This is a genomic window from Halohasta litchfieldiae (assembly GCF_002788215.1).
GTDB classification, from domain to species: Archaea; Halobacteriota; Halobacteria; order Halobacteriales; family Haloferacaceae; genus Halohasta; species Halohasta litchfieldiae.
Genome location: NZ_CP024845.1, coordinates 1,634,804 through 1,858,535, shown reverse-complemented (window position 1 = coordinate 1,858,535; position 223,732 = coordinate 1,634,804). Strand labels below are relative to the sequence as shown.

Annotated in this window: 226 protein-coding genes, 2 tRNA genes and 6 pseudogenes (2 of these 234 cut by a window edge); 120 read left to right on the top strand and 114 right to left on the bottom strand. The window is 60.8% G+C overall.

The genetic code is table 11. The features are described 5' to 3' along the window. Positions 1–1,174, bottom strand: the 5' portion of a protein-coding gene (locus tag HALTADL_RS09375) for a Cdc6/Cdc18 family protein (RefSeq protein WP_089670557.1). 416 nt of this gene lie to the left of the window's left edge; 1,174 of the gene's 1,590 nt are visible here — the first part of the coding sequence; its start codon is at positions 1,172–1,174; its stop codon lies off the left edge, out of view. Between the two features lie 172 nt (positions 1,175–1,346). Continuing rightward, positions 1,347–2,705 (bottom strand): metallophosphoesterase, encoded by a 1,359-nt coding sequence (locus HALTADL_RS09370; RefSeq protein ID WP_089670558.1) that lies wholly within the window; start codon positions 2,703–2,705, stop codon positions 1,347–1,349. Between the two features lie 910 nt (positions 2,706–3,615). On the opposite strand from HALTADL_RS09370, the gene HALTADL_RS09365 reads away from it, so the two are divergent. From HALTADL_RS09365 to HALTADL_RS09350, 4 genes are all read left to right on the top strand, one after another. Further along, the gene (locus tag HALTADL_RS09365) at positions 3,616–4,257 is read left to right on the top strand and encodes an Era-like GTP-binding protein (RefSeq protein WP_089670559.1); all 642 of its coding nucleotides are present in this window, start codon (positions 3,616–3,618) and stop codon (positions 4,255–4,257) included. After that, on the top strand, positions 4,257–4,646 hold the full coding sequence (locus tag HALTADL_RS09360; protein ID WP_089670560.1) for a DUF2073 domain-containing protein: 390 nt from the start codon (positions 4,257–4,259) through the stop codon (positions 4,644–4,646). Before HALTADL_RS09365 ends, HALTADL_RS09360 begins: the two co-directional genes overlap by 1 nt. A 6-nt stretch (positions 4,647–4,652) precedes the next feature. Continuing rightward, the gene (locus HALTADL_RS09355) at positions 4,653–5,288 is read left to right on the top strand and encodes a Zn-ribbon domain-containing protein (protein ID WP_089670561.1); all 636 of its coding nucleotides are present in this window, start codon (positions 4,653–4,655) and stop codon (positions 5,286–5,288) included. Between the two features lie 210 nt (positions 5,289–5,498). Then, on the top strand, positions 5,499–6,677 hold the full coding sequence (locus HALTADL_RS09350; RefSeq protein ID WP_089670562.1) for an aspartate kinase: 1,179 nt from the start codon (positions 5,499–5,501) through the stop codon (positions 6,675–6,677). Between the two features lie 10 nt (positions 6,678–6,687). Here the strand turns inward: HALTADL_RS09350 and HALTADL_RS09345 are convergent, their stop codons facing one another. The 3 genes from HALTADL_RS09345 to HALTADL_RS09335 all read right to left on the bottom strand — a co-directional run bounded on the left by HALTADL_RS09345 (position 6,688) and on the right by HALTADL_RS09335 (position 9,737). Then, a complete protein-coding gene (locus HALTADL_RS09345) occupies positions 6,688–7,362 on the bottom strand; it encodes a metallophosphoesterase family protein (RefSeq protein WP_089670563.1) in 675 nt (224 codons plus the stop codon). Positions 7,363–7,461: 99 nt separating this feature from the next. Next, positions 7,462–8,787 (bottom strand): glycoside hydrolase family 68 protein, encoded by a 1,326-nt coding sequence (locus tag HALTADL_RS09340; RefSeq protein ID WP_089670564.1) that lies wholly within the window; start codon positions 8,785–8,787, stop codon positions 7,462–7,464. After that, the gene (locus tag HALTADL_RS09335) at positions 8,784–9,737 is read right to left on the bottom strand and encodes a carbohydrate kinase family protein (protein ID WP_089670565.1); all 954 of its coding nucleotides are present in this window, start codon (positions 9,735–9,737) and stop codon (positions 8,784–8,786) included. The genes HALTADL_RS09340 and HALTADL_RS09335 overlap by 4 nt, the downstream gene beginning before the upstream one ends. 419 nt (positions 9,738–10,156) lie before the next feature. Between HALTADL_RS09335 and HALTADL_RS09330 the strand changes: the two genes are divergently transcribed. The 8 genes from HALTADL_RS09330 to HALTADL_RS09295 all read left to right on the top strand — a co-directional run bounded on the left by HALTADL_RS09330 (position 10,157) and on the right by HALTADL_RS09295 (position 19,592). Beyond that, positions 10,157–11,242 (top strand): TrmB family transcriptional regulator, encoded by a 1,086-nt coding sequence (locus tag HALTADL_RS09330; RefSeq protein WP_089670566.1) that lies wholly within the window; start codon positions 10,157–10,159, stop codon positions 11,240–11,242. Positions 11,243–11,478: 236 nt separating this feature from the next. Then, the gene (locus tag HALTADL_RS09325) at positions 11,479–12,918 is read left to right on the top strand and encodes an extracellular solute-binding protein (RefSeq protein WP_089670567.1); all 1,440 of its coding nucleotides are present in this window, start codon (positions 11,479–11,481) and stop codon (positions 12,916–12,918) included. A gap of 30 nt (positions 12,919–12,948) precedes the next feature. Further along, positions 12,949–13,977 (top strand): carbohydrate ABC transporter permease, encoded by a 1,029-nt coding sequence (locus HALTADL_RS09320; RefSeq protein ID WP_089670568.1) that lies wholly within the window; start codon positions 12,949–12,951, stop codon positions 13,975–13,977. After that, positions 13,977–14,990, top strand: coding sequence for a carbohydrate ABC transporter permease (locus HALTADL_RS09315; protein WP_089670569.1), 1,014 nt, complete (start codon positions 13,977–13,979; stop codon positions 14,988–14,990). The genes HALTADL_RS09320 and HALTADL_RS09315 overlap by 1 nt, the downstream gene beginning before the upstream one ends. 4 nt (positions 14,991–14,994) lie before the next feature. Then, on the top strand, positions 14,995–16,173 hold the full coding sequence (locus tag HALTADL_RS09310; protein WP_089670570.1) for an ABC transporter ATP-binding protein: 1,179 nt from the start codon (positions 14,995–14,997) through the stop codon (positions 16,171–16,173). A gap of 53 nt (positions 16,174–16,226) precedes the next feature. Further along, positions 16,227–17,357, top strand: a complete 1,131-nt coding sequence (locus HALTADL_RS09305) for a Gfo/Idh/MocA family protein (protein ID WP_265472956.1) — start codon at positions 16,227–16,229, stop codon at positions 17,355–17,357. A 135-nt stretch (positions 17,358–17,492) separates the two neighbouring features. Beyond that, on the top strand, positions 17,493–18,461 hold the full coding sequence (locus HALTADL_RS09300; RefSeq protein WP_089670572.1) for a sugar phosphate isomerase/epimerase family protein: 969 nt from the start codon (positions 17,493–17,495) through the stop codon (positions 18,459–18,461). Positions 18,462–18,464: 3 nt separating this feature from the next. Continuing rightward, on the top strand, positions 18,465–19,592 hold the full coding sequence (locus tag HALTADL_RS09295; RefSeq protein ID WP_089670573.1) for a Gfo/Idh/MocA family protein: 1,128 nt from the start codon (positions 18,465–18,467) through the stop codon (positions 19,590–19,592). Positions 19,593–19,612: 20 nt separating this feature from the next. Here the strand turns inward: HALTADL_RS09295 and HALTADL_RS09290 are convergent, their stop codons facing one another. Further along, the gene (locus HALTADL_RS09290) at positions 19,613–20,071 is read right to left on the bottom strand and encodes a universal stress protein (protein ID WP_089670574.1); all 459 of its coding nucleotides are present in this window, start codon (positions 20,069–20,071) and stop codon (positions 19,613–19,615) included. A gap of 184 nt (positions 20,072–20,255) precedes the next feature. Here HALTADL_RS09290 and HALTADL_RS09285 point away from each other — a divergent pair, with 184 nt between their 5' ends. After that, positions 20,256–21,095 carry a nucleoside phosphorylase-I family protein gene (locus HALTADL_RS09285; protein ID WP_089670575.1) on the top strand — a complete coding sequence of 280 codons (840 nt, stop codon included), beginning with the start codon at positions 20,256–20,258 and terminating at the stop codon, positions 21,093–21,095. Positions 21,096–21,126: 31 nt separating this feature from the next. On the opposite strand, the gene HALTADL_RS09280 is transcribed toward HALTADL_RS09285, so the two are convergent. Then, on the bottom strand, positions 21,127–21,720 hold the full coding sequence (locus HALTADL_RS09280; protein WP_089670576.1) for an IMP cyclohydrolase: 594 nt from the start codon (positions 21,718–21,720) through the stop codon (positions 21,127–21,129). A gap of 138 nt (positions 21,721–21,858) precedes the next feature. Here HALTADL_RS09280 and HALTADL_RS09275 point away from each other — a divergent pair. Beyond that, a tRNA-Gln gene (locus tag HALTADL_RS09275) sits at positions 21,859–21,931 on the top strand. A gap of 81 nt (positions 21,932–22,012) precedes the next feature. On the opposite strand, the gene cgi121 is transcribed toward HALTADL_RS09275, so the two are convergent. Next, complete coding sequence (cgi121, locus tag HALTADL_RS09270) at positions 22,013–22,501, bottom strand: KEOPS complex subunit Cgi121 (RefSeq protein WP_089670577.1); 489 nt, start codon at positions 22,499–22,501, stop codon at positions 22,013–22,015. A gap of 16 nt (positions 22,502–22,517) precedes the next feature. After that, complete coding sequence (locus HALTADL_RS09265) at positions 22,518–24,959, bottom strand: ATP-dependent DNA helicase (protein WP_089670578.1); 2,442 nt, start codon at positions 24,957–24,959, stop codon at positions 22,518–22,520. A gap of 101 nt (positions 24,960–25,060) precedes the next feature. Here HALTADL_RS09265 and HALTADL_RS09260 point away from each other — a divergent pair, with 101 nt between their 5' ends. Both HALTADL_RS09260 and HALTADL_RS09255 read left to right on the top strand, forming a co-directional pair. Beyond that, the gene (locus HALTADL_RS09260) at positions 25,061–25,333 is read left to right on the top strand and encodes a hypothetical protein (RefSeq protein ID WP_089670579.1); all 273 of its coding nucleotides are present in this window, start codon (positions 25,061–25,063) and stop codon (positions 25,331–25,333) included. Between the two features lie 77 nt (positions 25,334–25,410). Then, entirely contained in the window at positions 25,411–26,523 is a 1,113-nt protein-coding gene (locus HALTADL_RS09255; protein WP_089670767.1) for a pyridoxal-phosphate-dependent aminotransferase family protein, read from the top strand. Positions 26,524–26,661: 138 nt separating this feature from the next. Here the strand turns inward: HALTADL_RS09255 and HALTADL_RS09250 are convergent, their stop codons facing one another. Further along, entirely contained in the window at positions 26,662–28,248 is a 1,587-nt protein-coding gene (locus tag HALTADL_RS09250; RefSeq protein WP_089670580.1) for a GMC family oxidoreductase, read from the bottom strand. Positions 28,249–28,399: 151 nt separating this feature from the next. Between HALTADL_RS09250 and HALTADL_RS17755 the strand changes: the two genes are divergently transcribed. Next, positions 28,400–29,260 (top strand): helix-turn-helix transcriptional regulator, encoded by an 861-nt coding sequence (locus HALTADL_RS17755; protein WP_245708314.1) that lies wholly within the window; start codon positions 28,400–28,402, stop codon positions 29,258–29,260. Between the two features lie 248 nt (positions 29,261–29,508). On the opposite strand, the pseudogene HALTADL_RS18035 reads toward HALTADL_RS17755, so the two are convergent. Further along, a pseudogene (locus tag HALTADL_RS18035) lies at positions 29,509–29,757 on the bottom strand (ATP-binding protein); the annotation flags it as partial. Here HALTADL_RS18035 and HALTADL_RS17750 point away from each other — a divergent pair. Then, positions 29,716–29,868 carry a hypothetical protein gene (locus HALTADL_RS17750; RefSeq protein WP_245708316.1) on the top strand — a complete coding sequence of 51 codons (153 nt, stop codon included), beginning with the start codon at positions 29,716–29,718 and terminating at the stop codon, positions 29,866–29,868. The pseudogene HALTADL_RS18035 and the gene HALTADL_RS17750 sit on opposite strands and share 42 nt — an antisense overlap. 201 nt (positions 29,869–30,069) lie before the next feature. Here the strand turns inward: HALTADL_RS17750 and HALTADL_RS09235 are convergent, their stop codons facing one another. Then, positions 30,070–31,671, bottom strand: coding sequence for a bacterio-opsin activator domain-containing protein (locus tag HALTADL_RS09235; RefSeq protein ID WP_162551707.1), 1,602 nt, complete (start codon positions 31,669–31,671; stop codon positions 30,070–30,072). Positions 31,672–31,997: 326 nt separating this feature from the next. On the opposite strand from HALTADL_RS09235, the gene HALTADL_RS09230 reads away from it, so the two are divergent. Both HALTADL_RS09230 and HALTADL_RS09225 read left to right on the top strand, forming a co-directional pair. Next, complete coding sequence (locus HALTADL_RS09230) at positions 31,998–32,240, top strand: ferredoxin (protein WP_089670584.1); 243 nt, start codon at positions 31,998–32,000, stop codon at positions 32,238–32,240. 40 nt (positions 32,241–32,280) lie between these two features. Continuing rightward, the gene (locus HALTADL_RS09225; protein WP_089670585.1) at positions 32,281–32,685 is read left to right on the top strand and encodes a hypothetical protein; all 405 of its coding nucleotides are present in this window, start codon (positions 32,281–32,283) and stop codon (positions 32,683–32,685) included. A 96-nt stretch (positions 32,686–32,781) separates the two neighbouring features. On the opposite strand, the gene HALTADL_RS18030 is transcribed toward HALTADL_RS09225, so the two are convergent. The 5 genes from HALTADL_RS18030 to HALTADL_RS09200 form a co-directional block, all read right to left on the bottom strand. Beyond that, positions 32,782–33,504, bottom strand: coding sequence for an HU family DNA-binding protein (locus tag HALTADL_RS18030; RefSeq protein ID WP_218143630.1), 723 nt, complete (start codon positions 33,502–33,504; stop codon positions 32,782–32,784). 132 nt (positions 33,505–33,636) lie between these two features. After that, positions 33,637–34,926 (bottom strand): O-acetylhomoserine aminocarboxypropyltransferase/cysteine synthase family protein, encoded by a 1,290-nt coding sequence (locus HALTADL_RS09215; RefSeq protein ID WP_089670586.1) that lies wholly within the window; start codon positions 34,924–34,926, stop codon positions 33,637–33,639. A gap of 72 nt (positions 34,927–34,998) precedes the next feature. After that, the gene (gene metX / locus HALTADL_RS09210; protein WP_089670587.1) at positions 34,999–36,252 is read right to left on the bottom strand and encodes a homoserine O-acetyltransferase MetX; all 1,254 of its coding nucleotides are present in this window, start codon (positions 36,250–36,252) and stop codon (positions 34,999–35,001) included. A 30-nt stretch (positions 36,253–36,282) separates the two neighbouring features. After that, complete coding sequence (locus tag HALTADL_RS09205; protein ID WP_089670588.1) at positions 36,283–37,566, bottom strand: O-acetylhomoserine aminocarboxypropyltransferase/cysteine synthase family protein; 1,284 nt, start codon at positions 37,564–37,566, stop codon at positions 36,283–36,285. Between the two features lie 81 nt (positions 37,567–37,647). Further along, positions 37,648–39,330 carry a sensor histidine kinase gene (locus HALTADL_RS09200; RefSeq protein WP_162551706.1) on the bottom strand — a complete coding sequence of 561 codons (1,683 nt, stop codon included), beginning with the start codon at positions 39,328–39,330 and terminating at the stop codon, positions 37,648–37,650. Between the two features lie 211 nt (positions 39,331–39,541). On the opposite strand from HALTADL_RS09200, the gene ligA reads away from it, so the two are divergent. Next, entirely contained in the window at positions 39,542–41,641 is a 2,100-nt protein-coding gene (ligA, locus tag HALTADL_RS09195; protein ID WP_089670590.1) for an NAD-dependent DNA ligase LigA, read from the top strand. Between the two features lie 358 nt (positions 41,642–41,999). Further along, entirely contained in the window at positions 42,000–42,512 is a 513-nt protein-coding gene (locus HALTADL_RS17745; protein ID WP_218143631.1) for a type IV pilin, read from the top strand. Between the two features lie 198 nt (positions 42,513–42,710). Here the strand turns inward: HALTADL_RS17745 and HALTADL_RS09185 are convergent, their stop codons facing one another. Then, positions 42,711–43,508 (bottom strand): ABC transporter permease, encoded by a 798-nt coding sequence (locus HALTADL_RS09185; protein ID WP_089670591.1) that lies wholly within the window; start codon positions 43,506–43,508, stop codon positions 42,711–42,713. After that, positions 43,505–44,506, bottom strand: coding sequence for an ABC transporter ATP-binding protein (locus HALTADL_RS09180; protein ID WP_089670592.1), 1,002 nt, complete (start codon positions 44,504–44,506; stop codon positions 43,505–43,507). Before HALTADL_RS09180 ends, HALTADL_RS09185 begins: the two co-directional genes overlap by 4 nt. 240 nt (positions 44,507–44,746) lie before the next feature. Here HALTADL_RS09180 and HALTADL_RS09175 point away from each other — a divergent pair, with 240 nt between their 5' ends. After that, complete coding sequence (locus tag HALTADL_RS09175) at positions 44,747–45,217, top strand: hypothetical protein (RefSeq protein WP_245708317.1); 471 nt, start codon at positions 44,747–44,749, stop codon at positions 45,215–45,217. 317 nt (positions 45,218–45,534) lie between these two features. Here HALTADL_RS09175 and HALTADL_RS09170 read toward each other — a convergent pair whose 3' ends face one another. After that, complete coding sequence (locus HALTADL_RS09170) at positions 45,535–47,718, bottom strand: ATP-dependent DNA helicase (RefSeq protein WP_089670593.1); 2,184 nt, start codon at positions 47,716–47,718, stop codon at positions 45,535–45,537. A 158-nt stretch (positions 47,719–47,876) separates the two neighbouring features. Between HALTADL_RS09170 and HALTADL_RS09165 the strand changes: the two genes are divergently transcribed. After that, entirely contained in the window at positions 47,877–48,368 is a 492-nt protein-coding gene (locus HALTADL_RS09165; RefSeq protein ID WP_089670594.1) for a pyridoxamine 5'-phosphate oxidase family protein, read from the top strand. A 117-nt stretch (positions 48,369–48,485) separates the two neighbouring features. After that, complete coding sequence (locus tag HALTADL_RS09160; protein ID WP_089670595.1) at positions 48,486–48,947, top strand: histidine kinase; 462 nt, start codon at positions 48,486–48,488, stop codon at positions 48,945–48,947. A 346-nt stretch (positions 48,948–49,293) separates the two neighbouring features. Here the strand turns inward: HALTADL_RS09160 and argF are convergent, their stop codons facing one another. The 14 genes from argF to HALTADL_RS09090 all read right to left on the bottom strand — a co-directional run bounded on the left by argF (position 49,294) and on the right by HALTADL_RS09090 (position 64,287). After that, positions 49,294–50,178 carry an ornithine carbamoyltransferase gene (gene argF, locus HALTADL_RS09155; RefSeq protein WP_089670596.1) on the bottom strand — a complete coding sequence of 295 codons (885 nt, stop codon included), beginning with the start codon at positions 50,176–50,178 and terminating at the stop codon, positions 49,294–49,296. Continuing rightward, positions 50,175–51,296 (bottom strand): [LysW]-lysine hydrolase, encoded by a 1,122-nt coding sequence (locus HALTADL_RS09150; RefSeq protein ID WP_089670597.1) that lies wholly within the window; start codon positions 51,294–51,296, stop codon positions 50,175–50,177. The genes argF and HALTADL_RS09150 overlap by 4 nt, the downstream gene beginning before the upstream one ends. 2 nt (positions 51,297–51,298) lie before the next feature. Further along, positions 51,299–52,435 (bottom strand): aspartate aminotransferase family protein, encoded by a 1,137-nt coding sequence (locus HALTADL_RS09145; protein WP_089670598.1) that lies wholly within the window; start codon positions 52,433–52,435, stop codon positions 51,299–51,301. After that, positions 52,432–53,379 (bottom strand): acetylglutamate/acetylaminoadipate kinase, encoded by a 948-nt coding sequence (locus HALTADL_RS09140; protein WP_089670599.1) that lies wholly within the window; start codon positions 53,377–53,379, stop codon positions 52,432–52,434. The genes HALTADL_RS09145 and HALTADL_RS09140 overlap by 4 nt, the downstream gene beginning before the upstream one ends. Positions 53,380–53,403: 24 nt before the next feature. After that, positions 53,404–54,474, bottom strand: coding sequence for an N-acetyl-gamma-glutamyl-phosphate reductase (gene argC, locus HALTADL_RS09135; protein ID WP_089670600.1), 1,071 nt, complete (start codon positions 54,472–54,474; stop codon positions 53,404–53,406). After that, positions 54,471–55,355, bottom strand: a complete 885-nt coding sequence (gene lysX / locus HALTADL_RS09130; RefSeq protein ID WP_089670601.1) for a lysine biosynthesis protein LysX — start codon at positions 55,353–55,355, stop codon at positions 54,471–54,473. The genes argC and lysX overlap by 4 nt, the downstream gene beginning before the upstream one ends. A 58-nt stretch (positions 55,356–55,413) precedes the next feature. Next, positions 55,414–55,584 (bottom strand): lysine biosynthesis protein LysW, encoded by a 171-nt coding sequence (gene lysW, locus HALTADL_RS09125; protein WP_089670602.1) that lies wholly within the window; start codon positions 55,582–55,584, stop codon positions 55,414–55,416. A gap of 170 nt (positions 55,585–55,754) precedes the next feature. Next, a complete protein-coding gene (gene argH / locus HALTADL_RS09120; RefSeq protein WP_089670603.1) occupies positions 55,755–57,236 on the bottom strand; it encodes an argininosuccinate lyase in 1,482 nt (493 codons plus the stop codon). 2 nt (positions 57,237–57,238) lie between these two features. Beyond that, positions 57,239–58,465: an argininosuccinate synthase gene (locus tag HALTADL_RS09115; protein ID WP_089670604.1), complete on the bottom strand. Its 1,227-nt coding sequence runs from the start codon at positions 58,463–58,465 to the stop codon at positions 57,239–57,241. A 361-nt stretch (positions 58,466–58,826) separates the two neighbouring features. Then, positions 58,827–60,335: an MATE family efflux transporter gene (locus HALTADL_RS09110; RefSeq protein ID WP_089670605.1), complete on the bottom strand. Its 1,509-nt coding sequence runs from the start codon at positions 60,333–60,335 to the stop codon at positions 58,827–58,829. Further along, positions 60,332–60,916, bottom strand: a complete 585-nt coding sequence (locus tag HALTADL_RS09105; RefSeq protein WP_089670606.1) for a TetR/AcrR family transcriptional regulator — start codon at positions 60,914–60,916, stop codon at positions 60,332–60,334. The genes HALTADL_RS09110 and HALTADL_RS09105 overlap by 4 nt, the downstream gene beginning before the upstream one ends. An 88-nt stretch (positions 60,917–61,004) precedes the next feature. Further along, positions 61,005–61,622, bottom strand: a complete 618-nt coding sequence (locus HALTADL_RS09100) for a diacylglycerol/polyprenol kinase family protein (RefSeq protein WP_089670607.1) — start codon at positions 61,620–61,622, stop codon at positions 61,005–61,007. A 13-nt stretch (positions 61,623–61,635) separates the two neighbouring features. Further along, positions 61,636–63,429 (bottom strand): glycine--tRNA ligase, encoded by a 1,794-nt coding sequence (glyS, locus tag HALTADL_RS09095; protein WP_089670608.1) that lies wholly within the window; start codon positions 63,427–63,429, stop codon positions 61,636–61,638. After that, entirely contained in the window at positions 63,430–64,287 is an 858-nt protein-coding gene (locus tag HALTADL_RS09090) for a CBS domain-containing protein (RefSeq protein WP_089670609.1), read from the bottom strand. Between the two features lie 115 nt (positions 64,288–64,402). Between HALTADL_RS09090 and HALTADL_RS17740 the strand changes: the two genes are divergently transcribed. Next, complete coding sequence (locus HALTADL_RS17740; RefSeq protein ID WP_177171881.1) at positions 64,403–64,570, top strand: DUF7556 family protein; 168 nt, start codon at positions 64,403–64,405, stop codon at positions 64,568–64,570. 15 nt (positions 64,571–64,585) lie between these two features. Here the strand turns inward: HALTADL_RS17740 and HALTADL_RS09085 are convergent, their stop codons facing one another. The 4 genes from HALTADL_RS09085 to HALTADL_RS09070 form a co-directional block, all read right to left on the bottom strand. Next, on the bottom strand, positions 64,586–64,885 hold the full coding sequence (locus HALTADL_RS09085; protein WP_089670610.1) for a DUF7130 family rubredoxin-like protein: 300 nt from the start codon (positions 64,883–64,885) through the stop codon (positions 64,586–64,588). 151 nt (positions 64,886–65,036) lie between these two features. Next, entirely contained in the window at positions 65,037–70,103 is a 5,067-nt protein-coding gene (polC, locus tag HALTADL_RS09080) for a DNA polymerase II large subunit (protein WP_089670770.1), read from the bottom strand. Between the two features lie 62 nt (positions 70,104–70,165). Then, a complete protein-coding gene (locus HALTADL_RS09075) occupies positions 70,166–70,585 on the bottom strand; it encodes a PPC domain-containing DNA-binding protein (RefSeq protein WP_089670611.1) in 420 nt (139 codons plus the stop codon). A 33-nt stretch (positions 70,586–70,618) separates the two neighbouring features. Next, the gene (locus HALTADL_RS09070; RefSeq protein WP_089670612.1) at positions 70,619–70,810 is read right to left on the bottom strand and encodes a hypothetical protein; all 192 of its coding nucleotides are present in this window, start codon (positions 70,808–70,810) and stop codon (positions 70,619–70,621) included. 131 nt (positions 70,811–70,941) lie between these two features. Here HALTADL_RS09070 and HALTADL_RS09065 point away from each other — a divergent pair, with 131 nt between their 5' ends. The 7 genes from HALTADL_RS09065 (at position 70,942) to HALTADL_RS09040 (ending at position 77,220) form a co-directional block, all read left to right on the top strand. Next, positions 70,942–72,165 (top strand): ABC transporter substrate-binding protein, encoded by a 1,224-nt coding sequence (locus HALTADL_RS09065; RefSeq protein WP_089670613.1) that lies wholly within the window; start codon positions 70,942–70,944, stop codon positions 72,163–72,165. Continuing rightward, a complete protein-coding gene (locus tag HALTADL_RS17355; RefSeq protein WP_162551705.1) occupies positions 72,166–72,339 on the top strand; it encodes a hypothetical protein in 174 nt (57 codons plus the stop codon). It begins immediately after the preceding gene. Then, positions 72,336–73,526, top strand: coding sequence for a FecCD family ABC transporter permease (locus HALTADL_RS09060; RefSeq protein ID WP_089670614.1), 1,191 nt, complete (start codon positions 72,336–72,338; stop codon positions 73,524–73,526). Before HALTADL_RS17355 ends, HALTADL_RS09060 begins: the two co-directional genes overlap by 4 nt. After that, on the top strand, positions 73,526–74,446 hold the full coding sequence (locus HALTADL_RS09055; protein WP_089670615.1) for an ABC transporter ATP-binding protein: 921 nt from the start codon (positions 73,526–73,528) through the stop codon (positions 74,444–74,446). Before HALTADL_RS09060 ends, HALTADL_RS09055 begins: the two co-directional genes overlap by 1 nt. A gap of 97 nt (positions 74,447–74,543) precedes the next feature. After that, on the top strand, positions 74,544–75,464 hold the full coding sequence (locus tag HALTADL_RS09050; protein WP_089670616.1) for a DUF7551 domain-containing protein: 921 nt from the start codon (positions 74,544–74,546) through the stop codon (positions 75,462–75,464). A 211-nt stretch (positions 75,465–75,675) separates the two neighbouring features. Beyond that, positions 75,676–75,978, top strand: a complete 303-nt coding sequence (locus HALTADL_RS09045) for an amphi-Trp domain-containing protein (protein ID WP_089670617.1) — start codon at positions 75,676–75,678, stop codon at positions 75,976–75,978. A gap of 168 nt (positions 75,979–76,146) precedes the next feature. Continuing rightward, on the top strand, positions 76,147–77,220 hold the full coding sequence (locus HALTADL_RS09040) for an ATP-binding protein (RefSeq protein ID WP_089670618.1): 1,074 nt from the start codon (positions 76,147–76,149) through the stop codon (positions 77,218–77,220). Position 77,221: 1 nt separating this feature from the next. Here HALTADL_RS09040 and HALTADL_RS09035 read toward each other — a convergent pair whose 3' ends face one another. Continuing rightward, on the bottom strand, positions 77,222–78,241 hold the full coding sequence (locus HALTADL_RS09035; protein ID WP_089670619.1) for an NADP-dependent oxidoreductase: 1,020 nt from the start codon (positions 78,239–78,241) through the stop codon (positions 77,222–77,224). A 97-nt stretch (positions 78,242–78,338) separates the two neighbouring features. On the opposite strand from HALTADL_RS09035, the gene HALTADL_RS09030 reads away from it, so the two are divergent. Beyond that, complete coding sequence (locus HALTADL_RS09030) at positions 78,339–78,659, top strand: cupin domain-containing protein (RefSeq protein ID WP_089670620.1); 321 nt, start codon at positions 78,339–78,341, stop codon at positions 78,657–78,659. Positions 78,660–78,795: 136 nt separating this feature from the next. Continuing rightward, positions 78,796–79,866, top strand: a complete 1,071-nt coding sequence (locus HALTADL_RS09025) for a hemolysin family protein (protein WP_089670621.1) — start codon at positions 78,796–78,798, stop codon at positions 79,864–79,866. 133 nt (positions 79,867–79,999) lie between these two features. Here HALTADL_RS09025 and HALTADL_RS09020 read toward each other — a convergent pair whose 3' ends face one another. Next, positions 80,000–80,236 carry a hypothetical protein gene (locus HALTADL_RS09020; RefSeq protein WP_089670622.1) on the bottom strand — a complete coding sequence of 79 codons (237 nt, stop codon included), beginning with the start codon at positions 80,234–80,236 and terminating at the stop codon, positions 80,000–80,002. A gap of 34 nt (positions 80,237–80,270) precedes the next feature. On the opposite strand from HALTADL_RS09020, the gene HALTADL_RS09015 reads away from it, so the two are divergent. Next, a complete protein-coding gene (locus HALTADL_RS09015) occupies positions 80,271–80,552 on the top strand; it encodes a hypothetical protein (protein WP_089670623.1) in 282 nt (93 codons plus the stop codon). Here the strand turns inward: HALTADL_RS09015 and HALTADL_RS09010 are convergent. The 6 genes from HALTADL_RS09010 to HALTADL_RS08985 form a co-directional block, all read right to left on the bottom strand. After that, positions 80,502–81,284, bottom strand: a complete 783-nt coding sequence (locus HALTADL_RS09010) for a formate/nitrite transporter family protein (RefSeq protein ID WP_089670624.1) — start codon at positions 81,282–81,284, stop codon at positions 80,502–80,504. The genes HALTADL_RS09015 and HALTADL_RS09010 overlap by 51 nt on opposite strands. Positions 81,285–81,394: 110 nt before the next feature. Continuing rightward, a complete protein-coding gene (locus HALTADL_RS09005; protein ID WP_089670625.1) occupies positions 81,395–82,483 on the bottom strand; it encodes an AI-2E family transporter in 1,089 nt (362 codons plus the stop codon). A gap of 58 nt (positions 82,484–82,541) precedes the next feature. Next, positions 82,542–83,153, bottom strand: coding sequence for a PGF-CTERM sorting domain-containing protein (locus tag HALTADL_RS09000; protein WP_089670626.1), 612 nt, complete (start codon positions 83,151–83,153; stop codon positions 82,542–82,544). A 100-nt stretch (positions 83,154–83,253) separates the two neighbouring features. Continuing rightward, positions 83,254–84,171, bottom strand: coding sequence for a diacylglycerol/lipid kinase family protein (locus HALTADL_RS08995; protein ID WP_089670627.1), 918 nt, complete (start codon positions 84,169–84,171; stop codon positions 83,254–83,256). 269 nt (positions 84,172–84,440) lie between these two features. Continuing rightward, on the bottom strand, positions 84,441–84,809 hold the full coding sequence (locus HALTADL_RS08990) for a NifU family protein (RefSeq protein WP_089670628.1): 369 nt from the start codon (positions 84,807–84,809) through the stop codon (positions 84,441–84,443). 56 nt (positions 84,810–84,865) lie between these two features. Continuing rightward, positions 84,866–85,189: a DUF5783 family protein gene (locus HALTADL_RS08985; RefSeq protein WP_089670629.1), complete on the bottom strand. Its 324-nt coding sequence runs from the start codon at positions 85,187–85,189 to the stop codon at positions 84,866–84,868. Between the two features lie 408 nt (positions 85,190–85,597). Between HALTADL_RS08985 and HALTADL_RS08980 the strand changes: the two genes are divergently transcribed. Next, a complete protein-coding gene (locus HALTADL_RS08980; protein WP_089670630.1) occupies positions 85,598–86,773 on the top strand; it encodes a M48 family metallopeptidase in 1,176 nt (391 codons plus the stop codon). A 371-nt stretch (positions 86,774–87,144) separates the two neighbouring features. On the opposite strand, the gene HALTADL_RS08975 is transcribed toward HALTADL_RS08980, so the two are convergent. From HALTADL_RS08975 to HALTADL_RS08960, 4 genes and pseudogenes are all read right to left on the bottom strand, one after another. After that, positions 87,145–87,768: a DUF7504 family protein gene (locus HALTADL_RS08975; protein WP_089670631.1), complete on the bottom strand. Its 624-nt coding sequence runs from the start codon at positions 87,766–87,768 to the stop codon at positions 87,145–87,147. Positions 87,769–87,866: 98 nt separating this feature from the next. Further along, the gene (locus HALTADL_RS08970; RefSeq protein WP_089670632.1) at positions 87,867–88,268 is read right to left on the bottom strand and encodes a hypothetical protein; all 402 of its coding nucleotides are present in this window, start codon (positions 88,266–88,268) and stop codon (positions 87,867–87,869) included. Position 88,269: 1 nt separating this feature from the next. Continuing rightward, positions 88,270–88,962 (bottom strand): annotated as a pseudogene (locus tag HALTADL_RS08965) (RAD55 family ATPase). A gap of 87 nt (positions 88,963–89,049) precedes the next feature. Next, on the bottom strand, positions 89,050–89,511 hold the full coding sequence (locus HALTADL_RS08960; RefSeq protein ID WP_089670633.1) for a chemotaxis protein CheW: 462 nt from the start codon (positions 89,509–89,511) through the stop codon (positions 89,050–89,052). A 178-nt stretch (positions 89,512–89,689) separates the two neighbouring features. On the opposite strand from HALTADL_RS08960, the gene cheB reads away from it, so the two are divergent. The 5 genes from cheB to HALTADL_RS08935 all read left to right on the top strand — a co-directional run bounded on the left by cheB (position 89,690) and on the right by HALTADL_RS08935 (position 95,936). Beyond that, positions 89,690–90,766: a chemotaxis-specific protein-glutamate methyltransferase CheB gene (cheB, locus tag HALTADL_RS08955; protein ID WP_089670634.1), complete on the top strand. Its 1,077-nt coding sequence runs from the start codon at positions 89,690–89,692 to the stop codon at positions 90,764–90,766. Continuing rightward, complete coding sequence (locus HALTADL_RS08950) at positions 90,767–92,974, top strand: chemotaxis protein CheA (protein WP_089670635.1); 2,208 nt, start codon at positions 90,767–90,769, stop codon at positions 92,972–92,974. Then, a complete protein-coding gene (locus HALTADL_RS08945) occupies positions 92,971–93,795 on the top strand; it encodes a CheR family methyltransferase (RefSeq protein ID WP_089670636.1) in 825 nt (274 codons plus the stop codon). The genes HALTADL_RS08950 and HALTADL_RS08945 overlap by 4 nt, the downstream gene beginning before the upstream one ends. Before the next feature lie 3 nt (positions 93,796–93,798). Further along, positions 93,799–95,010, top strand: a complete 1,212-nt coding sequence (locus tag HALTADL_RS08940; protein WP_089670637.1) for a HEAT repeat domain-containing protein — start codon at positions 93,799–93,801, stop codon at positions 95,008–95,010. A gap of 62 nt (positions 95,011–95,072) precedes the next feature. Beyond that, entirely contained in the window at positions 95,073–95,936 is an 864-nt protein-coding gene (locus HALTADL_RS08935; protein ID WP_089670638.1) for a CheF family chemotaxis protein, read from the top strand. A 9-nt stretch (positions 95,937–95,945) separates the two neighbouring features. Here HALTADL_RS08935 and HALTADL_RS08930 read toward each other — a convergent pair whose 3' ends face one another. From HALTADL_RS08930 to HALTADL_RS08915, 4 genes are all read right to left on the bottom strand, one after another. Further along, positions 95,946–96,848, bottom strand: coding sequence for a sialate O-acetylesterase (locus HALTADL_RS08930; RefSeq protein WP_089670639.1), 903 nt, complete (start codon positions 96,846–96,848; stop codon positions 95,946–95,948). A 109-nt stretch (positions 96,849–96,957) separates the two neighbouring features. Then, positions 96,958–97,497: a metal-dependent hydrolase gene (locus HALTADL_RS08925; protein WP_089670640.1), complete on the bottom strand. Its 540-nt coding sequence runs from the start codon at positions 97,495–97,497 to the stop codon at positions 96,958–96,960. Positions 97,498–97,622: 125 nt separating this feature from the next. Further along, on the bottom strand, positions 97,623–99,101 hold the full coding sequence (locus HALTADL_RS08920) for a hypothetical protein (protein ID WP_089670641.1): 1,479 nt from the start codon (positions 99,099–99,101) through the stop codon (positions 97,623–97,625). Then, positions 99,088–100,122 (bottom strand): TAXI family TRAP transporter solute-binding subunit, encoded by a 1,035-nt coding sequence (locus tag HALTADL_RS08915; protein WP_143054102.1) that lies wholly within the window; start codon positions 100,120–100,122, stop codon positions 99,088–99,090. Before HALTADL_RS08915 ends, HALTADL_RS08920 begins: the two co-directional genes overlap by 14 nt. 255 nt (positions 100,123–100,377) lie before the next feature. Here HALTADL_RS08915 and pspAB point away from each other — a divergent pair, with 255 nt between their 5' ends. The 12 genes and pseudogenes from pspAB (at position 100,378) to HALTADL_RS08855 (ending at position 113,450) form a co-directional block, all read left to right on the top strand. Then, positions 100,378–100,986 (top strand): PspA-associated protein PspAB, encoded by a 609-nt coding sequence (gene pspAB, locus HALTADL_RS08910; RefSeq protein ID WP_089670771.1) that lies wholly within the window; start codon positions 100,378–100,380, stop codon positions 100,984–100,986. Positions 100,987–101,107: 121 nt separating this feature from the next. Beyond that, positions 101,108–102,139 (top strand): DNA repair and recombination protein RadA, encoded by a 1,032-nt coding sequence (radA, locus tag HALTADL_RS08905; RefSeq protein WP_089670643.1) that lies wholly within the window; start codon positions 101,108–101,110, stop codon positions 102,137–102,139. 369 nt (positions 102,140–102,508) lie between these two features. After that, positions 102,509–104,221 carry an ammonium transporter gene (locus HALTADL_RS08900; RefSeq protein ID WP_089670644.1) on the top strand — a complete coding sequence of 571 codons (1,713 nt, stop codon included), beginning with the start codon at positions 102,509–102,511 and terminating at the stop codon, positions 104,219–104,221. Between the two features lie 275 nt (positions 104,222–104,496). After that, positions 104,497–104,874: pseudogene (locus HALTADL_RS08895) on the top strand (P-II family nitrogen regulator); the annotation flags it as partial. Positions 104,875–104,997: 123 nt separating this feature from the next. Beyond that, a pseudogene (locus HALTADL_RS08890) lies at positions 104,998–105,381 on the top strand (P-II family nitrogen regulator); the annotation flags it as partial. Positions 105,382–105,477: 96 nt separating this feature from the next. Next, a complete protein-coding gene (gene epsC / locus HALTADL_RS08885; protein WP_089670645.1) occupies positions 105,478–106,344 on the top strand; it encodes a serine O-acetyltransferase EpsC in 867 nt (288 codons plus the stop codon). Positions 106,345–106,411: 67 nt separating this feature from the next. After that, positions 106,412–107,749 carry a glutamate-1-semialdehyde 2,1-aminomutase gene (hemL, locus tag HALTADL_RS08880; RefSeq protein ID WP_089670646.1) on the top strand — a complete coding sequence of 446 codons (1,338 nt, stop codon included), beginning with the start codon at positions 106,412–106,414 and terminating at the stop codon, positions 107,747–107,749. Between the two features lie 195 nt (positions 107,750–107,944). Beyond that, the gene (locus HALTADL_RS08875; protein ID WP_162551704.1) at positions 107,945–108,619 is read left to right on the top strand and encodes a helix-turn-helix domain-containing protein; all 675 of its coding nucleotides are present in this window, start codon (positions 107,945–107,947) and stop codon (positions 108,617–108,619) included. 586 nt (positions 108,620–109,205) lie between these two features. After that, entirely contained in the window at positions 109,206–110,351 is a 1,146-nt protein-coding gene (gene hemC, locus HALTADL_RS08870; protein WP_089670648.1) for a hydroxymethylbilane synthase, read from the top strand. Next, positions 110,344–111,159, top strand: a complete 816-nt coding sequence (gene cobA / locus HALTADL_RS08865; RefSeq protein WP_394327348.1) for a uroporphyrinogen-III C-methyltransferase — start codon at positions 110,344–110,346, stop codon at positions 111,157–111,159. The genes hemC and cobA overlap by 8 nt, the downstream gene beginning before the upstream one ends. Continuing rightward, positions 111,156–111,902, top strand: a complete 747-nt coding sequence (locus tag HALTADL_RS08860) for a uroporphyrinogen-III synthase (RefSeq protein WP_089670650.1) — start codon at positions 111,156–111,158, stop codon at positions 111,900–111,902. The genes cobA and HALTADL_RS08860 overlap by 4 nt, the downstream gene beginning before the upstream one ends. A gap of 105 nt (positions 111,903–112,007) precedes the next feature. Continuing rightward, on the top strand, positions 112,008–113,450 hold the full coding sequence (locus HALTADL_RS08855; RefSeq protein WP_089670651.1) for a single-stranded-DNA-specific exonuclease RecJ: 1,443 nt from the start codon (positions 112,008–112,010) through the stop codon (positions 113,448–113,450). A 51-nt stretch (positions 113,451–113,501) separates the two neighbouring features. Here the strand turns inward: HALTADL_RS08855 and HALTADL_RS08850 are convergent, their stop codons facing one another. Continuing rightward, positions 113,502–114,092, bottom strand: coding sequence for a response regulator transcription factor (locus HALTADL_RS08850; RefSeq protein WP_089670652.1), 591 nt, complete (start codon positions 114,090–114,092; stop codon positions 113,502–113,504). Between the two features lie 198 nt (positions 114,093–114,290). On the opposite strand from HALTADL_RS08850, the gene HALTADL_RS08845 reads away from it, so the two are divergent. Continuing rightward, entirely contained in the window at positions 114,291–115,037 is a 747-nt protein-coding gene (locus tag HALTADL_RS08845) for an RAD55 family ATPase (RefSeq protein WP_089670653.1), read from the top strand. On the opposite strand, the gene HALTADL_RS08840 is transcribed toward HALTADL_RS08845, so the two are convergent. After that, positions 115,038–115,373 carry a winged helix-turn-helix domain-containing protein gene (locus HALTADL_RS08840; protein WP_089670654.1) on the bottom strand — a complete coding sequence of 112 codons (336 nt, stop codon included), beginning with the start codon at positions 115,371–115,373 and terminating at the stop codon, positions 115,038–115,040. A gap of 400 nt (positions 115,374–115,773) precedes the next feature. Here HALTADL_RS08840 and HALTADL_RS08835 point away from each other — a divergent pair, with 400 nt between their 5' ends. From HALTADL_RS08835 to HALTADL_RS08740, 20 genes are all read left to right on the top strand, one after another. Beyond that, complete coding sequence (locus tag HALTADL_RS08835) at positions 115,774–116,319, top strand: archaellin/type IV pilin N-terminal domain-containing protein (protein WP_089670655.1); 546 nt, start codon at positions 115,774–115,776, stop codon at positions 116,317–116,319. A 2-nt stretch (positions 116,320–116,321) separates the two neighbouring features. Beyond that, entirely contained in the window at positions 116,322–116,888 is a 567-nt protein-coding gene (locus HALTADL_RS08830; protein WP_089670656.1) for an archaellin/type IV pilin N-terminal domain-containing protein, read from the top strand. Between the two features lie 2 nt (positions 116,889–116,890). Continuing rightward, entirely contained in the window at positions 116,891–117,490 is a 600-nt protein-coding gene (locus tag HALTADL_RS08825; RefSeq protein WP_089670657.1) for an archaellin/type IV pilin N-terminal domain-containing protein, read from the top strand. A 39-nt stretch (positions 117,491–117,529) separates the two neighbouring features. After that, positions 117,530–118,090, top strand: coding sequence for an archaellin/type IV pilin N-terminal domain-containing protein (locus HALTADL_RS08820; RefSeq protein WP_089670658.1), 561 nt, complete (start codon positions 117,530–117,532; stop codon positions 118,088–118,090). Between the two features lie 142 nt (positions 118,091–118,232). After that, positions 118,233–119,294, top strand: a complete 1,062-nt coding sequence (locus tag HALTADL_RS08815) for a DUF7500 family protein (protein ID WP_089670659.1) — start codon at positions 118,233–118,235, stop codon at positions 119,292–119,294. Positions 119,295–119,375: 81 nt separating this feature from the next. Beyond that, positions 119,376–119,738 carry a chemotaxis protein CheY gene (cheY, locus tag HALTADL_RS08810; RefSeq protein ID WP_089670660.1) on the top strand — a complete coding sequence of 121 codons (363 nt, stop codon included), beginning with the start codon at positions 119,376–119,378 and terminating at the stop codon, positions 119,736–119,738. Position 119,739: 1 nt separating this feature from the next. Then, positions 119,740–120,915, top strand: a complete 1,176-nt coding sequence (locus HALTADL_RS08805; RefSeq protein ID WP_089670661.1) for a chemotaxis protein CheC — start codon at positions 119,740–119,742, stop codon at positions 120,913–120,915. Positions 120,916–120,957: 42 nt separating this feature from the next. After that, entirely contained in the window at positions 120,958–121,461 is a 504-nt protein-coding gene (locus HALTADL_RS08800) for a chemotaxis protein CheD (RefSeq protein ID WP_245708324.1), read from the top strand. A gap of 95 nt (positions 121,462–121,556) precedes the next feature. After that, positions 121,557–123,128: a FlaD/FlaE family flagellar protein gene (locus tag HALTADL_RS08795; protein ID WP_089670662.1), complete on the top strand. Its 1,572-nt coding sequence runs from the start codon at positions 121,557–121,559 to the stop codon at positions 123,126–123,128. Further along, positions 123,118–123,528 carry a hypothetical protein gene (locus HALTADL_RS08790; protein ID WP_089670663.1) on the top strand — a complete coding sequence of 137 codons (411 nt, stop codon included), beginning with the start codon at positions 123,118–123,120 and terminating at the stop codon, positions 123,526–123,528. Before HALTADL_RS08795 ends, HALTADL_RS08790 begins: the two co-directional genes overlap by 11 nt. Positions 123,529–123,530: 2 nt before the next feature. Continuing rightward, a complete protein-coding gene (locus HALTADL_RS08785; RefSeq protein WP_089670664.1) occupies positions 123,531–123,998 on the top strand; it encodes a hypothetical protein in 468 nt (155 codons plus the stop codon). Between the two features lie 2 nt (positions 123,999–124,000). Then, positions 124,001–124,759, top strand: coding sequence for an ATPase domain-containing protein (locus HALTADL_RS08780; protein WP_089670665.1), 759 nt, complete (start codon positions 124,001–124,003; stop codon positions 124,757–124,759). Positions 124,760–124,771: 12 nt separating this feature from the next. Beyond that, positions 124,772–126,445: a type II/IV secretion system ATPase subunit gene (locus tag HALTADL_RS08775; RefSeq protein ID WP_089670666.1), complete on the top strand. Its 1,674-nt coding sequence runs from the start codon at positions 124,772–124,774 to the stop codon at positions 126,443–126,445. Positions 126,446–126,454: 9 nt separating this feature from the next. Continuing rightward, on the top strand, positions 126,455–128,197 hold the full coding sequence (gene flaJ / locus HALTADL_RS08770) for an archaellar assembly protein FlaJ (protein WP_089670667.1): 1,743 nt from the start codon (positions 126,455–126,457) through the stop codon (positions 128,195–128,197). A 64-nt stretch (positions 128,198–128,261) separates the two neighbouring features. Continuing rightward, positions 128,262–128,996, top strand: coding sequence for a 1-(5-phosphoribosyl)-5-[(5-phosphoribosylamino)methylideneamino]imidazole-4-carboxamide isomerase (gene hisA / locus HALTADL_RS08765; RefSeq protein WP_089670668.1), 735 nt, complete (start codon positions 128,262–128,264; stop codon positions 128,994–128,996). A gap of 75 nt (positions 128,997–129,071) precedes the next feature. After that, positions 129,072–129,401, top strand: coding sequence for a hypothetical protein (locus HALTADL_RS08760; protein ID WP_089670669.1), 330 nt, complete (start codon positions 129,072–129,074; stop codon positions 129,399–129,401). Positions 129,402–129,497: 96 nt separating this feature from the next. Next, positions 129,498–130,094, top strand: a complete 597-nt coding sequence (hisB, locus tag HALTADL_RS08755) for an imidazoleglycerol-phosphate dehydratase HisB (RefSeq protein WP_089670670.1) — start codon at positions 129,498–129,500, stop codon at positions 130,092–130,094. A 36-nt stretch (positions 130,095–130,130) separates the two neighbouring features. Continuing rightward, positions 130,131–130,631, top strand: coding sequence for an amino acid-binding protein (locus HALTADL_RS08750; protein ID WP_089670671.1), 501 nt, complete (start codon positions 130,131–130,133; stop codon positions 130,629–130,631). A gap of 1 nt (position 130,632) precedes the next feature. Beyond that, entirely contained in the window at positions 130,633–131,034 is a 402-nt protein-coding gene (locus HALTADL_RS08745) for a hypothetical protein (RefSeq protein WP_089670672.1), read from the top strand. 38 nt (positions 131,035–131,072) lie between these two features. Beyond that, positions 131,073–131,699 carry an IMPACT family protein gene (locus HALTADL_RS08740; protein WP_089670673.1) on the top strand — a complete coding sequence of 209 codons (627 nt, stop codon included), beginning with the start codon at positions 131,073–131,075 and terminating at the stop codon, positions 131,697–131,699. Here the strand turns inward: HALTADL_RS08740 and upp are convergent, their stop codons facing one another. Continuing rightward, positions 131,700–132,377, bottom strand: coding sequence for a uracil phosphoribosyltransferase (gene upp / locus HALTADL_RS08735; protein ID WP_089670674.1), 678 nt, complete (start codon positions 132,375–132,377; stop codon positions 131,700–131,702). Positions 132,378–132,457: 80 nt separating this feature from the next. Between upp and HALTADL_RS08730 the strand changes: the two genes are divergently transcribed. The 6 genes from HALTADL_RS08730 to HALTADL_RS08705 all read left to right on the top strand — a co-directional run bounded on the left by HALTADL_RS08730 (position 132,458) and on the right by HALTADL_RS08705 (position 140,267). Then, positions 132,458–133,465 (top strand): succinylglutamate desuccinylase/aspartoacylase family protein, encoded by a 1,008-nt coding sequence (locus HALTADL_RS08730; RefSeq protein WP_089670675.1) that lies wholly within the window; start codon positions 132,458–132,460, stop codon positions 133,463–133,465. 25 nt (positions 133,466–133,490) lie between these two features. Then, a complete protein-coding gene (locus HALTADL_RS08725) occupies positions 133,491–134,420 on the top strand; it encodes an NAD-dependent epimerase/dehydratase family protein (RefSeq protein ID WP_089670676.1) in 930 nt (309 codons plus the stop codon). 109 nt (positions 134,421–134,529) lie between these two features. After that, positions 134,530–135,630 (top strand): lysylphosphatidylglycerol synthase transmembrane domain-containing protein, encoded by a 1,101-nt coding sequence (locus HALTADL_RS08720; RefSeq protein WP_089670677.1) that lies wholly within the window; start codon positions 134,530–134,532, stop codon positions 135,628–135,630. 83 nt (positions 135,631–135,713) lie between these two features. Next, the gene (locus HALTADL_RS08715; RefSeq protein WP_089670678.1) at positions 135,714–136,880 is read left to right on the top strand and encodes an alpha-1 4-glucan-protein synthase; all 1,167 of its coding nucleotides are present in this window, start codon (positions 135,714–135,716) and stop codon (positions 136,878–136,880) included. 24 nt (positions 136,881–136,904) lie between these two features. Beyond that, entirely contained in the window at positions 136,905–138,038 is a 1,134-nt protein-coding gene (locus tag HALTADL_RS08710) for an extracellular solute-binding protein (protein WP_089670679.1), read from the top strand. A 36-nt stretch (positions 138,039–138,074) separates the two neighbouring features. Continuing rightward, positions 138,075–140,267: an ArnT family glycosyltransferase gene (locus HALTADL_RS08705; protein ID WP_177171882.1), complete on the top strand. Its 2,193-nt coding sequence runs from the start codon at positions 138,075–138,077 to the stop codon at positions 140,265–140,267. 36 nt (positions 140,268–140,303) lie between these two features. Here the strand turns inward: HALTADL_RS08705 and HALTADL_RS08700 are convergent, their stop codons facing one another. Both HALTADL_RS08700 and HALTADL_RS08695 read right to left on the bottom strand, forming a co-directional pair. Further along, the gene (locus HALTADL_RS08700; protein WP_100190883.1) at positions 140,304–140,540 is read right to left on the bottom strand and encodes a HalOD1 output domain-containing protein; all 237 of its coding nucleotides are present in this window, start codon (positions 140,538–140,540) and stop codon (positions 140,304–140,306) included. 227 nt (positions 140,541–140,767) lie between these two features. Then, entirely contained in the window at positions 140,768–141,205 is a 438-nt protein-coding gene (locus HALTADL_RS08695; protein WP_162551703.1) for a hypothetical protein, read from the bottom strand. 299 nt (positions 141,206–141,504) lie between these two features. Between HALTADL_RS08695 and HALTADL_RS17350 the strand changes: the two genes are divergently transcribed. After that, a complete protein-coding gene (locus HALTADL_RS17350; RefSeq protein ID WP_143054103.1) occupies positions 141,505–141,705 on the top strand; it encodes a hypothetical protein in 201 nt (66 codons plus the stop codon). Positions 141,706–142,036: 331 nt separating this feature from the next. Here the strand turns inward: HALTADL_RS17350 and HALTADL_RS08685 are convergent, their stop codons facing one another. The 3 genes from HALTADL_RS08685 to HALTADL_RS08675 all read right to left on the bottom strand — a co-directional run bounded on the left by HALTADL_RS08685 (position 142,037) and on the right by HALTADL_RS08675 (position 145,039). After that, complete coding sequence (locus tag HALTADL_RS08685; RefSeq protein ID WP_245708336.1) at positions 142,037–142,684, bottom strand: dolichyl-phosphate hexose transferase; 648 nt, start codon at positions 142,682–142,684, stop codon at positions 142,037–142,039. Between the two features lie 211 nt (positions 142,685–142,895). After that, a complete protein-coding gene (locus HALTADL_RS08680) occupies positions 142,896–144,518 on the bottom strand; it encodes a GMC family oxidoreductase (protein WP_089670684.1) in 1,623 nt (540 codons plus the stop codon). Further along, positions 144,515–145,039: a gluconate 2-dehydrogenase subunit 3 family protein gene (locus HALTADL_RS08675; protein ID WP_089670685.1), complete on the bottom strand. Its 525-nt coding sequence runs from the start codon at positions 145,037–145,039 to the stop codon at positions 144,515–144,517. The genes HALTADL_RS08680 and HALTADL_RS08675 overlap by 4 nt, the downstream gene beginning before the upstream one ends. Positions 145,040–145,196: 157 nt before the next feature. On the opposite strand from HALTADL_RS08675, the gene HALTADL_RS08670 reads away from it, so the two are divergent. Further along, positions 145,197–146,825, top strand: a complete 1,629-nt coding sequence (locus HALTADL_RS08670) for an ABC transporter permease (protein WP_089670686.1) — start codon at positions 145,197–145,199, stop codon at positions 146,823–146,825. Positions 146,826–146,859: 34 nt separating this feature from the next. Here the strand turns inward: HALTADL_RS08670 and HALTADL_RS08665 are convergent, their stop codons facing one another. The 3 genes from HALTADL_RS08665 to HALTADL_RS08655 form a co-directional block, all read right to left on the bottom strand. Continuing rightward, a complete protein-coding gene (locus tag HALTADL_RS08665; RefSeq protein ID WP_089670687.1) occupies positions 146,860–147,942 on the bottom strand; it encodes a S1C family serine protease in 1,083 nt (360 codons plus the stop codon). A gap of 84 nt (positions 147,943–148,026) precedes the next feature. Continuing rightward, complete coding sequence (locus HALTADL_RS08660; protein WP_089670688.1) at positions 148,027–148,764, bottom strand: DUF4382 domain-containing protein; 738 nt, start codon at positions 148,762–148,764, stop codon at positions 148,027–148,029. Positions 148,765–148,855: 91 nt separating this feature from the next. Beyond that, positions 148,856–149,434, bottom strand: coding sequence for a hypothetical protein (locus tag HALTADL_RS08655; RefSeq protein WP_089670689.1), 579 nt, complete (start codon positions 149,432–149,434; stop codon positions 148,856–148,858). Positions 149,435–149,633: 199 nt separating this feature from the next. On the opposite strand from HALTADL_RS08655, the gene HALTADL_RS08650 reads away from it, so the two are divergent. The 3 genes and pseudogenes from HALTADL_RS08650 to HALTADL_RS08640 all read left to right on the top strand — a co-directional run bounded on the left by HALTADL_RS08650 (position 149,634) and on the right by HALTADL_RS08640 (position 152,938). Continuing rightward, positions 149,634–150,605 carry a phosphoadenosine phosphosulfate reductase family protein gene (locus tag HALTADL_RS08650; protein WP_089670690.1) on the top strand — a complete coding sequence of 324 codons (972 nt, stop codon included), beginning with the start codon at positions 149,634–149,636 and terminating at the stop codon, positions 150,603–150,605. 130 nt (positions 150,606–150,735) lie between these two features. Further along, positions 150,736–152,168 (top strand): annotated as a pseudogene (locus tag HALTADL_RS08645) (aldehyde dehydrogenase family protein). A 53-nt stretch (positions 152,169–152,221) separates the two neighbouring features. Continuing rightward, positions 152,222–152,938 carry a diphthine--ammonia ligase gene (locus tag HALTADL_RS08640; protein WP_089670691.1) on the top strand — a complete coding sequence of 239 codons (717 nt, stop codon included), beginning with the start codon at positions 152,222–152,224 and terminating at the stop codon, positions 152,936–152,938. Between the two features lie 58 nt (positions 152,939–152,996). Here HALTADL_RS08640 and HALTADL_RS08635 read toward each other — a convergent pair whose 3' ends face one another. From HALTADL_RS08635 to HALTADL_RS08625, 3 genes are all read right to left on the bottom strand, one after another. Further along, positions 152,997–154,907, bottom strand: coding sequence for a methyl-accepting chemotaxis protein (locus tag HALTADL_RS08635; RefSeq protein WP_089670692.1), 1,911 nt, complete (start codon positions 154,905–154,907; stop codon positions 152,997–152,999). A 200-nt stretch (positions 154,908–155,107) separates the two neighbouring features. Then, on the bottom strand, positions 155,108–155,776 hold the full coding sequence (locus tag HALTADL_RS08630) for a metal-dependent hydrolase (protein WP_089670693.1): 669 nt from the start codon (positions 155,774–155,776) through the stop codon (positions 155,108–155,110). Then, positions 155,776–156,399: a hypothetical protein gene (locus HALTADL_RS08625; protein ID WP_089670694.1), complete on the bottom strand. Its 624-nt coding sequence runs from the start codon at positions 156,397–156,399 to the stop codon at positions 155,776–155,778. Before HALTADL_RS08625 ends, HALTADL_RS08630 begins: the two co-directional genes overlap by 1 nt. 117 nt (positions 156,400–156,516) lie before the next feature. Here HALTADL_RS08625 and HALTADL_RS08620 point away from each other — a divergent pair, with 117 nt between their 5' ends. After that, positions 156,517–156,804 (top strand): transcriptional regulator, encoded by a 288-nt coding sequence (locus tag HALTADL_RS08620; RefSeq protein ID WP_089670695.1) that lies wholly within the window; start codon positions 156,517–156,519, stop codon positions 156,802–156,804. A 20-nt stretch (positions 156,805–156,824) separates the two neighbouring features. Here HALTADL_RS08620 and HALTADL_RS08615 read toward each other — a convergent pair whose 3' ends face one another. The 8 genes from HALTADL_RS08615 to HALTADL_RS08580 form a co-directional block, all read right to left on the bottom strand. Further along, entirely contained in the window at positions 156,825–157,517 is a 693-nt protein-coding gene (locus tag HALTADL_RS08615; RefSeq protein WP_089670696.1) for a type 1 glutamine amidotransferase domain-containing protein, read from the bottom strand. A 111-nt stretch (positions 157,518–157,628) separates the two neighbouring features. Beyond that, the gene (locus tag HALTADL_RS08610) at positions 157,629–158,882 is read right to left on the bottom strand and encodes a HEAT repeat domain-containing protein (protein WP_089670697.1); all 1,254 of its coding nucleotides are present in this window, start codon (positions 158,880–158,882) and stop codon (positions 157,629–157,631) included. A gap of 69 nt (positions 158,883–158,951) precedes the next feature. After that, on the bottom strand, positions 158,952–161,534 hold the full coding sequence (locus HALTADL_RS08605; protein WP_089670698.1) for a heavy metal translocating P-type ATPase: 2,583 nt from the start codon (positions 161,532–161,534) through the stop codon (positions 158,952–158,954). A gap of 136 nt (positions 161,535–161,670) precedes the next feature. Then, entirely contained in the window at positions 161,671–161,994 is a 324-nt protein-coding gene (locus HALTADL_RS08600) for a hypothetical protein (protein WP_089670699.1), read from the bottom strand. After that, positions 161,991–163,016: a DUF7490 domain-containing protein gene (locus HALTADL_RS08595; RefSeq protein ID WP_089670700.1), complete on the bottom strand. Its 1,026-nt coding sequence runs from the start codon at positions 163,014–163,016 to the stop codon at positions 161,991–161,993. Before HALTADL_RS08595 ends, HALTADL_RS08600 begins: the two co-directional genes overlap by 4 nt. An 85-nt stretch (positions 163,017–163,101) precedes the next feature. Then, on the bottom strand, positions 163,102–163,689 hold the full coding sequence (locus HALTADL_RS08590; protein ID WP_089670701.1) for an AsnC family transcriptional regulator: 588 nt from the start codon (positions 163,687–163,689) through the stop codon (positions 163,102–163,104). Positions 163,690–163,783: 94 nt separating this feature from the next. Beyond that, a complete protein-coding gene (locus tag HALTADL_RS08585) occupies positions 163,784–164,083 on the bottom strand; it encodes a hypothetical protein (RefSeq protein ID WP_177171883.1) in 300 nt (99 codons plus the stop codon). 123 nt (positions 164,084–164,206) lie between these two features. Next, on the bottom strand, positions 164,207–165,577 hold the full coding sequence (locus HALTADL_RS08580; RefSeq protein WP_089670702.1) for a PGF-CTERM sorting domain-containing protein: 1,371 nt from the start codon (positions 165,575–165,577) through the stop codon (positions 164,207–164,209). Between the two features lie 180 nt (positions 165,578–165,757). On the opposite strand from HALTADL_RS08580, the gene HALTADL_RS08575 reads away from it, so the two are divergent. The 5 genes from HALTADL_RS08575 (at position 165,758) to HALTADL_RS08555 (ending at position 171,629) form a co-directional block, all read left to right on the top strand. Beyond that, positions 165,758–166,303, top strand: coding sequence for a hypothetical protein (locus HALTADL_RS08575; protein ID WP_089670703.1), 546 nt, complete (start codon positions 165,758–165,760; stop codon positions 166,301–166,303). A gap of 57 nt (positions 166,304–166,360) precedes the next feature. Beyond that, positions 166,361–168,469 (top strand): thioredoxin domain-containing protein, encoded by a 2,109-nt coding sequence (locus HALTADL_RS08570; RefSeq protein WP_089670704.1) that lies wholly within the window; start codon positions 166,361–166,363, stop codon positions 168,467–168,469. Between the two features lie 168 nt (positions 168,470–168,637). Beyond that, positions 168,638–169,312, top strand: coding sequence for a DUF4166 domain-containing protein (locus HALTADL_RS08565; RefSeq protein WP_089670705.1), 675 nt, complete (start codon positions 168,638–168,640; stop codon positions 169,310–169,312). 4 nt (positions 169,313–169,316) lie between these two features. Further along, a complete protein-coding gene (locus HALTADL_RS08560) occupies positions 169,317–170,297 on the top strand; it encodes a YndJ family protein (protein ID WP_089670706.1) in 981 nt (326 codons plus the stop codon). A gap of 78 nt (positions 170,298–170,375) precedes the next feature. Beyond that, positions 170,376–171,629 (top strand): Glu/Leu/Phe/Val family dehydrogenase, encoded by a 1,254-nt coding sequence (locus HALTADL_RS08555; protein ID WP_089670707.1) that lies wholly within the window; start codon positions 170,376–170,378, stop codon positions 171,627–171,629. 43 nt (positions 171,630–171,672) lie between these two features. On the opposite strand, the gene HALTADL_RS08550 is transcribed toward HALTADL_RS08555, so the two are convergent. Then, positions 171,673–172,053, bottom strand: coding sequence for a thioredoxin family protein (locus HALTADL_RS08550; protein WP_089670708.1), 381 nt, complete (start codon positions 172,051–172,053; stop codon positions 171,673–171,675). Between the two features lie 110 nt (positions 172,054–172,163). Between HALTADL_RS08550 and HALTADL_RS08545 the strand changes: the two genes are divergently transcribed. Further along, positions 172,164–173,075 carry a PLP-dependent cysteine synthase family protein gene (locus tag HALTADL_RS08545; RefSeq protein WP_089670709.1) on the top strand — a complete coding sequence of 304 codons (912 nt, stop codon included), beginning with the start codon at positions 172,164–172,166 and terminating at the stop codon, positions 173,073–173,075. Positions 173,076–173,117: 42 nt separating this feature from the next. Here HALTADL_RS08545 and HALTADL_RS08540 read toward each other — a convergent pair whose 3' ends face one another. Beyond that, on the bottom strand, positions 173,118–173,828 hold the full coding sequence (locus HALTADL_RS08540; RefSeq protein WP_089670710.1) for a DUF7345 domain-containing protein: 711 nt from the start codon (positions 173,826–173,828) through the stop codon (positions 173,118–173,120). After that, positions 173,828–175,510 (bottom strand): DUF7096 domain-containing protein, encoded by a 1,683-nt coding sequence (locus tag HALTADL_RS17345; RefSeq protein ID WP_143054104.1) that lies wholly within the window; start codon positions 175,508–175,510, stop codon positions 173,828–173,830. Before HALTADL_RS17345 ends, HALTADL_RS08540 begins: the two co-directional genes overlap by 1 nt. A gap of 221 nt (positions 175,511–175,731) precedes the next feature. Between HALTADL_RS17345 and HALTADL_RS08530 the strand changes: the two genes are divergently transcribed. Further along, entirely contained in the window at positions 175,732–176,790 is a 1,059-nt protein-coding gene (locus HALTADL_RS08530) for a helix-turn-helix transcriptional regulator (protein WP_089670711.1), read from the top strand. Positions 176,791–176,830: 40 nt separating this feature from the next. Then, entirely contained in the window at positions 176,831–177,751 is a 921-nt protein-coding gene (locus tag HALTADL_RS08525; RefSeq protein ID WP_089670712.1) for a PhzF family phenazine biosynthesis protein, read from the top strand. A 7-nt stretch (positions 177,752–177,758) separates the two neighbouring features. Here the strand turns inward: HALTADL_RS08525 and HALTADL_RS08520 are convergent, their stop codons facing one another. Together HALTADL_RS08520 and htpX are read right to left on the bottom strand one after the other, a co-directional pair. Next, positions 177,759–178,175, bottom strand: a complete 417-nt coding sequence (locus HALTADL_RS08520; RefSeq protein WP_089670713.1) for an SHOCT domain-containing protein — start codon at positions 178,173–178,175, stop codon at positions 177,759–177,761. A 66-nt stretch (positions 178,176–178,241) separates the two neighbouring features. Further along, a complete protein-coding gene (gene htpX / locus HALTADL_RS08515; RefSeq protein ID WP_089670714.1) occupies positions 178,242–179,114 on the bottom strand; it encodes a zinc metalloprotease HtpX in 873 nt (290 codons plus the stop codon). A 110-nt stretch (positions 179,115–179,224) separates the two neighbouring features. Here htpX and HALTADL_RS08510 point away from each other — a divergent pair, with 110 nt between their 5' ends. Then, positions 179,225–179,851 (top strand): phosphoribosyltransferase, encoded by a 627-nt coding sequence (locus HALTADL_RS08510; RefSeq protein ID WP_089670715.1) that lies wholly within the window; start codon positions 179,225–179,227, stop codon positions 179,849–179,851. Between the two features lie 69 nt (positions 179,852–179,920). Beyond that, on the top strand, positions 179,921–181,033 hold the full coding sequence (locus tag HALTADL_RS08505) for a 60S ribosomal export protein NMD3 (RefSeq protein WP_089670716.1): 1,113 nt from the start codon (positions 179,921–179,923) through the stop codon (positions 181,031–181,033). A gap of 263 nt (positions 181,034–181,296) precedes the next feature. Here the strand turns inward: HALTADL_RS08505 and HALTADL_RS08500 are convergent, their stop codons facing one another. The 3 genes from HALTADL_RS08500 to HALTADL_RS08490 all read right to left on the bottom strand — a co-directional run bounded on the left by HALTADL_RS08500 (position 181,297) and on the right by HALTADL_RS08490 (position 183,084). Then, positions 181,297–182,157: a transcription initiation factor IIB gene (locus HALTADL_RS08500; RefSeq protein ID WP_089670717.1), complete on the bottom strand. Its 861-nt coding sequence runs from the start codon at positions 182,155–182,157 to the stop codon at positions 181,297–181,299. Positions 182,158–182,306: 149 nt separating this feature from the next. Continuing rightward, entirely contained in the window at positions 182,307–182,729 is a 423-nt protein-coding gene (locus tag HALTADL_RS08495; protein WP_089670718.1) for an HIT family protein, read from the bottom strand. A 124-nt stretch (positions 182,730–182,853) separates the two neighbouring features. Next, positions 182,854–183,084: a DUF7860 family protein gene (locus HALTADL_RS08490; RefSeq protein WP_089670719.1), complete on the bottom strand. Its 231-nt coding sequence runs from the start codon at positions 183,082–183,084 to the stop codon at positions 182,854–182,856. 93 nt (positions 183,085–183,177) lie between these two features. On the opposite strand from HALTADL_RS08490, the gene HALTADL_RS08485 reads away from it, so the two are divergent. After that, positions 183,178–183,462 (top strand): hypothetical protein, encoded by a 285-nt coding sequence (locus tag HALTADL_RS08485; protein ID WP_089670720.1) that lies wholly within the window; start codon positions 183,178–183,180, stop codon positions 183,460–183,462. Here HALTADL_RS08485 and prs read toward each other — a convergent pair. Both prs and HALTADL_RS08475 read right to left on the bottom strand, forming a co-directional pair. Next, a complete protein-coding gene (prs, locus tag HALTADL_RS08480; RefSeq protein ID WP_089670721.1) occupies positions 183,413–184,273 on the bottom strand; it encodes a ribose-phosphate diphosphokinase in 861 nt (286 codons plus the stop codon). The two genes, HALTADL_RS08485 and prs, sit on opposite strands and share 50 nt — an antisense overlap. Before the next feature lie 60 nt (positions 184,274–184,333). Beyond that, positions 184,334–185,206, bottom strand: coding sequence for an HVO_0234 family beta-propeller protein (locus HALTADL_RS08475; RefSeq protein ID WP_089670722.1), 873 nt, complete (start codon positions 185,204–185,206; stop codon positions 184,334–184,336). A 97-nt stretch (positions 185,207–185,303) separates the two neighbouring features. Here HALTADL_RS08475 and HALTADL_RS08470 point away from each other — a divergent pair, with 97 nt between their 5' ends. After that, positions 185,304–186,488 (top strand): inorganic phosphate transporter, encoded by a 1,185-nt coding sequence (locus HALTADL_RS08470; RefSeq protein ID WP_089670723.1) that lies wholly within the window; start codon positions 185,304–185,306, stop codon positions 186,486–186,488. Positions 186,489–186,523: 35 nt separating this feature from the next. On the opposite strand, the gene HALTADL_RS08465 is transcribed toward HALTADL_RS08470, so the two are convergent. The 3 genes from HALTADL_RS08465 to HALTADL_RS08455 all read right to left on the bottom strand — a co-directional run bounded on the left by HALTADL_RS08465 (position 186,524) and on the right by HALTADL_RS08455 (position 189,156). Continuing rightward, entirely contained in the window at positions 186,524–187,075 is a 552-nt protein-coding gene (locus HALTADL_RS08465; protein WP_089670724.1) for a hypothetical protein, read from the bottom strand. Between the two features lie 215 nt (positions 187,076–187,290). Then, entirely contained in the window at positions 187,291–187,851 is a 561-nt protein-coding gene (locus tag HALTADL_RS08460) for a hypothetical protein (RefSeq protein WP_089670725.1), read from the bottom strand. Between the two features lie 309 nt (positions 187,852–188,160). After that, positions 188,161–189,156: a radical SAM protein gene (locus HALTADL_RS08455; protein WP_089670726.1), complete on the bottom strand. Its 996-nt coding sequence runs from the start codon at positions 189,154–189,156 to the stop codon at positions 188,161–188,163. Positions 189,157–189,278: 122 nt separating this feature from the next. Between HALTADL_RS08455 and HALTADL_RS08450 the strand changes: the two genes are divergently transcribed. After that, entirely contained in the window at positions 189,279–190,394 is a 1,116-nt protein-coding gene (locus HALTADL_RS08450; protein WP_089670727.1) for a DUF373 family protein, read from the top strand. Between the two features lie 132 nt (positions 190,395–190,526). On the opposite strand, the gene pyrE is transcribed toward HALTADL_RS08450, so the two are convergent. Continuing rightward, positions 190,527–191,048 carry an orotate phosphoribosyltransferase gene (gene pyrE / locus HALTADL_RS08445; RefSeq protein ID WP_089670728.1) on the bottom strand — a complete coding sequence of 174 codons (522 nt, stop codon included), beginning with the start codon at positions 191,046–191,048 and terminating at the stop codon, positions 190,527–190,529. A 74-nt stretch (positions 191,049–191,122) separates the two neighbouring features. Next, positions 191,123–192,124 (bottom strand): methyltransferase domain-containing protein, encoded by a 1,002-nt coding sequence (locus HALTADL_RS08440; protein ID WP_089670729.1) that lies wholly within the window; start codon positions 192,122–192,124, stop codon positions 191,123–191,125. 178 nt (positions 192,125–192,302) lie between these two features. Between HALTADL_RS08440 and HALTADL_RS08435 the strand changes: the two genes are divergently transcribed. The 4 genes from HALTADL_RS08435 to HALTADL_RS08420 all read left to right on the top strand — a co-directional run bounded on the left by HALTADL_RS08435 (position 192,303) and on the right by HALTADL_RS08420 (position 194,743). Beyond that, entirely contained in the window at positions 192,303–192,638 is a 336-nt protein-coding gene (locus HALTADL_RS08435) for a hypothetical protein (RefSeq protein ID WP_089670730.1), read from the top strand. A 55-nt stretch (positions 192,639–192,693) separates the two neighbouring features. Beyond that, positions 192,694–193,254 (top strand): TATA-box-binding protein, encoded by a 561-nt coding sequence (locus HALTADL_RS08430; RefSeq protein WP_089670731.1) that lies wholly within the window; start codon positions 192,694–192,696, stop codon positions 193,252–193,254. A gap of 49 nt (positions 193,255–193,303) precedes the next feature. Continuing rightward, positions 193,304–193,687: a DUF7473 family protein gene (locus HALTADL_RS08425; protein ID WP_089670732.1), complete on the top strand. Its 384-nt coding sequence runs from the start codon at positions 193,304–193,306 to the stop codon at positions 193,685–193,687. A gap of 75 nt (positions 193,688–193,762) precedes the next feature. After that, entirely contained in the window at positions 193,763–194,743 is a 981-nt protein-coding gene (locus tag HALTADL_RS08420) for a CPBP family intramembrane glutamic endopeptidase (RefSeq protein ID WP_089670733.1), read from the top strand. A gap of 26 nt (positions 194,744–194,769) precedes the next feature. Here the strand turns inward: HALTADL_RS08420 and hisG are convergent, their stop codons facing one another. After that, positions 194,770–195,615, bottom strand: a complete 846-nt coding sequence (hisG, locus tag HALTADL_RS08415; RefSeq protein ID WP_089670734.1) for an ATP phosphoribosyltransferase — start codon at positions 195,613–195,615, stop codon at positions 194,770–194,772. Between the two features lie 95 nt (positions 195,616–195,710). Between hisG and HALTADL_RS08410 the strand changes: the two genes are divergently transcribed. The 9 genes from HALTADL_RS08410 (at position 195,711) to HALTADL_RS08375 (ending at position 201,384) form a co-directional block, all read left to right on the top strand. Further along, positions 195,711–196,409: a M48 family metalloprotease gene (locus tag HALTADL_RS08410; protein ID WP_089670735.1), complete on the top strand. Its 699-nt coding sequence runs from the start codon at positions 195,711–195,713 to the stop codon at positions 196,407–196,409. A gap of 32 nt (positions 196,410–196,441) precedes the next feature. Continuing rightward, complete coding sequence (locus HALTADL_RS08405; protein WP_089670736.1) at positions 196,442–197,734, top strand: amidohydrolase; 1,293 nt, start codon at positions 196,442–196,444, stop codon at positions 197,732–197,734. 82 nt (positions 197,735–197,816) lie between these two features. After that, the gene (locus HALTADL_RS08400) at positions 197,817–198,062 is read left to right on the top strand and encodes a sporulation control protein (protein ID WP_089670737.1); all 246 of its coding nucleotides are present in this window, start codon (positions 197,817–197,819) and stop codon (positions 198,060–198,062) included. A 68-nt stretch (positions 198,063–198,130) separates the two neighbouring features. Beyond that, positions 198,131–198,607: a DUF6653 family protein gene (locus tag HALTADL_RS08395; protein WP_143054105.1), complete on the top strand. Its 477-nt coding sequence runs from the start codon at positions 198,131–198,133 to the stop codon at positions 198,605–198,607. A gap of 38 nt (positions 198,608–198,645) precedes the next feature. Next, a complete protein-coding gene (locus HALTADL_RS17340) occupies positions 198,646–198,822 on the top strand; it encodes a hypothetical protein (RefSeq protein WP_162551702.1) in 177 nt (58 codons plus the stop codon). A gap of 43 nt (positions 198,823–198,865) precedes the next feature. Further along, the gene (locus HALTADL_RS08390) at positions 198,866–200,155 is read left to right on the top strand and encodes an adenosylhomocysteinase (RefSeq protein ID WP_089670739.1); all 1,290 of its coding nucleotides are present in this window, start codon (positions 198,866–198,868) and stop codon (positions 200,153–200,155) included. Positions 200,156–200,222: 67 nt separating this feature from the next. Beyond that, positions 200,223–200,390, top strand: a complete 168-nt coding sequence (locus HALTADL_RS08385) for a hypothetical protein (RefSeq protein WP_162551701.1) — start codon at positions 200,223–200,225, stop codon at positions 200,388–200,390. An 81-nt stretch (positions 200,391–200,471) separates the two neighbouring features. Next, the gene (hjc, locus tag HALTADL_RS08380) at positions 200,472–200,894 is read left to right on the top strand and encodes a Holliday junction resolvase Hjc (RefSeq protein ID WP_245708327.1); all 423 of its coding nucleotides are present in this window, start codon (positions 200,472–200,474) and stop codon (positions 200,892–200,894) included. 76 nt (positions 200,895–200,970) lie between these two features. Then, entirely contained in the window at positions 200,971–201,384 is a 414-nt protein-coding gene (locus tag HALTADL_RS08375; RefSeq protein WP_089670742.1) for a hypothetical protein, read from the top strand. 19 nt (positions 201,385–201,403) lie between these two features. Here HALTADL_RS08375 and HALTADL_RS08370 read toward each other — a convergent pair whose 3' ends face one another. Next, entirely contained in the window at positions 201,404–202,084 is a 681-nt protein-coding gene (locus tag HALTADL_RS08370) for an SWIM zinc finger family protein (RefSeq protein ID WP_177171884.1), read from the bottom strand. A gap of 145 nt (positions 202,085–202,229) precedes the next feature. Between HALTADL_RS08370 and HALTADL_RS08365 the strand changes: the two genes are divergently transcribed. Further along, complete coding sequence (locus tag HALTADL_RS08365) at positions 202,230–202,442, top strand: DUF7472 family protein (protein WP_089670743.1); 213 nt, start codon at positions 202,230–202,232, stop codon at positions 202,440–202,442. A 68-nt stretch (positions 202,443–202,510) separates the two neighbouring features. Here the strand turns inward: HALTADL_RS08365 and HALTADL_RS08360 are convergent, their stop codons facing one another. Further along, the gene (locus tag HALTADL_RS08360; protein ID WP_089670744.1) at positions 202,511–203,614 is read right to left on the bottom strand and encodes a DNA primase large subunit PriL; all 1,104 of its coding nucleotides are present in this window, start codon (positions 203,612–203,614) and stop codon (positions 202,511–202,513) included. Positions 203,615–203,712: 98 nt separating this feature from the next. Here HALTADL_RS08360 and HALTADL_RS08355 point away from each other — a divergent pair, with 98 nt between their 5' ends. Then, the gene (locus tag HALTADL_RS08355) at positions 203,713–204,315 is read left to right on the top strand and encodes a DUF7474 family protein (protein ID WP_089670777.1); all 603 of its coding nucleotides are present in this window, start codon (positions 203,713–203,715) and stop codon (positions 204,313–204,315) included. 21 nt (positions 204,316–204,336) lie between these two features. On the opposite strand, the gene HALTADL_RS08350 is transcribed toward HALTADL_RS08355, so the two are convergent. The 7 genes from HALTADL_RS08350 to larB form a co-directional block, all read right to left on the bottom strand. Continuing rightward, positions 204,337–204,543 (bottom strand): DUF1328 domain-containing protein, encoded by a 207-nt coding sequence (locus HALTADL_RS08350; RefSeq protein WP_089670745.1) that lies wholly within the window; start codon positions 204,541–204,543, stop codon positions 204,337–204,339. Continuing rightward, entirely contained in the window at positions 204,544–204,789 is a 246-nt protein-coding gene (locus HALTADL_RS08345; RefSeq protein ID WP_089670746.1) for a hypothetical protein, read from the bottom strand. 133 nt (positions 204,790–204,922) lie between these two features. Further along, a complete protein-coding gene (locus tag HALTADL_RS08340; RefSeq protein WP_089670747.1) occupies positions 204,923–205,666 on the bottom strand; it encodes a DNA polymerase sliding clamp in 744 nt (247 codons plus the stop codon). 96 nt (positions 205,667–205,762) lie between these two features. After that, positions 205,763–207,136: a phosphoglucomutase/phosphomannomutase family protein gene (locus HALTADL_RS08335; protein ID WP_089670748.1), complete on the bottom strand. Its 1,374-nt coding sequence runs from the start codon at positions 207,134–207,136 to the stop codon at positions 205,763–205,765. 51 nt (positions 207,137–207,187) lie between these two features. After that, complete coding sequence (locus HALTADL_RS08330) at positions 207,188–207,457, bottom strand: GIY-YIG nuclease family protein (RefSeq protein WP_089670778.1); 270 nt, start codon at positions 207,455–207,457, stop codon at positions 207,188–207,190. Positions 207,458–207,575: 118 nt separating this feature from the next. Further along, positions 207,576–207,722 (bottom strand): DUF7563 family protein, encoded by a 147-nt coding sequence (locus HALTADL_RS17735; protein ID WP_265472951.1) that lies wholly within the window; start codon positions 207,720–207,722, stop codon positions 207,576–207,578. A gap of 90 nt (positions 207,723–207,812) precedes the next feature. Beyond that, positions 207,813–208,592 carry a nickel pincer cofactor biosynthesis protein LarB gene (larB, locus tag HALTADL_RS08325; RefSeq protein WP_089670749.1) on the bottom strand — a complete coding sequence of 260 codons (780 nt, stop codon included), beginning with the start codon at positions 208,590–208,592 and terminating at the stop codon, positions 207,813–207,815. A 183-nt stretch (positions 208,593–208,775) separates the two neighbouring features. On the opposite strand from larB, the gene HALTADL_RS08320 reads away from it, so the two are divergent. Further along, on the top strand, positions 208,776–208,943 hold the full coding sequence (locus tag HALTADL_RS08320) for a DUF1931 family protein (protein WP_021041298.1): 168 nt from the start codon (positions 208,776–208,778) through the stop codon (positions 208,941–208,943). 99 nt (positions 208,944–209,042) lie between these two features. Here HALTADL_RS08320 and rpiA read toward each other — a convergent pair whose 3' ends face one another. From rpiA to HALTADL_RS08295, 4 genes and pseudogenes are all read right to left on the bottom strand, one after another. After that, positions 209,043–209,735: a ribose-5-phosphate isomerase RpiA gene (rpiA, locus tag HALTADL_RS08315; RefSeq protein ID WP_089670750.1), complete on the bottom strand. Its 693-nt coding sequence runs from the start codon at positions 209,733–209,735 to the stop codon at positions 209,043–209,045. Positions 209,736–209,790: 55 nt separating this feature from the next. After that, positions 209,791–210,915, bottom strand: coding sequence for an ORC1-type DNA replication protein (locus HALTADL_RS08310; protein ID WP_089670751.1), 1,125 nt, complete (start codon positions 210,913–210,915; stop codon positions 209,791–209,793). 666 nt (positions 210,916–211,581) lie between these two features. Then, positions 211,582–212,142, bottom strand: a pseudogene (gene thpR, locus HALTADL_RS08300) (RNA 2',3'-cyclic phosphodiesterase). Between the two features lie 74 nt (positions 212,143–212,216). Further along, entirely contained in the window at positions 212,217–212,408 is a 192-nt protein-coding gene (locus HALTADL_RS08295; protein WP_089670753.1) for a DUF5786 family protein, read from the bottom strand. Between the two features lie 175 nt (positions 212,409–212,583). Here HALTADL_RS08295 and HALTADL_RS08290 point away from each other — a divergent pair. From HALTADL_RS08290 to HALTADL_RS08275, 4 genes are all read left to right on the top strand, one after another. Next, positions 212,584–212,654 (top strand) — tRNA-Gly (locus HALTADL_RS08290). Between the two features lie 242 nt (positions 212,655–212,896). Continuing rightward, positions 212,897–213,208 carry a hypothetical protein gene (locus HALTADL_RS08285; protein WP_089670754.1) on the top strand — a complete coding sequence of 104 codons (312 nt, stop codon included), beginning with the start codon at positions 212,897–212,899 and terminating at the stop codon, positions 213,206–213,208. A gap of 93 nt (positions 213,209–213,301) precedes the next feature. Next, positions 213,302–215,506, top strand: a complete 2,205-nt coding sequence (locus HALTADL_RS08280) for a CDC48 family AAA ATPase (protein ID WP_089670755.1) — start codon at positions 213,302–213,304, stop codon at positions 215,504–215,506. 52 nt (positions 215,507–215,558) lie between these two features. Then, positions 215,559–216,566 (top strand): sodium:calcium antiporter, encoded by a 1,008-nt coding sequence (locus tag HALTADL_RS08275; RefSeq protein WP_089670779.1) that lies wholly within the window; start codon positions 215,559–215,561, stop codon positions 216,564–216,566. Positions 216,567–216,584: 18 nt separating this feature from the next. Here HALTADL_RS08275 and HALTADL_RS08270 read toward each other — a convergent pair whose 3' ends face one another. The 9 genes from HALTADL_RS08270 to HALTADL_RS08230 form a co-directional block, all read right to left on the bottom strand. Then, on the bottom strand, positions 216,585–217,352 hold the full coding sequence (locus HALTADL_RS08270) for a pirin family protein (protein ID WP_089670756.1): 768 nt from the start codon (positions 217,350–217,352) through the stop codon (positions 216,585–216,587). 72 nt (positions 217,353–217,424) lie between these two features. Then, on the bottom strand, positions 217,425–217,967 hold the full coding sequence (locus HALTADL_RS08265) for an NADPH-dependent FMN reductase (RefSeq protein ID WP_089670757.1): 543 nt from the start codon (positions 217,965–217,967) through the stop codon (positions 217,425–217,427). A gap of 53 nt (positions 217,968–218,020) precedes the next feature. Beyond that, positions 218,021–218,800, bottom strand: a complete 780-nt coding sequence (locus tag HALTADL_RS08260; protein ID WP_089670758.1) for an alpha/beta hydrolase — start codon at positions 218,798–218,800, stop codon at positions 218,021–218,023. 9 nt (positions 218,801–218,809) lie between these two features. Next, positions 218,810–219,550 (bottom strand): queuosine precursor transporter, encoded by a 741-nt coding sequence (locus HALTADL_RS08255; protein WP_089670759.1) that lies wholly within the window; start codon positions 219,548–219,550, stop codon positions 218,810–218,812. Beyond that, positions 219,540–219,713 carry a ribbon-helix-helix domain-containing protein gene (locus HALTADL_RS08250; protein WP_089670760.1) on the bottom strand — a complete coding sequence of 58 codons (174 nt, stop codon included), beginning with the start codon at positions 219,711–219,713 and terminating at the stop codon, positions 219,540–219,542. The genes HALTADL_RS08255 and HALTADL_RS08250 overlap by 11 nt, the downstream gene beginning before the upstream one ends. 47 nt (positions 219,714–219,760) lie before the next feature. Next, the gene (ubaA, locus tag HALTADL_RS08245) at positions 219,761–220,597 is read right to left on the bottom strand and encodes an SAMP-activating enzyme E1 (RefSeq protein ID WP_089670761.1); all 837 of its coding nucleotides are present in this window, start codon (positions 220,595–220,597) and stop codon (positions 219,761–219,763) included. A gap of 53 nt (positions 220,598–220,650) precedes the next feature. After that, complete coding sequence (locus tag HALTADL_RS08240; protein ID WP_089670762.1) at positions 220,651–222,555, bottom strand: methyl-accepting chemotaxis protein; 1,905 nt, start codon at positions 222,553–222,555, stop codon at positions 220,651–220,653. Positions 222,556–222,686: 131 nt separating this feature from the next. After that, positions 222,687–223,277: a 50S ribosomal protein L15e gene (locus tag HALTADL_RS08235; RefSeq protein ID WP_089670763.1), complete on the bottom strand. Its 591-nt coding sequence runs from the start codon at positions 223,275–223,277 to the stop codon at positions 222,687–222,689. A gap of 388 nt (positions 223,278–223,665) precedes the next feature. Further along, positions 223,666–223,732, bottom strand: partial view of a transposase gene (locus tag HALTADL_RS08230; RefSeq protein WP_015911568.1) — the end only. Its footprint extends 872 nt past the window's final position; the window shows 67 of its 939 coding nt (coding positions 873–939); its start codon lies beyond the right edge, outside the window; its stop codon occupies positions 223,666–223,668.

Below are 223,732 nucleotides of genomic sequence, written 5' to 3'. Positions count from 1 at the left end.
TCAGATCGGCCTGACTCCGCTCGGCGAGTTCGCCGGCAGTCCGGAGCAGATCCAGTGCGCGGCGAGCGTCACCGTGTTCCTGTGCGGCAAAGGCCGCACACAGCGGGATGACATCCGAGGTCAGGGCTTCGGATTTAAACGCGACATCCGCACGGTGTTGGAGGATATCCCGGAGTTGGGTGGCGTCGTACGGTGGAAAGACGATCTCCTCTTCGCCAAGCGAGGATTTGACACGGGGATCGAGGAAGTCAGTGAATTTGAGGTCGTTCGAGATCCCCATGATGGAGATCCGAGAGTTGGTGAGTTCGGAGTTCATCCGCGACAGATTGTAGAGGGTGTCGTCGCCGCTTTTCTCAACGAGTTTGTCGATCTCGTCGAGCATAATGACGACTACCCGCTCGTGGTAGTCGACGGCGTCGAAAAACGTGGAGTACACCCGGTCAGTAGGCCAGCCCGTCATCGGGACGGGATCGATCTCGTCGAGATCGGCAGTCAGTGACTCGATTTCGGCGTCGACCGCCTCGACCGAATCGTACTCCTCGGCCAGCGACCTGATCTCCTCGTCGTCAGCGTCGTCAGCGTTGGGAGCCGTCGGCTCGGCCGCGTCGATCAACTCATCGGACTCGGTCGACTGAAGCCGCTCGCGAACCTCGTTCAGTGTCTCGATTTTCGACTCGATCCGGGCCTCGTTTTTCTCGATGAATTTGTTTGCGAGTTGAGCGAGGACACGATACTGTGTGTCTGTCACCTCGCAGTTGATATACTCGACCTCACAGGGAACGTCGTACTTCTGGGAGGTCGATTCGAGTTCTTGGCTCACGAACTTCGCGCTGGCTGTTTTTCCGGTCCCCGTTTTCCCGTAAATAAGGATATTCGATGGCGTATCGCCCCGGAGCGCCGAAACGAGGATCGTCGCCATCTGGTTGATCTGGTCGTTTCGGTGTGGGAGTTCGTGGGGGGTATACGAGGGGCGGAGCACCTCTTTGTTCTCGAAGATCGGCTCGCTCGACAACAGGTCATCGAACAGCCCTTGGCTCTCATCGCTCGACTCCTCGAACATCGAATCGAAATCGAGATTCGTCGACGTGGCAGAGCGGTCTCTGGCGGCTGTCGAATCGTCTGCTGTGGCGTCGTCGGCGGACTCGGTCTCCGAGTCTGTGTTATCCTTCGTCATACTACCCCCTCTGTTTCAAGTGGAACCTGTGGCGCGTGCCGCCCAAACCGAACGGAGGGGACCGTAAGCGGGGAGTTCCATCCGAAAGGGCGGCAACACTGTATCCAGGTGATGCAGACGAAGCAGAGGAAGAGCGAATACAAAAACGTTCTCCCTTCGATCCAGCCGGCTGTTAATCGGTCCGGTCGGCTGACGGTGTGGGTGGGGAAGTGGCCGCCGGATCGGCCGTCGACTGGTCGGGGACGAGTCGTCGGTCGGGGAGATCGGCGTCGGGCTCGCGGCCGACAGTGAACAGTCGCTCAGTGAGCGTGAGTTCCTCGGTCGCCGGGCTGGGTTTTCGGATCGACTCGAACTCCACGGCCACCCCCTCGGGTTCGGCTGCAATACGGACCGTCGCCAGTTGGTAGGACGGGTAGAACACGGGCGGGAGGATGCCGATGATCCCGTCGCGGCGGTGGAGTCGCTTGAGCCACGTTCCCGTGTTGACCAGCAGGCCGCCGTCGACGCCCTGCAATGAGGGGCGGTGAGTGTGGCCATAGCAGAAGATGGCGGTGTCGGGGTTGTCGTCGAAGATCTCGCGGGCGGCCGTTTCGTATGGAGCCTCGGCGTCGACAGTGAGCGCCGTCTCGAAGACGCCGAACCGGTTGATCGTCTGTCTCACGTCTCGCCGAATGAAGTAGAGTGGGATGCCAACCAACAACAGCAGCCCGGTAACAATGACATTGATCGACAGCAGGAACCAAGCGACGTCTCCAGCCCTGCCGAACTGGGCGAGAAACGCCGCTGTTCGGTCGACCGGGAGCGACCAGATGCCGACGAGATCGAGTCCCGCAACGAGGGCGAGGATGGCGCTGATATTGAACAGCAGGAGGAAGGGGACAAGCGAGTAGCGGAGGACGGGGTTCATCTCCCGGTAGAAGTATTTCGAGATGAGCCACACCGGCATCCGCTCGGTGGGTGTGACTGCCTGAACGTCTTTCAGCCAGTTGTAGCGCCCCCGGTCGGAGAGCTTCCCCGCGCGGCTCGTGATGAGGGTGTTGTAGTAGTAGCCCAGCGGTGTGGCGTGAGGGTTGCCCCAGTCTTCGATGCGGTTATTGGGGTCCTGCTGGTGGCCATGTTCGAAATGGATGACGCGGTCGCCGACTCGGCGTTCGAGCGACTGGTCCTGAACGAGGTCGACGTTGTACTCGGCAAGGCGGTCGACGTACGCATCGTAGGCTGCGAGTTCGTGGTCGTGGTTGCCCGGGAGGAGGGTTATCTGGATGTTCTGGCCGGTCGACCGGAGCTGGTCGAACAGTTCGGGATAGCTTGCTTCGAGGATATCGAACTTGGCGATTCCGTCAGCAGTGGTGAACTCCCAGAGACCGAATGCGTCACCGTTGATCAGGAGCTCGGCCTTCTCGTCGGTCGATTCCAACTCCCTGAGAAACCTGAGTAGCTCATCGAGGAAGTCGACCTCCTCTAACTGCTCGTCGCCGCCGATGTGGAGATCGCTGATGACGTAGTAGACTCGGTCGACATCATCTGCCATTAGGTGTGATACCTAACCACACGATAAAACGGTTGTCTTCTACACGGATGAAGATAGTAGTCGGTCAGTGTAACTGCCAACTGTCGACTGGTGTGTTGGGTTGACTGGTATGTTGGGTCGATTCGTTTGTGTCGGTTGGGCCACACGAACTGTCTAGCCCCCCACCCCTTCGTTTCCACTGGAACTCCACGAGAGGGTGGGGGTGGGTACGAGAACTACTAGTAGTCGAGAGAAATCTTTATATCCTTTCCATAGAAACCAAATCCGTACTGCACTAAGTACTGTTATCTAGTTGTTTTTGTTTGTTGTATGAAAGAGAGACTAGTCTAGGAATTTTCTAGTCGACAGTTTTGCTCCGCTGTAGACACACTGTTGGAGGGTTCCACCCGAAACGAAGGGGTGGGGGGCTTGGCCGTCTGATCGTGTCGGCTCCTGGGTACCCTCACTCATCCGACTCATCCGACTCGGCTGGCTATCATCCAGATCAAGCGACACGTCAGGCTGACCACTCCAACCGATGTTTGCCCGACCAATCGATTCGCATCATCCACTCCGTCACTACTCAGTTCCTTCGACTCCAACAGTTCCGTCGACCAACCGTCCACCTCTCACCGCCGACTATTCGGGTCCTGCCATTCATGACCTGCCTGCTACTGCCACCCATGACTTACCTGCTAGTTCGATTTAGCTGCCGTCCAGTACAGTAGCCAGTGTTTCGTGACAGTCGACGTTTGCCAACAGTCAATTCCAGTCGATAAAAGTCGTTGAACCGCCGAAAAACAGTCGGTAGCCACCGTAACAACGTGGTACCCTCCCCTGTGTCTGACGCAGTGCTTAAGTGTGCCCGGTGGTCAAGATGGTGCATACGCTCCTCTGTACGCGCGACGCGGGGGGTGCGGGAGCTCACATGATGGGTCTGATTACAAGTCTCAAAGACAGCGTTTCACGGGTCACCGACCGGCTGTTTGCCACCGAGGAGCCGAAGCGAATCGGCATCTACGGACCGCCAAACGCCGGAAAGACGACTCTTGCGAACCGTATTGCACGCGACTGGACTGGCGACGCTATCGGGCCTGAAAGCCACGTTCCACACGAAACGCGCCGGGCGCGACGCAAGGAGGGCGTCGACATCGAGCGCAACGGGAAATCGGTCACTATCGACATCGTCGACACACCGGGTGTCACCACGAAAGTCGACTACAAGGAGTTCCTCGACCACGACATGGAGAAAGACGACGCCATTCGTCGCTCCCGAGAGGCCACCGAGGGTGTCGCCGAGGCCATGCACTGGCTCCGGGAGGACGTCGACGGCGTCATCTACGTCCTCGATTCGACGACCGATCCCTTCACGCAGGTCAACACCATGCTGATCGGGATCATCGAGAGCCGGGAACTCCCCGTCCTCATTTTCGCTAACAAGACCGATCTCGAAGACTCGGACGTCCAGCGCGTTGCCGACGCGTTCCCCGACCACGAGACGGTGCCGCTGTCGGCACTGGAGGGGAACAACATGGACGAAGTGTACGACAAAATCGCGGAGTACTTCGCATAATGCCCGAAACAACACCCAGCGATTCGGACAGTGGTGTCCAGATCGACCTGATCAGCGGCTCCCGAATGGCCGGGCTCCGCAGCATGGAGAAGATCCGCCTGATTCTCGATGGGGTCCGCGAGGGAAACATCGTTATCCTCGAAGAGGGACTGTCACCCGATGAAGAATCAAAACTCATCGAGGTGACGATGACCGAGATCAGCCCCGACGATTTCTCGGGCATCGAGATCGAGAGCTATCCACGAGCCGAGGCCGCCGACCAGAGCTTTTTGGACAAACTCATGGGCCGGGAGTCGACCAAGAAGCTCACGGTCATTGGGCCAGCCAACCAGATCGAAACGCTCCACAAGGACGAACAGCTCATCAGCGCGCTGGTCTCCCGGAAATAGTTCTCTATGCCACACCAGTGTACCAACTGCGGGCATACGTTCCCCGACGGCTCCAAAGAGATGCTTTCCGGCTGCCCTGACTGTGGCGGCAACAAGTTCCAGTTCAAACCCGCCGGCCAAACCGAGAGCCAATCAGCCACCGACCAATCAACGAGTCCCCCACCGACCACTGACTCATCGTCGAGTACCCCACCAACCACCAACTCACCCTCGTCGACCCAATCTCCACCCGAAACCGAGGGGGTCGAGAGTGATACCGACGCGACAGCCGATCAGCCCCTCGATTCTTCGACCGAAGCCCCCGCTCAGTCGACGGCGCGGTCGGATGTCGTTACCGACCAAGAGGTAACTGCTGCTGGTTCGATGGGGCCACAGTCCGACGACGAGGAGTCGACTCCAGACTCCCAGCCAGCCGGGACGGAGCCAGCCGCCGAGAGCAGTCCCGAGGCCGCCGAGGACGGATCGAGTCTTGATCAGCTCCGAAAGGAACTCAACGACCAATTCGAGTCCATTCGGATCGTCAGTCCCGGCCAGTACGAACTGAACCTGATGGAGCTCTACGACCGCGACGAGTACATCATCTCGCTCCGCGAAGACGGCCGCTACGTGATCGAAGTCCCCGACGGCTGGGGCGACTCCTGATCAGTACCGAAACCGACGATGAGGCCGCTGCCCCTTGGTCGACTGTTTCGTTGCTTATTTACTCCCGGTTCAATATCTCGATTCTGCAACCCTTCCAGAAGTGAACAACGTTATGCAGGTCCCCATGTTAGGACCGTCCATGTTTACCGACGACATGCGATTCACATGTGGCTGTCTCAGTGACGTACCGCGATTCCGGAGGGCGGTCTAATGAGAGTCGTCGCCAAGTTCGGCGGAACGAGTTTGGGGAGCGGCGACCGGATCAACCGCGCTGCGGACTCAATCGCCGCCGCCGTTGAGGCGGGCCATCAGATCGCGGTCGTGGCCAGCGCGATGGGCTCGACGACCGACGAACTGCTCGACGAGATCAACTTCGAAGCCTCGGACGCCGACCGCGCCGAAATCGTCTCGATGGGCGAGCGAACCAGCGTCCGCATGCTCAAAGCCGCACTCACCGCCCGCGGCGTCGACGCCCTGTTCCTCGAACCCGGCAGCGACGAGTGGCCGATCATCACCAACGATCTGGGCGAGGTCGACGTCGAGGAAACCAAACGCCGCGCCGCACACCTCGCTGGCGAACTCGACGGCGTCGTTCCGGTCATCACGGGCTTTCTCGCACAGAATATCGAGGGTGACATCACGACCCTCGGCCGCGGTGGCTCGGATACGACCGCCGTCATGCTCGGTAACTACATGAACGCCGACGAAGTCGTCATCGTCACTGACGTCGAGGGTGTCATGACCGGCGATCCACGGGTCGTCGAAGGGGCCCGCAACGTGGGTCGGATCTCGGTCGACGAACTCCGAAATCTCTCCTTTAGGGGTGCGGAGGTTGTCGCGCCAAGTGCGTTGTCCTACAAAGGCGAACATCTCGGGGTTCGAGTCGTCCACTACCAGCACGGTGACCTGCTGAGCGGCGGTACCCAGATCGAAGGCCAGTTCGAGAACCTCATCGATATGCAGGAACAGCAGTTGGCCTGTCTGACGGTCGCTGGTCGGGCGATCCGCAACAGCCCCGGTATCTTGGCTGATCTCTCCCAAGCACTCCGCGCCGCGGACATCAATATCGATGCGGTCGCAAGCGGGATGGACTCGATCACGTTCTACACCAACGAAGACCTCGCCCAGAAGGCCGAGGCACTCCTCCACGAGGAGGTCGTCAGCGGCACGACGCTGTCGAGTGTCACTGTCGAAGACGGCATCGCAGTCATCCGCGTCACTGGCGGCGAACTCCCGAATCAGCCAGGTGTCATCCAGGAAGTCCTCACCCCGATTGCGGACGCCGGTATCAACATTCAGGACGTCATCACCAGCGCGACCTCGGTCGCCGTCTTTGTCGACTGGGACGACCGCGAAGACACGCTCGAAATCGTCCAAGACCACGTCTAACTGTCTGCTTTTATTTTCCTGCCTGCAGCCGCGTGCCGATCTGTTTGGGGAGTCCGGCTTCCTCGACGGCCTCGATGACTCGATCAATGTCGTAGTCGACGCGATGTTCCATCACTGTCGGACTGTCTCCATTCTCATCGAGTTCTACCACCGCAAACGCCGCCTTTGGATCGCCGTTCCGAGGCTGGCCGACGCTTCCCGGATTCAAGACGATACCCCCCTCGAACGTCCGATACTCTTGGACATGCGTGTGACCCAACATAACGATCTCCACTCCTTCACCGATCATCGAGGCCGAAAACTCGGACGAGTAGGTGTATCGATCCGGATCCTCGGGGTGGCCGTGGACCATGTGAATCCGCCCGTCGGCGACGAACTGTTCGGTCGGCAGCGATCGGAGCCACTCCATGTCGACATCACCCAACTCTTCGCGGGCGTGCCGGACCCCGGCTTTCGCCATCGAGTTGAACCGCCGCCCGCCGTCGAAGGCGACTGCTCGGTCGTGGTTGCCCCGCACCGTCACCGCACCCAACTCCCGGACCCGGTCGATACAGGCGGCGGGCCACGGGTTGTAGCCCACGACATCGCCCGCACAGAGCAGGCGGTCGACCGGACCCATCGCCTCACACACCGCCTCGAAGGCGGGCAGATTACCGTGAATGTCCGAAATGATACCGAAGCGCATACCATCGCTTCGGTCGAGGGACAAAAATCCGTTTGGGGTCGATATCTGTTTTCAAAAGGAGTTGTGGTGGTCGCCCGTCGTCTGGTGGTCGCCGCCCGCCTACCAGAAGGGGCCCTCGTCCCGCCGCGATGCCGTCTGGGTCAGCCCCGGCTCGGGGTTGAGTTCTTTTGCCGGAAGACTCCACCCGTCGTCGACCGGCGGCAACGTCTCGCCCTCGCTCGGGAACGCCCAATGGCCGAGCGTTCCCTGAATCCGCGTCTGCTCGCCGTCGACGGCCACTCGGAGCGTCGGGGTCAACGTGCCCGCAAAACGCTGACGTTGCTCCTCGCCCGACAGCGCCGCGAGCTCGCCGATCGCGACCCCGTCGAACTCGGGATAGTTGCAAAACCCACTCACGAGCAGTTCCTCGCCGTGGTCGACCGCCAGCCACGAGTAGGCCTGAAACGGTGCGCTCGCCGGGTTCGTCACGACCAGTCCTGACTCGTTTAGCGGCCGATACTCGCCGCCCAGCGAGTCGGCAACGAACCCGTAGAGGGCGTCGTACCCCGAGAGCCCCGGCGCGAAGGTGTCGACGTGGCTGGAGACGAATAGGTAGTAGCGACCCTCATGGACCACGACGTGGGGGCGTTCGATCTCCTGGTTCACACAGACGCTGTCGAAGATCGGCGGGCGGAACTCCCAGTCGAGGGGATCGCCCGACGGCGAGACCGCGAGGCCGACACACCCGTTAAACGCCTGCTGGTCGGCGTCACCACCGCAGTCGTCGGCCGCCGGTGGCGTGTTCGACTCGAAAAGGAGGTGTGTCCGGCCGGTCTCGGGGTCCTCGAAGAACCACGGATCGCGGAACGTGTAGGTCATCTCGCCGGACTGGGCCTGTGTCTCGTACCACTCGTCGTCCGCCTCAAGGAGGACCTCGTGGCTCCATGGCCCTTCGATGGTGAGCTCGCCGTCGACCGTCTCAAGGGTTCCGCCGTAACCCACGGCGAGCCGCTGGGTGTAGGTCAGGTCCTCGCTGTCGGCGTCGCCCGCGGCCGTATAAAAGAAATACAGCTCGCCGTCGTCGTACAGCGCCGACCCGGCCCACTGCCGGGTGCCGAGGGCGTCGTCGCCGAAGACGGGGCCGCGGTCGGTCCACTCCCGACCGTCGCGGGAGACGAAATACCGGTGTTCGGCGATGTCGTGGCGCTCGCCGGGCGTCACGTCGGCCGGGGCCGTCAGCGAGATCAGCACCTGCCAGCCGTCGACGGTGGCGATCTCGCCGCTCCGAGTGCGGAGCGGCCATGTATCCCAGACGTGGAGATCGGGTGCCGGATCGCTCTCCGGTAGTCCGGCCGGAGGTGCGACCGTCCCGTCGGTTCGCTCGATCCGGTCGGCCGCTTCGCGGCTCCACCGAGTCCACTCCCGGTCGGCGCTCGTTTCTCTCATCGATCCTCCATCAACTGGTCGACGGCCGACCGATCCGGCAGCGCGGCCATCGCCCCGCCCTCGGTCGTCGCAAGGGCGGCGACGGCGTTGGCGAACGCGAGCGTCTCGGTCGGGTCGGCCTCCTCTGTGAGGGCCGCGACCGCACCCGCAAGAAACGCATCGCCAGCGCCGGTGGTGTCGACGGCGTCGATCTCGTAGCCCGAATGATGCCACTCGCCTTGCCCCCACGCCGAGTCGCCGTCGGCGACTGCCCGTGCGCCCGCCGTCCCTTCTGTGAGCAGGACGATCTCGGGACCCTTTTCAAGCAGTCGGTCGGCGAAGCCGTCGCTGCTGGCGTCGATTGCGGTCGGCTCGAAGTCCTCGCGGGTCGCTTTGAGCACGTCGGTCCGCCGCAGCATTCGTTCGAGCGTCAGCGTCATGTCGTCGGATTCGGCCCACAGCTCCGGCCGGGTGTTGGGATCGAAGACGATCCGACAGCCCGCCTCTTGGGCTCGCTCGACAAGCTCGAAGGTCGCCGAACGGGACGGCTCGGCCGACAGCGTCACGCCACCGACAACCAGCCAGTCGACCGCCGCCAGCGTCGCGGTGTCGACCACGTCGGTCTGCAGGACGGTGTCGGCAGTCCGCTCGCGATGGAAGCTAAACTCCCGGTCGCCCGTCTCGCCGTGGCTGACGAATGCCAGTGCCGTCGCGTTTTTGACGCGCGTGACGAACCGCTCGGGCAGCCCTTCGGCGTCGAGCCGGTCGGCCAGAAACTCGCCAAAGGGATCGGTCGACAGCGTCGTACACAGCCACGGCGTTTCGTTGAGCCGGGCGAGCCCGACGGCGACATTGGCGGGGGCACCACCAGCCCGCCGGTGGAACGTTTCAACCCCGGCCAGCGATCCTGGAGTATCGGGAATAAAATCGATGAGCGCTTCGCCAGCGACTAAGACCGACGGCTCAGACATCGTTCCATCTGTCCGTGGGATGCTGTTCACGCGGTCGAAGACGCTCGCCTGGTTTTGGTTTCCGGTCGTGTAGTGGGTTGGTCTCTGTCATTTTGGGTTCCGTTACACTCATGGATATATGGTGGTAGATAATAAATTTTGAAGATAGTACAACACCTGTTGTACCTTAGAATCGAGAGATCGGGGCCGAGATCTGCCCGGTATCCGCGGTACGGTGACTAGTCAGAGTCACGGTCGAATCCGGACCTAGACTGTCGACCATCCGGAATCACGTACTGTCGACCATCCGAAATCACGTACTGTCGACCATCTGGAATTAAAACGCGGACAGTACGCTGAAGGCAACATTTTTGTAATGGCTGTATTACGATCACATAGATGATTGATTATTCGACGGATGCGAGCCCTAACGGTGCGGTATGAACGGTGAGGAGCTTATCGAGACGCTGGAGGATGCCGGGTTGTCACCGTATCAGGCCGACGCCTTCGTGACGTTGCTCGGTCTCGGATCGGCATCAGCGACTCAAATCGCCAAGGCCAGTTCCGTCCCTGATGCGAGAATTTACGATGTACTCCGTGGGCTCGAAGAGGCGGAGTATATCGAGACCTATCAACAGGACAGCTTACACGCTCGGGCCCACGACCCAGCCGACGTGCTTGCTGATCTCCGGCAACGAGCCAACCGCTTCGAGACGGCGGCCGAAGAGATCGAAGACCGGTGGGACCGGCCGGATATCGACGAACACCGAGTAAGCATTGTCAAGCGACTCGATACGGTGTTGGCACAGGCCGAGCAGTTGATTCGCAACGCCGAGACACAGGTCAACGTGGGTCTCACAATCGACCAGTATTACGAACTGGAGGATGCCCTCGAGTGTGCGCTCGACCGTGGTGCCGACGTGAAGGTGTGTCTCGTCCCCTCGCTCGACCGAGAGATGGAGCTTCCATCGACCGACTCCTTCTCGCGGACCGCGACCGAAGTCCGAACCCGGTCGGCACCGTCGCCGTTTATTGCATTGATCGACCGGTCGTGGACCTGCTTTTCGCCACACGGACGGTCGACCAACGAGTACGGCGTGATAGTCAACGATATGACACATACGTACGTGTTTTACTGGTACTTTTTGACGAACCTCTGGGAGGGCTACGAGAGTATCTATTCGGCACGCAACGAGGAGCTTCCCATCTCGTATGTCGATATTCGCCACTGTCTGCGAACAATCGTCCCGTTGTTTGAAGACGGCATGCAGATCGATGTCTCTGTCAACGGTATCGAGACTGTGACCGGCCACGAAATTTCGCTTCGTGGAACCGTTACTGATGTCACCTACGCTGGGCAAACCCAAGACGAAACGTATCTAACATCGTTGTCCCACCTCGCAGGGGAAGCCTCATTCACCCTCGAAACGGATGATGGCACGTACACGGTCGGCGGCTGGGGCGCGATGATCGAAGAGATCGAAGCAATACAGATCACGGTTGAACGGGCCGAAAAGCAACCGTGAACCGCCTCGAGGTCACGCCCCGTGGCCTTCGTTCTGAGCTGCCTGAATCGAATGTTCATTACTGCTGAGTAATACTTATCACGGGTTGTTCGGCCCGATTTGACGGCTGTCGACAGCGTCGTGCCCCTTCGCTGTCGGCGGTTTTTATCGTGAACTATGTGGTCACTATTTGTTAACTACACCTGTTGTACCCGATCCCATAGTTATATATAATAATAACCATCATATTCTTTCCTATGGGTAAGGAATACTCAAACGAAAACGGTCTGGCAAACGCTGGTGTCTCCCGTCGACGATTCGTACAGGCAGCAAGTGCGGCAGGAATCTCGACTAGTTTGGCTGGCTGCACCGGCGGCAACGGCGGCAGCGACGCCGTCGTCGTCTCGGCTGACTCGGTGATGGCCGACGCGTCCGACGAGATCATCAGCGCACTTCGAAACTCTGGTCTCGACACCGACATCGAAGTCGAGATCGTTCAGGAAGACTTCCAGACCGACAGCCGTCGACAGACCTACAGCTCGGCGCTCAACGCTGGCCGGTCGTCGCCGGACCTGTTCATGATGGACAGCGGGTGGACGATTCCGTTCATCGTGCGCGAGCAGCTCGTAAATCTCGAAGAGCAGCTGTCGAGCGACGTGCTCGACCGCATCCGCAACGACTACCTTTCGGCATCGGTTGCGACCGCCGAAAGCCCTATGTCCGGAGACCTCTACGGCGTGCCGATCTTCCCGGATTACCCGGTTATGCACTACCGGAAAGACCTCGCCGAAGCCGCGGGCTACAACCCGGATGGTAACAACTGGGCGACCACGCCAATGTCTTGGCAGGAGTTCTCGCAGGTTGCCGCTGATGTTCGGGATCAAAGCGGCGTTGAGTACGGCTTTACGACGCAGGCAGCCGCCTACGAGGGACTGGCCTGTTGTACGTTCAACGAGACGATGTCGAGTTTCGGCGGTGCGTACTTCGGTGGCGTCGACAACCTCTTCGGCCCGGTTGGCGAGCGACCCGTAACTGTCGAGGAAGAACCAGTCATCGAGACGATTCGCATGATGCGTGCGTTCATGTACGGCAGCGATGATCCGGAGGCCGCAGAGGGGTACGAACAGATCGCTCCGAGCTCGATCGTCCAGTGGACCGAAGAGGACGCTCGCGGACCGTTTACCTCCGGCAACGCGGCGTTCCACCGCAACTGGCCATACGCGATCACCAACAACGTCGAAGCCTTCGGAACCGACTTCGACGTGATGCCGCTTCCGTACGGTGTCCCCGAAAGCGAATCGAAGTACGACGGCCTCGGTGGCAGCCGCGCAGCCCTCGGTGGCTGGCATCTGACGATGAACCCCAACTCACAGAAGACCGAAGACGCAGTACAGGTCCTCGAAGCGTGGACCTCCGACGAGGTCATGCTGACGGTCTTCGAGACCGCCGGCAACCTCCCGCCGATTCCGGGCGTTCTCGACGGCGTTACCGAAGACGATGTCGGCCCAATCGGCCGCTACGTCGACACGCTGCAGTACGTGGCCGATACGGCCGTGCCACGCCCCGTGACCGACCTGTGGCCGAACCAGTCGGCACTGGTCTACCAGGAGGTCCACGACGCCTACACCCAGACGAAGACGCCCGAGGAGGCAATGAGCACCCTCGCAACCGAACTCGAAGAGAGCGACACCAGATAACCACCCACCAACTCACAATTCCTTATTAGCATGGCAACCGACCACACCAACTCACCGGCCGAGACCGGGGCCGACAGCGGTGGCGTTTTCAGTGGTTTCCTTACCTGGATGGAAAACCTCAGTGAGGCCGCCTACGCCTACCTGCTGTTGATTCCCGGCTTCCTCCTGTTGGCATTGGTCGCGTTCTATCCCCTCTTGTCGACGTTACGGATGTCGTTGCTGGCCGACGAAACCCGTGGTGCAGAGCCACTCGGCGGGTTCGTCGGGCTGGAAAACTACATCGACGTCTTCACTGGGGATACGCGACTCAGCCGACAGGTAATCGACGTTGCACTCACATCCGACTTCCCGTTTCTCGAACTCGGGACCCCGTTTTTCAGGCAAGCACTGTTCGTCACGCTCGCGTTTGCAATACTGAGCGTCCTGTTCGAAACAATCATCGGCTTCGGTCAGGCGATGGTCCTCAACCAAGAGTTCGAGGGCCGCCGCTGGGTCCGTGTCGCCATCATCCTCCCGTGGGCGATTCCAATCGTCATTCAGGGGATGCTGTTCTTCCTCATGTTCCAGCCGACCGTCGGCTTCGGCAGCGAGATCATGCAGTCGATCGGCCTGTTCGGCGACAACCCACTGGCATCGAGCCGTGATTCGTTCATCATCGTGCTCGTCGCCGACATCTGGAAAACCTCGGCGTTCATGGCGCTGTTGATCCTCGCAGGGCTCCAGAGCGTCGACCGCAGCCTCTACGACGTGGCCAAAGTCTCGGGGGCGACCCCGTGGCAGCGATTCAAGCTGATTACCCTGCCAATCGTGATGCCAGCACTGATCGTCGCCATGCTGTTCCGGACGATGGACGCCATGCGCGTCTACGGCATCATCGAGTCGACGGCGAGCTGTTCGACCGTCCCATCGATGACCTGTCTGGTGATCGATGGCCTGTTCGGCGGCACCCGGATCTACGGGACGGCCGCTGCAGTTGCCTTCCTCACCGCAGCGCTAATCGGCGTCTTCATCGCCGTCTACCTCGCGAAATTCCGTGACTCAGAAGGAGGGTTCATGTAATGTCTCTCGAACAAACAGACGGACAAAAGGTCTACACCAACGACGACGACAGCGAGGAACCGGAGATCGACCGCGGGCTGTTCGAAGCTTGGGCCGCGAAAACGATCAAAAACCCAAAGCGGACGTACAAAGCGTTGTTCTACACAGCGACGATCTTCTTCCTCGTCACAACGCTGTTCCCGTTCTACTGGCTGTTCATGGTGGCACTGACGCCACGTCGTAATCTCCAGGACGTCGGGCTTGTCCCCTCTGGCTTCGACCCCTCGCTGCTTGCGCAGGGTGATCTCACGATGGGGACCAATCCCGGCGTCTTCCTTGAGGTGTTTACGATCATTCCGTTCCACCGCTACATGTTCAACAGCTTCGTGATCGCGACGGTGACGACGATTGTCGTCATCATCGTCGCCAGCCTCGCGGGCTACGTCTTCGGTCGACTGCGGTTCCCCGGTAAGGGACCGCTCATGCTGCTCGTGTTGATCGTGTCGTTCTTCCCGCCAGCGGCGTTCTTCATCCCGCTGAACGATCTGTTCAACACGAACATAGACATCTTGCGGCCAATCTTGGCCGACGGCAGCCTCTACAACACGCCGTACGCGATGGTCGTCCCGTTCAGTGCAATCTTCATGCCGCTGTCGATCTTCATCCTCACGACGTTCTACAGTCAGATCCCCGATGGGCTCGAAGACGCCGCCCGGATCGAAGGCACCACACGGCTCGGCGCGCTGTTCCGTGTGATTATGCCACTGTCGGCCCCCGGCGTCGCAACGGCGGGCGTGCTGACGTTCATCGCGGTCTACAACGAGTTCTTCTTCTCGTTCCTCATGACCGACGGCAGCGCCGACAACTGGGCCCCCATCGTCGACGGGATTCTGCAGTATCAGGGCCAATACGAGGTGCTGTTCAACGTGATGGCCGCAGCGAGTATCGTCGGCGTGCTACCAGTTGCCATACTGGTTGTCGTCGCACAGGAAAAAATCGTCAGCGGGCTCACCGCGGGAGCACTCAAGGAGTAATCCAATGGGAAACGTTAAACTCGAACACATGACAAAGCGGTACGATGATGTAACGGCAGTCGACGACATGAACCTCGACATCAAGGACGGCGAGTTCGTCACCTTTGTCGGTCCCTCGGGGTGTGGCAAGTCGACCACGATGGAGACCATCGCTGGACTGACGAAACCAACCGAGGGGACGATCAGCATCAGCGGCCGTGACGTCACGAACCTCCCGCCGAAGGACCGTGGGATCTCGATGGTGTTTCAGAACATCGCGCTGTTCCCTCACATGGACGTCTTCGACAACATCAGTTTCGGCCTCCGGCTCCGCAAATACGACGACGAGGAGATTCAGCGCCGGGTCGACCGCGCTGCCGACATCGTCCAGCTCGAAAACATGCAAGATCGGATGCCCGAGGAAATGTCGGGCGGACAGCGACAGCGGGTCGCCATCGCACGGGCGATTGTCCGTAACCCGGACGTCTTCCTGATGGACGAGCCACTGGCGAACCTCGATGCCAAGCTACGTGTCCACATGCGAACCGAACTCCAGCGACTCCACAAGGAGCTGGATACGACGATCATCTACGTCACCCACGATCAGGCCGAGGCGATGACGATGTCCGACCGGATTGCGGTCATCAACGCCGGCAAACTCCAGCAGATCGACCCACCGTTGGTCTGTTACAACGAACCCGCAAACCTGTTCGTTGCTGGCTTCATTGGCTCGCCGTCGATGAACTTCATCGAAGGGACGATTACGGACAACGGCTTCGAGTCCGAATACGTCACTGTCGACTTCGACCCGTCGACTGTCGGCGTCACGGTAGGGTCGTCGATCACACTCGGTATCCGACCGGAGGATGTCTACGAATCGAGCAAGGCTCACACGCTCGCGGATCCGACAGTAGCGATGCCTGTCACGACCGATGTGCTCGAACCGATGGGCGACGAGATATTCATTTACCTCCTCCTCAGCGAGGCTGCCGAAACCTCGATGGATACCGCACAGGCCAACGATCAGCTGTTGATGAGTACGGACCCCGACAGCACACTCGGCGAGGACGAACAGCTGGAGGTCGTCTTGGACCGAAGTAAGGTCCACCTCTTCGATACGGCGTCGGGAACGGCGATCTCCCACGGAATTGCCGATCCAGCGGTAGCCTCGGAATCGGAGGCCGAGCCCAGCACCGACGACTGATCGGAGCCTCTCGACAGGTGACTTTGGGTACCGTCACTGACAATCACGGTAACGTGAATCTTAACAACACCCGTAGTAAATACATTCTAATGACGACAAACACACCAGTACAGGTAGGAATCGTCGGTCTCGGTGGGATCGGACACCACCACGCGGACCGACTTGAAGATCAAGAAGCGGAGCTTGTCGGCGGCGTCGACATCAACGGCGAGGCCCGCAAGAACTTCCGCGAAAAGTATGATGTATCGACGTACGAAGACGACGCCGAGCTGCTGAAGACCGCTGACGCAGTGCTCATCACCACGCCGAACCGGTTCCATGAGCAGTACGCAGTCGCCGCGCTCGAAGCCGGCTGCGACGTGCTGTTGGAAAAGCCGCTCGCCCACACCCTCGAAAGCGCCGAGCGAATCGTCGAGGCGGCCCACGCCGCCGAGGGATTCTGCATGGTCGGCTTCAACAACCGATTTTCGGCCCCAGTTGAGGTAGTCAAAGAGTACCAAAACGAGGGTCGGTTCGGCGACTTCTCGCACATCGAGGCCAACTACGTCCGTCGACGCGGCATCCCTGGCCGCGGTTCGTGGTTCACCTCGAAGGAGGTCGCCGGTGGCGGCTCGCTGATCGATATCGGCGTCCACGCCATCGATCTCGCGCTCCACTTCCTCGATTTCCCAACGATCAGCGAGGTCTCGGGGACGACGCGCTCGCAGTTCGGGACCCGCGAGGATTACGCCTACGTCGAGATGTGGGGCGAAGACATCGGCCCCGAGGGGTTCGACGTCGACGACTCGGTCAGCGCGTTTATTCGGACCGAGGCAGGCCAGACGATCTCGCTGGATGTCGCCTGGGCGGTCAACCGGCCGACCAACGACGAGTTCGTACTTCGGGGTACCGAAGCCGGAGCCACGTTCGACCGCGCGAGCCACGAACTCACGATTCACGAGGGCAGTAAGGCCGGACGCGACCATCTGACTGACGCCGAGATCCAGACCCAAAACAGCGACACCCACAAAGCCGAAGTAGGCTACTTCCTCGACCACGTCGCGGCGGGAACCCCACCCGAGCGCAACACGGTCGACGAGGGACTCGCCGTCCAGCGTGTCATCGACGCCATCTACCGGTCGTCCGAACAGGGCGAGGCCGTCTCGCTGAACACCGACTCCGTCCCAGCCCTCTCACCTAAATAAGGAGACCCACTGCTGAGGTACTGACGCTATTCGACCACCGGGCTCCTTGCTGACGGATACACAGCACACACATATTTCATACATCCTATAAGTCTTTCATAAACATTTATTCGGGGTGTTGTAGTTGATTTGTGTATGGAGCTTGGTGTACTAACAGTCCCCTTTGGTAATCAGTCCCGTGAAGAGACCTTCGAGTATCTCGCCGAGATCGGCGTCGACTGCGTCGAACTCGGCGTCGGCGGCTATCCCGGCGACGACCACGTCGACCGGACGGCCACCCTCGACAACGCCGAGGCACAGGCCGAACTGCTCGACCTGCTCGACGAACACGACCTCTCGATTAGCGCGTTGGCGACCCACAACAACCCGCTGCATCCCGACGAGGAGCGCGCTGCGGAGGCCGATACCGAACTTCGGGAAGCCATCGAGCTGGCCGCCCAGCTCGACGTGAATACGGTCACCTGCTTTTCGGGCCTCCCGGCGGGCGGGCCGAACGACGAGGTCCCAAATTGGGTTACAGCCCCGTGGCCGGTCGAACACGCTGATGCTCACGACTACCAGTGGACCGTTGCCGAAAACTACTGGACCGAACTCGCCGAGTTCGCCGACGAGCAGGGCGTCGACATCGCTATCGAGATGCACCCCAATATGTTGGTCTACGAACCTCACGGGATGCTCAAACTCCGCGAGCTGACAAACGGGCGTATCGGTGCCAACTTCGATCCCTCCCATCTCTACTGGCAGGGAATCAGTGTCACTGACGCGATCCGGCTCCTTGGCGACGAGGATGCGATCCACCATTTCCACGCCAAAGACACCAAGATCTACGAGCCACAGGCCCGCGAGAAGGGCGTCCTCGATACCACCGACTACACCGACGAGGCCAATCGCTCGTGGCTGTTCCGCTCGATCGGCTACGGGCACGGCGAGGGTCACTGGAAGGACGTCGTCTCGACGCTCCGGATGGTCGGCTACGAGGGCGCACTCTCTATCGAACACGAGGACTCGCTAACCACCTCGAAAGAGGGCCTCGAAAAGGCCGTCGACGTCCTCTCGCGGGCCATGTTCGAAACCACACCCGGTGATGCCTACTGGGCGGAGTAATCCATGTCCGAACCACTGAAAATCGGGATGCTCGGCTACCGGTTTATGGGCAGAGCCCACTCGAACGCGCTTGCTCGCCTGCCGATGTTTTTCCCCGAGGCTCCCGAGATCGAACGCCACACGCTCATTGGTCGCAACGAGGATGCCCTCGCCGAGGCCGCCGATCAGTTCGGCTTCGCCCACACGGCGACCGACTGGGAAGACGTGATTGAGGAAGTCGACGTGTTCTACAATCTCGGCCCGAACCACCTCCACGCCGAGCCCTCGATTGCGGCCCTCGAAGCTGGCACCGCGGTGCTCTGTGAGAAACCACTTGCACCGACGCTGGAGGCCGCCGAAGCGATGGCCGCCGCCGCGGCCGATGCCGACGTGCCGGCAGGCTGTGCGTTCAACTACCGGTTTTTGCCCGCGATCCAGTACGCCAAGCGGCTGATCGAGTCGGGCGAGCTCGGCGAGATCCGCCATGTCCGGGGACGGTACCTCCAAGACTGGCTCGTCGACCCCGAGGCCGAGTGGGCCTGGCGGATGGATGCCGATCTCGCCGGCTCCGGCGCGCTCGGCGATCTCGGAGCCCACACCGTCGACCTCGCGCGCTTCCTCGTCGGCGACCAGGTAGGGGGAATCGAACGCGTCTCAGGGCACCTCGAAACGTTTGTCGACGAACGCCCAGTGTACGACGACGCGGGAGCTATCGAGGAGTACCGACCAGTGACCGTCGACGACGCCTACACCGCTCAAGCCGAGTTCGAAACCGGCGCGGTCGGCAGCTTCGAGGCTTCGCGGTTCGCCACCGGCCACAAGAACGACCACACCATCGAGATCCACGGCTCGGCGGGCAGCCTGAAGTTCTCCTTAGAACGGCTCAACGAACTCGAAGTCCTAACCGGTGACAACCGGGGGTACGAAACCGTCCTCGTCACCGACGAAACCGACCCCTACGTCGACCACTGGTGGCCGCCGGGCCACACCATCGGCTGGGAACACAGTTTCGTCCACGAAAACGACGAGTTCCTCTCGGCGGTCGCCGATCAGTCGAACTTCTCGCCGTCGTTCCAGGACGCCCTCGACGTCCAGACGGTCCTCGACGGGATCGAACGCGCCGACGAACGAGGCGAGTGGGTGAAAATATAGCCCGTTTCGAGCCGAGGTAGCTACTCGTTCCGGACGAACGTCACCGGACAGGGCCCAGTCAGCATGAGCGTCTGTGCAGTCGACCCGAAGACGGCCTTGCCCGCGGGGGTCCGTCCGCGCCCGCCGATGATAGCGAGGTCGGCGTCGATTTCGTCGGCCAGTTCGGCGAGTCGGTCGCCGTCACTCTCGCCGTTGCTGAGGCGGGCCTCGACCGTGGAGTCGACCCCAGCGTCGGCCAGCGTGTCGCCCAGTTCTCGGATGGTCACGTTTCGCTTGGCGACCACACTGGGTGTGACCTCGCTGTTGGGGTCGAACTGGAGCCGCTCGCGGGCGTCCTCGTATGCTTCGCTCGAAAAGACACGTGCCAGAACGACGGTGGCCCCGGCTGGCCCCGCGATGTCGATGGCCGTCTCGACGAGCTCGTCGAGCTGTGCTGTCTTGGCCTCCTCAACCGTCACAAGCACCGTTTCGAGACTCATCGGTTCTCCCAGAGGGGTGCCCGGTTGATCGCTGCCCTGTCGACTGTCGCTGCGTCGCTCTTTGCTCTGCCCATACTGTCGTGTTGGAGCGTCTACGTAAAAAATTTACTAATATTTGAGTAAATATTTCACGATTGTTTCGCTGGGTCGACAGCCTCTTTTCTCTCACTGCGGAACGACAGCTATGACGCTCCATCCGGCTGTCGTGGTGTTTCCAGCGTTCACCGAGGCAGAGTATACCGGCGAGGCAAGCGAGGTCGAGCCGTGGCTCGACCGCTACGTGTTCGACCGCGAGCTCGACGTCGCTGGCGTCGACCACCCGATCTACCACGCGACCGACGCTGGGCTGACTCTCGCGCCGACCGGCATCGGCAAAAGCGCCGCGGCCACAACCGTCAGCGCGCTTGCGGCGGGCGACGACGTTGCGCTCGACGAGGCAACACTCCTCACCGTCGGGATCGCCGGTTGTCGACCCGCCGCCGGAACCCTTGGTTCGGTATTCGTCGCCGACCGGGTGGTCGACTGGGACATCAAACTCCGGATCGGCGAGACGACGGGGCGGATGCAGTGGCTCACCGGCGAGTACGTCTGGCAGCTCGACGAGGGTCTCGTCGACCGCGCGCTAACGGCCGCCCGCGAGGTGCGGCTGGCCGACAGCGACCGCGCAGCCGAGATCCGCCAGCAGTACGACGACAGCCGAACACCCGAAGTCGACGTCGGCACGACCGTCTGCGGCGACGAAGTGTACCACGGCGAGGCCACCGCCGCACAGGTCGACGCGCTCTGCGACTCCTACGGCGTCGACGGGTTCGTCACCACGGAGATGGAGGATGCCGGGACCGCCACGGCGCTCGAACGGTTCGGCCTGCTCGATCAGTATATAAACATCCGCGCAGCAGCCAACTTCGACCGGGAGCCAGCGGGCGGCGATCCAACCACGAGCATCGAGGCCGACGTGTTCGATCTCGGCATCGAAAACGCGGTTCGCGTGGGGACAGCTGTCGTCGACGATCTCGTCGACTGATTGGCGCTACTCGCCTTTTTAAAACTGGTCGCTACTCGCCGTTCTCGATGGCGTAGGTCGCACCGTCGGCGTCGACCGTTACACCGGCTGCACAGACCGCGTGTTCGTAGTCGGCCTTATAAACTTCTGCCGCAGCACCGGCGGCATCCGACGCTTTCAGTTCGTGGGCTGTCGGGCTGTTCTCCTCGTAGGTCGCCACGAGCGTTGGCTCCGTGACTCGTTTGACGAGCAGCGCGTCGTGGCGCACAGTGCCGATATACGCTTCGTCGGTGGCGACAACACCGGCGATCCGGGGGGTGTTGTAGTCGTCTTTCTCGTAGTCGAGTGCGAGCAGGCTCGCCGCCAGCGCGTCCCGTGGCGGGTAGCCGAGGTCCAGCTTTTCGGCGATGGGGTCGACATGGGAGCCGTTGCCGACGACCGCAACCTCGCCGTCAGTCGCTGGTCCGTCGACCGTTCGCACGCAGTTGTAGCCGACGTATGGGTTGTCGGTTTCGGGTGCGTCGGACGTTGGACCGACGGTTAGCAGGCCGTCCCGGTCGGTAATCTGGCGGTTCGGGAACGAGCGCGACGAGACGCGGTAGGCACCGAGTCCCGGGCCGACGACGATGAAGCGTCCGATGTACATACAGAGTGGTGGCTCGCTGTCGACCTAATAGATGGTGATTCGGTCGAGCCGTGTGCCATCGAGCCGTGGGTCGGCGACACAGTCGACTGTCGAACCGACACGGTTTTGTAAACTCACCCGCTTCCTTCGAGTGCGCGAAGTTCCATGGGGTAGTGGCCAATCCTGTTGCCTTCTGGGGGCAACGACCCAGGTTCGAATCCTGGTGGAACTATACTCCGTCTTTTCCGTCGAATTCACTACACCTAACAGCTTTCCAGTCGAAACACGGGGGTTCAAAAATCGAGTGTGATTGCTACTGTTCGACCGCCAGCAGCGCGACTCGTTCGAGGACAATCGACTCGATATCCCCGTCGACAACTCCCACCTCTGGGTCGCCAATATCGAAGAACGTTGTGAGGGTCTCCCTATCGCCCCACTCGACGGGGTCGGTCGACCCAAGCAACTCCTCGACTGCAACTACTCCGGCAGCCTCATCGCCGCCATCCACAACGCCAACGACCGCCATCGATCCCTCAGAGACCCCCATTTCGAGTGCCCGATTGATCTGTCGGCGGCCTGCCGCATACAACAGGAGTTCGACCGCTGGCTCGCGGGCAATCGTCGTCCCGCGGTCGACTGCCCGACCCGCTAACTCGGCGGCCCGCCGCAGGTGTTGCTCCCCAGCCACGTAGTCGGCATCGAACAACTGGATGGTCGACTCTGTCTCCTCGCTAATCTGTCCGATCTCATTTAAAAAGCTATCTAGGTCCTGGATCTCGGTGCGTCCGTCGACGAGCTTCATTTATACACTCCTGTCATCAGAAATCACCCAAACTCGACTGGTCGCCGCTGTGTTCGTCGCCCGAGTCACTCTCCCTGTCTTCTCGCGCCACTGCCGCGGTCTCGGTTTCGACCTCGTCGACGCCATCCAGCGACGGGTCCTCTCGGCCGACGTTTTCGAGAATCGTTTCGGTGGTTTTCCGTCGACCCCGAAGCGCGCCCAACACAACGCCTTTCTCCGTGTTCCGGAGATCGGCTCGGCTCTCGATTCCGGCCTCGAAGAGCCGTCTGGCACGTTTTCGGCCGACGTTCCGAACGCCCGCGAGATCAAGCAGTTCCTCGCGGACACCGTACTCGATCCGCTTTTTGGCCTCGCGAACCGCAATCGTCGACGAAAACTCCAGCGTCCCGGCCAGCTGCTCGGCCGCACCCAGCAGCCAGTCGGCGGTCTCGACCTTCCCGCGAATATCTCCCGGCCCGACACCGTAGCGCTCGGTAATCCGGTCTTCGTCGACCTCGCTGGCCCAGTCGTCGAGCAGTTTGGCCGTTTTGAGCGCCGATAGCCAGTCTTCGAACGCCACGTCCTCGTACTCCGAGGGCATCCGACCCAAGAACTCCGCTTCGTGTTCGTAGCAGATTTCGGTGTACGTCTCTCGGTCCCCTGATTTCAGGTAGAGTTCGTACATATCCGGCGTCCGACTCACGAGGTGGTAGAGCCCCAACGGGGTCGGTCGCGCTGGGGGTTGTGTCTCGTCGACGTCGGATTCGGCTTCTGTCTCCGTTGTCTCATCCTCCGTTTCGTCTCCAACGAGATCACTCGCCGAGACGAACCCGTCGGTCTCGACTTTTTCGGGCTCGGCGGCGGGTCGCTCTCGGTGGCTCTCGCCCGTCGACTGCTCATCCTTGCCACGATCCTCCTCGGCGTACCGGAGGCCATCGATAATCTCGGCGGCGCTCATCGGATCGAGATACAGCCGCGAGACCGTGTGGCCGATGTTCGTCGCCCGGATCGTCTCGTCCTCTCGTTCGATGAAGTCGTTGGCTTCCAGATAGTCCAAGACGGTGTCGGTCACCGTCGACAGTCGACCATCGTCACCGGTCTGGGTCGCATACAGGGTCGCATCTAGGAACTCAAGTAGCCCCTCGCGGCTGTTGGCAAAGCCCGAAGAGATCGTCGCCAGGAGGTGGGTCCGGAGGGCTGGCTCGGCGGCCAGCTTTGATCGTACTGGCTCGGGGTCGGCCCAGACGTATCGCTCGAACAGTTCGTCCATCGTGTCGGCATCCTTCGATAATAGCACCGCCTCGCCGTAGGGATCGAGTCCGGGTCGACCTGCCCGGCCACACATCTGATGAATCTCCAAGACATCAAGTGGTTTCATCCCGCCGAACTCGCCGTCGTAGCGCCGCCAGTCCCGGATGATCACCCGTCGACTCGGCGTATTCACCCCCGCCGCTAGCGTCGGCGTCGCACAGATCACCTTTAACAAGCGGTCCCGAAACGCATCTTCCACGAGGCTCCGATGCTCCGACGCTAGCCCTGCGTGGTGGAACGCCGAACCATTCTCGACGCAGTCGGCTAAATCGTCACTCGTTTCGGTGTCGGAGACGCTTCGAATCTCCTCGGCGAGGTCCTGAAGTTCGGCTTTCTCGTCGTCGTCCAGTCGACGCTCGACGACTCCTCCTTGTCGTTTGGCCGCCGATTCGGCGTTCCGCCGGGAGTTGACGAAGACGAGCGTCGACCCGCCCTCATCCAGTGTGTCCCCAACGAGGGCTTCGGTCTGTCGCTGGCTTCGGTCGACTGGGACCTCGCGCTGACTGCCGTCGTCGAAGTTGATCGCGTTGCCGAAATGGACCCCCATGCGGAGGTCGATGGGTCGCCACTCCGAGTGGACCAGTTCCGCGTCGAGCCAGTCGGCGATCTCTCCGGCGTTGCCGACGGTCGCAGAGAGGGCGACCACCTGTAGCCCCGGATTAATACGCCGGAGCTTTGCGAGTGTGACTTCGAGGGTCGGCCCCCGATTGCGGTCGTCGACGAGGTGGACTTCGTCGGCCACGACACACGACAGTTGGTCGATCCAGCCCGCATTGTTTCGCACGAGGGAGTCGACCTTTTCGCTCGTCGCGACGATGATATCTCGACTCGCCAGCCACTCCTCGCTGGACTCGTAGTTGCCAGTGGAGACGCCCACGGAGATGCCGTACTCCTCCCAGCGCTCGAACTCGGTTTTCTTCTCGCTGGCCAGCGCCCGCAGCGGGACGATGTAGAGGGCCTTCCCACCGCGCTGGATCGCCGACAGCATGGCCAACTCGGCGATAAGGGTCTTGCCGCTGGCGGTCGGCACCGAGGCGACGAGACTCTCGCCCTTGGTGAGGCCTGCCTCGACGGCCTCGGCCTGCGGCGGGTACAGCGACTCGATGCCCTCGCCTGCGAGTTGGTCGTCGACCCCCGGCGGCAACTCGGGGATCTCGGCTGGCTTCATTAGCCTGTGTTGGCTGCTGTTGGGGTTTAAATTTCCGGACCTGCCCGGCTCCTGCGAACCATCGTAGACACAATTATATCATCTTAATTTGACACTATGGTATGGATCGAGCGAAGCTCGTCGTCTATCTGTTCGGCCTATATGGGCTGGTCACGATTGGGGAGGCTATCAGGCTCGCGTTGATGGCTGGCTTCGAGCCGCAGCTGTCGGTACTTTTCGCTGGTGGTTTCCTGATCAGTGGTGTTACCGTTCGAACCATTTATCAGGGCTGCTACGACGAGTTCGCGCTCTTTCGGCAGCGTGCTCTGGCCTTTTGGGCAGTCGCTGTCGGTGTTACGGGATATGTTGCGGGTGTCCTGCTACAGTTTCTTTGATCGTGGCTTGGCCCTCGCAGCAGTATCAAAACTACCATGCCCTCTCGCTCCCCAGCAACAGCTACAAGGTGGATTTCGTGAGCAAAAAACAGGAGTATACCGACGACTATCGAGACAAGACGCTGTACATCCCCGGCCCGACCGAAGTCCGCGAGGACGTAATCGAGGAGATGGCCCAACCGATGTTCGGCCACCGGATGGACCGGATGACCGACCTCTATACCACGATTGTCGAGGACACCAAGGAGTTCCTCGGCACCGAGAACAACGTCATCATCCTCACGGGCTCGGGCACCGAGTTCTGGGAGGCTTCGACGCTCAACCTCGTCGACGAGAATATCCTCGTCCCGACCTGCGGGAGCTTCAGTGAGCGCCACGCCAACGTCGCCGAACGACTCGGCAAGAACGTCGACCGACTCGAATACGAGTGGGGCGAGGCTGTCAAACCCGAAGACATCCGCGAGGAACTCGAAACCAGCGACAAACACTACGACGTCGTCGCTTGCGTCATGAACGAGAGTTCAACCGGCATCCGCAACCCTGTCGAGGAGATCGGTGACGTTGTCGACGAGTATCCGGACACCTACTTTGTGGTCGACGCGGTGTCCTGCTTGGGTGGCGACTACGTCGACATCGACGAGCATGGGATCGACGTGATCTTCGCCTCAACCCAGAAGGCCTTCGCCATGCCGCCGGGACTGGCGGTCTGTGTCGTCAGCGACGAGGCCTACGAGCGAGAACTCGCCAAGGACGAAGCCTCGTGGTACGGTGGCTTCCAGCGCTGTCTCGACTACTACGACCGGAAGGGCCAGACCCATTCGACGCCCGCGATCCCGATCATGCTGGCCTACCGCAAGCAGATGAAATACATGCTCGACGAGACCCACGAAGGTCGCGCCGAGCGCCACACCGAAATGGCCGAATACGTCCAAGACTGGGCCGACGAACACTTCGCCATGTTCCCTGAGGAGGGCTACGAGTCGAAGACGGTCGCCTGCATCGAGAATACGCAGGGGATCGACGTCGCCGAAACCATCGAGACGATCAACGAGGAGTACGATATGGCCTTCTCGAACGGCTACGGCTCCCAGCTCGGCGAAAAGACGTTCCGCATCGGCCACATGGGCGAACACGACGTCGAGTCGATCAAAGAGCTGACCGACGCCATCGAAGACGTCGCCGACTTATAAACCGGGTTTATAAACGGCGTTCAATGGAGTGCTGTGTCGACGGGTGGATTTCTGTATTCGTTTTCATATGCAAGACTGCGAGCACGTTTGCGACACTCCAGACTGTCGACCGGACTGAATAGCCAGCAGTTACCGCAGTTACCGACCCAGTATGTCGTCTGCCGCCTTCTCAGCAATCATGGTCGTCGGGGCGTCCGTGTTCCCGCTGGTAATCGTTGGCATGATTGAGGCATCGACGACACGGAGTCCATCGAGCCCGTGGACAGAGAGCCGGTCGTCGACGACCGCCATCTCATCGTCACCCATCTTGCAGGTGCCGACAGGGTGGTAGAGCGTCTCCGCGGTCTCACGGATATGCTCGATCAGTTGCTCGTCGGACTGGACATCGGCTCCCGGTGAGACCTCCTGTCCTCGGTAGTCGTCGAACGGCTCGGCGGCCAGGATCTCACGGACCAGTTTGAGTCCGTCGAGCAGGATCTCCAGATCATCTCCCTCGGTGAGGTACTGCGGGTCGATGATCGGCTCCTCTAGGGGATCTGCCGACCGGAGGGCGACTCGACCACGGCTCTCCGGCCGAAGGCAGAGCGCGCCAAGCCAGAAGCCATGCCCGTCGGGATTGTCGAACCCGTGGTTGACGGAGTAGGAGGGGCCGAAGTGGAACTGGATCTCGGGCCGGTCGACCCCGTCCGAGACCGACGTGAAGCCGCCAGCTTCCGCGACATTCGAGGTCAATGGCCCCCGTTTCAACACCAAATATTTCAGCAGGTTCCACAGCGAGTCCGCATCTTCGAGTGTGACCGGCTTCTCGCAGGCGTAGTTGATCTTTGCCTGCAGATGATCTTGGAGGTTCTGGCCAACACCCGGCAGATCGTGGACGACCGAAATATCGTGGTCTGTGAGGTGATCTGCGGGCCCAACGCCCGACAGCATGAGCAACTGCGGTGAGTTGATCGCACCCGCCGAGAGGATCACCTCCCCGGCGTCGACTGATTCGGTCGACCCGGTTCCATCCTGAACGTAGTCGACCCCGACTGCCTGTCGACCGTCGAACCTGACGCGGGTCACCTGCGCACCGGTCGTGGCAGTCAGGGTTGGCCGATCCAAAACCGGTTTGAGGTAGCCATCGGCGGCACTGTGTCGTTTGCCGTCCTTTTGGGTCACCTGATAGAGGCCGACGCCCGACTGATCGCCGGCGTTGAAATCGTCATTCCGGGCCAATCCGACTGCCTGTCCCGCTTCGATGAACGCCTCGCTGAGTTCGTTTGGCGACTGCAGGTCGGCCACGTTCCGTGGCCCGCCGGTGCCGTGGTGCTCCGAGGAGCCGCGTTCGTTGTGTTCGGCCCGCTTGAAGTAGGGGAGAACGTCTTCGTAGGCCCAGCCGTCGTTTCCGAGGTCGGCCCAGTGGTCGTAATCCGCCGGCTGGCCGCGAGCATAGATCATCGCGTTGATCGAACTCGACCCCCCGAGGGTCTTCCCGCGTGGCCAGTAGCATTCCCGGTCGTTCAATTCTGTCTGCGGTTCGGTGTCGTACGCCCAGTCGACATCGGACTTGAATAGTTCCGAGTACCCCGCGGGAATACCGATCTCGTTTTTCTCATCCGGTTTGCCTGCCTCCAAGAGCAACACGCTCTCGCCGTCAGCCGAGAGCCGATTTGCGAGCACACAGCCCGCCGACCCCGCGCCAACGATGATGTAATCGTAGCCCCGCCCACCCTGATTTGACATGATAATATATTATCGAAAACAACGGGTTAAATCCCACAGTATCGCCGGGAAGAACGGACAGGTGGCGGGTAAGTGGCCAACCAGCGGTTGCGCGGTCCGTTCGTTGTGTAATCTGATAATTTAAGTATGACTACCATGGCTCTAGGGACGAATGCCGTCTCAGTCGCCCAACGAGTTCGTCATTACGTCGTCAGTACGGACGGAGATCGTGCTTCGGGCCGCCGAGAACACGACGTCGACCGACGCACTGCTGTCCGGAATCGATGCGAGCGACTCCGCGGTCTACGACGCGCTGTCGACGCTCAGAGACCGCGGGCTGATCACCGAGTGCAGCAGGGGGTGGGAACTCACCGCTCACGGACATCTTGTCGCCGACAGTGTCTCGGCCTGGCAGTATTCGGAGGAGTTCCTCTCGACGGACCCGAGGTTCTGGAAGAACCATCGGATCACGGTCATTCCAGCGCGGTTCCGTCGACGACTCCCGGAGATAAGCGAGTATGAGATCGTCCGCGATGGCCCACAAGATCCCAACCGCTCCGAGGATGTCGCCATTAGCCTGCTCGACTCGGCCGACCACTGTGAGCTTACGACACCGTACTACTCACGTCGACATCAGGAGGCCATCCCGACACACCCCGAGACGCGCTTGCTGGTAACCCGGGAGGCAATCGATGTCAGCATCCAGCGGTACAAGGATGGTCACCGCGAAGAGTTGAACCAGTTAGAGCCATCGAGCATCCGACTGACGGACTGCCAGTTCGCGTCGGTCGTCACCGATAAGGCACTGAAATTCGAGCTGCCGAGGCTGAGCGAGGGACCGACGAACCGACACGATGGGGAGCGAACAACCGAGCCGTCCGACCACGGCTCGGTCACTGACACCACCGCCATATTTGTCTCAGAGACCGATTCAGCGGTCCAGTTTGGCCGTGACCTGTTTGACGAGTTGTGGGCGGACTCGGACCCTCTCGACCCGTATGTAGAACGCCAGTTTCCCGAACTGTGGGAGTGACAGCCGACGTACTCGTGGGGGTATCGCTCCCACCGTCGGCTGCAACTTCTGACGGTGAAGATCATGTTGACATCTGTTGATACATAAACGCGACAATGAGCAACCGCTCTGTCGACCCCGTCCGGGCTATCTGTCTGTGGCTCTCGGCGCTCTGATTCGTCCGTCGACTGCTCGGGCTCGGGCTCGCGCTGCTGTGGCAGCGACACCGTCGCGGTCGTCCCAGTCGACTGGCTCTCGAAGGAGAGCTCGCCACCAAGGACGCGGACGCCCCAGTAGACGATCCAAAGGCTGACGCCGCTGCCGTGTTCGAGCGGGTTCTCCGAGCCGTTCCGGAGCGGGGCTAACTCCGATTCGGGAATCCCAGTTCCGTTGTCCCGAATGGAGATCTCGATGGCCTCGCGTTCGACTGTGGCTCTTCGGACGGCAATCTCGATAGCGGGTGTCGGACTCTCGTTGTGGGTCAGCGTACTCTCGGCGAGCGTTTTGATGACGAGCACGAACAGCGACGGGTCCGTCCGGATCGTCCCGAGTTCGGTCGCGTCCGCACTGATTTCGACCGCCGTCTCCGGGGCGGTCGATTCGATATCGGTCCGAATCTCGTCGAGTAGCTGCTGGAGACTGATCTCGGTACATTGAGTGGGAGGACTGTGAAAAATGACGTCAGCGGGGGATTTGCAAGCAATGGAGGGCAAGGCAACACCATCGGTGGAAATTCGACCGGTGATGTTTCCTTATCTGTAAAAGAAACCTCAACATGAATGAAGCAGCTAGCTAATAGATTAGGGAGTGATAGCTGCGTCCGGTTGCACTCAAATCGCAATCGGAGCCTCGTCAAAAACTGCAGCCATGATTTTCCGTTCTCCGAGTCGGAGATGCTGATGAAACGTTGGTGGCGCGATATCCAGCGTCTCCGCGATCTCTTTGCCGGAGGTCTGTCGCGGCCACTCGAAGTAGCCCGCTGCCTGTGCGGTTCGGAGGACGGTTAACTGTCGATCAGTGAGGCTTTCGATGACCGTTTGGAGTTTCGAGTCGACTGGTTGTGGGGACGATATCTGTCGACGAGCAAGCAGTTCTACGTTCGGGAACCTGTCGCGGATGACATCCATCATCCGATGTACATCGTCTCCGGGAGGGAGATGCACAGTGAGATAGCAGCCGCCGTTGGTAAGCACGATATCCGTCGTCGACCAGCCGTGGGCTGCAAGCTGTGAGACCAGACTCGGCCGCCGCAGATGGAGTTCGATTCGGACGGTATCCTGCTCTTTACCGACAACCGTGAGCCGAATATCGTCTCGCTTGTCGACTGCTGTTTCGACGGCTTCGAGGTCGTCTTCGGACACCGTTCCATACATCATGCAGTCGTCATCGGAGCCACTGACTGTCTGTGTGACTGTGACAGTCCAGTCGGCCGATCTGCCTCCCGGCTCGGTAATGAAGTTCGGGATCTGTAGCTCGACTTCGATCAGTTCGTCGCTGATGAGTGCCTGTTTTCGCTCGGTCGCGACAATCGCGTGGCCGACAATCGCTCCAAGCTGTGTACTGATCGCCTGTTCGTCGGTTCCAAACGCATTCGGTCGGTTCGTGTACAGACAGACGACACTGTACACAGTTTCCTCGTGTGTGATCGGCACAGCGGCAACTGAGCGATAGCTCTCCGTAGGCTGGGAGCCGTACTGCTGACCGAAACTGCGGTGTTCCTGCTTGTTGTCTGCCGTCTGTATCTCTCCGGTCCGGATCGCCTCCTTCACGATCTGTGTGTCGACGACAGCATCACTCTCTATCAGCGGTGAGTCAGCAATAATCTCCTCATAGGCTCCCGCTTTGGTTGTGATCTCGACCGACTCGTCTCTCGGGTCGACTCTGCCGAGCCACGCACAGACAAACACATCAGTGTCGACAAGCGCCCGACAGGCTGCCTGTTCGATGCCCGCCCGTGTCGACTGTTCGATCACGTCATGTGTGAGGGTCCGAATCGCCGTATTGAGCTGGTTGAGTGCTTCGAGCTGATCGTGCTGCTGTTCGAGCCGGTGTTGTTTACGTTTGTATTCGGTGATGTCAAAATGGCCAACAACGGCGTATCTGCCGTTGTCGACGGTAAATGAAACAGCGATAAGCAGAAACCACTGCTGTTGGACTGGCGAGTGACAGGGATATTCGAGGGTAAACATCTCCCGCGTTCCGTCCAAGAGTTCGCTGAGTCCACGACCGGTTTGTTCACCAGTGTTCGTCGACGACTGGCTACAGATCTCAAGATAGTTAGCACCGACAGTATCCGACTGGATGTTGTTTTGGGACCCGTACTCCTGCCATGGTTGATTCGTTTGTAAAATCGTCCCGTCGTCGTCCAAAATGGCAATATGTATCGGTAACGTATCTAACGAATTTTTGATGAGCTGTTCGGTGGAAGGCACACAAATATATTCTCTATAAGACATATAAAACTAGCAGTTCTACACACTGACATTTAAATTTATGATTGATTGTTTGTGATGTGTGTTGGATTATATTTATATTGGGTTATTATTCTGACTGAATCTCTCTAATTTCATAGTAACTATTCAAAAACAATCTCACTCATATTATTCCGTACGACAGCGTCTCCAGATGGAGGCAACCCGTTGGCCTTCCCTGAACTCGGGGGACGCTCTCGTACACACAGGACGCAAGGTGAACGTCGACGCTTCGCCCAACCCACTACTCCAACACGACTTTGTGGTCCACGCTCCTACACGAAGGTATGAAAATCGAGTTCGACCGCGACACCTGTATCGGGATGTACCAATGCGTTGCAGAGTGGGACGCTTTTGAAAAGAACCTCGACGCCGGAAAGGCCGACCTCGTCGACAGCGAGGAAGTCGACGACGACCTGTTCGTCCTTGAGGTACCGAACGGCGAAGAGTTCGACGCCGAGTTCGCCGCTCGATCCTGTCCAGTCGACGCGATCCGACTGTACGACGACGACGGCGAGCAGGTCGTCTGAGTACCGAACGCTTTTGCAGCCGGTTGTTGTCTAAATTGACATGAATCGGTCGACTCGATTTGTGAGTTCGCTGCTGTTCGCTGCTGGTGTCACCGGCGGTGTGGCCACACAAAACCAGTCGGTCGTTCTCCTCGTTGGTATCTTCGGAATCTACACGCTGGCTACCGCTCTCACGCTCCGGTATCCAGCCCTCCTCTGGAGTCGTAAGCAGGACGGCGGACTGGTTTCTGGCGTGCTCGCTGGCGGTATCACGTTCGGGACCATTTCACTGGCCCAAGGCGTCGGTCCGGGTGTTCATCTCGGTGCTGGTGTGTTGGGCGTCGGTCTCGTAGCGTTCGGCGTGTCGACCGGTCTTTGGCTGGTCGAAAGCGGCGAAATCGAACTTCAGTCGGACGACCCCAATCCGACTGATTCTGCGACTACCGCCGCTGTCGACTCGAAATAACCCAGTAGCTCATGGGAGATCCTCTCACAGTTTGTCGACGCGATCAGACTCTACGATGACGACGGTGAACTGGTCTCTTAAAAGGCTGTATTCGGGTTAGTTGACTGCTTTCGACAGTTCAGCTCCGGCTTTGAATTTCACGACGTTCCTACCAGCCCTCTGAACCCCTTTGCCAGTCTGGGGGTTGCGTCCAGTCCGAGCGGACCGTTTCGAAATACTGAACGAACCGAAGCCGATCAGCGAGAGCCGGTCGCCCTTTTTGAGTGCCTTCGTGGTTGCATTGCTGAACCCCTCGAGGGCCCGTTTCGCGTCTGCGGTCGTCACACGGGCCTCACGCGCCAGTTGGTCGACATCGATCTGTGAGTCTTCGTTTCGGTTTGTCTCTCCTCGTCCATTGAGTCGACGCTCGTCGCCCGCGCCCGGAATGAGATCCAGTGCGGCAGTGAGTTCGTCACTGGGCTCGAACACCACGACGTTCTTTGTGGCGACCTGAATTTCTTTGCCAGTCTGGGGATTGCGTCCCGTCCGGGCAGACCGCTTCGAAATACTGAACGAACCGAAGCCGATCAGTGAGAGCCGGTCGCCCTTTTTGAGTGCCTTCGTTGTCGCATTAGTAAATGCGCCTAGGACCCGTTTTGCCGCTTCGTTCGTGAGACCGGCCTCGGAAGCCATCGCTTCGATCAACTCCGCTTTGTTCATCGCTGCGACGGAGCCTGTTGCGATTGGGAGTCCCACCCCGAGGAGTGCCGAGACGACAGCCCCCTTCCGGAGCACGGTTCGGCGTGAGATGTCGACTCGATGGGTGGGATCTTGATTCATAGACGGCTATATTACGCTATATAAGTATAAGTACTTTTATTATAATAGTGTTAAAATAATATATAAAAACAGACACGATATGTAAAAATAGATGCTTGATGGCTACTGCTCTCCTGTAAGAGCCACGCGTTGTTAGCTCGACTGCTCGATTGCTTGGGCGAGGTCGTCGACGATGTCCTGTGGATCTTCAATGCCGACCGACAAGCGAACCAGATCGTTCGTCACGCCCGCCGAGAGTTTCTCCTCCTCGCTCAACTGCTGGTGGGTCGTTGAGGCCGGATGGATAATCAGCGTTTTTGCGTCGCCGACGTTGGCAAGCAGCGAGGCGAGTTCGGTCGACTCGACAGTCCCCCGTGCGGCCTCGTAGTCGCCCTCCAAGCCGAAGGTGATCATCCCGCCGTAGCCGCCGTCGAGATACTTGCTGGCCTCTTCGTGTGTCTCGTGGCTTTCGAGGCCGGGGTAGTTGACCCACGAGACGTCGTCGTGGGCTTCCAAGAATTCCGCAACGACCTGTGCATTCTCGCAGTGGCGATCCATCCGCATCGGCAGCGTTTCGAGCTTCTGGAGCGTGACCCACGCGTCAAACGGCGACTGCTGATTCCCGAGATCACGAAGCCCTCGCGCAATTCCGGCGTAGGTAAATGCGGCATCCCCGAACGTCTCGGCAAAATTGATCCCATGATACGCTGGGTTATCCGCGCCGATTTCGGGATAGTCGTCGGCATGCTCGGCCCAGTCGAAGGAGCCACCGTCGATCAGTGCGCCGCCAACTGTCGACCCCGCGCCGTGAATCCATTTGGTGGTCGACTCCCAGACGAGATCTGCACCATGCTCAAGCGGTCGACAGAGCGCAGGTGTGGCGAAGGTGTTGTCGACGAACAGCGGCGTATCGTGTTCGTGAGCGATCTCGGCGATGCGTTCGATATCCGGCGTCACAAGTGCTGGATTCCCAATCGTTTCGAAATGAACGTAGGCGGTGTCGTCGTCGATGGCCTCCTCGTAGGCGTCGTAGTCGAGGGTGTCGACGAACCGGGTCTCGATGCCGCGGCGCTCGACGGTGTGGGTGAGGTAGGTGTAGGTCCCGCCGTACAGCGAAGAGGCCGAGACGATGTTGTCGCCAGCCGACGCCAGCAGGAACGTCGCCACGTCGAAGGCGGCCATCCCGGAGGCGGTAGCAACCGCACCGACACCACCCTCCAGTGAGGCCAGTCGCTCCTGAAGACTCCCCACTGTGGGGTTCATCAGCCGTGAATAGATGTGGCCCGGCTTTTCGAGGGCGAACTGCGCGGCGGCGTCCTCCGCGTCGTCGAACACATACGACGTGGTCTGATAGATCGGTGGCGCACGCGATCCCGTTGCTGGGTCGGGACTGGTTCCGGCGTGAAGGCTTCGGGTGTCGAATCGACGATTGTCCTCGGACATATCACTACGTGAGTTCGTGGCATATAACGTAAATCCCGTTGTTCATCTTCTCCGAGATGGAGAGACAGCCACTCAGCCCGAAAACAGACTGGTGTGAACCGGCGCAAAGTCCGTATTCCCGCTGTCGACATCGTCGTCCGTCTCGGCGGTATCCGTGATCGCTCGGCCTGCGATCCCACTGTTCAGGAAGTCGCCGACGGGTGGGGCGACGTTTTCGGGTTCGACCAAGAAGGCGTCGTGGCCGTGGTCTGAGTCGACGACGTGATGCGCAACCGGAATGTCGACCGCCCGGAACGCTTCAGCGAGGTGTTCGCTCTGTTCGACGGTGAAATGCCAGTCGCCGGTGAACGACAGCAGGAGCACCTCGCCCTCGAAGGCCGACACGGCGCGGTCGACGGTGCCGTGACCCTCGGCGAGGTCGTAGTCGTCCATCGCCCGCGTCAGATAGAGATAGCTGTTGGCATCAAAGCGATCAGTAAACTGCTCGGCGTTGTAGTCGAGGTAGGATTCGACCTCCCGGTAGGGGAAGAAGGCCGCGGCTGCATCCGGCGGGAACAGCGCGTCGCTGCCCTCGATGCCGCTGTCGCGACCCGCGGAGCGTCGACCGAACTTGCGGTCCATCGAGGCCTTCGAGAGATACATGAGATGGCCGATCTGTCGCGCAATCGCCAACCCCTGTCGTGGCGGACTGGCATCGTCGTCGCCACTCCCGTAGTAGTCGCCGCCGTTCCAGTTGGGGTCGCTGCGGATCGCCCGCCGGGCGATGGCATCGAGGCCGAGACACTGTGGATCGAGTTTGTCGGCCGCCGCAATCGGGGCGATCAGTTCGGCGTCGTCGGGGAACTGTTTGGCCCACTCTAGGACATTCATCCCGCCGACGCTACCGCCGATGATCAGTCGCAATCGGCCGACGCCGAGATGATCCAAGAGGCGGCGCTGGGCACGGGTCCAGTCGCCGATCGTCACCGGTGGGAACGCAGAGCCCCACGGCTCGCCCGTCTCAGGGTTGGTCGACGATGGCCCCGAGGAGCCGTAACACGATCCCGGGACGTTCGCACAGACCACGTAGTATTCGGTCGTATCGATGGCCTTGCCGGGACCGACGATGTCGCCCCACCATGCTCTGGCCTGCCCGGCAGTGCCGGGTGTGTTGTAGCTGGCGACGTTCTGGCTGCCGGTGAGGGCATGACAGATCAGAACGGCGTTGTCGCCGGTGAACTCGCCGTAGGCTTCGTAGGCGATTTCTAACTCTTGGATGGTTTCGCCGCACTCGAAGCGGAACTCTCCGAGCTCGACGGTTCCCCGGTCGACGTCAGTCGCACTCATTGTTTGCCTTCTTTAGTTGCTGTCTATGTGTCATTGTTGGTTTGCTGCCGCTTCCAGTCCGGCGTCCAAATCGGCAATAATGTCCTCGCTGTTCTCGATGCCCACCGACAGCCGGAGCATATCCGGCGCAACCCCTGCGGCCTTCTGCTCGGCTTCGCTCAACTGGGCGTGAGTCGTTGAGGCCGGATGAATCACGAGCGTCTTCGCGTCGCCGATGTTGGCGAGGAAGCTGATGCGGTCGACGCTCTCGCAGAACGTTTTGGCCGGCTCGAAGCCGCCGTCGACGCCAAAGGTGACCATGCCACCGTAGCCGTCGAGATATTCGGTCGCATTGTCGTGAGTCGGGTGGTCCTCGAACCCCGGATACGTCACCCACGCGACGCGGTCGTCGTCCCGTAGGAACTCCGCGACCGATTGGGCGTTCTCGCAGTGGCGGTCCATCCGCAGCGGGAGGGTTTCGAGCCCCTGCATCGTCTGCCACGCGTCGAACGGGCCCTGTTGGTTGCCGAGCGCCCGGATCGCCCGGTGGCGCGCCGCGAGCGTAAAGGCGCGCTCGCCAAATCGTTCAGAAAAGTCGAACCCCCAGCCGGGGTTTTCGCCCGACAGTTCGGGATAGTCGGCGTCGGGGTGGTCCCACGGGAACGTGCCGCCGTCAACCAAGATGCCACCGACTGTCGTCCCCGAGCCGTGAATCCACTTGGTCGTCGACTCCCAGACGATGTCCGCGCCATGTTCGAGCGGTCGACAGAGGTAGGGAGTTCCGAACGTGTTGTCGACGACCAGTGGGACGGAGTGGTCGTGAGCCACGTCGGCGAGGCGTTCGAAATCCGGGGTGACAAGTGAGGGATTGGCCAGCGTTTCGACGTGCACATAGGCTGTGTCGTCGTCGATGGCCTCCGCGTAGGCATCGTAGTCGAGGGTGTCGACGGTTCGGGCTTCGATCCCGCGCCGGGGGGCGAGCTTCGAGAGGTAAGTCCCGGTGCCGCCGTACATATCGTTGCTGGCGACGATGTTGTCGCCGCTTTCGGCGAGGATCGTGGTTGCTGAATCAAGCGCGGCCATTCCGGCGGCGGTTGCCACCGCGCCGACGCCGCCTTCGAGGCTCGTCAGCCGGGCCTCCAGCTGGCGAACGGTCGGATTTGAGACCCGCGAGTAGACGTCGCCCTCCTCACGGAGCGCGTAGAGTTCGGCCGCGCTGTCAGCATCGTCGAAAACGTACGATGTCGTCTGGTAGATCGGCGGTGCCCGTGCGCCGGTCGCGGAGTCCGGTTCGGTCCCGACGTGGAGGCTCCGCGTGTTGAAACCCTCAGTCATGTGTACTGTGCATATATCTACAAACGTTTATGCACGCCAGTTACGGCAAAAGTCGCCACTGTGTTGTGTGTTAGCATGAAATTAAACCCTGATCTCGAACCGTGCGCCGTCTGCACTGTTGTCGACACTGATCTGCCAGCCATGGGCTTCGACGATGCGTTTGACCACCGCGAGTCCGATGCCGGTGCCCTCGGCGTCGGTGGTGTAGCCGAACTCGAACAGCGACTCCGTGTCGGCATCAGCAATCCCCTCGCCGTCGTCTTCGACCGCGAACCCGGTAGGGAGTTCGGTGACCGAGACCGTCGACGCCGTGCCGTGGTCGTCGGCGTTCCGGAAGAGGTTCTCGAAGGCTTGTCTGAGCCGCGCCGGATCGGCCTCGACAGTCTGATTGGTTTCGATGCGGAGTTCCAGCTCCCCGGTGTCGGCGGTCGACCACGCTTCGGTGGCACACTGGTCGAGTGCGACCGGCTCGGTTTCGTCGACGGTCTGACCCTGCTGGGCCATCGTCAGCAACACCTCGATGAGTTCGTCCATCCGTTCGTGGGAGTCGGCGATCTGGTCGAGACCGTCTCTGGCAGCCTCAATGTCGGGCTTCTCGTCGGCCAGCTTTCTGTCGACGACCTCCGTCCAGCCAGCCGCCGTCGACAGCGGGTTCCGCAGGTCGTGAGAGACGATGTCGGCGAACTCTTCGAGTCGCCTGTTTTGCTCGCGGAGCCGTCGCTCCCGCTGCTTTCGATCGGTGATCTCGTGGAGGACGACGACGTGACCCTGTGTCATCTCGAACTGATCGGTGATCGGCGTCACTTCGATATCGTACACCTCCCGTCTGCCCCCGTCGGTCATCAACGAGAATTCGGCCGTTTCGGCCCGCTCGTCGACGACCGACCTGATCGTACTGGTGAGTTCCCCGGTGTCGAGGTCGTCGAGTGAGTGGTGGCTACTGAGTCCGTCGACGATCCCCTCGGCAGCGTCGTTGGCGTCGATGATCCCCTGATCGGCGTCCAAAATCAACACCGGGTCGGCCATCTCACGGAAAAAGCGGTCGGCAGCAACCGGGGCGACCTTTAAAAAGTCGTAACGGTAGAGCGCAACGCCGATGACGACCGCCTGAAAGACGAAAAAGACGGAGGTGATATCTAGCTGTGGATGGAGCCGGTACTCACTCACGAACAGCACTGTCGAGGCCGTGACGACAACCGCCGTCAGGAGGATCGCTCCGGCCTGGTATCGGTAGAGATTCTGGGTCTTCCACATGAACCGCCCTAACAGCACGAACGAGACCCCGAGTAGCCCGTAGACGAGGGCTAATTGAGCGAAGACGATTGGCCCAAACACCTCAGCCGACAGCACAAAAAGGCCGAACTCCCCGGTCGCGATTTCTCTAATCGCCAGTCCGTTCGGATTCAGCAGCCGCAGGACAGTGTACAGACCGATCTCCGAGAGGAGGATCGGGCCGACGACTTCCGGCAGCCACTCGCTGTCGCCGGTGTACTCGATGACGAACAGGAACCACATTACGGCCGCAAGCGAGGCACTGACCGACTGACCGATGAGCGCGCCGGTGGTGACCAGCCCCCCACCGCTGAGAATCACGACCAGATACCAGCCAGCCCACAGGCTGTCGGCCGCCAACAGCCGAGCGTAGGAGTCCGAAATCGGATGCTCGATCCGTCGCCACGAGTAGACCGCTAACACTGCACTCACGACGGTCGCCAGCAGTACCAATGAGACGACGAGTATACTCAGTAAAACGTCATCTCCCATTGTCTTCGCTCGTGACCTCATGGATATATATCCTAGCGGCCTAACTATCGATTCCAATAATTACAGGTCGGCCAATTGACACCGGGTGGTGACCGTACTGGTGTCGACTCGGAGTTCCTCGGCCGCCAACTGGTTTGACACTCGCCATTCGACGCCTGTGAGAGCCGCCAACCCAGTCGTCTTTTGAGGTATGGGCCAGTAGCCCACGCTAATGAGCCGCGTCGACGAGTCGAACCCCTATCTCCGCGATCCACCCACCGAGTTCGAGTCGGTCGAAGAACTCTCCGAGACTGACGCCGCCGAGCAGGCCCAACAGCTCCGAGCGGCGATTCGGGAACACGACCACCGCTACTACGTCGAGGCCGACCCCCTGATTGCTGATCGCGTCTACGATCTGCTGTTTGCCCGCCTCCAAGATCTCGAAGCCGAGTTCAATCTCGCCGAACGCGATAGCCCCACCCAGCGCGTCGGCGGCCAGCCGGTCGACGAACTCCAGACGGTCGAACACACCGCGCCGATGCTCTCGATTGAGCAAAGCGGCGAGGCCGAAGACGTCCGGGAGTTCGACGAGCGCGTCCGGCGAGAACTGGGCGACGAGGGAATGGACCCCGCAGGCTACGTCTGTGAACCCAAATTCGACGGCATCTCGCTGGAAGCAGTGTACGAGGAGGGTCGACTCGTCCGGGCGGCCACTCGCGGCGACGGTCGGGAGGGCGACGACGTCACCGCCCAAGTCCGAGCCATTCCCTCGGTGCCCCAGCGACTCCGCGGCGAGTATCCCGATTTTCTCGCTGTTCGCGGCGAGGTATTTATGCCGAAGGATGGGTTCCGAGAGCACAACCGCCAGCGAATCGAACGCGGCAAGGAGCCGTTTGCCAACCCCCGCAATGCGACTGCTGGAACCATCCGTCAACTCGATCCCTCGGTCGTCGCGTCTCGGCCACTGGACTGCTTTTTCTATGGGATCATGGCCTACGAGGATGCCGACCGCGAGCGCCCAGAGACCCAGTGGGCCGAACTCGATGCGTTCCGGTCGTGGGGGTTCCACGTCGACGACCTCGCCGAGCACGTCGACAACATCGAGGCGGCCATCGACTACCGCGACGAACTGATGGAGCGACGCGAGGATCTCAACTACGAGATCGACGGCGTCGTCATCAAAGTCAACGACATCGCCGCCTGCGAGATGCTTGGCAACACGTCCCGTGCCACTCGGTCCGCATTCGCGTACAAATTTCCTGCCCGCACGGAGATCACAGGGATTACTGATATCGTCGTGCAGGTCGGCCGGACTGGCCGCATGACGCCGGTGGCTCTGCTCGAACCGGTGCAGGTCGGCGGCGTCACCGTCTCGCGGGCGACGCTCCACAACCCCGGCGAGATCGAATCGCTGGGCGTCGACGTAGGCGACACGGTCCGGGTGCTCCGGGCGGGCGACGTGATCCCCTACATCGACGAGGTTGTCGACGCCGCCAGCGACTCCACCTTCGCGTTCCCCGACCACTGTCCGGTCTGTGAGAGTCCCGTCGAGCGTGATGGGCCACTCGCGTTCTGTACCGGCGGGTTAGCCTGCCAATCGCAGGTCGACCGCGCCATCGAACACTACGTCAGCCGCGGCGGCCTCGACATCGAGGGGCTGGGTCCCGAGCGCATCAGCCAGCTTCGAGAAGCAAAGTTGGTCGACTCGCTGGCCGACCTCTACGGCCTCGACCGCGAGGCACTGGCCGACCTGGAGGGCTGGGGCGACAAAAGCGCTGAAAACCTCCTCGCGGAGATCGATGCCGCCCGCGAGCCGCCGCTCGATTCGTTTCTCACCGCGCTGTCGATTCCCGAGGTTGGCTCCGCTACGGCCACCGCACTGGCCCGTGAGTTCGGTTCGCTTGCGGCGGTGATACACGCCGAACCGGACGAACTGGAAGCCGTCGACGACGTCGGTCCAATCGTCGCCGAGAAAATTCGGGACTTTTTCGACAGTGAGGAAAACCGCGCTGCACTCGATGGGCTGCTGGCGGCGGGGGTCGACCCACAGTCGGTCGACATCGCAGAGACAGCCGCCGACCTCGCTGGGCTTACGTTCGTCTTCACTGGCTCGCTGTCGGTCGCCCGAAGCGACGCCCAAGATCTCGTTGAAGCCCACGGCGCGAACGCAACGGGGAGCGTTTCGGGGAACACTGACTACCTCGTTATCGGCGAGAGTCCGGGCCAGCGCAAGCAGGACGATGCGGCAGACAACGACGTGCCGGTGCTGGACGAAGCCGAGTTCGTCGACCTACTGGCCGATCACGGTATCGAGTGGCCGCCCGAGTCGTAGGTCGGACCGCTGCTACCGAACTGTCACATTAATTTATTGTCAAATCTCTGCTGTTTCTTCACCAACGGTATTTGTCATATCTGCTCGATAGCCCTCAGATCGGACCGTTAGGGCAGTTATTCCAGTCGTTGCGAATACCCTTATCGTCGCGTGACAGCATCGGTGTCCACCGTTTGATGGTATCGAATTTGAGATTGTCAGCGAATCCATTAAGTAGGTAAGGGCGAATACAAATAGCACACCACAGATACTGGCGGCTACCGAGTCACAAAAAGGTGGAGTGTGAGAGGCTGTTTACTCCACGTCCTCCTACGCAGTGTGTCTCGTAAATCGTTGTGCTGTGGACAAGGAACTACATATGTTCAACGAACTACTCGGAAACGACGACGACGAACGCGCTGTCTCGCCGGTTATCGGCGTGATTCTCATGGTGGCGATAACGGTGATCCTCGCTGCTGTGATCGGTGCGTTCGTGCTGCAGCTCGGTGATAGCGTCTCGCAAACAGCTCCACAGGCGTCAGTTGGCGTCGACAGCATCACTGTTGCTGACGACCAAATTGTACTCCAACATTCTGGTGGCGATACCATTGAGTTGGCAGACACAAGAATTATTGTCGAAAATGAGGAAAAAGCCACTCTAACTTGGGATGGGACCAATCAGGACCCATTTGCCACAGCCGATGAACTATATATAAATACAACCGATGGGGCAGAAAAAAATTCTACTGCGAATAGCTCTGTATCTGGTAGTTCATACAATGTGGATAATGGCCCTACCGAGTATAATCTTGAGAGTGATGACCAGCTCACAATCACGCTCATCGACAAATCTTCGGGCGAGATTATCTTCGAGCGCGAAATCCGGGCCTAAATTCCGAACTAACCGTTTTCAGCGGACCGTCTCTATTTTTGACCCCACGTCGACAGCCCCCGGCTCGTCGCCACCGATACGCTACTAACCCTGTTTTGGGACTCTCAATGGGCGGGTGACTCATAGCGATCCACTTGTGGTCCCAACGGTCGACGCGCAGTATCGCTCTGCAGAGACGGTTGTGGCCGCAATCAGTCGTCACAGATCCCGGCGTTGGAACACCAGCAGTCCAACGAGCGGAGCCGCCAGCAGCCAGAACAACAGCATCGACAGCGCCGACAGCTGGAGGCCCGCCGTCTCGCCGATCATGAACTCGCCGGCTAGGAGTCGCCCCGTCAGCCACCCGAACGACTCGGCTGGGTTAGTCAGGAAAATGGCGTTCCCGATGGTCCGAGCGCTCAGGGGTAGCACGTCGGCCAGCGAGCCGATGGCGGATCCGAGCCGGAGCTGGATCGCCCCCCAGAAGGGAACGAACACGAAGTAGAGCCCGATAGCGCCACCTAGCGCAGTCCGCTGAGAGGGCGCGGCCGCTGACCAGCCGACCGCGATAGCGACGAACACCGAGGCCAACAGCGCCACCAGTAGCATGTAGCCGATGTAGGTGCCGATTTCGAGGGTGAACGGACCGAGCGCGAGAATCACTGCTGGCAATATAAAGCCGACAGTGATCGCCGTCGACAGCGCGGCAGCCCGACCCACAACTTTCCCGAAGACCACGTCGGCCCGCGAATGTGGGAGCGACAACAGGAGTTTCAGCGATCCCGACTCCCGCTCGCCGGTCACGGCGTTGTAGGCGACAACCAGCGCAATTAGCGGGACGAGCGTTCCGACGAACAGGCTCCCGGACAACTGGAGGACCGCGTTCGCGCTGGCCGTCTGACGCGCGAGGTACGACACGCCCGAAACGAGCAGGATGAACACCACTGTCAGCCCGATCAGCCACCGCGAGCGGATCGCATCCTCGAAATCCTTCCGAGCAACGACGAGCCAACTCATTGGCGTCCCTCCGGGGTGGCCTCCGGTGGCTGTGAGCCTGTCCCATCCCCACCGCCGCCGCTCCCGGTGCTCCCACCGTCTTTCTCGACGACGCCTTCGCCATCGGTGTACGATAAAAAGAGCTCTTCGAGCGACGTCGACTCGGTTTCGATATCCTCGATCTCGATGCCGGCCTCGCTGAGTGTGGCGATCACCTCGTTTTTGACGCCCGACTCACAGGAGACCGTGACCGTGGGCCCGTCGACGGCGGCTCCCGAGACGCCATCCAGCCGCCGAATCGGGTCCAGATCGTCGTCAGTCGCGTCGTCGACGGTCAAAATGAGCGTCTCCTCGCTGCCGGTTTCCTCCCGGAGCCCCTCGATACTGTCTTCGGTCACAAGTTCGCCCTTGTGGAGGATGCCGACGCGATCACACACGGCTTCGACCTGTCCGAGTACGTGACTCGAAAAGAAGACGGTCGCGCCACGGTCGGCCTCCTGCTGGACGATATCTCGCATCTCCTTGGCTCCGCCGGGGTCGAGACCCGTGGAGGGTTCGTCGAGGATCAGGAGTTCGGGGTCGCCCACGAGTGCCATCCCGAGTACCAGTCGCTGGCGCATCCCCTTTGAGTACTCGCCAGCCGCCCGGTCGCCCGCGTCGGCGAGACCGACGCGATCCAAAATCGCATCCGGATCATTGTCTGCCTCTTTCGACTCGATAGCGAACTCGATGTGTTTCCGGCCGGTGAGTCGACTGTAGACGTCGAACCCCTCCGGCAGGACTCCAGTTCGCTCGCGGATGTCGACGCTCGAATCGCCGACCGGCTCGCCGAGGACGGTAATCGTCCCCTCCGTGGGGCGAACGAAGTCGAGCAGCATGTTGATCGTTGTCGACTTTCCGGCCCCGTTCGGCCCGAGAAAGCCGTAGATCTCACCCGACTCGACGGTGAGATCCAGATTGCGGACGGCAGTGAGGTCGCCATACCGCTTTGTGACGTTGGAGAGCTGAATAGCTGACATCTAACTGGACGTTACTTCGGTTGCCGATAAAACGTTGCGGCTCTCGGTAACGACCGAGACCACTGGTGGTGTGATCGTTTCCAACCCCCGGTTACGATCAGCAATGGCAATCACACAGCTGTCTTACTCCGCGATACAGGACCTTCGAACAGAATAACCAAAATCCAACGCATACTGTGGAAATTTATACATAAAACACACATCTGATTTATATACTCACACTGCGATATACATTTGAAAATGAATATTGCACGTATCCTTTCGATGTTGATGGTCGCTGTGCTGCTCGCAAGCGCAGTGACTGGCAGCGCAGCCGCACAGTCTGCCTCCGGCGATGACCTCTATGAATCCTTAGAGGAGATGGTTCCGCTGTACAACGACAACGCCGATAGCGTCGACCTTGGTCCGGTCAGCATTGCTGGCACCAGCAATATCTACATTCAGGACGGCGAGTCGGTCGTCACCTACTCGATGACGATGGACAAGCAGAACCGCATCACTGATCTCGCTGACACTCCCAGTGAAGATGCAAAACGGAAGATTACCACGGACCGTGCAACGATTGAACAAATCACCACCGCGAGCAATCCCGCCGTCGCCTTCCGGGATGCCGTCGCCAACGACGACATCGTGATCACCGGCGAAGACGGCCAGACCGTCGAGAAAATCAAGTGGGCCGTCATCAACGCGTTCAAGGGCTTCTTTATCTAAACGACCTTTTTCCGCCTCGGGTTCGCCGGTGGCGAACCGCTCGCCTCCGCACTGATGTCGATCAAAAAGGGCCGAGGGTGAGGTATTTGGCCTCACCCTCGGAGAACCGCGCTCGCTCCGCTCGCGCGGATGCGAATGACAGACTCGAACGCTACCTACTGCAACATCCGGCAACGAATAAATTACCGTACCTATACGGTGTTTTATAAATTTACTACGAGAGACCGCTGCTTCCTCTCCGCTGTCTGTTCGTCGACCGGTGGATGGCGTGGCGAGACTACGCCACTACGCAGAGAGGGTACGTCGACACCCTCGTTTCAGGGTTCCGGCGGATCGCCACCGTAAGCGTCGTGATCAGTATAAAAGTTCAGCATGGCAAACTTCAGCTTTTGCGGCTTGATGTCGACGAACTCTTCGCGCTCTTCGACCGGGAAACTCCCGCGCACACTGTATTTCCCCATATCAGCCTGTGTGTACCGCTTGTCGGCCAGAATTCGGACGCCGAAATCCTCGGGTGACCGGATTACTCGCCCAAGGGCCTGCCGCGTTTTGCGGATCGTCGGGATCTCGACGGCGTAGGCCCAGCCCGCATCCCGCGTGCGTCGACTGTCGCTGTAGGCCCGATTGTAGGCATCCTGAACCGCATCCATCCGCTCGGAGAGATGCGGATACGGCACCCCAACCACCACGACCGTCCGTGCGTCGTCGCCGTCGAAGCTCACGCCTTCGGCCAGCGTCCCCCACAGCGAGGTACAGAGCGTGGCGTTGTCGCTGTCGACGAATCGTGTGCGCAGTTTTTCGGTCGACCGGTCGGAGCCATCGAGCACCAGCGTCCCGAGTTCGCCCGCGTTGCTGTCGTCGAGCCGGTCGTAGTACCGCTCGGACTCCGAGTAGGAGGGGAAAAACAGCAGGGTATTGCCCGGCGTAAACCGGATTACGTCTTCGAGCAGTTCGGTGACTATCTCTTGGGTCTCGGGGTTGTCCCGCTCGCTGGCGAACAGCGCCGGCACCTTCGCAGCGTAGGTCCGGCGGTTGGCTTCGGGATAGTTTAGTTTGTAGGCCAGCCGCGCCGGTGAGTCGAGGCCGAGGACGTCTTCGGTCACATCGAACGGTCGGAGTGTCGCGCTCATCAGAATGCTCGCATACACCTCGTCGAACAGTTCGCTTGTCACCTCGCGCGGAATACAGGTATACAGCTCCGCCCGGCCGTAGATCTCCTCGGTGGCCCCATCCCGCCGGACGCCAACCATCGGATGCTGGCCGAGTTCGTCGCCCTCGGACATCCACGTACTGATAAAGGTCGCCGCTTGGAGCGTCTGGCATTCGGCCCGCGTCGTCGCATCACCATCCCGATAGGCTTGTTCGTACTCCTCGTCGAGGACCTTTCCCAACTGGACGGCGAGTTCGGCCTCGATACTGATCCCGCGGCCCTCGTAGCGCTGCAGGAACGCCAGCGTCAGATCGTCTCGCCGGTCGCGGTTCGCCACCGCGAGATCTGTCCACTCGTCACCGACCTTTCGCGGGTTGATTTTCGTCCCCAGTCCTGTGTCGTAGGTCGACTGCAGGGCCTCTAGGAACGCCTCGATCACGTTGCGGGCAGGCTCTGCCCGGGAGTCGTCGAGACCGTCCAGTTCGTCGAGCGCCGACGCCAGCGTGTTCTCGGTCACCGTTCGCGTCGCGTGATCTCTGGCAGCGTCTACGATGTTGTGGGCCTCGTCGAACACCGTGATCACGTCGTCGGGATCGCGGTCCAACCACCGGAAAAACTGCTCGCGGATCATCGGGTCCAGCAGGTGATGGTAGTTGCAGACCACGAGGTCGACACCCTCCATTCCCTCTTTTAAAAGCTCGTAGCCACAGAGTCCCTGCTGGTCGGCGTACTCGTAGACGTCGTCAGGGGTCCGCACGTCATTGAACAGCCACGAAAAGAACTCGTCGTTGTCGTCGATGAGATTGTTGTAATAAAAATCACAGACGTTTCCCTCCCGTAGCTCTTCGAGTTCGTCTTCGACCGAATCGAGTTCGTCCATCACCGCGCTGCGGGCCTCGGCCGCGCCCGAATCGCCCTCCTTGCTTGCATCCAACAGCTCCTGTTGGCGGGCGGCCAATTGGTCCTTGTCGGTCTCGGTGTCGACCAACTCACGGGTGGTATCCCGGAGGCTCTGACACTCCTGATACCCCACGTCGATATGGCACATCTGCTTTTTGCCTTTAAAAACGACTGCGCGAATCGGCTCGGTGCGAGTGATCGCGCGGGCGTCTTCGACGAACTGCCGCATCTGCTGGTGGACGTTGGTCGTGATGACGACCGTTTTGTCGTGTTCGCGAGCGTATGCGAGCGCGGGCACGAGTGCCGACAGCGTCTTGCCAGTGCCGGGAGCGCCCTCTAAGAGGACGTCTCGACGCTGGCCCAGCGAGTTGGCGATCCGGTCGATGGCCTCTCGCTGGTTCGGATACGGCGTCTCGTACGGAAAGAACCGTAGCGCGTCGTCTACTGCCACAGCCTTCCTTTGGCATCACCGGATTAAAACGTGTGGTCGCCACGGTGAATGTAGTCGACACAAAATAGTCATCGCTATGCGGCTGTTCTGCAGTGCCTACTATCACTAATTCCGGAACGAGCAATGGCTCAAGTGGCCGTCTCTCGTCATATTCGCCTATGACCGTCGACGATCTCACCGAGTACGGCATGAAACCTATGACTGACGCCAACATTCGAAGCTTTTTGTCGACCCGAAGCGTTGGCGTGCTGGGCCTTCCCACAAGAGATGGTCCGATGATGCGACCGCTGTCGTTTTGGTACGACGGTTCCGATTCCCTGTATTTCGTTTACGTTCTCGGCGATCAGAGCGAAAAACACGACCTAAGCCAGCAGGCCGACACCGCTCGGTTTCTCGTCTACAGCGCCGAAACACCGTTTAATTGGCGAAGCGTCATTCTCACAGGTTCGATTAGTGAGGTCCCAGCTGATGAGCAGAGGGCGCTGTTGGAGGCGATAGAGATTCGATGGCGTCCCGACCTCTTCGAACGGGCCAGCGTCTCCGAACCGACTGCGCTCTACCAGTTCAAAATTACCGGGCAGAGCGGCATCAAACATCTCGGACTCCCGCCGGAACTCGAAGCCCCGTCGACTGACAACAAACCCGACTAACATTGCCGCTGGAGAGCTATCAAATAGTATTACAACTAATATACGTGTCGGTGCCGTGCGTCGACTTCGCCGTTCCGAGGCAGTACTTTCGGCTAGTTGCGCGTTGGTACGGTTGCAATGGCAACCCAAACCTCCACGCAGACGGCACTCATAGCAGATCTCGACCACTGGAAAGCCGGTGTCATCGGCGGCCTCGGCGGCGGTCTCGTCTTCGGCATCCTGATGTCGATGATGATGCCGGATATCATTGGCGGGGCGACCCCCGGACTGTACGGCCTCAGCGGCGGGGTCGCTGGGTGGACGATCCATATGGCCCACTCGGCGGTTCTCGGCGTCGTCTTCGCCGCGATTGCGAGTCCGACGGGGTATGATGAGACGCTCGGCAAGAGTCTCGGTGCTGGCATCGTTTACGGGCTCGTCCTCTGGGCGGTCCTCGGAGCGATTGTGATGCCCGCGTGGGTCGGCGCCGTATTGCCGGCGAATCCACCCGTTCCGAACATCAATCCCATGAGCCTCGTCGGCCACGTCGTCTACGGCGGCGTGCTCGGCGTCCTCTACGCCGCATTCACTGCCGAGTAGCTGTCGACACGTTCGGCTAATTCTGTTCTTTCTACCAGCCTATTTGACTGTGCCTGCTATTGTTACTGATAAACCGTTTTATACTGTCGACTCATACACCTGTCAGCAGATAATGCCCTCTCAAAAACAGTTCCGCCCTGCGTTTTGCAGATGGACGTGCCCGCTTTGCGGAACCACGAGGGTATGCGTTCGGAGCGATACAGCGTGCCACTCGGCCTCTAACCACCTTCGCACCCACATCCGCGCGACCAGTGATACAGTCCACGGGCCACAGGGGACGATTCCGAAGGAGGTCGACCTCGACGACCTTGCTGAGCATATCTCCTGCAGTGAGTAAGCGCCCGGCTCAGCCGAGCAGTTCGACCAGCAGCGCCTTCTGGGCGTGGAGCCGGTTTTCGGCCTGATCCCAGACGATAGATCGGTCACTTTCTAAGACAGCGTCGGTAATCTCCTCGCCGCGGTGGGCGGGCAGACAGTGCATCACCTTCGCGTCAGTTCCCGCAAGCAGTTCCTCGTTGAGCTGGAACCCCTCGAAGGCCGCGAGTTTTGCCTCACGTTTGTCCTCTTCGCCCATACTGACCCAGACATCGGTGTAGATCACGTCGACGTCTTCGATTGCGGCCTCGGGGTCGGTGTAGATGTCGGGTTCGCCGCCGAGTTCGGTCGCGCGGTCGACGACCGCCTCGTCCATCGGGTACTCCGGCGGGGTCGCCACCGTGAGGTCGACACCTGCGAGCGCACAGCCAATCGCGAACGACTGGCCGACGTTGTTGCCGTCGCCGACCCACGCGACTGAGACGTCGTCGTCGAACTGCTCGCGGATCGTCAACAGATCAGCGAGGGTCTGACACGGGTGGGCGTCGTCAGTCAGCCCATTGATTACAGGCACGTCAGCGTATTTGGCCAGAATCTCGGCGTCCTCGTGGCTAAAGAGGCGGGCCATGATCCCGTCGACGTACCGACCCATCGCGCGGGCGGTGTCTTTGAGTGGTTCGCCGTGACCGAGTTGGATGTCGTCGGGCCCCATGAAGATGGCGTGGCCGCCGAGTTGGGTCATTCCGGTCTCGAAGGAGATTCGGGTCCGGGTACTCGGTTTTTCGAACAGCATGCCGAGGGTCTGATCAGCCAGCTGGGCGTCATCGCCGTTTTTCAGTGCTGCTGCACGCGTCAGTACCGCGTCGACTTCGTCGGCCGACAGGTCGTCGATATCGAGAAAGTTGTCCGTATTCATGACTTGCTCTCCGTCGTTTCGTCGCTGGTGTGGTCGTCGGGCTGTTCGACACCGAGTTGCTCACAGACCTCGATTAGCACGTCGACCGAGTGGTCGAACTCGGCGAGCGACAGGTGCTCGTGGGGCGTGTGATCGAGGTTCGAGTCGCCGGGGCCGTAGCTCAGAATGGGGCAGCCCCACTCCTCGGCGTAGATGTTCATATCCGCCGTCCCGGTTTTCCGAAGCAGGCGTGGATCGCCGCCCTGCTTGCGGATCGCGACCCGAAAGAGGCGGGCGACCTCGGTTCGGGGGCTGGTCATCACGGCCGGGATGAACTCGGTCCAGTTGACCGTTCCCGTTTCGAGTTCGGCATCGGATAGCTCCCGAACCTCTTCGGGGGTACGTTCCGGCGGGACACGAAGCTGGAACTCCATGGTCGCGTCCATCGAGAGCCCGTCGACCGAGACGCCGCCCTCGATGTCGACTGGTTTGGTCGTGACCTGCTCGAAGACGGGAATCCACTCGTCGGGTTCGAAGGTGTCCTCGACGCGGTTCCACCAACTCATCGCGTGCTGGATCGCGTTGGGGTCGGGCCGAGAGGTGTGACCGGATTCGCTGGTTGCCACGTAGGTGCCCTCCAAGAGGCCACGGTAGCCCAGCGTAATCCCGTCCCAGCCCGAGGGCTCGCCGTTGATGACTGCCTCGGGTGCTTCGCGGTTCTCGATGAGATGCCACGCGCCGCGGGAGGTCGACTCCTCGCCGACGACCCCAACAAACGAGGCCCCGGTTTCGACTGCAGCCACGGCCATCGCAGCCAGTGGGCCAGTGGCGTCGACGCTGCCACGACCCCAGAGTTCGGGTCCCTCTTCGCCCTCCTTAATTTCGACCGGGATGTCACCCGGCACGGTGTCGATATGCGAGGTCAAGAGGACGGTATCGTCGCCGGGTGCGTGGACGTTGCCGATGTCGTCGATATAGGTCTCGCGTCCGTTCTGTTCAAGAAAGGCGGCCAGTGCTTCAGCTGCCTCGGTTTCGTTTCCCGAGACCGAGGGAATCGAGACGAGTTCGGTCAGCAGTCGACGGCCCTCGGTGGTGACTGCGGGATGCTCAACTGCGCTGTCGGTGGTTTCGACGGCCATGGTTACGAGAGTGCCTCCGTCAGTGCGTCGACGACGCTGTCGACGTGGTCCTTTTCAATCGTCAGTGGCGGCAGGAAGCGGACGACGGTCCGGCCTGCCGGAAGCGCGAGTACCTGATGGTTGATTGCGAGATCACGCAGGACTCGATTGGCCCCGCGTTTGACCTCGACACCGATCATCAGCCCGTTGCCGCGAACCTCCCGAACCGGGAGGTCGTGTTCTCCGGCAGCCGCCTCGATTTCGGCCATCATGTACTCGCCCATCTCTGCAGCGTGACCGGGCACATCTTCGTCCATCAGCGTTTCGAGGGTTGCGTTCGCTGCGGCGGCGACGACCGGCCCACCAGAGAATGTCGAGCCGTGATTCCCACAGTCTTCGGCGATCCAGTCGGCACACAGCGTCGCGCCAAGCGGCATCCCATTTGCAATGCCTTTCGCGCTCGTTAGTATATCTGGAACCACGCCAGCCTGTTCGCAGGCCCACAGCGTTCCAGTCCGGCCGACACCGGTCTGAATCTCGTCAAACACGAGTGCTGCCCCTACATCTTCGGTCACCTCGCGGGCCGATTCGAGGTAGTCGACCGTCGCGGGATGAATTCCGCCCTCGCCTTGGACTGGTTCCAAAAAGACCGCCGCCGTCTCGTCGTCGACAACGTCTGCGAGTTCCTCCTCGTCGCCGTAGGACACGAACTCGATGTCGCCAGCGAGTGGCTCGAAGGCGGCCTTGTACTTCTTTTTCCATGTCATCGCCAGCGCGCCCATGGTGCGACCGTGGAAGGCGCGCTTGGTGGCGACGATTTTGGAGTTCCCGGTCGCACTCCGGGCGAACTTCATCGCGGCTTCGTTGGCCTCAGTGCCCGAATTGCAGAGCCAGACTTTCGAGAGATCGCCGGGCGCGAGGTCTCCAAGTCGTTCGTAGAGTTCGGTCCGGACGTCGACTGGGTACGACGCTTGGACGTAGGTCAGCGTCTCGGCCTGCTGTTGGATGGCTGCGGTCACGTCAGGGTGGCTGTGACCCAGCGGTGCAACCGCGTAGCTGGCACCGAAATCGAGGTACTCGGTTCCATTTTCACTGTAGAGGAAGGGGCCCTCGCCGTGGTCGATATCGATTGGCTTCTCCGAGAAGACGAAGCCGCTCATTGGTCGACCTCCGCTGGCCCGTCTTCGTCAGCATCCAGCACACTCCGGTGGATCGTCGTTCCGGTGCCACCGAGCGCATCGGTTACTGGGTTGTCGCTGTTCGCATCCGCGACGTACACTGCTGGTGCGCCGCCCTCCAGTGCCTCGGTCGCTGCCATCACTTTCTTTGTCATAAATCCTTCTGCGGCCGTTTTGACTGCATCCAACTCCTCGGCTGTTGAGGCCGATTCGATCAGCGTCTCCGGGTCCTCGGGGTCTGCGTAAATTCCGGTCACGTCAGTCAACATAATAAGCTCTCCGCCGAGTGCGCCCGCAATCGCTGCCGCCGAGCGGTCGGCATCCGCGTTGACCGGGGTCACCGACCCATCCTTGTTCTCGCCAAGCATCGGGACGCTCACGACTGGCGTATAGCTATCGGCCAACAAATCGGCCAGTAGGTCGTCGTTAACGTCGGTGATCTTGCCGGAGTGGTCGCCGCGCTTGATCTTCTTTTTGCCGTCTTCAAGCACGCGAACCGCCGATTTCCGGGGGCCAGTCAGCAGGCCACCGTCGACACCCGAGAGGCCGAGTGCGTCGACGCCAGCGTTCCGAAACAGCGTTGTCAGTTCGGTGTTGAGTTTGCCGGCCATCACCATCTCGAAGACTTCGATAGTCTCCTCGTCAGTAAAGCGACCAGTGACACCGCCGGGTGTTTCGACATAGGTCGGCTCGATGTCCATGCGTTCGAGCGTCTCGTCGACGGCGGTCGACCCGCCGTGGACGACGACTACATCACGTCCATCCGCGACGAGCGAGGCGATGTCGCTCACTGCGCCTTCGGGGTCGACGGCTTTCGCACCGCCGATTTTCACCACGACCGGTGGCCGAGTGCCACCGTCCGCGAGAAGCTGGTTCGCCCGGTGGGCGGCCGATTCAATCGAATCTGTCGTGTCGTATCCGGTCATAGTAATAACTCGTCTTCGGCGGCGTTAGGGAGCGCCTACCGGGTGCAGACCTGCGAAGTCGAGGCCTGCTGTTTCGTCGAGGCCGAGCGCAATGTTGGTGCCGTGGATCGCCTGCCCGGCCGAGCCCTTCATCATATTATCAATTGCAGAGAAGGCGACGATGCGCTTGTTCGAGGCGTCGAGATCGAAGCCGACCTCACCGATGTTGGTTCCGGCGACCGCCTTCGGCTCGGGGTAGCGGTAGACACCGCTGCCGCCAGAGACCAGCCGCATGAACGGCTCGTCCTCGTAGCTCCCGCGGTAGGCTTTCCAGAGGTCACCCTTTGAAACGGGCTGGCCGGGGAACACGTGGCAGGTCGCCGACGAGCCACGGATCATGTCGACCGCGTGCACCGTAAAGGACACCGAGACACCGAGGAACTGCTCGATTTCGGCCTCGTGGCGGTGGGAAATCGGTGCGTACGGGCGAACGATGCCAGAGCGTTCGGGATGGCTGGATGCGGCTCCGCCGCCTGCGCCACCCTCCGAGGAGCCGACTTTGACGTCGACCACGATATCCTCGCTCCCGTCGAGAATCCCAGCATCGAACATCGGTTTGAGGCCGAGAATCGTCGACGTGGCATTACAGCCACCGCTCGCAATCAGCTCCGCACCGGGCAACTCGTCGCGAGTCAGTTCTGGCAGGGCATAGACGCTTTTATCGAGGTATTCGGGCGCACTGTGGCCGTCGTACCACTCCTCGTACTGTTCGGCCGTATTTAAGCGGAAGTCCGCCGAGAGGTCGACGACCGTGTCGGCGTGTTCTTCGAAGGTGTCGATCTGCTCCATCGAAACGCCGTGGGGCGTCGCTGCGAACAGCACGTCGACCGACTCCAGGTCGTCGGGCGAGCTAAATCGGAGATCCAACTCACGAAGGTTGGGATGTGAGTGACCGACTGTCTTGTTCGCCTTCGACCGACTCGTGGCCTGTGCGACTTCGAAGTTCGGGTGGCCTGCAAGCAGGCGGAGTAGTTCGCCGCCAGTAAATCCGGTGCCGCCGATGACGCTCGCGGTGTAGGTTTCCCCGCTCGCCCCGGCGTCGTTTCCACTGCTCATGTAGTCGTAATTTCGTCAGTCTGGTTACTGGCTTTCGATTCCAACCAGTCGACCACGGCGGCCGGAACGTCGATGTCGACACAGCTATCGAGGGCTTTGAACTCGACGTTGTGGTTGATCTCGTGGACGGTGTACTCGCCGCTTTTCTCGCCGCCGACCTCCATCAGGTCGACGCCGAGCAGGCCGCCACCAACTGCGTCGCTGGCCTTCTCGACGAGTTCGAGCGCTTTGTCGTCAAGCGCGAAGTCGTCGGTTTCGCCACCTTTGGCGGCGTTGGTCAGCCAGTGGTCCGAAGTTCTGGTCATCGCGGCAATCGGCTCGCCGTCGACCGCCAAGACGCGAATATCGCGTCCCGGCTTGTCGACGAACTCCTGAATGTAGAATACCTTGTGCTCGTAGTGGCCCAAGACTTTCTTGTGTTCCAAAATCGCCTCGGCGGCGCTCTTGGAGTCGATTTTCGCCATCAGTCGACCCCACGAGCCGACGACCGGCTTCAAGACGCAGGGATAGCCGAACTCCTCGATGGCTTCCATCGCGGTGTCAGTTGTAAAGGCGACCTTCGTCTCTGGTGTCGGCACGCCAGCCGCATCGAGCGCGAGACTGTTTTTGGCCTTGTCGGCACAGATGTCGGCAGTCTCGGGGCTGTTGACGACCGGAACCCCGTAGTGGTCGATAAACCGGGTCGCATACAGCGACCGGCTCGTTGAGAGACAACGGTCGACGACAATGTCGCAGTCCTCGACGTCGGCTGTCGTCCCATCGAGTCCGAACTGATGCTTTCGGACGTCGATCTTTTCGATCTCGTGGTCCCGCTCCCGCAGCTCACCCAGCAGGAGCTTCTCGTCTTTGCGAATCCGCGAATACAGAATTCCGACTTTCATAGTTTTGTCACGTTATGGCGTGAAAACGCCACCGCGGCTGCGGTCGTCGCTGCCAAACTTACTCGCCCCAGTCCTCTTCGAGTTCCGGAGCCGTTTCGAGAACCGGTGGGTCGGCCGAAATGACTTCGAGTTCCGCGCCACAGGTTCCACAGTCGATGATCTCTCCTACTTCGAGGTCGTCGTGCAGGGAAACCTCAGCCCCACACTCCGGGCATTCTGCGTCGCTCATGTATGTACCCAATCGTTGCCAACCTATATACTTAAACACATCGAACTTGTCTGAAAATTTACAAAAGACGGAGTAACCACTCAGGGCAGTTTATTGCGTTTCAGCGCATCGTAGAAATTCACGGCCGAATTTCATGGCGGTATGTTGCCCCCAGAGGGGGTCGCCGGAGTCTACACATAGTCGTCGACCTCCGAGGCCAGCTCTGATTCGGCGGCTGCCAGTGCCTCGCGTTCGTCAGCCAGTCTCTCGCTGTCGACCGCCAACGTCTCGCGTGCGCCCGCGATGGTCGCTTCGACAGCCTCGGGAGCCGGGCCGCCCTGTGAATCTCGGCTGTCGACGCTCTGGGCCGGATCGAGTGCCTCGGTGACAGCCTCCTCGCTCACGAACTCGAACAGCGAGTCACCGAGTACTTCCTCGGCGGCTGCGTCAAGTATTGCGGCTGAGACTGCTGTGTTTTCCTGTTCGGACTCCTCGGCAGCCAGCGCGACGACTTCGTGGGCAGTCCGGAACGGGAGTCCGGCCATCGCCAGCAGATCCGCAATTCCGGTCGCCGTCGAGAAGCCTGCTCCGGCCTCGGCGGCCAGTCGCTCTTCGTTCCACGTCGCCGTGGCGACTGCGCCCGCTGCGACCGACGAGGCTTCGACGACGGCGTCGACCGCCCGAAACGTATGCGGATGGGCGCGCTGGAGATCACGGTTGTAGGCTCTCGGCAACCCTTTGAGCGTCGTCAGCAGTCCAGTGAGTTCGCCGGTCGCATCGCCAGCGACCGCGCGAGTCAGTTCCAGCGTGTCGGGATTTTTCTTTTGGGGCATGATCGACGAGGTCGAACTGTAGTCGTCCGACAGATCGAGAAAGCCCTTGTTGGCGAAGATGATGATGTCCTCGGCCAGCCCCGACAGCGTTGTGGCGTGAATCGCCAGCGCGCTTGTTGCCTCGGCGAGGAAGTCCCGTGCCGAGGAGGCGTCCATCGAGTTGTCGACCACACTGTCGAAGCCGAGCAACTCGGCTGTGCGCTCGCGGTCGATATCGAACGGTGTGCCCGCGAAGGCCGCGCCGCCCAGTGGTGATTCATTGGTTCGGTCGTAGGCATCCAGCAGGCGCGCCGTATCACGGGCAACTGTCGACGCATACGACATGAGGAAGTGGCCCACCGTAATCGGCTGGGCGGGCTGGAGATGTGTGTAGCCGGGCATCAGGGTTTCTGTGTGCTCAGCCGCCGCTTCGATCAGTGCCTCGCGCAGCGCAAGGGTCGTTTCGGCGGCCTCTAAGAGATCCTCGCGGAGTCGGTAGCGAATACAGGCGGCCACCTCGTCGTTACGGCTCCGGGCGGTGTGCATCTTGCCGCCATCGGGGCCGACACGGTCGATGACTGCCGATTCGATGGCCTCGTGAACATCCTCGCCGTCAGGGAGTTCACTGTGGCCTGCCGTCTCGACAGCCGCGAGTGCGCTGAGAATGTCACCCGCCTCCTCGTCGCTGATGATCCTCTGTTCGGTGAGCATCACGACGTGTGCCTGGTCGACCGCCAAATCAGCCGCAAAAATCCGGCTGTCGCCAGCGAGACTCGACAGGAATTCGCGGGCTGGGCCGCCGCTGAAGCGGTCCCGGCGAACGACTGTTTCGTCCTCGCCTGCTGTCGAGTCTCCTGTCATACTTACTCCTCGTCGCCGCCGTCAGTCGACACCTGTTTCTTGGCTTCGGCGGCCTTCTTCGCTTGGGCCGCAATGCGGTCCTGATAGCCGTGGTATTTGGCAACACCAGTCGCGTCCTCTTGGGTGATCTTGCCGACTGTCTCGGTGTTGAACGAGGCTGCATCGGCGGAGTACACTGCGTAGTCGCTGTCGCGGCCGACGACGCGTGCTTGGCCACCCTCAAATCGGATCGTCACCGAGCCGGTGACCTTCGTTTGGGTCTCCTCGATGAAGCCTTCGAGTGCGGCGACAAGGGGACCATCCACGAGGCCCTCGTAGCCTTTCTGGCTCCACTCGTCGTCGACTTGTCGCTTGAAGTCGCGTTCCTCTTTGGTGAGGACGAGCGCTTCGAGACCTTCGTGGGCATTCAGGAGGGTCGTCGCGGCGGGGTGCTCGTAGTTCTCGCGGACCTTCAGGCCGAGCATACGGTCTTCCATCATGTCGGTCCGACCGACGCCGTAGGAGCCAGCGAGTTCGTTGAGTTCCTCGGTGAGTTCGATGGGGTCCTTCGCCTCGCCGTTGAGCGCGACCGGATACCCGTTTTCGAACTCGATTTCGATCTCCTCCGTCTCGCCGCTCGGCGCGGTGGTCCAGTTGTAGATCTCCTCGCCGGGGACGTAGTCGGGTTCTTCGAGGTCGCCGCCCTCGATGGATCGGCTCCAGAGGTTGGTGTCGATAGACCACGTGCCCTCGTTGCCAGCCTGCACGGGGAGGTTACGCTCGGCGGCGTACTCGATCTCCCAATCGCGGGTCATTCCCATCTCGCGGACGGGCGCGATGACTTCCAGATCGGAGGCGCGCCAGACGGCCTCGAATCGGAGCTGGTCGTTGCCCTTCCCTGTGCAGCCGTGGGCGATCCCGTCGCAGCCTTCCTCCTGGGCGACGCGGAGAATCGCCTTAGCGATCACGGGGCGGGCGAGTGCGGTGCCGAGTGGGTAGCCCTGATAGTCCGCATTCGCACGAACGGCATCGAAACAGAGGTCGACGAACTCCTCTTTTGCCTCGACGACGTGGTGTTCGAGATCGAGCGCCTCGGCGGTCTCTCGGGCCTCTTCGAACTCTTCTGCCGGCTGGCCGACGTCGACGGTGACGCCGATTACTTCGTCATACCCGTACTCCTCTTCGAGAACCGGCACACAGACGGTCGTATCCAGACCGCCACTGAACGCCAGTGCCACGCGTTTTGTCATTACCTACACTGTATGAGTTAGGGGCCTTAAATTCAGCGCTTTAATTTTTTGAAAATAGCGGTATACAGCAGGCTACGCGCCTGAAAACAGGGAGTCAGGGAAGAAAACAGACAACGATCGGACCGAAATCGTCGGCCCGGTCGTCAAAACGAGGCGAGGTCGGCCACGTATGGCCGCCCCGCTCGCGGTAGTCGCCGGGGTGCCCGCTGGCACCGTCGCCGCCGCTCTTGGGTAAGAAGCGAACTCGGTCGACGACTAACTGCCATTAGTTCCTCTATTTGGGGTCTCCTACAAAACGGTTGCGTGATCCCGCTTTGCATGTGTGGCTCCCACATGCCATGGTTGGTCTCGATACGCTCGATTAGTCGTCGCCAGCCGAGGCGTCGACATCGGGTTCCACTGTTGGTCCACCCGTGCCCCGAACGTCGCTTTCGCGCCACGTTCCGCGCCGGAACCAGAGCCACGCGATCACCGCTCCGGCAACGTTCGAGACGAAAAACGCGGTCCAGATCCCACGTACGCCGAAGACCAGATCGGCGTAGGGAATCGGCAGCCGGAACTGCGAGGCGATGTAGGCCACCGGCAGTCGGATCCCGGCGAGTGTCAGAATCGAGATCGCCGCAGCGACGAGCGTCTTGCCCGCCCCGCGGAACCCACCGACGAACGCCCGCATAATACCAGTAAACCCGAACGACAGCGAGACGTACCGGAGGAGGGTGGTCCCTTCCTCAATAACAGCAGGATCGTTGGTAAACACACCGACGATGGGTGTCGGAACGAGGAAGATGAGTACACCGACGACCCCGAGAATGACGAACAGCCCTTTGGCTGCGAGGTAGTTTGCCGTCTCGGCGCGGTCGTAGTTACCCGCCCCGATGTTTTGGCCCGACATCGTCTCCACACCGCGGGCAACGGCGATTGCTGGCAGGAAGATGACCGACAGCACTCGGGTTCCGATCCCGAATGCTGCGACGACCGAGGTCGAAAACAGCCCGACGACGATCAACAGTGCGTTGATCGAGAGCGCACGACCGGTCCCCTCGATGCTGGCCGGGACCCCGATCTTGAGGATTTTGCGGAGGTACTCGAAGTCGGGTTTCATGTCGACGAGATGTATCTGAATCCCACGGCTCCCCGACAGCATGATGCCGAGACCGACGACCATCGCGAGACTCCGCGAGAAGATGGTCGCGATAGCTGCCCCCTCGATCCCCATACCGGTGAACCCCGTCGCGGCGAACAGGTCCGCTTGGAGCCCGGCCAGCCCGACCATCCCGAACAGCGGGTTGGCCTCGAAGCCAAAGATGAGGAAGGGATCGAGAATCACGTTGATCACGACGGTTCCGAACATGACGACCATCGGGGTGATCGTATCACCGGCCCCGCGCATGAGCGCAATGAACACGAAAAAGCCGAACATAAACGGCAGGCCGAGCGCAATGACCTCCATGTAGGCGGTCGCTCCCGGCAACACCTCGGGTGAGGCCCCGAGGAACGCGAGAAACCCCTCAATGAATGGGTAGGCGCCGACCCCCAAGATGACCGAGCCAATAAGCGCGAAGGTGACCGTCTGGGAGGCGGCGTACTCGGCCTGTTCGATCTCTCCGGCCCCCGTATGCTGGGCGACCAGCACACTCCCTGCGACCGACAGCCCCATCCCAAGCGAGATGAGCAGAAACACCATCGGGAAGCCAAACGAGATGGCTGCCAGCGCCTCCGTCGAGTAGCGGCCGAGCCAGAACGTATCGGCCAGATTGTACGCGGTCTGCAGCAGGTTCGTGATCACAATCGGCAGTGAAAGGTAGACTAACGGCTTGAGGATACCGCCCTCTGTCAGTTCGAGTTCCTCCTGTCCTTTAAAAAAGCTCACGCGCGTTCCTCCGGTCTCCAGTCCAACTGCCCTTCGAGATAGTCTTCGACCACGTTGCGGGTTTTCGCAGGCTCTTCGCCGAGTGCGACCATTCGAACGTGGCCGCCGTTGATTGCCGTGCTGACGAACCGCGCGATCTCTTCGGCGTCGACGTCCGCGAAGTAGCCTGACTCGATCCCCTCCTCGACGGCCGTTGTGACGACTGTCCGGACTGTGTCGTCCAACTCGTGGAACCGGTCCCGATAGGTGTCGTGGTAGGGTGCTTGGGATTTCAGCTCCATGAGTGCGACCGGAAACTCATCGCTGCTGGATTTCGGTGGGCTAAACACTGCATCGAGAAGCGTTGTGAGCTGTTGGCGTGGGTCAGATGACTCACAACTCACCTGTTGTTCGAACCGGTCGACCAAGTCATCGAGAAACGCGTTCAGTAGCTCTTCTTTCGTATCAAAGTGGTAGTGGATCGCCGCTGTCGTCACTGAGGACTCCGCGGCGATCCGCTGCATCGTGAGATCTGCATACCCATACTCACAGAGGCTCCGACCGGTTGCCCGGATGATCGTGTCGGTGGTCTCCGTATCCATCGTTGCCTCCCACTTACTGACTAATTAGTAAGTATGCTTTGGTACGGCGGCCTGCGCTCATTTTTCGTCCAGAAAACGTGGCATACAGTTACATCCAGACCGGATCGAAGCCGGTGTCGACGCCGAGCAGCCAGAACGTGCCGGCGATACCGACTGCAGCCGCCAGCGGGAGCGTGAGATTGTCGTCGACAGCCACCCCGCGAATAATCGGTTTGACGCCGTCTGCGATGGCTCCCAGCAGTGCGCCGCCAGCCGCGGCGGCTGCGCCCACGGCTGGTGTGCTCCATGCCACCGTAAACGGCGCCGAAAGCAGGAAACAGACGCCGAACGTCGCGCCAATGACCGCCGGTCGCTTGTGTTCGTGGGGACCGTTTGCGCCCAGCGCGCCACTGATCGGATCGGCGATTGTCAACATCAGGATGGCCGGAATCGTGACTGCCGGACCGAACAGCAGCGCGACGAGAGTCATACTCGACATATAAAACAGGTAGCCCGCAACGTTGTCCTGTTCGTACTCTCGTGTCAGTTCATCGTAGAGCCAGTGGTTCAGTCCGACACCGAGGCGCAGGAACTCTAAGGCGAACGTGACCAGGGTCGCACCGATCATGAAATACCGTAGTTGTGTCCACGTTGCTAACCCAAGCAAGTACAGCAGTGGCATGCCGACACCGCTGATGTGGACTGCCCGTCGACTGTATTCGCTCATCGCGCAGTCCTGCTCACGTTGTCGTCACGTCGGTTTCGACATTGCCGTAACGATCTCTGAGGTCGCTAAAGCCCCGGTTGCCCGCCAGCAGTGCCTCCAGCTCTTCGGCCACCGCCTCAACCGGGAGCCGGATCTGGGTCGCCGAATCCCGCTCGCGGAGCGTGACTGTCGGCTCGCCGTCGCTTTCGAGCCCGTCTTGGTCGACGGTCACACAGAACGGCGTGCCGACTTCGTCCTGTCGGCGGTAGCGGCGGCCAATCGAGCCCGAATCATCGTAGGTGACCGAAATCCCAGCCTGCCGAAGCGACCGCGAGACGTTCTCCGCTACGTCGATCAGTTGGTCGTCGTTGCTGACCAGCGGGAACACCGCGACGTTGGTCGGGGCGACCTCGGGTTTCAGCGAGAGATAGCTTCGCGTCTCGCCGTCGACCTCGTCGGTGCTGTAGCCATGCTCAAGGAGCGTATAGACCGTTCGGCCAACACCGAACGATGGCTCGACGACGTGGGGCGTGATGTGTTCGCCCGACTCGGTCTGTTCTTCGACCGAGAAGTTCGCTACCTCGGTGTCGACCGTGTAGCTCTCGCCCCCAGTTTCGACTGTCACCTCGTCGCCCTCGAAGGCGTCGGGGTCGTCTTCAGCGAGCGCCTGAAGCCCCTCGGCCACGTCGGCGGCCGCACCGCCGAACTCGGGACCGAGTGCCGACATATCGGGGTCGACGACTGCTTTTTCGACGGTCACCGGCTCGTCATAGCGCTTGAAGATCGTAAACCGGTCTTCGGAGTACTCGCCGTGTTTGGTCAGGTCGTAGTCGCCGCGGTAGGCGAAGCCCGCGATCTCGATCCAGTTGCCCGAGATCTCGCTTTCGGCATCCCAACAGTCGGCGGCGTAGTGGGCCCGTTCGCCGGTGAGATGCTGGCGGAACCGGAACCGATCCATGTCGACGCCGACGCGTTCGTACCACTCTTGGGCAATGCCGAGATAGTAGGCGACCCACGGCGAGCCGATGATCTCCTCGTCGACTGCCTCACCGATGGTCGTGTCGACGTAGCCGCCGTCCTCGGCGTTCTGCTCAGTTGCGGGGTAGAGCGTGACCTCAACGTCCCGTACCTCACCGAGCGGTGGCTCGTCTTCGTCGGGATCGATGAACTGCTCAAGTTCTGCCTGTGTAAACTCACGCACGCGAATGATGCCGCGCCGGGGGCTGATCTCGTTGCGGTAGGCGGGACCGATCTGGGTCACACCAAAGGGAAGCTGTCCACGGGCGTACTCCTTGAGCCGCGGGAACTCCACGAAGATGCCTTGGGCGGTCTCGGGTCGCATGTAGCCGGGTTGGCCCGAGCCGGGGCCAATCGAGGTCTCGAACATGAGGTTGAAATCCTCGACCGGCTCGTCCGCGAGATCGGCCCCGCATGTTGGACAAGCGAGGTCGTGTTCCCGGATGAGGTCTTCGACTTTGTCGACGCCGAGGGCTTCGGCATCCTCGATATCCGCGACTGCGTCTTCGATCAGATGGTCGGCTCGGTGGCTTTCGCCACATTCGGCACACTCGACGAGCATGTCGTCGAACCCATCCAAGTGACCGGAGGCCTCGAAGACGGCTTCCGGCATGATTGTCGGGGCCTCGATCTCGTCGTTGCCGAGTCGGACGGTGAACTGGTCGCGCCACGCCGATTCGACGTTGTGCTTGAGCGACGCACCCTCCGGGCCGAAGGTGTAGAAACCGGCGGTCCCGCCGTAGGCTCCGTTCGAGCCGAAGAAGAAGCCGCGGCGTTTGGCCAGCTCCATGAGCTCGTTTTGCTCGGCCATCTACAACCCCCCGAGCAGATCCATATCCCGAACGATGCCGACGAGATCGCCGCCAGCAACCAGCGGGATCTGCTCGATATCGTTCGTAATCATCGCCTGTGCGGCCTCCTTTGCGGTCTTGGTTTGGGAGATCGTTACCACATCGCTGGTCATGATCTCCGAAACCGGTTCGGCCGGAATCTCGACGTTTCGAGTCGGGAAATAGCTGTTTCCAACTGCCTTGATTCCTTCCCAAGCCCACTCGGAGTCCTGTTCAGCAATCGATTCGCCGGTGTCGTCCTCGCCTTCGACCACGCGAGCGACCTCGACGATGTCGACCTCGGTGAGCATCCCGGCCATCTCACCCTCGTCACCGAGAACCACGGTGTAGGGGACGTTGGCGTAGTAGATCTCGCGTTCGGCCACCGCCAGCGGGGTCTCGACGTAGGTGGTGTTGACATCTCGCGTTGCGAGCTCACCGACCTCCCGGTCGCCGTCGATCTCTGCGCGGGCGATTGCTCGGACGACATCGGTGAGCGTGATGATGCCAGCGAGCTCCGTCTCGTCGTCTTCAGAGACGACGGGGAGTCGACGGGCAGTCTCGCGCTGCATGAGGTCGGCGGCCTCGTGGATATCGGCGGCGGTCGTGATCGTCGGCACCTCACGCATGAGGAGCGCCAACTGGTCTTCGTCGGGGCGGTCGATCAGATCGTCTCGGGAGACGAGTCCGCGGTAGACCTCGCGTCCGTCGCTTTCCTTGACGACCGGGACCGACGAAAAGCCGTGTTCCTGTAGGTACTCCAGAACGTCGTCACGGGTGCCGGGGAGTTCGACGGTCACCAGCTCCGACCGCGGCGTCATCACGTCGACTACATGCATAGTTCGCGTACCGTTGGCCAGCCTCTTGTATCATCCGAACGCCTGCTGCTGCTCACTACGCGTATATACATGTACATTCGATACGTTTATATGCACCAAAGTGTGACAGTGAACCATGCCACAGGAACACACACCTGTTGCCGATGGCTCCGACGCCGAGGTGATGGCCTCAATCGACGCTTCTGCCAGTAGTCCCTCCTATATCATCGCGGACATCAGCCGCGATGACGCGTGGCTCTCGGTACGCGAGGCCGACGCACCGGTCCTCGCCGAGTGGTGTTGACCTGTTTGTAACTCCTCAGTCTTCGGTCCAGTAGTACAGCGACTCTTTGCTTGCCTCACAGTTCGGACAGTGGTCGGGAATATCCTCGATCTCGCCCATCTCGCCGCACTCCAGACACCGCCACATCAGATAGGCTTCGCCGAACTCGCCGCTTGTCGTTCGCTGATGCTCGCCCGCACCGACGTCGACTGAGACGACAAGCCCACCGTTGATCAGTTCGCCGACGACCCCAAGCTCCTCACCGTTTTCGTTGAATACGGTGTCACCGACACTCACTGGTGCGTCGACGCTCTCGGTTGGATCCATCTCACTCATACGGAGAGCTACGGCTAGCTGTTGCATAAGTGTGTCAAACAGTCGCATTCGGTGACTTTCTGCCCGAAAATTGTCTCACTCCCGTCGACAGAACCAGTCGACGGAATATCTCCACTCGAAACGGAGGGGTTCGAAAAGCGTCCGTAAAGAATTACATGAAGTCCGCGATACCGCTCTGTTTGTTTTTGTCGTTCTCGAAGACGGATTCGAGGGAGCGTTCGAGGATGTGGAGTCGCTGTTTGGTGTACTCCCGGCAGCCAAACCGCTCGGCGACCTCGATTGCGGTATCCATATACTTGTTGACCGACCCCTGATGGACCGTGAGGTTCACGCGGCCGCCACACTCTCGGCATTCACCCGACAGCGGCATCCGACGGTACTTTTCGTCGCAGTCGAGACACCGCGTTTTCTGGGACGAAAACGCCCGGAGGTTGCCGATCAAATCGGGGAGGAAGTGGTACTCGATGACGCGTTCGGCCACGTCAGTCTCGTCGACCGCCCGGAGTTTCCGGGCCAACTCCAGTTGGGCGTCCATCTTGTCCATCATCGAATCCAGCGTTTTGTAGGCCGAGAGACTCGGTCCCATGTGGATATCGGTCGTCGAGTGGGTGTGGTTAAACCCGTGATACTGATCGTCAGTATTGAGGGTGTCCTCGCCGGTCTGAATGTCGACCGACTCGGGGTCGGCCATCTTGAGGGTGGCCTCGTAGAACGATTGGGGGTAGGTGTCGACGATGTCCATGTTGTGGGCCTCATCGTCGATCTCTGCGGGGTCGATGCGCGAGGACATCACGAGGGGTGCATCCATCCGACCGCCTCGTTTGTTCGGCAGAAACTCCCGACTAAAGTTCAGTAGGCCGTCCATAAGCAGCATTACGCAGTCTTCGTCACCATCACACTGAGCGACCGATAGATCGTTGGCAATCAGTCTGTGTGTATCTTTGACAGTCAAGCAGTAGGTGTGTTCGGTATCCGAGGTAACGTACTCAACAGACGATAGAGCCTCTATGAGATAGTCACCACCGCCTCCATCGGAGAGTTGACTTTCGATAACATCGACACCATCGGCTTGTTTCTGGAGTCGATTCTCTTTTCGACTTAGATGGAAGCCAACCTTCTCAGCGAAGGCTGCTGCATCGTTTGATGAGATCGTTAGAATGTACCCGCGCTCTGATAGCACGGAGTCATCCTTATCATAGTGGTCTGGGAACCTTTCAGAGAGTTCGACCGGTTCCGTTTCCGAAATATCTCCAGCGATATCGAGTCGTGTCAGTAGTGCAAGCAGGTCCTGTTTCAACTCGGAACTTATCGTACTAGCAGACACTTGGAGCGTTCTCACATGTGCATGTCCATCACCACTGAAGTAGCCGCGAAGATAGCCCGCCACAATCTCATCTGGTGCATTGAAGATACACTGCGGGACACATTTTGTCTTCGCATAGATACCTGCATCCAACACCGTATCGAAGAACGTCCGAACCAGTCGACCTGAGACGGTTACTTTTGCGTCGTTTTCACGGTATGGCGATACGCCGAAACTGGTTTCGAATGTCTCGATGAAAAAGTCGCGGGCTTCCGTCTCGGTGCCACAGATCGTCGTCTGATGAATTGTTCCCTTTGGAGTCTCCTGTTCGCGTGCGAATCCCTCTGCAGCATAGTAGCCGAGGAGTGTTGCCACGTCTTCGGTGATCTCTACAGTACGATCCATTTCGGTTGAATCGCGTTTCACACCTAACGTCACGTCGTCAGGAACGAATGCGAGTACATCGTCGACGGAGTCACACAATTCAATCAGGATGTCAGCAGGAACACTTCCGCGGTAGAGATAATTACTCAGCGTTTTGTGCGACATCTCGAAGTGTTCAGCCGTGCTTTTCAGTGGGTAGAACTGGCCCTCCCAATCGTCGGCAAGTTTCGCTTCAAACAGTTCGTAGAGGACATCTTTTTCGATGCCTTTGATCATCAGTCGACTGTTTTCGATACCATCACTCCGAATGAACTCCGCCAGCAGATCGAAGCTCGGATTTTCATCAGCTGGCAGAACAGTATCGAGCTGTTCCGGTTTGATGAGCGAGTCTTGCTCAGTCAGCTCTGCGGCCTGCTTAGTCTGGCGTTCGCCGTTTTCGAACACCTGCATCTTGTGGTCCGGCGTTACGGTGATCTCACGGCCACTTCGTGTTTCGATGTTCACCATGTGATCCGGTGCGGGGTGTTTCGACAGCGCCTCGACTGGCTTCGTCACGACTGATCCAGTTTCGTCAATACTTGGGACGGAGACTGTGCCATCGATTTTCTCCACGAGCGTCCCGTAATCATCAGTAGCGGGGTCTTCAAGCCGGTCTTCGACCAGCGTCTCAATCGTCTCGTGGTGCCACGCGCCGGTTTCATCTTCGAACCAGAGTTTCGTTTCCGGATGGAAGCAGTTCCGCCGTTTTGCGGCATGGAAATATGGATGCGCATAGCCAACCGCCGCGCTGGTAAAGCCGACCACGCGACCGACGACTGCCGCGCTCGTGTGAGGGGCCATCCCGAAGACGAGTTCACCGATCAGGTCGTCGCGCTCATCGATATCGTAGAAAGCGGGCTGGCCATAGAACCGCTCCAAGAGGTCGTCGACGAAGTCCGCTGTCTTGATCATATGCTGGGCCGCGCCATCCGAGAGCACGATATCCTGAACGTTGAGTTCGACCACCTGATCGTCGTGTCTGAGCGGATCGCCTGCGATATCGGTCTCGTAGCCGAGGCCACGGAAATGGTCGGCGGTGACGTCAAGCTCCTCGGGCTTGACGGCAGTCACCGGCAGATCGGTCATATCGTACCGGACAGTGCCGTCTTTAAATGATGAGACGCCGTGCTTTGCCCGCAGAATGCCCTTTTCAATGGCTTCGGGTGTTTTGTTCGCCGAGGTGAGTCCCTTGACCCCTTTTAAAATCTTGAAGTTGCCTTCGCGTTCGTTGATCGCTTCGAGGGCCCCGCGATACTCGCTTCGGAGGTCGACGTCCTCCCACCCGGCGGCGGTGACATCCCGCTCACAACTCGGACACTCGACGCGGCCGGCCTCGTCGGGCTCGCAGACGATCTCACACTCCTCACATTCGTAGTGGGGTTCAGTGTGACTTCCGCAGTCGGGACACTGCGATCTGAACGTGCGTGTCTCGCAGTCCGGACACAGCCGCTGGTTGATTCGCATACTGTGGATGCCCCGTTTGCCCTGGTCGTCCATCGTCCGGGCGGCTTTCGCCACGTCCCGCTGGTTGCCACCGGCTTCGGTGATCGGGAACAGTGTATGCACTGCCGGTGAGAGGTCCCGCGATTCGGATTTCTCGGGTCGACCCATCCGTGCGCCGATCCGGGTTGGGGCCCGCTCGCGGACCTCGAAGGGCGCGACTTCGTTGACCGCTTCGACCGCGTTCTCGCCACCGTCCCACGTTTTTGATTCAGCCGAAAGGGACTCCCACGTTTTCGTTAACTCCTCGCTAACGCCGAGCGAGCGGACCAGCGGGAGCCAGTCGTGGATCTCGATTGTCTCGTCGGTCTGCTGGTGTTCGACAAGCAGGGTTTCGAGACTCGTCTGAACGGTTTCAGTGCGGTCGACCACGAGTAACTCGCCGCGGTCGACATCCGTGTGGATCTCGCCGTCGACAACAGCCTCAGCGAGTTCCTCGAAGGCCGAAACCGGAATATCGTGCCAGACGTAGGTGTAGTTCGGGTGGAGCGGGCAGTCGTACTCGGTTGCCCAGCGCAGGGCTTCTTGGGCGTCGGGGTCTTCGAGGTCGACATGAGGGTCGTCCAGCGCGGCCTGCACATCTCCCCCAGCGGCTTCGAACTCTTGGACCCACCATTCGTAGGCATACGAGGCGGGCGCAAGTGGATGGTTGTTCTCGACGAACTCGCCGTAGTTGACGAGGTACTCGCCGAGATCGAGAATTTCCACAACACCGTTTCTGAGTTCGAGTGCCTCTTCGGGATCGTCGATCCGCCGGACTTCGCCAGTCGCCAGCCGGACGGTCGGTCCCTCGATTGAGTCGACCGGAATAATCCCGGCGGCCTTGCCGGGTCGTTCGGTTTTAATCTGGGTTCCAGTAGCGAGAAAGTCGCCGATGATGTGCATCGTCGCCGGATGGACGCCTGCGGTCGCAAAGCCCAGATTTCGGGCACGGCCGTACCGGAGCCTGAAACCTCCGGATTCGGAGGGGTGACCGAAGACGGGTCGACCCGCAATCAGGTCGAGTAGATACTTCGATTTGGATTTGACGCGATTTGGTCCCTCGACCGTTTTGCTGTCATCCGGTTTCTCGTCGTCCTGTCCGTCATCCTCGGCTTCCGATTCGTCGTCTTCAGTGGTCTCCTCGTCACCGTCGCTACCTTCTTTTTCGCCTTCGATGGTTCCGTCAATCAGGTCTTGGAGCCACGGCCAGTCGACCTCGTCCAACTGGCGGGTGTAGCGCTGAATCTTGGGTGCTTTGAGCGCGATCCCTTCGGCCATCACCAGACACATGCCACCACGAGAGGAGTTGGTGTCGACGCGGTCGAGATCCCGGTAGCCCGAAACCTCCAGATCGCCGGTCGCCTCGCCGTCGAGCATAATCGGCATATTGGTCGCAATAAACCGACTCTCCTTGTCCTTCGGCGAGTACTGGAGCCCGGTATCCTTGTCGTAGAGATTGATTTCCTCGACGTAGCGTTCGATCTCGTCGTCCCGGCCCTTGTACTCCGCTAGGCCGAGGATACTCCGGGTGTAGTCGGCCACTAACACCGACAGCGCTTGGGCGGTCCCACCCGCAGACCGAATCGGGCCGGCGTAGTAGACGTTGACGAACTGGGTGCCGTCGTCGTTGTCGAGCAGTTCGACCCGGTCGATCCCTTCGATTGGTGCGGCAACCACACCCTCAGTGAGCAGGGCAACGGCTGTTCGGACTGCCCCCTCGATTTTCCCGGCTTTGCTGTCGTAGTCGCCGACCTCACCCTCGGCGAAATCCTTCGCCAGTTCGAGGGCGGCCTCCTCGCGGGACATCTGGCCTTCGAGTTCACGGACGCGCTCGGCGACATCCGGAATTCCCAGAATGTTCTCGACGCGGTCGGCCATATCCTTCGCAATCGGAATTTCGACCTCCGGCTCGGGGTCCTTGCCCTGGCCTTTGGCTCGTTCGGCGACCGCCATCGCCTCGTCAAGTCGACCTTCGATCCGGTCGAAATACTCCTCGTCGGCCGGTCGCATAGGGGTCCGGTTCGTTTCGTCCGCCGTGTCGTCATCGCCTGCCGGGCCGTCGCTCGTCTCGCTCACAACCAGAGATCCAGCTCGGTCGACTCGTCTCGCTCGCGGACCAGCGGCTGTTCAAACGCGCGGAAAAAGAGCTCGCCCGCAAACACTGTTCCGGCATTGAGATGGCCCGATAGCGTCTGGCCGCTCGCCCGCGAAAGGACGGCGTGAGTGTGGGCGAACAGCTCACCGTCCAGCAGGCCGACGTTGCCGACGCAGGCAGCGACCTCCAGCGGCTCATCGAACGTCACCGACTGGTATGCTTTGTCGTCTTGATCGTAAAACCAGATTTCGGCGTCTTCGACCGAGCCAATGGCGGAAAACCAGCCAGTTTCGGCCTCAACGTCGGCGGCGAGCGTTTCGATCTCCTCGCGCCAGTCCGCTCCGGTTTCGAGTCGCGCGGCGTACTCGCCGGTGACAGTGACCTCACGGTAGTTCATAGAATCCTCATTGTCACACCAAGGCAAAAAGCTTCAGTTCCGCCGCCCCCGCTCGGCGTCGAGCGCCGCACTCGCTGCGAGAACTACATCGTCGGCGTACCGCGAGCCGACGATCTGGTGGTCGACCAGACGTCCTTCGTCGGGATGGGTTGTTAGGTCGACGCTGGTGTGGTGTCGTTTCTGCCCGGCGGCGTTGGCTCGCTCCGGGCTCTTGCTGCCGGACACGGGTCACCGACCTGTCCCCGGTGTGAGCGTCCGTACTGAGTTACTGATACGGTACTGCGAACACGGCGACCACAGGTTTAGGCTGGCCAAAACATCGAAACGCATTTAATTCTTTAGGCGGGCCTAAACACATGGATCACGGTCCCACGGATCACGAGACCTTCACGCGACGCGGCTATCTTGCTGGGAGTAGTGCCATCGTCGGCGGTGGGCTGCTTGCTGGCTGTACCGGCGACGCGAACCAAGCCTCAGCCACCGACTCCGAACCAGTCGACAACGGGTCAGAACCAGTCGACAACGGGTCGGAGAGTGCTGACGACGCGTACACGGCGACGATCTCGCCGATGGGCGAGGTCAGCTTCGAGTCGCCGCCCGAGACGGTCTTCACGCGACTCACCCACCACGCCGGGATGGCATTCGCTCTCGGCCGCGGGGACTCGATCACGGCGATGCATGCGCCCGACTACTACGACGGGCTGTGGAACCAGTTCGTCGAGCGCCTCCCGGGTGTCTCGCTGGACTGGACCGGACTCTACTCCTCGTGGGAGCCGAGCAAGGAGCAACTCTACGCGTTGGATAGCGATATCCACCTTGCTGATCCGGCGTGGATCACCAAACAGGACAGTTGGGACGAAGCAGACATCGAGAAGATCGGGACGGCCATCTCGCCGTGGTTCGGTAACTCGCTTTCTGATCGCCACGCAGAACCCGCGGCCGCCTACGCCGATGACTACGAGTACTACACGCTCTGGGAGCAGTTCGAACGCGTCGCCGAGGCGTTCCAAGAACAGGAGCGGTACGAGGCGCTCGCCGCGGTCCACGACGACCTGTTGTCGACCATCGAATCGACCCTCCCGGCCGAATCCGAGCGTCCCTCCGCGGTGATGCTCGCATCGGCTGATATCGAAGAGATCTACGCCTACACGCTGGATACTCCCGGCTTCCTGACTGCCCACACCCAACCGCTCGGCGCACGGGACGCCTTCGAGGGCGCGGTCGAATCGAACTCGGTGGTCGACTTCGAGACGCTGGTTGCGGCCGATCCCGACGTTATTCTGCTGCTCGGTGGCTTCGAGCCGGGGACGAGCCTCCCCGAGCGACGCGAGGCATTTGCATCCGATCCGGTGGCGTCCGAGATCACGGCCGTCCAGGACGACCGGATGTATCCACAGGGGGCCAGATACCAGGGACCGATTCTCAACCTGTTCCAGCTGGAGATGACCGCCAAACAGCTGTACCCCGATGCGTTCGGCGCGTGGCCACAGTACGTGGAGGGCCCATACCCCGAAATCCCCGCAGACGAACAGCTGTTCGACCGCGAGACGGTCGCCGCGATCATTAACGGAGAGCTATAAATGGGTCCGTCGACCACCCAATCGACCGAGTACGACCCCGAGGTCGTTCCCGTCGGCGGTGGTCCCGAAGCCATCGTCGATTCGGTCGACACTGAGACACGCCTCGAATCGGGTGGGGACGCTGCCAGTTTGGCCGCTCTCGATGGACCGGCCCCCGAGTTGGAGGCCCGATGAGCAACCGAGAGCCGACCGTCGGGACCGACCAATCGAGGCGGTCGACGCCCAGTCAGCACCGATTTGCGTGGCTGTTCGATCCGAAACTGCTGGCGGTCGTCCTCGGCAGCCTCGCGGTCGTCCTGATCGGCGGGCTGATTCAGGTTAGCCTTGGGTCGTACTCAATGACGCTCATCCAAGCATGGCAGGCCGTGTTCAATCCGGATGTTCTGTTCAACCCACGAGCGTGGCAGGCGTTCCTACTCGGCGGGCAAATTAACATCGACGTCCTTCTGAACCCCTTCGCGTGGGAGTCGCTCATCGTCACCGCCGGGCTTCCGGAGATGAGCACCGAGAGCCTCATCGTCTGGAACATTCGCATCCCGCGCGTGTTCGTCGCGATTCTCGTCGGGATGAACCTCGCACTTTCGGGGGCCATCTTTCAGGCCGTCACACGGAACGAACTCGCCAGCCCGTTTATCCTCGGCGTTTCCTCCGGTGCGGGGCTGATGATCCTGCTGACGCTCGTCGTCTTTGGCAGCCTCGCGTCGTTTCTGCCCATCATCGCTTCGGTTGGCGGCGCGCTCGCCTTTCTGATCGTCTACGCCATCGCTTGGAAGAACGGCACCTCGCCTATGCGGCTGGTGTTGGCGGGTGTCATCGTCGGCACCGTCTTCGGCAGCCTCCAGACCGCGCTGTTCTTTTTCGCCGACGATATCGGCGTCGTCCAGTCGGCGATTGCGTGGACCACTGGCTCGCTGACCGGGACCGACTGGCAGCAGGTCCGACTCGCCCTGCCGTGGACGGTCGTGGCCGTCCTGCTCGGTGTCGCTGGCTCCCGGCAGTGTAACGTCTTGCTCTTGGGCGAACAGACCGCCAAATCGCTGGGGATGTCGATTGAAAAAGTCCGCTTTGGGCTGTCGGGGGTGGCCGTCTTGGCCGCCTCAGCCAGCATCGCGGTTGCCGGCATCGTCGGTTTCGTCGGCCTGATCGTCCCCCACATGGTCCGGAACCTAGTTGGCAGCGACTACCGGAAGCTGATCGTCGGCTCGCTGTTCGTCGGCCCGGCGCTGATGGTCGGCGCGGATGTCGGCGCACGACTCGCGCTCAATCCGGTCCAGATCCCGGTCGGCATCGTCACCGGACTGGTCGGCGGGCCGTACTTCCTGTATCTGATGCGGAAACAGGACTCCATGGGTGAGATGTAATGTTCAATATTGCTTCGATCACACAGGGACAGCGGGACGAAGACGAATCACGCGAAAAGACGAATGCAGACCCAACGCGCTCGGCGTCGACACTCACCGGCGAAGAACTCGTCATCGGCTACCCCGGCGTCGACCGGCCCGTCATCGACGGCGAAACGATCACCGCCGAGCAGGGCGCGGTCACCGCCCTCGTCGGCCCCAACGGCTCCGGCAAGAGTACCCTTTTAAAAGGACTCGCCAACCAGTTGGCTCCCGACGACGGCTCAGTACTGATCGACGGGCAAGACATCCACACCCTCGACACAAAGGCGCTGGCCCGAAAGCTCGGCCTGCTCTCCCAAGAGAGTACCTCGCCGGATAGTATCACCGTCGAGGATCTGGTGTATCACGGTCGGTACCCTCACCGCGGGTTTTTCGAACACGTGACCGAGGAAGACGAGTGTGCGGTCGACAACGCCATCGACCTCGCGGGCTGTGGCCACCTGCGTGACCGGGAAGTCGGCAGTCTCAGTGGCGGCCAAAAACAGCTCGCGTGGATCGCGATGGTGTTGGCCCAAGACACCGACGTCCTGCTGCTCGACGAGCCGACGACGTTCCTCGATCTCCACCATCAGTTGGAGGTCATGGATATCATCGAGACGCTCCGGGACGAGAGGGAGATCACGGTCGTTGTCGTCCTCCACGACATCGAGCAGGCCGCCCGCCACGCTGACACCATCGTCGCCCTGCGGGACGGCGAAATCAAGGCCCGCGGCCCGCCCGAGGATGTCGTTACCGAAGAGTTGCTGGCGGATGTGTTCCGGATCGACGCCGAGGTCGACACCACAGACCGTGATCCCCGGGTCACTCCGATCCGTGCCCGCCACGACCAGCCCGAAGCCGAGGCGTCCGACTCGGAGGTCGATCCGGCGAGTCAGTAGCACCGGACGACTTCATCAACGGCGAGCTGTAGCCACTTTGACCCCACAGATGCGACATATCAATCCACCCTCCACCAACTTCACTCACCACCAACCCATGATCGGAACGACACTCAGCGACATTCGCGCCCACATCGAATCGCTCGCCAGCCCGACGGGGCGCTACTACCTCGTCTGTAGCCGTACCGGCGACCGGCCAGTCCCCGCCGACGGGCTCTACTTCGACAGTCGACCAACTGCCCGTGCGGCGGCGACCGCGACCGAACGCTACCGGACGGCGCTCCGCCGGTACGATCTACAGCTCCCCGCTCACGACGTCATCGTCTCCGAACGGGCCGAGGCGATTCGGTCGCCCGACGACCCACAGTATCGGCTTCCCGGCTCCGTCGACGCCGACACCGTGGCCGATCCAACACCCGCCTGCGACGGGGATCGGTCGCTGATCGACTTCTGTCACACCGTCGCCGGCGTCGTCTTCGAAACCATCGCCGACTCCCCGCATACGGGTGTCGAAAACGCCATCATGGATCGCTATCTGTCGCTGGCCGAAACGGTCGACCACCCCGACGAATGCTGTCTCCGACTGCTCGAAGCCGTCGCATGCGAACTCGACAGTCGACTCACCCCCGATCAGCAGGCCGACCTCCTCCGGGCGGCCGCCACCGAGCTTCCCCAACCGTCGCCCCCCGACTCCGGCGTCGACCCGCTCGACGCGGCGCTGTCGGCCCTCCAGTCGGTTGCCCTGCTCGACGAGTACACGGTCGACACCCGGGAGGCCTCCTGTACGGCAACCACCTGGGCGGTGACCGTCGACGACTACCTGCTCGTGAGCGAGGCAACCCGTGTGGTGACACTGCCGCTGGTCGTCGAACTGTTTCGGCGACTGTCGACGGTCGGCCTTCGGATCTCTGCGGTCGAGCGTCGCGGCGGCTCACCGCTCATGTGGCAGTTCACACTCACCGCGACCCCGACTGCCTCGAAGGGGCCACTGAGTATCGTCACCGCAGGCCGCTCATGAGCGGTCAGCCGGCTCCCGTCGACCGGAGTGGCTCGCTGGCCGATTCTCACGCCGAAGCGATGGCACTCGTGGGGACGGTCAGCCCGCTGGTGACCGAGCGGCTGGCTGCGACCGTGTTCGATGTCGGGGTGTCGACCGACAGTCGAGTAGTGCTCACCGCTCCGAGTGATACATCACGGTACATTTGCCTCTCGAAGCCGTACAACGGACTATGTCCGATCACGAATCAGCAGCCGAGACCGACGACGAGCGAACGACCATCCGGGCGGGCCGTAACTTCGAACAGAACTACCGGCTCGACGCCAGCGAGGCCGGCGAGTTCCTGATCGCCCTCGGCGAACAGCTTCGCGACGGCGATGAGCTGACGCTCTCCGACGACGAGTGGGAACTCCCCTTCCAGTTCGGTGAGCCGATAGAACTCGAAGTCGACTTCGAGGGGATGGACGACCCCGAACTCGAAATCGAACTCGAAATTCCGGGCCGCACTGACGAAACCGCGCCGCACGTCGCATAGAAGAGACTGCGTTCGTTGGTCGACAGGCGACACCACCGACTTGCTCGGAGGTGGTGTATCCGCGTGTTCGTACTGCTACACAGGGTACGGTGTCGACTGGCTGTGTCAATATACCAGATATTGTCCGTATCCGGAAGGCTAAAACGGCTGTTTTCCGGTTGCTAGGCCGTGGTTTCCAGTACGCTCCGAGCGAACGCGCCGCTGTTTGTCGTCGCCCTCGGAGCGGTGCTGTTTTGCATCTCGGTGAGCTATCATGCTGTCGAATATCTCGCTCTCGATGGCTCGGCTGGGCCACTGCTCGCGTTGCTGTTGGATGGGGGTCCGGCGCTTGCTGTCGTCTACTTCGGCTACCGGCTCTCAGAATCCGAGCTGTCGACCCACAGCCAGTACACGGTGTTGCGTTGGGGAGTCGGCGGCGACCTGCTGGTTTTCGGGGTAATGGCGGCGACCCATATCGTTCGGGCTGTCGAGGGTCGTCCCACCTCCGAGCCGGTGTTCTCGCTGCTGATCGCCGTCGACATCGGTCTTATTGCGGGGCTGGTCGCCGGCTACAACAACGCTTGGGCACGGGCAGATGCCCAGCGGGCGGAGGTGGTCAGCGATGCGCTGGGGTTCGTCAACCGACTGACTCGTCACGATCTGCGGAACGATCTGGCCGCGATTCAGGGGTACGCCGACTCCCTCGACGGGTCGACCACTGACACCGAGTCGGGCCGCGATCCAGCCACGATCATCGCTCGGAACGCCGACGAGGCACTCATCCGCATCGAGACCAGTCGCGCGATCACCGAGACGCTGCTTGACGATCCGGAGCTCGAAGCCGTCGACCTCGTCCCTATCGTCACCGAGTTCGCCGACCGGATCGGGGATTCGTTTGCTGTTTCGGTGACGACTGACCTTCCAACGGAGGCGGTCGTCGCCGCCAACGACGGTGTTCGGCCGGTCGTCGACAATCTCCTCGAAAACGCCGCCGAACACAACGATGCCAGCGACCCCCGAATCGAGGTCGCAGTCGACACCGAGCCCGAAACCGTCCGGCTCCGGGTCAGCGACAACGGCTCCGGCATTCCCGACGCCCAGCGACGGGCACTTTTCGAGACCGAGCAACGGGCCGCTAGCGGGCTCTCGCTGGTCTCAACGCTGGTCGAGGCCTACGACGGCGAGATTCAGGTTGCAGACAGCGAGTTGGGTGGGGCGGCGTTCGTCGTCGACCTGCCACGAGCCGACGGAAGCGAAACGTAGCCTACGCCGAGCGGTCAGCTACCTGCACGACCTGTTTGCCGATGTTGTCCCCCGAAAAGAGGCCAAGGAAGGCATCGGGGGCCTGTTCGAGTCCGTCGACAATCGTTTCGCGGTGAGTGAGCTCGCCGGCTGCAACCCACGCACCGAGCTGCTCGCTGGCCTGTCCAAAGCGGGTGGCGAAGTCGTTGACCAGTAGTCCCTGCACTGTAGCCCGCGGCGCGATGATCTGGGGGAGTTTGCGTGGTCCCGTTGGAACGCTTTCGGCGTTGTAGTGGGCGATCTGGCCGCAGACAGCAACGCGGGCATCGATATTCAGCTGCGGGAACACCGCATCGGTGATCGGGCCACCGACGTTGTCGAAGTAGACGTCGACACCATCGGGTGCGGCCTCAGCGAGTGCCTCGCTGTAGTCGTCAGTGGTTTTGTAGTTGATCGCCGCGTCGTAGCCCAGATCCTCAGTCAGCCACGCGGTCTTCTCGTCGGAGCCGGCGAAGCCGACGACATGACAGCCGTTGAGCTTCGCGATCTGGCCGACGACCGAGCCGACCGCACCGGCGGCCCCGGATACGACCACCGTCTCGCCGGGCTTTGGCTCGCCGACTTCGAGCAGGCCGAAGTAGGCTGTTCGGCCGGGCATGCCGAGCGTGCCCAAATACGCCGGTGGGTCGGCGACCGATGGGTCGACGGGGGCGACCTCGTCGGCATCGAGGACGCTGTAGTCGGCCCAGTTCCCCTCGCCGGTGACCAGATCGCCCTCGCTGTACTGCTCGCTGTTACTTTCGACGACTTCGCCGACGACACCGCCTTTCAGGGCGTCGCCGACCGCCCACGGTTCGGCGTACGATTCGCCCGCCGACATTCGGCCCCGCATATAGGGGTCGACCGAGAGATAGTCGATCCGGACGAGCAGTTCGCCCGGCGCTGGCTCCGGAACCTCGGTTTCTCGGAGTTCGAAACAGTCCAGATCCGGTTCGCCCGCAGGTCGCCTGGCGAGATGCCACTCACGTGTTGTATTGTCCACAAGCTACCCACGTGCGGTCGACCCAAGACCCTTGGGACACTGACCGAGCCGACCGGAGCCACAGCATACTTTCGGCTCGGGCCAGAACTGTCGGCTGATGTCCTACACGAAAGTCGACCATGAGGATGTAGAGCCAGTTGGTGGCGGACTCCACTTTCTGCGTGAGCCGCTGAACTGCGACCAACTCGGCGTCTCGGTCCTTACCTGCGACCCCGGCTGGGAAGGCAAACCCCACGACCACGCCGCTGACGACCAGGAGGAAGTGTACGTCCTCGTCGAGGGTTCGGCGACGGTGACGGTCGACGACGAGGACGTGTCGATGGAGGCAGGCGACGCGCTCCGAATCGCACCCGAAAGCACGCGACAGGTCCACAACGGTGACGACGAGAGCCTGTTCGTCCTCGCTGGGGCACCCTAACGAGTCGTTCGGACGGTCCGAGCATCAAACCCGTGTGAGCGCTCTCGCGTTGGCGTCGCTCGGTCGGAAAGTCGGTCGACGGTCCTCTCCGCCACGTCACTCTTATTAATGTCTCTCGTAGCACAAGTCCCATCCGATGATCACCACGGAGATATCGCTTCGTCTCGTCGCCGGTGTCGGTCTCATCCTCGCCAACGGCTTTTTCGTCGCCATCGAGTTCGCTCTGACACGAGCCCGACAGTTCACCGAACAGGAGTTCGTCGCTGGGGGACACACTGCACTCCAGCGGGCGTGGGAGATGACACAGAACCTCGAACTGTATCTCACAACCTGTCAGGTCGGGATCACGGCCTCAAGCATCGCCGTCGGTATCGTCGCCGAACCCGCACTGGCGGCGCTGTTTGAACCGCTGTTTGCCGACACGCGGCTTGCTTCGGTCGGTGGTGGGGCCGTGCTCGCCTTCCTGCTGATCAACCTCGTCCACCTCACCCACGGCGAGCAGACGCCGACCTACCTCGGCGTTGAGCGCTCCCGGACGGTGTGTCGCTACGGTGCGACGCCGTTATACTGGTTTCATCGCCTGATCTCGCCGATCATCACACTCGGCGACGGCATTGCCAAATGGACGCTGAAGTTGTTCGGCGTCGAAATGACTGGCGCGTGGCTTGAAACCGAAACGGATGTTATCGAATCGCGGGCCGACCTCCGAAACCGTCTCGACTCGCTGCTCGACGAGGGTGGGCTTTCCGAGGAGCGACACGAGGAGGTGATGAACGCACTGCGGATCGGCGAGCAGCCGGTCCGCGAGGTGATGATTCCCGCCGAGGAGATCGTGGCGCTCTCGACGGCTGTCGACCCCGCTGAGAACATTGACCGAATGGAAGCCCATCCACACACCAGATATCCCTTGATCGGCGAGACGCTCTCGGAGTTCCACGGCGTCGTCTATGTGCCAATCGTAACCAGACATCGTGAAGCGTTCGCCGACGGGACCATCGACTTCACCGAGATCGCCGCGCCGCCGATGACGCTCTCGCCGGATGTCGACGTGAGCGACGCCATCGATCAGTTCCAAACCGAACAGCAGGAACTCGCGCTTGTGATTGAGGACGGCGAGGTCTGCGGACTGGTTACGGTTACTGATCTCTTGGAGTCGGTGATGGGGAGTATCGAGGATCCAATCGATACGGAATCGATTCAGGACTGAGGCCCTGAATTACTCCAGAACTGTGCCCCGGAATCACTCCAGAACTGAACCTGTGGCGCGTCGACACAGTGTCACTGGCAAATTGTAACGGATCCGAAGAGTGCAGCCTGTACTGCAAACGAACGTCGCGAAGTTATCTGAGTGCTGTGAGTTTTGGGATGAACTTCTCGGTGGCCATCAGATAGGCAAAGTAGAACGCCAACAACCCGATCAGTGCAACCCAGCCACCAAGGGCGGACTCTCCCCCCTGTACCGTGAGGAGTGCAGACCGTTCAAGTAAGGCACCACCAATCGACAGAGACAGGCTTCCGACCGCAAAAAATGCCAGTTCGAGAAACTCCGGCAGTATATCGAGTAGTGTTGAATCCATGGTGTACCGCTAGCAGTAGCTCATTGAGAATCTTTTGATTTTCCTACTGTTGCTCGGGCTGCTGGTCAGCTGGCTGGTCCATATCTCGGTGTACGGCGAGGCGGGGTCGACGGTCGCCAACGCGGCCATCGAGAGCGTCCCCGGAGCCATCGTCATCGCGGTCGTCGGGCTTTCGTCTCCCGGGATCCTTCCGGTCGCAGTCCTCCCGAATCTGGAAGCGGAGTCCGAGGGCGGCAGTCTCGGTGAGTTGGACGCCCGACGCTGCTCAGTCGACTTCGGAGCCCCACACTTGGGCGACGTGGCTGAGCGTCACTAGGCCGACCCCGCCGACGACGTTCCCAGCCGTGCCGACACCGAGCACGACAGCCAGCTGTCCCAACTCGATCTGTGCTCCGAACAGCAGCCCCAGAAAGACGTGGAGACCCGTGACGACGACGTGATCAAACGGCCCGAGAGCCAGTAGGAAGCCGACGCTGTAGGCCAGCGTGATCTGGCTGCCGACGCTGTCGACGGCCTCCAACATGAACGACAGCAGGCTGACGAGCGCGCCGCCGATGATGGCGCTGGCGAAGACGGTCAGCGGTGTCCGGCCGGCGATCCGCGCGGCGACTGTTCGCAACGCGTGTCCCGACCCTGCCGGGAGGGCTCCGTCGACGGCGACGACGAACGAGAACAGCCCGCCGCCGACGAAGTTGAACACGAGTGTCAGCGTCCAGAGCCGGACGAGCGACCCAACGAGCCATGCATCGTCGTGATCGACCGCCGTCGCAACCGGGTCGAAGAAGTTCTCGTTGAACAGTTCGGCGCGGCCGACGACGAGGAAGACGACGCCGATGCCGAAGGTGAGCGCGCCAGCGACCGTCGCCGCGTCGCCGAACTGCGGTTCGACGAGCGCCTCGACCGCCCCGAGGGCTGCCATCCCGAAGACGATGGTAAACCCCGCGATAAAACTCGTCGAGACGAGTTCGAGCGTCGACTGGTCGAGCCGTCGCTGGCCCTCTTCGACTGCACGCTGAAATATTTCGGGCGGTGTTGGCCCAACAGGCATAGAGTTGTGGTTTGACTGACACGCAAATAGTAGATCCCGAATACCGGAGTAAGCCACAGCCATCGGGCACTCGATCTCTCAGGGGTGGGTGATCTCAATGTGGAACTGGCTCAGTTGAACGTGACTCGGTCGGCAAAGTGGGGGAAGATCTGGTGGGCATAGTGGACCGCAAACACGAGGATGACCGGGCCGAGCAACAGCCCGTACCAGCCGAAGACCAGTGTGCCAAGGAGGTACGAGAGGAGGATCAGCCCGACATGGATGCCACTGAGCGAGGACAGATACGACCGAATGAAGAAATCGGGAATGAAGTCGACAACAACCATTGTGACGAGCAGGTAGACGACCGGATGCCACAGCGGTGCTTGGCCGAGGAGAGCGAGACCACCGAGATACAGCGCATAGGGAAGGTAGACGATTTTCATTCCGACAACCGGAATCAGAGTGGCGATCCCGATCAGCAGACTGAGCAGTACCGGAATGAGAACGATATTGCCACCCGGCGCAATGAAATTGAGCGCGACATAGGTGACCGCTGCAATGATTGCGGTGACCGCGATAATCGCGAGGTTCCCGAAAAACACCGTCTGGAGATCGTTGTCGACATCGTTCAGGAATTTCTTGACTCGTTGATCGTCGACGTTGCTGAAAAACCAGCCAGCGAGCTTTTGATCGTCTCGCAGGAAATAATAGAGGAAGATGAACATCAACACGAGGTAGCCGACGAGCGTAAACACCAGCCCAAGGACACCGGTGACACCGCCAAAGGCGCGTCCGGCCAGTTGCCGAATATCCCCCGGCAGTGGCTGATTCGGATTGCTGAGCAGTAGCTCTCCGAGCCGCTGGAGCCGGCCCTCGCGTGCAAGCGAGATGTAGGGCTCGAAATACGCCCGGTACTGCGTGAGCGAATGGCGTGCGAGAAACTGGTCCAACTCCGCGAGTGCCTGAAACAGTCCATAACCGATGACGACAAGCAGGGGCACAACGATGGCGAGGATCGTTAGTGTCGCGGCGAGACCTTGAGAATCGATATGCTCATCCAGTCGACGATACAGTGGGCGTGTGGCATAATACAAAAAGAGCGCAAACAGAAAGACGCCGATCTGTTTGTACAGTGCAAATGTTATCAGTCCCCCAATAACGAGCCCAAGCAGGAGCCAGATCGCCCACCCGACGGTACGGTCACTGGACGTGCTCATACGGAATGGGGAGGTAGTAGCTGAAAAAGCGTCGTGGCCCGTTAGTTGTCGGATACAGCTATTCGGCTTGGAGCCGTCGACGCAGTGCGAGAACTGAGGCCGAGCCGAGGCCGACGACAGCGGCTCCCACGCCGAACCCGGGGGTTGTCGACCCCGTTTCCCCATCCTCCGGGCCGATCTGTACGGCCCCAACCCGTTCTAATCGGAGCGCCATGAAGCTCTCCGGACAGGGCCGTTGTGAATCGACCACGAACAGTTTCCCCTCGTGGATCTCCTCGTTGCCCTCCTCGGCGTAGATGATTGCCGACGTCGACTGCCTGTCTTCTTCGATCCGGTCGATAAGGCGCGTTTCGTAGGCCATGATCTCCGCGTCGGACGCTAAGATGTCACACGACTCGACGCCGACATCGATCCCCTCGGTGGCCTCCACGTTGACGACCTGCATGAACAGGCCGGTGTAATCGTCACCGGAGAGCGTCGGGACCGTCGTGGAGATGGCGACGTCGGTGAACACTGGCTCGATATCATCGCCGTCGCTGTCGTTCTGTGCGGAAGCGATACTCGGGACGACCGCTGTCGCTGCTATGCCCGCACTGCCAGCAATGAATCCGCGCCGTGAGAATGACCCACGCTTCGCTGCTGGTCGCTGCTGTTCGGCGGATCTGTCCATACCCAACCTACCAGTGGTCGACGCTAAAGTGCGGTGGCCGTCGCTGTCGAACACGCACAGACAGTATCACTCTACTGTCCCTCAAATTGAACGACGGCTCTCAGGGGACTGGTGTGTATGCAGACCCCACTCGAACCGTGAGCGCCTGTGGGACGATTCCGAACTGCACCGTCTCGAACGTTCGTATCTCTCCATCGAGACTGAACCGGATCGGCTCCGAGACGAGCGAGTCGATACCGAGCCGGGTCGTCTCGAAGGTCCGGATATGTGAGCACTCTCGCCCGAGGAGTCGACCTTCGATGGCGTCCCGCAGGGCCGTGCCGGGCATCTGTTCGATGATCTCGACATCGAGCAGTCCATCTTCGGCGTTGGCGTGCCCGCCTGCGGTCCCGAACCGACGCAAGTTCCCGACAACCACCGCGAGTGCTTCGTCCGTCCATACCACCTCGTCGCCACCCCCGCGTGCGTCGACTGTCACATCGAGGCCGTCGAACGTCTGTCCCGCTTTCAGCCCGCCGATCAGGAACGCGGCCGATCCGAACCGCTGTTTCAGTCCTCCCGTCGTCGCATCGCTTACCTCGGCTGGCAGCCCCGCAACGGCCGACATGACGAACGGTTCGTCGTTCGCCACTCCCAGATCAAGCCGTCTCCGCTCGCCGCCGGTGGCCACCTCGAACCCCTCGCCGAGGCCGTCGATTCCGAGGTCCTCGGCGATGATGTTCTCGGTCCCGGCGGGAACCACACAGAGCGTCACTGTATCGAGGGCGTCGACTGCGAACAGCCCCTGAATCACTTCGTGGACCGTTCCATCGCCGCCGCAGACCGCAAGCATGTCGACACCCTCGGCGGCCGCCTGTTTTGCGAGGTCGACTGCGTGACCGCTTCGTTCGGTTTCGACGACCGGAAACTGGTGAAGTGCCGCCAGCCGGTGGACCGTCTCAACGTGGTCGGCCTCACCGCTCACGGGATTGACGATGAGTCGACGGTCGGCTGGTCGACCCGACCGTGGCTCGCCCATGGAACACGCAAACGGGACGGGGCCGTAAGTACGGTATGGCAGTTCTGTTCTGCGAGCTGGGATGCGACTGTGTAACCGTCTGTTTCGGTCGTGATCCGCTGGTATCAACGGAGCGTGTTCTGAACCGTTTAGAGCAGTCGACACTGTCCAACGCTGTTTCCTATCGTTGTATCTGGTTTATCGACTGTCGACTGCGAAAACCTGCGGTTCTGTGCAAACCACGAGAAATGCTTCCGCAAAGCCCCGGACTGCCGAAAATGAAAAACGCGTTAGAACGGGGCCTGTGGGCCTTCGTTGCCACCGTCGTCGTCGCTGCTGGTCTCACCGGGGAACGAGGGGCTCATGCCTTCGGTTTCGCCCATCTCCGGCTCGCCGCCCATGCCGGTGTTGGCTTGGACCTCGTTGATCTCGGGGATCTCCTTGACCATCCGGGTTTTGATCGCTTGGATCGTCATCGGGGAGATGCCACAGCCCGAACAGGCACCGCCGAGCTGGATGTGGACCTCACCGCTTTCCTCGTCGAGGTACTCGATGGCGGCGTTGCCGCCGTGCATCTGAATCTGGGGGAAGTTGCGGCGCAGGAAGTTCACCACGCGGTCTTTGAGGTCGCTGTCCGACGCTGCTGAATCCGTACTCATGCCTTTTTGTTGGGAAGCAACAGGCTTAGACCTTTGGTTCGGACTGGATTTTCGGACTACTCCGTCATGCGGAACGTCTGCCGAAGTTCCAGCTCGATTTCGTCGGTGTACTCCGCGAGGACCTCCTCGAACCGCTCGCGGTCGACCACCACACCTTCCAGTCGCTCGTAGGGCTCATCGGGCAGTTCGATGTCGAACCCCTCTCGCTCGGCGTTGTAGAACGGCTCGCTCTCGTTGAGCACCTGCTGATCGATAGCGTGGATCAGCGTCGAATCGTAGGTGTCGTTCATCGTGTTGAACGCGTTCTTGTAGGCCCGCTGGAGCTGCGGAAAGTAGTTCGCGTACTTGTCTTCGAACTGCTCGGGATCGAACTCGACCATACCTACCAGTTCGGTAGCATCCTGAAAAACGGGCCGATCCGAAGGGGAGAGACGAGACCGCCGCATCGCTCTCAGATGATTAGTTAAAAAACAACAGTGGGGGGGGGGGACACTGCCCGGCAGAGTGGGACGAGACAGACAGCACCGGATGGGGGAGTCGACAGCAGCATCAGCCGTGGGGGTCGGCTGACTGCTTGTGTCTCCGGTGCCTCACTACGTAGTCGGTCAGCAGAGATCAAAAGCACAGAGCCTACTCTGTTTGGGTGTTGGGAACCCTGACTGCCGGGTGCTGTTTCGTCGACGGACTGTCCATCCCCCTCACAGAGCGCGTCGACCCCGCTCTCGGCCGAGACACGGATCCTGTTGGCATACCTGAATTTTAAGTGGCTGTTTTTACAGCTATCAGATATGGCTGTGTCGACATCTCGGCTTTGGCTTCGGTTCTCGCTGTTCTGTCGAATGGTCGTCGCCCTCGGGATTCTCGGGACGTTCACACTCGGAATGACTGTCGTCGTGACTGTCTTTGGGGCCGTCCTCGGAGTCATGCTGTTCGGTTTCTTCGGTCGGCTCGCCGAATTCATCGTCGTTGCGCCGCGGCTGTCAGCAATCACTCCACTGTCACCGGCTGTGGTTGCAGTCGGAGCAGTCGTTGCGACTGTCATCGTCGGTTGGTTCGGCCTTTCTCCGTCGGGCAACCGGCTCACCCAGCGATTTCCACGGGCTCCGGTCGTCGTCGTTCTCGTCTGGCTTGGGTGTCTGTACCTAGCGATGGTTGAGACTGGTGCGGTCATCGAAGGCTTGTTTTCGTCGTTCGAACTGCTACTCGGTGGGTTCGTGATCGCTCTGTCTCTCGGCGGGCTGCTTGCGATCTGGTCGACGGTTTCGACTGCCCGGCGCGAACTCGCTGGGCTCCGCGATCAGCTTCTCGAGGGGAGTGAGCCAGCCGTCGAGACACACCCCACACTCGCCGAAACGACCAGTCGACTCGCCCAACAGGTTGGCGTCCCGGCACCGACGCTCCGCATTACCGACTCCGACCGGCCGGAATCGTTCACGCTCGGCTACGGTACTGCGGCCGTGATCGTGGTGTCGACTGGGCTGTTTGAGAGCCTCTCCGAAGCGGAAGTGGGGGCCGTGTTAGCCCACGAAGTCAGCCATCTCGCCAACGCGGACAGTCGGATCATGGGTACGGTATTGGTGCCGGTGTTGATGGCCGAGGAGTTGCTCGACGACAACCCGGATGATGTCGGCGATTATCTGATCAATGCTGCAATCTGGACACTCAAACTGTACGGCCAGTTCGGGGTCGCGATCCTTTCCCGTGGCCGCGAGTGGTCTGCGGACGCCGGGGCGGTCGCGCTCACTGGATCGCCAGCCGCACTCGCCGCAGCGCTCAGCACGCTCAGTCAACAGCGACAGACACCGTCGACCGACCTCCGCGAGTGGGAACAGTCGGTCGGCGCACTCGACATCCTGCCGCCGGGTGATCGGGAGCAGGCGACCGGGTCGTTTCGAACCCATCCGTCGACCGAAAAACGGATCAACCGACTCCGACAGCAGGTCGTCGACGCCGAGCAGGGCTGACGAGATGGTGGTGACTGGCTCGACGCGTACTACCATACAGAACAGGCAGTCAAATACAGAACAGGCGGTCGACGCCTGCTGTCAGACTCGGTGGAAAAAGACAGTGGTGACTGACACTTCGTGTGGATCGCTGGAAAACAGCAGTGGGGGACACTGCGTGGGCAGACTGAACCGAGAGCAGTACCGGGTTGGGGGAACCAGTATCAGCAGCCGTGGGGGATGACGGCCGACTGCTACTATCTCCGGTACCTCACCATACTGTAGGCCCCTCTCGGACAAAAGGATACAACCTAACCGGTTTGGTACTCACGAAAGCCGATACAAACTAACGGGTTCGACGCGACGCTGCTCGGAACTGATGGCTACTCCGTTCAGAACTCTTGCCACGCTGTCGGCGACGAATTCCGGTCGCGGAGTCGCATCTCCCAGCCCTCGTCGGTCGTTCGGGTGTCGACGACGGTATCGAACGGGTCCAGCAGCGTATGCAGGGTGCGTTCGTCGTGCATCGTGGAGTTGATCACCGCGACGGTGAGCCAGCCTTGGTTACGGGTGCGGCCGAGGAGCACGCGGACGAACTGGTAGATGCGGTCGGCATCCCAGTACATCAGCAACTGGGACAGCGAGTGGACACCCACCGACGTGTCGGTATGGGACTCCCAGTTCTCGGCGAGTTCGGTGAATTTCACGCCGAGTTCGGTGAGATTTTTCGGCGAGGAGGCGTACTTAGTGAGGTCGGTGTCTTCGACCTCGGCACCCTGCTCGCGGGTGACACAGTCGACGATGGGGGAGGTCTTGGGGTCGTGGCCGGTGGTCTCGGCGTAGTCGGCCCGGACGCGCTCGGCGTCGTGGCCCGTCGAGAGAATGATCGAGCGGTCGCCTGCTTCACCGAGGATGCGGTGCATGAGATTGTACTTCCCACTCATCGGGGGCCCTGCAATGACGACGCTCTCGGCTTCGGTGAGCGTCGACGCAAGCGGGAGTTCCTCTACGGACATGGATGATCTGGATTGTTCACGTGATTTTGGGGGCGGCTAGGGGTACTGACGAAGCTGTCACTTGTGGGATTGACTGCGGGCGTGGGTGGATGGTACTGTTATGCATTATCCTTGTCGCCTCTTGATAAAAACGACGGTTTGTCGAGCGTTTCGGGTGGCCCTTCGAGCTGGTCGAAGCGGTCGAGGAGTTCGGCCGGGCCGAGCGCATCGGGCAGGCCGTTTTTCCTGGTGGGTGTCTCGGCCGAGTCGACGAGCTGATCCCAGATTGCTTTCGGGGCCGTACCGGAGGACTCCAACTGGAGGGCTTGACTCCGGCCCTGCTCGAAGGAAAGCTCGATGAGGCTTCTATCGTATGTGGAGTCCGCCGCGGCTTTAATCGCTTCGTACTCCTCGCGGTTGTCGTTGCCACAGGCTGCGGCCACACCGAGGGCGTAGGCGCGCTCGACTGCCTCATCCCGTCCGAGTTGGGTCCACTCCTCGGGGAACGTCGACTCATACACGTTAGCTCACCGGGGTCCCTTCGGTCACTACCAACCCTTTTGATTCGAACGAGAGCGTGTGGATCTCAGTGTTGACGTCTGTGCCACGCATTTTGATGACCTGAATCCCGCGACGCATCCCATCGTCTTCGAGATAGTTGTGGAAGAAGACGACGCCGTGAGCCAAAAAGTGCTCGTCGGCGTACGCCGAAGGATCGGTCATCTCTGAGATCAACAGCGTCGTCGCCGAGGTGCGTTTGATCGCTGTCAGAAACCGCATGAGCGTGGTATCGCTGTCGTCAAACAGATACCGAAGCAGCATCGTCGAATCGATCACGACACGGTCGATATCTCAGGAGTTGATGAACCCTGCCAACCGGTTTGTGACGTTGGTCCGGTCCATCTTCTCGCCCGGCCCGCCGAAGAACCGTCGACCCTCCGACGAGAGCGCGTCAAGGAAGGTGATCGAATCCGATTTGAGGGCCTCTCCGAACCCGAAGCTGTAGTCGGCCATGTCGGCCATGATCCCATCTTTCGTCTCGTGCATACTCACATAGAGGCTGGTTTCGTCCTCGGCTGCACCGGCAGCCATGAACTGGGCGGAAAACGTCGTTTTCCCGCTCCCTGGTGGCCCACTGAGTACATAGAGTCGATCTGATGGGAACCCGCCGTCGACCAGCTGATCGAAGCCGTCGACGCCGCTTGAGACGCGCATAAGAGGTGTCCCGTCGTATTTGCAAATAAGCATTCGTACCCAGTTCTCACGACTGAGAAACGGGTCCAAACTGACCCGAAGAATCTCCTATTCGCCGACGATATCGGGGTCGACCCAGACGACGAACTTGTCGTCGCCTTTGACGATGCCGTGGACGTTTTCGTCATTTGCGGTGGTCGTCTCGTCTACGTCGTCGGGGGTAATGTTGGTGACTTGATAGACTTCGTCGACGATCCAGCCGATGGTGCCCTGATCGCCGATGGAGTCGGGATCGAAGACGATGATACGGTTGCGCTCGCCGTCTTGGTCGATGTTGAACACCGTTTTCGGATTGATGATCGAGGTGGTCCGTCCGCGGAGATCTATCACGCCTTCGACGTGCGCCGGGGAGTTCGGAATCCGGGTGAGCTGTCCGGCGTCGACGATTTCATCGATAACGTCGATATCCAGACAGTACGTCTCGTCTCCCAGCCCGAACTCGAGAACCTGTGTCGGCCCACTGCCGGAGCCAGCTCCCTCGTCGTCGGTGGAGCTCTCACTCTGTGCCATACACGCTGTCTGGGAGTTCGATAGTTAACTCTGTTCAATAAATTATCAGCCATGATTTTCGGGTCGGTGGGTTTATTCTCGGCGTTTTAGTATTCATCTGCAATGTGGTGTAAGCCAACGCGAACTGAGCGTCGGCCGGGGAGCATCGGCTCTCTGTCCGACCCCGTAGGTGGTGGTGATGCGTAAGCCACGGACGGTTGTGGTCGACGACTCACGGTTTATGCGTGGGTTGATTACCGATCTCCTCGATGAGGGTGGGATTCCGGTCGTTGGCGAGGCCAAAGACGGCGTGGAGGCCCTGGAGGTCATCGCCGACAAACAGCCGGACGTGGTGACGATGGACCTCGAAATGCCGCGGATGAACGGGATCGAAGCTGTCGAGCGAATCATGGCCGACCAGCCGACACCCGTGCTCATGTTGAGCGCCTACACCGACGACGATGCGGAAGTCACCTTCGAGGCGCTCGAAAAGGGGGCGGTCGACTTCTTCGCCAAACCCGGCGGCGAGGTGTCGATGGAGGTCTCGCGGCTCGGCGATCAGCTGCTCGAAACCATTCGGACGGTCGCCGACGCCGATCTCAAGCAGGCCAACCGTGCCGAACAGTCGGCGACTGCGGCCGCAACCCAGACGTCGACGCCGGATGGACCGGGTGGCACCTCGTCGACCGACAGTAACGCCTTCGACGACACTCGGACGGTCGTTATTGGATCGTCGACGGGTGGGCCGAACGCGGTCGAGCAGGTAATGAGCGAGCTACCGGGTGGCGACTGTCGGGTGATTATCGTCCAGCATATGCCCGAAGCGTTCACCTCGCGGTTCGCCGACCGCCTCGATGCGGCAACAAGCGAGTACGATGTCCGCGAAGCCGGCGATGGGGCCCGAATCGGGGCTGGCGAAGTGCTGGTTGCCCGTGGTGGGAAACACCTGGAGATCACGGGCTACCGAAACGGTCGAGTCAGGGTCGGCCTGATTGACGACGATCTGGGCCACTCGGTGATGCCCGCAGTCAACGTCACGATGGAATCGGCAGCCGAAACGATCACTGACCCGCTTACGGGGGTCATCCTCACTGGGATGGGGGCCGATGGTGCGGAGGGGATCTGTGCGATCCAAGAGACCGGTGGTCCAACGATTGCCCAAAACGAGGAGAGCTGTGTTATTTATGGAATGCCGAAACGAGCAGTCGAAGCCGGATGTATCGACTCCGTCGTTCATCTCGATGACGTCGCAGCAACAATCCGGGAGTTGGTCTAAATGAGTGACGAACACAGGAAGGCGTTCGTCGCCGAAAGCGAGGAGGGGATCACCGAGCTCAACAACGCGCTGTTGGCGCTCGAATCCGACCCCAACGACGCCGAGGCGATGGACTCGATCTTCCGCACGGCTCACACCTTAAAAGGCAACGGCGCGGCGATGGGGTACGATTCGGTCAGCAACCTCGCCCACGAGATGGAGGATCTCCTCGACGAGATCCGTGATGGCGACATCGAGATCACGCCGGATCTGATGGATCTGCTGTTCGACGGCGTCGACTACCTCGGGGCGATGGTCGACGATATCGCCGACGAGGGCGACACTGATCTCGACGCCTCGGGGATCGAAGCCGATCTGCGAGAGCTGATTGAAACTGGTGAGATCCCCGGCGCGGGCGGCGACGCTAGCGACAGTGGGTCGACGACGTCGACCGACGATACTGCTGAAACAACCGCTGACGCCGCCAGCGATACCGCTGACGATGCTAACGACGCTGGCGACGCTGACGACTCCGACGATCCTGACGAGTCCAGCGTCGACGATGGCGAAGCCGACGAGGAGCCGGCTGAGGATATCGAACTCCCCGAAGCACTGGCCGAGGTAGAACTCGACACCGGACATGCGGTGTTCCGTGCCACCGTCGGGCTTGGCGATTCGGCGATGCAGGGCGTCGACGCCATCTTCGTGCTGCAAGCACTCGACGATGCCTACGACTCGTTTATCACCGATCCAGACCGCGAAACCGTCGAGGACGGCGAGTTCGAGGAGACGTTCGACCTGTATCTGATCGACTCCTCACAGGAAGCGATCCAAAGCGGACTGAGTTCACTCAGCAAGGTCGAGTCGGTTACTGTCACACAGATCACGGCGCTCGTCGACGAACCGATGACCGCCTCGGCGGCTGCCGAAATCGGCGTCACCCAGTCAGCTGACGACGATGACGCCACCGACGAGACCGAGGCTGACGACAGCGAGACGGAGAGTCAGTCGACCGATGAGTCAGACGAGTCCGAGGACGGCGACAATGAGTCTGACGACTCGGGTGGCCGGTCGACACCCAACCGCTCGAAAAAGGACGGCACCAACATCGCCTCCGTTCGGGTCGACGTCGACCAGCTCGACGAACTGTACAGTCTCGTCGAACAGCTCGTTACGAGCCGGATCAAACTCCGCCGGGAGATGGAGGCCGCGGGGATGGATTCGGACAATCTCGACGAACTCGACAAGATCACCGCTAATCTCCAGAACACGGCGATGGATATGCGGCTAATTCCCCTCTCGAAGATCGTCGACACCTTCCCACGGCTCGTCCGGGATGTGGCCCGTGAGACCGGCAAACAGGTCAACTTCAGTGTCTCCGGCGAGGATATCGAACTCGACCGAACCATCCTCACCGAGATTCGGGACCCCCTGATTCACATTCTGCGGAACTCGGTCGACCACGGGATCGAGCCGCCTGAGAAACGAGAGGAGCTCGGCAAATCCCCGACCGGCTCGGTGTCGCTGACCGCGACACGCGAGCGTGACCACGTCACCATCGAGGTAGCCGACGACGGTGGCGGCCTTGATCCGGAGATGCTCAAGGACAAAGCCCTCGAAAAGGGGGTCAAAACCGAAAACGAACTGGAGCTGATGGACGAACAGGAGATCTACGAACTCATCTTCCATCCCGGCTTCTCGACGACCGAGGAGGTCACCGACGTCAGTGGCCGCGGTGTCGGGATGGACGTCGTCCACAACACGGTCAAACAGCTCGACGGCACGGTCAGCGTCGACAGCGAACTCGGCGAAGGAACCGTGGTTAGGCTCCGCCTACCGGTGACAGTCGCGATTGTCAAAGTGATGTTCGTCGAGGTCGGTGGCACCGAGTACGGGATTCCCGTCAAGAATATCGCCGAGGTGACTCGTGCGAAGAATATCAGCATGACGACGGGCAAGGAGATCATCAAACACGACGACGATATCTACCCGGTGCTCCGTCTCAGCGACGTGTTGGACGAGCCAAGTTCGGTCAACGGCGACGGGATGTTGTTGCGGATCAGAGACGAAAAACGCAAAGTCGCACTCCACTGCGATCAGGTCATTGACCAAGAAGAGGTCGTCGTCAAACCGCTTGAGGGCGTCCTGAGTGGCATTCCGGGGCTGAGTGGCACGGCCGTCCTCGGCGATGGTGATGTGGTGGCGGTGCTAGATGTGGTGACCTTATGAGTAATACAACAGACAACGCGGGCTTCATGCGGGTGGTCCGGCATATCCAAGACGAAGTCGACTTCGAGCCGGAGTACTACAACGAGGCGTATCTCAACCGCCGGATCAGCGCCCGGATGCGCCGCCAAGACGTCGAGGAGTACGACGACTACCTCTCGGTGCTGCAAAACGATCCCAGCGAAAAGGAGTCGCTGATGGATTCGTTGACGATCAACGTCACCAACTTCTTCCGCAACGGGAAGATGTGGGAGGAGCTCAGACCGGTCCTTCAGGAGTTGACCGAGAACAACCGCTCGGTCAAAGCTTGGAGCGCCCCCTGTGCGGACGGCCGGGAGCCGTACTCGATGTACATGCTGGCGATAGACGACCGAAAGATCGACGAATCCCGTCTCTCGGTACTCGGGACCGATATCAGCGACGAGGCGCTTGAAAGTGCTCGCAAGGGGATGTACAACACGACGCGAACGACCGATATCGGCGAGGAGTTGAGTCTGCTCGACCATCCCGAACGGTACGTCGACGTCGAGGACAACGAGTTCACGGTCAAACCCGAGATCCGTCGACAGATCGACTTCGAGCGCCACGACCTCGTCCAAGACGGGCCGAAACGGAACTACGACCTGATCTTCTGTCGGAACCTGTTGATCTACATCGACAGCGAGTACAAACTGCCGGTGTTCGACACGCTGACCGATTCGTTGAACGAGGGTGGCTATCTCGTCGTCGGCATGACCGAGACGGTACCACAGGAGATCCGCGGCGACTTCGAGCCGGTCAGTAAACGATGTCGAATATACAAATATACCCCGGAGCATACGTAGTCTATGTCCCTGTATCATCTCGCTCGTGACGGCGATGTCGAGGGGATCCGCGACCTCCTGCTGGAAAGCGACAGCACGGCGGTTCGGGTCCGGTCGGCCAAACTGCTCGGCGAGGTCGCCAACAGCGGCGACACCGACGCCGTCGAGACGTTGGTCTCGGTATCAGTGACTGACGACAACGAGGAGGTACGGGCGGCGGCGGTCGAGGGACTCGACGATATCGGCTCCGAGGCCGTCGAACAGCTGTTGGTCAAAATCACCGGCTCGAAGATCCAGGACGGTGCGGCGTGGGCGACCGCAAAGAAGTTCGCCAACGCTCTCTCGTCGGATGTCCCCGAGCTCCGAATGGCCGCCGCCAGCGCCCTCGGCACGCTCGGCGAGACATCGGCTGTACCCTCCCTCGTCAACCAGCTTTCCGATGAGAATCCGAAAGTCCGGGTTCGGTGTTGTGCGGCGCTGGCCCGATTGGATCACCCGAAGGCGGTGCCGGCGCTGATCGAGCGGCTGTCGGACCCCCACGGCGAGGTTCGCCGCGAGGCCGCAGTCGCACTCGCCTCTATCGGCACTGATCAGGCACTGGCCGCACTGCTGGATATGCTCGACGACACCAACACGTCGATCCGCCGGGTGGCGGCCTCCTCGCTGGGCGAGGCCGGCAGCGTCGAGGCCGTCCAGCCGCTGGCCGATGCGCTGGGCGACGAGAGTTCGGCGGTTCGGAGCGCCGCCGTGTTTTCGATCATCGAACTGCTGTCGAACGCGCCGACCCAACAAAGCCACCAGATCCGTGAAACGGTGGTTTCGGAGCTGAAAGACGCCGACGCCGCCACCATCAAGCCGCTGGTCGACATTCTCGACGAGAGTACCCAGCGTCGACAACAGCGGAACGCCGCGTGGTTCCTCGGGCGAGTCGTCAGCGATCCCGAGTCGGAGACAATCGGCGTCCTCACCGATGCGCTCGAAAGCGAGGACAACCAGACCTCCCAGTTCGCGGCGACCAGTCTCGCCGAGATGGGCGGCGAGGACGTCGAAGACGAACTGCTGGAGTTCGTCGACGACAGCAAAGACGACGATGCCCGCGCACAGGCCGTTTACGTCCTCGGTCAGGTCGGCGGCGAGCGGTCGGGCGACAAAATAAAGAAACTGACCGAAGACGACAGCAAGCAGGTCCGCAAGCGCGCGTTCGCTGCGGTGTCAAAGTTCCGAGGTCGACAGTGAACACTAAGACACCCCCACCCCAATGGTCTGTCACGAATAACTGTCCGGGGGGCTGAACAATCATGAGTGAAGGCGAGTACAAGATACTTGATACGAAGGGGCGGTTCGCACAGGCGGTCAAAGATGGCCGGTCCATCAACGACGTCTCGTGGTCACAGGGCCGTATCCTCCTGTCGAACCGTCGCATCATCGTCGCAAGCAATGAGGGCAAGCGGACCATCCCCTTGTCGAAGATCGAAGGGTTGGGTGGTCGACACGATCCAAATCAGAACATTGCGGCCGTGTCGAGCTATCTCAGTCTCAAAGTCGACAACGACGTGATGCTGGTCTCGGCGTCGGACCACGAGGAGTTTCAAACAGCCGTCTATGAGGCCGTTCTCGACCAGAAGATCGCTCAGGCCAAACACCCTGCGGTCGCCGGCGGTGTCGTCCAAGATACCGAATGGCAGAAAGCCCGGCTCAAAGTCGAGGACGACGCCATTGCGGCGGCCCTCAAAAGCGGCGAGTTCGTTCGGCTGGATCTCGACGACATCAGCGGCGTCGAAACCGACCAGCGAACCGTCAACGGCGAGAAGAAAGTCGTTATTCAGGTCTCCCACGTCGAGGGCGACACCAGCGTTCAGACCCACCTCACCGGCCCCAAACGGATCTGTATGTTCCTCAAATCCTTCCTCGCGGAGGGCGAACGGCGGAGTCAGACCAACGCCGACCTCTCGGAAGCCGATAAGGAAGTGCTGATGGCGCTCTACTCCGGCGTCTCGCCGTTCGAGATTCCGGCCTTCATCGGCAAGGATGTCGACACCGTCGAAGAGATCTTCGAGCGCCTCGTCGAACTCGACATCGTCGACGAGGTTCGGGTCCGCAGAGAGGTGACGCTCAACTCCCGCGGTCGCAACATCGCCAGCGAAGCGATGAACGATCAGTAACTCGCCCGGTTACTCGCCCTGTATCTCGGCAACCCGTTGCCCGCCGCCGGTCCCCATTTCGTTGAGCCCATCCTGATTGTAGTGGAGCCTGTCTCCCATCTTCCCGGATTCGGGGAACGACACGGCGTCATCGAAGACGAGCCACGCATTGGGATCGGACGCAGCAACCTCCCGTTGAATCCGTCGCACGTGCTGAAAACCGGCGGTATCGCCATCGCTCCGTCGACCGAGCTGAAAGAGATAAAACGGGGCTTGGGGGTCGTCGACCTCCTGCCGATACCGCGCGATCATGGTCTCGAATGCCTGCCGGAAGTCGACTGGATCGATGATCTCATTGTCGATGGCCCCGGCATCGGTTTCGCCCTGATGCCACAGCATGCCACCGAAATTCGGCGTTATCTCGGCCAGTTTCAGGTTCACAATCGCACTCCGGAGTCGACCGATAGCGCGATACAACAGTAGTCCGGACTGTGACCACCAGTTGTCGTTTGCAGCCGGATGGACGGACGTCCCCCCGATTGACGCCGGGACGTACACTGCGTGTCGACCGCTCGTCGTCCAGTATCGCTCGGCAAACGCCGGCCATGCACTCCCGGATCTCGCTTCGCCAACCGGATCGGCAAGCGGTTCGAGCCCACCGTGTGGGACGTACTCGAAGGCGGTTCCCGGCGGCGGTTGCGGCGACTCCTCGCTGTTTCCATGTCCGGTCGCGTTCGACTGCCCACCGATCAGAAAGACATCTACATCCGCCGCTGCGATGGCCGCTGTTGTGGTCTCTCCAGCGGTGGCGTCGACGGCCGTGCTCGCAGTGGACGGGCCGGCCTGATCACCGACCACGGCGTCGTAGGAGGCGGCTCCGAGGATCGCCCCGCCACCAGTCGACGCAAGCAACTGTCGCCGAGTAAGCCCCATTTAGTGACGAAGAACAGTAGATCAGTAGTATAAGAATGTCGGTCACCGAGTGGGTCTTACCACACCACGACACGGACGGTATGGTGGCTCAAACGGGTACTGTCGACCGCTACTGAACTCCGCGAGCGAGTCGACGACGGATCGCGCTTAGTACCGGATAACCATCACGCTGCCAGACGGCGACTGCGAGCCCTGCGAGAACGAACTCCGCGAGGAAGTACGGCTGGCCGAGCGATTCGGTGAACAAAGCGAGGATCGAGGGCGGGCCGCTTTCGTACGGCTCGACCGCAAGGAGAGGCCACAATAGATACGAGCCGTCGGTGCCACCCCACAACGCCGGCAGGCTGTCGGCCAGCAAATGCGACAGCGCCCCGATACTGAAGGCGATACCGTACTCCGCCCGCCCCGAGCGTGCTGCAAGGAGATAGACGACTCCAATGAGCGGACCGAGCACCAGCAGAGAGTGGGCGAGGCTCCGGCCGGTCGGGAGGACGCCCAGATACCACGACAGCGGCTTGTCGACCAGATCGGGCGTCTGACTCCCGATCAGCAGGGCGACGACGGCGAGTGATTCCGGGAGTCGATTCTCGGCCCGACAGAGACCAGTATAACAGAGATAGGCGACGGCGGCGTGTCCAAGCGGCCACATTGTCTGGGGTCTCGGTCTCTCGGATTGTAACCTTTGTCTACTGGACGGTAGCACTACTCACAGCCGGAACCACGGCTGGCCCCCGCATAACGACTGCGAGGCGTCGACCGACGATCCGTCGACTATTACCACTGATCACCAAGCCGCCGGAGCTGCTGGTCGACTGCCGGAGCCACCAGCCAACCGCCGACCACTGCATACCAGACCACCAGGTGGGCTGTGAGTTCCGACACTGTTGTCAGCGTCACGAACAGCGGCACGACTACCACCGCGCCAGTGGCGTACCCCGCGACTACCGGGAGCGTCACCCCGAGTCCCACACAACAGCCACCGAGGACGACGACGGCCAGCAGGGTTCGACCCGAGAGCCACAACAACGACGACACCAGCCACGTCGACAGCGCGGTCTGTATCACCACGGTGATCCCACCGACCACTGCGAGCAGGACTGCCACGCGCGCGAACAATCCCAGTCCAACAGCCGAGCCATCTAGAACCGTCCCGATGCCGGTTCGGAGCCGCCCACTGGCACCGTCGCCCGTGCCGAATCCACCGAGTGGCCCCAGCACACAGAGTCCGATAGCCAGCAGGTTCCCCGCCAGCAGCACCGTCCCCAGCGGCAGTCGAGCCACCACGAGCAGGGCGGCCATCACCACGAGTGGCCCGCCAGCGAGGAGCAGTGGCCCACTCCATGCTCGCCAGTCGACCGAGTCTCCCCGCGTGAACTCGATTGGCGTCCCTGCGAGTCGACCGGCCACGATCACTCCGAGCCAGCAGACGGCGGCCGGAACCGCCGCCACAGCAACTACTTGCAGATAGCTCACCGCAGGGGCCAGCCATGCGATGAGCAGGGTTGCAACTCCCACAGGTGGGGTTAGCTGCCAGAGCCCGCGACTGAGCCGTTCGGGCCACTCAGTCGACGGCGCGTCGACGGCAATCGTCGGTACCAACGTCCGAAGCCGGTCGACGGTCCCACTGGTTCGCCAGAGCCCCGTCAGTAGACAAGCGGGGGCGATCCAACTGGCGGCGGCCTGTGTCAGCGAGCCGTAGATCCCACGACTGTCGTAGACCATCGTCTCGATGAGCGGCAGCCCCGCGGGAGCCGTGAGCCAGCCGACACCGATGCCGACAACCGCGAAGCCGGCCACCACTGGCCCGAACCACCGCCCGACGAGGACGAACAGCGAGCCGACTACCAGTGCGCCGGCGAGCAGTGCGGAGTCGGCAAACTGTGGTTGGCTCGCCGGAATTCCACCGGCGGCACTGACCACCCCGGCGGTTCCGGCCGTGAGTCCAAACAGACAGCCCACAAGCAGGAGTCGATCAGCCGTCGACCGTTGCCCTGTCGCTGGAATAAGCCGGCTCCCCGAGCCATCGCTATCAGTTTCGAGCAGTGCCGCCACCAATGTCAGTCCGACCGCAGCCCCGACCAGTCCGACGGTGTAGGGAATCACCGTCACCGAGTGGTATCTGTTGTAGCTCAAGACGCCGACCCACACAAGCAGTACGGGGAGTCGGATCCAGCGACCGCAGGCGACGACGAGTCGACCGACTGTCCCATCGACCGCCTCGCCGTTCCGTCGGTGGGGCTTAGTCGACTGCATCGGTCTCCGTCCAGTCATCATCCCAGATATCAAGCGCTTTGAACGCCGTGGCGACACCCTCGTGAACCGGCTGATCCTCGATCACGGCGGCGGCCAGTGCGTCCGGCTCCGAGTGGGCGACCGCCAGTTCGTCGACCGACCGGATCGTCTCGGCGTGGTCGGCAGCGAGACGCGTGAGTTCGGCCACCGCCTCGCTGTCTGCGTCCGGCGAGACGAGCCACTGCATTGGGAGTCGCCAGCCGTCGACTGCACTCGGAAGCCGAGCAGTCTCCCAGCCGGTCGGCTCGATTTGGCCACCGACCGCGTTCGGCGCGCTCTCGATGGCACTCTCGAAGGCATCGCCGACTGGGAGTGCCCCAAGCCGGTCGCCCACCTGATCGTCGAGCTGTTGGCACCACGCTGCAAGCCTCTGACCGCTGGGTTCGACTGCAGCGACGACATCGATTTCACCGCCGTCGACGGCCGCCGGAACCGCTGTTCGGGGGCGGTTGTCGATCCCGATCCCTTCCCAGCGGTCGGCCGCCCGGAGGAGCTGTTCGGTCACCAGTCGACTCGACATTCCCGGCTGGACAGGATACACCGTCAACTCCTCGCTGAACTCGGCAGTCGACTCGAGATCGGCCGCCGCGTCGCTCGCGGTCAGCCAGTAGTGATCGAGCCAGCCGTAGCTGAACCCCTGGGCGGGGACCGTTTCGACTGCGTCGAGATCGAAGACGCCCGTTCCCTCGATTGCGCGGTAGAGCGTCGTGTTGTCGACGGCTGCAGCGTCGAACTGGCCCTCGCTGAGCGCATACAGGCGTTGGCTCGCCCCCTTGACCGACTCGATGCTGAGGGAAACTCCTTCGGCGTGCTGGTCGACCGCAACCGATAGCGCCTTGCCGGCCGTGTGGCTCCGACTATCGACCGGGCCGACCCCGAGGCTGAGACGCTGGCTGTCGCCCCCGAGACAGCCCAGCGTCGACAGCACGCCACCCGTCGACAGCCCGGCCACTACCTGTCTGCGTGTTACTGGGGCTGGCATTGCTCGGTAGTTCCGGCTCGGCGTACAAGGGTATGGACACCATACTCCGATTTGATTACTGGATTAGTGTGGTAATGTGAGCTTTGGAAGCCAAAACAGACTGGTTCAGTCGACAATCGGGGAATCTGAAACCTGTTTTCGGCCCACTGCAACGGTGGGGATTTTATTCTCGGCACCCAACCACTGTGTATGGGATTGATGGATACGGTGCGGTCGATACTTGGGGTCAGCGCCGAGAGACGAACTCTCGTGAGGTTGAAGCTTGTCGTCGTAGTGCGGTCGATACTTGGGGTCAGCGCCGAGGCCGACGCCACCCGGGATGCCGACCCCGAGGATCTGTTCGGGATGTCGACCGCCTACGTGACGATGGAGGCCGATTTGGGGTACGACAACGCGGGGAAAGCCGCCCTCTGTTTTTCCTCGGTCGACAGTACCGATTTCGGTGCAATGGTAGAGGAGGTCGAAGCGATTCTGGAAGCCGGTGCCGAAGAGACCGGCACCACCTTCGACTCCCACGCCGATGATCACGGCTACAACTGGGTGGTGCTCGACGACGATGATCCGGAGGATCTGCTGACGAGCATCCACTTCGCCGCCGATACGTTCATCGAACAGGGGTACGGCTCCCGGCTCTTGGCTGCCGTGTTCGCCTTCGACAAAAGCAGCACCGACCACGCCTACTGGATCTACTCGTTCCGCCGCGGGGCCTACTACCCATTCGTCCCGAAAGGTGACCACGAACGCGATAGCAAGACGGAGTTCAAACTCCAGTCGGTACTCGACGGCGAGTTGGGGATCGAGGACGACGAAAGCTACTGGTATCCGCTGTGGCCCGACCGCCCCGGCGGCTACCCGTGGGACTGATCTGCGAGCTGCTCTTTTAACTGACACCGTCGACCGACTGCCCCGTGAGACGGCTCTAGTTTCACTTTCACCCTGCAGTTAACGAGGGTTTATGTGCGGTAACGAGTAAAGTCGGTGTACAATGGCAGACGACGAACTCGAAACCCTTCCCGGAGTTGGACCGGCTACGGCGGACAAGCTGATCGACGCAGGCTACGAAAGCTATCAGTCGATTGCGGTCGCCTCACCCGGCGAGCTGTCGAACACCGCCGACATCGGGTCGAGTACCGCCTCGGACATCATCAACGCCGCCCGTGATGCCGCCGACATCGGTGGCTTCGAGACCGGCGAGACCATTCTCGAACGGCGTGAAACGATCGGCAAGCTCTCGTGGCAGATCGACGAAGTCGACGAGCTGCTCGGCGGCGGGATCGAAACCCAGTCCATAACGGAAGTCTACGGCGAGTTCGGCGCTGGCAAATCTCAGGTCACCCACCAGATGGCAGTCAACGTCCAGCTACCGCCCGAACAGGGTGGGCTCCGTGGCTCCTGTATCTTCATCGACACCGAAGATACGTTCCGTCCCGAGCGAATCGACGATATGGTCCGGGGACTCGACGACGAGATCCTAGAGGCCACCCTCGAAGACCGCGGGATGGAAGGCAGCATCGACGACGAGGAGACGATGGAAGCGCTGGTCGGCGACTTCCTCGACCGCATCCACGTCGCCAAGGCGTTCAACTCCAACCACCAGATCCTGCTTGCGGAGAAGGCCAAGGAGCTCGCCGGCGAACACGAGGACAGCGAGTGGCCCGTCCGGATGGTCTGTGTCGACTCCCTGACCGCGCATTTCCGCGCCGAATACGTCGGCCGTGGAGAGCTGGCCGAACGCCAGCAGAAACTGAACAAACACCTGCATGATCTGATGCGAATCGGCGATCTGTACAATACGTCGATTCTGGTCACCAATCAGGTCGCAGCCAACCCTGACTCCTACTTCGGGGACCCAACCCAGCCTATCGGTGGCAACATTCTGGGTCATACCTCGACGTTCCGCATCTATCTCCGGAAGTCCAAGGCCGACAAACGCATCGTCCGACTGGTCGACGCACCCAACCTCGCCGACGGTGAAGGCGTGATGCGCGTGAAAGGTGCGGGTCTGAAACCCGAATAACGGATTTACTGTCTACAGCCGTTCTGTATACTGTTTTCGATTGTTTGAGATTTTTTGGCCGACACGCGCACCGTCGACCGATCTATCGGCGTCGAGAGTAGTGGCAGTTTTGTTACAAAACGAATGTCAACTTGTGCGGCGAATATTGCCGAACAACTGGTGGCTATACAACCTTATACACATATTATTGACTCTGATTTCTGACAGTCGTCTATTAATACGGCGAAAATTTCGTATTCGTCAACGATTAACCTTATATCCGTCTATTCCATGAGGCTCAATCGTGATTCCGATGACAACCATGCCCGTGGAGCACAACACGGTGTTCGATTGTAAACGTACGGTGCAGGAAACGAGTGGGGTGTGTCTATGAGCACACTCCTGCAGGTCGACCCGACCGAGTTCGCAGCCGCGATGAACGGAACATGGATTCTCGTGGTTACGTTCCTCATCTTCTTCATGCACGCTGGCTTCGCCATGTTGGAGGCGGGCCAAGTGCGCTCGAAGAACGTCGCCAACCAGCTCACCAAGAACCTCCTGACGTGGAGTCTCGGTGTAACGGTGTTTTTCCTCATTGGTACTGCAGTCAGTAGTTTGTTGAGTGGTTCAGATGCTGGCCTCGCTTCGGTTGCTGGCACACTGTTCGCCGATGGAACGCTCGCAGTCGAGGCAGGCACGATTGGTCCGTACGTCAACTGGCTGTACGGAGCCGTCTTCGCCATGACTGCCGCAACCATCGTTTCGGGAGCAGTTGCCGGCCGCGCGAAACTCCGCGCGTACGTCACCTACACCTTCCTGCTGGCAGCCGTGATCTACCCCGTTGTGATCGCCTTTACGTGGTCAGCCGCTGACACCGGTCTCGTCCAGCAGCTTACCGGAACCGCGTTCCACGACTTCGCCGGCGGGATGATCGTCCACGGAATGGGCGGTATCGCCGGCCTCACCGCTGCAGCAGTCCTCGGTCCACGAATGGACCGCTACGCCGAGGATGGCTCGACGAACGTCATCCCCGGCCACTCGCTGACCTTTGCCGTTCTCGGGACGCTCGTGCTTGCGTTCGGCTGGTACGGCTTCAACGTCGGCACAGCATCTGTAGTCAGTGACGGCGTGTTCAACACGCAGGTGCTGAACCTCGTCGCAATGAGTACGACCATCGCGATGGCCTCCGGTGGCCTCGGTGCCGGACTCGTCGCGTGGGCCAAAACCGGCAAAGTCGACACGCTGTACGTCGCAAACGGCCTGCTGGCAGGTCTCGTCGGCATCACCGCCATCCCAGATACGACTGTCTGGTGGGGTGCCTTCCTTGTCGGCGGCCTCGCAGGAGCCCAACTGCCAATCGTCTTCGAGTTCGTCTCGGATACGCTAAAAATCGACGACGTCTGTGCTGTCTTCCCGGTTCACGGTAGCGCAGGTGTGCTGGGAACGCTGATGTTCCCGTTCGTTGCGGCACCCGGCGCACTGACCAACAGTGTCGGCGCACACTTCATCGCACAGGCAACCGGTGTCGTCATCATCGGTGGCTGGACGCTCACCGCGACCGCAATCGTCTGGTACGTCCTCAAGGCAATGGGTGAGGCACGCGTCACACCTGAACACGAACAGGACGGCCTCGACGTCTCCGAACACGGCGTCGAAACCTACCCAGAGTTCGGTGGCGACCGGATCGCAACCGACGGTGGCGACGGTATGAGTGCAGACGAGTACGAAATCCGAACCGACGGCGGCGAGCCGAACGACGGCGGTATCAAGATGGTCACCTCGGTCGTCCGCCCCGAGAAACTCGGCGCAGTCAAACAGGCCCTCGCCGAGATCAATGCCGCCTCGCTGACGGTCACGAACGTCTCGGGCCGTGGCAGCCAGCCCGCCAAGAAAGGCAGCTGGCGCGGCGAAGAGTACACGGTCGATCTCCACCAGAAGGTCAAAATCGAGTGTGCTGTGGCAGATGTGCCCGCAGAAGACGTCGTTGCAGCGATCCGCGACGCCGCCAACACCGGCGAGCCGGGCGACGGCAAGATCTTCGTCCAAGACGTCGAAAACGCGGTGCAGGTCCGCACCGGCAACGACGGTCCGGAGGCAATCTAACGCGTTCGGAGACACCACCCCCCGACGATGGACCAATGGCCACCCACACCGGGTGATTCCATCCACTGACATACTTGCTTGTAGCCACCTCACAACGGGCGGCATACTCACTTTTCACCCGTTGTGATTCGTTTCGTCGACTGCATTCTGCTCACCAGCCGCTGGCCTCTTTATCAACAGAAATCGAGACGATAACTACTATAGTTCACTACTTCATTGGTGGCTGTGTGGACGAACACACAGAATATGCTGTGAAAAGCGAACAGGACGACGCACAGCTCCGAACCGATGGTGGGGAGCCGAACGACGGCGGTATCAAGATGGTTACTGCCATCATTCGCCCCGAAAAACTGGGGGCCGCAAAGGAGGCTCTCGCCGAAATCGGTGCGGCATCCCTCACCGTCACCAACGTTTCGGGTCGAGGGAGTCAGCCCGCCAAGAAAGGTAGCTGGCGCGGCGAGGAGTATACGGTCGACCTCCATCAGAAGGTCAAAATCGAGTGCGCTGTCGCCGAGGTCCCCGCCGAGGACGTGGTCGACGCCCTCGCCGAGGCCGCCCACACCGGCGAGACTGGCGATGGCAAGATCTTCGTGATGGACGTCGAAAACGCGATTCAGGTCCGTACTGGGAAGGACGGCGTCGACGCGATCTAAGCGTCCCAGCCACCGCCTCCCGCTGTACGCAATCGTAGCATTGCGTGAGACCATACGACTATATTCATCCATTTCTTTGTACCCGTTGTGAACGAACAGTCACAATCCGTGACGACAGCAGACGATACCGAACTCCGAACTGATGGCGGCGAGCCGAACGATGGTGGTATCAAGATGGTCACTGCCATTATTCGCTCGGAAAAACTGGGCGACGCGAAGACGGCCCTCGCCGAGATCAACGCGGCGTCGTTGACAGTCTCCAACGTTTCGGGGCGGGGCAGCCAGCCCGAAAAAAAGGGGAGTTGGCGGGGCAAGGAGTATTCGATAGATCTCCACAAAAAGGTCAAAATCGAGTGTGCCGTGGCGGATGTGCCGGCCGAGGACGTAGTCGAGGCGCTTGCGGAGGCCGCCTACACCGGCGAACCCGGCGACGGCAAGATCTTCGTTCAAGACGTCGAGAACGCAGTCCAGGTCCGGACCGGAAAGGAGGGTCCCGAGGCGATTTAACTGCTCTCGCGGCAGTGTCGACGCCATATTTGACAGCAACCCATCGTTTTGGACGGCGACTTATGAGGATGTAGAGGGTAGAACCACCTACGAGCGATGGAGTACACCTACACTGGTTCGGCACACATGGAGCTACGCGCGTCGTATGCCGACGACGACAGCCGGTTTCGAACCCGGCAGTCCTCGTCGTTTCCGGAGCGAAACACCGTTATTGAGGAGACGCGACTGCTTCGAAAGCTGTTGTTTCCGGGCTGCTGGAACGCCGCCGACATTGTCGACGACGAAGCCGCACTACGTGAGACTCTGGAGGAACTCGGTGGCCACTTCTGTAATGGGATTCAACCCTACGGTCCGGACTGTCTGTCGACGCCCGTCGAGGCGGTACTCGACGAACTTCCGGCGATCCGACAGCAGTTGAAACAGGACGTCGAGGCGGCATATAAGGGCGATCCGGCGGCCACGAGCTACGTCGAGATCATCCGGTCGTATCCCGGCCTCCACGCGATGATGGTTCACCGGGTGGCCCACGCCCTCTATGATGAATCTCAACCGGCATACGCCCGTGAGTTGGCCGAAGCCGCCCATACCGCCACCGGGATCGATATCCATCCCGGCGCTGAAATCGGCGAGTACTTTTTTATCGACCATGGCAGCGGCGTCGTCATCGGCGAGACCGCGACAATCGGCGACTGGGTGCGGCTCTACCAGGCAGTTACCCTTGGTGCGCTCCACTTCGAGGAGGAAGAAGACGACGAGCAGACCCTGAAAAAGGGGTACAAACGACATCCGGATATCGGCGACAACGTCGTTATCGGAGCCGGAAGTAAGATCCTCGGCCCGATCACAATCGGTGACCACGTCAGTATCGAAGCCAACGCGTGGGTGACCGATGACGTGCCGGCTCACACGAACGTATTTATTAAGCATCCCGAGCAGACCCGCAAGCCAGTCGACGACCAGTAGTCTCTTACTCGCAACTTACCCCACGAAATCCCGATACGCACAAGTTCGGGGAGTCGAAACGCGTGGTATGAACCACGAACGCTCCCGCGATCTGTACGACCGGGCCCTCTCGGTGATGCCCGGCGGCGTCAACTCCTCGGTGCGTGCCACTCAGCCATACCCGTTTTTCGTCGACAGCGGTGATGGAGCCCACGTCATCGATGCCGATGGCAACCGGTATGTCGACTACGTGATGGGATACGGCCCACTGCTCTATGGCCACGACCTCCCGGAGCCAGTCCAGTCGGCAATTCAATCTCATGCCTCGGCAGGGCCAATGTACGGCGCACCCACGGAGGTCGAAGTCGAACTCGCGGAGTTCGTCGCCCGCCACGTTCCCAGCGTGGAGATGGTGCGGTTCGTCAACTCCGGTACTGAAGCGACGGTGTCGGCGGTTCGGCTGGCTCGCGGCTACACCGAGCGCAACAAGATCGTCGTCATGCAGGGCGGCTATCACGGGGCCCAGGAGTCGACGCTCGTCGCTGGCGATGCCGACAATCCCTCACCGTCGACCGCGGGCATCCCTCACTCGTTTGCTGAACATACTCTCCCCGTGCCGTTCAACGACAGCGAAGCGATCAGGACCGTGTTCGAGGACCACGGTGACGATATCGCGGCGGTGCTTGTCGAGCCGATCCTTGGTAACAAGGGGATCGTGACGCCGGTCGACGGCTACCACGAAACCCTCCGGGAACTCTGCAACGATTACGGCTCGCTGCTGGTCTTCGACGAAGTGATCACCGGGTTCCGTGTCGGTGGCCTCCAGTGCGCACAGGGTAAGTTCGGCGTGACGCCGGATCTGACGACGTTCGGCAAGATCGTCGGCGGCGGGTTCCCGGTCGGCGCAATCGGCGGGAAGTCGAATATCATCGAGCATTTCACCCCCTCCGGCGATGTATTCCAGTCCGGGACGTTCTCGGGCCACCCGGTCACGATGGCCGCCGGACTGGCAACCCTCGAATACGCAGCCGAACACGACGTGTACGACCACATCAACTCGCTGGCCGAGCAACTCCGCAGTGGGCTGACCGACATTCTCGCGGATCGGGCTCCCGAGTACACGGTCGTCGGCACCGACAGCATGTTCAAGACGATCTTTACGCGTGATGGAGCGACCGAGCGCGGCGAGCAGTGTGGCGCAGGCTGTCGACAGGACCCCAACTGTCCGAACTTCGAGTCCTGTCCGAAAACTGGGGCTGACGTGGCCAACGCCGAAACCGACCGCTGGGAGCGACTCTTCTGGCAGGAGATGAAAGACCGCGGCGTGTTCCTCACGGCCAACCAGTTCGAATCCCAGTTCGTCTCGTATGCCCACACCGAGGAGGACATCGAGAAGACGCTGGAAGCCTACGCCGAAGCGTTATAAACAGAGATTCGAAAATAGATTTTTCTTCTCGATTATGTGGGGCTGGGATAAATTCACACGCTAAACATAGACGGGTTCGTATTACTATGCAGATCTTTTGCATCTTGTATGTCCGTTCTATCGACTTCTGCGGATGCAACGGAGCCAACAACTGGTAACATCTCTTTCGTTCGCAGAGAGTGTACTCCATTTACTATGAGTATCATTGCTGCGTTTTCTGCTCCGGCTAACAGCCTTTCACTCGGTCAATGCATCGAAAACCAGCCCAATGCCGAAATCGAGATCGAACGGGTTGTGCCGATGCGCCAAGGGACATTCCCGTATATTTTTGTTTGGAACTGTACGAACTATGAGTTATTTGAAGAAACTGCAAAGTCTCTTCCTGAAGTCACAGCTCTCTCCATTGTAGAAAATTTTGACGATGGGAGACTGTACAAATTAGAGTGGGATAAACAAGAACACAAACTCATTTCCAGTGTTGTCCGTAACGACGGTGTCCTTCTGTTCGCACGAGGAGACAATGTGAAGTGGAGATTCGAGTTTCGGTTCCCAACCCGTGCTAACGTCTCTCAGTTTTTCACTGACATTTCTGATGATCTAATTGAGCTCGAACTCACATCCCTCTTTGAAGAAGTAGAGTTTCAATCGATGGAGGACGAGTCGCTACTCACGAGCAAGCAAGAACACGCGCTCAAAACGGCATTAGAAATGAGATATTTCAATACACCCCGAGATGCCTCTCTCGGTGATGTTGCAACCGAACTCAATATTTCTTCGTCAGCCTGTAGTGTCCTACTTCGTCGTGGTCATAAGCAACTTCTCAACAAGCGGTTTGAGAGGCGAGAAGGCCGATCTCGGGATAGTATATAAACAACCTCAGATCTGAAACCTTGGGCCTATCCGACTGTGTGCCGTACTACCTTTTGGGGGAAACGGCGGCACAACTCGGGAAACTGGGCAAGTGCGTCCGCAAATATAGGAACCCGTTGTGGGGGCAATTGGTTCCTGTACATTCCGCTTGGGGGAGTTTAGTATGAGTGCCTGTGAGGGGGAAATTACAGGTTCTCTGGGGCAGGGTCGAACGGAAACCACTGAGAGGTACGAGTGTAACTCTATCCTCTGATGTTTCGTAGGGGATCCAAGTTAATGAACAGCCGACCTAACAAATTTGGACTGCTAAGTCAGTTAGCGATTATTCTTCAAGTATGTGGCGAAGATGGGTATTTATACTAACTAAGATGGAATCAACAGAGTTTGTCATACATATACTCCCCGAAATGTTGCCCTGTTTTTATACGATTGTGAACAAAAATCGAACGACTAAGCCTCTGTATAGCGCAGATCAGTGACCCCAGCCCGTCGACGGCTCTTTATAACCCAACCCACGGAACACCAAGGCTCCAACCTCCGAATCCCGAACTGATGGGCTTTTGGGCCCCCGCCCCGATTCTCGCATATGAACTCAGATGCGGATATCCGGCTTGCCACACGCGGCTCTGATCTCGCGCTTCGGCAGGCCAACACCATCAAATCGAACCTCGACTCCCGTCGACGTGAGGTGACGCTCACGGAGGTAGAGACGACCGGCGACCAACTCCGTGAGGAACTCATCCACCAACTGGGCAAAACCGGAGCCTTCGTTCGCTCGCTCGACGAAAAAGTTCTCTCCGGCGAACTCGACGCTGCCGTCCACTCGATGAAGGATATGCCGACCGAGATGCCCGAGGATCTCGTCGTCGCTGGTGTCCCCGAACGCGCCCCCTCCGGCGACGTACTCGTCACACCGGACGGAACCAAACTCGATCTCCTCGCTCCGGAGGCCGTCGTCGGCACGAGTTCGCTCCGCCGAACCGCCCAACTGCTCGCAACGCGGCCAGATTTGGAGGTCGTCCCGCTGCGGGGCAACGTCGACACCCGCCTCGAAAAACTGCTGGCCCCCTCGTTGCAGGCCGAACACGACCGACGACTCGAAGCCGAGTCGAAAGGCAACGAAAGCGAGTACGGCCAGTCGCCCGACGACTGGTTCGAGTCGCTCTCTCAACTCGAACGCAGTGCGATGGAACGCCGGGTCGACCAAGAGATGGACGCCATCGTCCTTGCAGAAGCAGGCATTCGACGTAGCGGGCTCTACGACACCGTCGAGAGCGTTCGACTGCCGAAAAGCTCCTTCGTCCCCTCGCCGGGACAGGGTGCGATTGCGGTGACCGCCAGCGATCCCGAAATCGCCGAGACGATCCAAGAGGCACTCGACCACCCCGTGACGCGCGTCGAGACCACCGTCGAGCGTACCGTGCTGGCCGAAGTCGGTGGGGGCTGTATCGCCCCTATCGGCGTCAGCGCGATGCTGCAGGGCGAGTACGTCCAGACCCGGGCCCAGATTCTCAGCCACGACGGGACGGAAGTCATCGAGGCAACGCGAGATCTGCCGGTGAGTAATCACGCCGACGCGGCCGCCGACTTTGCGGCCGATCTCCGCGAGCGCGGCGCAGCCGATCTGATCGACGAGGCCCGCGAGGCCGCCGAAGCCGAAGCGGATGCTGGGGATGACTCAGTTGCCGACGCTGGCGGCCCCGAAACCGTGATGGGTGATGACGATGCCTGAGGCCAACGACTCGGTCGGCACCGTCTATCTGGTCGGCAGTGGCCCCGGTGATCCGGAATTGATGACCGTCAAAGCCCGTCGACTCCTTGATGAGGCCGATGTCGTCCTCCACGACAAACTCCCCGGCCCAAAGATTCTCGGGGAGATTCCCGAGGCCAAACGCGAGGACGTGGGCAAACGCGCCGGTGGCGAGTGGACCCCACAGGAGTACACCAACAAGCGGCTGGTCGCCCTCGCCGAGGAGGGCAAAACCGTCGTCCGACTGAAGGGCGGCGACCCATTCGTCTTCGGTCGCGGCGGCGAGGAGATGGAGCATCTCGCGGCCAACGAGATACCCTTCGAGGTCGTCCCCGGAATCACCTCCGCCATCGCGGGGGCTGGCGTCGCCGGAATACCGGTCACTCACCGCGACCACGTCTCCAGCGTCTCCTTTGTCACGGGTCACGAGGACCCGACCAAGGACGAATCGGCCATCGACTGGGAGGCACTCGCCGCGACCGGCGGCACGCTGGTCGTCCTGATGGGTGTCGGTAAGCTGCCATTCTATACGCAGGCGCTGCTCGATGCCGGGATGGACCCCGAGACGCCGGTCGCGCTGGTCGAACGCGCGACGTGGCCGAATATGCGCGTGGCCAGCGGGACAATGGAGACGATTGTCGACGTCCGGGACGAACACGACATCGAACCGCCTGCAATCACCGTGATCGGTGAAGTCGCCGCCACACGCAAGGCTGTCGTCGACTTCCTCGGCAACCGAACCGGCGAGCTGGCCGACCACGACAGTGGGCTGGAGACCACCACTGAATGACCCAAGAGGTCCGTGTCGCGGTGTTCCGCCCCGACGACGAACGGCTCGAAACCGCAGTCGACCTGCTCGACTCGCTGGGAGCCACGCCGGTGGCCGATCCGATGCTCGCCATCGAGTCGACCGGCGCGGTCCCCGCCCCCGACGCCGACTACACGATCTTCACGAGCAAGACCGGGATCGAACTCGCCGCCGAGGCTGGCTGGAGCCCCGACGAGACGACGCTCGTCAGTATCGGCTCCGGGACGACTGCCGCCGCCGAGGGGGTCGGCTGGGAAGTCGACAAAGAACCCGAAACCTACAGTTCGACTGGACTGGTCGACTTGCTGTCCGGTGAGATCGCTGGCAAACGCGTTGAGGTCGCCCGGAGCGACCACGGCAGTCAGGTGCTGCTCGATGGGTTGGAGGAAGCCGACGCCGACTGGTCCGAAACCGTTCTTTATAAATTAGTTCGACCACCGGAGTCCGGAATCTCCGCGGAGATGGCCGCCGAAGGCGATCTTGAGGCCGTGGCGTTCACCTCGTCGCTCACAGTCGACCACTTCCTCGCGGCCGCTGCCGAACGCGGCAGTCGCGAGGCCGCAATCGAGGGCCTCAACAAGGCAGTTGTCGGCGTGATTGGCGAGCCAACGCGGGAGACCGCTGAGGAACACGGGATCGACGTCGACATCGTCCCCGATGAGGCGACCTTCGAGGCGCTGGCGACTGTAGTCGTTGAGGAAGCCGCTCCCAGCTACAGCGAGTAGGGTCGACTCTTTCTACCAACTCAAACCATCTGCTACCATTTGGTACCACTATCCTCCAGCTACCGAAGCGGAGCCTTATATCCGAAGGCGACCAACTCGGCACAAATGGCTACGGTTCATCCTGTAGGGGCGCTTGCTGACACCGCGAGTGCCTGCGCCGAACGACTCCGGGCGGCCGACAGCGTCCTGCTGGCATCCCATATCGACGCCGATGGACTGACCAGCGCCGCAATCGCCGCCACCGCGCTCGAACGGGCGGGAATCTCCTTCGAGACCGTTTTCTCGAAACAACTCGACGAGGCGGAACTCGAATCTATCGCCGCCACCGACCACGAAACGGTTTTGTTTACTGACTTCGGCAGCGGCCAACTCGATCTGATCGCTGCCCACGAGACTGCTGGCGATTTTATCCCTGTTATTGCCGATCACCACCAGCCCGCCGACGCGACCACCGAGTTCCATCTCAATCCCCTCTTGGTCGACATCAACGGGGCCTCGGAACTCTCTGGGGCTGGCGCTAGCTATGTCCTCGCGCGTGCGTTGGAGGCAACTGATTCCGACGACGCAGTCGACAACCGCGACTTGGCCGCGCTCGCAGTCGTCGGTGCGGTCGGCGATATGCAGGCCGGTGTCGACGGCCTCCGCGGAGCAAATACGGACATCGTCAAGGAGGGCATCGAGGCCGGTGTGATCGAGGAAATGACAGACCTCACGCTGTACGGCAAACAGACTCGGCCCCTCCCGAAACTGCTTGAGTACGCCAGCGATGCACGGATTCCCGGCATCTCGAACGATGCCTCGGGCGCAATCGAGTTTTTGTCCGAACTTGATCTCGACCTGAAAGTCGACGACGAGTGGCGCTGTTGGGTCGACCTCTCCGATGACGAGCGACAGACCGTCGCCAGCGCCTTGGTTCGGCGGGCGGTCTCAAGTGGGGTCCCCTCGGGGCGGATCAACGATTTGATCGGCACGAGCTACCAACTCAGCCGCGAGGAGCCGGGGACCGAACTTCGGGACGTCAGCGAGTTTTCGACGCTGTTGAACGCCACCGCCCGCTACGAACGGGCCGATGTCGGCCTCGCGGTCTGTCTGGGCGACCGCGACGAGGCGCTGGATCGCGCTCGCCACCTGCTCAGAAACCACCGACGAAACCTTTCTGAAGGATTGGAATGGGTCAAAACCGAAGGAATCTCTGCCGAGGACCATCTCCAGTGGTTCGACGCTGGGGACGAAATCCGTGAAACCATCGTCGGCATCGTCGCCGGGATGGCCGTCGGCGCGCCCGGCGTGCGACGTGATCTGCCGATCATCGCCTTCGCGGAGAAATCCGACACCGAAATCAAGGTGTCGTCCCGTGGCAGTCACCAACTGATCCGCAACGGGCTGGATCTCTCGGAGGTCATGCGCGAGGCCTCCCGCGCGGTCGGTGGCGACGGCGGCGGCCACGACGTCGCCGCAGGCGCGACGATCCCGACCGGAACACAGGTCGAGTTCATCGACCATGCGAACGAACTGGTTGGTGCACAGCTCGGTGGATCAGCGGACTGAGACTGCAGAAGCGGTGGTGGGTGTGGAACGACTGGTCGACCGCTGAGAGCCCTAGGCGTTACCGAGGTCGCGGAACATCACGCGATAATCATCCGAAGACAGCGAGCCCGCCAGATCAAGCAGTTCGTCGTCAAGTTCGCTCATCCGACCCAACAGCGTCCCATACTCCTCGCTGGCGTCGAGTTCACCATCCGATTTTTCGGATTCAAGCAGCGCGCGCTTCGAAGCCAGCGACGCGGCTTCCCGGAGGAGACCGCCGTACTCCGAGCGGACGAACAGCGTTTCGACGGCTTCGAGCAGTTCGGATCGCGTCACCGGCTTGACGATATAGAGGTCGAACCCCATGTCGACGATGTCGAAATCGGGTTCGACACCGGTGACCATCGCCACGCGACAGTCAAACCCTCGGTCTTCAATGAGATTAAGCACTTCCTCGCCCGGCGCGTCGGGCAGTCGACGATCCAGCAAGACGGCGTCGATCCCGGCGGCATCGGTGTCCGCATCCGAGTTGCCTAACAGGATATCGATCCCCTCTTGGGCAGTCTCGGCGGTGAACACCGTATATTCCGGCTTCAAAAACTGGACGTAGAGCTTCGTTACGGACGAATCATCCTCGACGACGAGAATCGTCTGTGCACTCATCGCCGTCTCACCCGGTGGGGACAACGCTCCGTATCTGTCGGTCTGTCGGTTCGACTCCACACACCCATTCGTACTGAGACATCCACAACCCTGAGGGTATAAATGTATCTACTAATCGTTCTCTATAAATCTGGTAACAACCACAGAGAGCCGGTGGTCTCATTTAGGAGGGCGTTCTATTGTCCCGCAATGACAGGTATGACAGATGTAGTTCCAACCGGGGTCGATGGTCTCGATGAGATCCTCAACGGCGGTATCGTCGACAACGCAACCGTCCTCGTTAGCGGGAATCCGGGGACCGGCAAAAGCATCCTCGGCATGCAGTATTTGTACACGGGCGTCACCGAGTACGACGAGCCCGGCATTTACATCTCCTTCGAGGAGAACGCCGACGACATTCGGACCGCCGCCGAATCAATCGGCTTCGACCGGTTCGGCGAGTTGGTCGACGAAGGCGAGATCAAGATCTACGACAAGCGGGATATGCTGAGCGACGGCGATTTTACCGCGACGATGGACCGGCTGCTCGAAGATTTCTCCGCCGAGGAGTACGACCGACTCGTGCTCGACTCGTTGACAATGTTCCAGCTGTTTTTCGACGACGAGCGCGAAAAACGGACCTACCTCCTGAAGTTCTCCGACATCCTCAAACAATACGGGCTGACATCGCTTTTGATCAACGAACAGGGTGCGGTGTTCCCCGACACTGAGATCGGTCTGGAGAACTTCCTCACCGACGGCAACATCTACGTCATCCAGACGCCGACCGACTCCGGCGTCAACCGCTACGTTTGGGTTGCCAAAATGCGAAAACAGGATATCGACACCGATATTTTCCCGATGGAGATCAGCGACGGTGGACTCATCGTCCACGACAAAGCCAGCGGGTTCTCGATGATGGGTGGCGACGGCGGCACCGGGGCCAGCGGCGGTCCCTCGTTTTAACTACTGGTTGGACATCGTCCGCCAGACGTCGTCGAGCTTGTTTTTGACGACCGACCGCTCGGAGATCTCGACGGCGATCCCGTTGTCGAAACTGATCTCGATTTCGTCGACGTTGCGCCGGTACACCTTAATCCGGCGGTGTTCGTCCGACAGCGGCCGATCATGGAGCTCCAACAGGTTGGTTTCGGTGAGTTCGTTGATCCGCCGATAACAGGTAGCGATGGGGACATCAAGCTCATCACTGAGGTCCTGGGCGGATTTGGGATCGGTTGTCGCCGATAGGATCTCGGTATTGTACTTGTTACCGAGTACCTCGATAAGATCCTCAGATGTCATTAGTTGATAATTGGGAGAGTCAAGATAAAAAGGGTGTCGGTGGTCTGCTGTCCTGCGGTATGACTTTCTCAGTATCAGTTGTGGGACCGTGGTATCAAATTCAGTAACTTACGGGCGTGTGCGAAACAAATAATTTGTCGCGTACTGACTGTCTCACATCGGTTGGTAGCGCATCGGGTCTGATACTTTCCGTGTCGACTGTGGATCTTTATGTCGACCGCATACAGTGGTACTGATTGGCTTGGATACTGTACCTCTTTGTGGGTATAGCTACCACAGGCGGGGATTATCACAGTCGATATTCACGGACATAATTTTAATACCGAGTTTCTGCTTTCTGGACATAGCGTCGGGTCCCCCTATCCAATGGGTAGCCGACGAGGAGAACGAAATTAAACACATGTTCAACGACACAGATCGAGGTCAGGTCGGTATTGGAACACTCATCGTGTTCATCGCAATGGTACTTGTCGCAGCAATTGCGGCGGGTGTCCTTATCAATACGGCCGGACTGCTTCAGACACAGGCAGAAGCAACTGGTGAGGAGTCCTCACAGCAGGTGAGCGACCGGCTCCAGATCCAGAGTGCGACAGGGAACGTCACAGGCGAGGAAATCGACTCAGTAAATATTACGGTGACGAAGGCACCGGGTGCCGACGATATCCAACTTGAGAACGTGACCTACGAGTTCGTCACGAGCGATCAAGTTATCACGGATGTTGTTGCGGCTGGCCAGGTCAGTGAAATCACGGCTGCGACGAGCGATAACGTGATTACTGACCGGAGCGACCGCTACCAGCTCGAATTTAACACAACGCACTTCGATACGAACTTCCAGGGTGGCGACAAAATTGCCGTGACGCTGACGACCGCACCGGGTGCCTCAACAGTCACAGAGCTTCGAGTACCCGACTCGTTGGTCGACCGTAGTGCGGTGAAACTGTAACAATGTTTGAGACAGTATTTAATGCAGACGAGCGCGGTCAGGTCGGAATCGGGACACTCATCGTGTTCATCGCGATGGTACTTGTGGCAGCGATTGCCGCGGGTGTACTAATCAACACGGCAGGACTGCTCCAGACGCAGGCCGAGGCAACCGGTGAAGAGTCCTCACAGCAGGTGAGCGACCGACTCCAGATCCAGAGTGCAACTGGAGAAATTAACAGTACCCGGGAAGTGGTAACGGCGGTCAACATCACGGTAACGAAGGCTCCGGGTGCTGACGATATTCAGCTTGAGAACGTGACCTACGAGTTCGTGACGAGCGACAAGGTCATCACCAATGTGCTGTCAGAGAGCCAAATCACCAACATCTCAGCAGAGACTAACGATAATGTCATCACCGATCGGAGTGACCGCTACCAGCTCAACTTCGATGCGAGCGAGGATCTTGACGGAGATCTTCAGGGTGGCGAGAAAATCTCCGTGACGCTGACGACCGCACCAGGTGCGTCGACAGTTACGGAGCTTCGAGTGCCGGACTCGTTGGTCGACCGTAGTGCGGTGAAACTGTAACAATGTTTGAGACAGTATTCGATACAGACGAACGCGGTCAGGTCGGAATCGGAACGCTCATTGTGTTCATCGCGATGGTGCTTGTGGCAGCGATTGCTGCAGGTGTACTGATCAATACGGCTGGACTGCTCCAGACGCAAGCCGAGGCAACCGGTGAGGAGTCCTCACAGCAGGTGGCCGACCGGATTCAGATCCAGAGTGCAACTGGTACAGTAGAGCAGGTTAATTCAACTGGGGTCATCGATGGTAGCGGAGATACCACAGCCAAAGTTACGGAAGTCAATATTAGTGTGACAAAATCACCGGGTGCTGACGACATCCAACTTGAAAACGTGACCTACGAGTTCGTGACGAGCGATCAGGTTATCACGAACGTCGTGGGTTCGGATCAGGTCAGCACCATCACTGCTGCGACCGACGACAACGTGATCACTGATCGGGCCGACCGCTACGCGCTCAACTTCAGTTCCACAGATCTCAACGGCAATCTTGACGGTGGCGATAAAGTAACCGTGACCCTGACGACCGCCCCGGGTGCCTCAACAGTCACGGAGCTTCGCGTGCCGGACTCACTGGTCGACAAATCAGCTGTAAAATTATAAAAATATAATACAATCAATAATAAATGATAACCTAAGACAATGATACCCCTACACAACACGGAGGACCGTGGTCAGGTTGGAATCGGGACACTCATCGTGTTCATCGCGATGGTACTCGTGGCAGCGATTGCCGCAGGTGTGCTGATCAACACGGCCGGGATGCTCCAGACACAAGCAGAGGCAACCGGTGAAGAGTCCGCACAGCAGGTGGCCGACCGGATTCAGATCCAGAGTGCGACTGGCCAAATAAGCGACAAAAATCTGACAGACGTCAACCTCACGGTGACGAAATCACCAGGTGCGGGTGATATCCAACTCGAGAACGTGACCTACGAAATCGTTACCGATGATAAAGTGATCACCGATGTACTGAACGATTCGAACATCGGTTACATCACTCGCAATACACCGGATACGGTCATCACTGATCGTGCCGATCGCTACGAGCTTACGCTCAATGCTACTGATGATCTCGATGGCGAACAGATCAGTGGTGGCGAAAAGCTCACGATAACGTTGACGACCGCCTCTGGCGCGTCGACAATCGAAGAGCTGCGAGTCCCAGACTCACTGGTCGGTCGGTCGGCCGTGAGACTGTAATCGCCGTCTCGAACCAATATCACTAAACACGGGGTTGTCCCCGTTGCAACTCATTTTTTGCGTGCTCAACCGAAGCACAACGCTACAGCGACGCTGCTGAGGGCAACACTCTTTTAGTCGACTGCTAAAGATCAACACAGTCATGGGCTCGGATAACTCGGATGAGGAAGACCGCGAGCGAATTCTCGCACCTGACGATCTCGATATTACAGCACAGCCCGAGGTCGAGGAGATCGACGACGGGCGGTACGTGGTCTCTCCGGACGGGCCAGCGAAGAAACCTAATCGGGATCTCCTCGAAAACCCCGACTGGCTCAGTGATGACGACGAGACGGAGACGGCTCCCGAGCCGAGTGACTCCCCGCCACGGGAGCCTCGAGGGGAGCAGTCGACGTCCCAACCGGACGAGGAGTCGACGCCTCGACAGCCCCAGCCCGACAACCGGTCGACACCACAGGCGGGCGGGCAGAATCAACAGCCACCCGGCAATACCCAACCGGGCGGGCAGAATCAGCAATCTCCCAACACGCAGTCTGGTGGTCGTGGTCAGCAATCGCCCACCAACCAGCCGACCAATCGAGGCCAGCAATCGCCCACTCAATCAGGCGGTCGCAAGCAACAGTCGTCGAGCAATCGGTCCGGGGACCGAGGCAACCAGCAGTCGCCCAACACGCAGTCAGGCGGTCGAAGTCAGCAGTCGTCCAACACTCAGTCGAGTAGTCGCAACCAGCGGTCAGGCAATCACAACCAGCAGTCGACCGGTGGTGGGTCACCCACCCCGTCATCGTCGGAGCTGGCGGCTCACGACCAGCCACCGGTCGACCCGCCAGCAGTAGAGCTCACCAACGCCAACGTCAGCAAGTTCCTCGCGGAGGAACTCACGCAGGGCGATGGCGACTACGGCTTCGATGCCACGCTCAACGTCGAGGGAGAGGTCAATCGCGGCCGGATGACCTCGGATGACATCGGCGAGACGCTCGAAACCTTGCTGCGGTGGTACGCCCGCCAGACGACCGAGGAGGTCGAACCCGAATCCGTCCTCGGAATCATCCTCGCGGGCAGCGACCTCGCGGTCGAGTACCCGGTCCAAAGCGTCTACACAGTTGTCAAACGCCATGATCTCAAACCGGATGATTCGATCAGCGACCTGCTGGCTGCCGTCCGAAAGGAAGGCTCGTTTACCGTTCCTCCGTCCGAGGAGTAGGCCGATTTTCGGCGGTTCTGTTCTCAGCGCTGATAACTGTAGGGGAGTGTTTATGAGAATGGGGAGTAGCCAACAGGATATATGGCTAAGCGTGTGCTGATCGCCGACGACTCGGAGTTCATGCGGAACTTGCTCCGTGAAATCCTTGAGGGCGATTTCGATATCGTCGGAGAGGCCGAAAACGGCGTTGAGGCCGTCGACTTGTATAACGAACACGACCCCGACATCGTGATGATGGATATCGTCATGCCGATCCGCAGTGGGATCGAGGCAACCGACGAGATCACAAACGAGAACGCGGATGCGAAGATCATCATGTGCACCAGTGTCGGGCAGGAAGAGAAAATGAAGGAGGCGATCAAGGCGGGTGCCTCGGGCTACATTACCAAACCGTTCCAGAAACCGAACGTGCTCGAAGCGATCAACGACGTCATCCCCGCCTAACATGAAAGTCGACATCCGCGAGCTTGGACAGTTCAACCATCTCGCCTCACAGGGTGCCGAACGCGCCGCCAGATCGCTCTCACAGCTGACGGGCGTCCAGATGGACGTCGAAGTCACCGATGTGAGCCTCGTTACCGAAAACGTGCTCGCGGAGACGTTCACCGGCCAGTCGTTCGTCGGGGTCGAACTCGGTCTCGAAGGTGGACTAGAGGGCGAAACCGTCCTCGCGTTCGAACGCGATCGGGCCCTGAAGCTCCAAGAACTCCTTTTGGAAGCCACGGGAACGAGCGACGAACTTGCACAGAGCAGCGTCACCGAACTCGGCAACATCATGATCGGCGGCTTCATCGACGGCTGGGCCAACCACCTCGGCGAAGCGATCAATATGACGCCGCCGAAATACACCGAGGCGGTCGGCCCGCGAATCCTCCCGGATCAGGCAATCGAGGCCGCCAAGAAACACGGCGTCTTTCTGTTCGAGAGCAAACTCCAAGCGATGGACGTCGACCTCGATTTCTCGATCTACATGCTGCCGGAGTACCGGCAGTTCGTGGATCTGTTGTCGGGCACCGACGACGGTAACCAGATCCCGGTCAACCGGCTCAACGCCTTCGAAGACCTCGCAAAGGAGGGCGCTGGTAACGCCGCCGGCCAGATCGGGATGATGACTGGGCTCGACACCGACGTCGACATCAGTCGACTGCGGTTCGTCCCGCTGAAGGACGTGCCGAAACAGGTCGGTGACGACCGGTTCGTCGGTGTCGTCTTCGAACTCAAGGGGCTGCCGAGTGGCTATCTCGTCGTGCTGTTCGACGAGGGGTCGGCCCAGACAATCGCCAGCGCGATGATGCCCGGCGGATCGGATGAAGAGGGGATTGGGACGATGACCGAAGGGGCGATCAAAGAGCTGGGCAACATCATGACAAGCGGCTTCATCGATGGCTGGGCCAACGTGCTTGGAACCAGTATCGAACACACCCCGCCGAACTTCGTCCACGACATGGGGTCGTCGATCATGAGTCCCGTTGTCGGCAAGCTTGGGCAACAACAGGAGTACGCGTTTGTCATCGACTCGACTATCGATATCGACGGCAATCAGGGCCGCTGTGATATCTACGCGCTGCCGAACGAGCGTGAACTCGCTCGCGCACTGTCGGCACTGCCAGCACAGACGTAAACCACTCTCCAACGCCGATTACCGGAACAGTCAGGAGGAGCCGTGAAACGCCTCGAAACGAACGATGAGACCATCACCCGACGGAAAATCGGGATCGCCGAATACGCCGTCGTCACAGACGAGACAGTTCTGGTTACGAGTGGGCTGGGGTCGTGTCTCGGGATTATTTTATACGACCAGCGGAACTCGGTGTCCGGACTGATCCACGTCATGTTACCTTCTGTCGACCACGCGCGTGATACTACCCCTGCGAAGTTCGTCGACACCGGGCTCCCGCTTCTGATCGACGAGATGGTCGAAGCCGGAGCCGATGCGAACCGGCTTCGGGCGTGGATCGTCGGTGGCAGTGAAATGCTCCAATTTAATTCTACCGGCGAAAGTATCGGCAGCCGAAACATAGCGATGGCCGAACAGCTACTCGAGGAGCTTGGTATCCGGCTTGTCGACGCGGATATCGGTGGCAACCACGGCCGCTCGCTTCGGTTCGATCCGGCCGAAGAGACGGTCTCGATCCGGACAGCCGACGATTCGATACAGCAAATCTGACCGCTTGGCCGGCATCAGTCGCCGTGTGTTCAAAATCTCATCCCTGAAATTCAGAGGGGTGGTTTGAAGTATACTGGTTGTTACGATTTCACGTAATGGGTCTCGGTATATCGCTCCTCGTCACACTCCCCGCGCTCGATGGGATCTCGCTGTTCGGCACCGAGCTCTCAGTGCTTGGTCCCACGGCCGCCGGCACAGCAGGCTTGGTCGGCGCGAGCATCATCGACCGAATCCTTGATTCCGACGACGATGATGATTCCGGCGGGGGAGGCGGCGGTGGCGACGGACTGATGGACGACGACGGTGGCGAGTTCGGCGGGATGGACGACGAGTTCGGCGGCGGCGGTGGCGGCGACGACTTCGGCGGGATGGACGATGACTTCGGCGGGATGGATGACGACTTCGGTGGCGGCGGCGGTGGCGGCGGTGGCGGTGCGGACATGGACGAACTCGAACACCAAGTCGACGAACTCGAAAACGAGGTTGCAAGCCTCTCCTCGACGGTCAACACCGTCAAAAGCGAGAACACCGAGATCAGCGACCGAATCGAAGACGTCGAGGAAGACGTCAGAAACCTGCTCGATATCTACGAGATGGTGACGCGCGGCATCAATCCCTTCGTAGACGAACAGGACGCCGGCGAGTTCGATGTCGGCGGCGGTGGCGGCGGTGGCGGCGGTGGCGGACTCGGACTGTTCGATGACGGCGAAGAGGAAACACAGCAGGACGACGACGTCGACGACTCGGTGATGAGCGAAGACGCCGATGGTTTCTTCGACGACGACTTCGAGGAGGACGATGACGACGAGTTCGGCGACGACGAGTTCGACGATGGCGGGATGGACGACGAGTTCGATGAACTGGACGAAGATGACGCCGACGCAGTCGGCGGCGAAAGCGAATCAGAAGAAATGGTGAGCGATCAAGATTCAACCGGCGGTAAGTCGTTTAGTGAACTGAAAGACGAGTACGACTCAGGCGATGCCTCGTGGGCCGAAGAGGGCGAAGAACCTGACGACGACCTCGGTGGAATGGATGACTCCCTCGACGACGGCGACGACCTCGCGATGGACGACTCCTTCGGCGAGATGGACGACGACGAGGACGACCTCGGTGGAATGGATGACTCCCTCGACGACGGCGACAACCTCGCGATGGACGACACCGACGATAGCCTCGGCAACGGCTCCGATGGTGAGATGGCTGCGTCCACGCAGGCTGAGACCGCCGATGAGTCGACCGCCCCGGTCGACGACGGAGACACCCAAGGCGACTTCGAGTACGTCAGCTCCGATCAGCTCTCCAGCAGCGGCGACAAACCGTACCTCACGGCGATTCCCGGCGACTACGTCGGCGATCTCGTCGTCATGGAGTGGCTGGAGTTCCTCGTCGAGGAGTCGAACGTCACCGATGCCGCCCGAGCGGTCAACTACTACGAGCGCATCGACTGGATCGACCGGGCGGCGGCCGACCATCTCCGCTCGTTCCTCTCTGGGTTCGGACAGATCGACCGCAACAAGGTCGACCAGCCCGGCACGGACCAGCTCAACCGAACCCACCACGTACACAGCTTGAAATACATCATGAAGCTCAACAACGGCACGACTGCAACGTCGGTGATCCTGGATCGCTGGGACACCTTCGCGACAGGCGACGATGGGCTTTAGTGTCAGTGCTTCGACAGCCATCATCTTCGCGGGGCTGTTCCTCGCGACTGGGATCATGTATCCCGCGATGTCGAATGGCTACGAGGCGGTCCAAGACGCAGAAGTCGACCGGGACGATGCCCAACTCGACATGCGGAACAGCGAGATCGAAATCGACGCAATCAGCGCAAATTCAATCACCGTGAACAACACTGGCTCGACATCATTGACTGTCTCGAACGTCGACCTCGTTATTGATGGCGAGTACCAACCGCGGGACACGTACGACACGTCCGTTGATATGGATGGGTCGACGGATCTCTGGCTTCCCGGCGAGTCACTCGTGATCGATGGCTTCAGTAGTACGAACCGTATCAAAGTCGTCACTGACCACGGTCTCAGCGTCACACGGGAGGTCTAACCATGGCAAGCGTCTCAGCATCCCATCTGATCATCTTCATCGCAAGCCTCGTCATCGCGGCTGGCGTCGTCGGTACGCTCACAACCGGCGTCGACCGAGTCAGTAGCGCGGTAGATGATCGGAGTCTCGATGTGAGCCAACAGGTTCGGATGGATATGGCGATCATCAGTGATCCGGGTGCGACTTATACAACGGACGAGCCTTTGATGATTCACGTCCGGAACACCGGCTCACAAGGCGTGCCAATAAGTGATGCCTCGGCAGTCGACATCGTGTTCAACGGTCGGTTTATTCCGAACGCGAACGTCGATATCAGTGATGCTAACAGTGGGGATGAGATCTGGCGACCAGGAGAGGTCGTCGAGATCACGATAGATGATAATCCCGAGATCGATATTCAGTCGGGAGGCAACCGACTGTTTTTGACGGTGAACGAAGACGAAGAGACGTTTGAATTCAGAGGAACATAACAATGAGCAGAGCACAACGCAACCTACTGTCGCTGGGAATGGAGGATCACGACCGTCTGAACAAAGAGCTGGGAGGCGGCATCCCGCGTGGCAGTATCGTCCTCCTAGAGGGTGACTACGGAGCCGGCAAAAGTGCGATCAGCCAGCGGTTCAGCTACGGGTTCACCCAGGAGGACCACTCGGTGACGTTCCTCTCGACTGAGCTGACCGTCTCGGGGTTCATCGACCAGATGCACTCGCTTTCCTACAACATCACCAAGCCGTTGCTTCGCGAGGAGCTACTGTTCCTCCATGCGGACTTCGACAGCGCTGGGGCGCTCCGCGGCGACGCCGACACCGAACGAAAACAGCTTCTCAAACGGCTGATGGAAGCCGAAGTGATGTGGGAGCCGGATGTCGTCATCATCGACACCTTCGATGCCATCCTCCGAAACGATCCCACTTTTGAATCCCTTGTCCGCCAGAACGACGAGCGACAGGCCGCCCTCGAGATCATCTCGTTTTTCCGAGATATGATCTCCGACGGCAAGATCATCGTCCTCACCGTCGACCCCTCGACGGTCGACGAGGAAGCAATCGGCCCCTTCCGGTCGATTGCTGACGTGTTTATCGAGATCCAGATGATCGAGGTCGGCAACGACATCCGTCGACAGCTTCAGGTCAAGCGATTTGCCGGGATGGGCGAACAGGTCGGGGATACAATCGGATTTTCCGTAAGATCCGGAACTGGTATTGTCATTGAGAGCCGTAGTGTCGCATAGGAGAATTACACAATGACTGAAATGGGAACTCCCAAGCCGTCTGACGAACTCAAGCAGATGGCAATGCGGAAGCCGCACCTCCGCGAGCACCTGATGAAGTTCAAGCAGATTACTGGTGAGTTCCCTGTGTTCGCCGACGATCCCGAAGACTACGAGTCCAAACGGCCGAACGTGCTGTACCCAGTCGGCGGCCCGATTTTCTGCCACGTTCACGGTGACGTTGGTCAAAAGCTCAAATACTACACCGTCGAGCCGACGCTGTCGGACTCGGAGGCGGTGATCCTCGAGAAGGTCAAACGCAAGCTGCTTTCGATGAGTGGTCACCGCGATTCGCCGGACGACGAGTCCGAGTACGACGACCTCATCGAGGAGCTGCTGGAAGACGCGACCTACATCTCCGACGGCGAGACCAATTTTTATGATCGAGTCAAGCAGTTTTGGAACCTTGGGAAAATAGAGGTCAACCAGCAGACCTACGACTCCATTCGCTACCGGCTCAACCGGGATATCGTCGGTTTCGGCCCGCTCGAACCGGTGATGCGTGACACACAGAACGAGGATATTCACGTTATCGGCCCTCACGAGTGCCACGTCGACCACGGAACGTTCGGCATGATGCCGACGACCGTCGACTTCGGCACGCTCGAAGAGTACGACAGCTGGCTCCGTAACATGGGCGAGCGAATCGGAGATCCCGTCTCGGACTCCGACCCGATTGTCGACTCGACGCTGCCCGACGGTTCGCGTGTCAACATCATCTACTCCAACGATGTCTCGATCAAGGGTCCCTCGATGACGATCCGACAGGGCGAGGGCGTCCCGCTGTCGATCAACCAGATTACCAACTGGAACACGCTGTCGCCACGCCTGTCGGCCTACCTCTGGCTCTGTCTGGAGAACGAACAGACCGTCTTCGTTGTCGGCGAGACCGCATCCGGGAAGACGACGACACTCAACGCAATCTTGTCGTTCATTCCACGGGACGCGAAGATCTACACCGCAGAGGACACCGCCGAGGTGCTGCCGCCCCACGATACGTGGCAGCAGCTCATGACACGAGAGGGTGAGGAAGGGAGTGAGGTCGACATGTTCGACCTCGTGGCTGCGGCACTGCGGTCCCGTCCTGACTACATTATCGTCGGGGAGGTTCGTGGGGCCGAGGGACGGATGGCGTTCCAGGCCGCCCAGACGGGCCACCCCGTCATGCTGACGTTCCACGCGAGCGACATCGTCTCGATGATTCAGCGGTTTACCAGCGAACCGATCAACGTTCCAGAGACGTTCATGGACGTTGCCGATGTGGCACTGTTCCAGAACCGTGTCAAACAGGGCGACGACGTGCTGCGACGGGTGACCAGTGTTCAGGAGATCGAGGGCTACTCCTCGGAGATGGACGGTGTTGTCACGCGTGAGGCCTTTAGCTGGGACCCCGTCGAAGATGAGATCATCTTCCAGGGGATGAACAACTCCTACGTACTGGAAGAACAGATCGCGACGCTGCTGGGGTACGCCGACACCCGGGACATCTACGACGAACTCGACTACCGTGCGGACGTTATCGAACGCATGATTCAGGAGGGTGTGTTGGGCTACCACGAGGTCAACGAGGCAATCGATTCCTTCCAGCGTGACGGTGTCGAAGGGCTACCGTTCTCGATGCGTCCGTCACCGGTTACTGGCGAATAGGTGTCTCCAATGGCGACACAAACCGAACAGTCAGGCGATAGGCTCGATACGCTGCTGTCGTTTATCGCGGAGCTACTGGCATCTTACGACCAACTGGAGATGTCGCGGAAGCGATATCTGCTGACGATTCTCCTGCCAGCGTTCGGCTTTTTTATACTAACTATCGTCGGTGCCGCCCTGTTGACGGTCCCGCTTCTGGTGAGGCTCCCGATGCCGCTTCTCGGGCTGTTGATCGTCGCTGCGGCAGTCGTCTATCCCAAAATCTACATCAGCCAACGCCGGATCAAGATCGAAAACCAGTTCCATCTGGTGATGACCCACATGACCGTTCTCTCGATGACCAACATCGACCGAATGGAAGTGTTCCGGACGCTGGCCAAAGAAGACGAATACGGCGTGTTGGCCGAAGAGCTGGGTCACGTCGTCCATCTCGTCGACACCTGGAACCAGAGTCTCGACGACGCCTGCCGTCGACGGGCCAAAGAGGTCCCGAGCAAGGCGCTGGCGGACTTCTTCGAACGGCTGGGCTACATTCTGGGTGCCGGCCAAGAGATGAAGGATTTCCTCGTCAACGAGCAGGACATCATGATGGACCAGTACAGCACGGTGTACGAGGGCGCGTTGTCGAACATCGAGGTGATGAAGGATCTCTACATGTCGATGATCCTCTCGATGACGTTCGCGCTCGTCTTCGCGGTCGTGCTGCCGATCCTCTCGGGGATTAATCCGACGCTGACAGTCGTTGGCGTCATCGTGATGTTCATGTTCGTCCAGTTGGGGTTCTACTTCGTCATCCGGACGATGGCACCGTACGATCCGGTCTGGTACTTCCCCGAGGCTCGGTTCGTCGAGAACCGCAAACTGTGGGGGTCGCTGGCGTTCGGTGGCGTCGGCTCGATGCTGTTGGTGTTCTTCATGGGGTTCGGCTTCCTCGGCATCGGCCCGGGCGTCGACGGGCTCTTTTTCTTCCTCGATGAGGTGCCACTTCCAGCCTACATCGGGTTCCCGGTAGCACCGCTTTTGGTGACCGGAATCGTCCTTCGAAACGAAGAACGGACGATCCACGAGCGCGACGATCAGTTTCCCAACTTCATTCGCTCGCTTGGGTCGGCTGAAAACGCGAAACAGGCGACGACCTCGGCGGTCCTCGAAACGCTCCGCACGAAGGATTTCGGTGCGCTGTCACCGAACATCAACCGACTCTACCGCCGTCTCCGGATGCGGCTCAGCCCGGATCAGGCGTGGGGTGAGTTCTCCATCGAATCCCGGTCGTACCTCATCCAGAAGTTCAGCGAGATGTTTCTGGTCGGTCGACAGATGGGTGGCAACACCAAACTGCTGGGCGAGATCATCAGCTCCAATATGAATCAGGTCAACCAGCTCCGTGTTCAGCGAAAGCAGGCGACGACGACGCTGATCGGCCTGCTGTACGGGATTACTGCCGCCGCAACGTTTGCCTTTTTCATCGGTCTCGAAGTCGTCAACATCCTCGCGGATTTCTCGACGACGCTCGAAGTCTCACAGTTCAACATCGGCCAGATCATCCATCCGGGGGCCTACAACATCCCGCTTATCGAGTATTTGCTCCTGCTCGTCATTCTGTTCAACGCGGCGCTGTCGGCAATCATGATCCGGACCATCGATGGCGGGAACAAGGCGACCGCCTACATCCATTTCGTCATGCTGACGTGGCTCGGTTGTCTGACTGCGATCTTCACCCGTGAGGTCGTCAGCGTCGTCCTCGCTATCTGAGCGCGGCCGTCGCCTTCCGACTGCAATCGTCGCGTTTTATCACTCGCCCCTCGAACCACACGCTATGACAGATCCGTTTCCGACGTTTGAGGTTATTCCGGCCGTCGACGTCCAAGACGGCGGCGTCGTCCAACTCGTCGCGGGCGAGCGTGGCACTGAAAAACAGTACGGCGAGCCACAGGCCGCCGCCGACCAGTGGATCCAGCAGGGTGCCGAGACGCTTCATCTGGTCGACCTCGACGGCGCCTTCGAAGGCGAGCGCGTCAACGCCGACGCTTTCGAGACGATTATCGAGTCGACCGACGCCGACCTCCAGATCGGCGGCGGCATTCGAACGGCCGAGGACGCCTTTGAACTCCTCGATATGGGCGTCGACCGCGTGATTCTGGGCACCGCAGCGGTCGAAACCCCCGAAATCGTCGCCGAAATATCCGAGCGGTATCCGGGAAGCGTGATGGTCAGCCTCGATGCGAAGGGCGGCGAGGTCGTCGTCTCGGGGTGGACCGAGTCGACCGGTCTCGACCCCGCGGAGGCCGCCGGGCGCTACGAGGACCTCGGCGCGGGCGCGATCCTGTTTACCGATGTCGACGTTGAAGGGCAGCTAGAGGGCGTCAATACGGAGTTAGTGAGTCGGGTGTGTGAGGCCGTCGACATCCCGGTGGTCGCCAGCGGGGGGGTAGCGTCGGTCAACGACGTACTGGCTCTGCAGGAGGCTGGCGCGGCGGCGGTCGTCGTCGGGACCGCGCTTTATGAGGGGGCCTTTAGGCTGGATGCGGCGATCGAGGCCGTTTCCGAGTAGTTCCCCGAGACGATTCTATAGTACCTGTAAGACCGGTCCGGGATTATAAGTATTCGTTCCGAATACGACCTATCAATGAAACGGCTCTTGCTGATCGCACTCGTTTTCGGTGCCGTCATCGCGGGGGGTGGTCTGATCGCCGTTTGGGACGACGCGACGACCCCTGACCGAACCGCTGCGGCGTTTCTCCACGCTGAGCGGATCGATAACTCGTCGGCTGTGGACGGATCTGTGATCGGATACGAGAACCTCACGGCCGACCAGCAGACGGTCTTCGAGCGGGCGATCGCCGACGATCTGAACATAACGGAGATACCTGACGACACCAATGCATCCGTGTGGTACGACGGTGGAGCCGTGAGATACCAGAATAAGACGTATGAGGTCGCCGTAAGCGAAACCTAGCGGTCCCGATGACATCTCTCGAAACGAGTCGACCGACGGCACCGAACGGACAATAACAGCGCAACCACCATATTCCCCGCGTGTGTGAGTGCAGCTATGAGCGAGACATCACGGGCGGCAGCGGTCAGCCGCGAGACAGGCGAGACCACAATCGAGGTGACGCTGGATCTCGACGGCGACGGCGAGTCGACCGTCGACACCGGGATCGGCTTTTTCGACCACATGCTGACCGCACTGGCCAAACACGGCCTCTTCGATCTCACCGTCCGCTGCGATGGTGACCTGGAAATCGACGACCACCACACCGTCGAGGACGTGGGCATCACCCTTGGCGAAGCACTCAACGAGGCGCTGGGCGACAAACGCGGCATCGTCCGGTATGCCGACCGCCGGGTCCCACTCGACGAAGCGGTGGCCTCGGTCGTCGTCGACGTCAGTGGTCGACCCTACTTCGTCTTCGACGGCGACTTTTCGCAGGACCAGATCGGCGACTTCACGAGCGATATGGCCCGCCACTTCGCCGAGTCGCTGGCGCTCAACGCCGGGCTGACACTCCACGCCGAGATCGTCTCGGGCGATAACGCCCACCACGAAGTCGAGGCCCTATTTAAGTCACTGGCCCGCGCGCTCGACGACGCCACACAGGTCGACGAGCGGCGAAGCGACACCCCGAGCACGAAAGGCGAGCTGTGAGCCGACCTCACGACCGATCAGCCACAGGAGCCAGCCATGTTTGACGAAATCATGGAGAAGTTCGAGGGCAGCCCGAGCCAGCAGGCGGTGATCCGCCTCCTGCTTGAGCGTGGCTTCTCGGTCAACGAAGAGGGCCGGGTCGTCTCCGGCGGAATCGAGATCCCCTACACCGGGATCGCCCGCGAGATCGACGTCGACCGCCGCGTGGTCGACTCCACTACAGATGTCATCCTTTCGGACCCCGAACTCCAGCGTATCTTCACCAACATTTCGGCGATTCCGAGCCTACGGGATCTCGCACCCGTCCTCGATTTGACGGTGATGACAGTCGAGGTCGACGCCGCCGACGAGTCGGGAATCGTCGCCACCGTCACCGGGTTAATCGCTGACTACGAGATCACGATTCGCCAGATCATCAGCGAGGACCCCGAGTTCACCGACGAGCCACGGCTCCACGTCATCACCGACGAGGAACTCCCCGGCGACCTCCTGTTGGAGATCCGTGAACTCCCCTTCGTCCGCCGGATCGAGTTTTAATATGCAGGCCATCGAGCGACTGTGTCGACTGGTTGCGATTCAGGCAGCCCTCGTTGTCGCGGCGATCCATCTCATCTGGGCCATCCCGCGATTCTCGTTGTCGCTCCTTTTGAATCCCGTTGCCGACAGTCGACCATTTCTTTTTGTCCCCGTCGCGCTCCTGTTGGTCGCTGTCGCTGTGGCACTGTTTCGGGGCCACCGCTACCGTCGACTCAGCGCGCTTGGCGGGGGAACGCTGCTAGCGCTGTTTAGTGGCTATTTACTCTGGATTAGTGACCCATTACTCACGGCGCTTACCGGTGATCCGCTTGCGCTTGTCTCGAAGACCGTCGAACTCGTGGGGGTGGCGGCGTTTGCTGTGCTCTACTATCTGCATCATCCCGACCGATATGGATCGGGCTGACCGACACCACTTACTGCCGCCACATCCTACCTCGTGGCGTGACAGCAACGTTTCGTACCGTTTCCGGCCGCGGCGAAGCCACGCTCGACCGCCACGGCTCGGAGTTTATCGCTCTCGTCGCCCCGGTCGACACCGTCGACGAGGCCGAGGCCGTCATCGCGGAGGTCGAGTCGACCTACCCCGATGCGACCCACCACGTTCCGGTCTACCGCGTTCCGGCAGGTGAGGTCTCGGCCGACCAGCTCGGCGATGTGATGCTCCGAGAGTGGTGTAGCGACGACGGCGAGCCCAGCGGCTCGTCGGGCAAACCGGCACTCAACGTGCTCGTCCAACAGGAACTCCAGAACCTCGTCGCCGTCGTCACGCGGTATTATGGCGGTACTAATCTCGGTGTCGGCGGATTAGCACGTGCCTACTCCGGGGCAGTCAAGCAGGCCGTCGACGACGCGGGCATCGTCGAGCAGGTGCCACACGAGCGGTTTGAAGCTAGCGTCGACTACGACGATTCGGGGACGGTTCGCGGCATTCTGGAGTCGACCGCCGCCGAGTTCGAGGCGAGCTACGACGAGCAGGCCAGTTTCGCGGTTCGGGTGCCCGTTACCGAGTCGGCCGAACTCCGGGAACGCCTGTTAAATGCGACCAGCGGGCGGGTCGAGTTGGACTGATTAGGTAGTGCCGAAGGTTCGGTCGCCAGCATCGCCCAGTCCAGGGATGATAAAGCCGTCGTCGTTGAGTCGGTCGTCGATAGCGACAGTGAGGATATCGACCTCGGGGAACGTTTCGTCGACGCGCACCAGCCCGGGCGGGGCCGACACCGCCGAGAGGACAAACAGGTTCTCGTAGCTGTCGGTCGCTTCGAGAACGTAGTCGAGCACCGCACAGATCGTCGAGCCGGTCGCCAGCATGGGATCGGCGACGATCACGGTGTCGTCGCTCGTGATTTCGGGGAGTTTGACGTAGTCGACGGTGATCGGGAACTCGCCGTCGTCGTCCATTCCGGCGCTCTCGTCGCGGCTGGCCGAGATGACGCCCTGCTTGGCGCTGGGGAACGCTTTGAGCAGTCCTTCGACAAACGGGGTTGCCGCTCGGAGGACATTGATGATGACGACGTCATCGAGTCCTTTGACGCGTTCGCCGGTGGTCTCGGCCAGCGGGGTTTCGATTGGGACGAACTCGGTGTCCATCGCGCCGTCGATGATTTCGTAGCCACAGAGTCGACCGAGTTGTATCAGTCCTTTTCGAAAATCGACCTGCTCGGTTTCGACCGACCGCAGCGTCGACAGCGTGTCTTTCGCCAAGGCGTGCGTGATGAGATGGGCGTGGTCACGCGTTTCAATCGGCATACGGCCTACCGCGTGATCCGACCCAATAAAACCGGTCGACCATCCCTCACTGCTACAAGGCCATAGGTTGTGGTAAGTGTATGCACACTGCCGAACGGACCACGCTGGCCCGGCTCCCCTCCGGCGTTCGGATCGAGACCACCGTCCACCGGTACGGTACTGGCGACGGCCCCACCCTCTACGTGCAGGCGGCCCAACACGGCCGGGAGATCAACGGCACCGAACTCCTCCGTCGACTCCACGTCGGTCTCACCAGCGACGAGTCCGCCCACCTTCCCGGCGCTGTCGACCACACCGCCCTCGACGGCACTCTGATTGCGGTCCCGCTTGCGGACCCCCTCACATTCGACCGGGTTTCCTACACCACGCCCGAACCCATCGATTCGGCGCATCCGAACATGAACCGGTGTTGGCCGGGCGATCCCGAGGGGACGGTCCACGAGCGAATGGCCGCCCGGCTCTGGGCGGAGGCCGAGGAGGCCGACGCCATCGTCGACCTCCACACCGGGAGTCCCGAGATGCTGACTCACACCGTCTACCTTCGCGGAAACGACGATGCCCGCCAGCTGGCCGAAGCCTTCGGGACCAACGTGCTGCTGGCCGAAGCCGCCGGAGACGACGCCGACGCGGAGTGGAACGACCGAAACTTCGGCCGCAAGCTCCGGGTGGCCGCAACCCGCGAGGGAATCCCCGCAATTACGCCGGAACTCGGCTCGAACAAGCAGTTAGACGGGGAGGCGATTGCGGCCGGACTCCGCGGTTTAGTCGACCTCTGTCGACACCTCGACCTACTCGACGGCGAGCCCGAACCGTGGGACGGCACTCGGGCGACAAACCATCTCGGCCGGGTGCGAGCCACCGACTCCGGGCTGTTCGTCGTCGCGGAGGGTGTCGACCTCGGCATGGCAGTCGACGAAGGCGACCGGCTGGGGACCGTGTACGACCCGACGAGCTACGAGTCACTGCAGGACGCAACCGCCGACCGCGAGGGAATCGTCTACTCGATTGCCCGCGAAGCAACTGTCACGGCCGGACAGACGCTTATTGGCATCGCTGAACGACTCGTCGACGCAGAGCCAAACCGTTAATTACTGGCCATCGATTCTACAGCGCATGGACATTTCGGATCAGCGAATCCTCGTCACCGGCGGCGCAGGCTTCGTCGGCTCACATCTCGTCGACCGACTCCTCGCAGACGGCGCGGCCGTAACCGTCGTCGACAACTGCTCGACCGGCTCGCGGGACCGCGTTGCCGACGACGCGCGCTTCGTCGAGGCCGACCTCACCGACCCCGACGCCCTCGATGGCGTCCTCGACGACATCGACCTCGTGTTCCACCTCGCGGCGTCGAAACTCGTCAACACCGACCGCCCCCACGGCCAGTTCGAGGACAACACCAAAATGACGCTGAACCTCTTGGAGGCGATGGCCGACGCGGATGTGACCCAGATCGCCTACACCTCCTCGTCGACCGTCTACGGCGAGGCTCCGCGACCCACACCCGAGGATTACGCCCCGCTCGAACCGATCAGCGCCTACGGTGCGGGCAAACTCGCCGACGAGGGGCTGCTGTCGGCACGCGCTCACAGCCACGACCTCACGGTCTGGAACTTCCGATTCGCCAACGTCGTCGGACCCGGTCTCCGCGGCGCAGTCATCCCGGACTTCATCGAGAAACTCACCGAGAACCCTGATACCCTCACTATTCTCGGCGACGGTCGACAGGAAAAATCCTATCTCCACATCACCGACTGCGTCGACGCCATGCTGCATATCGTCGCTAACGCGACCGACGCGGTCAACAGCTACAACCTCGGGACGCGAACGACGACCTCGGTCGACCGAATCGCCGCTATCGTCGCCGACGAAATGGACCTCGACCCCGACTACGAGTATACCGGCGGCGACCGCGGCTGGACCGGCGACGTGCCGAAGATGCGCCTGTCCATCGAGAAACTCTCGGCGCTCGGCTGGGAGCCAACCCTCAGCAGTGACGCGGCGGTTCGACGGTCGACACGCGAACTGATCGACGAACTCTGCTAACCAGTATTGCACAGTCCTGTGTTTCACGATTCTACAGGTAGCCGTCTCGAAACCGACTCCTGATCGAGTTTTAGGTGGGCTTAAATATCTCTGTACGAACCGAACGTGTATGACTCGCTCCGGCGGTCGGTGGACAGACGGCCTTCGAGCCTTGGTGACCCGACGCCATCTCACAATCGGGGGGACAGTGCTCATTTTTGCTGGCCTGCTCGTCGCGCTTCGGGACGTCGACGTCGACGCGGTGCTCACGATTGTCGCTCGGACCGACCCGTGGCTGCTTGCGGCCGCTGTCGGCCTCTATACCCTCTCGTGGCCGCTTCGGGGCAAGCGGTACGGCGAGGTGCTGTCGACCACTGGCTATCCGCTGGGGTCGACGTTTCTCACCCTTGCGGTCTTTATAAGCCAGACGGCGAACCTCGTGCTTCCGGCGCGGGCCGGTGATTCGGTTCGGGCCTACATCCTGCACGCCCGCCGGGAGGTGCCGTACCCCGCTGGCTTCGCGTCGTTGGCCATCGAACGCGTCTTCGATCTCGCCTCGATTGCGGTGCTCGGTGGGGTCACCCTCGCGTGGCTCGCCCTCGGCGGCGTCGCTGGCCCGCTGGAACTGGTCGCTGAAGCCGACGGGGCCAGAACCGCGCTCCTCGCCGCCGGTGGCGTGACTGCGATCACCCTCGTTGTCGGCGTCTCGACGGTGCTGGTCGCACGTTCGGGCCGTCGACCCGGCTCGATTGCCGCGAGCGTTGTCGACCAGTTTCCGCAACTTCGGAAACCGGTTGCAGCCATCGCCAGTTTCGCCGGTGATATCGCGGTCGTCGCCCGGAACCCACGCGCGATAAGCGTCATCGGAGCCGGAAGCCTCCTGATCTGGTCGCTGGACGTTGGCACTGCGATTCTCGTGCTCGCGGCTCTCGACAGCGGTCTGGCCCTTGGCCCTCTGCTTGCGGTCGGGACGCTCGCGGTGAGCGTCGGCAATCTCGCCAAGGTTCTGCCGCTCTCACAGGGCGGCATCGGCCTCTACGAGGCCGCCTTTACCGCCTTGGTCGTCGCGCTCACACCAATCGGCGCGCCAACCGCGCTCGCCGCTGCCGTCGTCGACCACGCGCTTAAAAACGGAGTTACGCTCGTCGGCGGGGCCGCAGCGATCACCCTGCTGGGCGTCTCGCCGACGGAGGCCGCCCAACAGGGGACCGCCGCGGAGGCTGCTCAGTAATCTCGTGGCAGCAGCCACGCAGTAGCCGATTCGGCCGAGACCGACAATATTTTAGGATAGCCTAAAAAGAATCAGATACTGAAATGAGTCAGGACATTTGCGTTATGGTGCCGACGATCCGGGAGTACGAATGCATGCGGTCGTACTTCCAGAACGCCCGCGATCACGACTTCGACCTCTCGCGGCTTCACGTCGTCCTCATCACCGAAGATTTCTGTGACACCGACGAGATGCAGGCGATGTTGGACGAGGAGGGCGTCGACGGCGAAGTCTTCGACGGCTCGCGCCGAGAGGAGTGGTTCGAGGCCCACGACGTTTCGGAGTACAGCCACATCGTCCCCGCGGCCAGCCACGCCGAGACGAGTTTCGGCCTGCTCTACATGTGGGCCGGCGACTACGACTACGGTTTCTTTATCGACGACGACACCCTGCCTCACGACGAGGACTTCTTCGGAACCCACATGGAGAATCTCGACTTCGAGGGCGAGATCGAATCGGTTTCCTCGGACGAGCAGTGGGTCAACGTCCTCTACCAGAACGCCGAGGAACACGATCTCTACCCGCGTGGCTACCCCTACTCGGCGATGCACGAGAGCGTTGAGACCGAGACGACCGAGGTCGACAACATCGTCGCCTCGCAGGGGCTGTGGACCAACGTGCCCGATCTCGATGCGGTCCGGATTCTGATGGACGGCGACCTGCAGGGACAGGCTCAGACCCGAACCACGCGAGAGGATTTCGAGGGCGATTTCGTCGCTGCCGAGGACAACTATCTGACTGTTTGCTCGATGAATCTCGCCTTCGAGCGTGAAGTGATTCCGGCGTTCTACCAACTCCCGATGGACGAAAACGAGTGGGACGTCGGCCGGTTCGACGACATCTGGTCGGGCGTGTTCCTCAAGCGTGCTTGCGACATCCTCGACAAGCAGATCTACAACGGCCTCCCGCTGTGTGAGCACAACAAGGCCCCACGAAGCACCTTCGACGACCTCAACAACGAGGTCCCTGGCCTCGAACTCAACGAACACCTCTGGGAGATCGTCGACGAGGTCGACCCCGACCTCTCGGATGCCGACGACCCCTACGCCCGCATTTTCGCGGCGATGGCCGAGGAACTCGCAGACGGCGACTGGTCGGAGTACAACAACGGTGACTTCTTCAACTACATCGGCGAGTTCATGGGCGATTGGCTCGACTGCCTCGAAGGCATCGAGCAGGCCGCCGAACCAGCAGCGAACCGACGGGTATAAGTTGTTTTAGGCTAGCCTAAAAACATGAGCAACCAACACGATTCGTTTGGACGATCCAACCGTCGACGATTCCTTGCCGGATCGGCGGCGATTGGTTCGGTGACACTTGCAGGATGTACTGGCCTCTTCGGTGGGGCCGACAACGAGGAGACAGTCGACTCCTCGGTCGGCCAGATCGGCTCGGGTCGCGAGGGGCGGGATGCCCCCGGCGGGACGCCGATAGCCGAGATGCCGGATCTTGAGGGCGAACTGACGATCTACTCCGGCCGCGGCGAGTTCCTCGTCGGCGAGCTGATCTCGTTTTTTGACGATACCTACCCGGATTTCGATCCGGTCCCCCGCTACGGCAGCGGCAGCGATCTGGTCACCCAGATCGAAACGGAGGGCGAAGGGACGCCCGCCGACGTGTTCTACACCGTCGACTCCGGCGGCCTCGGCGCGCTCGCTGATGCGGGCCGGACGCAGGCGCTGTCCTCGGAGATCACCGATCTGGTGCGCGATGAGTTCCACACCGAGCAGTGGACCGGTATCTCCGGCCGCGCCCGGTCGGTGCCGTTCAACACCGACGCCTACAGCGCCTCGGAGATCCCCTCCAACGTGATGGCGTTCCCCGACTTCGAGGGCGATATGGGGTGGGCACCGTCCTACCCTTCCTGTCAGGGGTTCGTCACCGCGATGCGCCAGCTCGAAGGCGACGAAGCCACCCGCGAGTGGCTGCAGGGAATCGTCGACAGTGGGATCGAATCCTACCCCGACGAGTATGCGGTCTCCCAAGCGGTCGCTGACGGCGAACTCGACGCCGGATTCGCGAACCACTACTATATCCAGCGTGTGCTTGACGGTTCGCCCAACGCGCCCATCGAGACGGCCTTTACCGAGGGTGATGCGGGCTCGATCTTCGACGTTGCGGGCGCGGCGGTCATCGATCAGGCCGACGATCCGGAGCTTGCCCAGAACTTCATCCGCCACCTGCTGTCCGCGGAGGCCCAAGAGTACTTCGCCGTCGAGACCTTCGAGTACCCACTGATCTCCGGCGTCGACCCCGTCGGTCGACTCCCGTCGATTGACGAGCTTGACGTGCCGGATCTCACCCTCTCGGAGCTCTCCGATGTCGAGACAACCATCGATATGATGCGGGACGTCGGCATCCAAACCTAAGCAGCCGTGTCTTCCGACTCCCGACTGCGGCGTCGATTGCGCCGACTACGTCGACGTGCGCCCCTCGACCGCCAACAGTGGCTTGCGGTCGCCGTCGCCACCCTGTCGGGCGCTGTCGTCTTTTTCATCGCGTCTGTCGTTTTCCCATACCATTCGGTCAACCACGACGAAGGCGTCTATCTCATGCAGGCCGCGATGCTGCTTGAGGGCCAACTCGAACTGTTTGCTGGCGACCTCAGTGAGGCGTTCCGGCCCTGGTTTTTCGTCGAGGACGGCGGTCGACTCTACTCGAAGTACGGGCCGGTGCCGTCGGCGCTGTTCGCGGTGTCGATGGCGCTGTTCGGCGAGCCACGCGTGACGCTGGCAGTGATTGCTGCCGGGAGTACGCTGTTCGTCTCAGTGCTCGGCTCGATGGCCTTCGACCGGCGAGTCGGCGTGGTTGCCGGGCTCGTCTTTGCGGCCGCGCCGATGACGTTGTTTACCTCGTCGGTGTTTTTGCCCTACGCGCCGACCACGTTCCTGAATCTCGCCTTTGCGGTCGGCTATCTCCACGGCGTCCGAACCGGCTCGACGCGAAGCGCGGCGGCCGCAGGAATCGCTGTCGGGCTCGCGTTTTTCGCCCGACCGTACACGGCCGTGCTATTCGCTGCCCCTTTTATACTGCACGCGGTGTGGACTATCGGTCGGTCGCTGCGCCGGGATGGGTTGTCGGTCGGTCGACGACCCAATGGATCGGTTCGGCACCGACTGCACTCGCTTCCCGATCCGGTTCGGCGCAACGCACTCACCGCGCTGGGTGGGCTCGCCTTCGTCGGCGTGACGCTGGCGTACAATCTCCGGATCACCGGCTCGCCGCTGGTGTTTCCGTATCAGGCGTTCGCGCCGCTGGACGGTCCGGGATTCGGCTATCGCGAAATCCTCGACCACTCGGTTGAGTACACCCCTGCCCTCGCCATCGAGGCCAACAGCTACGCGCTCCAGTATCTCGGCACCCGCTGGTTCACTGGGGGGCTGCTCGGGACGGCCGCAGCGGTCGTCGGCCTTGTGGTTGCCATCCGTCGATGGCGGTGGTCGGCCGGTCGCGTCGACCCGACCGTAGGGCTCCTCCTCGCCGGGCTGTTTGTCTCGGTGCCGCTCGGCAACATTCCCTTCTGGGGGAACTACAACATGCTGGCGACGCTGAGCGATCCAACCACCGGCCTCGTGGCCCATTTCGGCCCGTTCTACTACTTTGACCTGCTGGCTCCGCTGTCGGTGTTCGGGGCGTTTGGCTTCGTGACTGGCTGGCGTGCCATCCGCGGGAGTCACTTCGTCGACCGCCTCGCGGCCCGCTTTTCGGCTCGAACCGCGCGTCGACTGACCCTTGCTGTGCTTGTCGCCAGCGTCCTCGTGGTCGGCGGCGCGAACGCAACCCTACTCGGCGACCCCTTGGAGGAAAACATCGGTCCCACTGAAAAGTACGAGGTCGCCTACGAACCCATCGAGGAGACCGAGTTCGACAACGCGCTCGTGTTCATTCCCGATCCCTACGGCCCGTGGCAGAATCATCCGTTCCAGTCGCTTCGGAATGACCCCGGCCTCGACGGCGAGGTGGTGTACGCGCTGGACCGCGATCCGGCGGGTGATTTCGAGGTGCTTGATGCCTATCCCAACCGAACCACCTACCGCTACGACTACCGCGGCGAGTGGACACCGAACCCCAACGATTACATCACGCCAAAACTCGAACCGCTCGACGTCCGGCGTGGCGACTCGCTGGCCGGCGAGACGACTGTCGGTATCCCCAACCGCATCAGTCGGGCCACCGTTCGACTCGAAACCGACCGCGAAGCCACCAGCTACGATCTCACCACGCCAACCGACAACATCACCGTCGACTGGAGGCTCACGCCCAACGCAACCCGTCTTGAGACCGTCACAACCACCAATCAGACGACGTCGACCGAGCGGACGCTCTCGTCAAACACGACCGCGATTTCGGTCGACGACACCGACGAGATTCGACTACTTGTGACGCTGTTCGCTCCCGATGGCTCGTCGTTCACCTATCGACAGGAAGCGGCGGTTCGGTCGACTGACGGTGGCAGTATCGAAGCCGTCTGGCCGCCGGAACGAACCGTCTGCACGCTCGTCACGCGGTGTGGCAGCGAGGGGACGTATCTCCCCGACAGTTCCGATGCCCACTCGTCGTGGGTCGACTTCGAGACGCAACTCGAAGCGACGGCCTGACTGTCCCTGAATAAAACCGAATGGTGGAGTCGAGCACTAATGAACGCGGATCTGGTCCCGTGCGAGAACGATATCGTGGCCCGCGTAGCTGAACCGGATCGATCTGATCGTCGTTGAGGGAACGAACAGTTGGTCTACGAACTCCATGTCGACCGAGTCACCGAGCGGTGGCAACGCCATCGGAGACTGCTCCGAGGCGGCTGCCACTGCTTCCATCACGGCATCACTCACGCATTCGTCGTCGCCGATTGGTCGACTCTGACTGTTCCTCATATCTATAATGATTATTCATGATGTATGGCTATTAAAGCTTCCTATACTGCTCTGACTGTTGGGATGAAGGCGTGGGTTTCGACCTCAGGGGGTGTACGTGTTTTTCTCATCGGCTGGGTGACGCTCTCGGTCGACAGGTAAATAGTGGATGCAAGACTGCGAACGCGAGTATGGCACAAGAATACGTTCAAAACGAGTCACACTGGCTGTCGCGTGTCGAAAAGAATCTACTGAGAAGGGTCATATTCCCGTAGCATTAGGAGATTGACCACAACTATTTCGTCTTCGTATTTGAAGTAGTATCCCGGATCAAACTCGCTACTCTGTTCTGAGGAATACTTTGGAAGCTCTAAAAGAATCCGTTGAACACTTCTCACGGATGGTTTTTTGAGGGGTAGACGTGCTGACCCGGATTCAACGGCTTCCTTAATCGGTTCTTGTATCTCTTCGTGATCAAGAATCCGCCCATCGTTGTAGTCAATGAGTACAGCACTGTCTGGAACAGACTCCGCTCTCTCCGCAATTATCACACCGTCCCCTTCTGTGAGTTCGCTATCATCCTTGGGACGAATCTGCGAACAACCGGAAAGCCCACTCAACAAGCCCAGACTACCAGCTAAACAACTATTTTTGAGAACCCTCCGTCGATAGATGTTCGGGGACACAAGTGTGATTGGTCGAAATTTAGCATAATTCTTCTGTAGTGTACAAAACCCTCGTTAATTGATCTTTCTTCCATTACTGCATTGTAACTCACTCAACCTCTGTATGTTGCACGCCCTCGACGCTCGTTTCAAGCGATAGAAACTGGATCAGCTACGAAGGAAGCTGGCAAGTAATCCGATTGTACGCGGAGCCAGATCAAACAGCATCAGCGTTCTTACTCTGTTGAGCTGTGTTGGGTTTGTTTGGCAGACCGCTGAGAGGGAGATAGTGACGAGAAAGGTTCGTCCCTGATAAAGATATGTTCATCTCCCCACGGAAACGCGAGAACGATCGCAACCGCTCTCGTCCCAGTCTCAAGTCGCTGGGAGCGAGTCAAGTCATTCCACCGTACGAAGACCCGATAGTCGCCAACTCGGTCAAAGCCGTCAAACTCGACGACTTCACCCGGTTCGAGGTCGTAGGTTTCCCAAAAGAGCGGGTCCGCATCACTCTCGAATAACACACTGAGGGACTGCCGGCTTTCGGTCTCATTCCGGATGATGGTGTATCCAACTTCCGACGTCCGAAGCTCGTCGGCGACTTCTGAGCCGAGAGTCCAACTGAGGACTCCAGCACAGGCACCAACGAGACCAGCGAGGACGTCACGACGCGTACTCATCTACGTCGGTACTTAGTGGAAGATATTCAAATCTCTTTTGACAGCTCTACAGTTCGATATCCTACTCACGCCACCGTGGTTGAGAAGAGTTCATTGACCGACTCGCGCTCTAACTATTGCAATACGAAATAAATAGGAATCTACATCAGTGCCTTTCGACCTGCTCTCTCGACTACCGGAACCGCTCTTCGAGACAGACTTTCACAATCGACTTCGCAATCGCCGCGCCGCCCTGAATCGGATCGAGTTTCGTCTCGCCAGCCCGCTCGCGGTAGGCAATCGGCTCCTCACGAATCTCGTAGCCTCTCATTAGCGGTCGGATCAGCAGTTCGGCCGACAGCCCGGTGTTTTCGGTCCACTCGATGGATTCGATCACTTCGCGGCGGTAGGCTCGCATTCCAGTCGTCGTGTCGTGGACCCGCGTTCCCATCAGCACGCTCGCAATCGCCGCGAAGGCCTGATTGCCGAAGCGGTTGAACGCCGGCATTGCATCTGCGCCGTGGTAGAGTCGGTCACCGCTGACGACATCTGCACCCGCGTTTATTTCGGCGAGGAACTCCGGCAGCTGCTCCATCGGGTAGGTATCATCACAGTCGGTGGTAACGACGACCGGCCGGTCCGGCGCGCTGATTGCCGCGCTGACCGCGACGCCGTACCCCTGTGGTTCCTGTTCGATCACGCGGGCCCCGTGCTCGCGGGCGATCTCCGGCGTCCGGTCCGACGAGCCGTCGACACACACCACTTCGGCTTTCCCATCTGTAATCTCGTTAATGTCCGAGATGACTTTCGCAATCGCCGCCTCCTCGTTGTAGGTGCCCATCACGACGCTCAGATCTTCGAACGTGTAGGGACCCTTGCTGCTGTCTTCCGGTGTTCGACCGATTGTTACTGGCTCATCGTCCTCGCTGGCTGCATCCGCGTCCGTCCCGCGCTGGGTGACCTTACTCATTACTGGCCATTTCGACTCTCGCGGTTTATACTTTTAGGTTTGCCTAAAATAATAGTCGACAGTTTACATGATGTCGGCGGCTTCACAGGGCGTTGTCGACGCTGTCGGCACAGCGCAGTGCGAGCGCGGCGATGGTGAGCGTGGGGTTCATTGCCCCGCTGGTCGGGAAGACGGAGCTGGAGGCGATCCAGCAGTTGTCGAGATCGTGGGTTTGGAGGGAGGCGTCGACCACGCTCGCGGCGGGGTCGTCGCCCATTTTGGTCGTTCCCATATGGTGGTAGGCCGGGCCGGTGGTGTCAGGACCGACTTGCCAGGTGATCTCCGCGCCCAGTTCGTCGAGGATCCGCTCTTGGATCTCGTTGGCGCGTTCGATGGTCCGCAGCGCACGGTCGTCGACGTTCCAGTGGATATCCGGCACCGGGTTGCCGTGGTCGTCGGTGCGGCTGCGGTCGAGGCCGATGTAGCTGTCCTCCTTGGGTAGCGACTCAACCAGCCCACCCATGCCGATATGGGTGCCGTAGTCGGAGTTGAGCCGATCCAGCAGGTCGTCGCCCCAGTCGTCGCCGGTTAGTGCCATCTCGACGGGCGAGGGACCGTCGTAGTTGAAGAATTCGAGTTTAAACGGGCCGATCTCCGCGTCGGCCTCGTCGTAGAACTGGTGGCTTTCGCTCGTGAGAAAGCCGATGTGGCCCTGTCGCGTGGGTTCATCAAGGACGCCGCCTGTGCCGGCGAACAGGTGATCCATGAAGAACTTGCCCACGGTGCCGCTGGAGTTCGCCAGCCCATCGGGGTACTGCTCGGATTCCGACAGCAGGAGGAGCCGCGGGGTTTCGACCCCACCTGCAGCGACCACGAACTGCTCGGCTTCCTGTCTGTACTCGCCATCCGGGGTGGCGTACACCGCCGCAGTCACCGAGTCGACGGTATGCTCAAGTCGCTGGACGGGAGCCTGATCGATCACTGTCGCGCCGGCCTCCTCGGCGCGGTCGACGTGAACTGTCGCGTCGTACTTGGCTCCCGACGGACAAACTGGCTGGCAAGTGCCGTAGCCGACACAGGGACTGCGGCCGTCGTAGCTCTCGGAGTTGCGGGCGTTCGGCACCGAATGCATCGCAATCCCGAGTTCGTCGCAGGCCTCCGCAAACAGACTGTCGCTGTAGGAGGGCTGAAACTCCGGCATGGGGTGGGGTTCCTCACGCGGTGGCGCGAAGGGATTGTCGCCGCCTGCCACGCCCAACTCGCGTTCGGCCTCGCCATAGTACGATTGGAGGTCCTCGTAGTCGATGGGCCAGTCGACGCCGACCCCGCGCTCGCTTTGCGAATTAAAATCGGCCTCGTGGAGCCGCATCACCATCCCCTGCCAGTGAAGCGTCGACCCGCCGACGCCCTTGACACGAGCATGGTTTAACGGATAAAATCGCTCACCAGTGTTCGAATGGGCGTCCCGCTCGGGGTCGCCGTCCCAGACCGCCGGGCGATCATAGGTAGGTCGGATCGCCCGCTCCTGTCGTGCGAGTCGGTCCTCAAAGGCAAAGCGTTGGCCCGCCTCCAGAATAACGACCTCGTGACCGGCCTCGGCGAGTCGACTGGCCACCAGCGAGCCAGCCGGTCCCGACCCAATGATGCAGACGTCAGCCTCAGCAACGGGGGTTCGGTCGACAGTCCCGTTTTCAGGCTGGATGGTTTGGGCGGGCGGTCTGCTCACGCGTTCGGCCCTCGCTGGTAGGTATCGAGGCCGCCAGCGTGACCCTGTGGGTTCTCGATGCCGACCAGCTCACCGCCGGTCGGGGAGGCATACAGTGCCATCAGTAGCTCGTTGACAATATAGTAGCGAATGCGTTCGGCGGGTGTCCCGTCGGGGTTTTCGTCGGCGGTATCGGCTCCGGTCTCTTCGAGGAGTGAATCCCGGTCCTCGGTCGAGAGGGCCTGAAAGGAATCATCGTACCACGCGTTCGCACGCGTTTCGAGCGCCGAAACCGCCTCGCGGACGCCCTCGGCGTGAGCGCCATCGTCGAGTCGACCCGCCATGAACGTCTCGACGAACTCCCGAACCCCGTCGACCGCAGAGGGATACAGCACTTCGGCGGCGGCGACCAGTGTTTCGCTGACTTCCTCCTCGCGGTCGCCCTCGTCACCGGTGGCGTATCGCTGGACGCCCACAGCTCCGACACCGCCGGCTCCGACCGCTCCCAGCGCAGCCACCGCATCGCGTCTCGTCAGCTCCATAGCCGGATTAGGCAAACCTAAAACTTATATCCGTTGGAATTGGATCGGAAACCAGTAGTCTCAATCCGACAGGGTTAGCCCCTCGGACAGTCGACTCACCGATACCTTCCGTACCGATGTACCGATCTTCCACCGCCTCTCGGACACACTCCTCTCGATGACACGCCTCGACCGACTCACCGCCACCGGCGATCCCGACGACCGCTCGCTTGGCCTGACGTTGTTGGCCGGCGCGGTTGCGGCGAGCATGATCCTCCCGCTTTCGTGGCTCTTGCTGGAAGCTACGAAGGTCGAGTCGACGCGGGCGTGGAACCTGCTTCTCAGACCGGCTACCGTGGAGACGCTGGTCAACAGTCTCCTGCTGATGGCCGGTGTCACCGTGTTCTCGGTCGGCATCGGGGTCCCACTGGCGTGGCTGACCGTCCAGACTGACCTCCCCTTCCGGCGATTCTGGTCGGTTGTGGTCGCTCTGCCGCTGGTCGTGCCGAGCTACATTGGCGCGTTTACGTTCGTCTCGGCGTTCGGCCCCCGTGGCGAGTTCCAGTCGCTGCTCCAGCCGCTCGGGATTGAACAGCTCCCCGAAATATACGGCCTTCCCGGTTCGATCCTCGTCATCACGCTGTACACCTATCCCTACGTCTATCTCACCGCCCGCGCCGGGCTGTTGTCGTTCGACTCCTCGCTCTTGGAGGCCGCCCGGAGTCTCAACCACGGCCGGTGGGCGGCGTTTCGGCGGGTGACCCTACCCCACGTTCGGCCCGCCATCATCGCCGGGGGACTGCTCGCGGCGCTGTATGCGGTGTCGGATTTCGGAACTCCCGCAATCATGCGATTGCCGGTGTTTACCCGCCAGATCTTCGTCGAGTTCAACTCGTTCAATCAGGACTACGCCTCGCTGCTCTCGATCCAACTGCTTGGAATCGTGTTGGTCGTTCTCGCGCTTGAATCCCGAATTCGCCCGGATGACACGGTCCACGGCGATGGCGTTGGCAACGACCAGTCGACCGAGCCACTCATCGAACTCGGCGTCTGGCGGTGGCCTGCGACCCTGTTTCCGGCGGCGGTAACGAGCCTTGCACTCCTCGTGCCGGTGTGGATTCTCGGCCTCTGGCTCGTCACGGCCGATCTCGCTGCCCGCCCCGAGTTGGGGCTCAAACTGGAGTACGTGACCAACTCCGTGTTGGTGGCTGGGGCGGCTGCAGTTGTGGCCGTGCTCGCGGCGGTGCCGGTGGCCTACTTCGCCGCCAGAGACGCCTCTCCGCTGTCGAACCTCTTCGAGCGGGCGACCTACGTCGGCTTCGCCGTCCCGGGGATCGTGCTGGCGCTCGCGCTTGTCTTCTTTGCGACGGGGTACGAGACCGCCGACATCCCCTTCGGGCCACAGATTTATCAGACGCTGCCACTCCTCGTCTTTGCATACGTGGTCCGGTTCATGCCACAGGCGGTGGGTTCAATTCGGACCTCGACGCTGCAGGTCGACCCGAAACTCGGTGAGGCCGCCCGGAGCCTCGGTAGCTCGCCGGTTGCTGCCTTCCGGAAGATCACGCTCCCGCTGGTGACGCCGGGGATCGTCGCCGGAGCCGCGCTGGTGTTTCTGACGACGATGAAGGAGCTTCCAGCGACGCTGATCCTCCGGCCCACGGGGTTCGAAACGCTCGTCACGCTCGTCTGGAAAGCCCAGGAAAGCGCCTACTTTCAGTATGCGGTGGTTCCCTCGGTGCTCTTGCTGGCCGTTTCGGGGCTCTCGATGATCATTATTCTCAGACAGGACGGGAGCAATCACTGATCGGTCGACGGCGATTGATTGATTGATTAATTGCCTACGGCACTCGTTCACCGAGTCGCACGTCGACCGTCCGTCGCTCGCCGTTGCGCACCACGCCGACACTGACTGTTTCGCCCGGCTCCGTTTCGAGTGCAATGTATCGGAGCAGGTCGTGATCGGTCTCGATTCGGCCACCGTCGACGCTCACGATCACATCGCCACCGGCCGGCACTCGCTGGCCGTCGACCGTCTCGGCCCGCTGTGGCCCACGAAGCCGCCCCGCCGCAGGTCCCTCGCGGTCGACGGCCACGATGGCTGCACCATGGATCTCGCTGAGATTGTTCGCGGTCGCAATCGCCGGGACGACAGTTCGGGTCTCGACGCCGAGATACGGATGCGTGTGGTTGCCGGACTCGATCAGCGAGGGGATGACGCGGTCGACCATCGTCGCCGAGACGGTGAAGCCGATGTTGTCGGCGGCTGCCCGGGCGGTGTTGACTCCGAGGACTGTGCCTCCGGAGTCAAGCAGGGGACCACCGCTGTTGCCGGGGTTGATCGCGGCATCGGTCTGGATCACGTCGGGGACGAGCGGCCCGCTCGGGAGCCGAAGCGAGCGGTCGACGCCGCTAACGACGCCGGTCGTGATCGTCCCTTCGAGTCGGAGCGGCGAGCCGACGGCGGCGACTGCTTCACCCTGTCTGGGCTGGCGATTCGAGAGGGCGAGTGGTTCGGCGCTGTCGGGGAGTCGGTCGACCGAAAGCACTGCGAGATCGGAGCGCGGGTCTTCACCAACCACCGTCGCCGTTCGCCACTCGCCGCGAGCGCCGAATCGGACTTGAACGGTCGTTGCGTCATCGATCACATGCTGATTGGTGACCAAGTGCCCATCACTGTCGCAGACGAACCCCGAACCGCTCGATGCGCCCTCCGCAGTGACAACGTACACCGTGACAACCGAATCAATCGTCTCGTTGTACAGTGCCTCAGTATCGAGCGATTGGGTTGGTGGCTGTGGCTCCTCGGCGGGCGTCGACGGGGCTGTATCGAGCCCTGTCACCAACAACCCGGTCGTGAGCCCGGCACAGACTGCGACCACGAGCGCGATACCGACGACCGTCCGGGGACGCCAACTATCCATTACAACTACCTATCAGAGATTCGCACATAATACTGCTCACGGTATCGGCTGCGAGAAAAGCAGCACGACAGCGTCGACGTGGCGTTATTGCTCAGTTTCGTTGCCGTCGGTTTCGTTGCCGTCGGTTTCGTTACCGTCGGTTTCCTCGGAGTCGACCGCCTCGTAGCTGACGCCGGTGTTGGTGGCGACCGGCTGGAGCAGATAGCGGCCAGTCTGTCCCCGTTTGACGGGCGTGAAGTCGCCGGTGAAGGTCGTTCGCTGGTTCTCCCGGATTTCGAAGCGGTGTTTGAACTGCAGCGGCGCGCTGCCGGGTGTGTCGACGGTCGCCTCCTCGCCACTGTCGGCAAGGATCCCCGTTACGTCCGCAATGTCGAGCTGGAGGAACTCGTAGTCGCCGACCGTCAGCTCGCGGTCCTCGTCGACGAGCTGGGTGTTGCCATCCTGCAAATTGACGAGGTCGGCCTCCTGTGGCTCCTCGAATTCGTAATATTCCCGACTATCTCCCTCGTCGACGTCTTCCTCGTCCTGCTCCTGAACACCGTCGTCGGTTTCGTTGGTGTCGTCCTCGCTGTTGGTGTCGTCCTCGCTGTTGGTGTCGTCCTCGCTGGCCGGTTTGACCCAGATGCCGTCGATGGTGACGACACACGACTCGAAGTCGGCGATGTCGCCCGGCTGGTCGGTGACCGCCGTCGACAGCAGCCCGGTTGCATCCGACGAGCCGCCCATACAGCCCGCAAGCCCGACTGTACTCATTGCTGCAAGCCCGCCAACAGCCCCGAGGTAGTTGCGTCGATTCGTCGAAGCTGCGTTGTGATCTGTCATCAAGTATCTACAGGACCGAGAGACCAATAAGACCACGAGACAGTTGGCCCACAGTTTCGCCCAATTAGGCCCGTTTACGGCATCTGAGCGGCTACTGGCTTCGAGTCCGGCGTTCCAGCAGCCCACCGACCGCCCCGCCACCGCCGGCACACACCAGCGGATAGATGAGCCCGCCGAGGACGACCGCGGTCACGAGATCCGGGCCGCCGGTGGCACTACCAATCGTCACCTCGAACAGAAAGACGCCGGCGACCGTCCCAAGCAGGTAGCCCGGCACGACCATACTTCCGATGATCGCCCCTGCGGTCGGACTCTCGACGGCCCGATACCGTGCCAGTGCGAGCCCCGCCGCAAAGAGGAGGGCGACTGGAACCAGATACAAGAGGGTCGTAAACCCGGATTCGCCGCCGATGTATGTCATCGTCCGCGAGCCAATCAGCGGGATTTCTCGAAACACCGTGTCGACCATATGGGCATTATAAAACACCCAGCCGACCAGCTCGTGGGTCGCCGGTTCGCCGTCCAGTACGTCGATGATTCGGGCGAGTCCCGACTCACGGACGTTTGGGGCCACCAGAAGGTAGGTTGCCACATAGCCGACTATCCATGTCACGATTCCAGCGACCGCCCCCGAAAGGAGGTCACTGCCGGAGGGTTGTGTTTCTGTCACCGACTCATGATTCGGACCGACTTATAAAAATGCCATGACGTTCGATCCGCGTCGTTCTCGATTCTCTCGGTGGCAGCGATTCTCCTACCCGTCTCCGCTGATGGCTGTTTGTCGCATTCTTTGCCGCTTCCGGCAACCGGTGACAACCGAACGGGAAGCCACAAACGATTTATTTCGGCTAATTAGATGTAATTACACGATGGCAGCAGACTTCCCAGATTATCTGGACGTCGACTACACCGACGGCGAAGGCGAAGATCCGGTCGACTATCCGTCGATTCCGGCCAAAATCGAAAAGGCAATCGAGGTCACGAAGGCTGGTCTCGAACAGTACGAGAACCCCGCGGTCATGTGGACCGGCGGCAAGGACTCGACGCTGACGCTCTACTTTATCAATCAGGTCGCCGACAAGTTCGGCTACGACAAACCGACCGCCGTGTTCATCGACCACTACCAGCACTTCGATGAGATCACCGACTTCATCGAACACTGGGCCGACGAGTGGGATATCGAACTGGTCTATGCTCGCAACGAGGACGTCGGTGCCTACGCCGACGAACACGGTCTCGAACCGGGCGACGACATCCCGGTCGATGCGCTCTCGGAGCACAACCAGCACCACATTCGGGAGATCCTCGAATACGAGGAGGACTCCTTCCCGTTCCTGCTCGATACCTACGTCGGCAACCACCTGCTGAAAACGGTCGCACTCAACGATGCGCTCGAAGAGTACGACATTGATGGTGTTATCTCGGGCGTCCGCTGGGACGAACAGGAAGCCCGTGCCGACGAGACCTTCTTCAGCCCGCGCCACGACCCCGACATCTACCCACCACACGACCGGATTCAGCCCATCCTCCAGTTCGACGAGGCAGACGTCTGGGACGTATTCTGGAACTTCGTCGTACCGGACACCGTCGACGCCTTCCCCGAGGACGGCTACGTGCCACAGTCGGCCGACGACCTCCCCGAGGACGTCGACCAAGACGACGTGCCGATCTCGCCGAAGTACTTCGCCGGCTTCCGCAGCCTCGGCAGCGAAGTCAGCACCGAGAAAACGACCGACGAGCCAGCATGGCTGCAGGATCTCGACAACACGACCGAACGCGCAGGCCGCGCCCAGGACAAAGAGGACCTGATGGAGCGCCTCCGCGACCTCGGCTACATGTAGAATCGGCTCACACGCTGCTGGAAACACACCGCTGTAACCTGTTTTCGTAGTTGGTTCGGTCGCGTCGACTGTCCGGACAATCGGCCCGAACGCTCTTGTTCCTCTCAGTAATTGCAGATAGTTACTGGATATGCAATCGCTGCGAGCCATTCAACTGTACATTGGCGGAGATTGGTGTGACGGACCGGAGACAATCGAGGTGCGTGATCTCGCAGCGGGTGGGGTCCTCGCTCACGTCGACGCTGCCGGGAGCCAACAGGCCGAAGCGGCACTGGCAGCCGCTGAGGGCGCACAGACACCACTACGCGAAACGACGCCGGTCGAACGCGCCGACTGGCTGGCGGCTATCGCCGACGGACTCGACGCCCGCGCCGAGGAACTGACCGACGTCATCGTCCGTGAGGCGGGAAAACCGATCTCGGCGGCGTGTGACGCACCCGAGAATGCGGCCCGCCGGTTCCGCCGGGCGGCCGCCGAGGCCCGTGATCTCCCCCAGCGCTACGGCGAGTACCGCGAGGGGTCGACATCCGGCCACGAGGGGTGGAACGCGATTGTCAAACCCGAACCCATCGGGACGGTGCTCTGTCTTTCGCCGTACAACTATCCGCTCCAGACGGCCATCCTGCAGGTCGCACCCGCCCTCGCGGCGGGCAACAGTGTCATCCTCAACCCATCGAGCAAGACACCGGTCACCGCAGCGATCCTCACTGACGTCATTCAGTCGACGGTCGATCTCCCGGATGGGGCATTCAACTTCGTCCCCGGCAAAAGTAGTGAGATCGGTGATACACTCGCGGGTGATGACCGCGTCGACACCATCGCCATGACCGACTTCGCGGCGGCTGGCGACCACGTTGCCCGCCAGTCCAAGATCGTCAATCTCGTCATGAAGCTGGGTGGTAACGCCCCCGCACTCGTCTTTCCTGATGCGAACCTCTCGGATGCAGCCGACGCCTGTTCGGCCGGCTCCCTCAAGTTCGGCGGTCAGCGCTGTTCGGCCGTCTCCCGCGTACTCGCTCACGAATTGGTCCACGACGAGATCGTCGAGCGCATCGAACTCACGATGGAGTCGTGGGTCGTCGGCGATCCCTTCGCGGAGTCGACCGATTTCGGCCCGCTTATCGACGCCGACCATGCGAAGGAGGTCGACAAACTGGTCGATGAGGCAGTCGACGCGGGCGCGGAACTGGTTTGCGGCGGCCAGCGCGACGGCGCGTTCTACGAGCCGACGCTGTTAGCCAACGTCCCACAGGACGCTCGAATCATCTCTGAAGAGCAGTTCGGTCCCGTCGCCGCCGTGACCACCTTCGCCGACGAGGACGAGGCCATCGAACTCGCCAACGCCAGCGACCTCGCATTGGACGCGTCGGTGTTCACGAGCGACCACAACCGCGCACTCCGGCTCGCGACCGGCTCAACGCCGGTGGGGTCCGGATCAATGGCGCGCCCTCTCACGGAATCGGCGATATTCCCTCCGGCGGCAACGACGCTTCGGGGATCAACCGCGACGGTATCCACGTGACTATCGAGCAGCTGATCCAGAAGAAGTCGATTGTTCTCTGACCCAGCCTGCGGCAATCAAAGCCGGTATTACGACGGCCGCTGTGGGGTCCAGTATGACTGATGAGTGGGTGAGCCTCTTTTCGGGCGGCAAAGACTCCTCGTGGGCGCTGTATCAGGCCCTCGGAGACGGACTGAACGTGACGCGACTGCTGACGGTCCATCCCTCGGAGGAATCGTATATGTATCACGTCCCCGAGACACAGTTGGCCACACTGGCCGCCGAGAGTATCGGCATCGAACTCGTTGAGGTAGAGCCCGGCGACCTCGGCGCGGAGACGGCTGTCGACGCCGGCACACAGGGCGATGCCGAACTTGAACCGCTGGAGGCCGCCCTCACTGAGCTTGCCGAGGAGGTCGACCTCGCTGGCGTCACTGCGGGAGCCATCGAAAGCGAGTTCCAGACGAACCGAATCCAAGACATGTGCGACCGACTCGGCATCGATCTGTTCGCCCCGCTCTGGCAGCGTGATCCGGAGGTGCTGGCCGAAGAAATGCTCGCGGCCGGCTTCGAAATCACGATCTTGCAGGTCGCTGCCTACGGTCTCGACGAGTCGTGGCTCGGCCGAACGCTCGATGCCGAGGCCATCGACGACCTCCGCGAACTCAACGACGAGTACGGCGTCCACCTCCTCGGCGAGGGCGGGGAGTTCGAGACGTTCGTCACGAATGGGCCGCACATGTCCCAGCGAATCGAACTGGAGTACGACACCGAGTGGAACGGCGACAGCGGCCGGATTCGGATCACCGACGCGCGGTTAGTCGACGAGTAGCCAATCTCTCCAGTACGGTAATTAGATTTGAAAAGACTCCGGTCACTCGAAAGCTCTGCTACCGCTGTTGCTGCTGTCCGCCATCGGTGGCTGCGGGGATTGTTGCACTCGAGTCGACGGCTGTCAACTCCGTCTCATCGGTGGTCTCGAACGTGCTGGCCTCGTCGTGGAGTGCTCCCGCGCGTTCCGAGAGCCGTTGGACGCTCTGTGAGACTTCGGCAAGCGAGGCTGCCTGTTGTTCGGTTGCTGCCGAAACGGTTGCCGCATCGTTGGCCGTTTGGTCACTCAGCGTCAGTGCCTCGTTGACCATTGCTGCCACCTCCTCGGAGGATGCTGCCTGGTCGTCGGTGGCACCCGATATTTCAGCCATACCGCTTTCGGCCTCAGTGATCATATCGGCGATCTCGTCGAACACTTCTATCGTCTCATCGATTGTTGCGGCTCCCTCCGTAACCTGTTGTGTCATCTCTTCGATACTGGTTACGGTCTCGTCGGTGACTGACTGTGCCTCCGTAATCTGCTGTTCGATCTGGTTGGTCGCCGTGGAGGCCTCTTCGGCTAGCGATTTCACCTCGTTGGCAACGACCGCAAACCCGTCGCCGGCTTCGCCCGCCCGTGCTGCCTCAATCGACGCATTCAGCGCGAGCAGGTTCGTCTGATCTGCGATCTCATTGATAACATTTATGATATTATCGATTTCCTCCATCTTCTGGTCGAGCGTGTCGACCTGTTGGGCCACCTCACGGGCCCGTTGCTCGATTGCGTCGACCTGTGCTGTCGCGTCTGCAGCGTGCTCCCGACCGGATTCACTCCGGTCGACCGCGGCGCCCGCGGTTGTCGAGACCTCTTCGGATGACGACGCGATCTCCTGGATCGTTGCCGACATATTGCTCATCTCTCCGGACACCGTTTGGAGCTGTTCGTTCTGTGTATCGGCACGATGTGACACGTCTTCGACCGACCGAGCGACGTCTTCGCCCGCCTGTTCGATTTCGTTGACACTCGTGGTTGCGTTTTCGCTCGCCTCCGAGACCGCCACCGCAAACGATTGGATTTCGACGACTGTCTCCTCCCATTCGTCGATCATATTATTAAACGAGTGTGCGATTTCGGCCATCGCCTCGTTGTCGACGTCCTCGTCGAGTCGCTGTGTCAGGTCGCCGTTGGCGCATGCAGCAATGACGCTGCCGTAGGAGTCGGCCAACTGGGTGTTGAGTTCGGCCATCTGCTCGCGCTGCTGTTCGACCTGTTGTCGCTGTTTCTCGGCTTCCCGACGCTGTTTCTCGGCCTTCTGGCTCTGTTTTTCGATGTCGTCTTTGGCCTGCTCGACGTCTGCGAGCTTGGCCTCGATTTCGTTCCGCGCGACCGCCAACGACTGCCACTGGACGAGGATCGCCACCGAAAGCATACTGACGAACACAGCGTGAATCCCGCCCCAGACAACCGGTTTGGCCATCGCTGCCGGGTGATTGTACACGGTGAACCATTCGATCAGCCCGAAGACGCTGTGCTGTGTCGCGACGTAGCCGATTGCGACGCCGAACGGAACCCAATCCTCGTAGAGGGCAACGACACCGACACCGACGAAGTAGAGGAAATGCGCTTCGATAAAGCCGCCAGTGAAGTACGCCAACACCGCCGCCGTAGTCATGAACCCCGCCGAGGCCAGCGAGGTTCGAACCCGTCGAGGGAGTGTTGGAACCGCCGCAATTCCAATGAGCAGTGCAATTAGTCCCACCCCAGCCACGGAGTGCAGCATCGGGATCGACGGGAGTTCGGCCCCGGTTACCGATTCGACTCCCGTGAGGCGGCTCACTGCGAAAATAAACGGAAGCAGCAGGGCTGTCGTTAGCAGCACACCTCGATGTCGACCTTCGAAGGCGCTGTCCGAAATCCGGCTCCCGTCGGGAGTGTTCGCAATAAACCGTCGTAGCTTCATTCCGATATCGGTCCCGAGGTTGTTTCGCATAGAATCGTCATTAAGTCATACAAATATAAATACCGTTGATATACAAAATGAACATACTTTACTAGCTACAAAAATGTATATATGGTTTGTTCATCTCCGTTATTGACTGGTTGTTGTTTCTGGTCCCCGTCGTCGACATCGAGTAGCTATGGTCGACCTCCGTCGTTTGGGGGCTGTTGCTCGGCTCGCTTGCTCTCGGATCAGTTTTCTTCGACCGCCGGCGTCGACTGCAGTTTCCGCCCAAGCAGCGCAAACGCCCCCGTTAGGAGGAAATACAGTTGCCAGCCACCGACCGCGATGGGAAACCGCCGGTCGACCGGTCCCGGTTGGGGATCTTTGGAGGGTTGGACCGGCGTCGACACGTGGGTGTTGGCGGTCGTCCCGCCCTGTCCGGCGTCGACGGTCTGCTGGCCGGTTTCGGGGTCGATAGCGATGTCGACGAACGTCTGGACCACGCCCTCCGTCGAGGAGAGATACAGTTCGCCCTCAAGGGTGACAAACTGGTCGACCAGTGGCCACACGATGTTGATTCCCGACAGATGCGCCCAGTCGAGTCCCAAATGAGCGAAGGTGTGGACGAACACCGCAACCCACGCGAGTCGGACGCCGTAGGCTCCCCATCGCCCGCGAAGCCACGACTCCTTGCGGTTTGTCTCCCAGTAGACGACACCGGCAGCCACGACCGAGGTCGACAGCGTGTGAAACACGGTACGGTGAGCGCCGTCCATCACCAGTCCCACTGCGGCATCGAGTTCGGGAAACAGCACGACAGCGAGGACGACCGCCAGCGCCCGGCGGTCGTAGAACCGCCCAAGCAGGCCGACCGCAAGCAGGAACGCGACCGCGGCGTGGACGACCGAAGTCGGCATCAGCGATCACCCCGCTGGACGAGCAGTTTTGCGGGAATCGCAGCGATGGCTGTCACGACGATGATCGCTTGCCAGCCTGATTCGACCAGTTGGAGTCGACGCTCCCCGTTTTCGGGATGCCACCACGAGTCGACGTGGTAGCTCTCGATAGTGCCGGGTGAGGCGACCTCCCAGCCGTTTCCGATTTCGATGTAGGTCTGGACGACGCCCTCCTGTGTCGACAGGACGAATTTGCCAATAATTGCGTAGTAGCGATCCGACAGCGGGTAGAACAGCGCGACGCTCTCGGTGCTAAACAGGTCGACGCCGATTCCGGCGACGGCGTAGGTAGCGATGGCGACCCACGCGACTCGAACGCCGTACCAGCCATAGCGGTGCCGGAGCCACGACCGGTCGCGGTGGTCGGTATCGTAGTACAGCAGGCCAGCCGCGGCGAGCGGAATCCAGACCGCATGAAGTGTCGCGTTGGCCGCGCCCACGCCGAGGGCGGTGAGGGCGGCGTCGACATCCGGGACCGCGGCGGCAATCCCAACGACCGCAAGCGAGCGGCGGTCGAAGGCTGCTCCCAGCAATGCGATGCCGACCAGCACGCCGACAGCAACGGTAAGCAGCGTTGGCGGCATTACCGACACCTACGCACACGTGGGGTTAAACTCACGGCTTCCGAGAGGTCCCTTGTCAGGTCGACACCTAAGACCACGACGGGATGTGTTTTTAGTTCCGTAGCCCTCAGTGGAGGTATGACCGATTCGACACGGCGGGAGCAGCTCGCCGAGACACTCGGTGCTGAGCCAGCGACCGCAAGCGAACTCGCCGCCGAACTCGACACCCCGGTGTCGACGATCTATCAGGATCTCAAACACGTCGCCCGGTCGGTGCGGTACGACGAGGACACCGAGTTCCTCGTCGCGCCGCCGGAGTGTTCCAGCTGCGGGTTCAGCAACTACGACGACCCCGTCAACTACCCATCGCGGTGTCCGGAGTGTCGCAGCGAATCAATCGAAGAAGCCGTTTTCAAAATAGAGTAATCCGAACGCCGTCGGCCTTTTTACGCAGCCGTTTCGATGCCGAGTTCCGCAAGCAGCTGTTGGGCCGCCGCGGTCGAGGATTCAGGGCCGCGGGCAGTCACGAGGTCGCCGTCGACGGTGACACTCGCTTCAGAATCGAGTTCGGCGTCCCACTGGCCGCCGGCCTTGATCACTTCGTCTTCGGTCAGGTACGGTAGTTTGCGACCATCCGGCATCAGGTCGTTGTCATCGATGATGCCGTCTTCCCACTCGTTGGGGAAGCCGGTCACGTTGCGACCGTCGACCAGATATTCGCCGCTGTCGTCGTGGGTAAAGCCGAGAATCCCGACTGCGTGACAGACGACGAGTGCGACGCCGTCGTCGCCAGCGACCGCATCGGCCAGCAGCTGTCGAGCGTGGCGGTCGGTGTTGATGTCCCACGCGGTGCCGTGGCCGCCGGGGAAGACGACCGTGTCGTAGTCGCTCGCCTCGACGGTGGCAATCGGCTCCGGATTCGCCAGTCGCTCGTCGTTTTGGTCGTAGTCGAGTACTTTCTCGGAGATTTCCTCGCCGACGGTCTCGGGGTCGACCGAGCGCTCGTCGACGACCGGTGGGTTGCCCGTCGGCGTCGCGACCGTGACGTCGACGCCCGCCTCGTCGAGAGTCGCAAGCGGCTCGATACATTCCTCGCCCCAGTAGCCCTCTTCGCTAACCACGAATAGTGCGGTTGTCATGCAGTCTATTTCGGGGCTGAACACTGAAAAGGAGCCGTGTTGACCGCAGAGAGTGTCTAGAGATTCATTCGAATAGACGAACAATAGCCGCCAGCAAACGGTCGATTCGAATCAGGCGTTCGCCACGGCGGCGTCGAGCGAGCGTCGGGCTTTGTCGATCTCGGTTTGGACGATGAAGGTGTCGTCCGAACCATGGTCGACAACGGCTTCGAGAGCGCGTTTCGTGCCGATCTGGCGGAGCGCCCACGCGGCTTGGGCGCGGACGTTCTCGTTGTCGTCGGCTTTGAGCGTGTCAGCCAGTGGTTTGATCGCGCGGGTGTCGCCGAGCAGGCCGAGCGCGCGGGCGGCCTGCGGGCGGACGTTGTCGTTGTCCATCAGGAGTTTGTCGGCAATCGGTTGGACGGCGCGTTCGTCGCCGATCTCGCCGAGTGCGCGGAAGGTCGTCTTCTGGAGGGCGGCGTCCTTGTCGGCGTCGACGTACTCGATGAGTGTGTCGACGGCCTCGGTCGCGCCCATCTTGCCCAGCGCCTTGATCGCGGGCTTGTTGCGCTTGTTGGCCAACTGCATCATCGCGTCGATGGCCTCCTCGGTCGCGGCGACCGGCCCCATGCGGGCCAGCGTGTCGAGACAGTGTTCCTCCATGAAGTCCGAATCGAGTTCATCGAACGCCAGCAGGACCATCTCAGTGTTGCCCCGTTTTTCGTGTTCCTTCAGTGCGGCCCACTCCGGCGGGTAGTCTTTGGTGTGGCCCAGCACGTCGTAGTAGCCCTCCGATTGGAGGGTTTCGCGGACTGTGAGGTCGTCCCACTCTTGGGCCGCCTCAAGATCGGCTTCGAGGGTGTCGACCGCGTCGACCAACTCCGCGAGGGTCTCGCTGTCGTCGTCGGGGTCGAGGTCGGCGCTGTCGACAGCGGCCGCGCTGTCGCTGAGTGCGTCGAGCGCGCTGTCGAGCCCGGAGATCGGGTCGACGGTGGTGTCGAGGATCTCTCCGACCGTCTCGGTGAAGGCCTCAACGGCCTCGATGACCTCACCTTCGCCCTGCTCGGTCCAGTCGCCGTCCTCGATGGTCGATTTGGCGGCTTCAGTGCTCTCGATGACGTCCTCGGCGTAGGGACCGCGCTGGGATTCGAGTTCCTCGCGGTAGTCTTCGAGTTGGGATTCGAGTTCCTCGGCGGGGCTCTCCTCGTCTTCGTCGTCGGGAACCGGAAGCTCCGATGCTTCGAGTTCCGATTCGATCTCGTCGAGGTCGGCCTCGATTGCGTCGAGATCGGACTCGGTCTCGGCGGCCGCAAGGGCCTCGTCGACGGCCTCCAGTCGCTCCGCGAGGCTGTCGACAGTCTCGGCTTCCTCGTCGCCGTTGCTCATATACGCTATCTCCGTGAGTCTCTCAAAAGAGCGTTTCCATTCAGTAGCCTCCAGTTCCGCGTCGGTCTCCTATCTGAACAACCGCGTCACGAGCAGGTGGTAGTCCTCGTGTGGGTCGTAGCCGCGGAACAGCAGGCTGTTTGTCATCACGCTCACGCTGGAGCCAGCCATTGCCAGCCCTGCCAGCGCCGGGTTGAGCAGGCCCAGCGAGGCCACCGGGATCAGCGTCGCGTTGTAGGCCAGCGCCCAAAACAGGTTCTGGCGAATCTTCGACAGCGTCGCCTCCGAGAGCCGAATGACCTTGAGGACGTCCGCCGGATCATCCCGCATTAGCGTCACATCCGCGCTCTCGATGGCCACGTCGGTCCCCGAGCCAATTGCCACCCCGATGTGGGCGGTCGTCAGGGCGGGGGCGTCGTTGACGCCGTCACCAACCATCATTACTCGGTTCCCGTCTGCTTGGAGGTCGTCGACTGCGTCGGCTTTGTCCTCCGGCAACACCTCTGCCCGAACGCTGTTCGGATCGATTCCGACCTCTTTGGCGACCGCGGCAGCAGTGCGCTCGTTGTCGCCGGTCAGCATTACGACCTCAAGCCCGCGCTCGTGGAGTTCGCTGACGGTCTGCTTGGCGCTCTCACGAACCGTGTCGGCGGTGGCAACGACGCCGACGAGGTGGGTGTCGACAGCTACTAGCATTGCCGTCTTTCCTTCGCCTTCAAGTCGTTCCATCTCTGCGGCCGCAGGTTTGGGATCAATCCCGTTGTCGACCATTAGCTTTCGATTCCCAACCAGCGTTTCGCCGTACTCGGTCGTCGCCCGCACGCCGTGGCCGGGGACGTTCTCGAACTCGCTTGGGTTGGCCACATCCAACTCACGCTCGCGGGCCTCGTCGACGATGGCCTCCGCAAGTGGGTGTTCGGAGCTGGATTCCGCGCTGGCCGCAGCCCCAAGGACGAACGCCTCGTCGACGCTCGCTTCCACCACGCCGCCGTCGCTTTCGATGCCCCCATCGGTCGCTGGCCGGTCAATCACGACGACATCGGTCAGTTCCATTTCGCCGTGGGTCAGCGTCCCCGTCTTGTCGAAGACGACGGTGTCGACGCTGCGGGCTTTTTCGAGGATATCTGCACCCTTGAATAGGACGCCGTTGGTCGCGGAAATCGTCGACCCCACCATCGTCGCGGCGGGGGTTGCCAGCCCGAGCGCGCAGGGACAGGCGATCAACAGCGCGCTGGCCAGCACGATCATCGAGAACTCGATGAGTGGGACACCGCCAGCAACCGGCCCGCCGCCCACGGGCGACCACAGCGGCAGCGCCTCAGCGACCCCGAACAGCGCTTCGGGAAACAGATACCAGAGGCTCGCCCAGACGACCGCGTTGAGAATCACTGCGGGGACGAACACCGCGCTGATACGGTCGACCAGCCGCTGAATATCCGGCTGTCGGGCTTGGGCCTGTTTGACGCGCTCGACGATCTGCTGGATCGCGGTATCTTTCCCGACTCGCGTCGCCTCGACCTCCAGAACACCGTTTTCGTTGATCGTTGAGCCCACCACCTCGTCGCCCGGCTGCTTTTCAACTGGCACACTCTCGCCGGTCACCATCGACTCGTCGACCGCGCTCTCGCCATTTCGGACCACGCCGTCGGTCGGAACTCGCTCACCGGGGCGGACTTTTAGGCGGTCACCAACGTCGACCGCCGAGAGCGGAATCGTCTCCTCGCTGCCGTCCTCGCGGATCACGGTCGCCTCCTCGGCTTCGAGTTCCAGCAGCGAGCGCAGCGCATCGCTGGCTTGGGCCTTCGACCGGGCTTCGAGCCAGTTGCCCAGCGTGATAAACCAGAGGATGAACGCCACTGCTTCGAAGTAGAGGCCGCTGTCGACAGATAGCAGTCCCAGCAAGACGACAGCGCTGTAGACGTAGCCGACCGAGGTCCCCATCGCCACGAGGGTGTCCATGTTGGCCTGCCGGTTGTTCACCGCCGCGCGGTAGGCTCCGACGAGGAACTCCTTGCCCAGCGTTGCCATTAGCAGCGTCGCAAGACCGAACTCGATCCAGCCGAGCGAAATCCCCGCGACTGACTCCGGCAGAAAGCCAGCGACGAACATGTCGACCATCACCAGGACGAACGGTGCGGTCAGTATCCCACCGAAGACGACGAGTTGCCACTGTTTTTCCATCTCGCGTTGGGCGACCGACTCTCGCTGTTCGCCGTCACTGTCTTCGTCATCGGTCGGACGCACTGGCTCGTAGCCGGCGTCTTCGATGGCCTCGTAGATTTGATCGATCTCGGTGTCGACCGGGTTGTACTCGACGGTCGCCTCATCGCTTGCGAAGTTGACCGTTGCCTCGATAACGCCCGGCACCGACTCGATGGCCTCCTTGTTGGTCTTCGAGCAAGTCGCACAGGACATCCCGCCGATGTCGACCGTTAGGGTCTCTCTAACTGGGTCGTAGCCGCTTCCTTCGATAGCCTCGTAGATCTCACTGAGGCTCACCGCTTCCGGATCGTACGCCACCGATCCTTCGTCGGCCGCGAAGTTGGCATTCACCTCGTCGACGCCTGTGAGGGAGTCGACCGCCTCCTCGACGTTGCCGACACAGGTTGCACACGACATCCCCTCGATTTCTAATCGCACTGTTCTGCTCATAGGTGTATATACGGGGTCCTATTTCATGCGAATTGTGGTTTCAAAACGAAAGCAAAGGCCTAGTCTGAATTTAGATTCGATAGTCTATTTCGCCTATGGCTTTCTATTCGCTCTCAGTCAGCGAAGAACGGCGAGATCAGGTGAGGCGTTTGAGTTGCATGGAGATGCCGCCGACACAGACCAGCAACACGGTGAGATTGAATGCCGCGCGGAAGAAGGCGCGGTACTCCGGCGAAATCAGTTGGTTGATGACGTTGCCGACAGCGCCGTATAGCTGTATCACCGAAACGAGTGCGAACAGAACCAACAACGCCAGTGCGGCGTAGTTGAGCAGGGTTCGGATATCTCTCGATTCGAGTGTGAGATTCTGGTTCGTTTCGCCGTTGCTCCGCGTTGTTTGCGAGGGTTGGGTTTCGATGTCGGTATCGCTGGTCATTGTTCGTGAACTGTCGTCGCTCATTGTGATCGCCTCCGAGCAAGCAGTGCCGTCGCAAGGAGCGCGACGAGGCCAATGACGGCACTGAAGCCGGGTGTCTCTTCGCTCGTTGCCTCGCCCCGGGATCCGTCATCGGACGACATGGCACCGTCGTCACTCATCCCTCCTCCCGATCCCGATTCGAAGTCCGATGCCTCGAATTCGACGTCCGTTTCGGTCTCGTCAGCACTGATCCGCTCGCTTGGATCGAGATTTGCGACGCTCCGTGCGGAGTCGACGTGGACGCTGTCGCGCCAGAGGACGGCATCGATGTAGTAGTTATACCCCTCAGGAACTGCCGCGCTGGCATCGACAGTCGACGTTCGGCCGGCCCGGATGTCGCCGACAGGGACCGTAACGCGGTCGGCGACAATGTTCGATTCGGCCTGTCGGACGGTGAACGTCACTTCGAGGTCACCGGTCGACTCATCGCCCTGATTCGTGAGTGCCCCCGACAGGTCGAGATCGACTCCATCATCGCCTGTCGACCCGATACCCACCGAGATCGGTTGCATCGCGCTTTCCTCGGCGAACTCGACGTTCGATTCGGCGTAGGCGGGGGTCAGCGCTTCGAGACCACTGACCTGTCGCCTCGCACGGTCGACACGCTGGCCATCGCGGAAGACGATGGTCTCGATTCGGTAGCCACCCTCGCGGGCAACCGTGAGATTAGTGTTGACGGCTGTCTCACGCTCGCCCCGCAGGGTGTCGACGTCGGTGGTCCGATCCGTTTCGACGAGGTTCGACTCGCTGTCGATGGCACGGAACAGGACGGTCACGTTCCGGGTAGGGTTACCCCGGTGGCTGAGTCTGGCTTCGACGCCCAGCGTGGCCGTCTCACCCGTTATTTCGCCGGGTGAAATGGGTACCTCCTCGATATCGACGTGCCCCGGGCGGAGGGGTTCGTCCGCCGAATCCGCAAGCGCGTTGGGAACCACTGCGGCGGCGACGAACGACACCACGACCACGCCGATGGCCGCGGCGACGACTGTCTTTTCAAACTTCATGTCACTGAGTTATGTAGTGGTGGTAAGTATCTTGTGAACTACTGGATACCAAACAGTCGCAACCGTGCGGGTTCGGCTACCGTACTTATGCTCCTTTCTGGAACTGCTCGAACCGGTCTTCGAAGTTCGCCAGACAGGAGCCACAGCAGAAGTGGTACTGTGTGCCGTCGATCACGGCCGATTCGCCGTCGCTTCTGACGGCGTTGCCACACTCGTCGCAGTCGACCGCAAGCTGGGCCTCGCCGAGTCGGGGGGTCCACTCCGCAGCCGACAGGAGACTCACATCGATCTCTCGGAGGTGGTCGGTCTCAACATCCTCCAGCAGCCCGTCGACCCCATCGGGACCGAGTGTTGCGTGGACAACCACGCGCGCGTCGGCAGTGACGTACTGGTGTTCGACTCGTTCGAGATCCCCAAGACTGTCGGCGACAGCCGTTGTATGGCCGGGACTGACCGAACAGTCGACGAGCACTTCAACGCCATCCCGAAGCATCGAGCTATCGAGATTGAGGGTAAACCCCTCGATGACGCCGAGGTCTTCGAGACGGCTGATCCGGTCGGCCACCGCTGGGGCCGAGAGGTCGACGTGGTCGGCGATCTCGCTGTACGGTCGACGGGCGTTTTCGAGCAGCAGCCGAATAATTCGGCGGTCGGTTTCGTCCAGCTCTCGCATGCGTCGACGCACGCGACAGATACATGTGTAGCTTCGGGATGGACCTCCGTTTCAAAACCGATTCGACGTTTTGGCCTTAGAATCAAAACCCGGTCTACTCACCGAGCACGACCCGACAGCACTCTCTGGCTGCTTTTATATGTCTGTCTGCGATCTCGTCGCCGGTCGTTTCGGCCGAATTGAGCAGGCCAGCAGCCTGCCGGACCCGTTTTTGACGTGTCTCAGCATCGAGCCCGTCGGTTGCGGCGTCACGGGCGACGGCTTCGGCCTCGCCGAGCCAGCGGTTCGTCGCTGGCGGGACCGGGCGCTCGCCCGTTGCCGAGAGATGGTCGGCAAGCGCGTCGACGGCAGCCCGCGGCTCGCTCGGCACTTTTGGTCTCCCTGTGTCGGTCATGGCCTCGGCTACAGCCGCCCATCGTGTAGGCGTTTCGTTGGTGGGTACTGCGTAATCATGTACTATAAAAGTCGTCAGTCAGTTCAGGGTCGACTGACTACCGTTTCGGTGGTTGTTGGCCGCTCAGTTACTATTGCTTCGCCGTCTCGCACTGAGTACAACGGCCAACAGTGCGCCCACTGCGACAACGAGACCGAAGCCGGGTGTGTCGGAGTTCGTCTCCTCGTCGGTCGTTTCGTTGCTCTCGTTCATTTCGTCGCTTTCGTTCATCTCACTGCTCTCGTTGGCTGTAAGCTCTACCGTGCCGTGTGTCGTGGTCGTCGTCCCGTCGTCGGCTGTTGCAATATGGACGTAGGTGTACTCACCGGCCGACCAGTCGGCCTCCGTTCCGACGCTGATCGTTTCGCTCCCGCTCACGTCTGTTCGAGCAGTGACCGAGCCCGCCGGGCCACTGGCGTCCGGCGATGCAGTCGCGAGATGGCTGGTCACCACACCGATCTCGCTCGTGTGGGCTGCCGGACTGTCGCTGACAGCGCTTCCGAAGACGGTGGCATCCTCGACATCAGCAACACCGTGGACTGCCGCCCCGTCGACGCTCACATCGTCGGGCGTGATGTCGTCCTCGACATCCTGGTCCGTACTGTAAGTGATATCCTCTGCTCCGAATGTCTCCTCGTCGAAGAGCCCAACCGTGTGGTCGACGTTCTCACCATCGGCGCTGACGTCGAACTCGACTGGCTGGCCAACCTCACCAGCGTCGGCAGACACGGTCGAATTGCCGTCTTGGACGGCGACGCTATCGATACCGAGCACGTTGATCTGGCCGTCAGTTTCCAGCCCATCGCTGTCGACGGTCACACCGTCGCCCTCAACGGTCTCGATGACGTAGAGAACGTAGACGCCGCTCTCGCTGTCCTCATCCAGCCGGTAGTACGAGGGGAAGTAGCCATCGTCGTCGACGACGCGCATGTCATGCTCTCCGTCCTCGGTAAACTGCGTGTCGAACTCCGCCCGCTCGTTGCGGTCGTCGGCAACCAAGAGATTCGCCGCGCGTTCGGCCGAGAGTTCGGCGGCCCCGTTGGCGGCCGGATCCGAGGGCTCATCGAGTTTGGCGACGACCATCGAGGTTTCGGTGCCGGCGAACTGCTCGGTGTCGGCACCGTTGTCCGACCAGTAGTTGAACTGGAGCAGCGATCCCTGACCGACTGCTGTCGCCGCGGGATCGCTCGTGACGCCGTCGACGCTCGTCCCGTCCGAATACGTCCCGTCGACGTTCCGCGTGGGGTTCGATGCCACCAACGGACTCTCGACCTCCGAGGTCTCATCCGGATGTTTCTGACTGATCGCGTAGGTCGACTCCGACCAGACCGAGACCTTATCGGTGAGTTCGATCATCCCGTCATCGTCGGGTGTCTCGGCGACAGTCGCCGTCGACGCGAGGGTGATAGCAACCAGCACGGTGAGTGTTAACACTGCGATGCGTCCGTTCGACATGGCCCATCGTTGCAGGCCGCTCTCTGTATCGCTCACAGTGATTCTCTCAGTAGTCTGACTATATTGTAACGCTACCACTACTACCGGAGTATATACTGACTACCAACCTCGGTGAGGTGGGCACCAGCCGAGTAGGAACCTCCTACTGCCGGCCGGACACGGACGGCTTTTTACAGTTCGATGCTAAGTTGTCGCTATTCAACGGCAGACCAGTCGACGCTCAACAGACGGCGCGTACTCGAACTCTCCGGTGTCGGATCAACCCTCGCAGTCGCTGGCTGCCTGAGTCAGCTCAACGGTTCGGAACCCTTCTCGGGGGACCGTGGTGAGCTTGCCGACGACGAACGCCGCGTGACGATGGCCGTTCGAGTCGACCAACAGGCCCTCCAGCAGAAGCAGATCGAACTCCAGCGGCAGATACAGTCGGGGAACATGACTCAGGAGGAGGCTCGCACACAGCTACAGGATCAGCAAGCCCAACTCGTCGACGAGGCGTTCCAGGCCGTGCTCGATGAGTTTGAATCGCTGGATATCACTATCGAAAACACCCTCGACCGGGGACTGATGCTCGTTGCCGGCCCGGCCACGGATCTGATCGATGCGACCGATACGGACGTGATCGAGGCGCTTGCGGGCGGGGAACTGTTCGAGCAGGCCCAACAGGCCGCCCAAGAGCAGCAACCAACGACTCAGCCCACCGGCTCCGAAAACACGACCGACTCCTAACGCACTACGCCCCCTCGACACGGTTCTTTTTTGCCTCTTGCGAGCCGACTGCTAGCAATGAGCGACCCCCTCTCTCGGAACCGATTGGATTCGGAAGCGAGCCCGTATCTCAAACAGCACGACGGCAATCCCGTCAACTGGCAGCCGTGGGACGAGACCGCCCTCGAAGCCGCCAAAGAACAGAACAAACCGATCTTCCTCTCGATTGGCTACTCGGCGTGTCATTGGTGTCACGTGATGGAAGAAGAGAGCTTCGAGGACGAGGCGGTTGCCGAACGACTCAACGAGAATTTTGTTCCAATTAAGGTCGACCGCGAGGAGCGTCCCGACCTCGACAGCATCTACATGACGGTCTGTCAACTCGTCACCGGACGGGGCGGCTGGCCGCTGTCGGCGTGGCTCACCCCCGATGGCAAGCCGTTCTACGTCGGCACCTACTTCCCACCCGAGCCGCGGGGCCAGATGCCCGGCTTTGGCGACCTCCTCGACAAAATCAGCGAGTCGTGGAGTGATCCCGACCAGCGCGACGAAATGAAAAACCGCGCCGACCAGTGGACCGACAGCGCCTGCAACCAACTGGAGTCGACGCCGGATGAGCCGGGCGAACGGCCCGGAAACGACGAACTCGACGATGCGGTTCGGGCGGCACTCCGCTCGGCGGACCGCGAACACGGCGGGTTCGGCTCCGACGGCCCGAAGTTCCCCCACCCCGGCCGGATCGACCTCCTGTTGCGTGTGTATGCTCGCAGCGGCAACACCGACGCGCTGGATGTCGCCACCACCACGCTTGAGGGGATGTCGACCGGCGGCATCTACGATCAGTTAGGCGGCGGCTTCCATCGGTACGCCGTCGACCGAGAGTGGACGGTGCCCCACTTCGAGAAGATGCTGTACGACAACGCCCTGTTGCCCCCGCTGTATCTGGCGGCCTCTCAACTTACCGGCCAACCGCAGTACGACGACGTAGTTAGAGAGACCTTAACGTTCGTCGACCGCGAACTCACTCACCCAGAGGGCGGCTTTTACAGCACGCTCGACGCCCGGAGTGGCGACGAGGAGGGCACCTTCTACGTCTGGACGCCCTCGCAGGTCCACGACTTCCTCGATGAGGAAGACGCTGAGCTGTTTTGTGATCGGTACGGTGTCACCGATTCGGGCAACTTCGAGCACGGGACGACCGTCCTGACGATCTCCGAGACGGTCGAACATCTCGCCGAGGAGTACGACTGCTCGGTCGACGAGGTCGAACGTCGACTCGCGGAAGCCGAATCGACGCTTGCGGAGGCCCGCGAGGAGCGAACCCGACCACCGCGAGACGAGAAAATCCTCGCTGGCTGGAATGGGATGATGATCTCGGCGTACGCGCGAGCCGCACAGGTACTCGACGTCGACTACGCCGAACAGGCGACTGACGCACTCTCCTTTATTCGTGAACAGCTGTGGGACGGCGACAGTGGCCACCTCACCCGCCGGTTTATCAACGGCGACACCAAGGGCGACGGCTATCTCGAAGATTACGCCTTCCTCGCTCGGGGGGCATTCGACTGCTACCAAGTCACCGGCGACGTCGACCACCTCCAGTTTGCACTCGAACTAAGCGAGATGATTGTCGAGGAGTTCTGGGACGCCGAGGAGGGGACCATCTACTTCACGCCACAAAGCGGCGAGGAACTGGTGACTCGACCCCAAGAACTCGACGACCAGTCGACGCCCTCCAGCCTCGGTGTGGCCACCGATCTGCTGCTCGTGCTCGACGGCTTCGTGCCCGATGTCGACTACACCGAGATCGCCGGACGGGTACTCGAAACCCACGGCAACCGGATCAGGGGGAATCCGCTCCAGCATGTTTCGCTGACGCTGGCCGCCGACCGCTACGCTCACGGCGGTGCTGAACTCACAGTCGCAGCCGACGAACTGCCAACCGACTGGCGAGATGAACTTGCCGACCGGTTTCTGCCCGGTGTCGTCGTTGCTCAGCGACCGCCAACTGAGGAAGGACTCGACGCGTGGCTCGACCAACTCGGCTTCGAGGAGGCCCCGCCGGTGTGGGCCGGTCGCTCGGCAGTCGACGACGAGCCGACCGTCTACGCCTGCCAGTCGTTCACCTGTTCGCAACCAGAAACCGACCTCGAGCCTGCCTTAGAGTGGCTCGAAGCTAACCGATAGAACGTCGACGGTCGTTTTCAGTTATGATCATTCGATACATAACAGCTGCCAAACAATTATGCCTGTATAAAAGAGAGTAGCTAGTATGACTTCGAGTTGTGAGTTTTGGTCGTTCACACACAGTCAGCAGAGACGTTTGGCCAGCGCGTCGACGGACGGGACACAGCGATGACCGGGGTCTACGAGCGGGCGCTCGGTGCGGAGGCAGAGGCGCTCCATCCGAAAGTTCGCTCACGGTACGGCATCGCATCCGACAGCTACTGTCGGTGTGTCGGTCGGGGGGAGATGGACATCAGCCGCGGCACCCATGTGCTTCCCGTCCTCCTGTTGATGACTGGACAGAACATGCTGTTTCCCGAGGGCGGACACGATATTCCGTTCACCGTGACGACGATTGGCTACGAACATGAGTCCGGCTACGAGGTGCTCACCACCCGCCGGGAGTTCGAGTTCAGCCGCCGTCGACGCCGCTTCGATTCGTTGACCCTCTGGGACGAAGCCAACGGTCGACTGCTGGATTTCTTGGGCACCGATGGCCGAATCGTCTCGGAACTCCATCCTCGTGTCGAGTCTGGGGCGCTTGTCGTCGAGGCTGGCCGTCAGTGGCTTCGGACCAGTGGCCGATACATCCCGCTTGCGGGACCGATGGCGGCTGATCTCGAAGTGCGTGACCGCTACGACGAAACCGACGAGCAGTATCACGTCACCGCGACCGTCGAAAACACGCTTGCTGGCCACATTATGAGCTACCGTGGGGCGTTTACACAGGACCAGACCCCGGTCGACAGTGTGCCGCCGACGCTCCGACTCGTTGAGAACCTCTCGACGCTGCCGCCACAGTGATCCAATGACTCGCTCTGCCACCGGTTCTGTAGTTGGATCGTCGCCCAGCGTCGGTCGGTTCGCGCTGACCGATCTGAGTGCGGTGTTCGGTGGGGCGGTCTGGCTGGCTGTTGTGGTCGCTGGCTCGCTGTCTGCTATCGAGCGGGCGGTGGTGCTTGCCCCGCTCGTGTTGGTTCCACTCGGGTTGACGATGGTTGGGCCGCTGCCGGTTGAGGGCCTGCCACACTGGCTGTATCCAGCGGCTGTGGTACTACAGCCGGTCGGGGCTGTCTGTGTTCTCGCCTCGTTTCTCGTCTCGACGCCCAGCGTGGCGGCCGGTGCGGCAGTGGTCTGGCTGCTCGTTACCGGGCTGCTCGGGGTTGTCGGCCTCCAGCGACTCGTCGACCGCGGGGGTCTCGCTCCGATAAGCGACACCGCAATTGACAGCGGATTAGTATACAGTGTGGTTGGTGCGGTTGCACTCGTCCTCCATCATCTCGGGATCAGTTTCTGGTTTGAGCCGGTGATCATCCTGCTGACAGCGATCCATTTCCACTATGCGGGATTCGTTCTCCCGGTCCTCGCTGGACTGACTGGTCGCGCAGTTGGGACTCCCGGACGTGGGTTTCAGCTACTCACCGGGGTTATCCTCCTCGGGCCAGCGATTATTGCGGTCGGCATCTCGTTTTCACCGCTCGTCGAGTTCGTTGCGGTCGGCCTGTTCACCACAACAGTTGCCGTGTTTGGTGGCTACGTCGTGGTCCGGGTTGTCCCCGACCGCTCCCGAGTTCAGGGGCTCTGTCTCGTCGGCTCAGCGCTGGCACTCCCGGTTTCGATGCTGTTGGCCCTCGCCTACGCAGTGATGGTGGTTTCCGGAATCGATCCGCTTGGGGTTAGTCTGTCGCGGATGGTTCGATTCCATGGCTCGCTCAACGCCTTCGGATTCGCACTGCTTGGACTGCTCGGCTGGCGCGTCGACGTTCCAGTGCGGACCGGGACGACATAGGCTGCGTATGGCGGCTAATTCTCAGCCCTTGAAAGCTGTGCGACACTGTTAACAGCAATCCACTAAAACGGTCTAGCTATGGCTGACCATGTCAACCCGTTCGAGAGCCTTCAGGAGCAGATCGACGTTGCTGGCAAGCACGTCGACGTCCGGTCGGATGTGCTCGAACGGCTGAAACATCCCGAGCGTATCCTCGAAACCACGCTTTCGGTCGAACTCGACGACGGTTCGATTGAATTGTTCCGGGCGTTCCGCTCGCAGTTCAACGGTGATCGGGGACCGTACAAAGGTGGTATCCGCTACCATCCCGGTGTCAACCGCGACGAGGTCGCAGCACTCTCCGGCTGGATGACGTACAAATGTGCGGTCGTCGACATCCCGTACGGTGGCGGGAAAGGGGGAATCATCATTGACCCAAAACAGTACAGCGAAAGCGAACTAGAGCGACTCACACGCTCGTTTGCGGCCGAACTCCGCCCCATAATTGGAGAGAACAAAGACATCCCGGCCCCGGATGTCAACACCGGCCAGCGGGAAATGAACTGGATCAAAGACACCTACGAAACCTTAGAGAACACGACCGCACCGGGTGTCATCACGGGGAAAGCAATCGACTCCGGTGGCTCGGCGGGCCGCGTCGAGGCGACCGGACGGTCGGTGATGCTGTCCGCACGCGAGGTGTTCAACTGGCTTGGTGGAGATCTTGCGGACGCAACGGTCGCCATCCAAGGCTACGGCAACGCGGGATCGATTGCTGCACGTCTTATCGACGAGGCGGGTGGGACTGTCGTCGCCGTCTCGGACTCCGGCGGCGCGATTTACAATCCCGAGGGGTTAGATGCCGCCGCGGTCGCCGAGACGAAGCTCGAAACCGGCGCAGTTACCGAACACAACGCTCCTGAACAGCTAAGCAACGAGGAACTACTGACGCTGGACGTCGACCTCCTCATCCCGGCGGCACTCCAGAACGCGATCAACGAATCGCTGGCTGAGGAGGTGCGTGCAGACGTCATCGTCGAGGCCGCAAACGGCCCGCTCACGCCGGGTGCTGATCGCGTGTTCGCGGCAAAAGATACCTACGTTGTCCCCGATATTCTCGCCAACGCTGGTGGGGTTACGGTTTCGTACTTCGAGTGGGTTCAGAACCGCCAACGGTTTTCGTGGACCGAAGAGCGAGTCAACGACGAACTCGAACGGGTGATCTGCGAGGCCTTCGACGGGCTAATCGATACCTACGACACAAAAGACCTCGACTCCCTCCGGACGGCCGCCTACGTCGTCGCCATTGATCGCGTCGTCGACGCCTACACCGAGGGCGGAAACTGGCCGTAAAACCGATGTAAACTGGCCGTAGGCACTGCCTACCACCGGCCAATCACTCTTTGGTCGGTGCCTGCAGCTCTTTGCCGAGATAGGCCGCGATGGGAACCGCCTCGGATTCGACGAACCGGGCAATCTCCTCGCCATCCTGTTCGACGACCACTGTCGGGATGTACTCGATACCGTACTCCTCGACACCGGGGCCGGTTTTCGAGCCGTCGTCTTCCTTCTCAACAGGATAATGGTGGACGTCGGCGGGGTCGACGCCCGCTGCCTTCAGTGCCGCACCGAAATCCGGCAGTTGCTCTTGACAGTCAATACACCAGTCACCACCCCAGACGTGGAAGGTGTAGTCGTCGGCTCCGAGCGCGGCAACTGACTCTTGGAAGCCTGCTGGCTCCCACTCCGTGTTGGGCTGCATCGTCTGTAGTTCCATACCTTTCGGTTCGCCAGCGACCACTAAAACCTCCCCGGCTCTGAACGTAGTCGGTCGATAACTATAGTCGTCCGTTAGGCGTTTAGGCCATCGCAGAGTATAGTGACATAATGGACCACAGTATTCTCGACACCATCGGCTCGCCACTGGTCGAAGTCGACGCCCCCGACGGCGCGACGATTGCGGCCAAACTCGAATCGCGGAACCCCGGCGGCTCGGCCAAGGACCGACCCGCACTCTGGATGGTCGAAGACGCAGAGGAGACAGGTCGACTCTCGCCCGGCGATACTATTGTCGAACCGACAAGCGGTAACACCGGAATCGGGATGGCGATGGTCGGTGCCGCCAAAGGCTACGACGTCCAGATCGTGATGCCAGCCTCGAAATCCCCCGAGCGCCGCTCGATTATGAAGGCCTACGGCGCAGAACTCGAACTCGTCGACGGCGACATCTCGACGGCCAAAGATCGGGCTGACGAACTCGAAGCCGAAAAAGGGTATATCCAACTCCGCCAGTTCGACAATCCCGCCAACCCCGAGGCTCACTACGAGACGACGGGGCTAGAAATCCTCGACCAGATCGGCGACCGGACGGTCGACGCACTCGTCGCAGGTGTCGGCACCGGTGGCACGATTACCGGAATCGGTCGACGATTAGTAGAGGAGTTCCCCGGAATCGAGATCATCGCCGTCGAACCCGACGATTCGGCCGTTATTTCGGGCGAAGAACCCACCGGCGACAGTTTTCAGGGAATGGGTCCCGGCTTTATTAGCCCGAATCTGGAGACCGATCTACTGGATGGTGTCGAGATCGTCTCGGCTCCGGCGGCCGAAGCCGAGTGTCGACGGCTCGCCAGCGAGGAAGGCATTTTCGTCGGCCAGTCCAGCGGGGCCTCGAACCTCGCGGCCAAACGTGTTGCCGAGCGACTCGCTGAGTCGGAGACCGACGACCCACTCGTGATCACGGTCTACTGGGACAGCGGCGAACGCTACATGTCGACCGGGATGTTCGACGCCCAGTAGGTCGACAAAAAACAACAGCCTGCGTGCAATTTATCGTGAGCGTTACCGTTGGCGGAGCCGCTGTCGGCCAGCGTAGCCGACCGCGGTCAGGAGCCCCAGCGCGAGTAGTGTCGCCAAGGGTGTCGGCAGCGATTCATCCGTGCTGGCCGATCCATCGGCCGTAAACGTGGTGCTGAATCCCGAGAGGGTTGCTCCACTACTCCACTGTGCAGAGCCGTCGGTCCCTTCGGCTGGCGCGTGGCTTGTTTCGGTGAGTTCGTAGCCCTCCGGTGAGTTGACCACGAACAGCCGGTCCGGTTGGAACTCGCTGGCGAACGGCTCGCTGAGTGTCAGCTGGTCGCCCGAGACGTCTGCGAGCTGCTGCCACTGTGCGGAGACTCTGATAACACCCCGTTCGTCGACGGTTTCGAACCCAGCCTCGACACCACTGACTGACATCTCACGGCCGGTCTCGGTGGCGGTCCGGGCTGCGATCTGTGAGAGTCGCTGCTCGAACTCGCTGGTGATCTCGGATGGATCGTCCCGGAGCGCATTGAAGGCCTGCTGGTCGCTGTCGTCGGCCAGATCGTAGACTACAACCAGCGTTACCGTCGCGTCGCCATCCGGTTGGAGGTCGACGACGAACGCTGGTTCGGTCGGGTTCTCGGCCGTCGTTGCTGCCGAACTGGCTGCGGCGACAGCCGAGCCGCCGGTCGCCACGAGAACGACCATTGTGACTGCGAGTGCCACCGTACGGAGTCGACGCTCAGCCATTAGTTGTCATCCTCGTCATCTTCATCCTCAACGTCTTCGTCGTCATCTTCATCCTCAACGTCTTCGTCGTCATCGTCGTCCTCATCCTCGTCTTCATCCTCATCGTCCGCTTCGTCAGCATCGTCTTCTCGATCCTGCTCATCGGTTTCGAACTCGAAATCGAGTTCGCCCTCGCTGTCACCGGACTCGACTTCGATGTCGACCTCCTCATCGTCGGGCAGCGTAATCGTGAGCTGGCCGTTCTCATCGGTCACTCCGAGAGGCTCGTCGTTCACCGTCACCGAGGCGTCCGCAACCGGCTTGTCGTTCTGTGTGACTTCGATAGTGACCGTCGCGTTCGGTGCTGGATCTCCAGAGACGACACTCACCGAGAGCTCGTCGCTTTCGTCTCCGTCATTTTCGTCGTCATCGTCGTCAGCTTCCTCGCGGTCGGCTCCGAGCGAGAGTTCCAGTTCGCCCTCTCGGTCGCCGTCTTCGACCTCGATGTCGACCTCGTCATCGTCCGGCAGTGTCACGGTCAGTTGGCCGTTGTCGTCGGTCGTCCCGACGATCTGATCGTCGATTTCGACCTCGGCACCGGCGACCGGCTCGCCCGCCGCGGTCACCTGTAGTGTCACCGTTGCGCCGGGGGCTGGCTCACCCGAGACAACCGTGATCGAGAGCGATGTTTCGTCTTCTGCGTCGTCGTCATCGTCCAGATCACGCGGTTCGAGCTCCTCTTCGAACTCGAAGATCTCGCCGGTCTGGCCGTCGACACTCACTTCGGCTTCGCCCGTGTGGGTCGGGCCGGAGAAGCCGAATTCGAGTTCGAAGTAGCCATCACTGTCGCGTTCGGCCGACTGGAGCGTCCACTCGCCGTCACGGTCGGTCGACAACGCGTCTTGGGCGGTTGTGACTGCCTCGCGTTGGCTGATGACGAAGCTGCCGTCGCCGGGCTGGTCACGCTCGAACTCGCGGCTCTGTTCGCCGTCGTCGCTTTCGACCTCGATGGAGACGCCGTCGGCGCGGTCGACGCTGAACTCGCCGCTGGTGAGGCCCGTATACTGACTGAGTAGGGCTCGCGCACTGGAGCCGGTCAGCGACTGCAGCCGGCTTTGTGCCTCGGCGTTCGCCTCAGCATCGTAGCCCGCAGCCTCCAGTTCGGCTGCTGGAACGCTTGCAGCTCGCTGGTCGAGCCGATCAAAAGCGACACTGACCGTCGAGGCTTGGCCGCTCAGTACGGCGATCCGCTGGGCGTACTCGCTGGCCGAGAGGGTTCCGTTCTCGTAGGCAGCGGTCGCCGCACGTCGGTCGTCGACGAGTTCGGCGGTGCGATCACGGAGTGTCGACGCCCGCGAGGCCAGAAGGCTGGCTCGCTCGGTCTCGGCCGCCGACGCAAAGGCGGCTTCAGCCGAGGACTCCTCAATAGCGTTAGTTACCTCGTCATCGGTGACTTCGAGCACGGTCGAAAGCTGTTGGCCCGTGCTTGCACGCAGCCGATCCGACTGGTTGGTGGTGTTCGTCTCGTCGGACTGATCAGTGTTGTTCGTGCTGTTCGACTGGCTGGTGCTGTTCGTCTCGTCCTGAACTTGGTTCAGTTGGGGTGTGCTGACCGAGGCTGTGCTCGCCATTGCGGCGGCGGGGACCGAGCCGACCACGAGGCTCAACGCCACCAGCACGGCAAGCAGTTGTGTTACTCTCATCAGTTTACCCCAGTTTCCCGACCAGTATATATACCGACGGCCGTACTGCCGGATTCCGGCCGTTTCTACCCGATTCGGGACTGTTCTGGACGATTCTATACTGTTCTGGACGGTTCTATCCGGCCAGTGTCGACCGGTAACTAAAATAAAAACAGCACGTAACTGGCAGCGAGCGCTAGACAATACGATTGTTTAATGTCTACCAGACAGTACGGCCGACAATGCGACGCCGTCTCGTTTGGATCGGCCTCTTGATTGTCGTCTGTGTCGGCCTGATCGCCGCGGGGGCGGCCGCGACCGACCACACCGGCCCCTACCAGCTGCAGGCCGACCAGCCCGAGCCCGACAACACCGTCACCCGGATCGCCCTCCAGTCCACCGGCGACGCGGTCTGGACGATCAGGTTCCGCACGCGGCTCGCGACCACTGAAGACGTCGACGAGTACGAGTCGTTTCAGGCCGAGTTCGCCGATAACTCCAGTCGGTATCTCGACCCCTTCGAAGAGCGGATGACCGCGGTCGTCGACGGAGCGGCCGACCAGTACGACCGTGAGATGCGGGCGGTCGACTTCGAGGCCTCGACGACTATCCAGGAGGTCCCCCGCCGCTGGGGGGTTGTCAGCTTCCAGTTCCGCTGGGAGGGGTTTGCTGCTGAAACCGATGGGAAGCTGGCCGTCGGCGACGTGTTCGCCGGTGGTTTTTATATTGGCGAGGGTGACGTACTCGAACTCGCCGCGCCCGATGGCTATCGGATCGCCGAGGTCGACCCGACTCCTGATGAGGCCGAAGGCGGTGTCGTCCAGTGGAACGGACGCGAGGACTTCGCAGACGGTCGTCCGCAACTCCTCGCGGCACCCGAAGCCGGGGCGACTGGCGGCGAAGGTGGCACGCTGCCGGGCGGGACCACCGGCGTGGTCGCTGGCGTGATCGGTCTCGCTATGCTCGTCTCGCTCGGCGTGCTGGCAGTCCGGCGCACGCGGTCGACCGATGAGCCACCGACCGATAGTACTGACCGACAGTCCGACGAAGCGACAGCCACGCAGACCGATGCTAGCGCTGATTCGACCCCGCGTGGCCACGACCTCGTAACCAACGAGACACAGGTGGTCGACCTTCTGGACCAACATGACGGCCAGCTGAAACAGGCCGATATCGTCGACTCTCTCGACTGGTCGAAATCCAAAACCTCCCGTGTGCTCTCGGAGCTGGCCGACGACGGAACGGTCGAAAAGCTCCGCATTGGCAGAGAAAACGTGATTCGGCTCCAGACTGATGAGTAGCCGCGCAATTCTTTTCACCCGGTAGTCTCTCTGTCTGCCAATGCCTACACGACGGATGGCGCTTGTCGACGCCTTCACGACCGACCCGCTGTCGGGCAACGCCGCAGGCGTGATCCCCGACGCCGAGGGGCTTTCGGACCACCAGCAGCAGGCAATCGCCCGCGAACTCTCGGTCAGCGAAACCGCCTTTCTATCCTCCTCAGCGGAGGCCGATAGACAACTCCGGTATTTCACGCCCACACAGGAGATCTCGCTGTGTGGCCATGCCACGATTGCCGCCCACGCACTGCTCCACGAGGAGGGTGTCATCGAGGCCGGTAGTCACAGCCTCCAGACCGACAGCGGCGTCTTGGAGGTCGAGATCGACGATGACGGCACCGTCTGGATGCAACAGGAGTCGTCGACGGTCACCGAATGCGATATCGACTACGACCGATTGGCCGACGCCCTCGGTACCGACCCAGCAACCTTGCAGGATGTCGGTGCGGATATCCCGGTCGCCCGCGCCTCGACCGGGCTACCCGTGTTGATCGTTCCGATCAACTTCTTGGAGTCGTTGGGCGGTCTCCAACCGGATCTCGCGGCCATCGAACGGCTCTCGGAGGCTCACGACGTGGCCGGGATCTACGTCTTCACGTTCGATACCCTGTCGACCGACGCAACTGCTCACGGTCGGTTTTTTGCCCCCGCGGTCGGGGTCGACGAAGATCCAGTTACGGGCACTGCAAGCGGAGCCTGTGCGGCGTATCTGGATTCGGTCGGCTCGGCGGCGTTCGACGAACTCGACGACGAACTCCGCTTCGAGCAGGGTCAGTTCCTCGACCGGGGTGGACTGGTTCGGGTACGACTGGAGCGTGCGGGCAGCGATGGGTTCGTTTGGGTGGGTGGACGGGCAGTAACGACAGTCGACGGCACGCTCACGGTCCCCGAAGACGACGTCGACGAGATCATCGAAGCATAGAGTAGCGTTAGCGCGTCTCGGTTTCGACTTCCCGGCTTCGGGCTGGCTCGTCGTCCGTCTCTGCGGCTCGGTCGATCTTGTCTTCGGTTTCGACAATCGTCTCCAGTCGGTGTTCGAACTCTTCGTCACTGAGTTCGCCACGGACGTACCGTCCTTCGAGTTCGGTAACCGGGTCGACCGCCTCGGTGTCTGCTGGCTGAGTGGTTTCTCCGTCGAGATCGTCCTGCACGTACTGGAATCCCAAATAGCAGAGCATCAGTAGCATAAACAGCGCACTAAACCCGAGCCCGGCATTGATTCCCGACAGCGTGATCACCAGTCCAACCACGAGTGCGAGCGTGGCGATGGCGACAAAGCCGCCGAAGATGAGTACGATTACCGCCATGGCTTGGTTTGATTTGAGCCACGAGGACCAGTCGCTCATAGTAGCCCGTCCACGCGAAAAATGAAAGACGTTATGCCCGGTCAAGCGAACGTCCGGTGGCGCTGACTAGGCCAGTTCCTGCTCGCGTTCGAGTTCGCGGAGTTTCTCGATCCGTTTTTCAGTGGGTGGATGCGTGCTTGCGATCTTGCCGATAAAACCCGACCGAATCGGGATGATAAAGAAGGCGTTCATCTCAGCCTGCTCTCGGAGGTCATCCTGCGGAACCTTGTCCATTCGCCCACTGATCGACATCAGTGCGGAGGCGAGCGCGGCAGGGTTGCCGGTGATCGAGGCCGCACCGCGGTCGGCGGAGTATTCGCGGTAGCGGCTGAGCGCCCGGATCAGGAAAAACGAAATCACCCAGACGACAAGCGAAGCGAGGATGGCCACGTAGACGGGGGCCTGATTCCGGCCATTGCCGCCGAACAGCCAGCCCCACCGGACGACAATGAACGCGATTGTCGACAAAAACGAGGCAATCGTCATTACCATCACGTCGCGGTTTTTGATGTGGGCGAGTTCGTGGGCCATGACACCCTCCAACTCTTCCTGATTGAGCGTTCGCATCAGCCCGGTCGTGACGGCGACCGTCGCGTTCTTTTGGTTCCGGCCGGTTGCAAACGCGTTTGGAACTTGCGAGTCAGCAACTGCGACCTGTGGCTTCGGCAGATCTGCCTGCTGGCAGAGCCGCTCGACCATCCGATGGAGTTCGGGTTCCTCGTTTTCGTCGACGACCCGCGCACCCATGCTGTACAGTGCCATCTTGTCGCTGAAGAAGTACTGGACGAACGAGAACGCCCCCATCATGACAACAATTGTCAACATTCCAGCGTTGGTAACTGTGACGAGAATTCCTATAAATACGATATACAGGGCGAACAGAAGGAACATTGTCAGTCCCATTCGGCCACGCAGTCCCCAATCGGTCGACCATTTCATACCTACAACTAACCCTTCAATCCGTTAAACCCTACCGGAGGCGGCTGTCGTTGTGTCCACCAACCACATGGTCCTGAGCTATTTGCACCCACGGATCCAATTTCTAGATCATGGCATTCACCAACCGAACAACAGGTGGCCAACAGCTCGCCGCCCGGCTGGTCGAAATGGGCGTCGACGCCGACCTCGTCTGTGCGATCCCCCGCGGCGGACTCCCCGTCGGCCGCGCGGTCGCCGACCGCCTCGACGTTCCCCTCGACGTGGTCGTCGCATCCAAACTCGGTGCGCCATCGAACCCCGAACTCGCTATCGGTGCGGTGGCTGGCGACGGGAGCTACTGGCTCAACGACGACCTCGTCGACCAACTCGGGGTGAGCGACGACTACATCCAACAGGAACGCGACACGGAGGCCGAAGTCGCCCGACAGAAGATCGCTGACTACCGTGGCGGCGAGCCACTCCCCGATGTGAGTGGCAAACGCGTGGTCTTGGTCGACGACGGCATCGCAACCGAGGCGACCGCGATGGCCTGCCTCCGCCAACTGCAGGCGACCGACGCCACGGAAGTGATCCTCGCGGTGCCGGTTGCCCCACCCTCCGCACGCGCCGAACTCAGTGACGAGGCCGACCGCGTGGTGATCGTCGACGAACCGCGTCCGTTCCAGGCAGTCGGCCGCCACTACCGGGAGTTCGGCCAAGTCACAGACAGGGAGGCTATCGACCTCCTCGAACAGTGAGTGTGGTACTCGATCACAGATCGGACGGAGTGTCGCGTTGTTTAACCGGTCGACAGCCATAGAGGGCCCATGAGCGAGTCACGCGATTTCTGTCCGCAGTGTGGCGATCCGGTCGCCGAGCGGGCCGAGCCACGCCCCGGCGAGCCACGCGAGGCGGATGCAGTGCTCTGCGATGGTTGTTATTTCGAGGATTTCGACCTGATCGACGCCCCGGACCGCGTTCAGGTGACACTCTGTGGTCGGTGTGGCGCGGTCCACCGCGGCAACCGGTGGGTCGATCTGGGTGCTGTCGACTACACTGATGTCGCCATCGACGCCGTCAGCGAGGCACTCTCGATCCACATCAACGCCGAAGACATCGAATGGGGTGTCGAACCCGAACAGGTCGACGAGACGACGATCCGAATGCACTGTACGTTCTCGGGTGTCGTCCGTGGCACCCCGATCAGTGAACAACTGGTCGTCCCGGTCCGCATTGCCAAGGAAGTTTGTGACCGGTGTGGCCGGATAGCCGGCGGCTACTTCGCCAGTATCCTCCAAATACGCGCCGAGGACCGTCCGGTTCGACCTGAGGAGGCCAGCGAAGCCATCGAGATCGCCGAATCCTACGTCGCTAAAAAGGAGCAAGATGGAGATAGGGAGGCGTTCATTACCACGGTCGACCGGAGCAACGAGGCCGGACCCAACGTCAAACTGTCGACGAACAAACTCGGTCAGGCGACCGCCAACCGGATCACCGATCGGTTCGGCGGCACCGTCCACGACTACCCGACGCTCGTCACCGAAGACGGCGACGGCAACGAAGTGTATCGGGTCACCTTCGTCGCCCGACTCCCGAAATACACCCCCGGCGACGTGATCGTCCCCGAGGACGACGAGGGGCCAGTGCTCGTCACGAGCGCCCACGACCGCCTCAAAGGCAAACGTCTCCTCTCGGGCGAGCGCTACGAGGCCAGCCACGAAGACGGTACCACCCCGGATGTCGAAAAGATCGGTCGCCTCGACGACGCCGTCGACACCACTGTCGTCACTGTCGAGGACGAACACGCTGTCCAGATTCTCGATCCCGAAACGTACGAAGCCAAAACGGTCAGTCGACCCGACTACTTCGAACCGGACGACACTGTCCCCGTCCTCAAACATGGGACTAACGTGTACATTCTGCCAGAAGAAACCGTATAAGCGACCTTTTCGGTTGTATATGGAAACCCATACTATCAATTTCACGGACTAATCAGTATCCTCAGATAAGTATCACGTGTGTACTTTTTACATAGGTGGCAACATGGATAGATGGGAGTGTTCCGAACTGCTCTTGGCGGTTCGAACTCCCTCGGTGGTGTCGACGAGATGCGCTGACCGTGGCTGTGTCGTGGGGTGGGTCGTCACACGACTTTAGACGCAGCCCATCGGCGGTCTCGACACTGTGTCGAATTCCAACCGATTCAGGAACCGAGTTCCTGATAGGTCGTCCGAAGCGTAACCGGTGTCACGGATGCAACCGATGCCGCCTCGCTCTGTGTGAGGTCGGCGTCGTTTTCTTTTGCCGCTGCATACAGACAGGCTGCGGCAACCCCACTCGGGTTCCGGCCGTTGAGAATCCCCTCTTTTTCGGTTCGGTCGACCAGTTCCCGCGCGCGGCGTTCGATCCCGCTCGACAGGTCAAGTCGGTCGGCATACCGAGGGAGGTATTCTCGGGGATGGGTCGGTTCGACCGGGAGACCGAGATCCCGGTTGAGCGCGTCGTAGGCGGCCTGAAACTCCTCGCGACTACTGTGAGAGGCTTCGGTTATCTCGTCGATTGTCCGGGAAATCGACTCCAGTCGACAGGCCGCATACAGACAGGCCGCGACGAACCCTTCGATAGATCGCCCGCGGAGCAGGTCCTCGTTTTGGGCCGAGCGAAACAGCGAACAGGCGTGATCTCGGACCTGCGTGGGGAGGGATTTGTTGCTGACGATATGTTTGATTCGGGTGAAGGCGTGGACCTGATTCCGGGTTCGCTTGTCGCCCATCCGGGCGCGGTTGTGTTGGCGGCGGAGCCGGACAAACTGGCGGCGTTTCGCCGCGGTGAGATCCGAGCTGTAGCCGATCTCGGTCGACAGGCCGCGGTCGTGTCTGGCGACGGTGAGTGGCGAGCCGGTTCGCTTGGGGTTGGTCTCGTCGTCGGCAAACGACCGCCACTCGGGACCTCGGTCGAGGCGGTCGGTCTCGACGACGAGTCCGCAGTCTTCACACAGCTGTTCGTCCGAATCGGTATAGATAGCACTGCCACAATCGGGGCAACGGGCACTCGTGGAGGGCATGTCGTCCCGTAATTATACCCCAGTGACAAGTATAATGGTTGCATAATCAACAAATTTTGAATATTGTATGGATTTTTTATATTATGGATTGTCAACTAGCGTGGCTCAGTGCGTGTAGCGTGTCGACGGGGACGAAAAGAGCTGGTGGACTACTCGCTGGCAATCGCGTCGGCGATCTCATCGAGTTCCTCGTCGGAGATATCCGGCGAATCGATTGCGATGGCGTGGATGGGGCCGCTGTCGTCGCCCTCGAACCGGGGGATGATGTGGGCGTGAACGTGGGGCACCTCTTGGCCTGCGGCCTCACCGTTGTTGATACCGATAGTCGTCGCGTCGGCGTCGACTGCCGTCTCGACGATGGGAGTCAACTCGTGGACTGTCTCGAACAGATCCGCCGAGAGCTCTGGTGGGAGGTCTTGGAGGTGTTCGTAGGGTTGTTTCGGGATGACCAGCGTGTGGCCGGGGGCCAGCGGATGGGCATCGAGGAACGCGAGCGTGGTCTCGGTTTCGTGGACGATTCGGGCCGGGATCTCTCGGTCGACGATCTTCTCGAAGATGGTTTTCGAACTCATAGCTCCCCTTTTCGGCGCACTAATAAAGAACGTTGGTGGCTGTTCGGCCGTCATACCGTGATCACGGCAGGAGAGTGCCGATTGCCTCGCAGTACTCGTTTCAGTCGACTGCTCGTTGGCTACGTTACTCGGTGAGTGGGAGTGCGACACCGAAAATGAAGACGGCGATCATAGCGACGATGACACCGCCGAACTCCATGGCAGTAAACGCCGTATTAAGCGTCCCGGTCAGGTCGCCGAAGATGAGATGTCCGGTCGACTCGCCGAGGAAGCCGAGCAGTATCAGGGCCCCACCGATGAGGATGCCGTTTTTGACCGCCGTCGAGTAGTCGAGTTCACCGTATCGTCCAGCCATACTCGTCAGTGGCCGGTCGACCCCAAAAGCAGTTCCGACTCCCGCCCTGCTTGAGCGAAACGTTCAGGACAGTTCACGCCTCCGGGGCTGGTGATGACAAAACTGCCGCTCGAACTGATTACTGTCCTCGGTGAAATACTCGCCCTTGCGGTCGGCACGAGTCTACTGTCGACGCTGGGGCTCTATCTCGATCTACTCGCAATCGAGGCCGTCTCGACCGGCCAGCTTACCTTTGGGCTCTGGCTCTGTGCACTCGGCGCGATTGCCCTTTACTTCGGTCTCTACGCGATGGGACTGACCGAACTCCTGCCACGGCTCCGCCTGCTGGCTACTCGTCGAGGCGCGCCGCAATCGCCGGAGCCACGCTCACGTCGCTGACCGCGCGTTCGAGGCTGTCGGTGCCGATGACGCGCTCGACGCCCGCGGCTGCAAGTTTCGTCAGTGCGGCCGCGGCCAACACCGGGTGGACACAGACCGCGTACACGCGGCCCGCGTCCCGGCTGTTGAGCACCTCGATGGCCCCACTCATCGTGCCGCCGGTGGCGATGATATCGTCGACGACCACGACATCCCGACCCTCGACGGGGGCGTCGCTTGGTGTGAGTTCGACCTCGCCGGTCTCGTAGTCGCGGTCCTTCTCGAAGTAGTCGACGTCGCCGCTTCCGTAGGCATCCCGCGTCGTCGTCGCCAACTCGATTGCGCCCTCGTCGGGGGCGACAAACAGCGGGTTCTGCAGGTCGGAAAGTGGTTCTGCTAATAGAGAAGCGGCGTCGATGCTTTCGGTCGGCACAGTAAAGAACTCCGCGACGGCTGGCTCGTGTGGCTCGACCATGAACACGCGGTCGGTGCCGGTGCTGATCGCTTTCGCCATTGCCCGCACCGAAATCGGCTGGCCGTGTGTGAACGCCTTGTCCTGACGGGCGTAGCCCAGATACGGAATGACGGTCGTCACGTCCTCCGCACCGGCCTCGCGGACGGCATCCTGCAGCTGGAGCAGTTCGATATGGGCGTCGTTGGTCGCCGTCGACGCGACAATAATCGCTTCGTCGTCATCAAACTCCGGCACGGCGGCCAGCGTCTCGCCGTCGGCAAATCGGTCGTAGCTCGGCACGGTAAGCGAGCCGACTCCTTCGTCCGCAAGCGACGCCGCGAGCGCTTGGGATGTCGAGGCAGGAACGATTGTGGTCATACCCCCCTTTTTCCGTCCCACCTAAACCCGGTTTCGGTGTTAGTCCGCCGCTACGATCAGTTAGTCGACGCGCTGTCCCGGCCCAATAGCCAGTTCGCTGATACCTCCAACACCGAGGAGTTGGTGTCGCCAGCCGTCGCCCGCGTCGACACACAGCGTGCCGTTGTCGGTGATCGCGGCGACGATCCCACTGCCGTAGGCAACGTCTACTACCGGCGAGTCGACAGGTAGCTCGTCCTCGCTCCACCCGTCGACGACCGAGTCGCTCCCATCGTCGTTGCTGAGCCGCACGAGTCCTGTCGCGCCGACTGCATGCGCGTGGCCGTGGCCATCGCTGGCGACGCGGTCGAACGCCCCTTCTCGGATCGTCCGCCACCCGTTGCTGAGTGCGAACAGGCCGTCGGCGGTCGCCGCCATCGGTGTGCCATGGCCGGCGACATCCCGGACCTCCGAGAGACCGACATGGGCCAGTCCGTCCTCGGTGAGTTGGTAGACTCCATCGGCCGCAGCGATCAGCCCACCGTCGACCGCCCGGACATCCCCGGTGTCGCCTACCGTGGCCCACTTCGGGTCGTCTACGGAGCCGGAGATTCGCCCCGCGCTGTCGGCCACAATCGGTCCGGTTGGACCCCAACCGACCGCGACGGCGTGACCGAATGGCGTCTCGGTAACCGGTGAGAACGCCCGCGACTGGGCGCGTTGGGCGTCTGCGTCCCCATCGCGATCACTGTAGAGCACGTCGTCTTCGGTTCCGATCAGCACGCCTCGGTCGTCGACTGCGACCGAATTGACGGGATCGCGGTGGGCGAGACCGAACTCGCCGATCTGGTCGGCCGAGACGGTCACACCAACGAGGCCGGTCTCGCTGGCGACGAACAGCTCGGTGGTCCCGAACTTCGTGCCGAACACTCGTTTTTCGGTCAGTGTCTGCATACAGAGCGTCGTCGACCGAGATGCAAAAACCTCGCCTGTCGGCCACCAACCAAACATCCGACGACTTAACCGGCATCAGAAGCAAGAGACAGCTACTGTGGTTGAAGTATTATTAATTATCGGTGTGGTCGTAGCGATCTTTGTCGGGTACAATATTGGCGGGTCGACGACGGGACCCGCCTTCGGGCCAGCAGTCGGTGCTGGGGCGCTCTCGAAGACGATTGCGGCCGGACTGATGAGCATCTTCTTTTTCATCGGTGCGTGGACAATCGGCCGCCGCGTCGTCGACACCCTCGGCACCGAACTGGTGACCGATCCAGCGATTTTCACGCTTCCGGCCAGTATTACGGTGCTGTTTTTCATCGGCCTCGCGCTGTTCGTCGGCAACGTCTTCGGCGTCCCGGCCTCGACCTCGATGACCGCAGTCGGCGCGATTGCGGGTCTCGGCCTCGCCAGCGGTGCCCTCGACTGGGCCGTGATGGGCAAAATCGTCTCGTGGTGGCTCGTCGCGCCCGTCATCGGCTTTTGGATCTCTGCGGTCATCGGTCGCAACTTCTATCCAGCGCTCAACCGCCGGATTGCTCTTGCCCAGAGTGAGGGGAAGCTTCTGACCGTCGACCGCTCTAACCTACTCCCGAGTGTCAGTCTCGGTCCCGGAACGACCAGACGGGAGCTGTTTGGCACCGCTGTCGTCATCGGAATCGGCTGTATCATGGCGTTCAGCTCCGGGACGAGTAACGTCGCCAACGCCATCGCGCCGCTGGTCGGCAGTGGCGCTCTCGAAATGAATACGGGGATCATCATCGCCTGCGTTGCGGTCGGTATCGGCGCGTTCACCATCGCCCGCCGAACGCTCGACACGCTCGGCAGCGACATCACCCAGCTGCCGCTGACCGCCGCCATCGTCGTCGCCACTGTCAGTGCGGTCCTCGTCGTCGGTCTCTCGGCAATCGGTATCCCCGCGAGTTTCGTCGTCATCGCCACGATGTCGATTATCGGTCTCGGCTGGGGACGGGCAACCCGAACGATGCGGGCCTCCCGTGAATCGATCTCGGAGAAGGCCGGTGAAACGCGGATGTCGGTTGGCTCGCTCGCCGCTGACACGGAGGGTGAACCGCTCCCGCCAATCGGCGAAGAAAACCCCGAAGACATCCCGAGCGCATCCGATCTGTTCAACCCGTCGACCACCGCCCGCGTGGTGATAATGCAGAACGTCGTCCCGCTGATCTCGACTGTCGGTGCCTATCTCGTCTTCCGATTCGTCCCATTCTTCGGCTTCTAGCCGATCAAAAAAATATCTGGTCGGTTGCTGGCGGCTTAGTCCGTACTGTTGATCGGTTCTTCGACCGGTTCTTCGATGACTGTCTCTGTGCCACAGAAGTGAAGCAGACTGATCGCCGCCTGCTGGCCTCCTCTATTTTCGAGGTCCGACTCGTAGACACCGTCAGGCTCCGCATCGACGTGTGTATCCATCCCGCCGAACGCTGAGATCTGCCCAACTGTGTGTGTCGCTGACTCGTAGTACACCGTAATCGGTTCACACTCCTCGTCTGCCTTGCTATCGAAGCCGGTGATCGTGACCAGACCCTCTTGGCCCTCCGTCTGCTCAAAGTAGCAGTCGATGACGTTGCCCTCGTCGTCCTCTTCGATGACGAATTCGAACGTACCGAGGTGTTCCATGCCATCTGGACAGGCGAAGTCCTTGTGGCCCGGACGGTTTTCCTTTCGTTTTTCGGCACCCTGTCGACGACCGTTGTCCGGCTTTGCCGCACCGATTCCCGCACCGACTCCAGTTGCAATTCCGGTTGCACCGATTCCTCGTAGCACGCTGCGTCGTGACGTTTGCCCGGTTTCGTCTGTTGGTTTCATAGTTGCTGGCGATCTAAAACATGGTGCCCGGATAACCGAATTTCCTATTTATCATGTTTTATCACCCAATAAAACCGAGTTGGACAGGAGCATATGAATTTATCCCACATTTACCGATGTTTAATTGCCAGTTACTATTCCCTTCGCTACTGTAACTCGCTCCCACTCGTGTGACTGCGATATACCGTACGGTAAAAATCGAAACCGATGCGACGTCAGTTCGTCTCTGTGTCGTTTGCAGTACTGTTTTCGCCGGTGTCGGCTGTTGTTTCGGTGCCACAGAAGTGAATGAGACTAATTGCCGCCTGCTGGCCGCCCGGGTTTTCGAGGTCCGACTCATAGACGCCGTCCGGCTCCTCGTCGACGTGGGTGTCCATCCCACCGAATGACGACACCTGCCCGACGGTGTGGGTCTCGGACTCGTAAGTCACCGTAATTGGTTCGCAGTCTTCGCCCTCCTTGCTTTCGTAGTCGGTGATCGTGATCGGGAACGTATCGCCCTCGCTTTGCTCGAAATAGCAGTCGATGACGGTGCCCTCGTCGTCTTCCAGCATGACGAACTCGAAGGTGCCGAGATGGTCCATCCCCTCCGGACAGTCGAACTCTTGGTGGCCCGGTCGACTCCCGTTTTGAGCGCCTTCGTTCCCCCGGCCGTTCGGCGTCTCATCCGGCTGTGCCGACCCGATTCCGGTTCCGAGTCCAATGGTCAATCCGGCCGTGCCGATTCCCCGGAGTACCGCACGTCGAGAGCGCTGAGTAGTAGTAATCTGTTTCATATGTCTGAGCACTATCTGAGATACGGAGCTATACTGTGTCTCTCGGTATCGTGCTCATCAGATGGGCTGGTAGCGCTGACAATGAAGCTATGTGACCATTAGGGGTGCGTGTACGTCGACTTCTCATTGTTACGTGCAGATGACTGTCGACTGACTCCACAGTTCCACGTTTTTCTACTCCGTCGCTCGCTTTCGCTCGCTCCGTCGGAAAAACCTGGACTAAAACGTTCCTCGCTCCTTCCAGTCGCTCGTCACGGATCAGTAGCCAGCGACTACCGCACCGCTGCCACAGCAATACTCAAAAATAACTTACGCCAGCGGCGTCCGCTCGACAACCGTCCCGTCGACGGTTGGATACTGCTCGACGATTTCGCCTTTGGGTACGTCGCCTTCGTCGACCATCTCTTCGAGGAGCCACCACGCCAGTTCGACGTGGTCGGATTTGACGGTGTAGAACTCCTCGGAAACGCCGAGTTCATCGAGTCGCTCGGCGGACTCCCACGTTTTGCCGTAGACAAGCGTCCCGTCGTCGGTCACTTCGTCGAACTCCCGACGAATGACTTTGGCCATCCGCTTGAGCCGATTGCGATGCTGGGCGGCGTCCTTGAAGACGCTGGTACAGAAGTAGACCCGCTCGTGGTCGCCCATCGTGTCGAGAATTGCCTCCTTCGAGCCGTCGACCGCCGACATGTGGCCTTCCTGTAGCTCGTAGCCTTCTTCTTTCATCCGGCGGAAGTTCCCGTCGCTCATCTCGAACTCGTTGATATTGCAGAACTCCGCCGCACCCTCGTCGAGGAATTCGAGGAACTCCTCTTCGGCGCGGATGCCGGGAATCTCGAAGGCGGGCGTGAGTCCCTCTTCGCGGGCGATGTGGAGGATCTCCTCCCACTCGGTGCCGTGCATATCGCCCCACAGTTCGTACGGCGGGTGGAATCGGATTTCGTCAAGGCCAGCCTCCGAGAGTCGACGCATGTTCTCGCGGCCACCCGTGATCCCAGTATACAGGTGGGTGTGGTGGTCCTCGCCGAACTCGTCTTTCAGCAGGCGGAGGTAGCGACAGGTCTTTTCCATCGCCTCCTGTGGCTCGCCGCCGGTGATCGAGGTGCCGAGCGCGTCCATCCGGTGGGCTTCCGTAATGATGTCCTCGTCTGTCTCGACTTTGCGCTCGTTGGCGTAGACATCGGTCACGTTCTTGCGGTTTTCACCGAGCGGGCAGTAGAAACAGTCCCGCTGGTCGCAGTAACCGTAGACGAAAAGCACCATCTTTCCGCCTTTGGCGCACTGTTCACAGCCTTTAGAGATCATCAGTTGACCCTTCTACCGCCTGTGGCCACAAAAAGCGTCCGAAACGGCCGGTCGCAGTGTGACACTGCTCACCAATCGGTCCCAGAAAAGTCTTAACGGACTGCTCACGTATCACCACACGAATGCTGCTCGTCCTCTGTGTCGACCTCGACGATGACGTTGGCCGGAAGACCGGGCTGTCGACGCCGGTCGTCGGGAGCGAGGCGGTCCGCGAGGCCGCCGTCGCCCTGGCGACGGTCGATCCAGAGGACTCCGACGTCAACGTGATGTTTCAGGGACTCTCGACCTACGAGGCGCTCCGCGAGGAGGGCACCGAGGAGGTCGAAGTCGCCGTCGTCACCGGGGTTGAGGGCAACGACGTGCGGGCCAACCGGACGGTCGGCGAGGAGGTCGACACCACGCTGGCCAGCCTTCAGACCGGCGAGGAGGTCCGCGCGATCATTATTACCGATGGCGCACAGGACGAGTCGGTTGTCCCCGTGATCCGCTCGCGGATGCCGATTGATGGCGTCCGGCGGGTGGTCGTTCGACAGGCCCAGAACCTCGAATCGATGTACTACACGATCAAGCAGGTGTTGGCCGACCCCGAAACGCGGGGCACAATTCTCGTTCCGCTCGGAATTCTGCTCCTCATCTACCCACTTGTCGTCATCGCAGGAATCTTCGATGTCGCTGGGGCAGTCGTCCTCGGACTGTTGTCGGCGCTCGTGGGGCTCTACTCGCTGTTCCGAGGGCTCGGCCTCGAAGACTCCATCGACACCACCGTCGACCGCCTCCGAAACGGGCTGTACGCCGGGCGAGCCACGCTGATCACCTACATCGTCGCCTTCGCGCTGATCATCGTCGGCGGCGTTCAGGGGGTCTCGATGGTCGAGACCGTCGACTCGACGACCGGCCCGTCGCTGGAGATCGTCACCGCTGGCGCGGCGTTCGTCCACGGCGCGATCCAGTGGTTCGCCGCGGCTGGCATCACCAGCAGCCTCGGCCAAGTCACCGACGAGTATCTCGCCGACCGGTTCCGCTGGCGATACCTCAACGCTCCCTTTTATGTGGTCGCCATCGGGATCGTCCTCTACGGCCTGTCGGGCTTTTTCCTCCCCAGCGTCGACGGGATCGTCACGCTCTCGTTGCCTGATCTAGCGCTTGCGCTCACCATCGGTACGCTCATGGGCGTGTTGAGTACGCTCACGTTCGCCGTCGCCGAATCGCGCTATCCCTCGCAGGTCGAGGCGACGTAGGACTGGACGGCGCGTTAGTCGCCAGCGACCGTTGCCGGCTCGCTGTGGCTGATCTCGTCGCCCAACAGAACGTGTGACCTTCCGCTACTGGTCGACTGATAATATAACAGTATACGCTACCTTCTGTGGAGGTTATTGGTCGGCTAACAGCTCACTCGCAGTCACCAGCGAGTCGAGTTCGAGATCGTGTTCGGCGAGTCGCTCACTGGCTCCCTCCTCGCGGTCGACGACCACGAGCACGCGATTCACCACGGCTCCGGCCTCGCGCAGCGCTTCGACGGCATCAATCGCTGAGTTGCCGGTGGTGGCGATATCTTCGAGGACGACGACCTCCTCACCGTCTTCGAGTCGACCTTCGATCCGTTTGGCCGTCCCATACTCTTTGGCCTTCTTGCGGGCGATGACGTACGGCCGGTCGGTTTCGACTGACGTCACCGCAACGAGTGGGACTGCACCGAGGGCGACGCCCGCGAGTTTCGGTTCACTGATTTTCTCAGCGAAGGCTTCGGCGATCAGTTCCAGACAGTGGGGGTCGGTCTCGAAGAGGTATTTGTCGACGTAATAGTCGCTGGTGCCGCCGTGAGAGAGTTCGAACTCGCCGTACTGGACGGCGTCGGCCGCCCGGAGCGCCTCGATAAGGTCCTGATTCGTCATTGTGGGCTGTCGGCAGGCTGTCGGCTTAAACGGGACGGATCTTCGATCCGGCGTCAGTCAGTCGACAGCACGAATTATTCTGCCGACAACACGTGGACGTGTCGAACGAGTGTGCCATGCACCCGCCGCTCGAACCGCCGGTCGACGGTCCAGCCCGCCTCGCTCGCTGCGTCCTCCCACGACCGATCTGCCACGACGACCGCCCGATCAGCCACCCGCCGGGCCTCGCTCAGCGCACCCCCAACCAGATCCGTGAGTTCGTGTCGCGCAATCTTTGATTGTCGACCGTAGGGGGCGTCGAACACCACGCCGTCGATACAGTCGTCGACTAACGGTAGTGCTGTGGCGTCTCCGTGAACGATCTCCGCGTCGACATCCGCCGGAAGGAGTGCCTCTAGGTTCTCCCTACTGCCGCGGGTCATCTTCCACTGGGCGTCGACGCCCACGAGTCGCGCCCCGACGAGTCCGGCCTCCAACAACACCCCGCCCGTTCCACACATCGGATCGAGAACCGTTGTTTCCGGTCCAGCACCCGCAATGTTCACCAACGCGCGGGCGTCGAGTGGGTCCATACTTCCCGGCTGGAAGAAGGGTCGATCAGTCGGTCGACGCTCCCCGAAATCCCGCGTGCTTTCTGCGGCCAGCCAGCCCAGCAGACAGACGTCTCGCTGCTCGCCGTCGACAGTGCCACTCGAAAACAGGACTCTGAGTTCGTGGTCGGGATCGTCGAGGTCGACCGTAAACCCGCGGTCGACGAGGACCGATCCCAGTTGGCGTTCGGCCGTCTGAGTGCTACAGCCCGTTTGGCTCCGGACATCGCGGGCCCGAACCGCAACCGAGCCGGTGCGGTCGAAGGTTGCTGCTTCGAGTGCGAGCGTGGCGGCCTCGATATCGGCGTCGGTTCGAGCTATGAGGTCGCTGGCGGCGCGGGTGTAGGCCAGCGTCTCCACGCGGTCGACATCGATTCCGCGGGCGGTTGCGAGGCCAGGGGCAACGCGGTCGACCGCCGAGGCCGCCGAGGCGGCCTCACAGATCGCAAAGGCGTCCTCGTCGCCGGCCAGCTCCAGACAGTACACGTCTCCACACAGAGTGAAGCTGGCTATCAGCGTGTCGGTCCTCGGCTGGGTGTTTCCCTTCGTAGTCGACTCCCTTCATCGCCGGTAGTCGACGGTTGTCGGGAGTAATCAGAGGGTAGTCGACGGTTGTCGGGAGTAATCGGAGGGTACTGATAACGGGTGGTCCCGAAGATCGAGTATGGATGTCTCGACGGCGGAGCTACAGTGGTGGGTCGTTGCCGTCCTGCTGTACGGGGTCGGCGACTACGTAACCACTGTGCTGGCGGTTCGTCGTGCCGATATCGTCGAGGCCAACCCCGCAGTAACCGCCCTGCTATCGGACCAGCCGGGACCGGTCGGATTTGGACTGTTGAAATGCGGGGCACTCGTCGTCTGCTTTCTGGGGTTTCTCTCCATCTCTGCAAGCCCTATCGCAGTCGGTGTCCCGGTCGGTATCGCTTTCCTCGGTGGTGCGGTCACGCTGTCGAATACGGTGATGATCGTCCGCACCGATCCGGAGCCGACTGTCGACTGACAGTTAGCTGAGTTGACCTACTTTTATACACAACACCCACGATAGGAGAGATAGCATGAACGATCCGAAAGCAACGATCTCCATCGAGAACGTGGTGGCCTCGACGGGGATCGGTCAGGAACTCGATCTCCAAAGCGTGGCGATGGATCTTGAGGGAGCCGACTACGACCCCGAGCAGTTCCCGGGGCTCGTCTACCGGACCACATCACCGAAATCTGCGGCACTGATCTTCCGCTCGGGGAAGATCGTCTGTACCGGCGCGAACTCGACGGATGCGGTCCACGAGAGTCTCGCTATCGTCTTCGAGAAGCTCCGTGACCTCCAGATTCCCATCGAGGACGATCCCGAGATCACCGTCCAGAACATCGTCACCAGCGCGGATCTGGGTACCGATCTCAATCTCAACGCGATTGCCATCGGGCTGGGTCTCGAAAACATCGAGTACGAACCCGAACAGTTCCCCGGTCTCGTCTATCGGATCGAAGAGCCGGATGTCGTTGCCCTACTGTTCGGTTCGGGCAAACTCGTCATCACTGGCGGCAAAGAGCCCAGCGACGCCGAGGCCGCCGTCGACGTCATCACCGACCGACTCGACGAACTCGGATTGCTAGCCTGAGGCTCACGGAAACCGACAGATTCGACCCCCTGCATCCAGTAGTGATGCTATGGTGGCCACGCTCGTGTCGACTCCCCTGCAAGCTTCACCCAGCCCGCTTGCGGTGATCGGTACCGTCGGGCTGTTGGCACTGTTTCTCGCTCTCACAGCCCATCTCGCCGCGCGCAACGTCGTTGGCGATGTGTCGGCCAGCAAGGCTCTCGGCGTCGGTCTCGGTCCGGCGGTCGTCTCGCTGCTTACACAGTTGTTGCCGATCCCCGGTGGGATCGGCGTCCTCGTCGCCCTCGCGGTCGACGGGATCGCCATCGACTATCTCTACGACCAACCACGCCGCACCAGCCTCCGTATCCTGGCCGTTCACACCATCGTGACGGTCCTGTTGGGGACCGTCCTGATCGGTGGCCTCATCCTCGTGATGAGCATCCCGGGCTAAACGCCGTTCGGCGTCGACCCACACAACACCTGTCCCAACCGTGACTTACAGGGGTCTGTAGGTGGACACCACGCTATGCGACGATTCCTGTGGCTCGTCTTCTGGAACCGGTCGGAACGCCGGCTCCGTGCCCCATGGCGACTTCTTTTTGCGGCAGTGCTGTTCGTATTAGTGGCGGCTGCGACGGTGTTAGCCCTCCAGATCCTCCGTGAGGCGACCGCCATCGGTGGGCTGCTCGTTGGCCTTGCCCCAGCCACACGGCCACTGGTGTTGAACGCTCTCGTCGGGGCTGTGATCGTTGTCTCGTTGCTGGGGATCGCCTGGACCATCGACCGTCGACGGCTGTCGGACTACGGGCTCGGCATCGACCGCGAGTGGTGGCTCGATCTGGCGTTCGGTCTCGGTGTCGGTGGCGCTGCGATGACGGCAGTGGTTCTCGCTGGCATTGCTGGCGGCTGGTTCGTCGTCGAAACGGTTTCGTTGTCGACCGACATACTCCCTCAGTTGGCAGGGTTAGCGGCCGTGTTTCTGATCGTCGGCATTTATGAGGAACTGTTGGTTCGTGGCTATTTGTTGACGAACCTCGCTGAGGGTATCCGATGGTTCGACGGAGTGTCTGCCCCCATTGCGGCCGGTGTCGCAACGCTACTCTCATCGCTTGTCTTCGGCGTCCTTCACGCGATGAACCCGAACGCGACGCTGTTGAGTACGGTTATTATTTCGGCGGCGGGCGTGATGCTCGCGCTCGGCTATCTGTACACCGGCGAGTTGGCGATCCCTATCGGGGTCCATATCACCTGGAACGCCTTCCAAGGACTCGTCTACGGGCTGCCGGTCAGTGGTGCCCGGCTCCCCGTCTCGCTCGTCGAGACGACCAGTCGCAACCCTGCCATCCTCTCGGGGGGAACGTTCGGTCCCGAAGCAGGGCTGCTCGGACTCGGTGGCGTGGTCCTCGCGGCTATCGGGATACTCGTCTACTGTCGGTCCCAGTACGGCACGCTCGCCATCGATCCGGTGATCTCGACACCGGATCTCCGGACGACGCCCGATGAGTAGCCTCTCGCCCGGCAAGTAGTCTCTGCCTACTCAACGAGCCGTTCGATTTCGGTGACTAAGATTCCAGTTGCACCCACGGATTTGAGGTCGTTGATTACCTCGAAAACCTGTTGTTGGTCGACAACTGCATGCACGGCCACGTCCTCACTCCCGGCGACATCCATCACTGTTGGCCCGCCGAGTCCGGGGATCACATCCTGAACCGCTTCGAGGTTTTCGTGGGCGACGTTCATCATGAGATACCGTTTGTCGTCGGCCGCCAGCACGGATTCGAGCGCCGTGACGAGCTGCTGGATCTTCTCGTTGCCGGCGGTCTCCTCGCGGGCGAACAGCCGCACTGAACTCGACAGCACCTCGTCGATCACGCCGAGACGATTGACTGTCAGCGTCGTGCCCGTCGACGTGATGTCGATGATCGCGTCAGCCATCTCGACGTGGGGCGTCAGTTCGGTCGCCCCCGTCACTTCGATGATTTCGGTGTCGATGTTCTGGGCCGTGAAATACTGCTCGGCGATGTTGGGGAACTCGGTGGCGACTTTTTTACCTTCCAACTGCTGGGGGTCGGTAATGTCGCCGTCTTCGGGCGCGGCCAACACGAGTCGACAGCGACCGTATTCGAGATCCAAGAGTTCCGAGAGCTCCGACTCGGATTCGTGGACCTGATCGAGCCCCGTAATGCCGACCTCAGCGGCTCCGTCGTCGACGTATTCGGGGATGTCGGCCGCGCGAGCAAAGAGGATACTGACGTCGGGATCGACCGTATCGGCGTACAGCTTTCGGTCGGCTCCGTTCTCGATATGGAGCCCCGCGCGCTCCAGCAACGCCACTGTTGGCTCGTGTAGTCGACCTTTGTTAGGAACGGCAATGCGCATACGCCTCCTCTCTGCCGAGCGGGCAACTGTCTTTCCCTCTTTGCTACTACTCCGAGAACGGAACCGATTTGACGCCGCCACCGACAACGCATGGTATGTCCGGTCTCTCGGTGGCTCCCTTGCTTCCGGTCGTCCCGCTTCAGCTTTCGGTCGACCCGAGTTGGTTCGTCGCCATCGCTGTGGTCGTCTTTCTGATTGGAGCTATCGTCGCGCCACTGCTTGCGCTCTCGTTTCGAGACTACCGCGAGCCAACTGCTGCGGAACGTGACCGGCTCGATGAGCTAACGGTAGTCGTCGACTACGATACTGACCGAGTTCGCATCATCGAAACCGATGGCACACAATCGGTCGACGTGTCGATCCGTGGCCTTCCCGGTAGGCGGCTCCTACTACTCTCTGACTACGTCGTAGACGGAGTTGATGAGGGGACCGTGGCCGCGCTCATTGCGGCCGAGCACGCTCGGTCGCGGCATTTCTATATCGAGTACCGTGCAGTGGCCGCCGCAAGCATCATCGGGATTGCGACCGCGATGTTCGGCGGCTTGATCGATTTTTCCGACGGTCTGTTCGTGCTGGCAGTCGCCGCTCTCGGCTTGTTTTGGATCGGTCGACGGCTCCAGTTTCGGGCCGACCGGGTTGCGGCTGACCGGGTCGGCGAGAACGAACTCGCCGACGCGTTTGAAACTGTGGCCGCGCTCAGGGGAGTCGAACCGGAAACTGCGACATGGCGAACGTGGTTCGAGGTCCAGCCACCGCTGGGCCAGCGAATCGACCGGCTCCGGAGTCGATCCTGATTTCTTAAGGGACCACCAGCCCAATCGTCTGTATGGACGACGTATTCGCTATCGAGGGCGGCCATGTTCTCACACCGGAGTTCGATGTGATCGAAGCCAACGTGCTGGTCGACCGCGAGGCTGGCGAGGTTATCGAGGTCGGCCCCGACGTGACTGCCGAGGAAACGCTGGACGCAACTGACTCACTGGTGATGCCGGGGCTCGTCAACGCTCACACTCATGTTGCGATGACCCTCCTCCGCGGCTATGCCGACGACAAACCGCTTGATGCCTGGTTACAGGAGGATATCTGGCCGGTCGAGGCCGAACTCACCCCCGAGGATATCCGGGTCGGCACCGAACTCGGCCTCGTCGAGTTCATCAAAAACGGCATTACAGGCTTTGCTGATAGCTACTTCGAGGTCGGAGAGATCGCCGCCGCAACCGAGCAGTCGGGCCTCCGAGCAAACCTCTGTCACGCCTTCATTTCGGTTGGCAAGGACAACGAGGGGGCTCGCGCCGACGCCCAAGAGGGGCTCGACATCGCCCGCGAGTTCGACGGTGCGGCCGACGGTCGGATTACAACCGCACTGATGCCGCATTCGCTGACAACGGTCGAAACCGAGTACCTAGAGGAGTTCATCCCGCAGGCTCGTGAGGCCGGGGTGCCGCTTCATTTCCACGCCAACGAAACCCAAAACGAGGTCGACCCACTCGTCGACGACCACGGGGTTCGGCCGCTCGAATACGCCGACGACCTCGGGATGCTCACTGATCAGGATTTCCTCGCCCACTGTGTCCACGTCGACGAGACCGAAATCGAACTCCTCGCGGAGACCGGTGCGAGCGTCATCCACTGTCCGGCCTCAAATATGAAACTCGCAAGTGGGATTGCACCCATACAGGAGATGCTTGATACGGGAGTCAACGTCGGCCTCGGCACCGACGGCGCGGCCTCGAACAACGATCTGGATCTGTTCGACGAGATCCGAGACGCGGCGATGATCGGCAAACTGGCACGTGGCGACGCCCGCGACGTGGCCGCCGAGTCGGCGGTGCGGATGGCCACCGAGGGCAGCGCCGAGGCAATCGGGCTCCCGGTCGGCCAGATTGAGGCCGGTGGAACGGCTGATATTGCAGTGGTCGACTTCGATGCGCCACACCTCACCCCGGTCCACGACTTCGTGAGCCACCTCGCCTACGCGGTGCGTGGCTCCGACGTACGACACACGGTCTGCGATGGTGAGATTCTAATGGCAGACGGCGAAGTTCAGACACTGGACGAAGCGGCGGTCAAACAACGGGCAAGCGAGGCCGCCGAAGCGTTGGTCGACCGCGCCGAGTAGGTCGACGTAATTGACTGCTGACTCGTACCGCTATCATCACTGATGACACAAATTATATACATAATGACAAAAAAGTGAATGTATGCCTGCGATTACCGTGTCCACTGCCATCTTTCTGGGTATCCAAGCCATCATTGTACGCTTCGTCTACCGTGAAGCCGCCACTCAGTCCCGTTTCTCGCCGTTGTTGGCTGCGATCTGTTCGCTGGTCGTGGCCATTGGTGCGGTCTTTCTGTTGAACAGTCTGTTGGTCGTCCTTCTGATCCAAGCGATAGCTATTGGGCTGTATCGTCTCGGGGGTGCTCGAACAACGCCTGCGCCACAGTAGTCGACGCCTACCGTTGGTCAGCAAGCAACGTCACGTTGGTTTTTGTACACTCGTGACCGAGTACTGGTATGAGCCAGCCCGAGTCGACGGATTCAGTTCCATCCCATCTCCCTGACTGGTTTTGGGCACGCCATTCGAATCCGTGGAGCGGCGGGACGCGCTTTGCGGCTTTACCAGTGCTGTTATACGCTCTCTACCACCGTCGATCCCGACTGCTGGCGGCTGGTATCGGGTTCCTACTTATAAATCCAGTTCTGTTCCCCGAACCCGCTAGAACCGACAACTGGTTCAGTGAGGTCGTCCTCGCTGAACGCTGGTGGTACGAACAGGGCCACACGTCCTTCGAGCCGACGTTTCCAACCCTGATCAACTATCTGAGCGTGCCGACGTTTTTGCTCACGCTGTACGGGGCGATTCGCCGTCGACCGCGACTGACTGCGATTGGTGGCCTACTCACGATTGGGCTGAAAGTGTGGTTCGTCGACGAACTCGTCGGACGATTCCGTGCTGAGCGAGACGGCGAACCTGCAACGAACAACGGCTGAACGTACGTTTTAAGTGATTATCAACTGATTTGTTCTGTATGGAGCGGTCGACACAACTCCTACTCACTGGCATCATCGCATTCCTTGGCGCAGTCGGTCTGTTCGCGCTGACGATCTACCCCTTCCAGTACGGTCTGGGCGAGAGCCTGCTTATCGTCGGTGGGCTCACCGGTGCCCTCCTGTTTCAGACGGTGTTGGACGATACCTCCTTCTGACCCGCTTCGGTACCGTTTTCACCGCCTGCTGTGAACAACCTCTATGAGCGAATCAGCCTACCCGCCGGTCTCCGGCCACCTCGACGATGTCGAGGCTGCACAGACCGAGGGTCGACGCAAGATGGAGTGGGCGCTACAGCATATGCCGATTTTGCAGTCGCTCCGCGAGGAGTTCGAGGCCACCAAACCCCTCGACGGCGAGATAATTGGGATGGCGATGCACGTCGAAGCCAAAACCGCGAATCTGGTCGAACTGCTGGCCCTCGGCGGCGCGGAGGTCGCCATCACGGGCTGTAATCCCCTTTCGACACACAACGACGTGAGCGCGGCGCTCGATACCCACGAGAATATCACGTCCTACGCGGTTCGGGGCGTCGACGACGAGGAGTATTACGACGCCATCGATGCGGTCATCGACCACGAGCCGACGATCACCGTCGACGACGGCTGTGACATGATCTTCCGGATTCACGAGGAGTATCCGGAACTGATCGACACCATCGTCGGTGGCTGTGAGGAAACCACGACCGGCGTCCACCGCATCCGCGCGATGGAACGCGACGACGCACTCGACTACCCCGTCTTCGCGGTCAACGACACGCCGATGAAGACGCTCTTTGATAATGTCCACGGCACCGGGGAGTCCTCGCTGGCCACGATTGCGATGACGACCAACCTCTCGTACGCAGGCAAAAACGTCGTCGTCGCGGGCTACGGCTACTGTGGCAAAGGCGTCGCCAAGAAGGCCGCCGGCCAGAACGCCAACGTGATCGTCACCGAAGTCGACCCACGCAAGGCGCTCGAAGCCCACATGGAAGGCTACGAAGTGATGCCGATGGAAGATGCGGCCGCCGAGGCTGACCTCATTCTGACGACCACCGGTAACCGCGATGTCGTCGTCGACGAGCACTTCGACCAGATGAAAGACGGCGTCCTGTTGGCGAACGCTGGCCACTTCGATATCGAGATTGATCTGGTTGCACTCGAAGAGAAAGCCGAGGAGGTCTACGAGGCCCGCGACGGCGTCGACGCCTACGAGATGCCCGACGGCCGCCGCCTGAACGTGCTGGCTGAGGGTCGACTCGTCAATCTCGCCTCGCCGATTGCGCTGGGCCACCCGGTCGAAGTGATGGACCAGAGCTTCGGCGTCCAAGCCGTTGCTGTTCGTGAACTCGCCACCAACGGCGAGGCCTACGAGGCCGGTGTTCACGAGGTCCCCGACGAACTTGACCGCGAAATCGCCGAAATCAAACTCGACGCCGAGGGCGTCGACCACGACTCGTTGACCGACGACCAACGCGAGTATATGGGGAGCTGGGATCACGGTACGTAGGACCGAAATACCGATCATTTAAGCGGGCCGATGGAGAGTTGCTGATATGAAAGTTGGATGGGCGTATATGGGTCTGGCAGCTCTGTTGGTTATTGCTGGCACGATCATCAGCATCAGCGGGAACGGAATTATTGGCGACATTTTGCTCGTGCTTTCGATCCCCACGATCTACTACGGCTCGAAATCGCTCGCGGCTGAACGTGAGGCCGAGACCGAAACCGAAGAAGTCGCCTAACGCCCCGGAGTCCTTTTATCAGCGACCGCGCAAGGCCCGGTATGGATTTCCGCCGTACAACGAGCGGTTGTGGAGGCGTCTATGTCCGCTAATCGGAAGGGTGACCGCCGGGAACGCGAGTTGGTCAACCGACTCGACGACTCGGGGTTTGCGGTGATGCGTGCCCCAGCCAGCGGGAGTGCGACCGAACGGGAACTCCCTGACGTCCTCGCGGGCGACGGCGACCGATTTTACGCTATCGAGGCCAAATCCAGCAGCGGCGATCCGATCTATCTCACCGGCGAGGAGGTCGAGGCGCTCATCTTTTTCGCCCAGAACTTCGGCGCAAAGGCTCGCATCGCCGTCCGGTTCGACCGGGAAGACTGGTATTTCTTCCATCCCGGAGACCTCTATACGACTGACGGCGGCAACTACCGCGTGAAAAAGGAAACTGCACTCGCAGACGGCGTCGACTTCGAGGAGTTCGTCGGGGTCAGTACGAAAACGACGCTCGACGATATCTGATCAGCTGGATGTCGGATTCGAACATCGTTCTCTCAGCTTGAATAAAAGCTATCCGCGACCAGTGAGTAGGTTTCCCATGCGTCTTGATCGTCGACGCGTTCTTGCGTCGCTCTTTTTGTTCCTTTCGGCGGGCTGTCTCGGCGAGGAGTCGCTGGCGATTCCGTTCGATCTCCGTATCCAGAACCGCGATAGTCGACCCCGACAGCTGTCGGTCGTCGTCGACCACGTCACTGAAGGTGCAGTGTACGACGAGACGCGCCAGCTTGCGGCGGGCGAAGCGCTGACCGAGGAGGCTGTTGCCGAGGTTCCCGGACGGTATCGAATACGGGCCAACGATATCACGACCGACGCCGAGCGAACCGCAGAACAAAACGTCGAACTCACGACCGGCGTCGGGTTCTGTGGCTGGTTCGTCGTCCGGGCCGAATCGGAGTCGGTGATCGCCACCGTGCCGCGGTGTCCCGACACCGAGTCGACCAACAACACCTAGTGGTGCTTATCGGGCCTGCTCAGCCGGTGGCCGGAGCCGACTGGTCGGGCTGGTGGCTGGCCAGCAGCTGCTGGCCACGGGCTGGATCACGGTCGGTATGTCTGAGCCGACTGGCCGGAAAGCCGTACCGCTTAGCTCGACCGAGGCGACTGGCGTACACTGCGTCGATCACCGGTTCGTGGTCACCGTAGTTTCGGTTCGTCTCGACGTCAGCGATCAGTCGACCGTCGTCAGTTCGCCTGTCGTCGGCCCGGACTGCGGTCTGGTCGACAACGATCAGGAGGCTCCCGGTTTCGCGGTCGACGACGAGTTCGCCCGGCTCGAAAGCGTGGTGCTCACAGAGCGTGGTCGCGTGGTCGACCGCGGCGACTGTGTGTGCGCCACAGATTCCACAGACGTGCTGCCGCATGCCTGCCGGTGGAATCCGTCCGGCGGCGGCCTCGATAGCCACCCGGCGGAGATGTTTGCACCGTGTCCCGCGGATGGCGTGGTCCGGGCAGGTACACTGGTCGTGGTCGGCGTCGACAACGTAGGTGCCGCCGTCGGTTTCGACGATGACGCGTCCATCGCGGAGCGGACGGATCGTCATCGGCTCGGTTCTGGCGCGTCGCGCGCGCTCGCCGGTCCCAGCTTCAGAGAGATGGGTCTCCGGCGGCAGTCGACGGGCTGGCTGCTCGAAGTGGGCTGTTTGGGTGCTCATTGGAGGGCTCCCGATGAGTTACTGTAGGCGCTGACGGCATCTAAACCCTTCTTCGGTCGAAAACCGCCGCCAGAAACGGGTCTGTGGGCTGATTCTCGCCGCGCGTTTCGAAGCCCTTTTGAGACGGCCGCCGGAACGGAGCGATATGGAAATCGACGAGGAAATGCGCCGACAGACGGTGGTTTCACTGATCGCCGTCGGCCTGTTCCTCGCTGCCCTTATCGGCATCGGCGTCGTCTTCGGGAGTGCCGGAGGGTTGTCGAGTAGCGGTGCGCTGGCTCTGGTCGGCGCGCTGGCTGGATTCGTACTGCTTATGGCCGTGATCGGAATCGTCCTCATCCGACTCAAGGACGACTGAGTGCGACCGACTGTCGCTATCTCTTGTTTTCCGCCAGTAGCCACTGCCTACCGCAGTCGACTCCAGTGTTAGTCGGCCTTTTCGGCCTGCTTTTCGCGCCAGTCGACCAGATCGTCGGTAGCCTCCAGTCGCGCCTGATAGTATGCGAGGGGGTGACCGGCGACTTTCCAGTGGTCGTTCTCGTTGTGGCAGATGCCGTAGGCACTCAGTGTCTCACACGACGGCGGCGGATACTGCGTCCCGCGGTCGTCTTTGAGATACTCGGTCTGGTACCGGATGCCCTCGGGATCGAGCGAGGATTCCGCACAGAAGTCGACGATCTCGTCGGCCTCCATCCCGATCCCGGTCAGAAACGCCATCAGCGTGAAACTCTCAAACGATTCGAGTTCGATCCCCTGTTCGGCTTTCCCGAGCAGGTTGTCGATACAGGGCGGAAACAGCTCTCGGTTGACGAAATCAATCTGTCCAACCGCCGTGCGCTCCGAGAGGAGTCGACGGAGTTCGCCGAGCTCGTCGGCCAGCGGTTCGACGATCCCCTCACCCTCGGTCAGCCCCTCGAACGGCAGCCCGCTTGCGACCCGGCGGCGGATCGCCGTCCGGAGCAGCGCAAACAGCTCCTCGCGGGCGACTCGCACGTCACCGCCGCCGACCTCGCGGTTGACCAGCCGCCAGCTGTCGCTCCGCGAGCCTGAGGCCAGCCGGAGATACGTGCCCACGCCGACGCGGAACCACTCCGGCTCGCGGTTCGGCTGGTTGGCTTCCGGTCGAATTGCAGTCGACAGTCCCAACTCCTCCAACACCGTCTCGCGGTCGAGGCGCGCGGACGTCGTACTTTTCAGGCCGTCGTCACCAGCCTCGAAATCGTCGTTCAATCGCTGGACGGCGGTCTTGGCCTCGGCGGCCGCGTACTTGTCGATGGCCGCGCCCGAATCCAGCAGTGAGACGAGGATGCGCGCAATCGGATAGGACAGCAGTTCGTCCTCGTCGCGCCACTCGTCGGGTGTCTCCGAATCGACTCGGCCAGCCAGCAGCGCCCGTTCGACACGCTCGCGGCCCCTGTCGACTGCGGGTGCGCCCTCCTGAATCAGCGTCTCGACGTCGACACCCAGCTCGCCAACGGCTGCGCGGGCCGCATCGAGAAACGGATACCGGGCGTAGAGCGGGGTCGACATGATTACCGCCGACTTTCATTGCAGAATGAATAAGCCCGACGGTCGACCGGCACCGAAACCACGGAAGCTATAATGGGGTGGCGACTGAGTCACCGGTAGTGCCGCGTTTCAGCTACCCCTGCCCGGACTGCCGGACGACAAACAGCCTCCACGAGCTCGACTGCCGGTTCGAGGGGATGGCCTGGCCCACCATCGAGAAAGCCTACACCGACTGTCTGGCGGTGTTGTCGGCCACTGGTCCCGACGACACGCTCACTGAGTCGACGCTTCGTGAGTCGATCCACGGCGAGTGGGGCGAACTCCACAAAGCTGCCCTTGAGACGCTTAAAGCGATTAGCCGGGTCGAACAGGATGACGACGGAACCCTGCGACTGCTGACTGCGGCAGAGTACAAGGAACTCGTCTCGGAGCCGACCATCGAACCGATGCGGACTATCTACGAGTACGGCTCGATTCCGGGCTGTCACGACCACGCGGTGTTTGCGATGATCGCGTGGTACGAGATGGTCGACCTCTCGTGGGCCGAAACCAAGGCCAACGTCTGTGAGTGGCTCCGGGAGTCGGGGACGTGGGACCGCGGCGGCTTCGAGGAGTCCTCGCCCGAGACGCTCGTCGAGAGCAAGCGCCACGTCTACGATGCGGGCTACGGCTGGAAACAGGCCGGCAATGAGGCCAAAGCCGTGATCGACCGCCACCGGTAGTCGGTGGCTACTAGCGGTCGCTCACAGGAGGAGACTAAGAACGGCCAACACGATGAAGATGAGCACGAAGATTCTGGCGATCTCCATCGAAACCCCGGCTACGTTACGGAAGCCGACGACTCCGGCGACGATGGCGAGGACGAAAAACACCAGCGCATATCGGAGAAACCCACTCTGGATCGGTGTCGCCCCGAAGCTGTCGACTGCGAAACCGACTGCGTTGAGCATTCAGAACTCCTTGAGCCGAATCTCGTCGTCGGTGATTGCTGCGACCGCCTCCGAGTTGAGGGCGTAGGTATCGCTGTGTTCATCGGGTTCGGCCCAGCCGAGCATCGACAGGAACTCCTCGGTGAGTCCGGGGTCGGGGTCGACATGGGCTGCGTTATCCCTGACGGCGACAACGCGGCCTACACGTTCGCCGCTGGCGTTTGTGACCGGTTTCGATTCGTCAGCGTCGGTTAGTGTCGTTGCCACACCCTATCGCTACCACTGCCACACTTAAAGGCGTGATTTCGGAGCTACTGATCGGTTATAAAAGTCGACTATCTCCAGAATCGGTACGGATAGGTGTCACTTGGTTCCTAAAACGAGGCTGAAAACTGCGTGCCTAGTCGCTCTGGATGCGCGGCGCGAGCATGTAGGTGACGTGGCCCAGTCCTTCGGCGAACTCGTAGTGGAGTTTGACAGGGAACTCCTCGCCGAGGTCCACGGTCACTTCGGTGGCTTTCGGAATCGCCTTATTCATATCCTTCAGGTAGTCCAGCGAGAACAGCGAGTTGGCCGCCCCCGCGCGGAGATCGATCAGATCCTCGTTTGTGAGTTTGAGGTCGACGTCGTCGGTATCGCCCTCGGCCTCGATATAGAAGGCCTCCTCGCTTTCGTCGACGCGCAGCGAGATGTGGTCGCTCACCATGTCGGCGGCCGTGATCCCGCGGTTGAGCTGGCTGCCTTCGAGAACGACCTGTGCGGGGAGGTCGAGATCCGGAATGTCGGGCTCTTGGCGGATCGAGTCGGGGTCGATCAGCGCCAGCGTGTAGGAGAGGCCGTCGATCTGGATGTGGAGCTTGCGGGTCTCCTCGTTGAGTTCGAGCCGGATGAGGTCGCCGCTGTTTGCCATCCCGGCGATGTCTTCGAGTCGACCGAGATTGACGCCGATGACGCCGCCGTCGGCCTCGTAGGATTCGAACGCCGCCGCGTCCAGCGAGAGGTCGACCATACCGACGTTGGCGGGGTCGACCGCACGAATAGAGAACTCTTCCTCGTTGAGGCGGATCTTACACTCGTCTACCAGCACGCTCACTGAATCGAGCGCGTCTGTGAGCGTATCGGCACTCACGATGGCCTTGAACATATAACTCGTTCTACGGAATCCCCCGATAAAAAGGCATCCGGTTCGGTAGTTTCAATCGAACAGGACGGTCCATTCTGCAGTGGTCTCCCTCGGTCTCTATACGAGTGGTTCGACGAGGTCGACGCCCGCATCGAGCAGCGTTTCGAGTCGCTCGGGACTTCCGGCCTCGCCGTAAACCCGCAGTTTGGGTTCGGTCCCACTGGGTCGAATGAGGAGCCACGAGCCGTCCTCAAGCAGGAGTTTGAACCCATCGAGAGTCACCGTGTTGGCGACCGCCGAGCCAGCGACTGACTCGGGGATGTGATCCGAGAGGTCCGACAGCACGCGTTCCTTCTGGTCATCGGGACAGGCCACGCTGCGTTTGCTGGCGTGGATCTCGCCGTGTTCGTCGAGGAGTTTGTCGACGCGCTCGTCGAGTGGTTTGGCCGCGGTCACCGCGCCAGCCAGCAACGCCATCAGCACACCGTCTTTCTCGCGGATGTGACCACGGATAGAGAAGCCGCCGGACTCTTCGCCGCCGATGAGGGCGTCGGTTTCGCCCATCGCTTTGCCGATCCATTTGAAGCCGACCGGCACCTCGACGACCTCTTCGCCGTTTGCCTCGGCGATCCGGTCGATGAGGAAGGTGGTCGAGACCGACCGCACGGCGGGACCGGAGTCGGATTCGAGCAGGTAGTCGTAGACGGCTGCAAAGAAGAGGTTCTCGTCGAGATAGCCACGTTCGGGGGTGCAGATGGCGATCCGGTCGGAGTCGCCATCGTTGGCGATCCCGATATCCGCGTCGTGTTCGTCGACTGCGTCGGCGAGTTCTTGGAGGTTGCTCGGACTCGGTTCGGGCGAGCCGCCGCCGAACGTCGGGTCCCGCTCACAGCGGTTTCTGATAACCTCCGCACCGGCCGATTCGAGCAACGCGTCGGTGACACCCTGACCGCTGCCGTAGATCGCGTCGTAGACGATGGTGAGATCCGACAGATCCTCGCCGACGAGGTCGGTCGCGTGGTCGGCGTGGCTCGGAATCGGATCGATCTCGTTGATTTCGCCCCACTCCTCGGCGGGCAGCAGGTCGGGTTCGGCGAGGTTGGCCTCGATCTTCTCAGTTCGGTCCGGCAGTGCGGGTGCGCCGTCTTCGGGAATGAACTTGACGCCGTTGTATTCGGGCGGGTTGTGCGAGGCGGTGACCATCAGCGCACAGGAGAGGCCTCGGTCGACGATTGCATACGCAATCACGGGGGTCGGGCAGTCTCGCTTGGGCAGCAGGACGTCGAAGCCGTGACCGGCCATGATCTCGGCGAGGCTCTCGGCGAAGCCGGGCGAAGTCTCCCGGGCATCGTAGCCGATGATGACGGGGTCGGTGTACCCCTCGTCTTCGAGGTAGGTCGCTACTGCCTCGCCGACGATGCGGACTCGTTCATCGGTGAACACGTCCAGGGTGGCGCGCCACCCATCCGTTCCAAAGGAAATTTTATCCATACATTATCTCCTATCCCAACTGATAAAAAGGTGTGAGGTAGCTATTGCTTCTTATATATCATATTTTGATGGAGTACTGGTTTCGATAAGCCGTGTTTTTTCGGATCGACGGAACTGTTTGATCTCGTACTCCCGGCTCATCGCCTCGGATTTGGTGTCGTAGGACTCCCAGTAGACGAGTTCGACCGGCGTTCGTCCGCGTGTATACTTCGCCCCCTCGCCAGCGTTGTGTTCGGCCAGTCGACGGTTCGGATCGGTCGTGTATCCTGTATAAAAGGTGTCGTCGGCACAGCGGAGAATGTAGACGTAGTGGTCGCTCATGGGTGGTATGGCTCCACTGGCCGAAAAGCTGTTTCGTGTCTGGAAAAATCGGCCACTGACCGACAGTGTCGGTTCCCCCAGTGGCTCGTGGCTGTTCAACGGACGGTTCACGATCCCCCTATGTGCGGGTTCGTTCTCGGGCGGCTTCGGCGATTCCGGCGTTAGCCGAGTAGGATGGGCAGGCAAACACCTGTCCGAACTCGTCGGCAAACACCCGAACGAAACGGTCCGAAACGTGGGACCCGCAATGATCGCAACGTGACATATACTCCCGGCTTCACTGCATACCGGTAACTACTGTAGGCGCTGACCGACCAAATACTCTTCTTCAGGTTATGTACAATATACTATATGTCTAGTTACCAGACTGTTGGTCACGATTCTTCACGGCGTCGACCTGCCGAGCGATCAGTGCGGCCTGTGCCCCGGCGGTGAATCCGGCGTCGATGTTGACGACCGACAGCGCGGTACAGGACTGCAGCAGTCCCGCGAGGGCGGCTTCGCCCTCGCCGCCGTGTCCGTACCCCGTCGACACCGGGACGCCGATCACCGGGCAGTCGACCTGTCCGGCGACGACTGTCGGGAGTGCTCCCTCGCGGCCAGCGACTGCGATAACGACATCAGCCTCCCGGATCGTCTCCAGTTGATCAAAGAGGCGGTCGATGTTAGCGACGCCGATATCCTGTATAATCGTGCAGTCGGCACCCGCCGCTTTGACGAGGGCACGGGCCTCACCAGCAACAGGGTAGTCGGCGGTGCCACCGGTGACGATACAGACCTTGGCTGTGAGTTCGGGCTGGTCGAAGGCTTCGCCAGTGACGATGATCGTCCCTGCGCGGTCGTCGACGCTGACGGTGGCTTCTGTGTGTTTAAAAGCGGTCTCGACGGCCTCGCTGCTGTCTCCGTCGGCTCTGGTGACGAGCGCGCGACCCGCCGTTTCGACAGCCGTTTCGCAGAGGTCGACGACCTCCTCGGGGCGCTTGCCTTCCGCGAGGATGGCCTCCGGGATACCGCGTCGTGTCTCGCGGGCTGCATCGAACCGGCCCGAGGTTGTCGTTGCGTAGCCAGACAGCCGCGCCTCGGCGGCAGACACCGACAGCTCGCCCGCCGCAACTGCCTCAAGCGTCTCTTTCATGGTTTTTGTACTGTTCTCCAATGAGTCGTAGCTGTCGTTCGTCCAGCGTATATAATAGTGGCGAAACAGCCATCATCGACATTCATAATTTGGGTCATACAGGGGTCGAAACTGCCGTCAAGCCGGTTTGCCCACGAAATACATAACAACCCTTATTAAGCAGGACTCGGTACGACACGTTGCATGGCAGATCTTATCGTCAAAGCAGCCGTTAAAGAAGCGCTGAGCGACAAAAACGTAGCTTCGGATTTCTACGACGCACTCGACGCGGAAGTCGAGGAGCTCCTCGAAGACGCAGCTCGACGAGCCGAAGACAACGACCGGAAGACGGTCCAGCCGCGCGACCTGTAAGGTCTCGACCGATCCCCGTTTTTTTTCGACTGCTGGCTACTGAGCCGTTGGCTCGTCGACCGTGTCGCTACTGATTTGGCCGAACACGCGTCCTGTTGATCAGTAGCGTGTCTCAGAAACGCCATCCTCACTGCCGATGTAGACCGCACTCGTGTAGTCGACGAACAGCCCGTGTTCGACAACGCCGGGAACTTGCGACAGCGAGGCCGCCAGCCCCGCGGAGTCGTCGATTGACCCAAAGTCGGCGTCGACCACGAGGTTCCCGTTGTCAGTGATCACTGGGCCGTCTTTGTCCGATGCTTGGCGGAGCGTTGGCGTCCCGTCCAGCCCCTCGACTGCCGCTTCGACGCCAGTACGGGCTGCTGGAATCACTTCGATAGCGACGGTGTGGTCCAGCGTCTCGGCGACTTTGGTTGGATCGACAACGATCAGGAGTTCCTCGCTTGCGGCGGCGACGATTTTCTCTCTGGTGTGGGCCGCACCGCCACCCTTGATACAGTCTCCGGACTCCGCAACGATCTGATCTGCGCCGTCGATGGCGATATCGAGCCCGTCGACCTCGTCGAGGTCGGCGATGGGAATTCCCCGGTCGATGGCACACTGGCGGCTAGCAAACGAGGTCGGGACGCCGACGATATCGAGTCCGGCGTCGACTGCCCTGCCCAGCGCATCGATTGCGTGGGCTGCTGTGCTTCCGGTGCCGAGGCCGACTGCCATTCCGTCGGTTACCTGTTCGGCCGCGGCCTCCCCAGCGCGACGCTTGGCCGCGTCGCTTCCACCTGTCGACTTCATGGCTTGTGCTGTGTGTGGGTCCTTCAAACAGCTACCGGTCGTGGTTCACCACGGCTCAGTCTAATCGGTCGAGAATGGCTTGTGGATCGTATTCCAGCGAGAGTTCCCGCGAGCGGCCGCGACCCTCCACGTCGGCGTAGCTGGCATCGATAATCCCGAGTTGGTCGAGTTTGTTGACCAACTCCGAGTAGCGCGTGTATCCCAGCCCGGTGACGGCTTCGAACGCTTCGTAGACCGCCCCGGCCTGCTTGCCGTCGTGATCGATGAGGACTTCGAGGAGTGCTCGCTCGGACTCCGAGAGGCCGCGTAGGCTCCGTGAGAGGTGGACGTGCTTGGATTTCTCGTAGGCCGACTCGATGTCGTCGCCGGTAATGGTCCGCGAGGCTCGCATCTCGGCGTTGAGTCCGGCCCGACGCAGGAGATCGATCCCGACGCGGAGATCACCGCTCTCGGCAGTGAGTTCGGCGACGCGTTGAAGCTCCGTGTCGCTGATCACGTCCTGATGGAAACCGCGGTCGGCTCGCTCGCGGAGGATCGAGTGGATCTCGTCGACCGAATACCGGGGAAAAAAGATCTCCTCGGGACGAAAGACGCTCTGAACGCGGGTGTCGATTTCGTCGATCACGTCGAGCGAGAGATCCGAGGAGATGATGATGACGCCGATTTTGACCCCCGAGTGGGTTTCGTGAGCACGCAGCAACGAGCCGAGCGTATCGCTGGCCTCGTTTTCGTAAAACAGGTAGTTGATATCGTCGAGGGCGACGATGAGGACGTCCTCGTCGTCGACCAGTCGCTCAGTTAGCTGCCCAAAGAGCTTTTTAAATGAGATTCCCGAGGAGGGTGGTTCGTAGTCGAAGATGCCCTGAAAGAGGCGGGAAAAGACCGCATAGCGGGTGGAGTCGACTTGGCAGTTGACCCGGACGGTCTGAATATCGCTTTGGCCGCCGAGTTCGCCGAACAGTTTTTGTACGGCGGTGGTCTTGCCAGTGCCCGGTGGGCCTTGGATCATCGTATTCAGCGGGCGGGAGCCTCTGACCGCGGGCCGAAGGGCGTATTTCAGGCTCTCCAGTTGGCTGGTGCGGTGATGGAAGGCGTCGGGGAGATAGTCGATCTCGAAGACGTGTTCGTCACGGAACACGGTTTCGTCCCACGACAGCATCTCCTCGGGATCATCCGACATCTGCCTGAGTGAACCCAGCCCGTCTACTTAATCATTCCCCGATATGAGAGCGATCCACCCGCTTACCACGAGCAAAACGGTCACTCGAGGCTACGGGGTCGTCGGCCCGTTCACAGCCGAGTTCAGTTTTATTTGACAGAGCGTGTCATAGAAAAGATCTCATGGCCGGTTCATTGAGTGATATCGGGCCATTTACGCTCAAGTGGGGGCTTGGAGATCGAATCCACTGATTTAACATCGCCAGAAAGCGGGCCTATAGCTTCTATGACACGCTGACTCGGGAACGAAGACGATAACGACGATAGCAGACAGGTAGACGAACATCACGATGAGACGAAGTACACCGGCTGTCTGTCGCTGGCTCTCCGGACGTGACTCAGCGATGCCCTGCAACGTGTTTCCGACCACCATTACGAGTGGAAACAAGAATAAATCTTCGCTACCGAGGACCCATTTGAAAAATACGTACAGGCTGAGGAAGGCGACTGCGATGCCGAAATAAAAAAGCGACATGGGACGGCCAGCTGGCTCATTGAATACGAGTTTCTTGATTGTAGAGGGCATTACTGTCAAATCTTCGTTCAATCCGTAAATCAATTTTTCTCGTTGACTTTGTGTGGTTCGCTGTTCGACTGTGAATGATTCTATGACATGCTCTTTGACAGCCTACAGGTCGACCTCGGTGACTGTCTCGTACTCCGGCCCTGCATCCGTGAGCTTGCTTTCGGTCAGGCGAACACTGTCGACTCGAAACGTCCCGATTGTCGGATCGGTCTCTTGGACGACCTCTTGGACCACCGCTTTTGCCCGAGCGTCGTCCATCCGCGCTAGCGTGATATGTGGCGTAAACTCGTGACTTTCGGCTTCGAACCCGAGTGCGGTCATCTCTGCTTCGATTGCCTCATGGAGCCGGATCAATTCGGCGTCACCCTTTCCCTCACGGACGCCGACCCAGACCACGTTGATGTAGTCCAGCTAGGGAAAGACGCCGAGACCACCGATGGTACAGTTGAACGGGTCGACGCTGGCTTCGTCGACTGCCTCGTGGAGTGCAGTTTTGATTTTATCGCGGCGTTCCGGGTTTATGTCGCCGAGGAATTTGAGCGTGAAATGCGCCTGTTTCGGGTCGACAAACCTGAGTCCCTCGGCCTCGCTGAACTCGTCTTGGACCGTTTCGACCGTATCAGCGAGTGACAGCGGGAGGTCGACGCTGACAAAGAGTCGCATACACAAGCTACCGGCTTGTGTTTATAAGTTCTATTGGCGCTGTGGTCGGCGTTGGCTGCTGCCCGTCCAGCAGCTTACTCGTCGTCTTCGTCGTCGTTGTCTTTGATTTCGCCGAGCTGATCGATGAGGTCATCGGTCGAGGCATCGGAGTCGACCGACATCTCGCCGTCGTAATCCTTCTCGTGGACGTTTACTGCTTCGCCCGTGTCTTCTTCCTCTTCGCCCGGCTGCTCCTGTTCGGATTCATCGTAGCTTCCAAAGCCCATACAACTGGATTCTGGGGACGACGCGAATAGGTCCTCCGGTTCGATAGTATGGTGGTGTCTCACTCACACTCGCGTAGTTATTGGCTGGTTCGGTAGACGCAGTAGCGTATTTGATACGGCTGCCCCGACGGTCGACTGAAGGATTTATTCGTTCCGACACCATCGGTTCAGGTGCGCGCCGTTGGTCCAGTGGTAGGACAGAGCCTTCCCAAGGCTCTAGCCCGGGTTCAATTCCCGGACGGCGCATTTCTGCCGAACAAAGTGAGGCGAAATCGCCACGGAATTGAACCCTATCAGTCGCGCGCAGCGTAGCGAGCACGTCTGATTTCGGTTCAATTCCCGGACAGCGCACTCCTTCGTCGTGCGCCGTCCGATGTCCCACTCGCGTTACTCGCGGGACTCCCGGACGGCGCATTTCTGTTTTTAAGCGAGGACGTCCGCGACCGAGAAACGTCGACTTCAAACTCTCCGACCGGATTAGTCAGTTCATGGCACTCACAGATCTCCTCCCGGACCGCCCGCTCCAACAGTCCGAAGTCGACGCCCTCGACGACAGCGAGAAAATCGTCGGTAATTTTCCCGTTTATCTTGAACAGGCCTCGCGGTTCGCCATCGGCCTCGTCCTCGTGGTCGGCGACACAGCCCACGCACTGAGCTACGACGTTGAGGGTGAGGGGTGGGAACTGATCGAGACGTGCGCCCTCGACCACCCGGTCGACGGTGGTGTCCACGTCGATGATATGGATCTGATCGAGGAGCTACAGTCGACGGCCTCACAGCATGCTGGCGCGTCAGCGTGATTTCAGGCGGCGATTGAGACACAGTCTCCAAGGATTCCTTTCGGGAATGGGTTTATCCACCGTCGGCGTAATATAGGTATAGAGACAATTTTCGTGAGACTAATCGTTAAACCACTTGATCGGAAGAGCGCAGGCCAGGGTATCGCAGCGATTGATCGGTCGGCGATGGAGGACCTCGGCGTTGCTACTGATGACTTCGTGACCATCCAGGGCGAATCGGGCACTGCAGTCGCTCGTGTCCGGCCGGGACGCTCGGGCGACTTCCAGCGGGATGTCGTCGGCATCGATGGCCAGATCCGCAAAACAATCGGCACGCGAATCGATCAAATCGTTCGGGTCGAGCAGGCCGACGTCGCACCAGCAGAGGAGCTTTCGATTGCACTCCCCGGCGGGCTTCGAATCAGCGGCGATCTCTCCTCCTACATCCGCGAAAAGCTGGCCAACCGCGCCGTGCAGGCCGGACAGACCGTGCCGCTCGCGCTCGGATTCGGCTCGCTGATGGGCCGCTCCAACCGTCGGATTCCGATTCAGATCGTCGACACCGATCCGGGCGGCACCGTGATCGTCACCCAGTCGACCGAGATCACGATGGCCGAGCAGTCCGCCGAAGCCGTCGACGCCGAACGCGGCGAGGAGGCAACTGACCGCGCCGAACCGCCGGGGGTCACTTACGAGGACGTCGGTGGCCTCGACAACGAACTGGATCAGGTTCGAGAGATGATCGAACTGCCGATGACCCATCCTGAACTGTTCCAGGCACTCGGCATCGAGCCACCGCAGGGCGTCCTGCTCCACGGCCCACCCGGCACCGGCAAGACACTGATCGCCAAGGCGGTCGCCAACGAGATCGACGCCGACTTCTCGACGATCAGTGGCCCGGAGATCATGTCGAAGTACCACGGCGAGAGCGAAGAGCGACTCCGTGAGGTCTTCGAGGAGGCCAGCGAAAACGAGCCGGCGATCATCTTCATCGACGAGATCGACTCCATCGCGCCGAAGCGAGACGACACTCAAGGTGAGGTCGAACGACGCGTCGTCGCCCAGCTGCTCTCGCTGATGGACGGCCTCGAAGACCGCGGTCAGGTAACGGTCATCGGGACGACCAACCGCGTCGACTCCATCGACAACGCCCTCCGCCGCGGCGGGCGGTTCGACCGCGAGATCGAGATCGGCGCACCCGACACCGAGGGGCGAAAAGAGGTCCTCCAGATCCACACCCGCGAGATGCCACTCGCCGAGGATGTCGACCTCGACCAGTACGCCGAAAACACCCACGGCTTCGTCGGCGCTGATCTCCAGAGTCTCGTCCGCGAGGCGGCGATGAACGCACTCCGACGCGTTCGTCCCGATCTCGACCTCGACGGCGACGAGATCGATGCCGAGACGCTCGAAACCCTCCAAGTCACCGACGCTGACATGCGGAAAGCGCTCCGAGAGATCTCACCCAGCGCGCTTCGGGAGGTCTTCATCGAGACGCCCGATGTCACGTGGGAGGACGTTGGCGGGCTCGCAGAGACCAAGGCTCGACTCCAAGAAGCCGTCCAGTGGCCACTGGAGCATGCTGATGCCTACAAACACGTCGACCTCCAGTCGACCAAGGGGATCTTGCTTCACGGGCCACCCGGAACCGGGAAAACGCTGCTCGCAAAGGCGGTTGCGAACGAGGCCAACTCCAACTTCATCTCGATCAAAGGCCCCGAACTGTTCGACAAATACGTCGGCGAGTCGGAGAAAGGCGTTCGCGAGATCTTCGAGAAGGCGCGGTCGAACGCACCGACGGTGATCTTCTTCGACGAGATCGACGCCATCGCAAGTAAACGTGGCAGCGGCGGCGGGGATAACCAGGTCGGCGAACGCGTCGTCTCACAGCTCCTGACGGAACTCGACGGCCTCGAAGAGTTGGAGGACGTGGTCGTCATCGCGGCGACGAACCGACCAGATCTCATCGACGATGCGCTAACGCGTGCGGGCCGAATCGAGCGCAAAATCAAGGTTGGCGGGCCGGACGAGGAGACCAGACTCGCGATCTTGGAGATCCACACCCGGAAGCGGCCACTGGCCGAGGACGTCGACCTCGACCAGTTTGCAGCCGAAACCGAGGGCTTCGTCGGTGCGGATCTGGCGGCGCTGTGCCGGGAAGCCGCAACGACTGCCGTGCGTGAGCACGTTCGCGCCCAGACCGACAGCGAGCCGACGCCTGTCGAAGACATCGTGATCACCAACGCACACTTCGAGGCGGCGCTGGCGGATCTCACGCGAGAAGACGACGATCTCGATGGCGGCGTCGACGACCTGTAACATCCGGTTCAGAGTAGGTATCCATTTTACTATGGATCGATAGGTGTCGACCGTGCCAGGACTGCTTGCCTCTCTCGCTCTTATCGTCGTGACGGTTCTCGTTATTTGGAAAGGGAGCGGCCTGTTCGAGCGGGCCGCAGAGCGACTGAGCAAGTACTACGGCCTGCCAGTCGCTGTTCACGGCGCGATTGTCGTCGCCGTTGGATCGAGTTTCCCCGAGATCAGTTCGGTCGTTATCAGTACGGTGGTCCACGGCGAGTTCTCGCTCGGTGTTGGGGCTATCGTCGGCAGCGCTATCTTCAATCTGCTCGTGATTCCTGCGCTCTCGGCGCTGTTCAGCGAGGAACTCACGGCGACCCGTGATATCGTCCACAAGGACGCGCAGTTCTACGTCATCAGCGTCCTGGTGTTGTTCATTATGTTCGCACTGGGGGCGACCTACGTTCCGGGCGGCACGAACGAGGCCGCGATTCTAACCCCGACGCTGGCCATCCTTCCGCTCGCCACATATGGAATCTACGTGTTCCTCCACCAGCAGGACGCCAGCGACCATGTTGCCACCGATGTGGTCGGTGTGCGTCCAAAGCGGGAGTGGGGACTGCTTGTGGTGTCGCTGCTCGTCATCGCTGTCGGCGTTGAAGGCCTCATCCGGGCGGCCCTCTCGCTCAGAGAGATATTCGGCACGTCCAGCTTTTTGTGGGGCGTGACCGTCATCGCCGCCGGAACGAGTCTCCCCGACACCTTTGTGAGCATCAACGCTGCAAAAAACGACGACAGCGTTACCAGTCTCACGAACGTTCTCGGGAGCAACACGTTCAACCTGCTTGTCGCCATTCCAATCGGTGTCCTACTGGCAGGCTCAGCCACAATCAACTTTCTCGTGGCGATTCCAACGATGGGGTTCCTTGCGTTCGCAACACTCGTCTTTATCGTCTTCACTCGTACCCGGCTCGAACTCTCCAACCTCGAAGCATACGGCCTGCTCGGTCTCTACGGGGTTTTCCTGCTGTGGATGACACTTGAATCAGTCGGCATTATCGAAACCGTTCGGGGTATTTGAGCGAGGTCGACCGACCACTCACCGACCAATCGTCCCCTGACGAGTAATCGGGGCGTCGGGATTAATACAGAAGGCGACCAGAATCGAGTCCTCGGTCGCTGTCACCGATACCTCACCGTCACCTTTTATAACGACACTTTCGGTGAATCCGATACTCGTTTCTTCGTCCTCGGTCACGATGTCGCCCTCAAATACGTAGAGATAGGTATCCCAGTCGGGCCGGGCGGGCATCGAGACGGTCGACCCCTCGTCGAGCCAACAGTCATAGAAGTCGACCTCGTTTCGGACCGAGAGGGGTGCGTCACTGCCTTCGGGACCGAAGAGGTATCGCCATTCGTTGGGCGTCGACTCGGGAATCGGCTCGTGCTGAATACCGGGCTCCAAGTCGAGACTGTGTGGCCGGACGAAGATCTGGAGCATCCGGAGGGGTGGGTCGTCGGCAAGGGTTTCCTCGCTATGCCAGAAGCCGCTGCCAGCGCCCATGATCATCAGATGATTCGAGTCCGTGACGAGACTGTTGCCCTGTCGGTCCTCGTGACGCATCACGCCCGCTGGGACCCACGAGATGATCTCTTCGTTTCTGTGTTGGTGCATTCGGATCAGCGTGCCAGGGTCCATGAACGACTCGACGACCGTCGACAGCGGGCCGTAGCCGTGATCCTCGTGGTTCGGCACGCCACGACCGGGGAAGTTGAAATGGATCCGAAACTTGCCCTGATTCTGCGAGATGTCGGTTCGTGGCGTCGTATAGATTGTTGGCTCCGTGTGGGTCGAGGTATCGTCCATTGCTGACCAGTACGACGCCTGATCCTAAGTGGCTTCTGCGCCCTGTGCGCCGGAGCGTTATTTAAAAGGAACTCACAGCGACTGTGGCCTGATCCGCGCGTACTCCACCGACATCCGGCCGAGTTTTCGGACGTGGGCTTCTAAGTCGGGGTCGACGAACTCTCGGTCCTCGAACTCGTTGGACGCTCCCCGAATCCCGACCTCGTGGGGGAGCGTCCAGCCGTGGACTGTCCGGATGCCCGTACGCAAGTGTTCCAGCGTGGGTCCGTAGGAGCCACCGCCAGCCGTCGCCAGCAGGCCGACAGTCGTGCCCTCGAACTCGTTTTTCCCCAAATAGTCGAATGCGCTTTTGAGTGCTGACGACACCATGCCGTGATAGACGGGTGTGCCCATCAACACCGCATCAGCGTTGCCAACGGCCTGTTTGAGTTTCCTAGCGTCGCCCTGATTTCGATGGTCCGGATCGAACAGCGGGAGGTCCCACTCACGAAGATCAATCAGTTCAGTCTCCGCACCGGCCTCGCTGGCGGCATTCAGTGCCTGCTCAAGCGCCAGTCGGGTGTAGCTTGTCTCTCGAAGACTACCACAGATCGCCACAACAGTTACAGCCTCCATTAGTATCTCATTTATAAGTGGCTGCTTCAATTGAGTCTTCTGGCTGCCCGGTCTCAGCTACCGGCTGTTTCGTTCTGCAACCATGGCACGACAACCCTATTCAGTCGACTGTGTGCCGTCTCGTAACTGGTCCCCGATGGCTCGTCCTGCCCAGTATATGCGCCGAACTGCGTGTGATTCACGCCCTCTAGGTCTGCAAATCGCGTTGAGGCTGGCAGATTCCCACGATTCCGCTCGTATGCTGTCCTGTTCAGCACCGTATCCGCATCGCCAGTCACACTCACCACCGCGAGATCGCGCTCGGAGATGTCGACGTCACAGTACGAGCCATACAGTAACAGCCCCTCTACGTCGGCGTTCGCCGCATACCGGCAGGCCATCGCCCCGCCGAGTGAGTGGCCGCCGACGTACCACGCCTCGACGTCCGGATGGTCGGCCATCGCGCTGTCGGCGGCATGGGTTCCGAGGCCGTTCTGGGCGAGTCCGTAGTCGACAATCGCGAGATTGAGTGGTTGCTTCGGAATCACGACCGTTACGTTCGCGTCTCGGGCCAGCGCCGCGAGCGACCCCACATAGGCATCCGGATGAACGCGACCGCCGGGATAGAAGACGACACCCGTCTCCGGCGTGGTACCTACTGGCTGGAGGACGTACCCTTCGTCAGTTCGGTCGACCGTCACGCGCTGGTCGTCCTCGACGGTCGCGATGCTCTCCGATGATCCGTGATACGGTGACCCAAAATAGCCGACTGTGAGTGCAGCGAGGACGATGAGCCCAACACCGAGCCAGACGGCCAGTCGTTTGCCCTGTCGACGAATGGTTGATTGATCCATGCTTCAGACTCAGTCGTCGGTCACGTGTCTGCTCTGGGGGTCGACGCCGTTGGGTCGCAGCGTTCGGACGACCAGATAGACAAAGGGGGTGTCGACGACCGCGATCAGGAGTTTCAGCAGATACTGGCCAAGGACGAGGCTGATAACCACCTGCGTCGGCAGTGCCTCACCGATGCCGAACACCGAGGGTGCGATGAGGAAGGCAACCCCGACGAAAATCACGGTGTCGATGGCCTGACTGGTCGCCGTCGACGCAATATTCCGGAGCCAGAGGTACTGCCCGGCGGTGTAGTCCCGAATCCAGTGGAACACGAACACGTCCCAGTTTTGACTCACGATATATGCCAGCAGACTGCCGAGGACGATGTTCGTACTCGGAGCCAGCGCGCTGGCAAACGTCGCGGCGAACGTGGGATCGGCGGCGGGCGCACGGATTGTCGACCAGACCAACACGAGGACGACGAAATTCATCGCGAACGCGATGTTGACCATCACCTGTGCGGCGCGTCGACCGTACAGTTCGGCATAACAGTCCGAGGCGAAGAACGTCAGTGCATACGCGAGGGCCGCCCCCGGCAGGATGATCTCCGCGCCGATCTGCGGCAGTGCCACCGGCAGCGGGATTGCCAGCAGTTTGGCGGCAGTCAGTTGGGCGGTCACCAGCGCAGTGACGAACAGCCCGATGAGGGTGACTTGGCCGACTGCGAGTAGCTCGGTTGAATCACCGGGAGCCAGCAGGTTATTCGTCATCGAGTCGACCCCGCCGCGTGTCGATATCGTCTAGCAGATCCAATGTCTTCCTGATCGATGCCCGAACCGCCTCGCTTCGGTTAACGAATTTCTTGCCCTCGCCGACGTGGCTGTCGAGGTCCTCCAACAGCTCGTCCGGTACTTCGACGCTTATCTTGGCCATGCCGGGATAATACTGGGCGAATACTTGAAAATGCCCATCTCAGTTTCTTACTGTGACATGTTCGAGTCGACGCTCTCAGTGTTAATCGCACAACTCTCACTGTACTCGATGCCCTCGATTGACTCGATTGGATCGTCGCCGCAGACCGGGCAGTCGACCCGCGATTGGTAGGGTACTCGCTCAAAAGAGAGATCCATCGCGTCGTAACACAGCATCGTGCCGACCAGTGGCTCACCCAGATCTAACAGCAGTTTCACCGCTTCGGTCGCCTGCAGACAGCCGACGGTTCCCGGCAACACGCCAAGCACGCCAGTCGTTGCACAGTCCGGCACGGTCCCCGGTTCGGGAGCCTCGGGGAACAGACACCGGTAGCAGGGTCCCTCAGGAACAAGGCTGGTGACTTGCCCCTCGAACTTATAAATAGCGCCGTGGGCCACTGGAATCCCGGCCAGTCGACAGACGTCATTCACGAGATACCGCGTCGGGAAGTTATCGGAGGCGTCGACGACCAGATCGTAGCCTGCGATTATCCCCTCGGCGTTTGACTTCGAGAGCCGCACCTCGTGGGTCTCGACCGTGATATCGGGATTGAGGTCAGATATAAAATCGGCCGCACTGTCGACTTTCGGCGTTCCCACGTCGCCGTCTGCGTGGATCACCTGTCGCTGGAGGTTCGAGCGTTCGACGGTGTCGTCGTCGACGATGCCAATCGTACCGACACCCGCCGCAGCGAGATACTGAATGACGGGCGCACCGAGGCCACCGGCACCGACGACTAAGACACGGCTCTCCAACAGCTTGGCCTGCCCCTCGGGACCGATCTCGTCCATAATAATGTGCCGCGAGTAGCGGTCCAACTGGGTCGCATCGAGTGAGAGGCTCATATCTCCCCTTTTGGCACCAGCGCGAATAAGAATGTGGTCGACGGTCGGTCGAGCTACTCGACGGTGATCTTCACTGGCTCATCGAGTGCCGCCGCCTCCTCCGAGTCGTCGGGCTGGTCGAGCTGCTCTGCCCGGTCAGTCTCGATGGACTGACCGAGTTGATCGGACTGATCGGACTGATCGGACTGACCGAGTTGATCGGCCTGATCGGACTGACCGAGTTGATCGGCCTGATCGGACTGACCGAGTTGATCGGCCTGATCGGACTGATCGGACTGATCGGACTGATCGAGTTGGTCCGACTGCTCACTGCGATCCTGTTGGGTGGTCACCCCATTGGCCTCGATCTCGAAGGCGTCGAGTTGGGCTTCGAGTTCGGTGGCCTCGTCGGCCAGTCCCGAGACCGTGTCGGCGACCGTCGACAGCGAGGTGGTCTGTTCCTCGGCCGCGGCGGCGGCATCCGACGCGTCGGCGGCGGTCGCATCGCTGATCGCCGCCACGTCGTCGACAATCGCGGCGACGTCTTCGGCGGACGCGGCCTGCTGGTCGGTGGCGTCGCTGATTTCGTAAATGCTGTCGCTGAGGTCGGTGACGATCTCGGCGATCTCATCGAACTGTCCCAGCGAGCGTTCGACCGCGTCGGTACTTTCGCCGACTCGGTCCCGTGCTGACTCCACATCCGCAATCGTCCGGTCGGACTGCTGTTGGATGTCCTCCAGGCGGTCGGCGATATCGGTGGCCGCGCTCCGGGTCTCCTCGGCCAGCGATTTGACCTCCTCGGCGACCACGGCGAACCCCTCGCCGCCGTCGCTGACGCGGGCGGCCTCGATGGAGGCGTTCAGGGCCAAGAGGTTGGTCTGCTCGGCGATCTCGCTGATGACGGTGACGATCTCGTCGACCTCGTCGATCCGCTCGACCAAGGCGTCGACCGAGTCGGCCACCTCGGCAATCTCTGTCTCGATGGTCGAGAGTTCCGCCGCAGTCTCGGTGGCCTCTTTCCGTCCGGTCGTCGCGGCCTCGCTGGCTGTTTCGGCGGTTCGGCTCACCTCTTCGGCCGAGGAAGCGATCTCCTCGACGGTCGCTGACAGCGTGTTGACCTCCGAGACGGCGGTCTGTAGCTGGTCGCGTTGCTCGTCGGCTCCGGCAGCGATTTCGTCGGTCGCCGCGGCGATCTCCGACCCCGCTTGATCGAGTTCCGTCGTGCTCTCGTCGACGGCCTCGGTCGACTCCCTGACGGCAGCGGCGAACTGGGCTGTCTCGCCGATGGAGTCCTGGAGCGTCCGAAGCAGCTCGTTGTAGCGGTCGACAACGACCGTGTAGCGTTCCTCGCTGTCGTCGACGACTGTGGGATCGATAGTCGCGGTCAGATCGCCGTCGATGGCGGCAGTCGTCGAGGTTTCGAAAGCATCGACGAGTCGGGTGAGTCGTTCGGAGCGGGCTTCGAGTTCCCGGGTATGGGTTTCGAGGTTGTCGGCCATTCGAGCCAGCGAGTCGCCGAACGGACCGGGCACTGGCTCCGCCAGCGCCTCGTTATCGAACTCTTGGTCGGCCAGCGCGTCGGCCTGCGCGGCGACTGTGGCGAGATAGATCTGTAGGTCGCCGAAGGAGGCCGCGAGATCGCCCACCTCGTCGCTTTGCTCGACGACAACCGGTTCGGTGTCGACGTGGCCCTCGGCGATCCGACCCGCCGCGGTTTCGATCCTCGCCAGCGGCTCGATGAGGTCCTGCTGGATGATCAACACGGTGTTGACGAACGCCACTATCGCGCCGATGAAAATAACACCCTGAACGACTCGTAGGGCGGTCCCCGCGACGACGAACGGCAGGACGAACAGCCCGATGGCGACGCCGAACTGGATGGCGACCGCCGCCAACAGTTTCCGCCGGAGCGAGTCAGTGATGCCGAGGCTGTCCATCGTCCCCCAGAGAACTGCCTCGTAGGTATCCAACAGTGACATAACAAGTAACCATTTAGTATCTCACCACATGAACCGCCGCGCCGATTACTACTCCGTGGGAATCGACACAAGCCAGTGCGGCGGCTCGCGGTTCGGAACGGAATAAAAGGGTCGACCGGATGCCGCGTCAGTTACTTGCTGCGGTTACGGTCGCTGTTGACGCTCGGTCGGGCGTGTTCGGTGCCCTTACCGCGTTTCTGCATGCCACGGCCTTTGTCGCCAGCGCCGGTGAGACCACGGAACGCGCGGCCCTTGTGCTGGGATTCACAGATCCAGTTGAGATCGTCGTCGTTCTCGATGGCGGGATGCTCGGGGTCGACGAGGATCACTTCGTGCCATTTCTGCGAGCCGTCTTCCCCGACCCAGTAGGAGTTAAGAACTCGAAGATTGGGGAACTTGCGGGAGGCTCGCTCCTCACCGATGCGCTGGATCGACTTCCGTCGACCGATGCGGTTGACACCCTGTCGTTTCGAGCGTCGACCGGCTTTGTGGCGCACTTTGCGTGCGTTTCCTTTCCGGACCGACACGCGGGCCACGACGATGCCCTGTTTTGCTTTGTAGCCCTGCGAGCGGGCCTTGTCGAGGCGAGTTGGGCGGTCGACGCGCTCGATTGCGCCCTGATTCCGCCACTCCTGTTTTCGCTGCCACTGCAGTTCGGCGAGCTTGCCCTCGCCGGGGTTCTTCCATGCGTCTCGGATATGAGAGTATGCGCTTTTTGCCATTGTTGTCCTCGGGCGCTTGCGATTCAGTCGGAAATCCCGACCACATTTCGTCCCGGCGAACCGGGTGCCCACTGGTGGCCCGTCTCCAGCGAGTTGGCGTGTCTACTGCCGAGACCTGTTTAATGGCTTCGGGTTGGTGGTGGTGCGAGATGGTGTGGCATGGGGAGGGTCGAAAGCAGTTCTGAACAGGTAGAATGCGCAGTATTTTTGAAATGAAGTTAATTCTGCTGACATATTTTCCATCCTGTTTTTGATTTGATAGCAAAAGACACTTACTGTGAAAATAGGAACATTCAATTGATGGATCGCCGCCGAGTCGCTCTCCTACTCATCGTCGTCGGGGTGCTTTGTCTCCCAGCACCGCAGTGAGGGTGTCATAGAATAGTTCTCATAGCGTGATGACGGTGCTTCCTGGATTGTCTCCGCGTTCGTCGTTGGTGATCGCAATAACGAGA

What these genes read in the sequence shown, in the direction of transcription:
- HALTADL_RS09370 (WP_089670558.1), bottom strand. Translation starts at nt 2,705, where the DNA reads ATGGCAGATGATGTCGACCGAGTCTACTACGTCATCAGCGATCTCCAC.
- HALTADL_RS09365 (WP_089670559.1), top strand. Translation starts at nt 3,616, where the DNA reads ATGGGTCTGATTACAAGTCTCAAAGACAGCGTTTCACGGGTCACCGAC.
- HALTADL_RS09360 (WP_089670560.1), top strand. Translation starts at nt 4,257, where the DNA reads ATGCCCGAAACAACACCCAGCGATTCGGACAGTGGTGTCCAGATCGAC.
- HALTADL_RS09355 (WP_089670561.1), top strand. Translation starts at nt 4,653, where the DNA reads ATGCCACACCAGTGTACCAACTGCGGGCATACGTTCCCCGACGGCTCC.
- HALTADL_RS09350 (WP_089670562.1), top strand. Translation starts at nt 5,499, where the DNA reads ATGAGAGTCGTCGCCAAGTTCGGCGGAACGAGTTTGGGGAGCGGCGAC.
- HALTADL_RS09345 (WP_089670563.1), bottom strand. Translation starts at nt 7,362, where the DNA reads ATGCGCTTCGGTATCATTTCGGACATTCACGGTAATCTGCCCGCCTTC.
- HALTADL_RS09340 (WP_089670564.1), bottom strand. Translation starts at nt 8,787, where the DNA reads ATGAGAGAAACGAGCGCCGACCGGGAGTGGACTCGGTGGAGCCGCGAA.
- HALTADL_RS09335 (WP_089670565.1), bottom strand. Translation starts at nt 9,737, where the DNA reads ATGTCTGAGCCGTCGGTCTTAGTCGCTGGCGAAGCGCTCATCGATTTT.
- HALTADL_RS09330 (WP_089670566.1), top strand. Translation starts at nt 10,157, where the DNA reads ATGAACGGTGAGGAGCTTATCGAGACGCTGGAGGATGCCGGGTTGTCA.
- HALTADL_RS09325 (WP_089670567.1), top strand. Translation starts at nt 11,479, where the DNA reads ATGGGTAAGGAATACTCAAACGAAAACGGTCTGGCAAACGCTGGTGTC.
- HALTADL_RS09320 (WP_089670568.1), top strand. Translation starts at nt 12,949, where the DNA reads ATGGCAACCGACCACACCAACTCACCGGCCGAGACCGGGGCCGACAGC.
- HALTADL_RS09315 (WP_089670569.1), top strand. Translation starts at nt 13,977, where the DNA reads ATGTCTCTCGAACAAACAGACGGACAAAAGGTCTACACCAACGACGAC.
- HALTADL_RS09310 (WP_089670570.1), top strand. Translation starts at nt 14,995, where the DNA reads ATGGGAAACGTTAAACTCGAACACATGACAAAGCGGTACGATGATGTA.
- HALTADL_RS09300 (WP_089670572.1), top strand. Translation starts at nt 17,493, where the DNA reads ATGGAGCTTGGTGTACTAACAGTCCCCTTTGGTAATCAGTCCCGTGAA.
- HALTADL_RS09295 (WP_089670573.1), top strand. Translation starts at nt 18,465, where the DNA reads ATGTCCGAACCACTGAAAATCGGGATGCTCGGCTACCGGTTTATGGGC.
- HALTADL_RS09290 (WP_089670574.1), bottom strand. Translation starts at nt 20,071, where the DNA reads ATGAGTCTCGAAACGGTGCTTGTGACGGTTGAGGAGGCCAAGACAGCA.
- HALTADL_RS09285 (WP_089670575.1), top strand. Translation starts at nt 20,256, where the DNA reads ATGACGCTCCATCCGGCTGTCGTGGTGTTTCCAGCGTTCACCGAGGCA.
- HALTADL_RS09280 (WP_089670576.1), bottom strand. Translation starts at nt 21,720, where the DNA reads ATGTACATCGGACGCTTCATCGTCGTCGGCCCGGGACTCGGTGCCTAC.
- cgi121 (WP_089670577.1), bottom strand. Translation starts at nt 22,501, where the DNA reads ATGAAGCTCGTCGACGGACGCACCGAGATCCAGGACCTAGATAGCTTT.
- HALTADL_RS09265 (WP_089670578.1), bottom strand. Translation starts at nt 24,959, where the DNA reads ATGAAGCCAGCCGAGATCCCCGAGTTGCCGCCGGGGGTCGACGACCAA.
- HALTADL_RS09260 (WP_089670579.1), top strand. Translation starts at nt 25,061, where the DNA reads ATGGATCGAGCGAAGCTCGTCGTCTATCTGTTCGGCCTATATGGGCTG.
- HALTADL_RS09250 (WP_089670580.1), bottom strand. Translation starts at nt 28,248, where the DNA reads ATGTCAAATCAGGGTGGGCGGGGCTACGATTACATCATCGTTGGCGCG.
- HALTADL_RS17755 (WP_245708314.1), top strand. Translation starts at nt 28,400, where the DNA reads ATGCCGTCTCAGTCGCCCAACGAGTTCGTCATTACGTCGTCAGTACGG.
- HALTADL_RS09230 (WP_089670584.1), top strand. Translation starts at nt 31,998, where the DNA reads ATGAAAATCGAGTTCGACCGCGACACCTGTATCGGGATGTACCAATGC.
- HALTADL_RS09225 (WP_089670585.1), top strand. Translation starts at nt 32,281, where the DNA reads ATGAATCGGTCGACTCGATTTGTGAGTTCGCTGCTGTTCGCTGCTGGT.
- HALTADL_RS18030 (WP_218143630.1), bottom strand. Translation starts at nt 33,504, where the DNA reads ATGAATCAAGATCCCACCCATCGAGTCGACATCTCACGCCGAACCGTG.
- HALTADL_RS09215 (WP_089670586.1), bottom strand. Translation starts at nt 34,926, where the DNA reads ATGTCCGAGGACAATCGTCGATTCGACACCCGAAGCCTTCACGCCGGA.
- metX (WP_089670587.1), bottom strand. Translation starts at nt 36,252, where the DNA reads ATGAGTGCGACTGACGTCGACCGGGGAACCGTCGAGCTCGGAGAGTTC.
- HALTADL_RS09205 (WP_089670588.1), bottom strand. Translation starts at nt 37,566, where the DNA reads ATGACTGAGGGTTTCAACACGCGGAGCCTCCACGTCGGGACCGAACCG.
- HALTADL_RS09200 (WP_162551706.1), bottom strand. Translation starts at nt 39,330, where the DNA reads ATGGGAGATGACGTTTTACTGAGTATACTCGTCGTCTCATTGGTACTG.
- ligA (WP_089670590.1), top strand. Translation starts at nt 39,542, where the DNA reads ATGAGCCGCGTCGACGAGTCGAACCCCTATCTCCGCGATCCACCCACC.
- HALTADL_RS17745 (WP_218143631.1), top strand. Translation starts at nt 42,000, where the DNA reads ATGTTCAACGAACTACTCGGAAACGACGACGACGAACGCGCTGTCTCG.
- HALTADL_RS09185 (WP_089670591.1), bottom strand. Translation starts at nt 43,508, where the DNA reads ATGAGTTGGCTCGTCGTTGCTCGGAAGGATTTCGAGGATGCGATCCGC.
- HALTADL_RS09180 (WP_089670592.1), bottom strand. Translation starts at nt 44,506, where the DNA reads ATGTCAGCTATTCAGCTCTCCAACGTCACAAAGCGGTATGGCGACCTC.
- HALTADL_RS09175 (WP_245708317.1), top strand. Translation starts at nt 44,747, where the DNA reads ATGAATATTGCACGTATCCTTTCGATGTTGATGGTCGCTGTGCTGCTC.
- HALTADL_RS09165 (WP_089670594.1), top strand. Translation starts at nt 47,877, where the DNA reads ATGACCGTCGACGATCTCACCGAGTACGGCATGAAACCTATGACTGAC.
- HALTADL_RS09160 (WP_089670595.1), top strand. Translation starts at nt 48,486, where the DNA reads ATGGCAACCCAAACCTCCACGCAGACGGCACTCATAGCAGATCTCGAC.
- argF (WP_089670596.1), bottom strand. Translation starts at nt 50,178, where the DNA reads ATGAATACGGACAACTTTCTCGATATCGACGACCTGTCGGCCGACGAA.
- HALTADL_RS09150 (WP_089670597.1), bottom strand. Translation starts at nt 51,296, where the DNA reads ATGGCCGTCGAAACCACCGACAGCGCAGTTGAGCATCCCGCAGTCACC.
- HALTADL_RS09145 (WP_089670598.1), bottom strand. Translation starts at nt 52,435, where the DNA reads ATGAGCGGCTTCGTCTTCTCGGAGAAGCCAATCGATATCGACCACGGC.
- HALTADL_RS09140 (WP_089670599.1), bottom strand. Translation starts at nt 53,379, where the DNA reads ATGACCGGATACGACACGACAGATTCGATTGAATCGGCCGCCCACCGG.
- argC (WP_089670600.1), bottom strand. Translation starts at nt 54,474, where the DNA reads ATGAGCAGTGGAAACGACGCCGGGGCGAGCGGGGAAACCTACACCGCG.
- lysX (WP_089670601.1), bottom strand. Translation starts at nt 55,355, where the DNA reads ATGAAAGTCGGAATTCTGTATTCGCGGATTCGCAAAGACGAGAAGCTC.
- lysW (WP_089670602.1), bottom strand. Translation starts at nt 55,584, where the DNA reads ATGAGCGACGCAGAATGCCCGGAGTGTGGGGCTGAGGTTTCCCTGCAC.
- argH (WP_089670603.1), bottom strand. Translation starts at nt 57,236, where the DNA reads ATGACAGGAGACTCGACAGCAGGCGAGGACGAAACAGTCGTTCGCCGG.
- HALTADL_RS09115 (WP_089670604.1), bottom strand. Translation starts at nt 58,465, where the DNA reads ATGACAAAACGCGTGGCACTGGCGTTCAGTGGCGGTCTGGATACGACC.
- HALTADL_RS09105 (WP_089670606.1), bottom strand. Translation starts at nt 60,916, where the DNA reads ATGGATACGGAGACCACCGACACGATCATCCGGGCAACCGGTCGGAGC.
- HALTADL_RS09100 (WP_089670607.1), bottom strand. Translation starts at nt 61,622, where the DNA reads ATGAGCGAATACAGTCGACGGGCAGTCCACATCAGCGGTGTCGGCATG.
- glyS (WP_089670608.1), bottom strand. Translation starts at nt 63,429, where the DNA reads ATGGCCGAGCAAAACGAGCTCATGGAGCTGGCCAAACGCCGCGGCTTC.
- HALTADL_RS09090 (WP_089670609.1), bottom strand. Translation starts at nt 64,287, where the DNA reads ATGCATGTAGTCGACGTGATGACGCCGCGGTCGGAGCTGGTGACCGTC.
- HALTADL_RS17740 (WP_177171881.1), top strand. Translation starts at nt 64,403, where the DNA reads ATGCCACAGGAACACACACCTGTTGCCGATGGCTCCGACGCCGAGGTG.
- HALTADL_RS09085 (WP_089670610.1), bottom strand. Translation starts at nt 64,885, where the DNA reads ATGAGTGAGATGGATCCAACCGAGAGCGTCGACGCACCAGTGAGTGTC.
- polC (WP_089670770.1), bottom strand. Translation starts at nt 70,103, where the DNA reads ATGCGACCGGCCGACGAGGAGTATTTCGACCGGATCGAAGGTCGACTT.
- HALTADL_RS09075 (WP_089670611.1), bottom strand. Translation starts at nt 70,585, where the DNA reads ATGAACTACCGTGAGGTCACTGTCACCGGCGAGTACGCCGCGCGACTC.
- HALTADL_RS09065 (WP_089670613.1), top strand. Translation starts at nt 70,942, where the DNA reads ATGGATCACGGTCCCACGGATCACGAGACCTTCACGCGACGCGGCTAT.
- HALTADL_RS17355 (WP_162551705.1), top strand. Translation starts at nt 72,166, where the DNA reads ATGGGTCCGTCGACCACCCAATCGACCGAGTACGACCCCGAGGTCGTT.
- HALTADL_RS09060 (WP_089670614.1), top strand. Translation starts at nt 72,336, where the DNA reads ATGAGCAACCGAGAGCCGACCGTCGGGACCGACCAATCGAGGCGGTCG.
- HALTADL_RS09055 (WP_089670615.1), top strand. Translation starts at nt 73,526, where the DNA reads ATGTTCAATATTGCTTCGATCACACAGGGACAGCGGGACGAAGACGAA.
- HALTADL_RS09050 (WP_089670616.1), top strand. Translation starts at nt 74,544, where the DNA reads ATGATCGGAACGACACTCAGCGACATTCGCGCCCACATCGAATCGCTC.
- HALTADL_RS09045 (WP_089670617.1), top strand. Translation starts at nt 75,676, where the DNA reads ATGTCCGATCACGAATCAGCAGCCGAGACCGACGACGAGCGAACGACC.
- HALTADL_RS09030 (WP_089670620.1), top strand. Translation starts at nt 78,339, where the DNA reads ATGTCCTACACGAAAGTCGACCATGAGGATGTAGAGCCAGTTGGTGGC.
- HALTADL_RS09025 (WP_089670621.1), top strand. Translation starts at nt 78,796, where the DNA reads ATGATCACCACGGAGATATCGCTTCGTCTCGTCGCCGGTGTCGGTCTC.
- HALTADL_RS09020 (WP_089670622.1), bottom strand. Translation starts at nt 80,236, where the DNA reads ATGGATTCAACACTACTCGATATACTGCCGGAGTTTCTCGAACTGGCA.
- HALTADL_RS09010 (WP_089670624.1), bottom strand. Translation starts at nt 81,284, where the DNA reads ATGCCTGTTGGGCCAACACCGCCCGAAATATTTCAGCGTGCAGTCGAA.
- HALTADL_RS09005 (WP_089670625.1), bottom strand. Translation starts at nt 82,483, where the DNA reads ATGAGCACGTCCAGTGACCGTACCGTCGGGTGGGCGATCTGGCTCCTG.
- HALTADL_RS09000 (WP_089670626.1), bottom strand. Translation starts at nt 83,153, where the DNA reads ATGGACAGATCCGCCGAACAGCAGCGACCAGCAGCGAAGCGTGGGTCA.
- HALTADL_RS08995 (WP_089670627.1), bottom strand. Translation starts at nt 84,171, where the DNA reads ATGGGCGAGCCACGGTCGGGTCGACCAGCCGACCGTCGACTCATCGTC.
- HALTADL_RS08990 (WP_089670628.1), bottom strand. Translation starts at nt 84,809, where the DNA reads ATGAGTACGGATTCAGCAGCGTCGGACAGCGACCTCAAAGACCGCGTG.
- HALTADL_RS08985 (WP_089670629.1), bottom strand. Translation starts at nt 85,189, where the DNA reads ATGGTCGAGTTCGATCCCGAGCAGTTCGAAGACAAGTACGCGAACTAC.
- HALTADL_RS08980 (WP_089670630.1), top strand. Translation starts at nt 85,598, where the DNA reads ATGGCTGTGTCGACATCTCGGCTTTGGCTTCGGTTCTCGCTGTTCTGT.
- HALTADL_RS08975 (WP_089670631.1), bottom strand. Translation starts at nt 87,768, where the DNA reads ATGTCCGTAGAGGAACTCCCGCTTGCGTCGACGCTCACCGAAGCCGAG.
- HALTADL_RS08960 (WP_089670633.1), bottom strand. Translation starts at nt 89,511, where the DNA reads ATGGCACAGAGTGAGAGCTCCACCGACGACGAGGGAGCTGGCTCCGGC.
- cheB (WP_089670634.1), top strand. Translation starts at nt 89,690, where the DNA reads ATGCGTAAGCCACGGACGGTTGTGGTCGACGACTCACGGTTTATGCGT.
- HALTADL_RS08950 (WP_089670635.1), top strand. Translation starts at nt 90,767, where the DNA reads ATGAGTGACGAACACAGGAAGGCGTTCGTCGCCGAAAGCGAGGAGGGG.
- HALTADL_RS08945 (WP_089670636.1), top strand. Translation starts at nt 92,971, where the DNA reads ATGAGTAATACAACAGACAACGCGGGCTTCATGCGGGTGGTCCGGCAT.
- HALTADL_RS08940 (WP_089670637.1), top strand. Translation starts at nt 93,799, where the DNA reads ATGTCCCTGTATCATCTCGCTCGTGACGGCGATGTCGAGGGGATCCGC.
- HALTADL_RS08935 (WP_089670638.1), top strand. Translation starts at nt 95,073, where the DNA reads ATGAGTGAAGGCGAGTACAAGATACTTGATACGAAGGGGCGGTTCGCA.
- HALTADL_RS08930 (WP_089670639.1), bottom strand. Translation starts at nt 96,848, where the DNA reads ATGGGGCTTACTCGGCGACAGTTGCTTGCGTCGACTGGTGGCGGGGCG.
- HALTADL_RS08925 (WP_089670640.1), bottom strand. Translation starts at nt 97,497, where the DNA reads ATGTGGCCGCTTGGACACGCCGCCGTCGCCTATCTCTGTTATACTGGT.
- HALTADL_RS08920 (WP_089670641.1), bottom strand. Translation starts at nt 99,101, where the DNA reads ATGCAGTCGACTAAGCCCCACCGACGGAACGGCGAGGCGGTCGATGGG.
- HALTADL_RS08915 (WP_143054102.1), bottom strand. Translation starts at nt 100,122, where the DNA reads ATGCCAGCCCCAGTAACACGCAGACAGGTAGTGGCCGGGCTGTCGACG.
- radA (WP_089670643.1), top strand. Translation starts at nt 101,108, where the DNA reads ATGGCAGACGACGAACTCGAAACCCTTCCCGGAGTTGGACCGGCTACG.
- HALTADL_RS08900 (WP_089670644.1), top strand. Translation starts at nt 102,509, where the DNA reads ATGAGCACACTCCTGCAGGTCGACCCGACCGAGTTCGCAGCCGCGATG.
- epsC (WP_089670645.1), top strand. Translation starts at nt 105,478, where the DNA reads ATGGAGTACACCTACACTGGTTCGGCACACATGGAGCTACGCGCGTCG.
- hemL (WP_089670646.1), top strand. Translation starts at nt 106,412, where the DNA reads ATGAACCACGAACGCTCCCGCGATCTGTACGACCGGGCCCTCTCGGTG.
- HALTADL_RS08875 (WP_162551704.1), top strand. Translation starts at nt 107,945, where the DNA reads ATGAGTATCATTGCTGCGTTTTCTGCTCCGGCTAACAGCCTTTCACTC.
- hemC (WP_089670648.1), top strand. Translation starts at nt 109,206, where the DNA reads ATGAACTCAGATGCGGATATCCGGCTTGCCACACGCGGCTCTGATCTC.
- cobA (WP_394327348.1), top strand. Translation starts at nt 110,344, where the DNA reads ATGCCTGAGGCCAACGACTCGGTCGGCACCGTCTATCTGGTCGGCAGT.
- HALTADL_RS08860 (WP_089670650.1), top strand. Translation starts at nt 111,156, where the DNA reads ATGACCCAAGAGGTCCGTGTCGCGGTGTTCCGCCCCGACGACGAACGG.
- HALTADL_RS08855 (WP_089670651.1), top strand. Translation starts at nt 112,008, where the DNA reads ATGGCTACGGTTCATCCTGTAGGGGCGCTTGCTGACACCGCGAGTGCC.
- HALTADL_RS08850 (WP_089670652.1), bottom strand. Translation starts at nt 114,092, where the DNA reads ATGAGTGCACAGACGATTCTCGTCGTCGAGGATGATTCGTCCGTAACG.
- HALTADL_RS08845 (WP_089670653.1), top strand. Translation starts at nt 114,291, where the DNA reads ATGACAGATGTAGTTCCAACCGGGGTCGATGGTCTCGATGAGATCCTC.
- HALTADL_RS08840 (WP_089670654.1), bottom strand. Translation starts at nt 115,373, where the DNA reads ATGACATCTGAGGATCTTATCGAGGTACTCGGTAACAAGTACAATACC.
- HALTADL_RS08835 (WP_089670655.1), top strand. Translation starts at nt 115,774, where the DNA reads ATGTTCAACGACACAGATCGAGGTCAGGTCGGTATTGGAACACTCATC.
- HALTADL_RS08830 (WP_089670656.1), top strand. Translation starts at nt 116,322, where the DNA reads ATGTTTGAGACAGTATTTAATGCAGACGAGCGCGGTCAGGTCGGAATC.
- HALTADL_RS08825 (WP_089670657.1), top strand. Translation starts at nt 116,891, where the DNA reads ATGTTTGAGACAGTATTCGATACAGACGAACGCGGTCAGGTCGGAATC.
- HALTADL_RS08820 (WP_089670658.1), top strand. Translation starts at nt 117,530, where the DNA reads ATGATACCCCTACACAACACGGAGGACCGTGGTCAGGTTGGAATCGGG.
- HALTADL_RS08815 (WP_089670659.1), top strand. Translation starts at nt 118,233, where the DNA reads ATGGGCTCGGATAACTCGGATGAGGAAGACCGCGAGCGAATTCTCGCA.
- cheY (WP_089670660.1), top strand. Translation starts at nt 119,376, where the DNA reads ATGGCTAAGCGTGTGCTGATCGCCGACGACTCGGAGTTCATGCGGAAC.
- HALTADL_RS08805 (WP_089670661.1), top strand. Translation starts at nt 119,740, where the DNA reads ATGAAAGTCGACATCCGCGAGCTTGGACAGTTCAACCATCTCGCCTCA.
- HALTADL_RS08795 (WP_089670662.1), top strand. Translation starts at nt 121,557, where the DNA reads ATGGGTCTCGGTATATCGCTCCTCGTCACACTCCCCGCGCTCGATGGG.
- HALTADL_RS08790 (WP_089670663.1), top strand. Translation starts at nt 123,118, where the DNA reads ATGGGCTTTAGTGTCAGTGCTTCGACAGCCATCATCTTCGCGGGGCTG.
- HALTADL_RS08785 (WP_089670664.1), top strand. Translation starts at nt 123,531, where the DNA reads ATGGCAAGCGTCTCAGCATCCCATCTGATCATCTTCATCGCAAGCCTC.
- HALTADL_RS08780 (WP_089670665.1), top strand. Translation starts at nt 124,001, where the DNA reads ATGAGCAGAGCACAACGCAACCTACTGTCGCTGGGAATGGAGGATCAC.
- HALTADL_RS08775 (WP_089670666.1), top strand. Translation starts at nt 124,772, where the DNA reads ATGACTGAAATGGGAACTCCCAAGCCGTCTGACGAACTCAAGCAGATG.
- flaJ (WP_089670667.1), top strand. Translation starts at nt 126,455, where the DNA reads ATGGCGACACAAACCGAACAGTCAGGCGATAGGCTCGATACGCTGCTG.
- hisA (WP_089670668.1), top strand. Translation starts at nt 128,262, where the DNA reads ATGACAGATCCGTTTCCGACGTTTGAGGTTATTCCGGCCGTCGACGTC.
- HALTADL_RS08760 (WP_089670669.1), top strand. Translation starts at nt 129,072, where the DNA reads ATGAAACGGCTCTTGCTGATCGCACTCGTTTTCGGTGCCGTCATCGCG.
- hisB (WP_089670670.1), top strand. Translation starts at nt 129,498, where the DNA reads ATGAGCGAGACATCACGGGCGGCAGCGGTCAGCCGCGAGACAGGCGAG.
- HALTADL_RS08750 (WP_089670671.1), top strand. Translation starts at nt 130,131, where the DNA reads ATGTTTGACGAAATCATGGAGAAGTTCGAGGGCAGCCCGAGCCAGCAG.
- HALTADL_RS08745 (WP_089670672.1), top strand. Translation starts at nt 130,633, where the DNA reads ATGCAGGCCATCGAGCGACTGTGTCGACTGGTTGCGATTCAGGCAGCC.
- upp (WP_089670674.1), bottom strand. Translation starts at nt 132,377, where the DNA reads ATGCCGATTGAAACGCGTGACCACGCCCATCTCATCACGCACGCCTTG.
- HALTADL_RS08730 (WP_089670675.1), top strand. Translation starts at nt 132,458, where the DNA reads ATGCACACTGCCGAACGGACCACGCTGGCCCGGCTCCCCTCCGGCGTT.
- HALTADL_RS08725 (WP_089670676.1), top strand. Translation starts at nt 133,491, where the DNA reads ATGGACATTTCGGATCAGCGAATCCTCGTCACCGGCGGCGCAGGCTTC.
- HALTADL_RS08720 (WP_089670677.1), top strand. Translation starts at nt 134,530, where the DNA reads ATGACTCGCTCCGGCGGTCGGTGGACAGACGGCCTTCGAGCCTTGGTG.
- HALTADL_RS08715 (WP_089670678.1), top strand. Translation starts at nt 135,714, where the DNA reads ATGAGTCAGGACATTTGCGTTATGGTGCCGACGATCCGGGAGTACGAA.
- HALTADL_RS08710 (WP_089670679.1), top strand. Translation starts at nt 136,905, where the DNA reads ATGAGCAACCAACACGATTCGTTTGGACGATCCAACCGTCGACGATTC.
- HALTADL_RS08700 (WP_100190883.1), bottom strand. Translation starts at nt 140,540, where the DNA reads ATGAGGAACAGTCAGAGTCGACCAATCGGCGACGACGAATGCGTGAGT.
- HALTADL_RS17350 (WP_143054103.1), top strand. Translation starts at nt 141,505, where the DNA reads ATGTTCATCTCCCCACGGAAACGCGAGAACGATCGCAACCGCTCTCGT.
- HALTADL_RS08685 (WP_245708336.1), bottom strand. Translation starts at nt 142,684, where the DNA reads ATGGGCACCTACAACGAGGAGGCGGCGATTGCGAAAGTCATCTCGGAC.
- HALTADL_RS08675 (WP_089670685.1), bottom strand. Translation starts at nt 145,039, where the DNA reads ATGGAGCTGACGAGACGCGATGCGGTGGCTGCGCTGGGAGCGGTCGGA.
- HALTADL_RS08670 (WP_089670686.1), top strand. Translation starts at nt 145,197, where the DNA reads ATGACACGCCTCGACCGACTCACCGCCACCGGCGATCCCGACGACCGC.
- HALTADL_RS08665 (WP_089670687.1), bottom strand. Translation starts at nt 147,942, where the DNA reads ATGGATAGTTGGCGTCCCCGGACGGTCGTCGGTATCGCGCTCGTGGTC.
- HALTADL_RS08660 (WP_089670688.1), bottom strand. Translation starts at nt 148,764, where the DNA reads ATGACAGATCACAACGCAGCTTCGACGAATCGACGCAACTACCTCGGG.
- HALTADL_RS08650 (WP_089670690.1), top strand. Translation starts at nt 149,634, where the DNA reads ATGGCAGCAGACTTCCCAGATTATCTGGACGTCGACTACACCGACGGC.
- HALTADL_RS08640 (WP_089670691.1), top strand. Translation starts at nt 152,222, where the DNA reads ATGACTGATGAGTGGGTGAGCCTCTTTTCGGGCGGCAAAGACTCCTCG.
- HALTADL_RS08635 (WP_089670692.1), bottom strand. Translation starts at nt 154,907, where the DNA reads ATGCGAAACAACCTCGGGACCGATATCGGAATGAAGCTACGACGGTTT.
- HALTADL_RS08630 (WP_089670693.1), bottom strand. Translation starts at nt 155,776, where the DNA reads ATGCCGACTTCGGTCGTCCACGCCGCGGTCGCGTTCCTGCTTGCGGTC.
- HALTADL_RS08625 (WP_089670694.1), bottom strand. Translation starts at nt 156,399, where the DNA reads ATGCCGCCAACGCTGCTTACCGTTGCTGTCGGCGTGCTGGTCGGCATC.
- HALTADL_RS08620 (WP_089670695.1), top strand. Translation starts at nt 156,517, where the DNA reads ATGACCGATTCGACACGGCGGGAGCAGCTCGCCGAGACACTCGGTGCT.
- HALTADL_RS08615 (WP_089670696.1), bottom strand. Translation starts at nt 157,517, where the DNA reads ATGACAACCGCACTATTCGTGGTTAGCGAAGAGGGCTACTGGGGCGAG.
- HALTADL_RS08610 (WP_089670697.1), bottom strand. Translation starts at nt 158,882, where the DNA reads ATGAGCAACGGCGACGAGGAAGCCGAGACTGTCGACAGCCTCGCGGAG.
- HALTADL_RS08605 (WP_089670698.1), bottom strand. Translation starts at nt 161,534, where the DNA reads ATGAGCAGAACAGTGCGATTAGAAATCGAGGGGATGTCGTGTGCAACC.
- HALTADL_RS08600 (WP_089670699.1), bottom strand. Translation starts at nt 161,994, where the DNA reads ATGAGCGACGACAGTTCACGAACAATGACCAGCGATACCGACATCGAA.
- HALTADL_RS08595 (WP_089670700.1), bottom strand. Translation starts at nt 163,016, where the DNA reads ATGAAGTTTGAAAAGACAGTCGTCGCCGCGGCCATCGGCGTGGTCGTG.
- HALTADL_RS08590 (WP_089670701.1), bottom strand. Translation starts at nt 163,689, where the DNA reads ATGCGAGAGCTGGACGAAACCGACCGCCGAATTATTCGGCTGCTGCTC.
- HALTADL_RS08585 (WP_177171883.1), bottom strand. Translation starts at nt 164,083, where the DNA reads ATGACCGACACAGGGAGACCAAAAGTGCCGAGCGAGCCGCGGGCTGCC.
- HALTADL_RS08580 (WP_089670702.1), bottom strand. Translation starts at nt 165,577, where the DNA reads ATGTCGAACGGACGCATCGCAGTGTTAACACTCACCGTGCTGGTTGCT.
- HALTADL_RS08575 (WP_089670703.1), top strand. Translation starts at nt 165,758, where the DNA reads ATGCTAAGTTGTCGCTATTCAACGGCAGACCAGTCGACGCTCAACAGA.
- HALTADL_RS08570 (WP_089670704.1), top strand. Translation starts at nt 166,361, where the DNA reads ATGAGCGACCCCCTCTCTCGGAACCGATTGGATTCGGAAGCGAGCCCG.
- HALTADL_RS08565 (WP_089670705.1), top strand. Translation starts at nt 168,638, where the DNA reads ATGACCGGGGTCTACGAGCGGGCGCTCGGTGCGGAGGCAGAGGCGCTC.
- HALTADL_RS08560 (WP_089670706.1), top strand. Translation starts at nt 169,317, where the DNA reads ATGACTCGCTCTGCCACCGGTTCTGTAGTTGGATCGTCGCCCAGCGTC.
- HALTADL_RS08555 (WP_089670707.1), top strand. Translation starts at nt 170,376, where the DNA reads ATGGCTGACCATGTCAACCCGTTCGAGAGCCTTCAGGAGCAGATCGAC.
- HALTADL_RS08550 (WP_089670708.1), bottom strand. Translation starts at nt 172,053, where the DNA reads ATGGAACTACAGACGATGCAGCCCAACACGGAGTGGGAGCCAGCAGGC.
- HALTADL_RS08545 (WP_089670709.1), top strand. Translation starts at nt 172,164, where the DNA reads ATGGACCACAGTATTCTCGACACCATCGGCTCGCCACTGGTCGAAGTC.
- HALTADL_RS08540 (WP_089670710.1), bottom strand. Translation starts at nt 173,828, where the DNA reads ATGGCTGAGCGTCGACTCCGTACGGTGGCACTCGCAGTCACAATGGTC.
- HALTADL_RS17345 (WP_143054104.1), bottom strand. Translation starts at nt 175,510, where the DNA reads ATGAGAGTAACACAACTGCTTGCCGTGCTGGTGGCGTTGAGCCTCGTG.
- HALTADL_RS08530 (WP_089670711.1), top strand. Translation starts at nt 175,732, where the DNA reads ATGCGACGCCGTCTCGTTTGGATCGGCCTCTTGATTGTCGTCTGTGTC.
- HALTADL_RS08525 (WP_089670712.1), top strand. Translation starts at nt 176,831, where the DNA reads ATGCCTACACGACGGATGGCGCTTGTCGACGCCTTCACGACCGACCCG.
- HALTADL_RS08520 (WP_089670713.1), bottom strand. Translation starts at nt 178,175, where the DNA reads ATGAGCGACTGGTCCTCGTGGCTCAAATCAAACCAAGCCATGGCGGTA.
- htpX (WP_089670714.1), bottom strand. Translation starts at nt 179,114, where the DNA reads ATGAAATGGTCGACCGATTGGGGACTGCGTGGCCGAATGGGACTGACA.
- HALTADL_RS08510 (WP_089670715.1), top strand. Translation starts at nt 179,225, where the DNA reads ATGGCATTCACCAACCGAACAACAGGTGGCCAACAGCTCGCCGCCCGG.
- HALTADL_RS08505 (WP_089670716.1), top strand. Translation starts at nt 179,921, where the DNA reads ATGAGCGAGTCACGCGATTTCTGTCCGCAGTGTGGCGATCCGGTCGCC.
- HALTADL_RS08500 (WP_089670717.1), bottom strand. Translation starts at nt 182,157, where the DNA reads ATGCCCTCCACGAGTGCCCGTTGCCCCGATTGTGGCAGTGCTATCTAT.
- HALTADL_RS08495 (WP_089670718.1), bottom strand. Translation starts at nt 182,729, where the DNA reads ATGAGTTCGAAAACCATCTTCGAGAAGATCGTCGACCGAGAGATCCCG.
- HALTADL_RS08490 (WP_089670719.1), bottom strand. Translation starts at nt 183,084, where the DNA reads ATGGCTGGACGATACGGTGAACTCGACTACTCGACGGCGGTCAAAAAC.
- HALTADL_RS08485 (WP_089670720.1), top strand. Translation starts at nt 183,178, where the DNA reads ATGACAAAACTGCCGCTCGAACTGATTACTGTCCTCGGTGAAATACTC.
- prs (WP_089670721.1), bottom strand. Translation starts at nt 184,273, where the DNA reads ATGACCACAATCGTTCCTGCCTCGACATCCCAAGCGCTCGCGGCGTCG.
- HALTADL_RS08475 (WP_089670722.1), bottom strand. Translation starts at nt 185,206, where the DNA reads ATGCAGACACTGACCGAAAAACGAGTGTTCGGCACGAAGTTCGGGACC.
- HALTADL_RS08465 (WP_089670724.1), bottom strand. Translation starts at nt 187,075, where the DNA reads ATGAAACCAACAGACGAAACCGGGCAAACGTCACGACGCAGCGTGCTA.
- HALTADL_RS08460 (WP_089670725.1), bottom strand. Translation starts at nt 187,851, where the DNA reads ATGAAACAGATTACTACTACTCAGCGCTCTCGACGTGCGGTACTCCGG.
- HALTADL_RS08455 (WP_089670726.1), bottom strand. Translation starts at nt 189,156, where the DNA reads ATGATCTCTAAAGGCTGTGAACAGTGCGCCAAAGGCGGAAAGATGGTG.
- HALTADL_RS08450 (WP_089670727.1), top strand. Translation starts at nt 189,279, where the DNA reads ATGCTGCTCGTCCTCTGTGTCGACCTCGACGATGACGTTGGCCGGAAG.
- pyrE (WP_089670728.1), bottom strand. Translation starts at nt 191,048, where the DNA reads ATGACGAATCAGGACCTTATCGAGGCGCTCCGGGCGGCCGACGCCGTC.
- HALTADL_RS08435 (WP_089670730.1), top strand. Translation starts at nt 192,303, where the DNA reads ATGGATGTCTCGACGGCGGAGCTACAGTGGTGGGTCGTTGCCGTCCTG.
- HALTADL_RS08430 (WP_089670731.1), top strand. Translation starts at nt 192,694, where the DNA reads ATGAACGATCCGAAAGCAACGATCTCCATCGAGAACGTGGTGGCCTCG.
- HALTADL_RS08425 (WP_089670732.1), top strand. Translation starts at nt 193,304, where the DNA reads ATGGTGGCCACGCTCGTGTCGACTCCCCTGCAAGCTTCACCCAGCCCG.
- HALTADL_RS08420 (WP_089670733.1), top strand. Translation starts at nt 193,763, where the DNA reads ATGCGACGATTCCTGTGGCTCGTCTTCTGGAACCGGTCGGAACGCCGG.
- hisG (WP_089670734.1), bottom strand. Translation starts at nt 195,615, where the DNA reads ATGCGCATTGCCGTTCCTAACAAAGGTCGACTACACGAGCCAACAGTG.
- HALTADL_RS08410 (WP_089670735.1), top strand. Translation starts at nt 195,711, where the DNA reads ATGTCCGGTCTCTCGGTGGCTCCCTTGCTTCCGGTCGTCCCGCTTCAG.
- HALTADL_RS08405 (WP_089670736.1), top strand. Translation starts at nt 196,442, where the DNA reads ATGGACGACGTATTCGCTATCGAGGGCGGCCATGTTCTCACACCGGAG.
- HALTADL_RS08400 (WP_089670737.1), top strand. Translation starts at nt 197,817, where the DNA reads ATGCCTGCGATTACCGTGTCCACTGCCATCTTTCTGGGTATCCAAGCC.
- HALTADL_RS08395 (WP_143054105.1), top strand. Translation starts at nt 198,131, where the DNA reads ATGAGCCAGCCCGAGTCGACGGATTCAGTTCCATCCCATCTCCCTGAC.
- HALTADL_RS17340 (WP_162551702.1), top strand. Translation starts at nt 198,646, where the DNA reads ATGGAGCGGTCGACACAACTCCTACTCACTGGCATCATCGCATTCCTT.
- HALTADL_RS08390 (WP_089670739.1), top strand. Translation starts at nt 198,866, where the DNA reads ATGAGCGAATCAGCCTACCCGCCGGTCTCCGGCCACCTCGACGATGTC.
- HALTADL_RS08385 (WP_162551701.1), top strand. Translation starts at nt 200,223, where the DNA reads ATGGGTCTGGCAGCTCTGTTGGTTATTGCTGGCACGATCATCAGCATC.
- hjc (WP_245708327.1), top strand. Translation starts at nt 200,472, where the DNA reads ATGTCCGCTAATCGGAAGGGTGACCGCCGGGAACGCGAGTTGGTCAAC.
- HALTADL_RS08375 (WP_089670742.1), top strand. Translation starts at nt 200,971, where the DNA reads ATGCGTCTTGATCGTCGACGCGTTCTTGCGTCGCTCTTTTTGTTCCTT.
- HALTADL_RS08370 (WP_177171884.1), bottom strand. Translation starts at nt 202,084, where the DNA reads ATGAGCACCCAAACAGCCCACTTCGAGCAGCCAGCCCGTCGACTGCCG.
- HALTADL_RS08365 (WP_089670743.1), top strand. Translation starts at nt 202,230, where the DNA reads ATGGAAATCGACGAGGAAATGCGCCGACAGACGGTGGTTTCACTGATC.
- HALTADL_RS08360 (WP_089670744.1), bottom strand. Translation starts at nt 203,614, where the DNA reads ATGTCGACCCCGCTCTACGCCCGGTATCCGTTTCTCGATGCGGCCCGC.
- HALTADL_RS08350 (WP_089670745.1), bottom strand. Translation starts at nt 204,543, where the DNA reads ATGCTCAACGCAGTCGGTTTCGCAGTCGACAGCTTCGGGGCGACACCG.
- HALTADL_RS08340 (WP_089670747.1), bottom strand. Translation starts at nt 205,666, where the DNA reads ATGTTCAAGGCCATCGTGAGTGCCGATACGCTCACAGACGCGCTCGAT.
- HALTADL_RS08335 (WP_089670748.1), bottom strand. Translation starts at nt 207,136, where the DNA reads ATGGATAAAATTTCCTTTGGAACGGATGGGTGGCGCGCCACCCTGGAC.
- HALTADL_RS08330 (WP_089670778.1), bottom strand. Translation starts at nt 207,457, where the DNA reads ATGAGCGACCACTACGTCTACATTCTCCGCTGTGCCGACGACACCTTT.
- HALTADL_RS17735 (WP_265472951.1), bottom strand. Translation starts at nt 207,722, where the DNA reads ATGTCACGTTGCGATCATTGCGGGTCCCACGTTTCGGACCGTTTCGTT.
- larB (WP_089670749.1), bottom strand. Translation starts at nt 208,592, where the DNA reads ATGAAAGAGACGCTTGAGGCAGTTGCGGCGGGCGAGCTGTCGGTGTCT.
- HALTADL_RS08320 (WP_021041298.1), top strand. Translation starts at nt 208,776, where the DNA reads ATGGCAGATCTTATCGTCAAAGCAGCCGTTAAAGAAGCGCTGAGCGAC.
- rpiA (WP_089670750.1), bottom strand. Translation starts at nt 209,735, where the DNA reads ATGAAGTCGACAGGTGGAAGCGACGCGGCCAAGCGTCGCGCTGGGGAG.
- HALTADL_RS08310 (WP_089670751.1), bottom strand. Translation starts at nt 210,915, where the DNA reads ATGTCGGATGATCCCGAGGAGATGCTGTCGTGGGACGAAACCGTGTTC.
- HALTADL_RS08295 (WP_089670753.1), bottom strand. Translation starts at nt 212,408, where the DNA reads ATGGGCTTTGGAAGCTACGATGAATCCGAACAGGAGCAGCCGGGCGAA.
- HALTADL_RS08285 (WP_089670754.1), top strand. Translation starts at nt 212,897, where the DNA reads ATGGCACTCACAGATCTCCTCCCGGACCGCCCGCTCCAACAGTCCGAA.
- HALTADL_RS08270 (WP_089670756.1), bottom strand. Translation starts at nt 217,352, where the DNA reads ATGGACGATACCTCGACCCACACGGAGCCAACAATCTATACGACGCCA.
- HALTADL_RS08265 (WP_089670757.1), bottom strand. Translation starts at nt 217,967, where the DNA reads ATGGAGGCTGTAACTGTTGTGGCGATCTGTGGTAGTCTTCGAGAGACA.
- HALTADL_RS08260 (WP_089670758.1), bottom strand. Translation starts at nt 218,800, where the DNA reads ATGGATCAATCAACCATTCGTCGACAGGGCAAACGACTGGCCGTCTGG.
- HALTADL_RS08255 (WP_089670759.1), bottom strand. Translation starts at nt 219,550, where the DNA reads ATGACGAATAACCTGCTGGCTCCCGGTGATTCAACCGAGCTACTCGCA.
- HALTADL_RS08250 (WP_089670760.1), bottom strand. Translation starts at nt 219,713, where the DNA reads ATGGCCAAGATAAGCGTCGAAGTACCGGACGAGCTGTTGGAGGACCTC.
- ubaA (WP_089670761.1), bottom strand. Translation starts at nt 220,597, where the DNA reads ATGAGCCTCTCACTCGATGCGACCCAGTTGGACCGCTACTCGCGGCAC.
- HALTADL_RS08240 (WP_089670762.1), bottom strand. Translation starts at nt 222,555, where the DNA reads ATGTCACTGTTGGATACCTACGAGGCAGTTCTCTGGGGGACGATGGAC.
- HALTADL_RS08235 (WP_089670763.1), bottom strand. Translation starts at nt 223,277, where the DNA reads ATGGCAAAAAGCGCATACTCTCATATCCGAGACGCATGGAAGAACCCC.